Below are 197395 nucleotides of genomic sequence, written 5' to 3'. Positions count from 1 at the left end.
GCTCGAAGATCCACCTGATCACGGAACGATCAGGTCTGCCCATATCCATCGGCATCTCCGGGGCCAACCTGCACGACAGCCAGGCCCTGATCCCGCTCGTGAAGGGCATCCCGCCGATCCGCTCGCGCCGCGGCCGGCGACGGCGCAAGCCCGGCAAACTCCACGCCGACAAGGGCTACGACTACGCCCACCTGCGGCGATGGTTACGCGAGCGCGGCATCACCCACCGCATCGCCCGCAAGGGAGTCGAGTCCTCGCAACGGCTGGGCCGCCACCGCTGGACCGTGGAACGCACCATGTCCTGGCTCGCCGGATGCCGCCGCCTCCACCGCCCCTACGAACGCAAGGCCGACCACTTCCTCGCCTTCACCAGCATCGCCTGCACACTCATCTGCTATCGCCGACTCGCCAAATGAGATGGCTTATAAATGAGGCGGCGGAGGCGTATGAGGCTGCAGGCCAGTTCGAGCAGGCCCTGGTGGAGGCCGGCACGTCGGTCGTAGCGGGTGCGGAGGCGTTTGAACTGGTGCAGCCAGGCGAAGGCGCGTTCGACGACCCGGCGCACCTCGCCCGGTCCGGAGCCGTGGGCGGCGCCAGGCCGTGACCCCGGCGCAGCCCACGGTCTCAATGGAACGCGTCGGCCTCGAACAGGCTCAGGAAGCGCGCCTCCCGCTCTTCCAGCGCACCCGCTGGTTCTGCTCCAGCTCCTCTGGTTCGTCCTGGGCCTGATCCAGACCTCCGGCTACATCGAAAGGCGGCCGCCCCATACCGGGGCGGCCGCCTTCGCCGGTCTCAGGAGTGCTACTTCTCCCGGGAGAAACGCACCTCCAAGCCGCAGGGTACGTCGGGGTCGTTGGTGGCACAGAGGGTCTCCCCGTCGTCCAGGACGGCGAGGTCCATCATGCAGTCTTCTTGGCGCACGTCCTGGAATGAGAGGCCGATCCGGGAGCCCGACTTCGCCGTCTTCGACATATGGCTACCGTTCTCGTCATCGACGAAGAAGCCCCAGCTGCCGGCCGCTGTGCTACCGGGGCACCGGATGGCGGCGAGATTCTTCGAGTCGAGGCCGGAGGACGTGAACTTCCGGTCGATGGAGAAGGACAGCTGCTCGCCGTCCGGCCCCTTCCAGTCGCCGATGATGCGGTCTGCCGGGACCTTCACCGCGTCTTCGGTACTGCACGCGGCGAGCAGGAGAAGGGACAACAGGGCCACACCGGTCCTATGGACGGGATTCCGCAGTGCCTTGAACACTAATTCATCCTAGAGGTGAAAGTGGCGCCTGTGGGGTCGGGCTGACAGGCGGGCCCGACCCCACAGGCGCTCAGCTGATCAGTGGGCCGTGCGCGTAGGAACTATTCGAGCCATTCCGAATAGTTCACGCACTGACTAATCGGCCACTTCTCCTCCCAGGAGAAGTCCTGTGTCACGGCCGCACCGAAGGTGTCCTCGAACGCTGGATTCCATGACCTGGGGATGACATGGGTCGCGGATCGCCAGTCGGAGATATTCGTTGCCGTGAACTTCAGGGTGACTGTCTGCTCCTTCTTGTTGATCGACTTGATCTTCCCGGTAGCACTGTAACTGCCGAGGAACGCGTCCGCCTGGTTGTCCGTGCCGATACCACCGTTGGTCAACACGCCTGCGAGGTCGTTCGCCGCGCCACGCAGGGAGTTGAACTTGTACCAGGGGCTTCCTGGCTCAGGGCCCTTGTCCTGATAGGAGAACCTGACGGCTTCCTTCGCGTACGGCGCCTTCAGCCCCTTGTCCCGTGCCTGGCCCACCAAGGTGGACCGCCACTTGGACATGGTGTCGTCGCTCGCCAGGATCGCTGTGAACGCGTCGCCGCCCCGGAAGTCCTGGTGATCACGCAGCGGATAGCCGCCACCCCACAGCCAACCGAAGAACATCGAACGCGAAGTCTCCCACCGGTTGGCCGCCTTCGGGTCACTGACGATGCCCCAGCCGGGCGCCATGGCCAGCCACTCCTCCGTACTCCGGGCCGGCAGGTTGAACGGTGTGTCCCAGGATTTGGTGATGAGGTTGTAAGTGGCCCCAGGAGTCCATCCGTTGAACGGGTTGTACGTGGTTCCGTTGTTGCCGGTCGGAGCGGTGCCGCCACCACCGCCGCCACCGCCGCCACCACCGCCACCGCCACCGCCACCGCCACCGCCACCGCCGAACGAGCCGACGGCGGCGACCGCCGCGCCCACCGCACCGACCACGGCACCCACGACACCACCGATCGCAGCACCGATGAGTCCGAGGAGACCGCCGATCCCGTCCGACATGCCGGTCGGGTCGGAGTTGGTCACGGGGCTGTTTCCTGAGTAGGCATAGCCGTTCAGCGATTGCGGCTTGTCCGGTTCGAGGAGCGGGTCCACGCTGAGGAACCGACCCGTGACCGGGTCGTACTCCCGTGCGCCAAGGTGGGTGAGGCCGGTCTTGCGGTCCGCGGGCTTGCCGAGGAAGCCCTTGTCGTCCGGCCACGCGGTCGTCTCGGAACCGCGCGGTGCGCCGAACGGCTTCGTGTACCGCTTGGCGAAGACCAGCGTGTCGGCGGCGATCGCCAGGCTCGAAGTGCCGTGGTGGTCGCCCGCGAGGAAGGCCAGCTTCGTGCCGGGCTCACCGGCGGCGGATGTCCGGACGGCGATCGTCTGGCCGCCGGCCCGGTACGAACGCGCACCGGACAGGGCCTTGGTGGCCCCGTTGCCGCTCACCTTGAGCCGGACCTCGGTCACGCCCAGGTAGAGCACGCTCTCGCCGTCCGTGGTGGTGGCCCGGCGGATCAGCAGCTCCCCACTGGCGTCGTAGACGTAGCCGGTCTTGGCGGCCGGCTTGCTGCCCGCTGCGGGCTCTTCGACGCTGGCCAGCCTGCCTTCGACGTTCCAGCCCAGGGTCTGGGTGCCCTGGGTGCCGGGCCGGGACGTGGTGTTCCCGATCTCGTCGTAGGAGTAGGTCTCGGTCTTTGCTCCGCTCTGCGTCTTCGCGAGGGCGTGCGGCTGCCCGTTCGGCGTGCCGTAGGTGTATGTGGTGGAGGTGTCACCCGAGGTGCTGTGCTCGGTCTGCCCGGTGCGCAGCCCGGAGTCGTTGTAACGGTAGCTCGTCCAGTACGGCGCGGCGCCCCCGAGGTTGCCGGTGGTGCGGCCGGAAGCGGAGCAGTCGGCGGTCTTGGGAGTCCAGGCCTCGGCCAGGCGACGGTAGCCGTCATGGTCGAAGCACTGGTAGTCCGCCTTGCCGGCCCCGCCCAGGGTGGTGCCGTCGAAGACGGAGGTGACGTTGCCCGCGGCGTCCTGGGAGAACTTCAGCTCCTGGAGCATGAAGCCATGCACGTCGTCGGTGACGTAGGACCTGGTGAGACGGCGCGTGCCGGCCTCGTAGTCGTGGTTGACGTACAGCTTCTTGGCGTTCGTCGGGTCGGTGGCGAGCGTCATCTGACGCACGTCGCCGAGCGGCGAGTAGGTGACCCCCTGCAGATAGCCCGTGGTGCCCTTGGAGCTCTTGACCTGCCCGAGGCTGTCGTGGGTGTACGACACCGTCTCCGCGGGGAGTCCGGCCACCGCGGGCGCGGCCGCCTGCTTCACCGTGCCGTCCAGGTTGTACCCGGTGGAGAACGACAGGGTCCTGGGCACGCCAGCGGCCACCAGCGGATCGTCGGAGGGCATGATCAGCTGGTTGTTGGTGACCTTGTACAGGTTGTCGTAGCGGGTGACCTTCTGCGTGTAGGCCCTGCCGCCGACACCGCCCTCGTACCGCACGGCGGTGTCCTGCTGCCCCTTGGCGAGAGTATCGAACGTCCAGGCGGCGAGCTTGTTGGCGTCGGTCTTGGAGGTCTGCCACATCCCGGTCTTGCGGCCGAGTATGTCGTACGCGAAGAGCAGCTCTTCGCCACGACTGTCGGTGGACTTCACTGCCTGGTCGAGATCGTTGTGGACGGTCGTGGTTGTGCCCTTGTCCGGGTCGCTCACGGTCCGCTGCCGGCCGAACAGGTCGTAGGTGTAGGACCACTTGGACTTGTCCGGGGCCGTCACCGACTGCTGCCGGTCCGCGGCGTCGAAGGTGTAGGAGGTGGTCGTGAACTCGGTGCCGGTCGGCTTGGGCCCCGCGTAGTCGCGCCGCTCGACTGTCTGGCCGAGTGCGTTGGTGACCAGCGCGTTGGCCGAGCCGCCGGCCGGGGCGCCGGTGAGGACTGTGTCGCCCTGGTAGGTCACGTCGACCGACCATTTGGTCACGCCGAAACTCTTCGTGACCGTCTTGACCGTCCGGCCCATGCCGTCGTGGACCGTGTCCGTCTGCTTGGGCGCCTGACCACCGTCGATCTGCACGATCGACCCGGAAGGTGCCGCCGTGTTGTCCCAGATGTCGGCCTGGGCGGTCACGGCGAGGCCGCGGCCGTCGTACAGAGTCTGCGCGATGATCCGCCCACCCGCGGCCGACGGCGCCTGTATCTGGCGGGTACGCAGGAGTGAGTCGAAGATCTCGTAGGTGGTGTTGTAGCCGGAGCCGTCGCCCTTGAGCGTGGCGCTCGAAACCCAGGGCAGAGCCGAGGACTTGACGCTGTACTTGTAGACGTAGTTGGCGGACTTTCCGAGTACCCGGTAGCGGTTCGGCAGCCAGACGCTGGTGACGCGGCCAAGGCTGTCGTACTGGGACTCGGTGACCTTGCCGTTCGGATCCGTGACCTTCAGATCCACTCCCAGCGCGAAGTCCTTGATGGTGGTGCTCTTGTGGCCCTTGGCGTTGGCCACCGTCGTCGAGGTCAGCGGGCCCGCCGCCGCCGGGGTGTAGGTGGTGGTGGAGATGGTGGTCGAGTTGGTGTCCTTCATCACCGTCGGACGGCCGAGCACGTCGTACTCGGTGATGTTCGTCTGCTGCCAGTCGGGCTGGTTGTCTGCACCGTAGGACTTCACGCGTCCGGCCCAACGGGCTTCGCCCTTGGTGGGCTTCTGGTCGGCGGACCACGTCGTCGTGTCGAAGGCGGTGGCCTGATCGGACACCACATCGCCCGGACGCGAGGAGTCGCCAGGCAGATCCAGATCCGAGTCGGCGACGGAGCAGGCCTTCCCGACGACCCGGGTCCGGGACGTGAGCGCGGTCAAACCGATCGCGTCATTACGGGCGTACCAGGTACGCGTGCACTTCTCGTCGCCGGTGACGGAGTTGTCACCCCGGTCCTCGACCGAGGTGGGCATGCCGTAGTCGTCGTACGTGGTCTTCGTCGTACGGATGCGGTCGTACGCGGTGCCCTTGCTGGTCACGTTGGTACGGGCATGGGACTGGCCGACACGGACGTAGTACGCCTCGGTGTCCGCGTACGACTTGTGCTGTGTGGCCGTCCGCTTCGACCAGGGGTCGTTGACGGTGCCGGACACCTCGGTCGTGCCGTTGTAGGAGACCGTCTCGCGGTTGAAGCCGGCGTACTGGTCGGAGTCGGTGATCTCCGCGGCCTTGATGCCCGAGACCTTGACGCTCTTGCGCCGGTCCGGATCGGGGGTCTTGCCGTCGGAGCCCAGGACCCGGTCGCCGTTCATGCCGCGCAGGTACACCGTGACCGTCTTGGTCTGAGTCCCCTCGGGCGGTCCCGTGAGGTGGGTGACCTTGCCGAAACCGCGCCAGACGGACCAGGTGCGCCGCTTGGCGGGTGTCATCGGGTCGTCGTTGTAGTGCCAGGCGCCGCCACCGGAGTAGGTGTACGTGTGTTGCACCGCCTCGGAACCACCGTGCGGATCGGTGGTGCGCACCGAGCTGACCGGGTACTTCTGGAACCAGTCGAGGATCGGCTCCTTCTCGCCGTAGGGCGACCAGTACACCGGGTAGCAGCGCTTGGTGTTCGTGTCGACCTTGGGCATGGTCTGCCCGGCCACGCAGTCCGCCGCCATGTAGTCGACGATCGTCTGCGCGCCCGTCTCGGAGACGATCGTCTTCAGACGGGGGCGCTCGAACGACAGGATGTCGTCATTCGGGCTGTCGACCCGGTTGGGCAGGAAGACATGGTCGAACTTGACCGGGTCCAGAGAGAGATCGGTGCCCCGCTTGCCGGTGTGCTCGATCTCGTCCAGCCACAGCGACTGGTCGGTGGAGTCGCCGGTGTCACCCGGGTCGAGGTAGAGGTGCTTGAAGTTCCACGTGTCGACGGGCGAGAAGGCCGGGGACGACGCCGCGGCGTTCCAGGCGTAGGTGGAGACCGAGGTCAGACGCTTGCGGGTGAAGAACGACGGGCTGGTGTTGTACGTGCACTTGGCGCCGTCCTTGCACACGGCGTCGAAGGGTACGTCGGGCCAGTTGTCCCGGGTGTCCTCGGTGAGCGAGTCACAGCCCGTGCCGGTGGCCAGGCATCGCTCGGCGTAGGAGAGGACGACCTTGTTCGAAGCGGCCGGGGTGGCGCTGAAGAGGGCTCCGGCGCGCTGGCCGTAGCGGATCTCCTTCAGGTAGCCGCCGCGGGTGTACCCGGTGCCGGTGTTGTCGTCGCCGAGCTTGTCGTAGTTGTTGGTCTCGTCCTCGTACCAGTAGGTCATGGCGTTGTCGTGGGTGTCCTCGACATAGTCGAGGTTCCAGCGCCAGGCCTGCTTCTTGTCACGGCCCGAGAAGGAGCTGCCCGAGGAGTAGCCGGGCTCGCCCGCGTCGTCACCGAAGACGGGCACGGTCCACACCGACTTGGTGCGGACGCCGGCGGCCGCGCCATCGAGCTTGTTCAGGCCGAAGACGAACTTGGTGCCGTCGCCGGTGACGACGGTCCAGTACTCGCCGTTGTCGTCGCCGTTGTCCGCTCCGGTGGAGTGGGTGACCTTGGAGGCGTCGTCGTTCTTCAGCCGCCACTCACCGGTGGTGTCGTCCTTGACCAGCTCGGTGGCCTTGCCGTTGAGGACGAGTGAGGCGTTGTCGTACTTCCAGCACAGGTCGTACTTGTCGCTGTGGCCGTCGTCGGTGCACGAGCCGTATTTGCGCTCAACGTAGGACGACGTCAGGTCGAAGCCCTCACCGACCATGGTGCCCTGATTGTTGGTGGTGGCCGTACGGCCGTCCACGCTTCCCGAGTCGTACGAGATCGCCAGCTCGGGACCCACACCCGCGGCCGGAGCCGGCGGTTTGAGCGGGTACGACCAGGTGAAGGAGCCGGAGCTGCCGCCCGCCTCCCAGGTGGAGGAGGCGGCTAGCGGCGTCGCCTTGTAGTCGCCGCCACTGGACGCGGTTCCCGCTGCGACCGCCAGGGTCATGGTCTGCCCGGTAGTGGCCGACCTCGTGGCGGGTGCGGATTCGAAGGCCAGGTCCGTCGTGAGGGTTTGCGTGGACCGCTCGTTGGTGAACTCCATCGGGGTGGGCTTGCGGCACTTCGCCGACTTGGCGGACTTCGCGTCCCGCAGGGCACAGTCGGGCAGCCGCATCACTTGCAGTCGGCCCGCCCAGTCGCCGCCGTAGGCCGAGGCGAACTTCGAGTAGTCCAGGCCGAGTCGGGCCGAGCCGCCGTTCTTCGGGCCGCTCACCTTGAGGACGATGCCCTTGACGCCAAGTGCTCTGGCGTCCTTCTGGCCGAGGACGTCGACCGTCACGGACTCGGCGGCCCGGGTCTCCTTGGCGGGCTTCCCCTTCTCCGGGGGCGGAGCGGCCAGTGTGACGGGCAGTGAGCCAGGCGTCTTCTCGGCGGCCCCGCTCTTGGGCAGGGTCAAGCGGGCCGAACCCTCGGTCGGCCAGGTGGTCTTCTTCGCCTGGTCCTCGCGGGCGCGCTGGGCCGCCTTGCGGTCAGCGGCCGCGGCCTCCTTCATGGTGTTCGCGGTTTCGCTGTCCGCCTTGGCCTTGAAAGGAGAGACCTGCTGCGCGCGCGCCGCCGACAGCTTCGGCTTACCCAGGGGGTCGTCAGCGGCGGTCGCGCTCATGGGCGCCAGCAGGCCGGGGAGCATGGCGAGGCCGACGGCCAGCGAAACGCGACGCATCCAGGGAGAGAAGGAAGGTGGCGATGACGGTGAGCGGCCCGGCACATGCCGGGCCGAACGTATGTGTCTCACGAATGCCCTTGTCTGAGCTGTATGAGCTGTATCGGAGTGTGGCCGGTCAGGGCCGGGCGGTCATGCCCGGCCCTGACCGGTGGCCGCCGTGTGTCAGCGGCGGATGTGACGGATCGTCAGAGCGTGCCGTTGCCCAGGATCTGCGACCGGATCTGGTCGGCGCTCATCGCACCGGTCCACACCCGCAGTTCCTCCAGGGCGCCCGGCAGATGGTGCCCGGTAGCGCCGCTCGCGCTCCCTCGGCCCGCGGAGACCACGCCAGTACCCTGCTGGGCGGCCGAGAACCCGGACGCATCCTCGGCAGGCTGGTCGAACTCGCCTACGAACAGGTGAAGTTTGCCGTACCGCGTCTCGGTCTTGGCTGAGTCCGCGGGGTCGGTCCACTCCCAGGACTCACCGGCGTCGAAGACACCCGTGACCTGCACCCAGGTGTCGGTCTCGGCGATGTCGCCGCCCGGTGCCTCGGCGCTCTGCGTGACCTTGCCGTCGGCGCCGACCGCGGTCCGGGTGAATTTCCACTGGTAGACGCCCTCGGCGGCCTTCACTACCCACAGTGCCCACGAGGACTCCCCGGCGGAGGCCTGCTGCCCGGCCACCTGGCCCTGGTAGCCCACGGGTTTGGCCGCGAGCTTGGCGGAGTCCAGCTGGACCCGGGCGGAGACGGTGAATGAGCCGCTCTCGTCGGTCACCGGACCGGCCGCCGAGGCGTACCCTGCCGTGCCGTCGAGGACCAGCGCGCTGTTCTCCTCGTCCAGTACCGCGCCCTCGGCCGAGAGCTTCAGGCCCGGCACGGGGTACGAGGAGAGTTCCCTGACCGCGGTGCCGGTCGAGGCCGTGGCGTCCCAGTGCGCGACCAGTTCGTTGGCCGCGACTCCGTTCTCCAGGAGCTGCGCCTGCTGGATGATCTCGTCACCGGTCAACGCGCGCTGCCAGACCGCCACCTCATCGAGGCGACCGCGGAAGTGTTCCCCGTACGTCCCCTTGACCAGCGATCGGCCGAACTGCAGGCCGCCGGAGGAGACCCATGGCGTGTACGCGGTCGACAGCGAGTTCAGCACCACTGGCTGGCCCTGCGGGCGGCCGTTGACGAACAGCTGGATGGTGTCGTTGGTCTTGTCGGTGTCGCCCTTGGTGTCGAACACGCCGGCCAGATGCGTCCACACCTTCAGCGGCGGGGCACCGGTGTCGGACAGCGATCTCAGATAGACCGGGTTGTCCTTGGTGTCCGTGGCCGTGCGGTTGAAGACCCACTTCTTGTAGTAGGCCGAGTAGTAGAGCGTGAAAGCCGAGCCGTGCGTGCCCGGCGCCGCGAGGACCACCCGGGTCTGCGACGTATCCGTCAGATAGGCCCAGGCCGAGAAGGTGAACGAGTCCTTGGTGTTCACCGCCGCGGACGCGGTCGCCGCATGGCCGTCGCGGGCGCTCTCGGCACTGCCGTCGTTGAGCCACAGCGAGTAGTCGGCGTCGCCGCGGCGCGCCAGCGTGGACCAGCCGGCATGGGTGGTCCGCAGAGTGGCGTCGTGGCGAGTGCCCTCAGTGGCGGTGTCCTTGGCCACGGTCACACCGGAGTTGGGTGCGCCGTCGTCGAAGTGCCAACGGCCTACCGCACCGGCGGCCGGGGACACCTTGAAGGTGAACTCGGACGGCGATCCCCAGCGGTTGCGTACGTCCTTGGCCTCCACCGACAGCACCTGCGTGCCGGCGAGTGAGGGCGTGATGTCGGGAACGGTGACCGTGGAGCCCGTCACCGTCCTGGTGTCCTTCGCGGACGTGGTCAGCAGCCGCCAGCGGTAGCCGGTGATGTCGGTGTCCGCGGCATTGGGCTTGAAGGTGAAGCGGCCCGGCATGCCGGGGCCGCCCCGGCCTTCGCACAGGTTGGTGGTGCACTCGGTGTACGGGGAGCCGGCGCTGATCTGCGGCGCCTTGGGTGCCGTCGAGTCGATCTTGAGGTAGCACCATGGCGAGTACGACGACCACAGGTCACCGGACTTCCCGCCGTAGGACCAGTGCGACTGGGTACGCGCCCTAAGCCGGTACAGGCCGCCGTCGGCGCGGTTGGTGGTGCGCATCTTCTCCAGGGTGCCGTCCGGGTCCCAGCCGCTGCTGGGCCGGTAGCCGGACCAGACCTGGTGCCAGTCGGCGTCGTCGCCGCGCTGGATGACGAACTCGGCCTGCAGCGAGCCCTCCGCGTCGCCCATGTTGTGCTCGACCTTCGTCTGCACCCGCGCCTGGACCATCGGGTCCTTGCGCGTGACGATCAGCGGGTCGGACGACGACTTCTTGCAGTACGCGGTGGTCCCGTCGCCCGGGATCACACCGACATCAGTGGGCACGCCCGGTTTGAAGGCGTAGTCGACCTTGAGCTCGGCGTTGTCGTCGAACCGCTTCCAGGCCGCCGGGTCGGACTCGTCCTTGGCACGGAGCATCAGCGTCAGCCGGGAGATCTTGCCGTCGGCGAACTTGCGCACCGTGGGGGTGAGGTTCTCGTCGGGCTCGTCCGGGTTGTCGTTGAACTCGATCCACTTGTCCGGCTGACCCGGGCTGCACTGGCTGCCACGGCCCGCCGACACATGGCGGTCACCCATCTGGTCCAGCTGGGTCGGCCCGGGCCACCGGGTGCCCTCGGAGATGTTGTTGGTGCGCTCCAGGTCGACCCACTTGGCGCTGCAGCTGAACGACCAGGTCTCGTACGCGCGGAAGGTGGCGTCGAGCACGTGCTTGCCCGACAGCTTCGACGGCGAGAACTCGAAGTACATGCGGTTGGTGTAGTTGTTACCGCAGTAGTAGGGGCCGGAGACACTGCAGCGCCCGACTCCGTAGTCACCGTTGAACTGCCAGAACTTGTCACCATCGGAGGACAGCACGGTTCGTTCGGACGCGCCCAGACCGACCGACGGGTCGATGTACACGGGGTACACGGTGTCCTTGCCGCGCAGCAGGTCCAGGTCGGGCCGGACCGCGATGGCGTCGTCCTCGATCTGGACCGGCATGACGGCGCTCGTGTCGCCGGGGCCGGGCTGGGTGCTCTCCTCCACCGGGTCGGACGGCGCGTCCGGGGCCGGTTCGGTGGCGTCCGAGACCAGCTGCGTCCGCGGCCCCGCATCGCCTGCGGAGTCCCACATCTGCCCGGCGGGGCCCTTGAACACGGTGTTGCCGTCGTCGTCGACGGCCCGCAGCCCTCCACCGGCGCCAGGCACGATCCGCAGCTCCGAGCCGGAGGCGGCCAGCTTCACCTGGTCGAGTGCCGGATCGGCGGCCGCCTCGGCGGACTTGACCACGAGCACTTCGCGGTAGCCCTCGGCCGTGGCGGTGAGCTCCAGGTCCACGCCCTTGAGGACGTCCGGGTAGATCGCCTTCGGTCCGTCGAGCCGGGGCTCGGGCAACGTGCCCGGCCAGTCGAGCCGCAGTGAGCCCTGCTCACTGCCCAGGCGAATGAGTCCGTCGCCGTCGCCGCCTCCGGAGAAGGACAGGTCGACCACAGCCGCCTTCGGCCCGACGGACCCGTCGGAGCGGCGCTCCAGCGTGGCATCGACGTCGCGCCAGGAGCCGTCAACGCCCTTCGCCCGCTGCGGGACCGCGGACTGGACCAGCGTGTACGTTCCGTCGGGGTTCGCGGTGGTCGTCGAGTACTCGGTCCGCTCCGCAGTCACCTCGACCGGATCACCGGAGGCGGCCGCGCGCTGCGCGGCGGTCAGATGACCGACCTCCGTGGCGTCCTCGGCGACAGCTGCTTGCGCGGGGGTCGGTGCGCTGACCTCAAAGGCGGGCAGCCCGGCCATCAGCGCTGCCGCGGTGATTCCGGAGAATGCCCTGACACGCCCCCGCGGTCTTCGTCCTCTGCCCCCATCAGACCTGCCCCACCAGCGCTTTTGCATGCTCCCCCACCCCAGCTCCACTCGATGTTCAGATTTGCGCTGCAAGTGAATACAGCCGCGGTTCCGGTGTCAACCATGATCGTGATCACACTGTGGACGACCGCAACCGGCGAGAGCTGCTCGCGTCAGCAGAGTTGCACCGGCCCCAACGGCATGCGGAGTGGCCGACCGACAGCGGAATCGGCACATCGCGGCGCCGAGCCCCTCGGCGATGCCGTGAAGAACTCCCCCGCCCGCGCCCGATCACTGACGTGAGGCACCCACGACACGACGTTGACAATCATTTTCATTTACAGGATGCTGGCGAAGCCCCGCACCCGCCGCCCCGTCCTGCGGCCGGAACCCGGGGCCCACGCCACGTGATTCCTGGGAGCAGCATGTCGACATTCCGTAACCGCCGAGAATTCCTCGCCCTGGCCGGCGCGGCCGGTACAGCCGGGGCCCTGGCCCTCACCGGCTGCGGGGCCGGCTCCGGCTCCGGTGGCGGCTCGGTGGACGGCAAGGCGGAGCCCAGGCGCGGCGGGCAGCTGCGGGCACTGTTCACCGGAGGCGGCGAACAGGAGACGATCGACCCGCACGCCGAGGCCCTGGCCATCGACATGGCGCGCACGAAGGCGCTGTTCGACCGGCTCGTGGAGCTGGACGGGAACATGGCGCCGGTGCCGAGGCTGGCCGAGAAGTGGGAGGCCGACGCCGACGCGACGGTGTGGCGCTTCACCCTGCGGGACGCCACGTTCCACGACGGGAAGAAGCTCACTCCCGAGGACGTCCTGTTCAGCTTCGACCGCATCCTCGACCCCAAGGCGACCAACCACTTCGCGCAGGGCCTGCTGTCGGTCATCGACCTGAAGAAGAGCCGGGGCATCGGCAGGAACACCGTCGAACTCCAGCTGGTCCGGCCGAACGCCGAACTGCCCTCCATGCTCGCCACGTTGGGCACGTCGATCGTCAGCACCCGTTACTCCGACCCCGCCGAGCCGGTCGGCACCGGCGCCTTCCGCCTGAAGTCCTTCGAGGCCGGCCGCTCCTTCGTCGCCGAGCGCTTCGACGACCACTGGGACGGCGGGGCCTACGTGGACGAGCTGCGGATCCTGTCCGCCGAGGCCGACGCGCGCGGCAACGCCCTGCGCGCCGGCGAGGCGGAGTACGGCTACGAGATGACGCCGACCTTCGCCCGTACCGCACAGGCCGACAAGTCTGTCCGGATCGTCGCCGCCAAGGGCAGTACCGCCCATGCCATCGTCATGAAGTGCGACCAGGAGCCGTTCACCGACCCGGACGTGACGCTGGCCTTCAAGCTGCTCGCCGACCGGGAGAAGCTGGTCGAAGTCGTCCTGGCGGGCCAGGGTGTGGTCGGCAACGACATGTTCGGCAAGGGCTACCAGTACTACCCGCAGGACGTTCCGCAGCGGAAGCGCGATGTCGAGGAAGCCCGTGCACTGCTGAAGAAGGCCGGCGTGCTCAACAAGCCGCTGTCCATCTACACCTCCTCCGTCGCCAGCGGTTTCGTGGAGGCGGCGACCCTCTTCGCCGAGCAGGCCGCCGACGCCGGACTGCGGGTGAAGGTCACGCGCGGTTCGTCGGAGACGTACTTCAGGGACCAGCTCACCAAGGGCGTGATGGGCAGCCACCGCTCGGGCGCCATGACCGTCCCCACCTACATCAACGACCGCCTGCTGACGAAGTCCGCCTTCAACGCCTCCGGCTGGCGCCGCAAGGACTTCGACGCGACCTTCGCCAAGGCCCGGTCCACGACGGACGAGGCCGAGCGAACAGAGCTGTACGGAAAGCTCCAGCGGACCGTCCACGACGAGGGCGGTCTGCTGGTCTGGGGTCACCCGGACTGGCTGAACGCCGTCTCCTCCCGGGTGCGGGGCGTCGAGGACGCCCCTCCCAACACCCTGGACTCCGCCCGCTTCGACAAGGTGTGGCTGGCCTGAGGATGCGCGGGTACGCCCTGCAACGACTCGCCGTCGGAGCCGTCCAGCTGGCCCTGCTCGCGGTGCTGGTGTTCGCGTTGACGTCGCTGCTGCCCGGTGACGCGGCCGATGTCCGCAACAACGAGGACGCCACGCCCGAGCGGGTGGCGGCGCTGCGCGAGCAGCTCGGGCTGGACCGGCCGGCCCTGGAACGCTTCACCGACTGGGCCCAGGGCCTGCTCACCGGCGACCTGGGCACCTCGCTGGTGAGCGGCGGCCCGGTGCTGGACATCCTGACCGACTCGGCCGGCCCCACGCTGGTGCTGGCCGCGGTGACCCTCGTTGTCGTCGTGCCGCTCGCGGTGCTGCTCGGCATCGCCTCCGGGCTGCGCGAGGGCGGGCGCCTCGACCGGGCGGTCACGTCCGTGACGCTCGCGCTCAACGCCGTACCGGACTTCCTGCTGGCGCTGCTGCTCGTGGCCGGCCTGTCGCTGAGGCTGGGCTGGCTGCCCGCCACCTGGGTCGGCGTGGGCGCGGCGGACCTCCTGGTCGAGCCCGCGCTGCTGGTCATGCCGGTCACGGTGGTGGCGGCCCGCATGGTCTGCCTGCTGTCGCGGCAGGTGCGGGCGGGCATGGTGACGGTCCTCAAGGCGGACTACGTCGTCCAGGCGCGGCGCCTCGGCGTGCCGCGCCGGACGCTGCTGCTGCGCCATGTCCTGCCCAACGCCGCTGTGCCCGGGGTCCAGGAACTGGCCCGGGTGGGCGACAACCTGGTGGGCGGGGTGCTGGTCGTCGAGGCGGTATTCGCGATCCCCGGTGTGGCGACCGCCCTCGTCCGTGCCGTGGAAGCCCGCGATGTGCCCACCGTGCAGGGCTTGGCCCTGGTGGTGGCGGTGGCGGCCCTGCTGTTCAGCCTGGTGGCGGATCTGGTCTGCCATCGACTCGTCCCGCGAACGGAGGTCCTTCGGTGAAGGCCACGGCCAAGCCCATGGTGTCGGTCGGCGGGCTGCTGCTGGCGCTGCCGCTGGGTGCCGCCCTCTTCGGACCGCTCGTCGCCGATCCCGCCGTGCCGGGCGCGTATGCCCCGTACGCCCCGGGCGGGGGCGAAAGCCCGCTGGGGACGGACGGGTTGGGGCGTGACGTGCTGGCCCTGCTCCTGCACGGCGGGCGCAGCGCGCTCGGCATGGCGCTCGGCGCGGTCGCCGTCGCCTGCCTGGCAGGCGGACTCATCGGTCTGCTGGCCGCGACGGCCCGCCGCCGCTGGGCCGACGAGCTGCTGATCCGTCCCCTCGATGTGCTGCTGCCGCTGCCCACGCTGCTCGTGATCAGTGTGATCGCGGTGGGCTGGCGCGGCTCGCCCGCCGCCATCACTCTCGCGATCGCGGCTGTCAACGTCCCGCCGGTGGCACGGCTGGTGCGGGCCGCGGCCCTGGACGCGGCGAGCAGTCCCGTGGCCGAGGCACTGCGGGTGCAGGGCGAGTCCCGGCTCCGTATCCAACTGGACTACGTGGCACGCTCGGTGCTCGCTCCGGTCGCCGCCGACATCGGCACCCGCATCACCCTCGCCGTGTTTCTCGTGGGCTCGGCCAACTTCCTCGGCCTGGGGCTTGACCCGACGGCTCCCGACTGGGCGGTGAGCATCTCTCGCAGCCGCGAGGGCCTGCTCCTCCAGCCGTGGGCCGTACTGGCGCCCGCCCTGATGCTCGTCATGTTCACCGTGGGGCTCAACCTGCTCGCCGATGGCCGGCTTGCCCGCTCCCGCCGTTCGCAGGAGGCCGACCGATGACCCCGATCGTCTCCGTGCGGTCACTGACCGCGCGCGCCGGGGACAGCGTGCTCCTCGACGCGGTCGACCTCGACCTGTACGAGGGCCGGGTCACCGCGCTCGTCGGCCCGTCCGGCAGCGGCAAGACCACGGCCGCCCTCGCCCTGCTCGGTGAGGCGGGCCCGGGGGTACGCCTGACCGGCGGGGTGACGGCCGACGGCGTGACCGTCGTGGCTGAGGACGGCATCACGAAGGCCGCCGCCGGGCTGCGCGGGCGGGTGGTCGCTTACATGCCCCAGCACCCGGGCGGCGCCCTGAACCCGGCCCGCCGCACCGGAGCCGTCCTCGCCGAGCTCGCCCGTCTGCACCACTCCGCCTCCACCGCTACGGCGGCCGTCGCCGAAGCGCTGGACGCGGCCCAGTTGCCGCCGGGACGGGACACCGAGCGGCGCTTCCCGCACCAGTTCTCGGGCGGGCAGCGCCAGCGTGTGGCACTCGCCCAGACGCTGGTGTGCCGCCCCCGGGTGCTCGTCCTCGACGAGCCGAGCACCGGCCTGGACACGGTGACCCGGCTGAGGCTGGCCGGGGAGCTGGCGGAGCTCGCGCGCACCGGCCTGGCGATCCTGCTCCTCAGCCACGACCACGACCTCGTCCGGGCCCTGGCCGACCACGTGGTCGTCCTGCACCGGGGGCGGGTGACCGCGTCGGGGGGCCCCGCCGACGCCCTGCCCGCCCGGCGCGGGGTGGCCACCACGCGACACGCCCCCCGCGACGGCGACGGCCCCCCGGTCCTCGACGTGAGGAACCTCTCCGCCCACCTCCACAGCCGCCGCCGGGGCCCCGTGCTGCACGGGGTCGGCCTCCAACTGCCCGCCGGGGCCTGCGTCGGCGTGGCCGGGCTGTCCGGCAGCGGCAAGACCACGCTGGCCCGCTGCGCCGCCGGACTCCACGAACGCCACCGCGGCGACGTGCTGCTGGACGGCGACCGGCTGCCGGTGCTGCGCCGCCGCACCGCCGAGCAGAAGCGGCGGGTGCAGTACGTCTGGCAGGAAGTGCGCTCCTCCTTCGACGAGCGGCGCCCGGTCGCCGAACAGGTCGCCCGGACCGCCGTACGGCTGCGGGGACTCACACCCGACGAGGCGAGGCACACGGCCCTTCGGATGCTGGACCGTCTCGGGCTCGCCGCCGACACCGTCGCACGCCGACCGGGTGGCCTGTCGGGGGGCGAGCTGCAACGTGCCGCGCTCGCCCGCGCCGTACTCGCCGAACCCGACGTGCTCGTCTGCGACGAGATCACCACCGCCCTGGACGCCGACGCGACCGACGCCGTCCTCGCCGAGCTCGCCGCCCTGCGTGAACGGCACGGCACCGCGCTGCTCTGGGTCAGCCACGACCTGGAACTCCTCGCCGCCGTCGCCCACCGCATCGTCGTCATCGACAGCGGGCACGTCGTCGAGACCGGCACGCCGCAGCAGGTACTGCGGGCCCCCCGGGCCGCCCTCACCCGGCAGCTCGTCCACGCCATGGATCTCGGCAGGGCACTCAAGGCCACCGATCAGGCCGCCCCGTCCGTCTCCGGCGCCTGAAGGACTCACGACCCACCACACCCCCGACCACGGAGGACACATGACCGACCTGACCGCAGCGGGCGACCCGGCTGCGCGGGGCGACGCCCGGGCACTGCTCGACGCGCTGCCCGACACGCTGCCGCAGGACGAGATCCTCGCCATCAACAGCTCCAAGTCCGACATCCACACGCACCGCACGTACGCGTACAACGGCTGGACGTTCGACCTGCCGCCCGGCGTCTTCAAGCCAGGCGACACCAGCCGTATCGTCCACGACCGGCTGCTGGACGGCACCATCCCGCTCAAGGGCCGCGCCTACGCGGCCATCGGTGCCGGCCTCGGCGTCGAGGCCGTGATCGCCGGCACGGCCGGCGCCCGCGAGATCTACGCCGCCGACGTCCACCCGGACAGCGTCGCCACCGCCGCCGCCCACTACGAGCGCGTCGTCGGGGACCGCCCCGGCACCGCCTTCCGTCCGCTGGTCTCCAACCTCTTCGAGGAGTTCCCCTCCTCCGCCCGCCTAGACGTCATCACCTTCAACCCGCCCGCGGTGAGCGTGCGGACCAGCGACGACCCGACGGTGGTCCGCAACGTCTGTGTGGGCGCCGAGATCGTCGTCCGCTTCTTCGACCAGATCGTCGACCGGGACCTGCTCGCGCCCGACGGCGAGATCTACCTGGTCGTGTCCAACACCTCGGAGCTCAAGCGCATCGTCGCGTACGCCGTCGACGCCGGGTTCCAGCCGGAGGTCCTGCACCGCCAGACCTGGGAGGGCGACAACTGCCAGGCGTACTTCTTCAAGCTGAACCGTCGGCCTGCCGCCTGACCAGGAGGAGAGAGACATGCATGAGCACATAGCGGAGGCCGTCAAGGAGCCCGACGTGGTGGCCGTCCCTCCTGGAGCGGTCTGTCTGCGCTTCGAGACCATGAAGCTCTACTCGGCGCTCGGCGCCGTACGCCACCTGCTGGAGACCGGGCAGGTCGAGCCCGGTGACACGCTCGTCGACAGCTCCAGCGGCATCTACGCCCACGCACTGGCCCTCGCCTGCCACCGCTACGGCCTGAACTGCCACGTCGTCGGGTCGACGACGGTGGACCGTACACTCCGCGTCCAGCTGGAGATCCTGGGCGCCACGCTCGAACAGGTCCGGCCGTCCAAGAACCTGCGCCTGGACCAGAACCTGCGCGTGGAGCGCATCGGTGAACTGCTGCGCGAGAACCCCGGCTACCACTGGATGCGGCAGTACCACGACTCGATCCACTACCTCGGCTACCGCGACGTCGCCGACCTGATCGGCAAGGAGGTCCCGGACGGACCTCTGTCCATCGTCGGAGGGGTCGGCACCGGAGCGTCCACCGGCGCCATCGCCACGTATCTGCGCGAGGCGGGCCGGGAGGTCACCCTCGTCGGCGTGCAGCCCTTCGGCAGCGTCACCTTCGGTGCCGAGCACGTCTTGGACCCTGACATGATCATCGCGGGGATCGGCAGCTCCATCCCCTTCCGGAACGTCCGGCACGACCTGTACGACCGTATCCACTGGGTCAACTTCGACTACGCCATGTCCGGTGCCGTCGAACTCCTGCGCGCCAGCGGTATCTTCGCCGGACTGTCCGCCGGCGCCGCCTACCTGGCCACGCTCTGGGAGCGCGAGCGCGACGACTCCCGGACGTACGTCTTCCTCGCCGCCGACACCGGGCACCGCTACGTCGACAGCGCCTACGCCAACCACCCCAAGGCCATCGGTCTGGGCTCCATGCGGCCCCACGAGGTCATGACGCGGGACGGGCTGCGGCACCCCTGGTCCGCGATGGACTGGCCGCCGAACGACAGCGCGCTGGTGCGCGGCGAACCGCTGCTGGTACCCGGCGCGGTCTAGCGCCCTCCTCCCCTTGGTCACAGCCCTCCCTGCGAATCCATCACCCCCCGGACGAAAGGACCCGACATGTCTCCCTCACAGCCGCACTCCGTGGCAGACCTCCGGCAAGCGGTTCTCGAAGGCGCCTACGGGCCGCTGCCCCAGGAGCTCGCCGTCACCAGCGCTTTCTGGCTCCACCACACCACCCGGCTCGCCGGCAGCCAGGTCACCTACCGCAACCACTACCTGCTGCTGAGGTCCGGGGACGCCTTCGGGGCCTCTTCCTTCGAGGCCGGATCCCTCGCCCCCGAGTTCTGCGCGGACGCCTCGGGCCACACCCTCGACACCCTCATCCGGCACGATTCGGCGCCCGTGCGCGTCGCCGCCCTCGACGCCTACCTCGGTCGCGTTCAGCCGCATCGCAGCGCGCCCGCCGCCGAACCCGTCGTCCTGCCGACCGGCACACCCGAGACGCGGGCCGAGGCCAGGGACGCGGCCGTCGCGGGACTGCTGGACATCGCCACCGGTGCCAAGGTCGCGCTCATCGGCGTCGTCAACCCGCTCGTCGCCGCGATACGCGAACAGGGCGGCACCCCGCTGCCCTGCGACTTCAACCTGCGCACCACCAACTGGGGCGACCCCGTCACCGACGACATGAACCAGGTCCTCGCCGAGGCGGACGCCGTGGTCGCCACCGGCATGACCCTCAGCAACGGCAGCTTCGACGTCATCCTGGAGCACTGCCGCAAGCAGGAGATTCCGCTGGTGGTGTACGCGCAGACCGGCAGCGCCGTCGCACGTGCCTTCCTCGGCGCGGGCGTCACCGCGCTCTCCGCCGAGCCCTTCCCGTTCTCACAGTTCAGCGCCGACGAGACCGCGCTGTACCGGTACCGGGCGGCGGGCACATGAGCAGCGAGACCAAGGACCCGGGCCCGGTGGACACGGACAAGGCGGCCGACGGGGCCGCGGCGGAGCCGGCCGCGAGCGTGGCGGCCGTACCGGGCGACTGGAAGATGACCCGCCTGCTGTGGCCGCTCATGCTCGCCTCAGCCATCGGGCTGGTGCCCTTCACGATCTACAGCACGTTCCTCGTCCCCATCGCCGACACGGCGGACAGCGGTGTCGCCGCGCTCGGCCAGCTGCGCGGTCTGGGCGGCCTGGCCGCGCTCGCGGTGGGAACCGCCCTCGCTCCCCTGATCGACCGCGTACGCAAGGAATGGGCGGCCGCGGGCGGGCTGGCCGTGCTCGCCCTCTCGGCGGCCCTCGGCGCGACCGGCGATTTCCTGTTGCTGGCGGCGTTCTGCCTGCTCGTCGGCGCAGGTACGGCCGTACTGAACCCGGCGCTCACCGCGGCGGCGGCCGACCGATTCGACAGCGACGCGGCCTCCGGCCGGGCGGCGACCCTCATCACCGCCACCCAGTCCCTCACAGCGCTGCTCGCCGCGCCCCTGGTCGCCCTGCCCGCCGTGCTCTGGGGCTGGCAGGGCGACCTGTGGGTGATCGCCGCCGTCGCGGCCGTACTCGCCGCGTACTTCTTCCTCCGGGGCCGTCGCCCTCACCCGGCGGGGCAGGACAGCGCGGCCAGGGCGAACAAGGCGGACCGGCCGGGCTACCTGGCGTCGTTCAGACTGCTGGGCGCGCTTCCGGGCGTGGTGCCGCTCCTGTTCGTCGCCATGCTGCGGACGGCGGCGTTCATGGGGTACCTCGCCTACCTGGCGGCCTTCTACGACGAGCGCTTCGCGCTGTCCCCCGGGCCGTTCGCCATCGTCTGGACGTTGAGCGGCACCGCGTTCTTCCTCGGGAACCTCGTCGCCGGGCGTCTGCTGAGCGCCGACCGGCCGAAGGTCCCCACCGAGCGGCTGATGACCCTGGCCCTGCTGGTGGCACTGGCAGCACTCGTGGGCGTGTTCTTCACCCACTCCCTGTTCCTCGCCCTCCCGCTGACCGCCCTCGTCGGCGCCGGTCACGCCACGGTCGCCGCCTGCGTCACCACGCTCCTCGTACGCCGCTGCGGCTCGCTGCGCGGCACCGCGCTGAGCATCAACTCCGCCGGCATGAGCCTCGGTGTGTTCGTCGGAGCCGGTCTCGGCGGCGTGGGACTGGCACTCGGCGGCTATCCGGGCACGGCCGCCGCACTCGGTGCCCTGACGCTGGCGGCGCTCGTCTTCGCCCGTGTCGCCGCCCGGCATGGGGACATGAGCGAGGGCCGGGCCGCGTAGCCGGAGTGGAGGCGTGCCCACGGGCTGCGGGCGTACGGCCCGTAGGCACGCGGAGGCACATGGCCCGCCTTGCGGAAACGCGGCGTTGACCAGCAGGGGTCCGTTCCGGCACCGAAGCCGTCGAGCGCCCGGAGGCCGTGCGTCAGGCCCCCGTGACCGCCGCCGGGGACACCGGCTCGGCCGCCGGGGGCTTCGCGGGGCGCGCAGCTACACCAGCTCGGTCGACTACACGGTCGGGAACGTGAAGCCGAGCCTCACCGAGGTCGCGGACTACATCACCAAGGCCAGGAACCACGAACTGACCCCGCTCACCGGATTCGTCCTCAACGACGAGGAGATCATCCGGAAGCGGCTGGTCCTGGACTCCTTCGACCTGGACCTCAACGAGCTGAACCGCTTCGGCTACCAGGAGATGGCGCACCTCTTCGAGCCGGTGCTCACGGCGGCCGAGGACATCGGCCTGCTGCACCGCCTGCCCACCAACCGCATCCAGCTGACGCGGCTGGGCTTCAAGCACCGCGACACCCTGTCCTGGATGCTCTTCTCCAAGAACGTCATCGGCCTGGACCGCGAGTACTACGCCGACCTGCACAGCGAGAACAAGCGCGCCCAGAAGCACATGGGCAGCGAACCGCTCGGCATTTCGGGTCTGAAGACCCCCCGGTCCTGATCGCGGTCCCTCGGCACGACTTGCCTGCACCACATGCCTGCACGGCTCGCCCCGGTGCGTGCGCCGAAGCAGTTCCGGTGGCCGTACCGGGGTGCGACCCGGGGGAGCTCCATGACCCGGCTTCTTGTCGCCGCGGGCGGGCGGCGGCGACGTGATCGGCACGACCCTCGTGCACCACGCACGCTGTTCCTCGTCGACGACAGCCGGGACGGCGGCCGATAGACGCCGACGTCGGTGGCCCGGCGCTGCCGTGAACGGGCAGGCGAAAGGGGGTGGGGTCGGACAGGAGTGCGAGAGAGGGCGGTGCTAACGTGCGGGCACCCCGGCCCCACACGGACTTCTGCCCTGCTCACCGACACGAAAGGGCACAGGACCATGACCGTGCCGCCGACTCCGCCCCCGCATTCCCCGGTGCCCCCCGCGCCTCCGGCGGCGGGCCCCCACGGCCCCTGGCAGCCGGTGCCCCGGCAGCCGCTCAGCGGGCTCGCGGTCGCCTCGCTCGTGCTGTCGCTGCTGGTCTGCCTCGCGCCGGTGGGGCTGGTCCTCGGGATCGTCGCGCTGGTGCGGCTCCCGCGCACCGGCAAGCGCGGCAAGGGTCTCGCCGTCGCCGGGACCGCCGTGGGCGGCGCGGTGGTGGCCCTGTCCGCGCTGCTGCTGGTGGTCGGCGGGGTCCGGTTCACCGCCTGGACGGGTGAGGGGCCGAACCCCTTCACTCCCGGGGACCGGACGGCGACGTCGCTCTACGACCTGGCCGAGGAGGACTGCTTCACCCCGGCCTCCGGGCTGCCCACCCCCGGCGGGGACCGGCTGAAGACCATGTCGGCGGAGATCGTCCCGTGCGACGAGCCCCACCAGGGGCAGGTCTACGGGTCGTTCGAGCTGACGGGCAAGGCGTTCCCCGGGGCCGCCGCCGTCGCCCATGCGGCGAACAAGGGATGTGCTCCCCTGTTGCACGACTTCGCGCTGGACACCACGGCCCTGCCCCGGTCCCAGATGTTCTACTACCACCCGGACTCCGCCGGCTGGGCGAGCGGCAACCGCACGGTGCTGTGCTGGCTGGGCTCCACCGCCGGTCCGCTGGAGGAGTCGCTGCGGCAGGATCTGGAGGACTGGGACGAGGCCCAGTTCGCCTATCTGATGGCGCTGCGTCCCGCCAGCGAGGCCCGGGTCAGCAGGCCCGCCACGGCGGCGGACGACGACCTCGCCGGGGCGACCGCCTGGGCGGGGCGGATGGCGGCCGGGACGGATGAGTCGGCACGGATACTGCGGGTCACGGGCGGCCTCCCGGCCGAGGCCGAGGACCCGGTGACCGCGTTCGCGGACCGCCTCGAACAGCTGTCGGGCGTCATGAGCGCCGCGGCGAAGGCGCGTACGCCGCAGGAGTTCGAGAAGCTCACGAACAGCATCGGCGAGGACGACGGGGCCCGCGAGGAGCGCGCCGTACGCGACGCGCTTGAGCTGCGGCTGCCGGGCGGGGGCGATCTCGCCGGGTGACCAGCCCGCCCTTCTCTCCCGGCTCTCCCTGTTCCCGCCTCTCCCTGTTCCCGCCTCTTTCTTGACCCTCCCCCTGCTCAGGGCCCCTCGCGCCGGAGCGCGCCACGCATGACACTTGACCCTGACCGCAGGCACTTGACGCTTCGGAAGCCGACGCTTCGGAACACAGCTCTCGGAGGGGGACCCTTATGCGGGACAGCCATCGCGCGGAAGCCGAAAGGCTGTTGGTGCGCGCCGTGGAGGAGGAGGCGCGGCGCACCGGTGGCCGGACGGACGCCGGTGCGCTGATGGCGCGGGCCCGGGCGGCGCTCGACACCATCGCCGCGGGCGCGGCCGAGGAGTACGCCGCGTACACCCGGGCGCTGGACTCGGCGGCGGCGGGAGCGCGGCCGCTGTCGGAGCGCTTCAGCCGGGCTTCGCTGGGAACTCCCCTGCTGGTCACCGGAGTCGCCGCCGCCGCCGCGTTCACCGCCGATGTCGCGCTCGGCACGGAGACCGCGCTGGCGCTCGGTGCGGGCGCGGCCGTCGCGGTGGCCGGTGCGGCGACGACCGTGGCGAAGGTGACCGCCTCGCACTGGCCCGCCGCGCACCGCCGGGCCGGGGCGGCCGGACAGCCGGGCGGGGCCGAGCAGTTGCGGCTCCAGTGGCTGAGCGCCCTGGATGTGCGCGGCATCCGCCCGTATCTGGACCAGCAGCGGATGCTGGCCCCGGCCGCCCGCTCCCCGAAGAAGCCGGCCTCCCCCGCCGTACGGCAGTTGCGCGGCGTGGACCGCAGTGCGGCGGCCCGCACCCGGGTGGTGCTGGAGCAGACCTTCGGCCATCTCCCGCAGGCCGAGGGGCCGTTCGCGGGGCGGCGGGCGGAGCTGGCGCAGATCGCCCGGTGGGTGCACGCGGCCCGCGCCTCCACACGGACCCGCCCGACCGTCGTGGTGCTGCACGGGGAGCCGGGGTCGGGGCGCACCACGCTCGCGGTGCGGGCGGCGCACACGCTCAGGGACCAGTTCCGGGGCGCGTGCGTGGTCGATCTGCGCGGCCAGGTGGCCGGGGAGAGCCCGCTGCCGACCCGGGACGCCCTGCTGCATCTGCTGAACCGGCTGGGCGCGCCGCGCGAGCAGCTGCTGTTCCGGGAGGGCGCGTCGGCCGAGCAGCAGGTGCGGCGGCTCGCCGAGCTGTACCACCAGCACCTCACGGGGACCCCGGTCACGATCGTGCTGGACGACGCGACGGACGCCGGGCAGGTGCGCACCCTGGTGCCGGAGCACTCGGACAGCCTGGTGATCGTCACCGCCAGGGAGCCGCTGGAGCTGCCCGGGGACCTGCCTGCCCGGGTGCACCAGCTGCCGGTCGGCCCGCTGGACGCGGCAGGGGCGGAGGAGCTGCTGCGCGAGGTCGCCGGGGAGGAGGAGACGGGGCCGTACGACTACCCGTCGACGGACGCCGTCGTGGAGCTGTGCGGCGGGCTGCCGCTGGCCCTGCGGGTGGCCGGTTCCGCGCTCGGGGCCCGTAGCCGCCACACCCTGGCAAAGGACCTGGCGGCAGGGTCGCCCCCAGGGGCGTCCGGGCCGGTGGCCCCCGTGGAGCGGGCCTTGTGGCTGCGCTACACGGACCAGGGGGAGCAGGCCCGGCGGCTGCTGCGGCGGCTCGCGCTGGCGGGCCGGGCGAGCCTGGGGGCGGCAGCGGCAGCGGCCCTGCTCGCGGCGGACGAGCAGGAGGCGGAACGGCTGCTGACGGTGCTGGCGCGGGCCGGGCTGCTCACCCGCGTACGGGGCTCGCGCTACCGGCTGCACGATCTCGTACGGGCCTTCGCGCTGGCCCGGCTGCTGGACGAGGAGCCGCCCGCCGAGCGGACGGCCGCGCAGGAACGGCTGCTGACGAACTACGCGGAGCTGGCCGACGCGGTGATCCGGATGGTCGACGGGAAGATGTCGACCCGTGCGGGCCGGTTCGGCTCGCACGGCTTCGGTTCGCTGGACTCGGCGCTGCGCTGGCTGGACGACGAGTCGAGCTTCATCACGGCGGCGCTGCGGCACGCGGAGGGCGTCGACCAGGGCACGGTGCTGCATCTGCTGGGCGCCCTGTGCGACTACTGCCTGCTGCGCGGCGACCTCTACCGCCTGGGCGAGATCAGCGAGCTGACCCAGTCCGTGGACCAGGGCCTGCTGGAGCGCTCGGTGCAGTGGCGTACCGGCATCGCGGCCCGGCAGCTCGGCGAGCTGGACAAGGCCCGCACCACTTTGTCCTCCGTCGTCGGCCTCTACCACGAGGCGCGGAACGACGCGGGCGAGGCGCTGGCCCTCTGCTCGCTCGGCATCACCCTGCACCACCAGGGCAACCTGACCGAGGCGGCGGCCCGGCTCGGCGAGGCGCTGGCCCTCCAGTCCTCGCAGGCGCAGGCCGAGGACCGGGCCTGGACCCTGCACGCGCTGGCCGCCGTGGAGCGCGACCGGGGCGATCTGGCGAAGGCGCTCACGCTGCTGGACGACGCGCTGCGGCTGCACCGGGAGGGCGATTCGCTGCACGGTGAGGCCTGGACGCAGTTCCAGCTGGGGCAGGTGCGGCTGCGCACGGGCGAGGTGGCGGCGGCCGAGGAGGCGCTGAGTACGGCGCTGGAGCTGTACGGGCGCACCCGCGACGGGCGCGGTGAGGCCTGGGCGATCACCCAGCTGGCCCGGGCCCGGCTGCTGGACGACGACCCGGCCGCCGCCCTGGAGCAGCTGCGCGACGCCCTGGCCCGGCACCGGGACAACGAGGACGCGCGCGGTGAGGCGTGGACCCTGTACTACCTGGGTCAGGCGTTGGAGGAGGACGGGGACACCGATCAGGCGGTGCGGGAGCTGGAGCGGGCCCGGACGATGTTCTCCCGGATGCGGGACGTGTACGGGCTGGCGTGCGCCCGGCACCATTCGGGCCGGGTGACGCGGGACCAGCGGGCCGCGCAGACGGGCAACCTGCGCAATTCGGGGTTCGCCCGGCAGCTGCTGATGGACGCGCGGGCCGATTTCCGGCGGATCAAGGTGCCGTACGGTCAGGCGTGGGCGTGCGTGGAGCTGGCGTTGATCGACGCGGGCAACGGGCGGGCGCCGCAGGCGCTGGAGCTGTGCGGTGAGGCGGCGGAGCTGTTCGCCTCGTACGGGGACGCGCGGGGCGGCGACTGGGCCCGGTTCCTGCGCTGCACGCTGCTGCCGTACGCCTCGCCCGGGGGCAGCGAGGTGGGCACGGTGGTCGCGCAGCAGGAGCTGGCCGAGCTGATCGAGGCCCGGCACCCGGCGCGGGACAGCAGGCTGGAGCAGTCCGCGGCGGCGTTCGCGCTGGCGCTGGAGCGGGGCGTGGACCTGGAGGACGGCTGGCAGGCCTGGCGGCTGGGCCTGACCCCGACCCGGCGCGCGGGCCAGATCATGGGCGTCCCGAGGGTGCCGTCCACGCACTGACCGTACGGGCCGCGGTGCCGTCGCGGCCGTGACCGTACGGGCAGCGGCGCGGGCCGGCCATGAGCGTACGAGGTGAGGGCGTCCGGCCGCGGGGCCGGACGCCCTTCCCGTACGCGCGGGGCCTGTGCCGCGCGCTACTTCCCGGGCGAGGCCGCCCCGTTCCCTGCGGGTGCGGCCGTGGCCGCCTCCGGGTCGGGGGCCTCCTCGAAGTTCACCCTGCCCATGTGGCGGTTCATCGACTTCATCAGCGCCCACACGCCGACGGCGAGCGCCGCGAAGACGAGGAAGCCGAGGACGCCGGGGGTGACCTTGTTCTTGTCGAGCTCGGCGGCGAGCGGGACGAGGTGCGTCAGTGCCTGGGTCGCGTACATATCAGGCATTGTCGCGGATGCCCGCGAAGAGGTCGCTCTCGGGGAGGGAGGTGTCGACCAGAGACTTCGCCAGCTCGTACTCCTCGGTCGGCCAGACCTCGCGCTGGATGTCCATCGGGACCCGGAACCAGCCGCCCTCGGGGTCGATCTGCGTGGCGTGCGCGATCAGCGCCTTGTCGCGGATCTCGAAGAAATCGTCGCAGGGAACGTGCGTGGTCAGGGTGCGTTCGACGCGCTCGAACTCCTTCCAGCGCTCCAGCCACTCGCCGTAGGGGGACTCCAGGCCGCGGGCGAGGAGCGCCTCGTGCAGGGCGACGGTGCGCGGCCGGTTGAAGCCCTGGTTGTAGTAGAGCTTCCGCGGCTCATAAACCGGGCCGAACTCGTCCTCGGGGAACTTCTCCTTGTCGGCCGCACCGTCGAACGCGATCATCGTGATCTTGTGCGTCATGATGTGGTCGGGGTGCGGGTAGCCGCCGTTCTCGTCGTACGTGGTGATGACCTGCGGCCGGAACGCGCGGATCTTCGCCACCAGGCGTCCCGCCGCCGACTCGGGGTCCTCCAGGGCGAAGCAGCCCTCGGGCAGCGGCGGCAGCGGGTCGCCCTCGGGCAGCCCCGAGTCGACGAAGCCGAGCCACTCCTGCTGGACGCCCAGGATCTCGCGGGCCTCGTCCATCTCCTTCTTGCGGACCTCGTGGATGTTCTTCTCGATGTACGCGTCACCCTGGAGCTTCGGGTTGAGGATGGAGCCGCGCTCGCCTCCCGTGCAGGTCACGACCAGCACGTCCACCCCCTCGGACACGTACTTGGCCATGGTGGCCGCGCCCTTGCTCGACTCGTCGTCGGGGTGGGCGTGAACGGCCATCAGTCGCAGCTGCTCAGTCAAAGCTCGATCCTCAGTCATTCGGTCGCTCTGGTCGATCCGGTCTCTGCCAAAGAGGTGCCGGCCCGCGTGACGTCGGTGTGGGGCGCGGTCGTGTGACGCGCGGGCGACTTCTATAGTGACTGACCGAGGGGCCGGAAAATTCCTCGATGCCCGACCCGGAGGGAACGATCATGACGGCGGTTCGCGGGACCACGCCCGAGGGGCGGTACGGCCGCACCGAGGACCAGCGCGCGGACCGCAAGCTGAAGATCGTCGGATCGGTCCTGGGCGTGGCCCTGCTCGGCCTGGTCGGCTGGATGGGCGTCCACTATGTGGGCGGTCAGGGCATCAGCGGCGAGATGATCAAGTTCGAGGTCGTCTCCGACACCCGGGCCGACGTCCACCTGGAGGTCCGCAAGGACCGCGACGGCCACGGCTACTGCGTGGTGCGGGCGCTGAGCGAGGACGGTTCCGAGGTGGGCCGCAAGGAGGTCCGCTTCGACGGGGCCGAGAAGCGGATCGACGAGCTGGTGACCGTCGTGACGCGTTCCCGGGCGACCGCGGTCGAGCCGATGGGCTGCACCGCCGACGACGGCCCGACCGGCTGATCCGGCCACACCCCCGCTGACCTGCGACGACGCACACGAAACTGCGGCCGGGTCGGGCGTGTGACGTTTACCTTCTCCCCCTTTTCCTACGGAATTGTTAGGCTCGTGGTTTCGCCCACCCGTGGAGGCACATGCTTCTGGGTAGGGCGATGCTTTGTATTCCCAGCACCGACGAGGAGCACCTGTGACTCAGACCAGCGAAAACGTCACCTGGCTCACGCAGGAGGCGTACAACCAGCTCAAGGCCGAGCTGGAGTACCTGTCTGGTCCCGCGCGCACGGAGATCGCCGTCAAGATCGCGGCGGCCCGTGAGGAGGGTGACCTCCGGGAGAACGGCGGGTACCACGCGGCCAAGGAGGAGCAGGGCAAGATGGAGCTGCGGGTGCGCCAGCTCACCCAGCTCCTGGAGCACGCGAAGGTCGGCGAGGCGCCGGCCGACGACGGCGTGGTCGAGCCCGGCATGGTCGTCACGATCGCCTTCGACGGCGACGAGGACGACACGATGACCTTCCTGCTCGCCTCCCGTGAGTACGCCAGCACGGAGATCGAGACGTACTCCCCGCAGTCCCCGCTCGGTATCGGCGTGAACGGCAAGCGCACGGGTGAGGACGCGGAGTACGAGCTGCCGAACGGCAAGACCGCCACGGTGAAGATCCTGGCGGCGAAGCCGTACACGGGCTGAGAGACGCCCCCACCACGACACGACACGGCGACGCGGGTGTGCAGTCCCTTCCGAGGGATCGGCACACCCGCGTCGCCGTGTGCGCGCCTCGCGTCAGCGGCTGGACCGCCGGTACTTGCGGACCGCGAGAGTGCGGAAGACCACGACGATCAGCACTGACCAGAGCAGCGACGCCCAGACGGGGTGCTGCATGGGCCAGGCGCTGGAGTCCACCACTCCCGGGTTGCCGAACAGCTCGCGGCAGGCCTGGACGGTGGCGCTGAAGGGGTTCCAGTCGGCGACATGCCGCAGCCAGGGCGTCATCTGGCTGGAGTCGACGAACGCGTTCGAGATGAACGTCACCGGGAACAGCCAGATGATCCCGCCCGAGGTCGCGGCCTCCGGGGTGCGGACCGACAGCCCGATCAGGGCGCCGATCCAGGTGAAGGCGTACCCCAGGAGGAGCAGCAGGCCGAAGGCTGCCAGGACCCGTCCGGCGTTGGTCGGCTCGGCCGAGCCGGTGCGCCAGCCGACGATCAGCGCGACGACCGCCAGGACGAGGAGGGTGATGCACGTCTGGGCGAGGTCGGCGACCGTGCGGCCGGTGAGGACCGCGCCGCGCGCCATCGGCAGGGACCGGAAGCGGTCGATGAGGCCCTTCTGCATGTCGTCGGCGATGCCCGCCGCCGAACCCGCCGTGGCGAAGGTGACGGTCTGCGCGAAGATGCCCGCCATCAGGAAGTTCTTGTAGACGTTCGGATCGGTCGTGCCGCCGATGCTCATCGAGCCGCCGAAGACGTACGTGAACAGCACGACGAACATCACCGGCTGGATGACTCCGAAAAGAAGCATCTCCGGAATGCGGGACATGCGGATCAGGTTCCGCTTGGCGACGACGAGGGAGTCCCTGACGGACTGGACGACCCCGCCGGAGAGGCGGGGCGCCAGGACGGGGGCGTCCTTGGTGGTGACGCTCACCGGGCGTCCTCCTTGTCCTCGGGGTCCTCGTTCTCCTGCTCCTGCTCCTGCTCCTGCACCTCGGCCGCGTGGCCGGTGAGGGAGAGGAACACGTCGTCCAGGGTCGGGCGGCGCAGGGCGATGTCGTCGATCTCCACCCCGTGGCCGTCCAGGTCGCGGATGATCTCGGCCAGCAGCTTCGCCCCGCCGGTCACCGGGACGGTCAGCTTGCGGGAGAGCCGGACGACGGTGACCTCGCCCTTGCCGAGCGCGGTCAGGACGGACCGGGCGGGCTCGATCTCGTCGGGGCGGTGCACGACGACCTCGACGCGCTCGCCGCCGGTGCGGGCCTTGAGCTGGTCGGAGGTGCCGCGGGCGATGACCTTGCCGTGGTCGATGACGCAGATGTCGTGGGCGAGGCGGTCGGCCTCCTCCAGATACTGCGTGGTCAGCAGCAGGGTCGTACCGCCCGCCACCAGGTCCTCGATGACGTCCCACAGCTGCTGCCGGTTGCGCGGGTCGAGGCCGGTCGTCGGCTCGTCCATGAACATCACGGGCGGCGAGACGACGAGCGCGGCCGCGAGGTCGAGACGGCGGCGCATACCGCCGGAGTACGTCTTGGCGGTGCGGTCGGCGGCGTCGGCGAGGTTGAACCGCTCCAGCAGCTCGCCCGCGCGGGCCTTCGCGGCCCGGCCGCTCATCTGGTAGAGCTGCCCGACCATCTGGAGGTTCTCCCGGCCGGTCAGATACTCGTCGACCGCGGCGAACTGCCCGGAGAGCCCGATCGAGCGGCGTACCTCGTTGGGCTTCCTCAGCACGTCGATCCCGGCCACGAAGGCGCTGCCGCTGTCGGGGCGCAGGAGGGTGGTCAGGACCCGGACGGCGGTCGTCTTGCCCGCGCCGTTGGGGCCGAGGAGGCCGAGGACGGTGCCCTCGGGAACGTCGAAGTCGACGCCGTCCAGGGCTCGTACGTCGCCGAAGGTCTTCACCAGACCTTCGGCATGGATGGCACCTGGCATAAAAGGACTCCCCCGTCACTCGCGGCTGACCGCACCCGTACGTGGTTTCCCCGCCGATCCTAGGATCGGCGGGGCTTCACCGCGCGGTGAACAACGAGATCGGGCCAACCGGCCGGAACCGGACGGTCAGCCGATGACCCGGTACCCCTCCGCGCGCAGCGCCGCCTCGACCTCCTCGCAGTGGCGGGGCCCCTTGGTCTCCAGGTGGAGGTCGACCTCCACCTCGGTCAGGCCGAGACGCGGGTCGGTGCGCACGTGACCGATGTCGAGCACGTTCGCGTCGGCCACCGTCAGCGCGGCCAGCAGGGCGGCCAGCGCCCCCGGGCGGTCGGTGAGCCGCAGCCGCAGGCTCAGGTAGCGGCCCGCCGCGGACATCCCGTGCCGCAGGATGCGCTGCATCAGCAGCGGGTCCACGTTGCCGCCCGACAGCAGGGCCACCACCGGACCCCGGAAGGCCTTCGGGTCGCTGAGCAGCGCCGCCACCGGACTGGCCCCGGCCGGCTCGACGACCAGCTTGGCCCGCTCCAGGCAGAGCAGCAGGGCGCTGGACAGCTCGTCCTCGGTGACGGTGCGGACCTCGTCGACCAGCTCCCGGATCAGCGCGAACGTTACGTCGCCGGGGCGGCCCACCTTGATGCCGTCGGCCATGGTGACCGGGTCGTCGAGGGAGACGGGGTGCCCGGCGGCCAGCGAGGGCGGATAGGCGGCGGCCCCCTCGGCCTGGACACCGACGATCCGGACGTCGGGGCGCAGCGCCTTCACGGCGACGGCGATGCCCGCGGCGAGACCGCCGCCGCCGAGCCCGACGACGATGGTGCGGACCTCCGGGCACTGCTCCAGGATCTCCAGGCCGACGGTGCCCTGGCCCGCGATGATGTCCGGGTGGTCGAAGGGGTGGATGAAGACCGCGCCGGTCCGCTCCGCGTACTCCTGGGCGGCGGCCAGCGTCTCGTCGACGACCTGGCCGTGCAGCCGCACCTCGGCCCCGTACTCCTGGGTCGCCGCGACCTTCGGCAGGGGCGCCCCGACAGGCATGAAGACGGTGGAACGCACGCCGAGCAGGGAGGAGGCGAGCGCGACGCCCTGGGCGTGGTTCCCGGCGCTGGCGGCGACCACCCCGGCCGCCCGCTCCACCGGGGTGAGCCCCGAGATCCGGACGTAGGCGCCGCGCAGTTTGAAGGAGCCGGTGCGCTGGAGGTTCTCGCACTTGAGGTGGACGGGGGCGCCGACCAGCTCGCTCAGATGCCGGCTGCCCTCCAGAGCGGTCACCCGGGCCACCCCGGACAGCATTTTCTGCGCGCCACGGACATCGTCGAGGATCAGGGGCGGGTGGGGGGCGGTCGCGCGGAAGCTCATGCCCGCAAGTCTTGCAGCTCCGACCGTGCGCGGCAGACTTGTCTCATGGCGGCCTGCGGTGTTGTCCGCAGGTTTGTGCGGCACTGGTACGCGTTGCCCCGGGGCCGCGTACTCTGTCCCCCACTCCATCCGACACCGCATGAAGAGAGCCCCCGGCCATGCCCCCTCAGGACATGACGACTGCTGCGTCTCCTTCCGGGGGCGCCGTCCCCGAACACCCGGGCCCCGACCGCCTGCTGGACTCGCTCCAGCACCAGGTGGCGGTCTTCGCCCGCCGCGCCGAACAGACCCGCCTCGGCGGTGTCGGCCAGGTCCGCAACTCGATGGACCGGGCGGCCTACCTGCTGCTGAACCGGCTGGACCGGGAAGGCCCGATGGGCGTCAAAGCCCTGGCGGCCGGGATGGGCATCGACTCCTCGACGGTGACGCGGCAGGTCGCGCCGCTCGTCGACACCGGACTGGTCAAGCGCACCTCGCACCCGGAGGACGGCCGGGCCGTCGTGCTCCAGCTCTCGCCGCGCGGTCAGGCCCGCCTCAACGAGGTACGCGCCTCCCGGCGTGAGCTGATGTCGCAGGTCACGGACGGGTGGTCGGAGGAGGAGCGGGACACGTTCTGCGCCCTGCTCACCCGGTTCAACGCCTCGCTCGCGGCCCGGCAGGCCGCGTACCAGTCGGCACAGTCCGACTGACGCCCGGCGCCGGTCCGGGCGCCCGCGGCATCCTGACTCTTGACCGGGGCGGTGTGCCGGGGCTCGGATGAGGTCATGAGCGAGCGGGCCGAACACCGGGACCGGCTCCGCGCCCAGGAGTTCGAGGCCTTCGTGGCGGGCGCGGGCGGACGTCTGCTGCACACCGCGACGCTGCTCACCGCCGAGCCCCCCGAACCGCCGGGCGCGAACGTACGGGCCCGGCGGCTGCTGTCCGCGGCGCTGGCCCGTACGTACGCCGACTGGGACCGTTCGCACGGCGGCGACCCCTACGACCTGGCCCGCCGGGAGCTGGCCCTCCGCTTCGCCCGGGAGGCCCGGCAGCACCGGCGGCCGCGCGGCGGGGTGCTGGGGCGGCTCACCCCCGTCGAACGGCTCGTGCTCGTGCTGCGGATGTACGAGGAGGTCGACGAGGAGCGGACGGCGGCGCTGCTCGGACTCCCGGCCGACCGGGTCCGCGCGGTCTGCGCCCGTGCGGTGGCGGCGCTGCGCTCACCGGGTTCGCGGGGCGGGAGCGCGCGGCCGGCTCCGGTGCCCCGGGGGACGCCGTGAACGCCGACCGGGAACCGCGGGGGGACTCACGGGCCGAGCAGGTCCGCCGGATGCTGGACGGCCCGCATCCGGTGCTGCCGCCGGACCTGGCGGCGCGGGCGGTACGGCGGGGCGGGCGGCGGCTGCGGCTGCGGCGGGCGGTGCACCGGACGGCGGGGTGGCTGCTGGGCGCGGCGCTCGCGGTGTTCCTGGTGTGGGCCGGGATCGAGCAGCCGTGGGAGCGGGAGCCGGCGCGGGTGACGCCGCCGCTGGAGGGCTGGTGAAGCCGTCGGGGTGCCGAGCCGTTGGGGTACCGACCGCGACCGGCCTACCCTGGAGGAGTCGGTCGTCGTACGAGCCTGGGAGGCCGTGATGACCAGAAAGATCGCCGACTGCCGTAAGTACCCGAGCGAGATGAACTGCTCACTCACCATTTCCGGCGAGGAGGACGAGGTGGTACGGGCCGCGAGCGAACACGCCGTGTCCGTCCACGGACATGAGGACAGCCCTGAACTGCGCGGTCAGATCCGGGAAATGCTGGAGGACGAGAAGGTCAGCGTCTGAGCGTGCGGGCGCCCGCCGGTTCGGGCGGGCGCCCGGGTGCGTCGCAGTGCCGCGTGATCAGCCCAGCGCCTGCGTGAGGTCGGCGAGCAGGTCGTCGCCGTTCTCGATGCCGACGGAGAGCCGGACCAGGTCGGCCGGGACCTCCAGCAGGGAGCCCGCGACGGAGGCGTGCGTCATCCGGCCCGGGTGCTCGACCAGCGACTCCACACCACCGAGGGACTCACCGAGCGTGAACAGCTTGGCCCGGTTGCAGACCTCGACCGCCGCCTCCTCGCCGCCCGCGACGCGGAAGGAGACCATTCCGCCGAACGCCTTCATCTGCTTGGCGGCGACCTCGTGGCCGGGGTGCTCGGGCAGGCCCGGGTAGAGGACCTGGGTGACCTTGGGGTGGCGGGTCAGCAGGTCGGCGACCTTGGTGGCGTTCTCGGTGTGCCGGTCCATGCGGACGGCGAGCGTCTTGATGCCGCGCAGTACGAGCCAGGCGTCGAAGGGACCGGCGACCGCGCCCATGGCGTTCTGGTGGAACGCCAGCTCCTCGGCCAGCTCCGGGTCGCTGACGACGAGCGCGCCGCCGACGACGTCGGAGTGGCCGCCCATGTACTTGGTGGTGGAGTGCACGACGACATCCGCGCCGAGGGACAGCGGCTGCTGGAGGTAGGGGGAGGCGAAGGTGTTGTCGACGACGAGGCGGGCCCCGGCCTCCCGGGCGACCTGGGCGACGGCGGCGATGTCGGTGATGCCGAGTAGCGGGTTGGAGGGGGTCTCGACCCAGACGGCCTTGGTGCGCGGGGTGAGCGCGGCCCGGACGGCCGCCACGTCCGAGGTGTCGGCCACCGAGAACTCCACACCCCACCGCGCGGCGACCTTCGCGAACAGCCGGAACGTGCCGCCGTAGGCGTCGTTGGGGATGACCACGTGGTCGCCGGGGGTCAGCAGCGTACGCAGGAGGCAGTCCTCGGCGGCGAGACCGGAGGCGAAGGCGAGACCGCGGCGGCCGCCTTCCAGGGCCGCCAGGTTCTCCTCCAGGGCGGTGCGGGTCGGGTTGGCGCTGCGGCTGTACTCGTAGCCGCCGCGCAGTCCGCCCACGCCGTCCTGCTTGTACGTGGACACCTGGTAGATGGGCGGAACCACGGCGCCGGTGAGGGGGTCGGCGGTGTTCCCCGCGTGGATGGCGAGGGTCTCGAAGCTGTGCTGGTCGCTCATGGCCCCGAGCGTAGTTCGTCACGAGGGCCCTCACCGCCCACTCGCCGCTCCGGGGACAATGGGAGCCATGGAGATTCTGTTGTTCCTGCTCGCGATGTGCATGCTGGCCGCCGTGATCGGCCCCTGGGTCATGCGCCGCCGGGGCGGTATCCGCCAGGTCGCCCCGGGTTCGCCGGACGCCGCCGACCCCGACACGTACGGCTTCGCCCGCCAGGAGGAGCTGGACGTCCGGATGCCCGGCCCCGATCAGGACCTCCTGGACGTCCTCGACGTCGTCCAGGCCACCCAGGACTGGCGGGCCGCCTCCCAGCTGCTCGCCGGTACGCCGAAGGAGGGCGAGGTCCGCTGGCAGCGCGTCCAGGCCTTCGCGGGTGCGGCCTCGCTGGAGCTGGCGCAGCAGCCGGGGAAGGGCGGGGCGTGGCTGCGCGCCTGGCGTGCGGAGTCCCCGAAGGACGCGGGCGGCGCGGCGGTGCACGCGGAGTTCCTGGTACAGCAGGCGTGGCGCTCCTCGTCGGCCGGGAGCGACGACTTCCGGATCATCCTGGAGGAGGCCCGTACGGTCTGCGGCGAGGCGGCCCTCCTCGCCCCCGGCGACCCCGTCCCCTACATCGTGGAACTGGCGGTGGCCCGGGGCCTGGGCTACGCCCCCGAGCAGTTCGACCAGCTCTGGGCGAAGATCATCGACCGGGCCCCGGCGCACTTCGGCGCGCACCTCGCGGCCCTGCACTTCCACTGCGAGAAGTGGCACGGCTCCCGCGAGGACGCCGACGCCTTCGCCACGGCCGCCGCCGCCCGTGCCCCGCAGGGCTCGCTGCTGGCCGCGCTGCCGTTGTTCGCGGTGTACGAGCACCTGCCGGAGGTCAACCTCGTACAGGGCTTCTACCGCAGCCAGGTGGTGACCAAGGCGGTGGAGGGCGCGATGTTCGCGGTCCACGCGGCCCGCCCGGACGACCCGATGCTCGCCCACGTCCGCCACCTGCTGGTGCTGTTCCTGGTCCACATGGAGCGCTGGTCGGAGGCGATGCACCAGCTGGTCCGCATCGACGGCCATGTGGGCGCCCTGCCGTGGACGGCGGGCCCGGACCCGGCCGCGCAGTACACGGTCTACCGGGCGCTGGCGGTCGCGGGCTACGAGGCGAACGGCGGCAGCCCGGCGACGCTGCCGCACTGAGGGCCGGCGCGGCACCGCGGCCGGGAGACGGCACGGACCCGGGCCTTCGCGCGGACCCTGGCGGCGGAGGCGGCGTCCGTACGCCCCGGAATCCCGGCGGCCGTTCCCGCGTTGTACGGAGCGAACCCGACCCCGGAGGAGCCATCCGCATGTTCCTGAACCGCCGTACCCCCGAGCTCCCCACCCCCGAGCAGGCCCTGCGTGGCCGCCCCGTGCCCGAATTCACCGTCCCCTCCCGTCACACGGTCCTCGGCAACCCCTTGGTGGGGCCGTATCCGGAGGGCCTGGAGGTGGCGGACTTCGCGCTGGGCTGTTTCTGGGGTGCGGAGCGGAAGTTCTGGCAGACGGAGGGCGTCTGGACGACGCTCGTCGGCTATCAGGGCGGCTACACGGAGAACCCCACGTACGAGGAGGCCTGCTCGGGGCTGACCGGGCACACGGAGGCGGTCCGCGTGGTCTTCGACCCGGCGGTCGTCACGTACGAGGAGCTGCTGAAGCTGTTCTGGGAGTCGCACAACCCGACGCAGGGCTTCCGCCAGGGCAACGACGTGGGCACCCAGTACCGCTCGGCGCTCTACACCCACTCCCCCGCGCAGGCGGCGGCCGCCGAGGCTTCCCGTGAGGCGTACCAGAAGGTCCTGACGGCCTCGGGGCACAAGGAGATCACCACGGAGATCCTGCCTGCCGAGGGCCGCCCGTTCTGGCCTGCGGAGGCGTATCACCAGCAGTATCTGGACAAGAACCCGGGCGGCTACTGCGGCATCGGCGGTACGGGGGTGTCCTGCCCGGTCGGCGTCGCCCCGACCGGCACCTGACCGTCCGCGCCTCCCCTCACCCGAGCCCCGCCAGCACCTCCTCCTCCCGCTCCGGGGACAGGCCGTCCGCGAGGGGTGGTGCCGTGTCCTCGGGCAGGGCGCGGCGCCAGGTCCAGGTGTCGTGGACGGTGTCCTGGAGGGGGCGGCAGCGCAGGCCCGTGGCCAGTGCCCTGGTCACGTCTCCCGCGTGTATCGCCGCGTGGAGGTCGCTGCCCGGTGGGGCCCAGATGGGGAGGTCGCGCCAGCCTCCGACACCTGCTGCCTCGATGGCCTCCGGGGTGGCCCAGCGCAGTTCGGCGGTGGATCCCGTGGCCCGTACGCAGGCGTCCAGCAGGTCGCCCATCGTGCCGTGGTCGCGGGGGCCCACCAGGTTGTAGGGGCCGTGCAGTCCGGCGGTCAGGGCGTCGAGCAGCCAGGTCGCGAGGTCGCGGGCGTCGACGTACTGGAGCGGGGTGTCCCTCGGGCCGGGGGCTAGGACCGGGCCGCCCCGGGCCACCCGATCCAGCCACCAGGTCAGGCGTCCGGGGGTCTCGTGCGGGCCGAGGATCAGGCCGGGCCTGACGATCAGGGTTCGCTCCTCGCCGAACTCCCGGAGCACGGCCAGCTCCGCGCCGCGTTTGTCGGCCGGGAAGTCCGTCGCCCCGGCGTCGGGGTCCCCCTCGGCCAGGGGGCCGAACTCGTCCAGGCCCGCCGGGGCGGGCCAGGCGTACACCGAGCGGCTGGAGACGAACGCGTAGCGGGCCGCCCGGTCGGCGAGCAGCCGGGCCGCGTCCCGTACGACCGTGGGGGCGGACGACCAGGTGTCGACGACCGCGTCCCACTCGCCGGTGGTGAGGGCGGTGAGGCCGTCGGGTTGTGTGCGGTCGCCGGTCAGGACCCGTACGCCGGGTGGGGCCGGGTGCTTGCCCCGGTGGAGGACGGTGACGTCCCAGCCCCGGTCGCGTGCGGCCTCGGCGACCGCGCGGCCCCCGAAGCCCGTACCGCCGAGCAGCAGCAGTTTCACTGTGTGCCTGTGCCTTCCCTGTGGTGGTGACAGTGGGGTGGGTGCGCGGTGTCCGTACCGTCAGCCCGTCGTCCTGGCCCGGTACGCCGCGAACCGCTCGCTGATCTCCCGCGCCCGGCCCTCCGCCTCCGACAGCTTCATCTCGGCGCAGTCGTAGCCCAGTTCTTCGGTCATGACGGCCATCGACGCGGGCTCGAAGACGACGGTGCCGTCCGCGCGTATCTCGCGGATGCCGTCCTGCGCCTGGCCCGACAGGTTGATCGCGTGGGCCTCCTCGTCGGTCATGCCGTCCGGCAGCAGTGGCCGGAACTTTCCGGACTCGATCGCCACGGGGAAGCCGCCCAGCGCGCCGTCCGTGCCGGGCGCGTGGACGACCGCGTCCCGCCCGTCGGCCAGCGGCTCCAGGACGCTCAGCGCCGAGGCCGCCGTCATGGTCTGGCCGGCCAGACCGCCGGTTCGGCGGTACTGGGCGGGGAGCCTGCGGAGGAGGGCGGCGGTGTCGAGCTCGGCCGTCACGTCGCGGCCGTCGAGGCGGATGCCGAGGCCCATCGCGGCCGGGCCGCTGTTGCCGTGGCGCGACAGGCGGTGCGAGACGTAGTGGTGGGCGACGAGCCGCACCTCGACGTCGGCGGTGGAGCGGCCGAGCTCGTCGGCGGCGGCCGCGGTGATGCCGGGCACGTTGTTGGCGACGTTGCCGATGCCGATGTGGGGCGAGAGGCCGATCGCGGTGAGCGCCGGGTGCACGGCGTCGGGGTAGGCCGCGTTGACGACGACGGCCTCGGTCCCGGAGAGCTTGACGGCTTCCATGGCCTTCATCACCGGGACCAGGTGCATCGGCAGCCAGGGGCCGTAGTTGGCGGCGTACACGCGCTGGAAGGCGGAGGCCTCCAGGGTGGAGATGACCCACCACGACTGGTAGCTGGCGGCGAGGAAGATGACGTCCGGTGCGAAGGCCGCGATGCGTTCGGCGGTGCGCGCCACGTCGGTCAGGTCCGTCAGGGCGTGGCTGACGGTGGGCGCGTAGCCGCGCTGTACGGCGCAGAAGCGGGTCAGGTTCGTGGCTCGCAGCGCCACTTCCTCATCCCGGCCGACCAGTTGGACGTGCCGCTCGCCGGTGCTGTGGGCGAGTTCGTGGAAGACGCGGCGGCCGAGGTCTCCGGCGCCCAGGACCATGATCTTGCGGGGCTGGTTCATGACGTACCTCCGAGGGGTGCGGTGGCGAGCGAGGTGGGGGGCGCGAGCCGGTGCGCTTCGCGGACCAGGCCGGGCAGTTCGCGCAGGGAGGGGAAGGTGCGGACGCCGTCGCGGTGCGGGCCGACGGCGGGGTCGGCGGTGTACTGGAGGACCCGCATCCCGGCGCCGAGTGCGGCGTCCACACCGACCGGGCTGTCCTCGACGACGATGCAGTCGTCCACGTCGGCGGCGCACTCGGCGGCCGCCCACAGGAACAGCTTCGGGTCGGGCTTCCAGGCGTTGATGTCGTACGCGGAGAAGAGCCGGCCCTCGAAGTGGTGCAGGATGCCCGCCTTGCCGAGGCGGTCCGCCATGATGTCCGGCGGACTGTTGGAGGCGACGCACATGCCGGTGCTGGGGGTCGCGCTCAGCTGCTCCAGGGCGTGGGCGACCCCCTCGATGGGCTCCAGCCAGGAGCCGATCAGCTCGTCGCACTTGGCGCGGGCGAGCGCCATGGCTCCGGCGGGCGGCGGGGTGCCGGTGATCTCCTCCATGAGGTCGAGGCACTCCTGCATCTTCTTTCCGGAGAACAGCTCGTCCCGCTGGTCCTTGCCGAGGGGAAGACCCATCAGCTCGCCGATGTACGCGAGCCCGCCGTTCTCGGCGTCCTGGGTGTCGACCAGGACGCCGTCCAGGTCGAAGATGACGAACTCACTCATAGGTGATCCAGTCCACGTTCTCGATGGCGGCGACGGTCGCGGCCAGTTGCCGGTGGTTCGCGGCGGAGCCGATGACGGCCGCCGTGTTGCCGCGTGCGCCGATGCGCCAGTCGGCGGCGGCGCCCGGTTCGGCCAGCACGGTGACGCGGTCCACGTCGGGCAGTCGGCGCAGGGCGGAGACGTTGCGGATCGAGGCCACCTTGCGGGCCCCGACCGGCGGCACGATCAGGTAGTGGAAGGCGATCGGGCCGTCCTGTTTGACCTCGGGTGTCTCGTACGGCAGGCCGAGCGCGGCGGCGACCGCCACCCGGGCGGGGTCGGAGGTGCCCGAGCGGATCGCGAGGTCGTCGACCCAGGCGCCGAGGCGGCCGTTGACCTCGATGACCCGGGGGCCTTCGGCGGTCAGCTTGATCTCGACGTCGGCGACGCCGTGGATGTTCAGGGCGCGTACCGCGCGGCACGCCAGGTCCCGTACGGCCAGTTCCTCGTCCTGCGGCACGACGGAGAAGCCGCCGTAGCCGCCGCGCTCGCGGAAGGGCTCGGCCAGTGCGAACTTGCTGGTCACGAAGACCGGCCGGACGTCGTCGCCGTCGGCGACGCAGTCCACCGCGATGTAGTCGCCCCAGGGGGCCGGGGTCTCCCGGCCGACGAGCAGCTCCTCCAGCATCACCGCGGTCTCGGCGGGGCCGTCGTCGCCGGAGAACATCTGGGCCAGGGCCGCGTGGCACTCCTCGGCCGTCGCCACGGCCTGGGTGTTGCGGCTGGAGGCGCCGATCACCGGCTTGATGATGGCGGGCAGTCCGACGTACGCGATTGCCTCGTCGGCCTGTTCGGTGCCGGTGATCGTACGGAAGCGGACGCTGTCGACGCCCGCCTCGGCGAAGCGCTGCCGCTGGAGGTCCTTGTGGGTGATCGCGTCGACGTCGGCGGGCCGGTGGTAGCGCAGCCCGAGTGCGTCGGCGAGCCGTACGGTCGGGGCGATCTGGAACTCGCTGAAGGTGATGATGCCCGCCGGGCCGAGCGCGCGCAGTTCCGCCACGAGCTCCGCCTCGGTGCGGCCCGCCGCGTCCACGACGGAACCGACCGTCTCCAGCGTGGGGATCATCTCCCGCGCGTGGTCGGTTCCGGCCGTCACGAAGACCAGCGAGCAGCCGTTGTCCCGGGCGGCTTCGGCCAGCCTGGTCGGTGCGAGGCTCCCCGTGTCGTAGACGACGAGAAGCACCGGCTTGTCACTCATGGGGCAACCTCTGTGTTCCGGGCCCCGTGCGGGGCAGGGGCCTGCGCCGAGGCGCATGGGCGTAGGTGAGTACGGGTGATGTCGGGGAATGTGGTGGTAAGTCGGGTGGGAGAAGGGTGTGGCGGGTCTGCGGGCTGTCGTCGTGACAGTCCGCGGGGCGTGCGCTGCCCTCCGGTCAGGCCGCCGGGAATCCGCCTGCGCGGCGCGCCGTGGTCAGGGCCTTCGCCAGCGTCTCGACCGTCGAGCAGGTGAACAGCACCCGCACCGGGATCTCCAGGCCGAATTCCTCCTGGAGCCGCAGCGCCGTCCGGGTCGCGGTCAGCGAGTCGCCGCCGAGTTCGAAGAAGTCGTCGTGGGCGCCGACCTCGTCCGCCCACAGCGCGTCCGCCCACACGCGGGCGACGGCGCGCTCCGCGGGGGTACGGGGTGCCACGAACTCGGCTTCCAGGCCGGTCCGTTCGCCGTCCGGGGCGGGCAGCGCGGTGCGGTCGGTCTTGCCGCTGGTGGTCAGCGGCAGCCGGTCGAGGAAGACGAACGCGCCAGGCACCATGTAGCCGGGCAGCCCGCGCCCGCACCAGTCGCGCAGGGCGCCCACGCCCGGGGTGCGGCCCTGTGCCGGTACGCAGTACGCGACGAGCGCCTTCTCGCCGGGGACGCCGCCGGGAACGTCCTCGCGGACGGTCACCACGCAGGCGTCCACATCTGCGTGGGCCAGGAGCGCGGACTCGATCTCGCCCAGCTCGATGCGGAAGCCGCGCACCTTCACCTGGTGGTCCAGGCGCCCGAGGAACTCCAGGTTCCCGTCGGGCAGCCACCGCACCAGGTCCCCGGTGCGGTACACCCGGGCGGACGCCCCGTCGGCCGCGTGCCCGGGGAAGGGGTGCGCGGTGAACCGCTCCCCGGTCAGCTCCGGGCGGCCCAGGTAGCCGCGTGCCACGCCCCGGCCGCCGATGAGGAGTTCACCGGGTACGCCGACGGGCACCGGCCGGTCGGCCTCGTCCACGACGTACACCTCGGTGCCCGGGGTGGGGCGGCCGATCGGTACGGGGCCCGCCGCGTCGCGGATCTCGGCGACCGTCGCGTAGACCGTGGTCTCGGTCGGGCCGTATCCGTTGACGACCCGGCGGCCCGCGCGCAGCATCTTCGCGGCCAGGTCGGCGGGGAGCGCCTCCCCGGCGGTGAAGACGGTCAGGTCGCGCGGTCCCGGCCGGTCGCCGAGGGCGTCCAGGAGCGGCCGCCACGCCGACGGGGTGGCTTGGACGAGGGTGACGTCGTGCCGGTCGACGAGGGCGGCGAGAGCGCCGGGGGTGTGGACCTGTTCGCGGTCGGCGCCGATGATCCGGCCCCCGGTGACCAGCGGCAGGAACACCTCGACGTTCGCGATGTCGAAGGTGGCCGAGGTGGTGAACAGGACCCGGTCGCTCGCGGGCGCCGGGAAGACCTCCCGCATCCCCAGGAGCAGGCCGGTCAGTGAACCGAGCGTGATGGCGACGCCCTTGGGGGTGCCGGTCGACCCGGAGGTGTAGAGGACGTAGGCGAGGTCGTCCGGCCCGGTGGTGGAGGCGGGGTCCGCCGCGTCGGCGGTGGCGATCGCCTCGCGGTCGGTGTCGACGGTGACGAGGGCGCGGCCCTCGGCGGCGAGCCGTCCGCGCAGGGTCTCCTGGGTGACGACGACGGGTGCGGCGGTGTCGCGCAGGACGAAGTCGATTCGGTCCAGGGGGTGTTCGGGGTCGAGCGGTACGTATGCCCCGCCCGCTTTCAGGACCGCGAGCAGCGCGACGATCAGCTCGGGGCCGCGCTCCAGGCAGACGCCGACGGGAACGTCCGGCGCGACCCCGAGCGACCTCAGGTGGTGGGCCAGCCGGTTGGCGCGGGCGTTGAGACCGCCGTACGTGACCTCCTCGTCGCCGAAGACCACGGCGACCGCTTGGGGGGTCCGCCCGGCCTGCTCGGCCACCAGCTCGGCGACCTGGCGGTCGGCCGGGCGGGCGGCGGGGCCGGCGCTCCACTCGGTGAGCAGCAGGCGCCGCTCGGCCCCGTCGAGCAGGTCGAGGTCGCCCAGCGCGCTGCCGGGGTGCCGGGCGACGGTGGTGAGCAGGGTGAGGAGGTTCCCGGCGAACCGCTCGGCGGTCGCCGCGTCGAAGAGCGCGGTGCTGTGGTCGAGGTGGAGCCGAAGCCCGGTCCCGTCGTCCTCGTGGGTCAGCTGGAGGTCGGGCGGGCAGGTGCCGGCGAGGGGGGCTCCACCGCCCTCCGGTCCGGTGAACAGAGCCTGTACCAGCGGGTGGTGGCCGCTGTCCGGTTCCGGTACGAGGGCGGTGACGAGCTGCTGGAACGGGACGCTCCGGTCCTGGGCCCCGCGCAGCGCCGCACCGACCCGGTCCACCAGGTCCCCGAAGGTCGCCGCCGCCAGATCGGTGCGTATGACGGCGAGTTCCTCCGCCACGGGCGTGCCGACGGCCACGTCCTGCCGGCGGCTCCAGCGCCCCAGCAGCAGCTGGTACGCCGCGAGCAGCACCACCGGCAGCGGCGCGCCGTATCCGGCCGCGGCCTTGCGCAGGGCGTCCGCCGTGGCGGCCGGGACGGTGTGCGTGCGGCGGGCCGTACCGGGCTCGCGCACCGAGGGGCGCGGGCGGTCGGCGGGCAGCTCCAGGGGGTCGAGGCCCGCCAGTTCGGTGCGCCACCACTCCAGGCGGGCGGCCGGGTCCGTAGCTTCGGCCGTATCAGTCATGACCCCTCCGGGGTGCCGAGGATCCGCGCCAGTGCGTTGCGGTCCGTCTTTCCGTTGTCGTTGAGCGGCAGGCCGTCCAGCCGGGTGATCCGCGCGGGCACCATGTGCAGCGGGACCTGCTCGCGCAGCCAGGCGTCGAACCGCGCCGGGTCCGTCTCCCGGCCCGCGTAGGCGGCGACCAGCTCGGTCTCCCCCTCCGCCGTCGGGAGCGCGATCACGGCGACGTCGACGATCGCCGGGTGGCGGCGGACGACCGCCTCCACCTCGCCGATCTCCACCCGGTGGCCGCGGATCTTGACCTGCTGGTCGAGCCGGCCGCAGTGCACCATGACCCCGCCCTCGCGGCGGACCCGGTCACCGGTGCGGTACCAGTGGCGGTCGGTGAGCGGGCCGGAGCCGTCGTACACGGTGGCCCGGCCGCCCTCCTCGTACCGGAGGAAGCGGCCGGTGTTCTCGCGCGGGTCGAGATAGCCGTCGAAGCGCTGCGGGCCGCGTACGCACAGCTCGCCCTCGTCCGCCTCCCGCCCGTCCTCGTCCAGCAGGACGCCTTCCATGCCCGGGTACATCGTGCCGATCGGCACCGTGCCGCCGCTGAACTCGGCCCAGCTCGAACTGGGGCCGGTCAGGAGGTGGTTGGAGCAGCAGATGGTCACCTCGGTCGGGCCGTACATGTTGTGGATCGCCGAGTTCGGGGCCACCTCCCGCCACAGCGCGACGTGCTGGACGGTGACCGGCTCGGCGCCGAACAGGCTGTGCTTGAGGGTGACGCAGCGCCCCAGCGGGAGGTTGCCGAGCCGCTGGGCCTCGCGCACCACCGACGGCACCGAGAACCAGTGGGTCAGCTCCCGCTCCACGATGAAGTCGACCGGCGAGTAGAGGTCGGCCGCCGTCGGGACGACCAGGGTGCCGCCGCCGCCCCAGGTCGCGAAGAGGTCGAAGGCGTGCGCGTCGAAGGTCAGGCCGAAGACCTGGGTGAGGCGGCTGCCCGGGCCGATCTCGTAGCGCGGGATGTTGTGTTCGAGGTACGGGGAGAACTGGCGGTGCAGGATCGGCACGCCCTTGGGCTGGCCGGTGGACCCCGAGGTGAACAGGAGGTAGGCCTCGCGTCCGAGGTCGGCGGGGACCGGCGGCAGCGTCTCCTGGAGCGCCCCTTCCAGCAGGTCCGGGTCGGCGCGCTCGTCCTCGGCCAGCTCCAGCACGGTCGGCCGGTGCCGCTCGGGAAGCAGCCCGAAGAGGCCCGCGGCCCGGTCGTCGACGAGAGCGACGGTGACCCCGGCGCGCTGGGCGATGTCGAGGTTGCGCTGCTGCGGGTAGTCCGGGTTCAGCGGCACCACGGCCGCGCCGAGCCGCTGGATCGCCAGATATCCGGCGTACGCGCCCACCGAGCGGGTGGCGGCGAGCGCGACCCGGTCGGGCAGCCCGCCGTGCTTGTGCACGATGCGGGCGGCCAGGGTGAGGGCGAGGCGGCGCAGTTCGGCGTAGGTGAGGACCTCGTCGCCGATCTCCAGCGCGGGGTGGCCGGGCAGCCGCAGGGCGGATTCCTCGAACCACTGGTACATCGTGCGGTGGGGCAGGGTGCCGGGGAGGCTGTCGGTGGTGGTCATCGGTTCCTCGATATCCATGTGCGTTCCAGGTTTTCCACCAGGTCGCTGCTGGTCAGACGTCTGCACTGCTCCACGGCGTATGTCGCCATGTAGTGCCGGAACTCGTCCTCGGGCTCCTCGTGGGCGTGCAGGACACGGCGGTTGTTGACGACGGCCGGGTTGGCCAGCTCGGCCGCCGCGGCCTCCACCGCCGCGTCCAGCCGGTCCGCGGGGACCGCCTCGTCGCACAGCAGCCGCCCCTCGGGCGATGCGGCGTCGATCCGCCGGTCGGCGAAGATCGCCTGCCGGGCCAGCCGGTTGCCCGCGACCCGGGGCAGCCGCAGGTTGGCGGCGCCCGGGATGATCCCCTCGCGCAGGGCCGGGAGGGTGAAGTAGGCGTCGTCGGCGGCGATCACCCGGTCGAAGACGAGCAGGATCTGTGCCCCGCCGCCGATCGCGAAGGTGTCCACGGCGGCGATCCAGGGCTTCTCGACGGATTCCGGAAGCCAGCCGGTGCCGTCGTCCGGGACGCTGAGCCCCCGGAAGATCTTGTTGATGTAGCCGAGTTCGCGCCCCAGGAAGAAGTCGATGAGCGAGATCTCGCCCTCGTAGAGGCGGGTGAGGTTGATGCCCGCGCTGAACACCCGGCGCCCGGCGTAGCGCGGGTGGGTCATCGGCGCGCCGCGCATCACGCCCACCCGGATCGAGTCGTCCAGCAGCACCAGGTCGACGGCCGCCTCCAGTGCGGCGACCAGCAGGTCGTCCTCGGCGTTGAGGAACCGTGTGTTGTGCACGGTGACCTCGCCCGTGCCGCCCCGGCGCGTCACGGAGACGAGGCCGAGGTCGGCGTGGCCGGTGGCCCGGAAGCCGGGCAGTGCGGCCAGCGCCTTCGGGGTCGGCCTGCGCATCGCCTCCAGGAGGTGCGGCCCGGCCACGGCGTCCCGCAGGAGGCCCCAGAAGAAGATCCCGTGGTCGGTCTCCCGGCCCTCCTTGTCGCGCTGCGGCCTGCGCCGCTCCTCCTCGGCCTGGCTCTTCGTCGGTACGAGTCCGGGCACCAGGGCGTCCGCCCGGGCGGCGAGGTCGTCCAGCCTGAGGAACTCACGCCGCTCATCGGTCAGTTCGGCGTAGAGGGCGGCCGCGTGGCGTTCCATGAACCGCCGCCGGGCGCGGCGGGCGGCCGAGTGCAGCGGGGCGGCCGCCACCCGGTCCGGGCCTGCGGCGCGCAGCGCTTCCTCGCTCCGGGCGAGGAAGCCGACGGTGGCGGCACGGTCGTCGGCGTACCCCTGGCCCAGGCCGGGCGCGGGCCCGGGCGATGTGCTCGTCGTCATGTGCGCGCTGTCCCCCGTCGTGGTCCGTGCCGGTTCCGCGGTCCGTGCCGGCTCCGCCGTTCGTCCTGCCGCTGTCGTCATCGCGGCCGTCCCGGCGTGCGCTCCCGGTTCCGGGCGCGCATGGCCCGCAGCCGGGCCTGGCCGCGCTCCTGTGCCCCGGCTTCGGGCGGGTTCGCGCGGCCGGGGTCCTGGCGGCCCAGGTAGGCGGCCATGGCCCGCACCGTGGAGTGCCGGAAGAGGTCGACCACGTCGACCTGGCACTCCAGCGCGGTCCGCAGCCGGTCGCGCAGCCGGATCAGCAGCAGCGAGTTGCCGCCCGCGTCGAAGAAGCTCTCGTCGTGGCCGACCGTGCGGCCGAGGACCTCCCGCCATGCGGTGGCGACGCGCTGTTCGGACTCGCTCACCGGCGGCCGGGCCCCCTGTACTGCCGCCTTCGCCTCCTCGGCGAGCGCCTGCTCCAGCGCCCGGGCGACGGCGGGGCCGTCCGGGCGGCCGCCGGGCAGCAGCGGCAGCCGGTCCAGGACGCCGATGCGGGCGGGCAGCATGTAGCCGGGCAGCAGTTCGCGCAGGTGGCCGTGGAGTTCGACGGCGGCCGGGCCCGTCCCGGGCCGGACGGTGACCGCCGCGTCGATGCCCTCGGCCGCCCGCGTGGTGACGTGGGCGCGTACGACGCCGGGGTGGGCCAGCAGCGCCGCCTCGATGTCGGCGGCGGCCACCCGCACCCCGCGCGCCCGGGTCTGCTCCCCGGCCCGCCCGGCGAACACCAGCCGCCCGTCGGGTGTGTGCCGTACGAGGTCGCCGGTGGCGAACAGGCGCCCGCCCGGCTTCCCGTACGGGTCGGGCAGGAAGCGCTCCGCCGTACGGCGTGCGTCGTTCAGGTAGCCCCGGGTGACGGCGGCGCCGCCGATGTGGAGTTCCCCGACGACGCCCGGCGCGACCAGCTCCCCGCGCGGGCCGAGGACGTACGCCGTGCAGTCCGCCGGGAGCCCGAGCGGGACGGGTGTGCCGTCCCCGGGGGCCGGGGCGGCGGGCCCGCCGATGGCGGGGCCCGCGGTCTCGGCCGCGGTGTAGAGGTGGTGGACCCGGCCGGCCCCGGCGGCGTACGCCGCGCGCAGGGTGGCGGGGGCGAGGAGCTCGCCCCCGGCGAGGACCGTGGCCGGTGCGGTGCCCCGGCCCTCGCCGAGGAGACCGGCGAGGGCGGAGGGTGCGGCGTACACCGTGTCCGCAGGCCCGCTGTCCGTGTGGCGCGTGCCGTCCGGAACGACCGCCCGGCCGCCCCGGGTGAGCGGGGCGAAGAGCTCGAAGACCGCGCCCGGCGAGTCCGGCGGGCTGAGCTGAGCCACCGCCTCCAGAGCCCCGGCGGGCAGTTCCCGGTGGGCCCAGCGCAGCCGGGAGACGAGGTTGCGGTGTTCGGCGAGTACGGCCTTCGGCTCGCCCGTGACGCCGGAGGTGCGCAGCACCCAGGCCGCGTCGGCGGGCGCGACGGCGGGCAGGGGCGCGGTCGGGTCGGTGGCACCCGGCTCCCCCGCGCTCTCGTCCAGTTCGGTCAGCCGGACCTGCGTGTGGTCGAAGAGCGAGGAGGAGTACGCGTCCGCGAGAACGGTCGACAGACCCGCGTCCGCCACGGCCAGCCGCAGCAGGAAGGCGGGCAGCTCGGGGTCCAGCGGTACGCACACCCCGCCCGCCCTGAGCACGCCCAGCTGGGCGGCGGCCAGGGCGAAGGACTTGGGGGCGCAGACGCCCACCGGGTCCTCCGGCGCGAGGCCACCGGCCAGCAGCCGGGCCGCCACCCGGCCCGCCGCGTCGTCGAGTTCGCGGTAGGTCCAGGTGCGCGCGCCGTCCGCCACGGCGACCGCGTCCGGGGTACGGGCGATCTGATCCGCCACCAGGGTGTGCAGGACATCTCCGGCGCTCCCGGCGGCGCCTTCACCGGCACCGGCACCTTCGGCGGCACCGGAGCCGTCCGCCCCGCCCGCCGGGTTCCACTCCTCGGTCAGCAGCCGCCGCTCGGCGGCCGTGGGCCGCAGCAGCGCTGACACCCTTGCGGACGGGTCGGCGCCCGCGCGTTCCAGCACCGTGCGCAGCCGGACCAGCAGCGCTTCGGCCGTCGCGTCCTCGAAGAGGGCGGTGCGGTAGTCGACCAGGGCGAGCAGGCCCTCGTCCGTCTCGACGGTGTCGATGGCCAGGTCGGTCTTCATGGTCGGCAGCCGCAGCTCCCCCACCGTGAACACCGCGTCCGCCGCCCGCCGTACGGGCGCCGCGGGCTGGTGCGTGTACATGACCTGGTAGAGCGGGTGGTAGCTCGGGTCACGGGTGATGCCGAGCCGGTCCATGACCTCGTCGACCGGCAGGTCGGTGTGGTCCAGCGCGTCCAGCAGGTCACCGCGCACCCCGTGCAGCAGCTCGCGGAACTCCGGGTCGCCGGACAGGTCGCCGCGCAGCACCACGGGCCGGGTGAGGTAGCCGACGAGCCCGGCGCTCTCGGTGGTGTCCCGGCCCGAGAGGGCCATGCCGGTGAGCACGTCGGTGCCGCCGTACTGGCTGAGGACCACGTCGCACGCGGCTTTGAGGACCATGAACAGGCTGCACCGCTCGGCCCGGGCGAGCCGTCGCAGCGGCTCCACCACCTCCTGCGGGACCACGGCCGTACGCCGCTCCCCCGCGTGTCCCGCGCGTGCCGGGCGGGGCCGGGCGAGGGGCAGTTCCAGCACCTCGGGGGCGTCGGCCAGCCGCCGCGTCCAGTACGCCAGGTTCGCGGCGGCGGCCCGTTCGTCCTGCTCCGCACGCCGGGCCAGGAACGCGCCGTGGTCCACGGCGGGCTCCGGCAACGGCGACGGCCTGCCCTGGGCGAACGCGTCGTACAGGGCGGTCAGTTCGCCGGTGAAGACGTCCAGCGACGCCCCGTCGAAGACGATGTGGTGGACGCCGACGAGCAGCCGGTGGGTGGTGTCGTCCAGCCGCAGCAGCCGGGCCCGCAGCAGGGGGCCGCCGTCCACCGTGAACGGCTCGCGGGCGAACGCCTCGGACAGGGCGGCCGAGGTGTCCCCCGCGTCCACGACGGGCAGCTCCACCGGCGCGGGCGTCCCGACGCGGGCGACGGGCTCGCCGTCGGCGCCAAGCACGATCCGGGTCCGCAGGGCGGGGTGACGGCGCACCAGCTCGTCGAGAGCGCGTCCGAGGGCCTTCGTGTCGAGCGGCCCGTCGATGCCGACGGCGAACGGGATGCTGAAGAAGGGGTCGTCCGGCCGTACCTGGGCCAGCGCCCACAGCCGCCGCTGGGCGGGGCTGAGCGGAAGGTGCTGCTCGGCGGCCGTCATGAGACCGCCTCCGTCTCGGCGGCGTCGCCGCTGGTCCGGCTGTCCTTGTCGCCCCCGCCGGGCCTGCCGCGCGCCGACGCGACGGCGAGCAGGGCCGCGGCGGGCAGCAGCAGTCCGCCGGCCACGATGATCGACAGGGCGATGCCCATCAGGTCCGCGGCCAGGCCGCCCAGGACCACGCCGAGGATGGTGAAGTTGATCATCAGGGCGTTGAGCAGTCCGACGCCCCGTCCGCGCATCTCCTCGGGCAGGTCGCTGATCAGGGTGTTGGCCACCGGAACCTGGAAGAGGCCGGAGCCGATCCCCGCCACCACGCACCAGGCCAGGACGACGCCCAGGCCCAGCGAGTCCCGCAGCCAGCCGGTCGGCGCGAGGAGCAGCAGGGAGACGCCGAACAGCACGATGGAGCCGATGAGCAGCCCCCGGTCGGAGTACCGGCGCACCAGCGGCGGGCCGGTCAGCGCCCCGATCACACAGCCCGCCCCGAACGCCGCCTGCGCCAGGCCGAAGTTGAAGGCGGACAGGTCGAAGACGTTGAGGAGCTGGGAGTTGAGGTTGGTGGTGAAGAGCCCGAGGACGAGCATCACCGGCACCAGGATGATCGCGAGGAAGCGCAGCGACGGCACGGCGAGCACCCCGGAGACACCGGTGGCCAGCGACTTCCAGTAGGACTCGCGGCCGCTGTCCTTGCCGGGCACCGGGACCTCGCGCAGCACGGCCATGCTGGCCAGCAGGATCGCGGAGATCACGAACGTCACCGCGTCGATGACGAAGACGACCGAGACGCTGGAGAACGCGAGCAGCAGCCCGCCGAGGGCGGGGCCGACCAGGTTCAGGGTGTGGTTGGTGGACTGGAACAGCGCGACCGCCGTCGGGATGTTGTGCCCCCGGACGATCAGCGGGATCGCGGTGATGCGGGCCGTCTCGAAGAACGCCTTGGCGATGCCGGTGAGCAGGATCAGGACGAGCAGCAGCGTCGGTGAGTCGCGGGCCGGGATCATCGCCAGGACCAGCCCCACCCGGACGATGTCGGAGCCGACCATGAGGAGGCGCGCCGGGAAGCGGTCGGCCAGCGGGCCGACGAACGCCCCCAGAACCCCGGAGGGCAGCAGCTGGGCGATGACCACGAGGGACACGTACAGCACCGGGTCCGAGGTCTCGGTGGCCGCCACGTAGATCAGGGTGATCTTGGTGATGGCGTCACCGAGGAAGGACGCGACGACGGCCAGCCAGTAGCGGATGTACGTCCGGTCCTTGAGCAGCTCAAGCACTCTCGACCACCTCGTTCAGAATCGTGGCGACGCCCTCGATGTACGGGTGGCGCATCATGGTGTAGTGGTTGCCCTCGACCACCCGGACATCGAGGTCGCCGCCGGTGGTCAGCTCGCGCCACGCCTCGGTCGAGTCGTACGTCTCCTCGGCCGCGCGGATCAGCGTCACCCGGCCCCTGACGTGCAGGGGACGGAAGTTCCAGACGAGCCGCAGGTTGGCGACCCAGAGGTCGAGGATGTCGCGGACCTGCTCGCGTCCGGCGTCCGGCGGCAGGTAGTCGGAGGCGCGGGCGATGGCGAGGAGGTAGTCGAGGTGCTCGTCGGGGGTCATCTCCCGCAGCTCCTCCACGGACTTCAGCGCGTCGCCGTAGTCCCACTGGAGGTTGGCCGCGACGGCCTCGACGATGTCGGCGGGGTCGGGCTCGGAGCCCTCGGCGACCTCGGCGGGCGGGTGCGAGTCCATCATCACGACGGACACCTCCGCCCCCGTCCGCTCCAGCTCCCCGGCGACGGCGAAGGCGTTGGTGCCGCCGTAGCACCAGCCGGCCACCGTGTACGGGCCCTCGGGCTGCACTTCGCGGATGAGGTCCGCGTAGGCCGCCGCCCGCGCCCCGAAGTCGGCGTACGGCAGCACGCCGTCGGCGGGCGGCGGGGAGGCCAGCGCGTACAGCGGGCGGTCGCCGCCCGCCATGAGACCGGCGAAGGGCATGTAGCAGACCACCTCGCTGCCCGCCGGGTGGGCGAAGAAGACGGGGGTGCCGGTGGTGCCGGAGCCGATCTCCACGAGGTGGACGTCCGCCTCGTCCTGGTAGCCCTCGCGCAGCATCCGGGCGAACCGTTCGACGGTGGCGCCCCGGAAGATCGCGGCCATCGGCAGCTGCTGCCCGAACCTCTTCTCGATCTCGGCCATCAGCCGCAGTACGAGCAGGGAGTGGCCGCCCAGGTCGAAGAACCGGTCGTGCAGTCCGATCGGCCGGACCCCGAGCACGTCCTCCCAGATGTGCGCGACCTCCAGCTCGATCGCGTCGCGCGGCGGTACGTAGCTCGCCGCGTCCCGCTCGATCACCGGCTCGGGCAGGGCCCTGCGGTCGATCTTCCCGCTGGTGTTCAGCGGGAAGGCGTCCAGGGTGACGATCGCGGACGGGACCATGTAGTCGGGCAGGAAGCGGCGCAGGTGCTCGCGCAGCTCCTCGGCCCCCGGGGCCCCGCCGTCGCCGTCCGCCGCCACGACGTATCCGGTCAGCCGCTTGTCGCCGGGCCGGTCCTCGCGGACGAGGGCGACCGCGCGGCGCACCGCCGGATGCTCCGCCAACCGGGCCTCTATCTCGCCCAGTTCGATGCGGAAGCCGCGCAGTTTGACCTGGCCGTCGTCCCGGCCGAGGAAGACGAGCGTGCCGTCCTCGCGGAGCCGGGCCTTGTCGCCGGTGGCGTACAGCCGGGCGCCGGGCGTGGTGCCGAAGGGGTCGGGTATGAACCGCTCGGCGGTGAGCGCGGGGCGACCGCGGTAGCCGCGCGCGACTCCGGTGCCGCCCAGGTACAGATCGCCGGGGATGCCCACCGGGACGGGCTCCAGGCGCTCGTCGAGGACGTACACGCGGGTGTTGTCGAGGGGGCGGCCGATGGAGACCTGCTCGGTGCCGCTGTCCAGGCGGTGCGCGGTGGACCAGATGGTCGTCTCGGTCGGGCCGTAGACGTTCCAGGTACGGCCGGGCCCGGCGACGAGCCGCTCGGCCAGGGCCGGGGGGAGCGCCTCGCCGCCGACCAGGACCCGCAGGGAGCCGTCGCTCCGCCATCCGGCCTCCACGAGGAGCTGCCAGGTCGCGGGGGTGGCCTGCATGACGGTGGCGCCGGTCTCGTCGAGGAGGGCGGCGAGGCGGCGGCCGTCGACGGCCTCCTCCTTGCGTACGACGTGGACGCGGGCGCCGCTGATGAGCGGGGCGTACAGCTCCAGGCCCGCGATGTCGAAGGTGACCGGGGTGACGGCGGTGAGCGTGTCGCCGGGGCCGAGGCCGGTCTCGGCGGCCATCGCCAGCAGCAGGTTGGCCAGGTTGCGGTGGGTGACCTCGACACCCTTGGGGCGGCCGGTGGACCCGGAGGTGTAGATGACGTAGGCGAGCCTGTCCTCGCCCGCCGCGGGCTCCGCCGGGACGGCCGGGGCGGCGGCGACGGTCTCCGCGTCCGTGTCCAGGCAGATCCGCTCTCCGGGGCAGCCGGCCAGGCTCTCCAGCAGCTCGGAGCGGGTCAGCAGGAACGCCGCCCCGGCGTCGCCGGTCATGGTGGCCAGGCGCTGCGCCGGGTAGCCCGCGTCCAGCGGCAGGTAGGCGCCGCCGGACATGACCACGCCGAGCAGGGCGACGACCAGGTCGACGGAGCGCTCCAGGCACACCCCGACGACGGTCTCGGGCCGCACGCCACGCTCCTGGAGGTGGGATGCCAACCGGCCTGCTCGCTCCAGCAGTTCGGCGTAGGTGAGCCGTTCGTCGCCGCAGGAGACGGCGACCGCCCCGGGGGTGGCCAGGGCCTGACGGCGTACCAGGGTGTCCAGCGCGACGCCTTCCTCGCGGGGCGTCCCGGTCCGGTTCCACTCCACCAGCAGCGTCTGTGCCTCGTCGGGGCCGAGCAGCGACAGGTCACGCACGCTGCGTCCGGCGTCCTTCGACATCTGCTCCAGGACGCGCACGATCTGCCGGGCCGTCCTGGCCATCGTGCTCTCGTCGAACAGGTCGGTGTTGTATTCCAGCATCCCGTGGAAGTGGTCGTCCGCCAGTGCCGGGTCGTCGAAGAAGCCGAGCAGCACGTCGTCCTTGGCGGTGGCGTTGTCGAGCATGAGCTCCTCGACCCGCAGCCCGGCCATCGGGGTCTCCTCCTCGTGGAGGAAGTCCACGAGGATGAACGACGTCTGGTAGATCGGCGTGCGGCTGGGGTCGCGGTCGAGGTCGAGCTCGTCCAGCAGCGTCCCGAAGGGGATGTCGTGGTGGTCGAAGGCGCCCATCATCGTGGTGCGGGTCGCCTGGAGCAGTTCCCGTACGGTCATCTCCGGCCGGACCGTGGTGCGCAGCGGCAGCATGGTCAGGAAGTAGCCGATCATCGGCTCGGTCTCGGGCCTGCTGCGGGTCGAGGAGGTGGTGCCGACCACGATGTCCTGCTGTCCGGTGAGCCGGTGCAGGATCAGCTGCCAGGCGGCGAGCAGCGCGATGTTGACCGTGACGTCCTCGCGCTTGGCGAGGTCGCGGACGGCCTGGGTCAGCTCGGGGGTCAGCGGGAACTGGTAGCGGGCGCCGTTCGCCGTCTGGAGCGGGGGGCGGGGGCGGTCCGTCGGCAGCTCCAGGACCAGGTCGGCGCCTTCGAGCTGCTTCTTCCAGTACGGCAGGTGCTTGCGCCGGACCTCCTCGCGCAGCCACTGCGGCTGCCACTCGGAGTAGTCCGGGTAGTGCACCTCGACCGGTGCGAGCCGGGGTTCGCGGCCGGTGGCGAACGCCGAGTAGAACTCGGCGATCTCGGCGTTGAAGATGCCCATCGAGCCGCGGTCCCACACCAGGTGGTCGACCGTGCCGACGAGGACGTGCTCCCGGTCGCCGAGGCGCAGCAGGGCGATCCGCAGCAGCGGCCCCTTCACCAGGTCGAACGGGGTGCGCAGCTCCTCGGTCGCCAGCAGCGTCATCTCCGCCTCGCGCCGCTCCTCGGGCACGGACCGCAGGTCCTGGTGGCGCAGCGGCACCGCCATGGACGGGTGGATCACCTGGACGGGGGCGTGGCCGTCCTGCTCGAAGGTGGTGCGCATCGCCTCGTGCCGCTGTACGAAGGCGTCCACGGCGCGCTGGAGGGCGTCCGTGTCCAGCTCGCCGTGGAGCCGTGAGGCGAAGTACACGTTGTAGACGGGGTCTTCGGGGTCGAACTGGTGGATGAGCCAGATGCGTTCCTGGTCCACGGTGAGCGGCACGCGGTTCTCCCGCTTGCGGCGGGGTACGGGCGCGTTGGTGACGGTGCCGGCGGTACGCTCGCGCATCCGCCGGTCGAGCAGGGCGCGCTGGGCGGGGGTGAGACCGGCCAGCCGGTCCGCGAGTCCGGTCACGACTTCTCTCCTTCGGTCTCGCCCCGGTGGCGGTAGCGGTCCTTGAGTTCGGTGAGGTGGTCCAGGCCCTTGAGCACCTGGCCGGGGTCGAGTCCGAAGTCGACCAGGCAGGCGACCTCGTCGACGCCGATGTCGACCAGGTCCTCGATCAGGGACTCGCACTTGTCGGGCGTTCCGAGCAGGGCCAGCTGGTCGAAGTAGCGCTCGAAGGTGGCGTTGAGCATGACGTCGCGCTCGGCGTCGTTGAGCTTGGAGAACTCGCTGCCGAAGCTGTCCTGCTGTTCCAGGAAGGTCTTGAGGTACGCCGTCAGCGGCCCCCGTACGGTCTCCCTGGCCTCGTCGTCGTCGGAGCCCACGTAGGTGTGGACCATCGCGGTGACCCGGCCCTCCGCCGGGTCGTACCCGGCCCCCGCGAGCGCCTCGCGGTAGGCCGCCGTCTTGTCCTTCAGGTCGGCGGGGCGCTGGGCGACCAGCCCGGTCAGTACGTACGCGCCGATCTCCCCGGCCCGGACGAACGTCTCGATGCTGCCCTGCGCCGACACCCACACCGGGAGCCTGGGCTGGAGGGGGCGCGGCAGGGTGCGTACGGTCTGCGACGATCCGTCGGCGCGCGGGAGTTCGACGCTCTCGCCCGCCCACAGCCGCTGGACGGTGTCGATCGACTCGAACATCTCGTCCTTGCGGCGCGGGTAGCGCTGCTGCCCGTCCCCCGGGGCCAGGAGGAAGTCGTCCGGGTGCCAGCCGGAGGCCGCCGAGATCGCGGCCCGGCCGCCGGACAGGTTGTCGACGACCGCCCACTCCTCGGCCACCCGCACCGGGTGGTGCAGGGGCAGGACGCAACTGCCCGCGCGGATCTGGATGTTCTCGGTGAGTACGGCGATGGCGGAGGCCAGCAGCGACGGGTTCGGGTAGAGGCCGCCGAAGTCCACGAAGTGGCGCTCGGGGACCCAGATGCCGTCGAAGCCGTTGGCGTCGGCGTGCCGGGCGCTGTCCAGCAGCAGCTGGTATTTGCCCGGGCCCTTGGCCGTGCCGTCTCCCGAGAAGAAGAACAGGCTGAAGTCCATGGTGCTGCCGGGCCGCCGCCCGCGGCGCGGCGCGGCGGATCTGGCGGCCGCCTTCGTACCGGGGCCGGGGTCCACGGCCGAGGGCGCCTTGACGTTGCGCTCGCGCAGGGACCGCTCCAGGACGGCGCGCTGCTCGGGCGAGAGCGAGGACATCCGCTCCTTGAGCCTGCGTGCGGCCTCGGACTCGTCAGACATGGTCGTCACCCTTCAGCTTTGCCTCGGCCTCGCCCGCGGAGAGGCTCTCGACCTCGCGCAGCAGTGCCTCGAACTCGTCCAGGCCGATCGATTCGGCCTGGTGGGAGCGGATCGCGGCGGCGAGCCCCGGTACGGTCGGCGCCTCGAAGACGGCGCTCATCGGGAAGTCGCCGTGGGCCTGCCGCAGCCGCCCGACGATCTGGATGGCGAACAGCGAGTTGCCGCCCAGGTCGTAGAAGTCGTCGTCCGGCCCGATCGGGGAGACGCCGAGCATCTCGTGCCACACCCGGGCCACGGCCTGGGCGAGTTCGTCGTCCGGCCAGACCGTGGCCGGGTCCCAGTCGTCGTCTCCGCGGCCCCGGCCACCGCCCAGCGAGTCGGTGAACGAGGTCGCGGTCAGCCCGGACTGGTCGGCCAGGACGTCCTGGAAGTCGGCCCTGGAGACGACGACCTGGGGCAGGGCGCCGAAGAGCGCGGCGCGGGCGAGCGCCAGGCCGTCGGCGGCCGGGATGCCCTGGGCGAGGCGCAGCCGCTCGTACAGCTCCCGCACCTCGGGCAGGCCCGCCATCTGCTGCTCGAACCAGTCGTCCCAGTCCCACTGCGACCAGTCGAGGGCGAGGGTGGGCCGGCCGGCGGCGGTGGCGGCCTGGGCGAAGGCGTCGAGGAAGGCGGCGGCGGCGCAGTTCTCGGCCTGTCCGAAGCCGCCGACGATGCCGGTGGTGGCCGACGCGGTGAGGAAGAAGTCGAGCGGGTCGTCCGCCAGCAGTTCGTCGAGCAGCAGGGTCGACCTCACCCGGGCCGCGAGGACGGCTTCGAAGTCCGGCCGCGTCTTGAGCGCGGTCAGGCCGGAGCCCCGGGCGTCGGCGAGGTGCAGGACGCCGTCGACCGCGCCCAGCACGGTCCGCGCCGCCTCGACGGCGGTACGGGCCTGGCCGGGGTCGGCCAGGTCGGCGGTGCGGTAGACGACGGCCTCGGGGTGGGCGGCGCGCAGTGCGGCGAGCCGGGCGACCCGGGCGCGTACCCGGTCGTCGTCGCCCGCCGTGCCGCCGCGCCAGGCGTCCCACTCGCTCTCGGCCGGGAAGTCCGGGTCGCCGATGAGCAGGGCGCGCGCCCCGCTCGCGGCGATCTGCTCGGCGAAGACCAGTCCGGTTTCGCCGGACGCCCCGGTGACGAGGTACCCGGCGCCCGCACGCCAGGCCCGCCCGGTGGGTACGGGCTCCAGCCCGACCGGTGCGAAGGCGCGCAGGAGGCGCTGGGCGCCCCGGTAGGCGACGAGGCTCTCCCGCCCCTCCCCCGCGAGTTCGGCGTCCAGCTGCGCGGCGACGCGTGCGCGGTCGGCGTCGGTGGCGGGGAGGGTGACGTCGACGCTGCGGCAGGTCAGCCACGCGTACTCCTGCGGCAGCACGGTCACCGCGCCGTACAGGGTGGCCCGCTCGGGCCGGATCACGGCCGTCCCGTACGCGTCCTGGAGGCTGTCGGTGAGGACGTCGATCCGCACCGGGCGGTCCTCCCCGCTGCCGCCGAGCGCCTGGGCGAGGGCGACGAGGCTGTGGAACCCGGTGTCCAGGCCGGTGGCGTAACGGCCCGCCGCGTCACCGGCGTTGTCCCCGGGGCCGGTGACGGCCCAGGCGTGCAGCACGCGGTCGGGGGCCGCTCCCGTGCGCCGCAGCTCCTCGACGACCCGGCCGAGGTGGTCCGCGTCGGCGGGGTCCGCGTCGAAGCCGTGCTCGGAGGTGCGGGCGTAGGCGGTCGCCTTCCGCACGGTGGTGACGGTGTGGCCCCTGGTGCGCAGGGCGGCGGTCGGAGCGTCGGTGAGACCGGTGTCGTCCTGGAGCACCAGCCAGCTGAGCGGGGCGTCCTCCGGGGCCGCCCCGGGGAGCGGTGCGGGGTGCCAGACCGGTGCGTACGTCCACCGCTCGGGGTCGGTGCGTACGTTCCCGGCGGCCGCCGTCTCCGGCTTCGGAAGCAGGTGGCCGCGGCCCTGGAAGGGGTAGGCGGGCAGCGGGACCCGGCCGCGGGCCCGGTCGTCGTGCAGGGCGGCCCAGTCGGCGGCCACCCCGTGCCGCCACAGCTCGGCAAGGCCTTCGCGGACGGTGCGGGCCTCGGCGGTGCGCTCCTCGCCGCGCGGCTTGCGCAGCAGGGTGACGACGGGCGAGGGCTCCGGGTGGGTCCGGACCAGTCCGCTGAGCTGGCTGCCCGGGCCGGCCTCGACCAGGACCACGGCGTCGCCGCGCTCGGCGAGGGCGGCGATCCCGTCGGAGAAGCGGACCGGGGCACGGGTGTGGGAGACCCAGTAGTCGGGGTCGGTGGCCTGCTCGTCGGTGATCCAGGTGCCCGTCACATTGGACAGGAAGGGAATCTTCGGGGTGTTGAGCCGCACCGAGCGCAGCACCTCCGCGAGGCCGGGCAGCGCCGGTTCGACCAGGGCGGTGTGGAAGGCGTGCGAGGTCTCCAGCTCCCGTACGGACACGCCCCGCTCCTCCAGCACCCGGCGGGCCTCGGCGACCTCTTCGGGGGTGCCCGCGACGACGCAGGAGGCGGGTGCGTTGACGGCGGCGATCGTCGCGCGGCCGTCCAGCGCCTCGGTCAGGGCCGCCTCGTCCAGCAGGACGGACAGCATCCGGCCGGGCGGCAGGTCCTGCATGAGCGCGGCGCGCCGGGCGACCACGCGCAGCGCGTCCTCCAGGCTGAACACCCCGGCCAGGCAGGCCGATACGAGCTCGCCGAGGCTGTGCCCGGTCATCGCGTCGGGGCGCACGCCCCACGACATCAGCAGCTGGGCGACGGCGTAGTCGAGGCTGAAGACGGTCGGCTGGGTGTACAGGGTCCGGCGCAGCCGCTCCTGGGCCTCGTCCCCGCCGGTGGCGAAGGCCACCTCCCGTACGTCCCAGCCCAGGTGGGGCAGCAGGATCTCGGCGCACCGGTCGAGCGCCTCGCGGAACACCGGCTCGGTGCGGTACAGCTCCGCGCCCATACCGGCGTACTGGGCGCCCTGGCCCGGGAAGACGAACACCACACCGGGCGCCTCGTCCGGCACGGCGGACGCGGCGGGCGCGGGCCGCTCCAGGGCGGCGGCCGCGGCGGCGCGGCTGTCCGCGACGACCGTGCGGCGGTACGGGAGGGCGGCGCGCCCGATCTGGAGGGTGTAGGCGGCGTCGGCGAACCCGGCGGGGTCCTGCCGCGTCCCGTCGTCGGCCGTGAGCGCCGTCGCGAGGCGCGCGGCGGCGGTGTCGAGGGCTTCGGGCGTACGGGCGGACAGCGGCAGCACCTGCCAGTCGCCGTCGGGGGCCTCCGTGCTGCGGGCGGGCGCTGCTTCGAGGACGACGTGCGCGTTGGTGCCGCCGATTCCGAAGGCGCTCACCCCGGCGCGCGGCGGCAGCTCCGTCGCGGGCCACGGCACGCCTTCGGCGTCGACCCGGAAGGGGCCCTTGTCGAGGCCGAGTGCGGGGTTGGGGGCGCGGAAGTGGGCCGTCGGCGGGATGAAGCGGTGCTCCAGCGCCAGGGCCGCCTTGATGAGGCCGGTGACCCCGGCCGCCGCGTCGAGGTGGCCGACGTTGGACTTGACCGAGCCCAGGTGGACCGATCCGGCGGGGGCGTCGGGCTGGAACGCCTCGGTGAGCGCCTGGACCTCGATCGGGTCGCCGAGCGGGGTGGCGGTGCCGTGCGCCTCGACGTACTGCACCGTACGGGGCTCGACCCCGGCGACCGCCAGCGCCTCGGCGATCACCTCGGCCTGACCGTGCGGGGAAGGCGCGGTGAAGCCGATCTTCGCGGAGCCGTCGTTGTTGACCGCGCTGCCGCGGATCACCGCGTGGATGTGGTCGCCGTCGGCGACGGCGTCCTCCAGCCGCTTGAGGACGACCAGGGCCACCCCGTCACCGGAGACGGTGCCGGAGGCGTCGGCGTCGAACGGGCGGCAGTGACCGTCCGTGGAGAGGATCGCGCCCTCCTCGTACCGGTATCCGCGCGGCTCGAACTCCCGCACCGCGACCCCGCCCGCCAGCGCGAGGTCGGCCTCGCGGCTGAGCAGGGACTGGACGGCGAGGTGGACGCTCACCAGCGACGACGAACAGGCGCTCTGCACGGTGAAGCTGGGGCCGGTCAGACCGAGCTTGTACGAGAGGCGCAGCGCGAGCATCCCGGGGTCGTTGCCGATCGCCACCTGGATCTCGTCGGAGACCAGGCCGTCAAAGGCGCCGCGCGGGGCGATGCGCTCCTGGAGGTAGCCGCTGCCCGACGTACCGGCGAACACCCCGGTCCGCCCCTCGAACGTCCTCGCCGGGTAACCGGCCCGCTCCAGCGCCTGCCAGGCCGTCTCAAGCAGCAACCGGTGCTGGGGGTCCATGAGTTCGGCCTCGGACCGGGTGACACCGAAGAAGTCGGCGTCGAAGCGGTCGAACCCGTCCAGGGGGAAACCGGACTTCACGTACGCCGGGTCGTCCCGCAGCTGCTCGGGGACTCCGGCCGCGGCCAGCTCCTCGTCGGTGTAGGTACTGCGCCCCTCCTCGCCCGCCGCCACCAGCCGCCACAGTTCGTCGACGTCCGCGGCGCCCGGGAAGCGGCCGCTCATTCCGATGATGGCCACCGCCTGCTCGGGCAGTGGCAGATCCGTCTCGTACGTCATGCGTTCTCCCCGTGCGGGTGGTGCGGGTGGGATGCGGGCCGGTGCCCGGCACCGGTGTCGTGCTGTGCGGCGAGCAGCTCGTCCAGGGCGCTCGCGAGTTCCCGTACCGTCGGCCGGTCGAAGAACAGCCGCAGCGTCGCGGCGACGCCGAGCTGGTCCCTGGTGAGGGCGACGGCCTGGGTGGCGAGCATGGAGTGGCCGCCCAGTTCGAAGAAGTCGTCGTCACGTCCCACCCGGTCGACCGAGAGCACCTCGGCCCAGATGTCGGCGATCACCTTCTCGACGGGGGTGGCGGGCGCGGCGAACTCCGCGTCGAGCTCGGGGCGTACGGCCTCCGGGGCGGGCAGCGCGCGCCGGTCGACTTTGCCGTTGTGGGTCAGCGGCAGCCGGTCCAGGGCCACGTACACGTTCGGCAGCATGTACTCGGGCAGCGTCAGGCCGAGGTGTTCACGCAGTTCGGAGGGCCCGGCCGGGGTCCCGGCGGAGCCCACCCAGTACGCGACCAGGCGCGGGTCCCCCGCCGCGTCCCGGTCGACGGCGACCACCGTGTCCCGGACGGCCGGGTGGCGGGTGAGCGCGTTCTCGATCTCGCCCAGCTCGATGCGGTAGCCGCGGATCTTGACCTGGTGGTCCAGTCGGCCCAGGTACTCGTGGTCCCCGTCGGCCGCCCGCCGGGCGCTGTCGCCCGAGCGGTACCGGCGGGCTCCGGGCACGGCGGCGTCCGGGTCGGGCAGGAAGCGCCCGGCGGTGAGGGCGGGGCGGCCCAGGTAGCCGCGTGCCACGCCCGCGCCGCCGACGTACAGCTCTCCGGCCGCCCCTTCGGCCACCGGTTCGCCGTCGGCGCCGAGGACGTCCATCGTCCAGCCGTCGAGGGGGCCGCCGATCATGCTGCCCGCTCCGCCGTCGAGGTCGGCCGAGGTCATACGGCGGTAGGTGGAGTGCACGGTGGTCTCGGTGATGCCGTACATGTTCACCAGGGCGGGCGCCGCGTCGCCGTGGCGGGCGATCCACGGCCGCAGCATCTCGGGCGGCAGCGCCTCCCCGGCGAAGACGACCAGCCGCAGGGCGAGTTCCGCCGGGGCGCCGGGGCCGGGGTGCTCCTCCTCGTACCGGACGAGCTGGCGGAAGGCGGCGGGCGTCTGGTTGAGGACGGTGACGCCCTCACGGTGCAGCAGCGCGTGCAGCTCCTGCGGGGCTCGCCGCACCTCGTCCGGTACGACGACGAGTCGGCCGCCGTGCAACAGGGCGCCCCACATCTCCCACACGGAGACGTCGAACGCGGCGGAGGCGCACAACGACCACACGTCGTCGGGCCCGAACCCGAAGCGGTCGCGGACGCCGGTGAGCAGGCCCGTCACATTGCGGTGCTCGATCATGACGCCCTTGGGGACACCGGTCGAACCGCTGGTGTAGATGACGTACGCGAGACTCGACGGCCCGGTGCCGGGGTCCGGGGGCGCGGTCTCCGGGTAGCCGGTGAGGTCCTCGCCGTCGCGCCCGGTCAGCACGGTGTGCGGGGCGCGCAGGCCACGCCCCGCGCGGTCGGTGAGCAGGACGGCGGCGTTGGCGTCGGCGAGCGTGAAGCGCAGCCGCTCGATGGGGGCGGAGGGGTCGAGCGGTACGTACGCCCCGCCCGCCTTCAGGACCGCGAGCAGCGCCGTCACCAGGGACGTGGTGCGCTCCACGCAGACGGCGACGGGTATCTCGGGGCCGACGCCCAGGACGCGCAGGCGGTGCGCCAGGCGGTTGGCGTCGCGCTCCAGCTCGGCGTAGGTCAGCCGGCCGTCGGCGCCGGTCACGGCGACGGCGTCGCCGCGGGCGGCCGACTGCCGGGCGAACCACGCGTCGATGGTCCCCGGGGCCTGGGCGGGTGTGGCCATCTGGTCAACGGTCACGGTGGGTGTTCCTCTCGGTGCCGGACTCGGTGCGGGGCTGCGGGCTCTGCGGTCCGGACGCGGTACCGGCGGCGAACCGCGCCGCCGCCAGCTCCGTCACCGGTGTCCCGGGCCGGGAAATGGCTTCGGCCAGCGTCCGTTCGTAGGCGGCCAGCAGCGCGGCCGGGGTGTCGGGGCCGAACAGATCGGTGTCGTATTCGAGGGTCAGCGCCAGGCCGTCGCCGCGCTCCTGCGCGTACAGGCTGAGGTCGTACTTCGCGGTGTCCTGCGGGCCCGTGAGGTCCAGCGAGCACCCGTCGAGCCCGGCGAACACCGGCTCGGGCTGCTCCTTGAGGAAGCTGAACATCACCCGGAAGACCGGCATGAAGTCGCGGCTGCGCCGGGAGACCAGCGCCTCGACCAGCTTGTCGAAGGGCAGCTCCTGGTGGGCGGAGGCGTCCAGCACCGCCGTACGGACCCGGGCCAGCAGCTCGCGGAAGCCGGGGCCGCCGTCCAGCCGCACCCGGACCGGAACCATGTTGATCAGGCAGCCGACCAGATCCTGGAGCTCGGGCCGGTCCCGTCCCGCGACGGGGGTGCCGACCGTGATGTCCTCCGCGCCCGACCACCCGGCGAGCAGGGTGTGCAGGGTGGCGAGCAGGGTCATGTACGGAGTGACGCGCTCGCCACGACTGAACTCACGGACGGCGGACACGAGTTCCGGCCGGAGCTGGCGTGTCGTGACGGCCCCCCGGAAGCCGCGTGCGGTGCCCCGCGGCTTGTCGGTCGGCACGGCGAGCGCCTTCGGGTCGTCGCCCAGTGCCTCGCGCCAGTGGTCCACGAGGGCGTCCAGGGTCTCGCCCCGGAGCCGGTCGCGCTGCCAGGAGGCGTAGTCGGCGTAGTGCAGCGGCACCTCGGCGGGCGGTTCGCCGTCGCCGTACAGCTGCCCCAGTTCGCGGAAGAGGATCTCCACCGACCAGCCGTCGACGGCCACATGGTGGAACGTCACGATCAGCCGGTGCTCGTCCGCGCCGACCCGCACCAACCGGACCCGCAGCGGCGGCCCGGCGGCCAGGTCGAAGACGGCCGCGCCCTCCTCGGCCGCGACGCGCTCCGCCTCGGCCTCCGGGTCGGCGGCGCCCGTCAGGTCGGTGTACGGCAGCTCAAGCGGCACCGGGTCCGCGATGACCTGGTACGGGAGCCCGGACGGCGCCGCGTACGTCGTGCGCAGCACCTCGTGGCGCGCGACCAGGGCGTCGAGGGCCCGGCCGAGCGCGGCCCGGTCCAGGGCTCCGCGCAGACGCAGCACGGTCGGCACGTTGTAGAGGGTGGTGTCGGGGTCGATCTGCTGCATGAACCACAGCCGCTGCTGCGCGAACGACAGCTGGGGCCGTTCCTGCCGGGCCCCGGGACGGGGGCCGGTGGGCCCGGCGGCCCCGGGACCTCCCTGGGACGGGCCCGCCGCGCCCCGGCCCATGGCGGCACGCACCAGGCGGGCCATCTCCGCCAGCGTGCCCGCGCCGAGCAGTTCGGCGGCGGGGACGTCCACGCCGAGGTCCTCGTCGATACGGGCGGCGAGGAGCCGTGCCTGCTCCGGCCCGCCGCCGAGACCGGCGAACTCCGAGTCCAGGTCCACCGGGGCGCCGGTGACCTCCAGCAGCTCGGCCCACACCTGGGCGAGCTCCTCTTCCACGAATCCCATGGTGGCTGTCATCCGAGTGAGTTCTCCGGGCGAGAGGTGCGCACAGTTTCCTGGAGCAGATCGACAAAGCCTTCGGGCCGCTTGCTCAGATAGAAGTGATCCCCTTCGAAGACGTGCACCCCGGGTTCGCCGGCGGTGGTGTGCCTTCCCCACAACCGGGCGTCCGCGGGCCGCACTTCGTGGTCGCCGTCCGCGACGAACACGGTGACCGGGCAGCCCACCGTCGCGCCGTCGGCCGCCCGGTAGGAACCGAGGGCGGCCAGGTCGGCCCGGATCGCCGGGAGCACCAGCTCGATCAGCTCGGCGTGCTCGGCGACGCCCCGGGCGGTGCCGCCCAGTCCCATGATCCGGGCGAGCACCTCGCTGTCGGGCTGCTCGTCCGCCCGCAGCGCCCGCTCCGGGCGGTGCCCCGAGGGGGCCGAACACGCCGACGCGACAAGCGCTTCGGGAATCACGGCACCCGCCCGCTCCAGCCGCCTCGCGGCCTCGAAGGCGACGATCGCCCCCATGCTGTGGCCGAACAGGACCGGTCGCCGGGCGCCTCCGAGACGGGTGGGCAGTACCTCGGCCACGGAGTCGGCCAGTGCGTGGAGGGAGCTGACGGGCTCCTCGAACAACCGGTTCTCCCGGCCCGGGTACTGGATCACCAGCATCTCGATGTCCGGGTCCAGGACCTCCGAGAGGCCGTGGTAGTAGCTGGCCGAACCACCCGCGTGCGGAAAGCAGACCAGGGTGTGCGCGGCCTGTGGCTTCGGGTGGAAGCACCGGATCCAGCTCGCCTCGGTGTCCATGGTCACCCCGCCTGGAGCGCTGTGAGTGATGTGGGTACGGCGGCCCGCGCGGTGGGTGCCGCGGCCCGCAGCGCCCGGTGCGCCTCGCCGAACTCGACGACCTGGGCGGCGACCTCGTTCAACTGCCGCTGGATGTGCGGGTCGTCGCACTCGCCGCTCGCGGTGAACCCCGCCGTCGCGCTGTTCAGCGCCACACCCAGCGGTGTCGGCCAGCCCCGGAGCGCGTGCACCACGTCCCGCAGGGTGGCCAGGGTGGTCACCGCGCCCTGCCAGCCCTGCCCCACGGCCAGGCAGCCGACGGCGCGCCCCGTCAGATACGGCCGTTCGTCGTCCCGCAGCTGTTCGATGTGGTCCAGGGCGTTCTTCAGCAGCCCCGACACCGTCCCGTGGTACGCCGGGCTGGCGAGGACGACCCCGTCGGCCCCGGCGATCGCGGCCAGCATGCGCCGTGCCCGGGGCTCCGGGGACGCGGCGCGCGGATCGTAGAGGGGCATCACCAGGTCGGCGCCGGCGATCAGGGTGACGTCCGCACCCAGCCGGGCCGCTTCGGCCAGCACGACACGGAGTCCCCGCTCCGCCGTGGAACCCGGCCGGGAGGACCCTCCGATTCCGACGACCTTGACGGCCTGCTGCATCAACCCACCCATTCGATCGGTGAACTCCCGGTCGCCCGGGACCGTTCCGCCCTCCACCCTTCGCCACACGAAACGGCGAGGTCAACGTCGGCCCGACGGGCAGATCCGATCGTCGGCTTCGGTGATTCCGATCAGCTGCGCCCCCGATCGGCGGCACCAATGGAAGCCATCGGCGATCCGCATGTGCCACCGATTGCCGACCGGACCCGCGCGGGGGGATGATCAGCCCCTCGCTCTCCCCGGATTCCCCCACTCGGCGCCGCCCGACCGTCCGGAAGGCCGCTGCCCCGGACCCCGTCCACCGCCCTACTCGATCGGCGATGCCCATGCCTCTGGTCGACGACCCCCTTGCCCCGCGCATCGCCGTCGTCGGCGCGACCGGCGCGGTGGGCGGCACCCTGCTCGACGTCATCGAGGACCGGGGGCTGCGCTACCGGGCACTGCACCTCCTGGCCTCCGCACGCTCGGCCGGGCGGGAGATCCGGGTCGGGGACCGGGAGTACCGGGTGGGCGAGCTGACCGGCTTCCACTTCGGCGACGCGGACGTGGTGTTCTTCTCCGCCGGGCACGCCGTCAGCAGGGCCTGGGTACCGGTCGCGGTCGCCCACGGCACCCTGGTGATCGACAACACCTTCGCCTTCCGGATGAGCGCTGACGTCCCGCTGGTCGTCCCGCAGGTCAACTCCGCGGAGCTGGACCGCCGCCCGGCGGCCGGGGTGATCGCCAACCCGAACTCCGTCACGATCCCGCTGGTCCGGGTCGTCCAGGACGTGGAGCGCCGCTGGGGGGTGCGCCAGATCTCCGTGAGTACGTACCAGGCGGCGTCCGGCAGCGGTCACTCCGGCATCGAGGAGCTTCAGGAGGCGTCCCGGCTCGCCCTCCAGGACCCCCAGGCGACGATGCCCGCCGAGGAGTTCTCGCCCGGGCTGGCCTTCAACGTGGTGCCGCAGATCGGCCGGGTGCTGGACGACGGCTTCACCCTCCAGGAGCGCAAGCTGCTCCAGGAGTCCCGCAAGATCCTGGGCCTGCCCGGCCTCGACATCACGGCGACCTGTGTCCGGGTCCCGGTGGTCAACGGCCATTCCGCGGCGATGTGGGTCGAGTGCCTGAAGCCGGTGGACCGTGCGGAACTGTGCCTGTTGCTGGGCGGGCTGCCCGATGTGACCGTCCACGGCGACGGGATGCACGGCGACATCCTCACCCCCGCCACCCTCGGCGATCCGAACCATCTGCATCTGGGCCGGATCAGGATCTCCCCCACCAACCCGAACAGCTTCCTGCTCTGGCTGGTCACCGACAACCTCCGGGTGGGTGCCGCGCTCAACGCCCTCCAGATCATGGAGACACTGGTCGCCAAGGGGCACCTGTGAACGCGAAAGGCCACCGGCACGCCGAAGACGTACCGGTGGCCGGTCCTGAGAATCACGGCAGCCGCTGCAAGGCGCCTGCTCAGCCCACCAGTTGCAACTGGGGCCGGTCCTGTGCCATGAACTGGACCGTACGGTCGAGGAACACCCGCATCTCCCGGGTGAGCCGACGGCCCCGGCGCCACGCGATCTGCGTGTACACCTCGAACGGCGGCTCCCAGTCGAGGACCGTCAGGGTTCCGGCGGCGACCGCGTCGGACACCGTCATCTCGGGCAGCACGCTGACCCCGAGACCGGCCGCGAGTCCGCGCTTGACCGACTCGATGTTCCCGAACTCCAGCAGCTGTACGGGCCGTGCGGCGCCGGAGTTGAGCTCGGCCTCCAGCATTCCCCGGTACGCGCACCCCGCCTCGGGCGCCAGGACCCGCGCCCCGCGCAGCTCCCCCGTGCTCACCCGGCGCACCGACGCGAGGGGGTGGCCGGGCGCGGCGACCGCGACCAGCGGTTCCCGCCCCAGCACCTGGGTCTGCACACCCGGGTGCTCCGTGTCCGCCTCCATGAGGAACCCCATGTCGAAGGCGCCCTGCCGCAGCGCCTCACAGGTCTGGGCACACTGGCTGGGCCGCAACGCGAGCTGGAGCAGTGGGTAGCGGTGGTGGAAGAACTCCAGCACCGGCGGCATGCGGTACGAGGTGAGGCTCTCGGTCGTCCCGACGGTGAGCACCCCGGAGGGCTCCGCCCAGCCGGTGGTGCTGTCCCGGGCCTCGTCGACGAGAGACAGGATCCGCTCCGCGTACGGAACGAGCCGCTCCCCGGCGGGGGTGAGCCGGATGCCGCCCCGCAGCCTTTCGAAGAGCTCGACGCCCAGGGCCACTTCCAGCCCCTTGACCTGGGCGGTGACGCTGGACTGTGCGTATTTCAGCTCGGCTGCGGCCCGGGTGAAGCTCAGCAGCGTCGCGACACGGTGAAAGGTGGTGAGCTGTCTCAGATCCACCGGTATCACTGCCAGCCCATGTCCGCCCGGGGCACATCGGCGGACGCGGTCCCCTCCGCCGTGACGGCGGACGCGGAGACGGCCGCGTCGGCGGTGTCGGTGGCGGTGATCACGCCGGCGGGTGCGAGCAGCGCCGTGGCGGCGAGCACGGTGAGAGCAGCAGCCTTGGCGATACGGGCATGGAGCATGATCGGCGTCCTTTCGGCAGGTGAATCCACGGAGAACGGTTGCGACTGAGAGGTGTTTCCTGGCGGACCCGTCCGCCTCGAAGTAGCATCGCCGCTGGTGAACCTTGGGGGGAAGGGAATCGGCGGGCCGCTTTGGGTCATGACCCAAAGGGGCCACCGAGTCACTGAACGGCCTGTCGGCGGGCCGCCCCCCGTGCCGTAGCAGAAGGACGACGGAGCGATACCGCTGGAACGGGGAACTGAGCGATGCTGGAACTGCTGGGGCTGGATACGCACACGGAAGCGGTGTACCGGGCCATGCTGGAGCACCCTCAGGACGGCGTCACCGCGCTCGCGCGTCATCTTGATCTCTCCGAGGACGCCGTCCGCGCGGCCTGGGACAGGCTGGCCGAACTGTCACTGCTCCAGCCTTCCACCGGCTCCGCGCAGCCGCCGCGGGCCGTCAGCCCCGAGCTCGGGCTCGATTACCTGCTGGCCCGCAGGCAGGCCGAGTTCGCCGTCCAGCGGCAGCGCATCACCGCCGCCAGGACCGCGGCCTCCCAGCTGATATCCGAGTACGCCGGCCGCCGTCCGGCCGGCGGCCCGGTGGTCGCCACCCCGCCCGCGTTGGCCGCCTTGCCGGGCGCGAAGGCGACGCCCGCCTCCTGGAAGACCCGGACCGCCTCAGGGGTGGTGGGCATGTTGGCGCCCTCCGCGACCGCCTTGACCCCGTTGCGCACGAGGTCGAGCGCGTCGGCCTCGTGCAGTTCGTTCTGCGTGGCGCAGGGCAGGGCCACGTCCACGGGAACCGACCACACTCCCGTACCGGGCACGAACCGGGCGTGTGTGCCGCGCCGTTCGGCGTACTCCGAGACCCGGCCGCGACCGGCCTCCTTGACCTCCTTGAGGAGGGCGAGGTCGATGCCCTTCTCGTCGACCACGTAACCGCCGGAGTCCGAGCAGGTGATGACGGTCGCGCCGAGCTGCTGGGCCTTCTCGATGGCGTAGACGGCCACGTTGCCGGAGCCGGAGACCGCGACGGTCTGACCCTCCAGCGACTCGCCCCGGCTGCGCAGCATCTCGGCGGTGAACAGGACCGTGCCGTAGCCGGTGGCCTCCGTACGGGCCTGTGCTCCGCCCCAGCCGAGGCCCTTGCCGGTGAGGACGCCGGACTCGTAACGGTTGGTGATCCGCTTGTACTGGCCGAACAGGTAGCCGATCTCGCGGCCGCCCACGCCGATGTCACCGGCGCGGACGTCGGTGTACTCACCCAGGTGGCGGTGGAGTTCGGTCATGAAGGACTGGCAGAACCGCATGATCTCGGCGTCGGAGCGGCCCTTGGGGTCGAAGTCCGCCCCTCCCTTGCCGCCGCCGATCGGCATGCCGGTGAGGGCGTTCTTGAAGATCTGCTCGAAGCCGAGGAACTTCACGATGCCGAGGTTGACCGAGGGATGGAAGCGCAGCCCGCCCTTGTACGGACCGAGCGAACTGGAGAACTCGACCCGGAAACCGCGGTTGACGTGGATGTCGCCGGAGTCGTCCGACCACGGCACCCGGAAGATCAGCTGGCGCTCGGGTTCGCATATCCGCTCGATGATGCGGGCGTCCACGAACTCGGGACGCCGCGTCAGTACGGGGCCGAGCGTCTCCAGGACCTCGCGGACCGCCTGGTGGAACTCCTGCTCGCCCTGGTTCCGCCGCAGGATCTCGGCGTAGAGCGGCTCGATGACCCGATGGGACGCTTCGGGCATACGGGCGGGGTCGGGAATGACCGGCATCTGATCAAGACCTTCCGTGGGCGGCTCGTGGGCCCCGATTGTCCCGCATCAACCGATGATCTTCGAGGGCTGTCCACACAGCGCCCCGGGCGGCGCGGGCACCATGTCTCCCGAAAGCAAGCAGAACGTAAGGGTGCTGTAAACAACGTGGGGGCACGGGAGTTACCCGTCAGGAACAGGGACACTTCGCCTGACGATCAGTCATGATGCCCCCATGACGAAGCCGTGGCGCCCGGAACATCCCGGGTATCCGCACCCCCCGGCACGCCCCGCTCCCGGGCTCCACGGGCAGCCCCGCATACCCAGGGGCACGGGTGACATGCGGCGCTATCTCGCGGTCGGGCTCGACTGCTATCTGTGTCTGCTGGCCGTCGGGCTGCTGGTGCGGTCCTGTCTGGACTCCGGCGGGACGGGGCGGGCGGTCGCCCTGCTGGTCGCCCAGCTGATCGTGCTGTCGTTCGCCAACCAGGTGCTGCTGACCATGGTCGTCCGGGCGAGCGCCGGAAAGCTGATCATGGGGGTCCGGGTGATCCGGCTGCCCGACGCGGGCCGCCCAGGCTTCCGCCGCCTGGTGCTGCGCTGGCTGTACGGGCTCCTCTGGCTGCCCCTCCAGCCCTGGTACCGGCTCCGGTGCCCCGCACCGACGGCCCGCACACCGGAGCGGCCCCCGGGCTGCCACGCCGAGCCGCACGAGGACCTGGCGGGGGTGCGCCAGGTCCGCCGCAGCGATCTGCGGCTCTACCGGGCAGCGGTGGCGGGCCGGACCGACTGAGCTCCTCCTTCGGTAGGTTGACGGCCATGACCGCCCTCGGACCCGTCGCCTGGCCGCCCGCCCCGATACCGACAGGACGCCTCGTGCTCCGCACCGCCGAGTCCCGGGACCGTACGACGTTCGTCGAGTTGTTCTCCTCGCCGGAGGTGTACACCTACCTCGGCGGCGCCCGCCCCCGCGCCGAGCTCGACCGCGTGATGCCCGAGGCGCCCGGACAGCGCCCAGGCCTCTTCGTGATCGATCTCGACGGGGCGATGATCAGCACGGTCACCCTCGACCGGCGCGACGCGAACCGCCCGGGCCGACTGCGTCCCGATGGCGAGGAGGCCGAGATCGGCTACCTTCTCCTGCCCCGCGCCTGGGGCCACGGGTACGCCGCCGAGGCGTGCGCGGCGGCGCTCGGCTGGTTCGCCGACGCGCTGCCCGGCGAACCGGTGGTGCTCTGCACCCAGACCGCCAACGCCCGCTCGGTACGCCTCGCGGAGAAGCTGGGCTTCACCGAGTTGGAGCGGTTCGAGGAGTTCGGCGCCGAGCAGTGGTTCGGCGCGTGGTCCCCCGGCCACACCGTCCGACGGAGGGGCTGAGAAGTCCCGTCGAGGGGTGGAGAAGCCCCGTGGAGGGGCCGAGAACGCCGGTGCGCCGAAGGCGGCGGCAGGGGTCCGACAGCTTGACGGCCCGCGGTTCGTCGCCGACGCGAGCCGGCTCTCGCAGTCGATCACGCTGGGCTCCACCGGCGTTCGCAGGGTCCACCAGGTGCGCCAACACCGGTAAACAGGCCAGACGTTGGCTTGTTTGATCATTACGCTCACCACCCGTCGAGCGTTCCATTGCCCCCGTAATGCACCCAGGTCACACAGGTCACACAGGTACCGAACAGCACCAGACGGGGCGAACGTGAAATCACTCATGCGCCGGCTCCGCATGCCCATAACTCTGGGCATCGCCGCCGCACTCTCCCTTACCGCCTGCGGAACGGGAGCACAGAACGTAGGGGCCGTACAGATCTCGGACTCGTCCCCGGCATCACGAAAGACGGATGCGGCGGGGAAGACCGGCAGGGACGAACCGGACGCGATCTCCTTCAAGCCTGACGGGCCGGTCGCCCTCACGGGTCGGGTCATCGGCGAGGAGACGCTCAAGGGCGCCGATTTCCAGCTCTCCGCCGACCCCGACCCCGAAACGGTCGGGGAACTCAAGCCAGGAGACACGGTAAGCCAGCTACCCTTCCCCGATGCCGAGTTCGAAACCCGCAAGAACGAGTTCGCGGTAAAACTCGACATCGACGACATAACCGACCCGGACTACATCAATGACAGAAATATCGTGACACTGTCATTGACCATCAGGATACCGGGAAAGAACGGTTCCGATAAATTCGCCTACACCGGGGCATCCGTGGAGTACACGGGCTCCAATCCCGGCGTGATCCCGTGGTCGGATACACGGACGACACCAGGGCATGGCGGAGAAAAAATACAACCGGACGACGAGGTCCGCCCCGAGTTCATCGAGGTCACCCTACAGGCCCCCTCACCAAAGAACCTGATACCCCGTACGTCATCGCCCAGAGTTGCGAGTGCCGCTGCTGAAACACCTCCGCACTGCTCGATGAAGACCTTCATAAGGAGCGCCGATGTGTGGTCGAACATCGGTGAAACCTACCCGGTGGGTGACGGCAAGGGCGGCATGACGTTCACCTCGGAGGCAAGCGCCAAGTACGAGGGTGCGGTCAGCTTCGGAGGCTGGTCGGCGTCCAAGGCGGTTGAGATCAAGAGCGGCATCGAAGGGGTATGGGAACCCGTCGGCTGGCCACGGAAGTACCTGGTGGAGATCCGGTACAAGAAGTACCAGTGCGTGTACCAGAGCAAGGACCAGGCCGCTGTCTGGACGGTATGGGAACCCAGCGGGCATACCGGCGGCTCCGACCACGTAGGCGGCGACGAATACGACGACTACAAGGACCGGGTTCAGCGGCCGGACTGGGTAGGAATGAATGAGGAAGACCACTGCACGAAGTCGACCGTCGATGCGTGGAACCGGGACAACTCGGCCGGTGGCTCCGAAAGCCTCGGCTGGGAAGGCAAGCTCACCGCTGGTGCGAAGAATCAGTTGGAGATCGGCATAGAACTCGGCGTGTCACGGGAATGGTCCACCTCGTCCAAGATCACCTACAACATGACCAAAGACGTCGACAGGCTCTGCGGCATGGACGAGAAGCCGGGATTCGCCAGCAAGATCGCGCAGTACGCCAAGGTCGCCCCCTCCGGAACGTGCCTCAACGTGGAGATACCGGAGGCCAAGCAGGTCGAGCCGAAGGCCCCACCGGAGCAGCAGTTCAACGAATACGCGAAGAAGACCCCGGACGGGTGGACCGGTGGCGACTCCACCTACTCGGTACGCCTTCCGGACGGGCGCCTGCTGTACATATTCTCCGACACGTTCCTGGGGCCGCTCAACAAGGACGGCACCAGACCGGTGAGCGCCCCGTTCGTGAACAACTCCTTTGTCATTCAGGACGGAACCGACCTGAAGACCGTCACCGGCGGGACGAAGGAGAATCCGCGCTCCCTCATGACGGACCTGGACAACGATCCCACCAGGTGGTACTGGCTCGGTGACGGGATGATCTCGGATGTACAGCTTGAGGGGGAGCTGCGCCCGACGAAGCGCCTGCAGATCATCTTCCACCAGTGGCACCGGTATGACCCTGACGACCTCTGGGGGTTCAGGCTGGAGAAGACGATCGTAGCCACCTTCGATCTCAACGACCTCACGAGGCCGGCCCACGTGAAGGACATCCCGTCCTCCCCTGTCGTACCGAGACTGAGCCCCACGCAGTGGGGGGCGGCCATTGTTCCCGCAAGTGAGAGCGGAGACGGGTACACCTACGTCTACGGGATTGAGGACGCCCCGACCAACAAGCGCATGAGGGTAGCGCGCATCAAGGGGACCGACCTCAACAAGGATTACAAGTGGGAGTTCCTGAACGACGGCAGGAAGGCGTGGCTGGGCAAGGAGTCGCTGGGCACCACCAACCTGACGGGTGTGGCCAATGAATTCAGTGTCACCAAGTGGGGGAACTCGTTCGTGCTCGTCAGCCAGGACAGCACAGAGGCCTTCAGCCAGAGAGTTCGCCTGTGGGCATCCTGCAACCCCTATACCGGGTTCAGGAACAACCCCGGCCGGGACGTTGTCTACATGATGCCCGAGGTCGGTTTGTGGGGAAGCTATGGCGACGGGAACATATTCGCCTACAACGCCCATGTGCACAGAGACTTGTCATCCGGTAGCCGGTGGACCCTCTCCTACAACGTCAACAGCTTTGATGCCACCGTGGGGGAGGACGGGGCCCACTACAGGGACCCCAGTATCTACAAGCCCCGGTTCGTATCTTTCGCCCTCGTACCCTCTACACAGGGCGTGAGCGCCGAGGTACAGGATCTGATACCCAAGGACTCGTCACCCGGCGTCGACAGCCCCTGCACGACCGCATGCAGGGGCGTGCCGCAGCTCAGCGGGCGGTAGCCAGGCGGTAGCGGGCGGGTCCGGTCGGCAGAGCCGGGCCCGCCCTTGCCGTGCATGTGGTCTCCCGGTCACGCCGACAGCCGGTCCGGCTACAACGGGCATCCTGAACCAGACGTATCGCACCTCACCCGTCAGCGGTGAAGTGGCTGAGCTCCAGGGGGGAGTTGAGGACCCCGGTACCGTGATCCCTCATGACCACCAAGCCAGAACACGAGAAGACCAACGAGGAGTTCATCTCCCCTCGTCGCAGTGAACAGTCCGGCCCCGTGGCCTACACCCGCTACCGGTGCACGTGGACCCGGGCCCGTGACGAGGTCATTGGCCAGCTGTGGCTCGGACTCGCCACGTTCACGGGCTCGATCATCGCGCTGATCGTCGCGGCGAACAGCGAACCGGGCCCGGACAACGAGACCGCGACCGCCCTTGTCTGGGCGTGGGCACTGGGAATCGCCGCGGTCATATCGTTCGTACTGACTCTCTGGCGCTGGCCTGTCGAGTACCGCGCCCACCCGCCTGCCCCGGGTGACCAGACCCCTTAGCCGATGGGTGGGTGTCGGAGAGGCACCGGACACGCCGAAGGCGGCGGCCCCGGAGCCTTCCGGGGCCGCCGCCTTCGGGCGGGGACGGGGGTGAAGCAGAAGCGATCGGACCGGTGGATCAGACCTGGGAGCCGGCCTTCCACTGGGCCCAGTCCATGTTCCAGCCGTTGAGGCCGTTGTCCGGCTTGATGGTCTTGTCCGGGGAGTTCTTGACGATGACCACGTCGCCGACGAGCGAGTTGTCGTAGAACCAGGCGCCGGGCGCGTTGGGGTCGTTCGCGCCCTTCACGTCGGCGAGACCCACGCAGCCGTGGCTGGTGTTGGCGGAGCCGAAGATGCCCTTGCCCCAGTAGTTGCCGTGGATGAAGGTGCCCGAGGTGGACAGACGCATCGCGTGCGGCACGTCCTTGATGTCGTACTCGCCCTTGCCGTCGTCATCGGTGAAGCCGACGGTGGCGCCGTTCATCCGGGTCTCCTTGTACTTCTCGGAGATCACCATCTGTCCGTTGTACGTGGGGGTCTCGGGCGAGCCGGCGGAGATCGGGATGGTCTTGATGGTCTTGCCGTCGCGCGTGACCGTCATCATCTTGGTCTTCGCGTCGACGGTGGACACCTGGTTGCGGCCGACCTTGAAGGTCACGGTCTTCTGCTGCACGCCGTAGACGCCGTCGGCGCCCTCGACGCCGTCGAGCTCCAGCTTCAGCGTGACGGTGGAACCGCCCTGCCAGTAGTCCTCCGGGCGCAGATCCAGGCGCTGGGAGTTGAACCAGTGGCCGACGACCTCCTGGCCACTGCTGGAGGTCACGGTGATACCGCTCTGGACGGCCTTCTTGTCCGTGATCGGCTTGTTGAAGTTGATCGAGACGGGCATCCCGACGCCGACCGTGGAGCCGTCCTCGGGGGTGAAGTTCCCGATGAAGCTGTTGTCGGGCGAGACGGTGGTGAAGGAGCTGTTCTCGTGGGCCTCGCGGCCCTTCGAGTCGGCCGCCGTGGCGGAGATCTTGTACGTGGTGGACCGCGCCAGCTGGCCCGAGGGCTTCCAGCTGGACCCGTCGGCCTCCAGGGTGCCCTCGACCGGGGTGCCGTCCGCCGTGGTCATGACGACCTTGGTCAGCTTGCCCTTCTTGACGGAGACCTGCGCGGCGTTGTTGATGCTGGCGTTGGTCGCGCCGTTCTTCGGCGCAATCGATATCTGTGCTTCGGAGGCCTTCTCGGCCGCCGCCCTGTCGACTTCCTGCGCCTGTGAGGACTCCGAACTCCCGGCGCCCGTCTTTCCGCCCTTGTCGCCGTCGTCGGTACAGGCCGAAAGCACCAGCACGCCGCCGAGCAGTGCGGACATGGCCACGAGACCCCTGCGCCGCTTGCTGTCCGTCATCACACGCTTCTCCATCGTTGCCGATTCCCCAAAAATCCCCGGACGGGACCGCCAGGCCACTTTCCCCGTCAATGTTCCAAGAACACCCGGAACGGGTGCTCCGTTCCGCATCCATGGAAGATGTGGGGAACACCACTCATCGACGCGCCCGCGGCAGCGGTGGTTCCCGTGGCCGGGAACCGGTTCCGCGCCGCCGCACAGTGCGGCCCCGGTCCGCGGTCGAGCGGGTCCGGGGCCGGTGTTCTCACACGTCAGACCCGTTGTGCGGGGTCACCGTCCTCGCGGTCGTTCTTCCCATTGTGCGTGACCGTGGAACCGGGCCCCTCCTCGTCGCCCTCGTCCAGCGGCAGGAACAGAGCGTCCTCCTCGTCGTCCGCGTCCTCGTCCCAGCCCTCCGCGTCGGGGTCGAAGTCGATGCTCTCGCTGCTCCAGGACGCCTGGGCCAGCTCCACCCCGGGCACCTCGCCGACCAGGTCGAAGGGGTCGACCAGTGAGGCGAGGGCCTCAGCGCCGTCCGCCCGGACAGCGGCCTCGGCATGCATGCGCTCCTCCTCGCCCCGCTCATCGGCATCGCTCACGGCGACCTCCGCAAGCGGCTCCCCGTACTCGGCGGCGATGGATTCGAGAGCGGTACCGGTCAGGGCGTCGAGGTCGGTGACCTCCAGCACCATCTCCACGCGAAGTCGAACAAACCTGGATGTCTCTTCAGTGGTCATAGGCCGGAGCGTAAGGCTCGTCGAGGCCACGACTTTCCTCCGACCCGCTGCTTTGCTTAGCATCGACCCACGGGGCTAACTCACGGTTGTCGCAAGGGGATCGAATCTGTGTCCGTCGCTCGTCGAACACTGCTGACCGCCACCGCCGCGGGCACACTGCTGGCCGCTCTCTGGTTCGTCCCGTCGGCCAACGCGACCGTCGAGAACCCCCCGAGCGGCGCTTCGCCCGCCACGCCGGGCCGGGCCGCCGAGCAGCCCGCCGGTGACCCCGACGACGCCTCCGGGGCGCGCCTCGCCGACACCGGTCCGGGCCTGGACACCACCCCGTATCTCATCGGCGGCACAGCCCTGTTGGGCATCGGCGCGGGCTTCGTGACCTACTCCGTACGCCGTTCCGGGACGCGCCCGGCGCTCTGATCCGTACGTACGAGAAGGGCTGCCGCTCCCCCCGGTGCGGCAGCCCTTCCGCGTAAGCCCCTTCGGGGCCCGTTACGGGGCGCGGCTCAGGCCAGCGTCCCGGTGACCGGCTCCACGGCCGCGACGAGGCGTCCTTCCCGGACGAACGCGTCGGCGGCGGCCAGGTCCGGGGCGAGGTAGCGGTCCGGGCCCGGTCCCTGCGCCCCAGCGGCCCGCAGCGCGGCCACGGCGGCCTGCGAGGCGGGGGCGGGGGTGAGGCCCTCGGCGGCGCGCAGCTCGACCGCGCGGGTCGCGGCGTACAGCTCGACGGCGACGATCCGGGTCAGGTTGTCCACGGCCGTACGCAGCTTGCGCGCGGCCGACCAGCCCATGGAGACGTGGTCCTCCTGCATGGCGGAGGACGGGATGGAGTCGGCCGAGGCGGGGACGGCGAGCCGCTTCATCTCGCTGACCAGGGCGGCCTGGGTGTACTGGGCGATCATCAGCCCGGAGTCGACCCCGGCGTCGTCCGCGAGGAACGGCGGCAGGCCGTGCGAGCGGTTCTTGTCGAGCAGCCGGTCGGTACGGCGCTCGCAGATCGAGCCGAGGTCGGCGGCGACGATCGCGAGGAAGTCCAGGACGTACGCGACGGGCGCCCCGTGGAAGTTGCCGTTGGACTCGACCCGCCCGTCGGAAAGGACCACCGGGTTGTCGACGGAGGAGGCCAGTTCGCGGCCCGCGACCACGGCCGCGTAGTCGAGGGTGTCGCGGCCGGCGCCGTTGACCTGGGGGGCGCAGCGCACCGAGTAGGCGTCCTGGACCCGGGGCGCGTCGTCCTGGTGATGGCCCGTCAGCCCTGAACCGGCCAGCACCCGCAGCATGTTGTCCGCGCTGACCCCCTGGCCGGGGTGCGGGCGGATGGCGTGCAACTCGGGGGCGAGGACCTTGTCCGTGCCGAGCAGCGCCTCCAGGGAGAGGGCGGCGGTGATGTCGGCCGAGGTGTAGAGGCTCCGCAGGTCGGCGAGGGCCATGACCAGCATGCCGAGCATCCCGTCGGTGCCGTTGAGGAGGGCCAGGCCCTCCTTCTCGCGCAGCTCGACGGGGGCGATGCCGTGCGCGGCCAGCAGCTCGCCCGCCGGCCGGACCGTGCCGTCGGGGCCTTCCGCGTCGCCCTCGCCCATCAGGGTGAGCGCGCAGTGCGAGAGGGGTGCGAGGTCGCCGGAGCAGCCGAGCGAGCCGTACTCGTGGACGACGGGCGTGATGCCGGCGTTGAGCAGGTCGGCCATGGTCTGCGCGACCTCGGGGCGTACGCCGGTGTGCCCGGAGGCGACCGTCTTCAGCCGGAGGAACATCAGCGCGCGGACGACCTCGCGCTCGACGCGGGGACCCATGCCCGCCGCGTGCGAGCGGACGATGTTGCGCTGGAGCTGGGCGCGCAGCTCGTGGCTGATGTGGCGGCTGGCGAGCGCACCGAAGCCGGTGGAGACGCCGTAGACCGGCTCGGGCTTGGCGGCGAGCGCGTCCACGATGAGGCGGGCGGCGGCCAGGGCTTCCACGGCGGCGGCGGAGAGCTCGACCCGGGCGCCGTGGCGGGCCACGGCGACAACGTCATCGGCGGTGGTTCCGGACGTCCCCACCACAACAGTGTGCATATCCATATTCAGCAGCGTACGGACTGAACACCGCTATGTCACTAGTGGTTCGGCACTGGGCTCCTTACCTCCGGGCAACCGCTCACGGCCGGTTGCCGCGCAGCCTGCGGCGGTCGTGCGCGGACTTGGGCGGGGAGTCCGCGAGCCGGATGACCTCGCCGTCCCGCCCGGCCACCACCGGCCTGAGCGAGCGCGCGGCCTTGGCCCGGTACTGGGCCGCGTCCGCGAGCCGGAAGAGCCGACGGGCCGAGCGCACCGGGCCGATCGGGTCGCCCGTCGACGCGACCCCGCAGGCCACCCCGTCGCCCAGCTCGATCACCGCCGACCGGTCGCACAGCTCGGTGGCCACCTCCACCACGTCCTCGGCCGGGGGACCCGCCGCGAGCAGGCAGAACTCGTCACCGCCGAGCCGGGCCGCCAGCGCCTCGGGCAGCATCGCCCCGCACAGCGACAGCACCGAGCCGAAACGTTCCAGCAGGCGGTCGCCGACGGCGTGGCCGTGGGTGTCGTTCACCGCTTTGAGGCCGTTCAGATCGCAGACGACCAGGCTGACCACCGTGTCGTCGGCGCGGTGCCGCTCGATGGCCTCGTCGAGCCGGATGTCGACGGCCCGGCGGTTGGCGAGCCCCGTCAGCGGGTCGGTGAAGGCCAGCTTGCGGACCTCCTCAAGCCGCTCGGTCTGGGCGATCCCGGAGGCCACGACGGCGGCGAGGACGGTCGCGAAGTCCGCGTCGGCCCGGCCGAAGACGGGCTGCCCGGCGGGCCGCGCCACGTACAGCTCGCCCCAGGCCCGGCCGTGCAGCACGATCGGCGCGACCACGCAGCAGCCCCGGCCGCGCCGCCGGAGCGCCGCGACCCGCTGGTGGCAGTACGGGCGGGCGCCGCGTGCCGGGCCGCCCGCGCCGGGCTGGCCGTCGGCGGTCTCCACCCAGGCGTCGGGCTCGCCGCCACCGGCCCAGCGCTCGTGCAGGAACTCGGTGATCTCCGGGAACTCGTGGACCGGGTAGGCCTCCTCCTCGGGGAACTCCTCCTCCCCCTCGGCCCGCTGCCCCGCGTTGACCAGCACCCGCAGCCTGCCCCGGTCGCGCTCCCACACGGAGAGCGCGGCGAAACTGCCGTTCAGCGCCTCGCAGGCACCCAGCGCCGCCGCCCGCCACGAGTCGCGCGGCGTGTACGCCGCGGCCATGGTCTGCGCCAGCGAAACCACGGCCCGCAGCCGCTCATCGTCACCACCCATTCGTACAGCTTATGTAGATTTGTTCACTTTTGATCAGTTTGATGCCTAACTAATTTCGCCCTTTTGTGAACAGATCACTCGCTCTCCGCAACACGTCACCCGCTCATTCCCCGGGCCAGTCGGGGCGACGCTTCTCGTTGAACGCGGCCACCCCCTCCGCCCGGTCCCCGGAGAAGGCCACCGACCGCCAGGCCGCGTCCTCGACCTCCAGGCCCGCCCGCAGATCGAGCCCGTGCCCCAGCCGCAGCGCCTTCTTGGCCGCGCGCAGCCCCACGGGGGAGTTGGCCGCGATCCGGCCGCCCAGCGCGAGGGACTCCTCGCGGTCCCGGCCCGCCTCGACCAGCTCGTCGACGAGCCCCAGCTCGCGGGCTTCGGCGGCCTCGACCCGGCGGGCGCTGAAGACCAGCTCGGCGGCGCGCGCCGCCCCGACCCGGCGCGGCAGCAGCTGCGTACCGCCGCCGCCCGGGATGACGCCCACCGACACCTCGGGCAGCCCGACCACGGTGGTGGTGTCGGCGACGATCACATCGCAGGCGAGGGCGAGTTCGAAGCCGCCGCCGAGAGCGAAGCCGTGCACGGCGGCGATCACCGGCATCGGCAGCTCCAGGACGCCGGTGTAGGCGGCGCGGGCGGTCGGCCGCTGGCGCACGAGGTCGGCGTCGGTGAAGGAGTTGCGCTCCTTGAGGTCCGCGCCGACGCAGAAGGCCCGCTCATGGCTGGAGGTGAGGACGGTGGCGCGGACGTCCCGGTCGGCGCCGAGCGCCTCGCAGGCGGCGGCGATGGAGCGGGCCATGTCGGTGGAGACGGCGTTCATGGCCTTCGGCCGGTCGAGGACCAGCTCGGCGACGTGCCGCTGCCCCTCGTGCCGCCGTACGACGACGAACTCCCCGAACCGCTGCTCGGACGTGACGGTCATGGCTGCACCCCTGTCGGTTGACGACTGCCGGTTGACGACGTCCACTCGACGACGCCTGTTAACGAGCGTTATCGACAGGGATCCTAGACAGGGCGGCGGTCCCACCGACAGAGCGGGCCGGGGTGGAGGTGCGAGGGCTCAGGAACCGCTCTTCCCGCGCCGGGCCAGCAGCCACGGCTCCACCACGCCGAGCCCGCGCACCGGCCGCTGCCACATCGGCTGGAGCCCGAAGCGGTACGTGGGCAGCGGCGGCTCGTCGTCCGGCTCGCGGCCCTCCTTCTCGGCGAGCCGGGCCCGCTCGGCGGCGGCCGCGGCATCCTCGGCGGCCTGCGCCTCGGACTCCGGGGCCTGACCGTGGCGGATCAGCTCCTTGGCGAACGCCCCGTCGACCAGGACGGCGTCCTTCGGGGCTATCGAGGTGAGCCGGCTGGCGAGGTTCACCGTGGTGCCGAAGACATCGCCCATCCGGGTGGTGACCGTGCCGAAGGCGATGCCCACACGCAGCGCGGGCATCGTCTCGTCCTGGGACATCGCCTCGATCAGCCGGAGCGCTATCTCGGCGGCGGTGCCGGAGTCGTCGGCGGCGAAGAGCACCTCGTCGCCGAGGGTCTTGATGAGCCGCCCGCCGTGCGCGGCGACCAGGTCGGCGGCGGTCGTCTCGAAGGACTCGACCAGCTCGCCGAGCTCCTCCTCCTCAAGACGCCGGGTCAGCCGGGTGAAGCCGACCAGGTCCGCGAAGCCGACGGCGAGCCGCCGGTCGACCATCTCCTCGTCGTCCGCGGCCTGCACGACCCGCCCGGTGGCGGCGGCCAGCTGGCGCCGCCACACGTAGACGAGGAACTCCTGAAGCTCCGGCAGCAACAGCTCGACCAGCGGATACGTGACCTCGGTACGGGTCATGCCGGGCTCGGGCGGCTCGGTCAGGCCCTCCAGGAACGAGTCGATCTGCCACTCGGCCAGCCGGGCGGTGGTCTGCCCGGTGGAACGGGCCACCTGGATCGCCATCGGCTCACTGAGCAGCCCCGCCTCGACGAGACCGGCGAGCCGGCGCAGGGCGAGGACGTCGGCCTCGGTGAGCGCCCGGGCCTGGCCGATGTCGGCGAAGCCCATCGCCCGCCAGAACCGGGAGGCCAGATCCATGGAGACCCCGGCGGTACGGGCCGCCTGGAAGGGCGTGTAGCGGCGGTCGGCCCCGAGGATCAGCTGTTCGAGCCGGATCGCGAGGGGGTCGTCGGTCGGTTCGGCCGTGTGGTCGACCTCGTGGTGGGGTGTGGCGTGGACCGAGGAGTCCGGCCCGGGCTCCTCACCCGCACCGGACGTCGTGTCGCCGACGGTCACCAGCCGCCTCCTGCCCGTTCCCTGCGCACTGCTCTGCCGATCTGTCGCTCGATCGCCTCAACGATACGGCAGGTGTGCCCTAGCTCACGTCCTTGGTTGACCGATACGGGTGCGTCGCGCGTGACATCGGGCGCGCGGGCGCACTCCGCCCCCGCTTCCGTACGCCTTCTCAGGTCAGCCCGCCGGCCGCCCCGCGCAGATGCACGATGTCGCCCGCCGACACCGGCTGCCGGAGCCCGTCCTCGGTGGAGAGCACCAGCCGCCCGTCCCCGTCGATGGCGACGGCCTCGCCGACCAGGGACGTCCCGCCCGGCAGCTCCGCCCGTACGGTCCGGTCGAGGGTCGCGCAGCCCGCGGCGTACGCGGCCTGGAGCCCGCACGCGGCCGCGTCCCCGCCGGCCGCCTTCCACTCCCCGTACCAGTGCTCCAGCGAGCGCAGGACGGCCCGCAGCAGGGTCTCCCGGTCGGTGGAGACCGCTCCGGCGAGCACCAGCGATCCGGCGGTGGGGGCGGGCAGCTCGTCGGCGCGCAGCGAGACGTTGATGCCCAGGCCGACGACGATGCCGTCCCCGGCGAACTCCCCGAGGATGCCCCCGGCCTTGCGTTCCTCACCCGGGGAGGCCTCCCCCGGACGGCGCCCGTCGGAGCCCTTGGGGATCGTGACCAGCAGGTCGTTGGGCCACTTCAGCGCCATGTCGACGCCCGCCGACTTCGCGAGCCCGGTCGCGGCGGCGACCCCGGCCAGCAGCGGCACCCACCCCCACCGCTCCACCGGGATGTCGCCCGGCTCCAGGTACACGGAGAAGAACAGCCCGGAGCGGGGCGGGGCGGCCCAGGTCCGCTCAAGGCGCCCGCGCCCGGCGGTCTGCTCCTCGGCGACCAGCACCGTGCCCTCGTCCGCCTCCCCCGCGCGGGCCCGCCCCGCGAGGTCGGTGTTGGTGGACCCGGTGGACTCCACCACCTCCAGCGAGCGCCACAGCGCGTCCGGTCGCAGCAGTCCGCGGCGCAGCGCGGTCACGTTCAGGGGCGGCCGGTCGAGGTCCGACCAGCGGTTGTGTGGCGCATCCGGTGGTGTCATGCAAGCCACCCTAGGTGTGGGAAAGGACGCACTGCCGAACCGTAGGCGCGCCGATACGCTACGAGTCAGTAGCCAGAGCCGAACGGACGACCGGCCCGTCCCCCCGTGACCGTTGCCGGACCCCGTCCCCGTGACCAGGCAGGGAGCCGCCCCCCGATGTCCGAGCCGCAGACCGACATCCACACCACCGCGGGCAAGCTCGCGGACCTGACGCGCCGCATCGACGAGGCGACGCACGCCGGGTCGGCACGCGCGGTCGAGAAGCAGCACGCCAAGGGCAAGCTGACGGCCCGTGAAAGGGTCGAGCTGCTGCTGGACGAGGGCTCCTTCGTGGAGCTCGACGAGTTCGCCCGGCACCGCTCCACCAACTTCGGCATCGAGAAGAACCGCCCGTACGGCGACGGTGTCGTCACCGGGTACGGCACGGTCGACGGCCGCCCGGTCTGCGTGCACTCGCAGGACTTCACGATCTTCGGCGGCTCGCTCGGCGAGGTCTACGGCGAGAAGATCGTCAAGGTCATGGACTTCGCGCTGAAGACCGGCTGCCCGGTCATCGGCATCAACGACGGCGGCGGCGCGCGCATCCAGGAAGGCGTGGTGGCGCTCGGCCTGTTCGCCGAGATCTTCCGCCGCAACGTGCACGCCTCCGGGGTGATCCCGCAGATCTCGCTGATCGTCGGCCCGTGCGCGGGCGGTGCGGTCTACTCCCCCGCGATCACGGACTTCACGGTGATGGTCGACCAGACCTCGCACATGTTCATCACCGGACCCGACGTCATCAAGACGGTCACCGGCGAGGACGTCGGCTTCGAGGAGCTGGGCGGCGCCCGTACGCACAACACCACCTCCGGGGTGGCGCACCACATGGCGGGCGACGAGAAGGACGCCATCGAGTACGTCAAGTCCCTGCTCTCCTACCTCCCTTCGAACAACCTCTCCGAGGCCCCGGCATTCCCGGAGGAGGCGGACCTCGCCACCACCGACGAGGACCGCGAGCTGGACACGCTCATCCCGGACTCGGCGAACCAGCCGTACGACATGCACACGGCGATCGAGCATGTGCTGGACGACGGTGAGTTCCTGGAGACCCAGGCCCTGTTCGCGCCGAACATCGTCACCGGCTTCGGCCGGGTCGAGGGCCACCCGGTGGGGATCGTCGCCAACCAGCCGATGCAGTTCGCAGGCTGCCTGGACATCAACGCGAGCGAGAAGGCGGCCCGCTTCGTCCGCACCTGCGACGCGTTCAACGTCCCCGTCATCACCTTCGTGGACGTGCCGGGCTTCCTGCCGGGCGTGGACCAGGAGTACGGCGGCATCATCCGGCGCGGCGCGAAGCTGATCTACGCCTACGCGGAGGCCACGGTCCCGCTGATCACCGTCATCACCCGCAAGGCCTTCGGCGGCGCGTACGACGTCATGGGCTCCAAGCACCTGGGCGCCGACCTCAACCTCGCCTGGCCGACCGCGCAGGTCGCCGTCATGGGCGCGCAGGGCGCGGTGAACATCCTGCACCGGCGCACCATCGCGGCCGCCGAGGACCCGGACGCCACCCGGGCCGAGCTGATGGCTGACTACGAGGACACGCTGCTCAACCCGTACGTGGCGGCCGAGCGCGGGTACGTCGACGCGGTGATCATGCCGTCCGACACCCGGGCGCACATCGTCAAGGGGCTGCGTCAGCTGCGGACGAAGCGGGAATCCCTGCCTCCGAAGAAGCACGGCAACATCCCGCTCTAGCCGCTCGCCCGCTCGCCCTTTCACAGAGAGGTCTGCCCATGATCAAGGTCGTACGGGGCAACCCCACCCCGGAGGAGCTGGCCGCCGCACTGGCGGTGGTCCGGGCGCGTGCCGCGGCGGCGTCCGCCGTGTCGTCCGGCGCGCCGCTGCCGCCCGAACAGTGGTCCGACCCGGGGCGCATCGCGCGTACCGGCCGCCCGCAGCCGGGCCCGCGGGCCTGGGCGCGGACGTACTGGCCGGCCTGAGCCCTCAGGAGCCGCCCCCGCCACCGGGGGCGGCTTGAGTACGGGTACTCAGGCGCCGCGGCGGGCTGCGCAGCAGGATCGGAGCCATGCTGTGGTCCGACCCCGAGAACAAGCCGCCGAAGGAACTGCGCGACGTCCAGGCCATGATGCGCAGAGCGGGCGTCCTGCTGGCGCTGGCGATGCTGGTGGCGATGTTCGTGCTCGGCATCCACTGACGACTGCCGGATCTCCGGGCCTCCGGCTCTCCGGGCCCTTCTACGATGGCCCGTATGACTGATCAGCCCCAGCCCCAGCGCCGTCTCGTGCTCGCCTCCGCCTCCCCCGCCCGCCTCGGTCTGCTGCGCCAGGCCGGTTTCGCCCCCGAGGTGATCGTCAGCGGGGTGGACGAGGACGAGCTGAGCGCGCCGACCCCCGGTGAGCTGGCTCTCGTCCTGGCGCGGGCGAAGGCGGCGGTGGTCGCGGAGCGCCCCGAGGCGGCGGGCGCGCTGGTCATCGGCTGCGACTCGGTGCTGGAGCTGGACGGCGAGGCGCTGGGCAAGCCCGCCGACGCCGAGGAGGCCACCGCCCGATGGAAGTCCATGCGCGGCCGGTCCGGCATCCTGCGGACCGGGCACAGCGTGATCGACACCGCCGCCGGCCGCACGGCGTCGGCGACCGCGTCCACCGTCGTACGGTTCGGCGAGCCGAGCGACGACGAGGTCGCCGCGTACGTCGCCTCGGGCGAACCGCTGCACGTGGCGGGGGCGTTCACCCTGGACGGCCGCTCGGCGCCGTTCATCGACTCCATCGAGGGCGACCACGGCAACGTGATCGGCCTGTCGCTGCCGCTGCTGCGCCGCCTGCTCGGCGAACTGGACCTCTCCGTAACGGATTTGTGGGCCTGAGGCGATCGTGGCCCCGCTGCCGCTCAGGCGGTCGCCGGGGCCGCTGTGTCGCTCACGGGCTCCTCGGCGCCGGGCTCGGGCCCGTACGACAGCAGGGTGAGCACCAGCAGGGCCAGCACGGCCATCATGAACGCGAAGGCGCCCCAGCCCACCAGGCCGACGGTGACCGCGCCGAGGACCCCGTGCACGACCGCGCAGCCGATCAGGGCGATCCGCCCGGCGCGCCCCGGCGACCGGTCACGGACCCCGGCCAGCAGGGCGACCAGCCCGCACAGGACGAGCAGCAGCCCGCAGACCCCGCCCATCACCCAGGTCCCGGCGGACATGACCTTGGGGTCCATGCCGGCGAGCGACATGTTCTGGTTCTCGGTGACCGTGGCCAGGACGGCGTTGATGAGCACGATGCCCACCGCCTCCCCGAACAGCACGAGCGCCGTCACGATCGCCACCGGCCTGCGCATCAGCGTCCCACCCCTGTTACCTCTGGTACGTGCGTAGCGCGGACCCTACTCACCGGTATCCCTTCGGACAAGGGATCGGACGTCCCCGTGCGCCGCGCAAAGAATCCACCGGGCGTTCGTAGGGAGTCCACAAAGAAACGCCGTGAGGCGTTGACCTTCAGGACAGAGACCTGCACCACACCGGATGGTTACTGTGCCGTTGAGGATCCCGGCGTACCGTGGTGCCACAAGGGATTTCACTACTGGGGCAAGCCTCGGATCACACTCCGTGTGGGCAAGCTCACCATTGGGGACGGGTCGTACGGCCGTGTCGGTAGTCCCTAAACTCAGCTTGTTTCGAGGAGGGAGTCATCGTGCGCAAGGTGCTCATCGCCAACCGTGGCGAAATCGCTGTCCGCGTTGCTCGGGCGTGCCGGGACGCGGGGATCGCGAGTGTCGCGGTCTACGCCGAGCCGGACCGGGACGCGCTGCATGTCCGGGCCGCTGACGAGGCGTTCGCCCTGGGCGGTGACACCCCGGCCGCCAGCTATCTGGACATGGCCAAGGTGCTCCAGGCCGCCGCCGACTCGGGGGCGGACGCGATCCACCCGGGTTACGGATTCCTGTCGGAGAACGCGGAGTTCGCCCAGGCCGTCCTGGACGCCGGGCTCACCTGGATCGGCCCGCCGCCGCAGGCCATCCGCGATCTCGGCGACAAGGTCGCGGCCCGGCACATCGCCCAGCGCGCGGGCGCCCCGCTCGTCGCGGGCACCCCGGACCCGGTCTCCGGCTCCGGGGAGGTCGTCGCGTTCGCCGAGCAGCACGGGCTGCCGATCGCGATCAAGGCGGCCTTCGGCGGTGGCGGCCGCGGGCTGAAGGTGGCCCGCACCCTGGAGGAGATCCCGGAGCTGTACGACTCCGCGGTCCGCGAGGCGGTCGCCGCGTTCGGCCGGGGCGAGTGCTTCGTCGAGCGCTACCTCGACAAGCCGCGCCACGTGGAGACCCAGTGCCTGGCCGACTCCCACGGCAACGTGGTCGTCGTCTCCACCCGGGACTGCTCGCTCCAGCGCCGCCACCAGAAGCTCGTCGAGGAGGCCCCGGCCCCCTTCCTGTCGCAGGCGCAGAACGAGGAGCTGTACGCGGCCTCCAAGGCGATCCTGAAGGAAGCCGGCTACGTCGGCGCGGGCACGGTCGAGTTCCTGGTCGGCCTGGACGGCACGATCTCGTTCCTGGAGGTCAACACCCGCCTCCAGGTCGAGCACCCGGTCACCGAAGAGGTCACCGGCATCGACCTCGTACGCGAGATGTTCCGCATCGCGGACGGCGAGGAACTGGGGTACGGCGACCCGGCGGTGCGCGGTCACTCCTTCGAGTTCCGGATCAACGGCGAGGACCCGGGCCGCGGCTTCCTGCCCGCCCCCGGCACCGTCACCACGTTCGCCCCGCCGACCGGCCCCGGTGTCCGCCTGGACGCGGGCGTCGAGTCCGGCTCGGTCATCGGCCCGGCGTGGGACTCCCTCCTCGCCAAGCTCATCGTGACCGGCGCGACCCGCGAGCAGGCCCTCCAGCGTGCCGCCCGCGCGCTCGCGGAGTTCCAGGTCGAGGGCATGGCCACGGCGATCCCGTTCCACCGGGCCGTCGTCGCCGACCCCGCCTTCACCGCGGACCCGTTCACGGTGCACACCCGGTGGATCGAGACCGAGTTCGTCAACGACATCAAGCCCTTCGCCGCGCCCGCCGAGGCGGACGCGGAGGACGAGGCAGGGCGGGAGACCGTCGTCGTCGAGGTCGGCGGCAAGCGCCTGGAGGTCTCGCTGCCGTCCTCGCTGGGCATGAGCCTGGCCCGTACGGGCCTCGCGGCCGGAGCCAAGCCGAAGCGCCGCGCCGCGAAGAAGGCCGGTTCCGCCGCCTCGGGCGACAGCCTCGCCTCGCCCATGCAGGGCACGATCGTGAAGATCGCGGTCGAGGAGGGCCAGGAGGTCAAGGAGGGCGACCTCGTCGTCGTCCTGGAGGCCATGAAGATGGAGCAGCCGCTCAACGCGCACCGCTCCGGCACGGTCAAGGGCCTCACCGCCGAGGTCGGCGCCTCCGTCTCCTCCGGCGCCCTCATCTGCGAGATCAAGGACTGACCGCACAGTGCACCGGCCTGGGGCCCGGTCCGCGTCGCAGGACGCGGACCGGGCCCCTCGCCGTCAGTGGCATCCTGGAACCGACGAGGGGCCGAGGACCAGGACCGAGGGAGGGGCAGGAGGCCATGGCAGGGGCGATCCCGGCGGACAGGCACACGGCTGCGGACACGAGCACGGACCGGCCGCCCGTCCGGCCGATGCGCGCGGACGCACGGCGCAACCACGACCGGCTGGTGGGCGAGGCCCGCAGGTCCTTCGCCGAGCACGGCACCGATGCCTCGCTGGAGGACATCGCCCGGCGCGCGGGCGTCGGCATCGGCACCCTCTACCGGCACTTCCCCAACCGGGACGCCCTGATGAACGCGGTCTTCCAGGACGCTCTCCGCTCCCTCCTTGACCGCTCCCGGGAGCTGGCGGCGGCGGAAGCACCGTGCCGGGCGCTGGTGGAGTGGCTGGGCGCGATCGTCACTCATGCGGGTGAGTACCGCGGCCTGGCCCACGCCCTGATGTCCGCGTCCCGCGACGGGACCTCGGCCCTCGTCCAGTGCCATCTGCCGCTCCGGGAGGCGGGCGCGGGGCTGCTGCGCCGGGCCCAGGAGAGCGGGTCCGTACGGGCGGACGTCTCCATCGACGACCTGCTCCAGCTGACGAACGCGATCGCGCTGGCGGCGGAGGAGTCGCCGGACGATCCGGAGCTGGCGGACCGGCTGCTGCGGCTGACGCTGCGGGGGCTGAAGTAGCTGCCGCTCAGTCGTCCGGGGGTGTCGTGAGCTCGTTGGTGAGGTCCTGGCCGAGGGCGTCGGCTGCCTTCAGCCGAAAGTAATGGGCCACGAGGCGGGTGTTCATGGTCTGCGAATGCTCGGGGCCCAGTACGCGTTCCTGTACAGCGAGGACGTCCGCCAGCAAGGCGGCCGCATCGCCCATCCGGCCCAACTGCCCCAGGGATTGGGCGTAGGCGAAGCGGGCTTCCAAGGTGAAGGGATGTTCCGGGCCGAAGGTGACTCCCCGGCTAGCGAGAATCTCCTCCTGAAGGGACAGGGCTTCATCCGTGCGCCCCGCTCTCATGTACCAGTAGGCCAACCGTGCCACCGCCTTCACAGAGGCGGGGTGTTCTGGGCCGTCGGTCCGTTGGTGGAACGCGACGACCTGCTGCTGCATGGCGACGGCGTCGTCTGGGCGGTCGGCGCTGCCGTAGTAGCGGGCGAGTATCGCCCTCATCAGAACGGTTTCGCCGTCGTCCTCGCCCAAGGTCCGCTCAGATTCCGCCAGCAGCTCTTCCCCCATGGCGACGCTCTCCTCCGGACGGCCGGCGAGATTAAGGCAGTTGGCCATCACAACACGAGCCAGACGGATACTGGGGTGCGACGTTCCGCTCAGGCCCTCGATCCCAGCAAGAACCCGCTCCTCCAGCGGATCGGCTTCCTCGTGCAGCCTGCTCATGCGGTAAGAGAAGGCCAGAAAGCCCGCTGCCGCGAGAGTCTCGGGATGGCGCCACCCCAGCTCGCGCTCAGCGTAGGAAAGATTGCGCTCCATGAGCGGAATCGCGTCCTGATGACGGCTCATCTCCCGGTAGGAGAAAGCAAGACGGTCGCGGGCCAACCGGGTGCTGTCGTGGTTCGCGTCGAGATGGCGTTCGTTCTGCTCGATCAGCCACTCGTTGTAGGCGATCGATTCCGTCGCATGGTGGTAGCCCGCGAGGCTTCGCCCGGCCCGATTGAGGACGGGGAGGCTGAGCGGATGCCACAGGTCAGCACCCGCGTGCCGGGCCAGAGCCCCAGTATTGGCGCGTAGGACCACTCCGAGATCCGGAGACACGTCGTCGGAGTCGGGCCAGGCGGCGAGAAGCCCCCGGGCCGCCGAGATGCTCACCGAGATGCCGTACTCCTCGACCACCGTCTCACGGACAGCACGCCCGGTGAGCGCATGGCAGCGCACCGCGCGCAGTTCGTCGCGGGGGTCGCTGGTGATGAGCCCGTACCGGTGCAGGGTCCGCAGGACAGCGTGCGCCTCCTCGGCCGTGACCGGCACCGGAGGGGTCGCCCGCCGCCACCACCGCCTCTTCACGTACGCGCCTTCTCGGAAGTGAGTCAGATACGAGAGCACCGCCTCGGTGTCCCACAGTGCGTGCGGGTGGCCCGCCGGATCGAGAAGAGCGACGAGGGCGAGGGCGGGCTCAGCCAGGTCCTGGGGCTCCGAGCGCTGTGCGGCGTCGAGGGAGAGCAGCAGGCCCGTGGCCACCCTGCGGCCGTACCCCTCGGTGTCGCCCTCCGGCGGCAGGAGCTGGTCGAGCCGTCGGCCGCTGTCCCGGAAGCGGTCCAGGTAGACCGCGCAGGGTGTGCCCTGGTTGATCAGGTACGCGGCGGCATGGCCGAGGGCCAGCGGGAGGCAGCCCAGCTCCTGGGCCAGGCCGTCGGCAGCCTCGTCCAGGAGGTGGTCGCAGCCGTCGCCGTGCAGGCGGCCGCTCAGGTAGTCGCGCGCCTCCTCCGGGGTGTAGACGTCGACGTCGACCCGCCTCCGCCCGGCGCCGGTGAGACGGGCGTCGTTCAGCCGGGTGGTGGCCAGGGCCCACCCGACGCCGCCGGTCCGGCTCTCGGGCCACCACTCCTCCATGCCCGCCGGGTCGGTGACGTCGTCGAGGACGATGAACCAGGTGCGGGAGGTCGTCGCCAGCCAGGAGAGGAACGCTTCCGCGTCCTCCTCCGGGCGGACGCCCCGCAGGCCCGGCGCGCCGACGAGGGCGGCGGCGTGGGCGTACGCGGCGATGACCTGGTGCACGTCGCTCGCCGGGGCCCACAGCACCAGGTCCGTACCCCCGCGCACGGCCTCGGCCGCGTAGAAGGCGGCGAGTTGGGACTTGCCCACACCACCGCCGCCGGACAGCACCAGGGCCGCCGCGGACTCGGAGGAGACCGTGGCGTCGATCCGCTCCCGCAGCGCGGCCCGTGGCTGGAACGCGGAGGCCAGTGCGGGAATGCGGCCGATCCGCAACGGCCACCGCACCGGCGGGCTCTCGCCGGACGGGTGCAGGTGGTACTGCCGCTGGTCGAAGACCTGGCTGCCCGGGCCGAACGCGTTGTTGCTGACGTCGCGCCCCGCGCCGACCCCGCCGTCACCGGCCCGCACGCGCACCGAAGCGGCGGACAGGAAGTGCTCCTCACCGCCGGGTACGCCGGTGCCATCGGCCGTACCGCGTCGCCTCCGGGGCCACCGAGGCGTCACCGCCGCTCGCTCTCGTCCCCGATCGCGTTGCCGCGGACGTCGCCCGCCGCGCCGATGCCGTCGCGCCCGACCCGCAGGTCCGTGCTGCCCGGCTGCGCAGATGCCGGTCCACGTCGGGGGCGGGAGGACGTCACCCGAGAACCCCGGCCGATGGCGTTGTCGCTGACGTCCCCGCCCGCGACGATGCCGCCGCGTCCGGCCCTCAGGCGGCGCCTGTGCTCTCCGGGACCGCCGGGCCCGCCGGGACGTACCAGCGTCACCACCGCCACCACCAGGGCGATCAGCCCCGCGACGGCGCCCGCCAGACTGGCGGCCCGGTCCGCGGTGTCCATGTCCACCAGGACGGCGACCGCGATCAGCCCTGCCGTCGCCGCGCCCGCCAGGACCGCGACGGCCCACACCGCCGCGCGACCGGCACCCGACACCCCTGCCATGGCAGCCCCCTACAGGCCGAGCAACATGTCCAAGCCCATTGTGTATCAGGGACGTTGAACTGTCGGCACTCAAGCGGAAGGCGTCCGGCCAGGAGCGCGTACAACTCCAAGCTCGTACGGAGCAGGGGGCGTCCGCCCCCGACCGGCCTACCGCCTCCGCAGGTCCGCCACCCGGGCCCGCTGCTCGCCCGGCACGTCCGCCAGCGCGGAGGCGCTGCGCAGCTGCGGCCCGAGGCCGCCGCTCTGCGTACGGCGCTGGCCGGGGAGCGGCATGTCACGGCGGGGCTGACGGCCCGGCGGCGCGCCGTCCCCGCCGGACGCGTCCGCCTCCGGACCGGCCACCGTGATCTCCACGCCCTGGTCCGCCAGGGCCTGTAGCTCGGCGGCGGCGCGCTCGTCGTGGAGCGGCGGCTCGTCGGTCACCAGACGCGTGATGAGTTCCGTCGGCACGGTCTGGAACATGGTGTCCGAGCCGAGCTTCGTATGGTCGGCCAGGACGACCACCTCCGCGGCGGCCTGCACCAGGGCCCGGTCGACGCTGGCCGAGAGCATGTTGGAGGTGGACAGGCCACGCTCCGCCGTGAGGCCGCTCCCGGACAGGAAGGCCCGGGAGACCCGCAGCCCCTGGAGGGACTGCTCGGCCCCGCTGCCCACCAGCGCGTAGTTGCTGCCGCGCAGGGTGCCGCCGGTCATGACGACTTCGACCCGGTTGGCATGGGCCAACGCCTGGGCGACCAGCAGGGAGTTGGTGACGACGGTCAGGCCGGGGACCCGTGCGAGCCGGCGGGCCAGCTCCTGGGTGGTCGTACCGGCGCCGACCACGATGGCCTCGCCCTCGCCGACGAGCCCTGCGGCCAGGTCGGCGATGGCCGTCTTCTCCGCGGTGGAGAGATGGGATTTCTGCGGAAAGCCGGACTCCCGCGTAAAACCGCCCGGCAAGACCGCACCGCCGTGCCGGCGGTCGAGGAGTCCTTCTGCCTCCAGTGCCCGCACGTCCCGCCGTACGGTCACTTCGGAGGTCTGGACGACGCGGGCGAGCTCACGGAGCGATACCGCCCCGTTGGCACGCACCATTTCGAGGATCAACTGACGACGTTCTGCAGCGAACACGGAACTGACAGTAACCTGGCCGCCGGTGAGTTTTCAGCAGTTTGCGCCGAATAACAGAAGTTGTACTTCAAAGGGGCCTCCAAGTGGTATAGGAGGCCCCTTTGTTGTTCAGGGATGATCGTCAAGCGATCACAGCCCCGCCCGGACTGCCGGGGGTTGCCGGGGATTGTCTGGTTTCCCGGAGGCTCAGCTCTCGCCCGTGAGCTTGCGGGTGTGCAACTGCCGGGCCACTTCGGCGATCGATCCGGACAGGGACGGGTACACGGTGAAAGCGTTTGCGATCTGTTCCACCGTCAGATTGTTGTCGACCGCGATCGAGATCGGGTGGATCAGCTCGCTGGCGCGCGGCGCGACCACGCAGCCGCCGACCACGATGCCCGTACCGGGGCGGCAGAAGATCTTGACGAAGCCGTCGCGGATGCCCTGCATCTTGGCGCGCGGGTTGCGCAGCAGCGGCAGCTTCACGACCCGGGCCTCGATCTTGCCCGCGTCGACGTCGGCCTGGCTGTAGCCGACGGTGGCGATCTCCGGGTCGGTGAACACGTTGGCCGAGACGGCCTTGAGGTTCAGCGGGGCGACCGCGTCACCGAGGAAGTGGTACATCGCGATCCGGCCCTGCATCGCGGCGACCGAGGCCAGCGCGAAGATCCCGGTGACGTCACCGGCGGCGTAGACACCGGGTGCGCTGGTGCGCGAGACCCGGTCGGTGAGGATGTGCCCGGAGTCCTTGAGCCGGACACCGGCCTCTTCCAGGCCCATTCCCGCGGTGTTGGGGATCGCGCCGACCGCCATCAGACAGTGCGAGCCGGTGATGACCCGGCCGTCGGCGAGGGTCACCTCGACCCGGTCGCCCACCCGCTTGGCGGACTGGGCCCGGGAGCGGGCCATGACGTTCATCCCGCGGCGGCGGAAGACGTCCTCCAGTACGGCCGCCGCGTCCGGGTCCTCGCCCGGCAGGACGCGGTCGCGGGAGGAGACGAGGGTGACGCGCGAGCCGAGCGCCTGGTAGGCCCCGGCGAACTCGGCGCCGGTGACACCCGATCCGACCACGATGAGCTCCTCGGGCAGCTCGTCGAGGTCGTAGACCTGGGTCCAGTTCAGGATGCGCTCGCCGTCGGGCTGCGCGTCCGGGATCTCCCGGGGGTGACCGCCGGTCGCTATCAGCACGGCGTCGGCGGTCAGCCGCTCCTCGGTGCCGTCGGCGGCGGTGACGACGACCTGGCGGGACCCGTCGGCCGCCTGGAGCCCGTCGAGCCGGCCCCGGCCGCGCATCACGCGGGCGCCGGCCCGCGTGACGGAGGCGGTGATGTCGTGGGACTGGGCGAGCGCGAGGCGCTTGACCCGTCGATTGACCTTGCCGAGGTCCACACCGACGACCCGGGCGGCCTGCTCCACGTGCGGGGTGTCGTCGGCGACGATGATGCCCAGCTCCTCGTAGGAGGAGTCGAAGGTGGTCATCACCTCGGCCGTCGCGATCAGGGTCTTCGATGGCACGCAGTCGGTGAGGACCGAAGCCCCGCCGAGACCGTCGCAGTCGACGACGGTCACCTCCGCGCCGAGCTGGGCGCCCACCAGGGCCGCCTCGTAGCCGCCGGGGCCGCCGCCGATGATCACGATCCGGGTCACGAAAAGTCCGCCTCGCGTGGGTGTCATCCCCACGGCCGTCTGCCGCCCCGGCCGGGGGTCCGGGGGATCGCCCCGGGGGAATGCAGTACGTACTCCATTGTCCCGCACCCGCCAAGGAGCTTCGCCCCGGGGCCCTCCATACGGGGACGGGGGCGTTCCCGGCCCCCCGCCGGGCCGGTACGCGTGCCCCCCGGCCCCTCCCCCCGGCTCCTCCTCCCGTCCTCCCCCGACCGGGGGCTTCGTCACAGGAACCGGCACTCCCGCGACCACCTCCCGTACCCTCGGACCCATGTCGCTCTACGCCGCGTACGCCGGCAACCTCGACGCGCGGCTGATGACCCGCCGCGCCCCGCATTCCCCGATGCGCAGCACCGGCTGGCTCAACGGCTGGCGGCTGACCTTCGGCGGGGAGCAGATGGGCTGGGAGGGGGCGCTGGCCACCGTGGTGGAGGCGCCGCGCTCCCAGGTCTTCGTCGCGCTGTACGACCTGGCGCCGATGGACGAGGACTCCATGGACCGCTGGGAGGGCGTCGGGCTCGACATCTACCGGCGCATGCGCGTACGTGTGCACACCCTGGACGGCGAGGAGCCGGCCTGGATGTACGTGCTGAACGGGTACGAGGGCGGGCTGCCCTCGGCGCGCTATCTGGGTGAGATCGCGGACGCCGCGGAATCCGCCGGCGCACCCCACGACTATGTGATGGAACTGCGCAAGCGCCCCTGCTGACCAGTGCGGACCCGGCCCCCGCCGGACTCTGCCCGCCCTCTCCTCACCCTCTCTTCGTACGAAAGCACGAACACTTCCCCGGGGCCTTTGAGCCTGGTCATCTACGCGCGTAGGGATTCAGCGGTTACGCTCGTCCGCGTGAACGCATCTGTTATTCCGGACAACATCCAGGGCGACCCGCAGGCAGCTGCTGCCGGGGCCGCCGCCCGCCTGCGCGAGCTGACCGGCGCCGAGACCCATGACGTCGCCCTGGTCATGGGCTCCGGCTGGGCTCCCGCGGGCGAAGCACTCGGCGCCCCGGAGGCCGAGTTCCCCGTCACCGACCTGCCCGGCTTCCCGGCCCCCGCCGTCGAGGGCCACGGCGGCAAGGTCCGCTCGTACCGGATCGGCGAGAAGCGCGCGCTGGTCTTCCTCGGCCGCACGCACTTCTACGAGGGCCGGGGCGTCGCCGCCGTCGCCCACGGTGTCCGTACGGCGGTTGCGGCGGGCTGCAAGACCGTCGTCCTGACGAACGGCTGCGGCGGTCTGCGCGAGGGCATGCGCCCGGGCCAGCCGGTGCTGATCAGCGACCACATCAACCTGACGGCCGCCTCCCCGATCATCGGCGCCAACTTCGTCGACCTGACCGACCTGTACTCCCCGCGGCTGCGCGCACTGTGCAAGGAGATCGACGACACCCTCGAAGAGGGCGTGTACGTCCAGTTCCCCGGCCCGCACTACGAGACCCCGGCCGAGATCAACATGGTCCGGGTGCTCGGCGGTGACCTGGTGGGCATGTCCACGGTCCTGGAGGCCATCGCGGCCCGCGAGGCGGGCGCCGAGGTGCTGGGCCTCTCCCTGGTCACCAACCTGGCGGCGGGCCTCTCCGGAGAACCCCTCAACCACGAGGAGGTCCTCCAGGCGGGCCGCGACTCGGCGACCCGGATGGGCGCGCTGCTGGCGAGGGTGCTGGAACGGATCTGACCCGACCCGGGGCCGCCTCCGCCCGCCCTGCCCCCCCCAGCCCGTCGGCTCCTTCTCCAGCCCGTCGGGCGTTCGGGGACCGGGGTCCGGGGCGGAGCCCCGGTTTCGGGAAGGGGCGGGCAGGGGAACGGCCCGCGCAGCGCCCCCGCCCCGCCCCGGCCCCCACAGCACCACCCGCCCCACGCCCACCCCCGCGCACCACGCACCCGCACCCGCACCCCGCGTCCCAGAACCTCCGCACCCCCGAAAGGCGGCCCCCGTGCACGACCTCATCGCGCAGGCCAGAACCTGGCTGGCCGAGGACCCCGACCCCGAGACCCGCGACGAGCTGGCCGCGCTCATCGAGGCGGGTGACACCCAGGAGCTCGCCGCCCGTTTCGCGGGCACGCTCCAGTTCGGCACCGCCGGGCTGCGCGGGGAGCTCGGAGCCGGGCCGATGCGGATGAACCGGTCCGTGGTGATCCGGGCGGCGGCGGGCCTGGCCGCCTACCTCAAGGCGCAGGGCCACGAGGGCGGCCTCGTCGTCATCGGGTACGACGCCCGCTACAAGTCCGCCGACTTCGCGCGCGACACCGCGGCCGTGATGACCGGCGCCGGACTGCGCGCCGCCGTGCTGCCCCGCCCGCTCCCCACCCCCGTACTGGCGTATGCCATAAGGCACCTGGGCGCCGTGGCCGGCGTCGAGGTCACCGCCAGCCACAACCCGCCGCGCGACAACGGCTACAAGGTCTACCTCGGCGACGGCTCGCAGATCGTGCCCCCGGCCGACGGCGAGATCGCGGCCGCCATCGCCGCGGTCGGCCCGCTGGAAGGCGTGGCCCGCCCGGAGGACGGCTGGCAGACCCTGGGCGACGAGGTCCTGGACGCCTACCTCACCCGTACGGACGCGGTCCTGGCCGCCGGCAGCCCCCGTACGGCGCGCACGGTCTACACCGCGATGCACGGCGTCGGCACCTCGGTGCTGACCGCCGCGTTCGCCCGGGCCGGGTTCCCCGCGCCGGTGCTCGTGGCCGAGCAGGCCGAGCCGGACCCCGCGTTCCCCACCGTGGCCTTCCCCAACCCGGAGGAGCCCGGCGCGATGGATCTCGCCTTCGCCACCGCCCGCCGGGCCGCGCCGGACCTGATCATCGCCAACGACCCGGACGCGGACCGCTGCGCGGTCGCCGTGCCCGACACCGCAACGGACGGCGGCTGGCGGATGCTGCGCGGCGACGAGGTGGGCGCGCTGCTCGCCGCGCACCTGGTGGAGCGGGGCGTCACCGGCGTGTTCGCGGAGTCGATCGTGTCGTCGTCACTGCTCGGCCGGATCGCGGAGAAGGCGGGCCTCGGGTACGAGGAGACGCTGACCGGCTTCAAGTGGATCGCCCGGGTGGACGGTCTGCGGTACGGGTACGAGGAGGCGCTCGGCTACTGCGTCGACCCCGAGGGCGTCCGCGACAAGGACGGCATCACCGCCGCCCTGCTCGTCGCCGAGCTCGCCTCCGTACTCAAGGAGCAGGGCCGTACGCCGCTGGACCTGCTGGACGATCTGGCGCTCGCGCACGGGCTGCACGCCACCGACCAGCTGTCGGTGCGGGTGGAGGACCTGACGGTCATCGCCGACGCCATGGCCCGGCTCCGGGAGCAGCCGCCGACCGCACTGGCGGGCCTCGCGGTCACCTCGGCCGAGGACCTGTCGCGGGGGACGGACAAGCTGCCGCCCACCGACGGGCTGCGCTACCAGCTGGAGGGTGCCCGGGTGATCGTCCGCCCGAGCGGCACCGAGCCGAAGCTGAAGTGCTACCTGGAGGTCGTCGTTCCGGTCGCGGACGCCGCGTCGCTGCCCGCAGCGCGGGAGCGCGGTGCCGAGCTGCTGGCCGGGATCAAGCGGGACCTGGCGGCGGCTGCCGGAATCTGACCGCCCGCCCGACGCCGGAAGGGCCGGTACCCCACCCCAGGGGTACCGGCCCTTCCGCGCTCCAGGAGCGCCGCGCCTCAGCCCACCGCCCACAGCACCGCGAGCAGCACCGCCCCGACGGCGGCCGGTGCGATCACCTCGTACGCCCAGCGCACCGAGACCCCGGCCGCCCCCTCCGGCGTCGTCCCGCCCGCGCCCTCGGCCAGGTCCCGCAGATCGCGGACGGTCTGGTCGGCGGAGGCGGTGCGCTGGGCGGCGTCGCGGACGTCGGCGCTGACCGACGTGCGGCCGTAGGGGTCGTCGTGGGCCGCGCGGGCCGCCGTGCGGGCGGCGCGCTTGCGGGCGCGCAGGGAGACGGGGATGGCCCACAGCTGGTACTTCGTGCCGTCCTGGGCGAGCAGCTCGGAGGAGTACGAGGCCCTGACGTCGGCGACCTCGGTCCAGGGAAGCTGGATCGTCCGGAACGGGTTGCGGATCCGGATGCGCTCGTCGTTCGCGAACACGGCGGGCCGCAGGGTGAACGCCACGACCAGCGGGACCACGAGGAGCAGCGCGGCCGACGCCAGCCACGGGACCCGGCCCTCGCCCCGGATCATGGCGTCCCCGGCCATCCAGGCGATCAGCAGGATCAGCAGCGCCCCGCAGACCAGCGCGGCCACGGAACGGTAGGTCCGGTCGGCGTGGGGCGGCTCTGCGGGAGGTGTGGGGCTCGTCATGGGGCCGATTGTGCCTGACCGGCGCGGAGGACGGCGGAGCGGCCGCCGTGCCGCCGCGCCCCGGGGCCCGGGACCGGAGGGGCGGGGTGCGGGACGCACGGATCGTCCGGCCCCCTGTACAGGTCGCTACGCGCGTAGATATGCTCCTCTGGTGACCATGCCCACCACTGCTCCCGCATTCTCCGACGCGACCGCGTCCGACAGTGCGCTGCGCCGCTTCCTGTTCGGGCTGCCGGGCGTCGACGCCGTCGGCCTCGAAGCGCGCGCCGCCTCTCTCGGTACCCGCTCGATCAAGACGACGGCCAAGGCGTACGCCATCGATCTCGCCATCTCGATGATCGACCTGACGACGCTGGAAGGCGCGGACACCCCGGGCAAGGTCCGGGCTCTCGCCGCCAAGGCCGTCAACCCCGACCCGACCGACCGCACGACCCCGCGCACCGCGGCGGTCTGCGTCTACCCCGACATGGCGGCCACCGCGGCCGCCGCGCTCGCCGGTTCCGGCGTGAAGGTGGCGTCCGTGGCGACCGCCTTCCCCTCGGGCCGCGCGCCGCTGGACATCAAGCTCGCGGACGTCCGCGAGGCCGTGGCGGCCGGGGCCGACGAGATCGACATGGTGATCGACCGGGGGGCCTTCCTCTCCGGCCGCTTCCTGAAGGTGTACGAGGAGATCCTCGCCGTGAAGGCGGAGTGCGGCACCGCCCGTCTCAAGGTGATCTTCGAGACCGGTGAGCTGTCCACGTACGACAACATCCGCCGGGCCTCCTGGATCGGGATGCTGGCGGGCGCGGACTTCATCAAGACCTCGACCGGCAAGGTGGCCACCAACGCCACCCCCGCCAACACGCTCCTCATGCTGGAGGCCGTCCGCGACTTCCGGGCGCAGACCGGCGTACAGATCGGCGTGAAGCCGGCCGGCGGCATCCGCACCACCAAGGACGCGGTCAAGTTCCTGGTCCTGGTGAACGAGACGGCGGGCGAGGACTGGCTGGACCCGCACTGGTTCCGGTTCGGCGCGTCCAGCCTGCTCAACGACCTGCTGATGCAGCGCCAGAAGCTCAGCACCGGCCGTTACTCCGGCCCCGATTACGTGACGGTGGACTGATAGCCATGGCATCCGCATTCGAGTACGCACCGGCGCCGGAGTCCCGCTCCGTCGTCGACATCGCCCCCTCCTACGGGCTGTTCATCGACGGCGAGTTCGCCGAGGCAGCCGACGGCAAGGTCTTCAAGACCGTCTCGCCGAGCAGCGAGGAGGTCCTCTCCGAGGTCGCGCAGGCAGGCGCGGCGGACGTGGACCGGGCCGTGAAGGCGGCACGGAAGGCGTTCGAGAAGTGGTCGGCGCTGCCCGGCTCCGAACGCGCCAAGTACCTGTTCCGGATCGCGCGGATCATCCAGGAGCGCAGCCGCGAGCTGGCCGTCCTGGAGACGCTCGACAACGGCAAGCCGATCAAGGAGACGCGCGACGCGGACCTCCCGCTGGTCGCCGCGCACTTCTTCTACTACGCGGGCTGGGCCGACAAGCTGGACCACGCGGGGTACGGGGCGAACCCGCGCCCGCTGGGTGTGGCCGGTCAGGTCATCCCGTGGAACTTCCCGCTGCTGATGCTCGCGTGGAAGATCGCCCCGGCGCTGGCCACGGGCAACACGGTGGTCCTCAAGCCCGCCGAGACGACCCCGCTGAGCGCCCTGTTCTTCGCGGACATCTGCCGTCAGGCGGGTCTGCCGAAGGGCGTCGTCAACATCCTCACGGGGTACGGGGACGCGGGCGAGGCGCTCGTCTCCCACCCCGACGTCAACAAGGTCGCCTTCACCGGCTCGACCGCCGTCGGCAAGGCCATCGCGCGCTCCGTCGCGGGCACGGACAAGAAGGTCACCCTGGAGCTGGGCGGCAAGGGCGCCAACATCGTGTTCGACGACGCCCCGATCGACCAGGCCGTCGAGGGCATCGTCACGGGCATCTTCTTCAACCAGGGCCAGGTCTGCTGCGCGGGCTCCCGGCTGCTGGTCCAGGAGTCCGTTCAGGACGAGGTGCTGGACGCGCTCAAGCGGAGGCTGGCCACGCTGCGCCTGGGCGACCCGCTGGACAAGAACACCGACATCGGCGCGATCAACTCCGCCGAGCAGCTGGCCCGGATCACCGCGCTCGTCGAGACCGGCGAGGCGGAGGGCGCGGAGCGCTGGAGCGCCCCCTGCGAACTGCCGTCGTCGGGTTACTGGTTCGCGCCGACCCTCTTCACCAACGTCACCCAGGCCCACACGGTCGCCCGTGACGAGATCTTCGGCCCGGTCCTCTCCGTGCTCTCGTTCCGCACGCCGGACGAGGCGGTCGCCAAGGCCAACAACAGTCAGTACGGCCTCTCGGCGGGCATCTGGACGGAGAAGGGCTCCCGCATCCTCGCGGTGGCGAACAAGCTCCGCGCGGGCGTCGTCTGGGCCAACACGTTCAACAAGTTCGACCCGACGTCGCCGTTCGGCGGATACAAGGAGTCGGGCTTCGGCCGCGAGGGCGGCCGCCACGGCCTGGAGGCGTACCTCGATGTCTGACCAGAACCGACTTGGCGTCTTCAAGACCTACAAGCTGTACGTCGGGGGCAAGTTCCCCCGCTCCGAGAGCGGCCGGGTGTACGAGGTGACCGACTCCAAGGGCCAGTGGCTCGCCAACGCGCCGAAGTCCTCCCGCAAGGACGCGCGCGACGCGGTCGTGGCCGCGCGCAAGGCGTTCGGCGGCTGGTCGGGGGCGACCGCGTACAACCGCGGCCAGGTCCTCTACCGCGTCGCGGAGATGCTGGAGGGCCGCAAGGAGCAGTTCGTCCGCGAGGTCGCCGCATCCGAGGGGCTGTCGAAGTCCAAGGCGGCTGCCGTCGTCGACGCGGCGATCGACCGCTGGGTCTGGTACGCGGGCTGGACCGACAAGATCGGCCAGGTCGCGGGCGGGGCCAACCCGGTCGCGGGCCCTTTCTTCAACCTCTCCACCCCCGAGCCGACGGGCGTCGTCGCGGTCCTCGCACCGCAGGAGTCGTCGTTCCTCGGCCTGGTCTCGGTGATCGCCCCGGTCATCGCCACCGGCAACACCGCAGTCGTCATCGCCTCGGCCGACGCGCCGCTGCCCGCGCTCTCGCTGGGCGAGGTGCTGGCCACCTCGGACGTGCCCGGCGGCGTGGTCAACATCCTGTCCGGCGCCACGGCGGAGCTCGCCGCGCCGCTCGCCGCCCACCAGGACGTCAACGCGATCGACCTGACCGGCGCGGACGCCGCGCTCGCGAAGGAGCTGGAGATCGCGGCGGCGGACAACCTCAAGCGCGTACTGCGTCCACAGCCTGTGGACGCGGACGACGCGTCGGCCGCCGCGGACTGGCTGGCCTCCCCCGGCACGCACCGCCTGACGGCGTTCCTGGAGACCAAGACGGTGTGGCACCCGACGGGCGCGCTGGGCGCGGCGGGCTCCTCGTACTGACGTAGGTCACGCGCCGACGTACGTCGCCCACTGACGTACGTCACCTGGTCCCCGAGCGGGGCCGCTCCCTCGGGCGATCCGGAGGGAGCGGCCCCGTTTTGCTCGTCGCCCGGTGTGTCAGCCCGTGACCAGGCGGGTCACCGACCCCACCACCGGCAGGTCGCTCAGCGCCCCGCCGCTGGTGATCGGGTCGGTCACGACGGCCGTGGTCACCGGCTTGAAGTCGGCGATCTGCGTCCCCACGGCGTTGTCCAGCGGGTCGACCCCGGTCCCCGCGAGCGGGTCCAGCTGGAGGTCGGTGACCGGGGCGATGCCGCTGGCCAGCGAGGTCCCGAGCGCGCTCGTCACGGCCGGCGCGGCCGTCTCGGAGACCGCCTGGAGGGCGGAGACGCCCTGCTCCGGGGCCTCGGCGGCCGCGGGCAGCTGGACGGCCTGCGCGGAGCCCGCACCGGCCCCCAGGGCCGCCCCCAGCGCGGAGACGGTGAGACCGGCGCGCAGCAGGACGCGACGTTGGGGCTTACGTGCATGAAGTGCCATGTTTTCCACCTGATCGAGCCTGGTCGGGTAGTCGTCCGTACGCGCAGAGTAGTTGAGGTGTGATGCTCGATACCAACGAAGGACCCGAGGGATCCCCTGCGCGGGTCAATGCCTCACACTTCTGTTCTGTGAGTTCCCAACCGATCCCGACCCGCGTCGTGCTGCTCGCGGGCCCCTCCGGCTCCGGCAAGTCCTCCCTCGCCGCCCGCACCGGTCTGCCGGTGCTGCGCCTGGACGACTTCTACAAGGAGCACGACGACCCGACACTGCCCCGGGTCCCCGGCTCCATGGACATCGACTGGGACTCGGCGGGGTCCTGGGACGCGGACGCGGCGGTGGCGGCCATCGCGGAGCTGTGCCGGACCGGACGTACGGACGTTCCCGTCTACGACATCGCCTCCAGCTCCCGTACGGATCACGAGACCTTCCACATCGAGCACTCGCCGCTCTTCGTGGCCGAGGGCATCTTCGCGGCGGACATCGTCGAACGCTGCCGGGACCTGGGCCTGCTGGCGGACGCGCTGTGCCTGCGCGGCCGCCCGTCCACGACGTTCCGGCGCCGACTGGCGCGCGATCTGCGCGAGGGCCGCAAGTCGGTGCCGTTCCTGCTGCGGCGCGGCTGGCGGCTGATGCGGGCCGAGCGGCACATCGTGGCCCGCCAGACGGCCCTGGGGGCGCACCCCTGCGGCAAGGACGAGGCACTGGGACGCCTGGCCGCCGCGAGGGTGGGGCAGCGCCGCCGTACGCCGGTGGAGGCGCCCGCCCCGGAGTAGCGGGCGCCCCGGATCGGGGCGGCAGGGGCGTTCCGGGCTTCTCGGGGAGGCCGCCGCTGTCCCGCCCCGCGTCCAGCACCTACCGCACATCCCTCCCGGGGCGGGAGTTCGCCCGGTCGGCCTCTGCGCATCGCCCCGTGTCTTCGCCCTACTCCCCCGGGACTGGACCGGCCAGTCCGTTCTCCCAGGTCCAGGCGGCGATGCCCACGCGGTTACGGGCCTTCAGCTTGGCCTGGACGTTGGCGATGTGGGTCTTGGCGGTGCCCGCCGAGATGAAGAGCTTCTCGCCGATCTCGGCGTTGGTGAGGCCCTCGGCGACCAGCCGGGCGATCTCGGCCTCCCGGGCGGTGAGAGGCGATGGGGCCGTGGGCGCTGCCGGGGCGTTGGTGGGGGCAGGCGCGGGAGCGGGGGCGAGGGTCCGGAGCAGCCGGACCGTGATCTGAGGACTGATGAGGACGTCCCCGGCCATCGCCGCCCTGACCCCCTCGATCAGCAGCCCGGGACCCGAGCGCTTGAGCAGGAACCCGCAGGCGCCGTCGGCCAGTGCCGTGCGTACGTAGTCGTCGTGGTCGAAGGTGGTGACGACGAGGACGCGCATCGGGTCGGGTACGCCGGGGCCTGCGAGGTGCCGGGTGAGTTCGAGGCCGTCCAGCCCGGGCATCCGGATGTCGGCGAGGATCAGGTCGGGCCGCAGGGTGCGGGCGAGGTCGACGGCGGTGAGGCCGTCCGCCGCCTCACCGACCACGGTCATGTCGGGCTGCGAGCCCAGAATCAGGCGGAAGCCGCTGCGTACGTCCTCCTGGTCGTCGGCGATCAGGATGCGGGTCGGGCCGTTGGGCGTCATCGTGGGGCCCCTTTCGGGAGGGTGGCGGGAAGGGCGGCGGTGAGCTGCCAGCCGCCGTCGCCGTGCGGCCCCGCCGAGAGGGTTCCGCCGAGGGCCTGTGCGTGCTCGGTGAGAGCGGGGAGGCCCAGGCCTCCCCGGGAGGCGCGGCGGCGAGTCGGCGCGGGGCGGGCATCGCGGCCGTTGGTGACCCGGATCTCCACAGTGGTGGCCGTGGGCATGAACACGACCGTGGCGCGAGATGCGCCGGGGGCGTGCCGGCGAATGTTGGTCAGCGCTTCGACGACGATGCGATACGCGGCGGATCCCGCCTCGCGGGAAAGCATCTCCGCAACCCCCGCAGGCAGGTCCAGATGCGCCTCGGTGGCCCCTGCCGAGGTGAAGTCCTCTATCAGCGAAGGCAGTTGGGATAGGTCGGGGAGCGGCTCGGTGGTGGGAGTCTCCGGACCGTGCAGCATCTGCACCGTCCGGTCCATCGCGGCCAGGGCGCTCAGGCCCGCCTTCTCGATGCGCTCCAGGGCGAGCATCGCCTGGGCGACGTCGGTGGCGGCGACGAAGCGGGCCGCCTGGGCCTGGACGACGATCCCGCTGATGTCATGGGCTACGAAGTCGTGCAGGTCACGGGAGAGCTGAAGACGCTGGGCACTGCGGGCCTCGGCCACCGCGCTCCGACGACGCACTTCCTGGCGGCGGGGGTAGGCGCCGACCGCCACCGCGGCGGCCACGGGAAGCAGCCAGAAGGTGGCGATTCCGACGGATTCCAGGAAGGACTCACCGGCGACCAGCGTCAACGGCCAGAGGGTCACCGCGAGGGCGGTCAGCGGGAGGACCGCTTTGAGTTCGCGCAGGGGCGACCAGCGGGTGACCACGGCCAGGAGGACCAGCAGGAAGGCGGCCTCCGCCAGCTTCCAGCCGGAGCCCGGACCACCCTTCGGCAGGGCGAAGCTGGTGATCAGGGAGAGGGTGGCGCAGACCGCGACCGGACGGGCGAGGCGGCCGAGGCGCTGACGAACCGTGGCACGGGGGCGAGCGACGGCCCACACCAGCGTGCCCGCGGCCGCGAGCGACGGCAGAGCGTCAAGCGCCTTGACGGCGGAGCCGGTTGATTCCCACATGGTGATCAGCGTACGGGCGTGCGAGGTGGTGACGCCCTCTGCCGAACGGCAGAGGAGGACCGGGACACGGCACGACCTTTGTGCCGATCGGCGGATGGGATCAAGGGGTGCCGGGGGGTGAAGCTTGAGCCGTTCAACCGACCACGAACCACAAACCCCCTCCAGAAAACGGGAGTTCCTCATGCGCAAGACCGCAATCGGTGCCGCAGCAGCCATCACCGTCCTCGCCGGGCTGGTCGCGGCCGGGCCCGCTCCCGCAGCCCCGGCCGCGTCCGCCGAATGGAAACCGGCGAAGACGGCGAGCGTCCATGGGACGGCTCGCATCTCCTACATCGAATCTCCCGACGACGACATCCGCTTCACCATCCATGCCCGGCAGGCGCCCTTCACCCGGCCGATACCTCCCGACGCCCCCCGGGGACTGGCCACAGACGCCCGGGGCACGCTGAAGTTCTCCCACACCACCCCGAGCGGGGCCAGGGGATGGGCGGTGGCCCAGGTGGACTGCCTGGTCACCAGCGGCCGAACGGCGACCCTGACCGCGGTCGTGACGAAGTCGAACGTCGAGAAGGCCGGTGCCCGGCTGGGCATCAGCGTCCAGCAGGGCGGCAGGGGCGAGCCGGACCGGACCGGCTTCTCCTGGGGGGTGGTGAACGTCGACCCCGGGAACGTGGACGAGAACGGCGGGCTTGTACGGCCGCGGACCGGCACGTGCATGGCCCCCGCACCGTTCACGACCGTCATCAAGGGCGGGTTCAGGGTGGTCCACGCCGAGATCACCAAGTCACCCGCGCGGCCCGAGGCGGCGACCCGCCGTGGCTGACACCCTGGTCGCCGGGACGCCCCTCACGGCCGCACCCCGAGTCCCCCGTGCCATCCGCCTGGCGGCGCACGCCGCCGCGCTGACCCTCGTACCTTCCGGGCTGTGGCGCATCGCCATCGCCCTGGGCTGGGACTCCGGATTCAGGGACGAGTTCCTCCACCCGGAGAACTTCCCCGGCGCCGCGTCCTTCTACCTCATCGGCCTCAGCCTGCTGGCCGAGGCGCTCGGACTGCTCACCCTGGGGCTGATCCACAGATGGGGCGAGGAACTGCCGCACTGGGTACCAGCCCTGGGCGGCCGGAGAATCCCCGTCATGGCGGCGGTGATCCCCGCTTCGCTCGGCGCGGCGCTCGTCACCCTCATCACGGTGTCCGGTGCGTTCAACTGGAACGGTCCGGAGAACATGGGCGCCCCTGGTTCCCCGGAGGGCGGCCTCTACTGGCTGATGACCGCCTGCTATCTCCCCCTGCTGGCCTGGGGCCCGCTGCTCGCTGTAGTCACGGCGGCCTACTACCGCCGTCGCCGTCGGGGGCGCTGAGCCCACCGTCCGCCGGTTCGGACACTCACGGCGACCAGCCCTGCGTTCCGGTGGCCGCCCGACCGAGATGCCACACCGCCACACAGCCCGCGCCAGGTGCGGCGTCGGCCACACGGACAGCGAGGTCGTACAGGCCCCCCGGCCCGTACGACCCCGCTGTGTTCTCCGTTTCCCCGTGGCCCTCGTCTCCCCCGAAGCGACGGCCGTTTCCCGTGTCCCCCGTGTTCCCCTTGGGTCCCCTCGGTCCCCGCTTTTCCACTCCCCCGTGCTTCCCCCGGCCCCCGCCTCCCCCGAAGCGGAGGGCCTCTGCCTCAGGCCACCAGCTCGCCGAAGGACTCCTGCTCGTCACGTCCGAAGCTGAGGACTTCGTCCTCGCGCAGCCGGCGCAGGGAGCGCCAGATGCTCGACTTCACCGTGCCGACACTGATGTCGAGGATGGACGCGATCTCCGGGTCGGTGCGGCCCTCGTAGTACCGCAGGACCAGCATCGTGCGCTGAAGTTCGGGCAGCCGGGCGAGAGCCTGCCACAGCACCGCCCGCAGCTCCGTGCCACGCATCGCGTCCGTGTCGCCCACCGTCTCCGGCAGCTCCTCGGTCGGGTATTCGTTCAGCTTGCGCCTGCGCCAGGCGCTGATGTGCAGATTGGTCATGGTGCGGCGCAGATAGCCGCCGACCGCCGCCTTGTCGCTGATCCGGTCCCACGCCCGGTACGTCGAGAAGAGGGCGCTCTGGAGCAGGTCCTCGGCCTCGAACCGGTCGCCGGTCAGGTGGTAGGCGGTTGCGTACAGGGAGGCCCGCCGCTCCTGGACGTAGGCCGTGAACACCGCTTCGGCGTCCGCGTCCTCCGTCCGGGCTCCGCGGTCCCCCGTGACCTCCCCGTACGCGCTTCCCCCGTTACCCCCCGTGTTCTCCCCCGTGGGTGCGTCAACCACCGTCATGTACGACTTGCGCATCTGCTCCGCAGTCGACGGATGCTGACGCCCGACGCCCCGAACACACCCCCGCACGTTCGTGGCACCGGACTTCTCGGTGCTCCGGCCGAAGTCGTGGAGACGCGTGACAACTGCGCTTGAGCTGGTGCTGTGCAGTGCGTTCATCTCGCGCCCCCTATCGGTGGAGTCCGTTCGTTCCCTGTGCCAAAGAGCTTGCCTGGGCAGTTTCATGGCACTGTCCTCCGACTGTCACAGGCCTGTCACAGGGGCAGTTGTGACCGTGCCCCAGGAAGGGGACCGGGCCACAGGTCGAACTGAAGCGCCACCATGGGCCAGAATGACGTCCGTGCCTTTCCTGTTGCTGATCGAGGACGACGACGCCATCCGCACGGCCCTCGAACTCTCACTGTCACGCCAGGGCCACCGTGTGGCCACCGCGGCGACGGGAGAGGACGGCCTTGAGCTGCTGCGTGAGCAGCGGCCCGACCTGGTCGTGCTGGATGTCATGCTGCCCGGGATCGACGGTTTCGAGGTGTGCCGGCGTATCCGGCGCACCGACCAGCTGCCGATCATTCTGCTGACCGCGCGCAGCGACGACATCGACGTCGTCGTGGGACTGGAGTCCGGCGCGGACGACTATGTGGTCAAACCCGTCCAGGGCCGGGTGCTGGACGCCCGGATCCGGGCCGTGCTGCGCCGCGGGGAGCGCGAGTCGACCGACTCCGCGACCTTCGGGAACGTGGTCATCGACCGCTCCGCCATGACCGTGACCAAGGACGGGGAGGACCTCCAGCTCACGCCGACCGAGCTGCGGCTCCTGCTTGAGCTGAGCCGCCGGCCGGGCCAGGCCCTGTCCCGGCAGCAGCTGCTGCGCCTGGTCTGGGAGCACGACTACCTGGGCGACTCCCGGCTGGTGGACGCCTGTGTGCAGCGGCTGCGCGCGAAGGTGGAGGACGTGCCGTCCTCGCCGACCCTGATCCGTACGGTGCGGGGCGTGGGCTATCGGCTGGACTCGCCTCAGTGACCGAAACCGCCAAGCGGTCCCTGCGTGCGGGGCTGCGCTGGACCAGTCTGCGGCTGCGTCTGGTCGTGGTGTTCGCGCTGGTGGCGCTGACCGCCGCGGTCTCCGCGTCGGGCATCGCGTACTGGCTCAACCGTGAGGCCGTGCTGACCCGTACGCAGGGCGCCGCACTCGACGACTTCCGGCGGCAGATGCAGGACACCGCGGCGTCGCTGCCGGAGCGGCCCACCAAGGACGACCTCCAGCGGGCGGCGGCGCAGATGGCCAGCGACAGTCCCGGCTACAGCGTGCTGCTGGAGGACGAGCGCGAGCGCGGCAAGCCGATCGTCGGCTACTCCGACCTCGACACGTTCACCCTGGCCGACGTGCCGGACTCACTGCGCGGGCAGGTGGCCCGCAAGCAGCCGCTGACGGCGAGCAACGAGCACGAGTACCACCTGTTCTGGCAGCGTACGAGCATCGCCGGCACGCCGTATCTGGTCGCGGGTACGCGGATCATCGGCGGCGGCCCGACCGGGTACATGCTCAAGTCCCTCGACCAGGAGCGGCAGGACCTCAACTCGCTGGCCTGGTCGCTGGGGATCGCGACGGCCCTCGCGCTGGTCGGCTCCGCGCTGCTGGCGCAGGCCGCCGCGACGACGGTGCTGCGGCCCGTGCAGCGGCTGGGCGACGCGGCCCGCAAGCTCGGTGAGGGCAAGCTCGACACCCGGCTCGTGGTCTCCGGCACGGACGAACTGGCAGATCTCTCCCGTACGTTCAACAAGACCGCGAGCTCGCTGGAGAAGAAGGTCGCGGACATGAGCGCCCGGGAGGAGTCGAGCCGCCGGTTCGTCGCCGACATGTCGCACGAGCTGCGCACCCCGCTGACCGCGATCACCGCGGTGGCCGAGGTGCTGGAGGACGAGGCGGACAGCCTCGACCCGATGATCGCGCCCGCCGTGCATCTGGTGGTCAGCGAGACCCGGCGGCTGAACGACCTGGTGGAGAACCTGATGGAGGTGACCCGCTTCGACGCGGGCACGGCCCATCTGGTGCTGGACGACGTCGACGTCGCCGACCAGGTCACGGCGTGCATCGACGCCCGGGCCTGGCTGGACGCGGTGGACCTGGACGCGGAGCGGGGCACGATGGCCAGGCTCGACCCGCGCCGGCTCGATGTGATCCTGGCCAATCTGATCGGCAACGCCCTCAAGCACGGGGGTTCGCCGGTGGGGGTCCGGGTGCGCACCGCCGGCGATGAGCTGGTCATCGAGGTACGGGATCACGGTCCGGGCATCCCGGAGGAGGTCCTGCCGCACGTGTTCGACCGGTTCTACAAGGCCAGTGCCTCCCGGCCGCGGTCGGAGGGCAGCGGTCTCGGGCTCTCCATCGCCATGGAGAACGCGCACATCCACGGCGGTGACATCACGGCGGCGAACTCCCCGGACGGCGGGGCCGTCTTCGAGCTGCGGCTGCCGCGCGACGCGGGGAAGCTGACGCGGCCGGACGGCGGCGACGCGGAGGGCCGGGACGATGACGTGGACGGGGGCGGGGCGACGTGAAGCTCGGCGATGGCACCTGCCCGCACGGTCCGCTTCGGTGCGGCCCGCGTGGTCCGCGGCGTACGGCGGCCGCGCTGGCCGCTCTGCTGGCCGCCGCGGCGCTGGTCTCCGGCTGCGGAATCCGTACGACGACGGTGCCGGTGGACGCGGGGGCCGCGCCCTCGCGGGTGCCGTGCCGGCTGACCGCGTCGGACGTCACGGCCCGGTCTCCGGACAGTGTGACGGCCGAGGTGTATCTGGTGTGTGCCTCGCAGCTGGTGACCGTGGACCGTGAGGTGGCACAGGGCACGGTCGGCTCCGACCGCCTCAAGGCCGCCCGGGCGCTGCTGAAGGAGGTCCAGCAGGCGCCGCCCGAGAGCGAGCGGCGGGCCGGGTTCTCCACGGCGGTCCCGGCGGGCCTGCGGGTCGATCCGGCGCGGGCGGACGACCCGGCGGGCACCCTGCGGCTGAGCAGTCAGCCGGAGGATCTGTCGGCGGAGGCGCTGGCCCAGCTGGTGTGCACGTACGCGGAGAGCGAGACGCTTCAGACGGATGGCTCGGTGGTCCTGGGCGGCCCCGGGGCCTACCCGCCGCGCGCCTACCTCTGCACCTCGCAGACGAAGGCCCGGCCGCAGGACCCGACCACTCCGGACGCGCTCCGACTGGACTGAACCGGCACCCCGGGCTGACGGGCGGATGTCCGGTCCGGGTCCGTCCGGGCCGCCGCACCACGCAGCCGCACCGGGCGGCCGGGAAAGTCACGGAACCGATCCTGCCGGTCGGAACGTCTTGGTGGGCGTGCGTCAAGGTTCGGACGGTCAGACCGTCATCCACTTCCGCGCGGCGGGGGTCACGCTCCTCCTCGCGCATCTGCTGCTCGTCGGGTGGCTGACGATGCGCCCGCTGGACGTGCCCTGGATCGCGGCCGCGAATTTCGAGCCGTTCGCCGGGATCAGAGCGGACCTCGCGCTCGGCCGGACCGAGGCCGCCCGCCGGATCGGCGGTGCGCTGCTCCTGCTGGCCCCGCTCGGTGTGCTGCTGCCGATGGCCGGCGGGCGGATCTTCGTCTCCCCCTGGGTCTCGCTGCTGCGCACGGTCACCGCGGGGGCCCTGATCTCGCTGGCGATCGAGCTGGGCCAGACCGGGGTGCCCGGTCAGATCGTCGACGTCGACTCGGTGCTGCTGAACACCACCGGGATCGCGCTGGCGCATCTCCTGGTCGTACCGGTCTGCCGGGCGCGGCTGCGCCGCCGGGGGCTGCCGGGGGTACGGGACCTCCCCCGGTACCACCAGGAGACCCGCCTCAGGGACGAGGCCCCTCAGGGGTCGACCCCGACGATTACCGGGGTCGGTATCGCCCCGTAGAGCGATGCTTTGTCCCCCTTCGCAGCGGCACCATGGATACATCGGGAGCACAACAGGCTGCTCCCTCGGCAACGCTTCGCGAAGGAGCCCACCATGGCCGCACTGGTCCGCCCCACTGAAGGCCGCATGATCGGCGGCGTGTGCGCGGGACTCGCCCGGCGCTTCGGCACGTCGGCCGGCACGATGCGCGTCATCTTCGTCGTCTCCTGCCTGCTGCCCGGCCCTCAGTTCCTCATCTACCTGGCGCTCTGGGCGCTGCTGCCCTCGGAGAAGTCCGCCTCGTCCGCTTCGGCCTGGTGACGCGCCGCGCGACGGGGAGCGGAAACGCGCGGTGGGGCGCACACCCTGGGTCAGGGTGTGCGCCCCACCGGCATGCGCGGGTGCGGATCAGCCGCCGAGCGGGATTCCGTTGGCGGAGAGGCCCTGGGTGGGCAGTCCGCCGAGGAGACCGGTGACCGGGGCGGCCGCGTCGGTGGCGTCGCCGCCGAGGACCTTGTCGACGGTGTCCTGGACCGGGGCGTGCTGGACGGACTGCGCGACGGTGTCCAGCGCCATCGTCGAGACGGGGAGGGCGCCGGCCGCGGTGTCGAGCGGCAGGGAGGGAGCCGCGGAGGCGCTGCCGGCGGCGGCAGCGGCGAAAGCGGCACCGAGAGCGGCGACACCGAGAGTCTTGGCAGCAGACTTCTTCATGGAGAATTCATCCTTGGGGAAGGGGATGTGAGCGGCTCTGCAAGCTAGCCATCCCGCCGCCCGCTCCGCAAACATCCCGACACGCGGAAAGCGGCCGGGAATATGCCTCCCGACCGCTTCCCGTATGGGGAGGATCAACCGGCGGACACCGAAGATCCGCTGGTCACAGCGGTCTGGCGGAAAAGCCACTCGGACTTCAGCTCCGCGTAACCGGGCTTGACGACGTCATTGATCATCGCGAGACGTTCGTCGAAAGGAATGAAAGCTGATTTCATCGCATTGACTGTGAACCACTGCATGTCGTCGAGCGTGTATCCGAATGCCTCGGTCAGCCGCTCGAATTCCTGGCTCATGGTCGTGCCGCTCATCAGCCGGTTGTCCGTGTTCACCGTGATGCGGAAGTGCAGCTTGCGCAGCAGCCCGATCGGGTGCTCGGCGTAGGAGGTGGCGGCCCCGGTCTGGAGGTTGGAGGTCGGGCACATCTCCAGCGGGATGCGCTTGTCCCGCACATAGGAGGCGAGGCGGCCGAGGGTGACCGAGCCGTCCTCGGCGACCTCGATGTCGTCGATGATCCGGACCCCGTGACCGAGCCGGTCGGCGCCGCACCACTGGAGGGCCTGCCAGATCGACGGCAGCCCGAAGGCCTCGCCCGCGTGGATGGTGAAGTGGTTGTTCTCCCGCTTGAGGTACTCGAACGCGTCGAGGTGGCGGGTGGGCGGGAAGCCGGCCTCGGCGCCCGCGATGTCGAAGCCGACGACGCCCTGGTCGCGGTAGCTGTTGGCCAGCTCGGCGATCTCCAGCGCGCGGGCCGCGTGCCGCATCGCGGTGAGCAGGGCGCCGACGCGGATGCGGTGGCCGTTGGCACGGGCGATGCGCTCGCCCTCGCGGAAGCCCGCGTTGACCGCCTCGACGACCTGTTCGAGGGTCAGGCCGCCCTCCAGGTGCTGCTCGGGGGCGTAGCGGATCTCGGCGTAGACGACACCGTCCTCGGCGAGGTCCTCGGCGCACTCGGCAGCCACCCGGAACAGCGCGTCACGGGTCTGCATGACGGCACAGGTGTGGGCGAAGGTCTCCAGATACCGCGGCAGCGAACCGGAGTCGGCGGCCTCGCGGAACCAGATGCCGAGCTTGTCGGTCTCGGTCTCGGGGAGGGAGTCGTAACCCTGCGCGCGGGCCAGCTCGATGATCGTGCCCGGCCGAAGGCCGCCGTCGAGATGGTCGTGGAGCAGCACCTTGGGGGCGCGCCGGATCTGGTCGGAATCAGGGACATTCGGGGTCTGGCTCGTCATCTGGGCACTCTAGCGCCTACGCGCGTAGAGCACCCGCCGACGCCTTCTGTCGATGCGTAACAGTGACCGGGAAGTCGGGTGGAGTACACCCGCTCTTCTGAGACTGTTCTGTCATGGGACAGCGCGCACTCCCCCTGACACCCCCCAGGCTGGGGCGGGCCATACAGACGACCGGAGCACCGTACGAGGTCAGCGGCGTGGTTCTGCTGCTCCCGGACGGGGAGGCCGACTCACGGCGCCGCCCCTCCACCCTGTCGTACGCGACACAACTGCCGTTCGCCCGCGCCCTGGCCCGGGCCGGGGAGGGTGACGGGCTCGCGGTACACGTTCTGCGCTACCGCTGCCGGGGCTGGAACGCGGACGACGAGCACCCGGTCCGGGACGCCGTGTGGGCCGCCGACGAGGTCCAGCGGCGCTACGGGGACGTACCGGTGTGCCTGGTCGGGCACGGGATGGGCGGCCGGGCCGCGCTGCGGGCCGCCGGGCACGGGGCGGTCAACTCCGTCCTGGCGATGGCCCCGTGGCTGCCGGAGCACTCCGCGGCCGCCCCGGAGCCGGTGAAACAGCTGACGGGGCGGAGGGTGTTGATCGTGCACGGCACCAACGACGAGCGCACCGACCCGGAGTTGTCGTACCGGCTGGCCGAGCGGGCGAAGAAGTCCAACCGGGACACCTGCCGCTTCGAGGTCCACTCCGACGGGCACGCACTGCGCCAGCACCGGTCCGAAGTGGTGGCGCTGGCCGCCGACTTCGTGCGCGGCTCGCTGTTCGCCCGGTCCTACGCCCGCCCGGTCCAGGACGCACTGGCCGCACCGCCGCCGCTGGGGCTGCGGATGCCGCTGGCGGCGGGGTTCGGGCGGTCACTGCGGCACTGAGGCGGGTGCCGGGCAGTCGTACCCCACGACGCTGCAGGGCACCTCTCCGACCACGGTGGCCCGCAGGACCTGCCGGGCGTGCGGGGCGGTGGATGAAGTATGAGCTGACGGAACATTCCTTCCCTTTCGGATAGAGAGGCGAACCGCGCCCGGGTCTCCCCCTCAGTCCGGCAGCAGGTTCCCCCGGCGCGAGAGCAGGAACCGCTTGAAGGCGGCGACCGGCGGGGTGTCGGGGTGCCCGTCCAGCCAGGCGACCCCGATCTCGCGGGCCGCGCGCGGGGCCGTCACCGTCAGCTCGACGACGCCCGGCCGGGCCACCGCGGGCGGCGGCAGCAGGGCCACACCGAGCCCGGCGGCCACCAGTCCGCGCAGGGTCTCCGCCTCCTCGCCCTCGAAGGCGACCCGCGGGGTGAAGCCCGCCTGGGCACAGAGGTCGTCGGTGATGCGACGCAGCCCGTAACCGGGCTCCAGGGTCACGAACGTCTCGTCGGCGGCCTCCGCGAGGCGGATGCGGCGGCGCGAGGCGAGGCGGTGGTCGTCCGGGACCACCAGGCGCAGCCGCTGTTCGTCGAGGCGGCGGGTGACCAGGTCGGGGGCGTCGGGCACGGGCGAGGTGAGGCAGAGGTCGAGACCGCCCGCGCGCAGCCGTTCGATCATCGCCTCGCCGTAGTTCTGCACGAGCTGGAAGCGGACCCTCGGGTGGTCGACCCGGAAGGCGCGGATCAGGGCGGGCACGGTCTCGGAGCCCATGGTGTGCAGGAAGCCGAAGGAGACCCGGCCCGCCGTCGGGTCGGCGTCCGCGCGGACCGAGTCGGCGGCCTTCTCCACCTCGGCCAGGGCCCGTTCCGCCGAGCCGAGGAAGGTGCGGCCCGCCGGAGTGAGCGAGACGGTACGGCCCTTGCGGGCGAACAGGGCGACGCCCAGGTCCGCTTCGAGCCGGACCATGGCCCGCGAGAGCGTGGACTGCGGGACGCCGAGCTCGTGCGCGGCGCGGGTGACGTGCTCGTGGCGGGCGACCGCCTCGAAGTACGCGAGGCGGGGGGCGAGGACGGCCCGGATGTCTTCTTCGTAACTACTTGGTGACAGCCGAGGTCCTGAGCTGCGTTCATGCGCCATGGGATTGATTATGACGGTTTCGTGCATTGGACGCATGAAACCGGTCCGTCTACTTTCGACGTATGCCTCCCGCTGATACCGGGGCATCCACCGTCGTGGTGGGTGCCTCCGACCCGTCGTCCCCCGTCACCACCACTGCCGCTCCCGCCGCCGACGAGCGCCTGGAGCCCGGCCGCCCCGGATATCGCCGGATGAGCTTCGCGCTCTTCGCCGCGGGTGTCGCGGCCTTCGCCCTCCTCTACTCCACCCAGGCGCTGCTGCCCGCGATCTCCGCCGCGTACGGCGCGAGTGCCGGGCAGGCGAGCTGGACGGTCTCGGCGGCGACCGGGGCGCTGGCGCTGTGCGTGCTGCCGCTGAGCGCGCTCTCGGAGCGGTTCGGGCGGCGGCAGATGATGACGGCGTCACTGGCGGTCGCGGTGCTGGTCGGGCTGCTGGTGCCGTTCGCCCCCTCGGTCGGCTGGCTGATCGCCCTACGGGCCGTCCAGGGCGCGGCGCTCGCCGGGCTTCCGGCCTCCGCGATGGCGTATCTCGCGGAGGAGGTACGGCCCAAGGCGCTGATCGCCGCGATCGGGCTGTTCGTCGCGGGCAACAGCATCGGCGGTATGAGCGGCCGCATCCTCACCGGCTGGGTCGCCCAGGCCTGGGGCTGGCGCGCCGCGCTCGCGGCGGTCGGGCTGCTCGCGCTGGCGTGCGCCGTCGCCTTCCACTTCCTGATCCCCAGGGCCCGCAACTTCCGGCCCGGCTCGCTGAACCCGAAGACGCTGGCGAAGACCGTCGCGACCCACCTGGGCAACCCGCTGCTGGTCCGGCTGTACGCGATCGGCGCGCTGTTCATGACGGTGTTCGGCGCGGTCTACACGGTGATCGGCTACCGGCTGATCGAGGAGCCGTTCAACCTGCCGCAGGGCGTCATCGGTTCGATCTTCCTGGTCTACCTGGTCGGCACGGTCTCCTCCGCCGCGGCCGGACGGCTGGTGGCCCGCCTCGGCCGCCGGGGCGCGCTGTATCTGGCGGTCTCGACCACGGCGGCCGGGCTGCTGCTCTCGCTGGCCGACCGGCTGACCGCCGTACTGCTGGGCCTGGTGCTGATCACGGCCGGGTTCTTCGCCGGGCACGCGGTCGCCTCGTCCTCGGTGAGCCGGACCGCGACGACGGGCCGGGCACAGGCATCGGCGCTCTACCAGTCGGCGTACTACCTGGGCTCCAGCGCGGGCGGCACGCTCGGCGCGATCGCCTTCCACACCGGGGGCTGGGCGGCGACGGTGGCGCTGGGCCTGCTCGCCGTCCTCGGCGTCGTCTCGATCACGCTGTACGGGACCCGGGTGGCGCGGGCGGAACGACGGGCGCTCGTCCCCGCCACCCGGTGAGCGACTCCACCCGCGCACAACCGGGACGCAACTGACACATACCTGCGCGCAACCACCGCTCCCCTTCGCACGTCTACCAGGCGTAATCAACAACGCACTGGGGGCGAAGGGGAGTTGGCGCGCATGGGAGTCACGGCGAGAATATCCGGAAGACGGCTGAAGCGCGGGGTGGCGCTCTCCGTGGCCGGGCTGGTGGCCGCACCCGCCCTGGTCCTGGGCACCGGCGCCTCCGCCCACGCGGCGTCCTGCACCAAGTCGGCGGGGCCGTACCAGAAGCAGGTCGAGAAGTTCCTGAAGCGGCCCGTGGACGGCAAGCAGTCCACCGCCGACTGCAAGGCGATCCAGAAGTTCCAGAAGAAGCACGGGATCACCCCCACCATGGGCTACGCCGGTCCGCTGACCTGGCGCACGATGAACACGATGCTCGCCCAGAAGGCGGCCGGGAAGAACCCCAACAAGGCCAGGAAGTGCCCCACCGACAAGGGGCGCATCGCCTGCGTCGACCTGACGCGGCAGCTGAGCTGGATCCAGGACGGCAAGAAGCTGAAGTACGGGCCGGTGCCGGTGCGGACCGGCCGCAACGGCGTCGAGACCCGGACCGGGTCCAAGAAGATCTACTGGCGCAACATCAAGCACTGGTCGACCATCTACAAGGTCTGGATGCCCCACTCCCAGTTCTTCGACGGCGGCCAGGCGTTCCACTCGGTCACCAAGTCCATGTACAACCCGCCGGGCTCGGGCGGCTGCGTCAACATGCGCCCCGCCGACGCGAAGGCATACTGGAAACTGCTGAAGAACGGCGACGACGTGTACGTGTACGGGCGCAAGCCCGGGACCTGAGCGAGGCGCTGGGAGCACCCGAGGGGTGCCGGACACCGTGGCCGGAGCCACGGCGTCCGGCACCCCTGTCCGCTTTCCCGACCGGATTCCGCCCCGGCTGTCAGTGGCCTGCGGTAGCTTCCGATGTACCGGGTGACGGATGCCACAGCGCGGCTGCGCGACAGGGGTGGAGCGATGAGCGATCTGACCACGACGACTGCCTCGGGAGCGGCGGGCGCCGGGAAGCCCGGCACGGCCGATGACGCCGGGATCGACAGCCGTCTGGAAGGGCACCGGATCGAGCTGACCGGTTACTGCTACCGGATGCTGGGCTCGGCCTTCGAGGCCGAGGACGCGGTGCAGGACACCCTGGTGCGCGCCTGGCGCAACTTCGACAAGTTCGAGGGCCGTTCCTCGCTGCGTTCCTGGCTCTACCGAATCGCCACCAACGTCTGCCTGGACATGCTGAAGGCGGGCAACAAGCGCGCCCGCCCGGTGGATCTGACCGGCCCGACCCCGCTCGCCCAGGCCGCGCTGAGCCCCCGCCCGGAGAACGTCTGGCTGGAGCCGATGCCCGACGGCCGCATCCTGCCGTCGGTCCAGGACCCGGCGGAGGCGGCGGTGGCGCGTGAGTCGGTACGCCTCGCGTTCGTCGCCGCGCTCCAGCACCTGCCGCCCAAGCAGCGGGCCGTGCTGATCCTGCGCGAGGTCCTCGCCTGGAAGGCCGCGGAGGTGGCCGAGCTGCTGGAGACCTCCGTCGCCTCGGTCAACAGCGCCCTCCAGCGGGCCCGCGCCACGCTGACGGAGACGGAGGGGCGGGCCGGGGACGCGGCGGACCCGCTCGACGAGGAGCAGCAGAAGCTCCTGGAGCGCTATGTGAAGGCGTTCGAGGGGTATGACATGGCCGCCCTGACCGCGCTGCTCCACGAGGACGCGGTGATGACGATGCCGCCGTTCGACCTGTGGCTCCGGGGCACCGGGGACATCACGGGCTTCATGACCTCCATCGGCGCGGCCTGCGCGGGCTCCCGGCTGGTGCCCGTCTCGGCCAACGGCTCCCCGGCCTTCGCGCACTACAAGCCCGATGCGGAGGGGGACGGCTTCGTGCCGTGGGCGGTGCAGATCATCGACGTGCGGGACGGGGCGATCACCGGGATGCACTGCTTCCTCGACGTCCCGCGCTGGTTCCCGCTGTTCGGACTGCCGGAGCGGCTGCCGGCCGACGCGTCCTGAGGCAGTGCGCGCGTCTGACACCGTACGCGTGTGCTGAGGCCCCCCGCGCGCGTCTGAGACCGTGAGCACGTCCTGAGGCAGTGCGCATGTCCTGAGCCAGCAAGCACGTCCTGAGGTCCCTGCGCGCGGAGAACGGCCGACTGCCCGTCGGCCGTTCTCCGTACGTCAGTGCGCTTCCGGCACCCGTTCCTCCGGCCCCTCCTCCAGGGCCACCACCTCGGCCAGCCCCACCAGGTCCAGCAGCGCCCGGAATTCGGGTTCCGCCCGGCGCAGCCGCAGGGTGTGTCCGGCCCGGCGGGCGACGAGTGCCAGCCGGGCCACCGCCTCGACGGCGGTCAGATCCGGCCGGACCACGCCGCCCACATCGCAGTCCACCGCCGCACCGGGGGCGAGGGCGGCGCCCCGCGGCCCGGCGAGGGCACGCTCCAGCTCGGCGCAGAGGTCGGGTACGACAGCACGGCTGACCCGGCCGGTCACGGTCAGGGTGATCGGATTTTCGGCGTCCACACCAGGGAGACCGCCCGCGCGGGCGAAATTCATCGGCCCTTCCGCACGGCCCCCTTCGCTCGGCCCCCGCGCAGGGGCACTTTCGCGTCATCTCAGAGCTTCCGTGCAGATTCCGCGAACCAACGCACCCGGCTTTCCCTCTAGTTCGGTGAACCGGCGGCCGCACCCGTCGCTACTCCTGTGGGCCTGCGGACCGACGGCACGAAGAACCATCGAGTTCTCCAGGGGGAGAGTTGCGCAGACACGTGAGAAACGCGTGCATACCCGCGGTCGCCACAGCGGCCGCCGTGGCACTGGCGGCCGGCATGGTCAGCCCTGCCGTCGCCCAGCCGGACCCGAGAGGGACGACAGGCATCCGCGCGCAGGCCCAGGACCGGGAGCTGCACCATCTGACCCTCATCACCGGTGACCGGGTCAGCGTGGACGCCAAGGGCCGGCCGGTCTCCTTCCGGCCGGCGAAGGGCCGGGAGCACATCCCGGTCCAGCGGATGAGCAACAAGGGACACACCCTCGTCGTCCCGGCCGACGCCCACCGGCTGATCGTCTCCGGCAAGCTCGACCGGCGGCTGTTCGACGTCACCGAGCTGAGCCGGCCGGAGAACCTGCGGGCCCAGCGGGACGGCCTGAAGCTGATCGTCGGCTACCGGGGCAAGCAGGCCTCCGCCGCGAAGGCGCAGGTCCGCGACGCGGGCGGCACCGAGGTCGGCCGGAGCCTGAAGTCGCTGAACGCCGAGTCGGTGACCACGCCGACCGCCGACGCACCGGACATCTGGAAGGCGCTCACCGAGCGTCGCGCCGGGGGCGAGCGGGTGACCACCGCCGCAGGCGTCGACCGGGTCTGGCTGGACGGCGTGCGCCGGGCGAGCCTGGACCGGAGTGTGGGGCAGATCGGCGCCCCGAAGGCCTGGCAGGCCGGGTTCACCGGCAAGGGCGTCAAGATCGCGGTCCTGGACACCGGGACGGACACCACCCACCCCGACCTCAAGGGCCAGATCCTCGCGTCGAAGAACTTCAGCGCGTCCGAGGACCTCAAGGACCGGGTCGGCCACGGCACGCACGTCGCCTCGATCGCGGCGGGCACCGGCGCCAAGTCGGGCGGCAGGTTCAAGGGCGTGGCCCCGGACGCCAAGCTGCTCTCGGGCAAGGTGCTGGACGACGAGGGCTACGGCGAGGACTCCGGCATCCTGGCCGGAATGGAGTGGGCGGTCGCCCAGGGCGCCGACATCGTCAACCTGAGCCTCGGCGGCCCCGACACCCCGGAGGTGGACCCGCTGGAGGCGGCGGTCGACAAGCTGTCGGCCGAGAAGGGCGTCCTGTTCGCGATCGCCGCGGGCAACGAGGGCGACGGCGCGGGCACGGTCGGCTCGCCGGGCAGCGCGGACGCCGCGCTGACCGTGGGCGCGGTCGACGACAAGGACCGGCTGGCGGAGTTCTCCAGCCGTGGTCCGCGGATCGGTGACGGTGCGATCAAGCCGGATGTGACGGCCCCCGGCGTGGACACCACGGCGGCCGTTCCGCCCGGTTCGGCGATCGCCCGGGAGGTGGGCGAGAAGCCCGCCGGTTACGCCACCATCTCGGGTACGTCGATGGCCACCCCGCATGTCGCGGGCGCGGCCGCCCTGCTCAAGCAGCAGCACCCGGACTGGTCGTACACGGAGCTGAAGGGCGCGCTGACCGCGTCCACCAAGCCCGGTGCGTACCACCCGTTCCAGCAGGGTTCCGGCCGGATCGCGGTGGACCGTGCGATCACCCAGAGCGTCGTGGCCGAGCCGGTCTCGGTGAGCTTCGGTGTGCAGCAGTGGCCGCACACCGACGACGTCCCGGTCACCGAGAAGGTGACGTACCGCAATCTCGGTACGAGCGACGTCACCCTCGATCTGAAGGTGACGGGCACGGGTCCGACGGGCAAGCCCGCCCCGGCAGGCTTCTTCACCCTCGGCACGGACAAGGTCACCGTGCCCGCGGGCGGCACCGCCGAGGCGACGCTGACCGCCGACACCCGCATCGGCGGCACGGCGGACGGCATCTACTCCGCGTACGTGGTGGCGACCGGCGGCGGGCAGACCGTGCGCACGGCGGCCGCCGTCGAGCGTGAGGTCGAGAGCTACGACCTCACCGTCAAGCACCTCGGGCGCGACGGCCGTCCGGCGCCCTACGCGGAGAGCATGCTCTACGGCTTCGACGACAAGGCCGGCGGCTCGTTCCTGAGTCCGCGGGTCGTCGACGGCACGGCGAAGATCCGGGTGCCCAGGGGCACGTACGTGGTCAACTCCACGGTCTACGGCCACCCGGAGGACTTCACCAAGGGCGTCGACTGGATCGCCCAGCCGAAGATCACGGTCGCCAAGAACACCTCGCTGACGTTCGACGCCCGCAAGGCGAAGCCGGTGTCCTTCAGGTTCCCGGCCAAGAAGGCGAAGGCGTGGACGTTCACGCCCGACTACTCCGTCCAGTCGAAGAACGACCAGGTCTCCTTCGGCTGGCTGATGGACTCCCCGGCGCACTTCCGCACGCTGCACGCGGGCCCGAAGATCACCGACGGTTCGCTCGCCCAGCACTGGACGGGCACCTGGACCACGAACGCGTCCACGCAGTACGACGTCGCGGTCGGCGGCAAGGTCAAGCAGCTGGCGACCGGCTACCAGCGGAAGTTCACCGCGGGCAGCCTGGCCAAGGTGAAGGTCGCCATGGGGGCGAGCGCGCCGAAGAAGAAGGGCGCGATCGGTGCCTGGGGGGCCCTGCCCACGTCGGGCGGCGGCTGGATCAGCCCGGTCGAGCAGAAGCTGCCGGGCACCCGCACGCTGTACGTCACCACTGCCGACAAGGTGCGGTGGACGCTCGACTTCAGCCAGCTGGGCCCCGCCGACGCGGACGGCTTCTCGACCTACGAGGCCGACTACGTGATCGGCGAAATGGCCACGTACAAGGCGGGCAGGACGTACTCCAGGACCGTGAACACCCCGGTGTTCGGGCCGCTGGTGAACAAGCGGTTCGGCATCACCCGTGAGGGCGACCTGCTCGGCGGATCGCTCCCGCTGCTGGCCGACGGCCGGGGCAACCCGGGCTCACAGGCGCTCTCGTCGGTCAAGACCGTCCTGTACCGCAACGGCAAGAAGTTCGGTCAGAACAACGACCCGCTCACCGGCTGGGAGCCCTTCAAGGTGCCGGCCGGCGCAGCGAAGTACAAGCTGTCGACCTCGGTCAGGCACAGCGCGAAGATCAGTCCGCTCTCCACCCGGGTGGACGCGTCCTGGACGTTCCGCTCCAAGAAGACCGGCTTCACCATGCTGCCGGTCTCCACGGTCCGGTTCACCCCGGCCGTGGGCGTCGACGGCCGGGCCAAGGCGGGCAAGACCGTCTCCGTCCCGGTCAAGGTGCACGGCGCGGCCGCGGGCAAGAACCTGAAGTCGCTGAAGACGTACGTCAGTTACAACGGCGGCAAGACCTGGAAGAAGGTCACGGTCAAGAAGGGGAGGATCACCGTCAAGAACCCGGCGAAGGGCAAGGCGATCTCCTTCTCCGCCACGGTCACCGACAAGAAGGGCAACATCTCTTCGGTGAAGATCTACAGCGCGTACCTGGGCAAGTAACAGGCAATCACGGGTAGTTCGGGTAGTTCACCCTCAGGGTGTCCTGCACGACTGCGGCCCGCCGCACGGAACCCCTTCCGCGTGGCGGGCCGTTCGTGCGTCAGCTGACCGGGAGGACGCCGGTGTCCACAACCAGCTCGAACGGCGCGGGGAGGGACAGTTTCCGTCCGTACTCGACCGTTTCCAGAACCCGGTACGTGCCGCCCTCCGGCTCTCCGTAGAGCGTCGCGGTCGGGCGGCCGGAGTGCCAGGGGTCGAGGAGCAGGAACAGCTCGACCCCGGCCTTGGCGTAGCCGTTCACCTTGCTGACGCGGTCGTGGTTGGCGTTGGCGCGGGAGGTGATCTCCACGACGAGGCGGGCCTCCTCGGCGGGGACGGTGTTACCCGGTCCGGTGGCGGTGGCGCGGTCCACGACGACGAGGTCGGGGATGTAGATCCCGCCCCGTCCCGGCAGAGAGAGGCCGAGGGTCTGGTAGATCTCCCAATCCTCCGGAATGACGGTGTACAGCCTGCGCTGGAGCAGCTCAGCGGTGGTGTTGTGGTCTTTGGACGGCGGTGGCGACACGGTGACGATCTCCTCGATGATCTCCACCTTGCAGCCCTCGGGTGCGTCCGTCTCCTCCCAGATCCGGACAAGGTCGTCCCAGTCCTGGCCGTGGCCCGGCACGGGGTCGACGGTGAGTGCGCTCATGACGGTCTCCTCTATCGGTACGTCACCGAGTCCAGCATGCCGAACGGGACCGGTGGCAGTCCACCGGTCCCGTTCACCCGTACGAGGAATCCGCAGGTCAGGCGATACGCTCCCGCACCACCGGGAGCGGCGCGAACGATGTGCCCGCCGGGGCGATGTCGTACGCGTCCGGGAGGGCCTTCAGGGCGTAGTCGAACTTCTCCGGGGTGTCCGTGTGCAGCGTCATCAGGGGCTGGCCCTCGGTGACGGTGTCGCCGGGCTTGGCGTGGAGTTCGACGCCCGCGCCCGCCTGCACCGGGTCCTCCTTGCGGGCCCGGCCCGCGCCCAGGCGCCAGGCGGCGACGCCGACGTCGTAGGCGTCCAGGCGGGTGAGGACGCCGGAGGAGCGCGCGGTCACCACGTGCTGCTCACGGGCGACCGGGAGGGTGGCGTCCGGGTCGCCGCCCTGGGCGGAGATCATCCGGCGCCAGACGTCCATCGCGGAGCCGTCGGCGAGCGCCTTCTCGGGGTCGGCGTCCTTGAGTCCGGCGGCGTCCAGCATCTCGCGGGCGAGCGCGAGGGTGAGGTCGATGACGTCCCTGGGGCCGCCGCCCGCCAGCACCTCGACCGACTCACGTACCTCCAGGGCGTTGCCCGCGGTGAGGCCGAGCGGGGTCGACATGTCGGTGAGCAGGGCCACCGTCCGTACGCCGCTGTCGGTGCCGAGCGCGACCATGGTGGAGGCCAGTTCGCGGGCGTCCTCGATGGTCTTCATGAAGGCGCCGGAACCGACCTTGACGTCCAGGACGAGCGCCCCGGTGCCCTCGGCGATCTTCTTGGACATGATCGAGCTGGCGATCAGCGGGATGGCCTCCACGGTGCCGGTGACATCGCGCAGCGCGTACAGCTTCTTGTCGGCGGGGGCCAGCCCGTCACCGGCGGCGCAGATGACCGCGCCGGTGGTGTCCAGGACGTTCAGCATCTCCTCGTTCGAGAGGTGGGCGCGCCAGCCGGGGATGGACTCCAGCTTGTCCAGGGTGCCGCCGGTGTGGCCGAGGCCCCGGCCGCTGAGCTGCGGCACGGCCGCGCCGCAGGCGGCGACGAGCGGGGCCAGCGGCAGGGTGATCTTGTCGCCGACGCCGCCGGTGGAGTGCTTGTCGGTGGTGGGGCGGGAGAGCGCGTCGAAGTTCATCCGCTCGCCGGAGGCGATCATCGCGGCGGTCCAGCGGGCGATCTCGGTGCGGTTCATGCCGTTGAGCAGGATCGCCATGGCGAGGGCGGACATCTGCTCGTCGGCGACCTCGCCGCGGGTGTACGCGTCGATGACCCAGTCGATCTGCTCGGGGGTCAGCTCGCCTCGGTCCCGCTTGGTGCGGATGACGGAGATGGCGTCCATGGGAATCCTTCCGGCCGGTGCGTACGCAGGGTCCTGCCGACTCTACGCGCATAGAGAGGGGGAGGGGGGAGAGGGGAAAAGCGGTGGCCCTTCCACGAGGGGAAGAGCCACCGCCGGGGGTTGCGGTTCAGCCGAGGTGCTGCGGGCCGAACGACTGCGGCAGCATGGCATCCAGCGTGCGTCGGCCGTCCGGCGTCTCCAGCAGCAGCTCCGGTCCGCCGAACTCGTACAGCAGCTGCCTGCACCGGCCGCACGGCACGAGGATCGCCCCGGTGCCGTCCACGCAGGTGAAGTGGGTCAGCCGGCCGCCGCCGGTGGCCTGGAGCTGGGAGACCAGACCGCACTCGGCGCAGAGCGAGAGACCGTACGACGCGTTCTCCACGTTGCAGCCGGTGACCGTGCGGCCGTCGTCGACCCGGGCGGCCACACCGACCGGGAAGCCCGAGTAGGGGGCGTACGCACGGGACATGGCGTCCCGTGCGGCCTCCCGCAGAGCCTCCCAGTCGGACTCGCCGAACGAGGTCACTTGCCCTCGCCCTTGCGGTACGGCATGCCGTTGGCCTTCGGCATCCGCAGCCGCTGCGCGGATAGCGAGAGGACCAGCAGCGTGGTGACGTACGGAGCGGCGTCGACGAACTGGCTCGGCACCTGGTCGGTCAGGAAGTACCAGGTGAACAGCAGTGCCGAGATGACCGCCGCGATCGCCGCGGAGACGTACTTCTTCTTGTACAGCTGCCAGAGCACCGCGATGACCAGCAGGATCGCCAGCAGGAGCAGCATCGCGTGGACGTTCTCCGCGCCGCCGCGCAGCTTGAGGCTGTCGGTGAAGCCGAAGAGCCCGGCTCCCAGCGCCATGCCGCCCGGCATCCAGTTGCCGAAGATCATCGCGGCGAGGCCGATGTAGCCGCGGCCGCCGGTCTGGCCCTCCTGGTAGATGCCGGTGGCGACGATCGCGAGGAACGCGCCGCCGAGGCCCGCCAGACCGCCGGAGACGGTGACGGCGATGTACTTGTACTTGTACACGTTGACGCCGAGGGTCTCGGCGGCCGTGGGGCTCTCGCCGCAGGAGCGCAGCCGCAGCCCGAACGGGGTGCGCCACAGAATCCACCACGTGGCGGGGATCAGCAGCAGGGCGACGACGGTGAGCAGGGACAGGCCGGTGACGAGCCCGCCGATGATGCCCGCGAGGTCGGAGATCAGGAACCAGTGCTGTTGTTGCAGGTCCTGCATCCAGTCCGACAGCCCCGGAACGGTGATCCTGTCGATCGGGTCGATGCGCGGGGACTGCTTGGAGGAGCCGCCCTGGACGCCGTCGAAGGCGAAGTTGGAGAGGTAGCGGGTGACTCCGACGGCGAGGATGTTGATGGCCACACCGGAGACGATGTGGTTCACGCCGAAGGTGACGGTGATGACCGCGTGCAGCAGGCCGCCGAGGCAGCCGCCGAGGATGCCGAAGAGGACACCCACCCACGGGCCCCACTGGAACCCGGCCCAGGCCCCGAACCAGGTGCCGAGGATCATCATGCCTTCGAGGCCGATGTTGATGACGCCCGCGCGCTCGGCCCACAGGCCGCCGAGTCCGGCGAGGCCGATCGGGACGGCGAGTGCCAGGGCGCCGCGGACCTGGCCGACCGAGGTGATGTCGTTGGCGCCGCTGATGAGGCGGACCAGCGAGACCAGGGCGAGCGCGCCCGCGATGATCAGCAGGACGACGGGCAGGGAGAGCTTGCGGCGGCCGCCCTTCAGAGGGGCGGGGCGTGCGGCGATGGTTTTGCTGGTGCTCACAGGGCCGCCTCCTTCTCGGTCGTGAGGGCGTGTCCGGCGGCGAGCTCCTCGCCGACCTTCTGCTGCTGGCGGCGGATGCCGTAACGGCGGACCAGCTCGTAGGAGACGACGACCGAGATCACGATCAGGCCCTGCATGATCGTCGCGATCTCCTTCTCGTACCCGTGCTGGTCGAGCGAGGCCGAGGACTTGTCCAGGAACGCGATCAGCAGGGCGCTGAGGGCGATACCGAGCGGGTTGTTCCGGCCCAGCAGCGCGATGGTGATGCCGGTGAAGCCGATGCCCGTGGGGAAGTCGAGGCTGTAGGTGTGGGTGTCGCCGAGCAGCGTCGGCATCCCCGCCAGGCCCGCGACCGCGCCGGAGATCAGCATCGAGGTGAGGATCATCTTCTTGGCGTCCACACCGGATGCCTGGGCGGCGCTCTCACTGGCGCCGGTGGCACGCAGGTCGAAGCCGAACCGGGTGTGGTTCAGCACGAACCAGTACAGGACGCCGCAACCGGCGGCGACGAAGGTGAAGCCGTAGATCTCTCCGGCCAGGTCGCCCATCGGCAGCCCCGGGAACCAGCCGGACTCCGCGATCTCACCGGTGGTGAGGTTGTTGGAGCCGGGCGGCTGCTCGCCGAAGTTCTTCGGCAGGATCAACCAGGCGACCAGCGCGGTGGCGATCGAGTTGAGCATGATCGTCGAGACGACCTCGCTCACCCCGCGGGTGGTCTTGAGGAAGCCCGCGATGCCGGCCCAGAACGCGCCCACGAGCATCGCGACGATCACGATCAGCGCGATGTGCAGCGGCCCCGGCAGGGTGACGCTCGCGCCGACCAGTGCGGCCACCATGGCGGCGAGGCGGTACTGCCCGTCGACGCCGATGTTGAACAGGTTCATCCGGAAGCCGACGGCCACCGCGAGTGCGGCGAGATAGTACGTACCGGCCTGGTTGACGATCAGGACCTGTACGTCGGCGTAACTGGCCGACTCGAACATGATCCGGTACGGCTCGAAGGGGTTCTGCCCGGACGCGAGCAGCACCACGGTCGTCAGCACGAGGGCGACGACCAGGGCGAGCACCGGGCCGGCGAAGCCCAGGATCAGCCGGTCCTTGTCGAATTTCTTCATCGGGCCTCGTCCTCCGGGCTTTCGAGGTGACCGGTGGCGGCACCGGTCATGGCCGTGCCCAGTTCCTCCGGGGTGATGGTGGCCGGGTCGGCGTCGGCGACCAGTCGGCCTCGGTACATGACGCGCAGGGTGTCGGAGAGCCCGATCAGCTCGTCCAGGTCGGCCGAGATCAGCAGGACGGCGAGTCCTTCGCGGCGGGCCTCGCGGATCTGGTCCCAGATCTGGGCCTGCGCGCCGACGTCCACACCGCGGGTGGGGTGGGCGGCGATCAGGAACTTGGGGGCGTGGCTCATCTCGCGGCCGACGATCAGCTTCTGCTGGTTGCCGCCGGAGAGCGAGGCCGCGGTGACGTCGATGCCGGGGGTGCGCACGTCGTACTCGCGCACGATGCGCTCGGTGTCGGTGCGGGCGGCCTTGTTGTCCAGCAGCCAGCCGCGGCTGTTGGGCTTCTCGGTGACGTGGCCGAGGATGCGGTTCTCCCACAGCGGGGCGTTCAGCAGGACGCCGTGGCGGTGGCGGTCCTCCGGGATGTAGCCGATACCGGCCTCGCGCCGCTTGCGGGTGGGGGCGTGCGAGATGTCGTCCGTGTCGAGGGTGATCACCCCGGCGTCCGGGTCGCGCATGCCGATCAGGGCCTCGATGAGCTCGGTCTGGCCGTTGCCCTCGACTCCGGCGATCCCGAGGACCTCGCCCTGGTGGATGGTGAAGTCGATGCCCGCGAGCACGTCGCGGACGGTGCCGTCGGGGTCGGTGACGGTGAGTGCGAGGTCCTGCACGCGCAGCATCGGTACGTCGGTGACGGTGGACTCGCGGGTCTCCGGCGAGGGCAGCTCGCTGCCGACCATCAGCTCGGCGAGCTGCTTGGTCGTGGTGGTGGTCGGGTCGGCGGTGCCCACCGTCGTACCGCGGCGGATCACCGTGATCTCGTCGGCGACCGAGAGCACCTCGCCCAGCTTGTGCGAGATGAAGATGACGGTCAGTCCCTCGGCCTTGAGCTCGCGCAGGTTGGCGAAGAGCGCGTCGACCTCCTGCGGCACGAGGACCGCGGTCGGCTCGTCCAGGATCAGGATGCGGGCGCCGCGGTAGAGGACCTTGAGGATCTCCACGCGCTGCCGGTCGGCGACCCCGAGGTCCTCCACGAGCGCGTCGGGCCGGATGCCGAGCCCGTACGCGTCGGAGATCTCCTTGATCTTCTTACGGGCGCCGGCGCCGATGCCGTACAGCTGCTCGCCGCCGAGGACGACGTTCTCCAGGACGGTGAAGTTGTCGGCGAGCATGAAGTGCTGGTGCACCATGCCGATGCCGCGCTCGATGGCGTCGCCCGGGTTGGAGAACGAGACCTGCTCGCCGTCGATCGCGATGGTGCCCTCGTCCGGCTTCTGCATGCCGTAGAGGATCTTCATCAGGGTGGACTTGCCGGCACCGTTCTCACCGACGAGGGCGTGGACGGTGCCCTTGCCGATGGTGATGTCGATGTCGTGGTTGGCGACGACGCCGGGGAAGCGCTTGGTGATGCCGTGCAGTTCTACGGCAGGGGGGCTGCTGGACGCGTTGATGACGCACTCTCCTTGGCCGGACAGGAGCGGGGGCGGAGGGGCTGAGGGGGCTGAGGGGCTGTCGGAGGCCCCCTGGGGGCGGGGGTGAAGTTATCGCGCCGGAGAGCTGTCTACACGCGTAGCGCTGCCGAATCGTGAAACACGGGTGCACATCGCGGCCCGGACGCGGGTTCGGGCCGGGTGGGAGAGCACTGCGAGAGGCGGATCTTCTTCGGGTGTCGGGTTCTACGCGGGTCGCCGGGGAGGTTTCGGTGAAACCCCCGGACGGCGGAAGCGGAGGCGGGGCCGGTCCGCGGCCCTGCCCGTGCGCCGCGGCGGCGGAAGCCGAGCGGCGTACGGGCAGGGCCTGGGAAACCGGCCGGGGTGACGGCGCGGGGGCCGTCGGGACCCGAGGCCCTGGCTGGGCCGTCGGGCTCAGGGGGTGCCGGGCACCCCCTGGCGCCTTACGGAGCGGACTTGACGGTGATCTTGCCGTCGATGATGTCCTGCTTGGCCTTGTCCACGGCGGCGATGACGTCCTTCATCTCGACGAAGGCCGGGTTGGACATCGACAGGGCGACGCCGTTCTTGTCCAGGCCGTAGCGGATCTCACCCGTCTGCGGCTCGCCGTCCTGGACCGACTTGATCAGGTTGAAGACCGCGTCCTCGATGTCCTTCGTGACCGAGGTCAGGATGGACTCCTTGTAGGCCGCGAGGCCCTTCTGCTGGTACTGGTCGGAGTCGACGCCGATGTTCCACTTGCCCGCCTTGGAGACGGCCTCGATGGCACCGGAACCGGCCAGACCGGCGGCCGAGTAGATCACGTCGGCCTTCTTGTCGAGCTGGCCCTGTGCGGCGGCCTTGCCGAGGTCGGGCTTGGAGAAGCCACCGAAGTCCGGCGGCTGCGTCAGGTACTGCGGAAGCACGTTGACCGAGGCGTCGGTGTCCTTGACGCCCTGGACGAAGCCCGCCTCGAACTTCTTGATCAGCGGGGTCTCGACACCGCCGATGAAGCCGACCGTCTTCGACTCGGTGACCTTGGCGGCGGCGACGCCGGCGAGGTAGGAGCCCTGCTCCTCGTTGAAGACGATGTTGGCGATGTTGTCGCCGGTGACCGAGGCGTCGTCGATGATGCCGAAGGTGGTCTTCGGGAACTTCGGCGCGACCTTCTTGATGGCGGGCGCGTAGGCGAAGCCGACGCCGATCACGGGGTTGTTGCCGGAGCGGGCCAGCTCGGTGAGGCGCTGGACCTTGTCCGCGTCTCCCTCGCCGTCGGAGGGCTCGGCCTCGCTGCCCTGGACGTCGAGGTCCTTCTCCGCCTTTTCGAGTCCGGCGTAGGCGGCGTCGTTGAACGACTGGTCGCCACGGCCACCGATGTCGTACGCGATGGCGGCCTTGTCGCCGTCGGCGTCGGAACCGGCGTCCGACGAACTTCCGCCACACGCGGTGACGCTGAGGGCGAGCGCCGCGGACGCAACGCCCGCGGTGGCAATCCTGGTGATCCGGCGCAAGGGAAGGCTCCTTCAAACCTGACCGAAGCGCCTCTTCCGGCGCTGGTTTCGCCGCGATCGTAACGCGCGTAGATGTCAGATAAGAGCACGTACGGAAGCCGTTATCGGATCGTCGCGAACAGAAGGCGCCCACAAGCTGTCCCCGGAGTCCACGAACGGACCACGAAGACTGTGTCAACGCTGCGCCAACGGCTTCTATCGGTTGCTGTCGAGCAGTGCGGCGGCCGTGAACAGCTCGACGCCCACGGTGATGGCCTCTTCGTCCACGTCGAAGTTGCCGCGGTGCAGGTCGAGCCCGCGCGTGTCGCCCGGGGTACGGACGCCGAGGCGGGCCATCGCGCCGGGCACCCGCTCCAGATACCAGGAGAAGTCCTCGCCGCCGAGGCTCTGCTCGGTGTCCTCGATCGCATACGCCCCGCGGCGCTCGGTCATCGCGGCGTCGAGCAGGCCGATGCTCTCGGCGTCGTTCACCACGGGCGGCACCCCGCGCACGTAATTGATCACGGTCTTGGCCCGATGCATTCCGGCCACCTCGTCGATGGCGGCGTGCACCAGGTCGGGGGCCTCGCGCCAGGCGTCCAGATTCAGGCAGCGGACGGTGCCGGACAGCTCGGCGTGCTGCGGGATGACATTGGGCGCGTGCCCGGTCTCCAGCCGCCCCCAGGTCAGCGCGAGCCCGGCGCGGGCGTCGACCCGGCGGGCGAGCAGCGCGGGCACGTCGACGGCGATCCGGGCGGCGGCGGTGACCAGGTCGGTGGTCAGATGCGGCCGGGCGGTGTGCCCGCCGGGCCCGTCGAGCGCGATCTCCAGCCGGTCGCAGGCGGAGGTGATGGCCCCGATCCGCAGCCCGATCCGCCCGACGTCGACCTTAGGGTCGCAGTGCACCCCGATGATCCGCCCGACGCCCTCCAGCACCCCGGACTCGATCGCGTCGACCGCACCGCCGGGCAGGACCTCCTCGGCCGGCTGGAAGATCAGCCGCACGGCGCTGGGCAGCAGCCCCTGCCGGTCCAGCCCGGCGAGCACGAGCCCCGCCCCGAGCACGGCGGTGGTGTGCACGTCGTGCCCGCAGGCGTGCGCCCGGTCCGGCACGGTGGACCGGTAGGGGACGCCCGCCTTGGTGTCCGGGATCGGCAACGCGTCGATGTCGGCCCGCAACGCCAGCATGGGCGTCACCCCGTCCCACTCCCCCACGTCACACATGAGCCCGGTCCCCACGGCGAGCACCCGCGGCCTCAGCCCGGCCTTCTCCAGCCGGTCCTTGATGGCCGCGGTGGTACGGAACTCCTGGTTGCCGAGCTCGGGGTGCATGTGCAGATCCCGGCGGAAGGCGATCAGCTCGGCCCGAAGCTCGTCCGGGAGCCGCCCAGCCAGGCCGCCTCCCCCCGGCTGCTCGGCGTCGGGCAGGTCGTGGAGGCGGGAGGCGCGGGACTTCAACTGGTTCACCTTATGAAGCGTAGGCCCCTTGCCCCTTCAACTGGCCACAGATCAACAAAACTTCAGCCGCACAGGCGAACAAAGTTCGGGGGAGGACGTGTGACGCTGGGTGGTTGCGGGTATAAACGGCGCCCTCCGTACCGGCGGTGGCGCCCCCGCGCCGCCGCCGTGACCCGCACAGGAAGCCCTGCGCCCGGGGCGAGGCCGTTGCGCGGAGCCATTCCGGGGCGATGTCGCAGGCCGCCGCCCGGACGCCCGTGGAAGCTGACGATCGTGCGGCCGATGGGGCCCGGTGAGTGGCACCGGATGGCTTCGCCGGGCGCAACCTCGATGATCAGCACGTGCGGGCGAGCTGACTACCGGCGCGCCCTCAGCGACGGGACAGGTAGTACTTATCCCGCACATCCGGGTCAGACGTCAGGAAGAACAATTCGAGCTTTCCCGACTTGTCCTTGACAACACTGAGGTCCCAGGCAGCCTCCGTCGGTGGCGGAGCCGTACGAGTCGCCGCACTTGCCGGATCCGACGGAACCGACGAAGGGGATTCGTTCGCCTTTGCTGCACCGCCGCCAACGCTATCCACAGAAGGCTTGACCACCACATGCACCACGGAACCAGTGCCCACCGTGTTTCCACCCTTGTATTCTCCTGGTTCGGAAAGTGACCAGGTTCCGGATCCTGACATCCGCCAGCCGTCATCAAACCGGAACTCCTGGCCGTCGAGATCGACCGCCTCGGCAACACCACCCGGACGAAGAGTCAGTGAACTACCGGACCAGCCCTTCCAGGTTCCGTAGAGATCGGCCGACTTCGCAGTTACAGGAGGCGGCAGTGGAGCGGTTCGGTTATCGACACAGGCCGCGCTTCCTGCGAGCACTGTCGCAACAGCCACTACGGGGGCCACGAGTTGCCTGAATCGGACAGACATGAACAACCTCTTTCACAACGTGGGCCGGGCGGCCAAAGGTGTCACCTCGGCCGCCCGGCTGCGTACCGCAACGTACTTACTGCGCTAGTCGACCGGCCGGCGCATATGAATGCTCTCGGTCCACCGGACAGTGAATTGCACGTCCCGCTGACCGCCCGGGAAGATCCCTCTTATCGACTCGGAGACCGAGGACATCGTTGGATCCTTGGCCCCACTTTCGTATCCTTCAGTGGACACCGACCTGGTGAACGAGGCTTCGGTCATCTTTTGGGTGAGCTCGAAGTCGACCTTGCCGGTGCGGAGCTGCGGGTGATAGTCGGTCACTTTCGCCTTCAGATTGAAGGAACCGAGCACAGCACGGGTGGCACCAGCTTCTGCATCCGGATTGGAGGGCCCTTCAGCCATGTAGGTCAGCGCAGCACCTCCGTCCACGAGCATCATGTGTTGAAGTGACGTGCCGAGCATTGCCGCGCCATACTTCGTCTTGTAATCGAGACCCTTGATCTCCTCGCCTATTATCGTGCCCTTACGATTCGCTAGGTATTTGCGGACCACGTCCATCCACATGTGGTTCTGCACTCCCACAGTGAAACGGTCGTTCTGGTCGAAGCTGTACGAAGTCGGAGCAGCTCCCATGAAATAGAACGCGACTACCTGGAGGGCGTTGGGGTTCAGGTGGTTCTTCGTCAGCGTGGCAGTGACTCCAGAGTTCCCGAAGCGGTAAGCCGCCGTGGCACGACGGCCCAACTCCTGTCGACGTTGGTACGTCTGATAATTCTTCTGATAGTAGGCACTGCTCTTCTTGTTCTGCGCGACTATCTTCTTGTAGTTGGCTCCCTTGCCAACCACCTTCGTGCCCCCGCTGCACCTGTACATGCCGCTCACGCACTCTTCCAGGGCCTCACCGGAAGGGTCGGAGAAGGTGACCGGGTTGTTGGCCGCGTATCCGTAGCCATTCATGGTCTGCGGCTTGTCGGCCTCCAGGATCGGGTCCACGGAGACGAACCGACCGATCGAAGGGTCGTACTCCCGGGCACCGATGTGCGTCAGACCGGTGTCGGAGTCCTTGGTCCCACCGATGAACCCCTTGTCACCGACCCACCCGACAGGCTGGATGCCTCGCGCCTCGCCGAAGATCGTCGACTTGCGGCGCGTGACAGTCTGCTGGGCGTCGGCGCTCACCTGTGTTGTCCCGGTGCCGTGGTGGTCACCGAAGACGAACGTGACCTTGCCCTTGGTACGCATGGCCACCGGAACTTCGCCCGCGAGGTAGTAACGGGTCCCGGTGAGGGCGCCCGCCTTGTCAAGCTGCAGCTCGTTGCCGTTCGGCAGGTAGAGGGTGGTGCCGGTGGTGTCCTTGCGGAACAGCCGCTCACCATCCGCGTCGTAGGCGTACGAGCTGACCGTGTTGCCCTGGGTGACGGACTTCAGGTGCCCCTCCTCGTCCCAGGCCAAGGTCTGCGCATCCGCGGTTCCGATCTTGCGTGTCTCTGTGTTGCCCGTGGCGTCGTAGGTGAAGAGCTCCTCGCGCGGGCTGGAGCCGGTCTGCGTCACCTTGGGCAGATCGTGCTTGCCGGCCGTCGGGGCGGCGTAGGTGCGAACGGTGTCGGCCGCAGGTCCCGAGGCGGTCTGGTGCTTTGTCTCGGTCCTGCGATTGCCGACCGCGTCGTAGGTGTAGGTAGTCCAGTACGCATCCTGGCCACCGACCTCGGACGCCGACGGCTTCTCAGCGCATTTGTTCTCGGTGCGGCTGCTCCAGGCCTCGGTGATCCGGCGCAGTGTATCCATGCCGAAGCACTGGGTGTCGGTGGTGCGGGCCGCGTCCTGACCGTGCGACGTGGAGATCGACGTGATGGAGCCTGCCGGATCGTAGGTGTAGTGGGAGTCGTCGATGCGCTGTGGAGCGGCATCACGGTCTAGGTAGGCGTCCGTGAGCTGCCCGGTGTGTTCGTCGAAGGTGTTCGTCCGCCACACGCTCCGTCCGAAAGCACCGAACTGGCGGCGGATTTCACGGCCGTAGTGGTCGTAAGTGCTGTCCGACACCACCGGATCGGTACCGGCGCCCACGGTGCTCAGCAACCCGGACACAGGCGTGTACGTGTTGGTGACTCTCTCGGACGGCAGTCCTCCGATCGCCGGATGCTGCACCCACATCACCTGGCCGGTGTTCAGGTTGTAGCTCGTGATCCACTTGTAGGTTCCGGCCAGCGTCCCCTGACTGTCCGGGATGGTGACCTGTGTGACTACGGGCTGGTAGAGGCTGTTGTACGTGGTGACAGCCGTCTCATAGGACTTGCCTTCGACGTAGCGGGTCGACTTCGACAGCTGCCCCTTGGACACCGTGTCGTACTCCCACGCGGCAAGGGTGGTCGCACCGGATTTGACTGCTGTCTTGCGCCCGAGGTCGTCGTAGTCCGTGTGAAGCGTGATGTTCCGCGCGTCCGTGATGCTGGCGGCCCGGTCGCCCTTGTCGAACTCAGTGACCGTTTTCCCCTTGTCGGGATCGGTCGCCTCCACTCGACGACCGCGCACGTCGTACTTGTAGGTCCACTGGGCTCCGGCCGGATCGGTGATGCGTTCGAGCCTACCGAGCCTGTCGAAACCGTACGTGGTGGACTGGGAGGTGGTCCGAGCGGCGTCCTTGTACTCCTTGAACTCCGTCGTGCGGCCCACGGCGTCGGTAACCGTCGTGGTCGGAGTTCCGCCCGTGGGAGGTATCACCGTGGTGGTGTCACCGGTGTACAGGGTGGTGGTACGCCTGCTCTCGTCCCCGAACCTCTTGGCTGTCACAGCGGTTACCCGGCCGACGCCGTCGAACTCGGTGTCGGTGGACGCCGGGTAGTTGAGCTCCTTGCCTGTCACGAGAACCGGCTCGGCCGCGCCTTCGGCGAAGTAGACGCCGGACGACCGCCAAGCCAGGCCGCGCGTGTCGTAGAAGGTCTCGGTGACCAGACGGCCCTTGCGATCCGGGGAGGTCTCCTGAGTCTGCCTCTCACGCAGCATGCCGTCCTGGAACGAATAGCTGGTCTCGTACTTGCTGTCATGCGTGAGTGACTTCGATGTCACCACGACCGGCCCGTCGTTGCGGACCAGGTACTCGAAGAGATAGTTCGGGGTGTCCGGGTACGTGGCGGCGGAGCGGGTGGGCAGCCAGACCTTGGTGACGCGCCCCATCGGATCGTAGGCCGTCGTCGTGATCTTGCCGTTGGCGTCCGTGACCTGAGTGGCCTGCGCCCGCAGCGGGTCCGCCACGGTGGTGGTCTTGTGTCCCTTGGGGTTGGTGACAACCAGAGTCGTCGGTGCCTCTCCCGTGGCCGGTGTATAGGCCGTCGTGGTCACCTTGCCGTGTGCATCGGCACCCGCGAGCCCGCGGCCGTAGATGTCGTAGCAGAGCTGCGTGCCGCTCGGGCCACACGTACTGGGCACACTGGTCTGGACGTCGTATCCGGTGCCCTTACCGTTGATGCGGTCGGTCTTGGTGACAAGACCCTTGGTGGGTGCGGCGCCCAGCGCGCCACCGTCGTAATAGGTACGGACGTCGTCGATGACGTCGGCCGGACGCGACGGACTCGTGCCGCACGGCACGGCAAGGGTCTCGACACGGCTGATCTTGTCGAGGATCCAGTCCGAGGTGCTTCGCGCGTACGTAGTCACGGTGCACTTCTCGTCGCCGGTTTTGGTCGTGTCCCCGGAATCGGAGATCCGGTCGACCATCCCGTAGCTGTCGAAGTGCCGTGTCTGCTCGACCGTCCGGGTGCCGCCGGTGACAGCGGTGCGCGTGGACTCCTTCTGGACGCCCGTCCTGTACGCCTCAAGATCCGGCAGGCCGGTACGCGCACGCGTGGCGAGAACCTCGGACCGCCAGGGCGTGTACGAGGTCGCGGACACGAGCTTAGCGGTGTCGTCTCCGTTGTACGTTGCGGTCTCCCGTTGCATGCCCGCGAACTGCTCGCGGTCGATGACGGCCGCACCGGTACTGTCCTTGACATCCTGACCGTCGATCCCGCGGAAGTAGCGGGTCTGGGTCAGCAACTTCGGATCAGAGGCCGCTCCGACGCGTGTCTGTACTCGCTCGTAGCCCCGAGCGACCGAGTGGACGCGATCGGCGGCCTTGGTGAACTCGTCGGTGTTCTTCGCCCAGGCGCTGCCGCCCACGTAGGCGTAGGAGGTGACCTTGTCGGGCGACTCGACCAGATTGTCGCCCTCGACGACCTGGGTCACGACGTAGCTGTTGAACCAGTCCTGCCTGGCCGTTTCGCCTTCGTACGCCCACTTCAGCGGGTAGCAGCGTGTGGTGTTGGACGCATCTGCCGGCGGAAGCCTGGTTGCCGTGCAGTCGGGCTGGGAGTACGTGACACCAATCGTGCCACCGGATTCCGTGGTGATCTGGTACAGGCGAAGGCGCACGAACGGCGCCAGGCCATCGCCGAGAGCATCGACTCGGTTGGGCCTCTGCTCCCCTGCGAAGGTCACTGGCGGGAGCGAAGCCGTTCCCCCGGCCTTTCCGGTGCGCTGGATCGACTTCAGCCACATCGGCGTGGAGACTCCGTCACCGGCGGCGGGGAAATCCTGCACCAGCGACCACGTGTCGACGTCCTTGTACGTACCGCCTGTCAGGAGCTTCGTCGTCACCGCCGTAAGCCGCTTGCGAGACCAGAATGTGGGAGAGTACTGGTCCTTGCATTCAGTGGCTTCCTCCTTGCAGTACCGGTCGAAGGGGACGTCGGGCCAGTACTTCGCATTGGCCTCGTTGAAGGTGCCGCAATTGGCCAGGCAGCGCTCGTCCACGGCGAAGTGGACCTGCCCCATCGCCTTGCCGTCGTACGCCGCGCCGTGACGCAGGCCGTAATCGATGCGATCGAGGTACCCGCCCCGGATGTACGGCGTGACGGTTCCCTTGCCGGTGGTCTGGGTGACGTTGCGGCTGTAGTTGTTCGACTCGCTCTTCCAGTAGTACGCCATGGCGCTACCGGTGGGGCTGAGAACGTAGTCGAGCTGCCAGCGCCAGGCCTGCTGGCACCATCCGGAGGCGAATGAGGAGTCGTAGCAGGGCTCACCTGTCTGATTGCCGAACACCGGCGCTGTCCAGGTGGAGTTGGTGACAGGGTCGTCGCCCTTCTCACCGTTGTCCTTCCACCCTGGCAGACGATTCAGACCGAAGAAATACTGGGTACCGTCAGAGGTGGTGACCTTCCAGTGCTCACCTACCCCGTCGACGCCCGGGGTGCCCTTGTCACCGTTGGAGGCACCCGTCAGCTTCTCGACCTTCTCGCCCGAGTCGCTCGCCGGGTGCCACCCCTCTCCCTTCTCGTACACGAGTTCGGTACTTTTACCCCCGAGCGAGAGAGTGGCATTGTCGTTGTACCAGCACAGATCGCCGACCCGCGTGGTGTTCGTCCCCCCGGTCTTGTCGTCGTTGCAGGCCTTGTAGCGACGCTCGATGAAGCCCGGCTCCCACGACCACCCGTCACCGATCCAAGACGGCTGGTTGTTGGATGCGGCGGTACGCCCGTCCACCGACTGGGAGTTGTAGTCGAGCGAGATCTGCGGCTCCATCCCGCCCGGGACCGCCGGAACGCCGAGCGGGTACGACCAGGTGAACGCACCGGTCGAACCACCCGCGCTCCAATTGCCGGAGGGTTGGAGCGATGTCGCCTTGTAGTTGCCGGTCGGGCCGGAGGCCTCGGCAGTCGCAGCGAGGACTGTGGCAGATCCAGCCGACGCCGACCTTGAGGCCTCGCCGCTACCCGTTCCAGGGGCTCCGCCCAGGGGCACCTCGGCCGAAAGCTTGCCGGACCGGGTGTCGTTCTTCGTCTCAACCGGCTCCTGGATACGGCATTTGGTCAGCGTGGGCGTCGTCAGCGCGCAGGCAGGCAGCTCCACCAAGCGGAGACGAGCGGCCCAGTCCCCGCCGTAAGCGCCTCGGAACGAGTTGTAGTCCACCTCCACCTTGGCCGGAGTCGACTTCGCCGCACCGGCGACACTGCCAACCGAGAGCAGGAGGCCGTCGATGCCGGCCTTGCGCGCAGCATCCCGTCCCATAACGGAGACCCTGACTTGATCGCCAGTCCGGTTCGACGCCGAACCTTTGCCCCCTTGCCCGCGCTTGGAAGCAGCAGGAGCCACTGATACAGGGAGCCCTTCCACGCGGCCGCCGGCGGCAAGGGACACTTCGCCGGACCCGGCGCTGGGCCAGCTCACCTTGTGGGTCCGCTTGCTCCAAGCCCCTGCCGCCGCTGCGTCGGGCCGCCCCTTTCTCCCGACACCCACCCCTTCGACCGGAACCGCCTTCGGCTGTTTCAGTTCAGGAAGCTGCCCATTCCCATCCGAACCGGCCGCGAATGCTATTCCTGGCAGCAGCCCGACAAGAACCGCAGCAGCCAAAGAGGCCGATAGCCCACGTCTACCATTTTGCCCCATTTCCCACCCCTTAAATGCACGTGAAACCAACTGACGCAGGCTAACAGGGCACTTCGCGAGGCATCTTCGAATTACCTTCGGCGATAACGGCACAAAAAGCGCGAAATCCGACCTTGCCACGAATTGCCAATCCAGCAAGCAAAACCACCGCAAAGCGAACTAATGCAGAGAGAATTAACCCCCCGACCGACAGGTGGCATCCTGTATAAAGTGTCGGCGAATATCGGACATGTTGAGGGCGGGGTCATGCATAGCTGGACAAAACGCATTTCAGGGAGAAAGCGGCGCTTTAGATGGTACGTATCGGCTGCACTGGTCGGAGGAATGCTCTCCTCCGGCCTCGCGGCCGTGCCAGCTTCGGCCTCACCAGGGGTTGCTGCGTTGGCGGATCCGGTGGCCGACGGCTCGCAGAGCGAAGAAGATTTCGCACTCGATCAGGCCCGGACGACAGGACAGCCCTACGAACTGACCTCCGCACGGACGGAGTCGGCGGACACCTGGGCTCTGCCGGACGGCAGTTGGTCGGTCAAGCGGTACAGCACTCCGGTCCGTCTGCTCCGGGAGGGCGCGTGGATCCCGACTGACGCCCGCTTGATCTTCGCAGCCGACGGGTCGGTCGTACCCAAAGCGTCCACCGTGGACATGGCCTTCTCGGGAGGTGGCGACGGCCCCCTGCTGACAGGAGTCAAGGACGGTCGGTCACTCTCACTGACCTGGCCAGAGGCCCTGCCCAGACCGATCCTCGCCGAGAACGTCGCCACCTATGCCGAGGTCCTGCCCGGCGTGGACCTGCAACTCAAGGCAGAGGTCGAGGGCTTCTCGCAGCTCCTGGTCGTCAAGTCTGCCCAGGCAGCCCAGAACCCCGAACTCGCGTCCCTGAAGTACAGGCTCGCCACAGTCGGCCTGGAGGTATCGGTCGACACGGAGACCGGCAGCGTCGCTGCAGTCAATCCGGCAGGTCAAACGATCTTCACCAGTCCGTCCCCGTTGATGTGGGACTCCACGAGCGCCAGCTCGGGCGCACAGCCTCTGGCCCGTGCCGCCTCCGCAGCGGAAGGCACACCCGCCGAGACGTTCGAGCCCGCTCCCGGGGCTCAGGACGCGCAAATGCCGACAACAGTCACAGGCGATGTGCTGGAGATCAAGCCGGATCAGGCACTGCTGACGGGGCAGAACACCAAGTACCCGGTATTCATCGATCCCTCCTGGGCGTGGGGGAAGCGGCAGAACTGGACTCGCGTCTACGAGCGCTACCCCAATTCCTCTTTCTGGAACGCCAACGAAGTCGCTCGTGTGGGATATGAGAGCCAGAGCGGCGGCCTGGACAGGGTCTCCCGTTCCTTCTTTCAGGTCGACACGGCCAACATCAAAGGGGCGCAGGTCAAGGAGTCGACGTTCCGGATCAAGAATGTGTGGTCCTGGTCCTGCCAGTCAAGGCCGGTCGAACTCTGGCAGACGAAGCCCATCTCGAAGAAGACCACCTGGAACAAACAGCCCGCGAAAATAGGCAGCATCCTGCGGACGGTGAACGACTCCAAAGGGTGGAGCAAGGACTGCGCGGCCGGAAACCTCGAGTTCGATGTCACCTCGAAGGTGAAGGAGGCCGCAGCCAGAAAACTGTCGAGTCTCACTCTCGGCTTGTACGCCAAGGACGAACGCGACACGTTCGGCTGGAAGAAGTTCGACCCCAAGACCGCAGTCTTGGAAACGAAGTACAATAATCCGCCCAAAGTCCCGAGCGGGCTGGGAACGCATCCCAAAACTTCCTGCTCCAGCGGCGGGCTGATCGGTAACACGCGCGTCAGCCTTTACGCGAAATTCGACGACAAGGATGCCGGTAACCTCACAGCAGAATTCCAGCTGTTCAAGTCCGGTTCCACGAGCCCGGCGGCCACTCAGTCATTGCCCGCGAACAAGGGCAAGATCAGCACCTGGGCCGTCCCCGACGCTGACCTCCCAACCGGAAGTTGGACCTGGAGGACTCGAGTCAAGGACCAGGACAACGCTTACTCTGCCTGGTCGGCGACCTGCAAGTTCACCGTCGATCGGACTCGGCCGAGCAAGCCTCCCGTAATCACGTCCGACGGCAACAAGTTCCCGTCCGGTGACAACGGCTGGCCCACAGTAACGGGCAAGGCTCGCGAAACAGGCAAGTTCACCTTCTCTCCCAACGGAGTGACAGACGTCGACCACTACGTCTGGTGGACCGATCACGCACCGGACGTCAATGACACCCGACCCGGGGTTCCGGTTTCCGTGCGGCCCCCCGGATACGGTCCTCATTTCGTCTACGCCTACAGCGTCGACAAGGCCGGCAACCGGTCGGACACGGCCACCTATCTCTACTACGCCGGACGGTCCCAGGAGCGCGACGGGCCTGGCGACCTCAACGGTGATGCCAACAACGACATCTGGAGCGTCGACTCCAATGGCACTCTGCTCACCTACGCCGGCCAGGGCAATGGTGACTTCGCTGCCGCGACCAACGGTGGCAGGACCTTCTCAGGAGCCAGTGTCGACTCCCGAGGCGACTGGGGCCAGGACGGGTACAACGACCTCGTTGGGCTGGAGTACGACTCCACGGAGAAGAGGAAGAGGCTCTGGACCTATCCGAACAACGGTGATGGCGTCATCAGCGATGACTACACGGAGCTGACCGTCGCCTGCCCGGTCGTGAACGAAGAAATGGGCTGCGTCGGCGACGACAAGTGGACCGGCGACGATCACTGGCACAACGCCGAACAGGTCGTCGCAGCCGGCGACATAAACGGCGACAGCCAGCCGGACCTCTTGATAAAGCAGGGCAAGTACCTCTGGGCCTACTACGGCAACCGTGCCTCCTACTCGCTGGACATCGCTGAGCCCGTTCTCGTAGGAGGAAACGACTGGGACAAGTTCACGGTCATGGTGCCGGGTGATGTCAATGGTGACGGTATCGCCGATCTGTGGCTGCGCGACAACGTCACCGGCGACATCTTGCGCGCCCACGGAAAGAAGGGGCCTAACGGCTACGTCGACCCGACCACCTGGGGCAGCAGTAAAGACCGGGTGAAAATCGGCCAGGGTGTTCCCGCCAAAACCTATCCGGCCATCGGATCTGTCGGGGACTTCACCGGCGACGGCGTGGCCGACCTCTGGGCGCGCAAAGCCGACAACACCATGGTGGGCTGGCCCGGCAGAACTACCGGCCCCATCTTCTTCGGCACTTCCTTCGCCATCGACGGGGCCGTCGGCGGAACCCGCATCCCGGCCGGGACGACCCTCGCCGGAGGTCAGTCCTACACCTCCAAGTCGGCGAAGCTGACGATGAAGGAGGACGGCGACCTGGAGATCACCTCCAACGCCGGCAAACGCCTGTGGTCGACGAAGACTGCGGGGAACATCGGGGCAAAGGCGGTCATGCAGGCCCAGGGCAACCTCGTGGTCTACAAGGCCGACGGGACCACCGTGCTCTGGGACTCGAAGACGAGCGGTGCGGAGGGTTACGCCGTACTGCAGGATCGCGGAAACCTGGTCATCCACAACGCCAAGGGGCAGTCGCAGTGGAGCAGCGGCACCGCGATACGCCACGACTACAACGGTGACGGACGCAGCGACCTGGCGGACTGGTACGACCATGCCGACAAGTCGGACTCCATCCACAGCTTCCTGGCGGACTCCGACGGTAAGTTCAAGAACCCCTTCGCGGGATGGAACGTGCCCCCGGACTCCTGGAACGCCGGCCTCATGAAGCACACCACCGGTGATTACAACGGCGACGGCATCGGCGATGTGGCAGCTGTCTACGGATACCAGGACGGACGTGTGTCCCTGTGGACCTGGCTCGGCAACTCGCAGGGCAGGTTCGCCGCGCCCTTCGAATCGTGGAAGGTGCCGCCCGGTAACTGGAGCTTCAAGCGTATGAGGCTCAACAGCGGGGACTTCAACGGTGACGGCCGGGACGACGTGGCTGTCTGGTACGACTACGCCGACGGACGCGATGCTCTGTGGACGTTTACAGCGAATGTCCGGGGTGGCTTCAACTCTCCGTTCACCTCGTGGACAGGCCCCGCGGGTAATTGGACAACAGCGCGCGACAAGCAGGTGACTGGCGACTTCAACGGAGACGGGCGGGACGACCTGGCCGTCTTCCACGGGTACTCCGACGGAAGCAACAAGATCTTCACCTTCCTCACCGCTCCGACCGGCGGGTTCAACTATCCGGTGGGTTCCTGGACAAGTACGTCCTGGGGCAGCTGGGACCGCACGACAGTCCACGCGGGCGACTTCGACGGAGACGGGCGGGACGACATCGCCGGCTGGTACGACTACGCCGACGGCCACGACAGCATCTACGTGTTCCCCAGCAGCCCAGCAGGAACGTTCAGTTCGACCGCGCAAGCCTGGACCACTCCTGCGGGGAACATGTGGCGCGACCACATGTCGATCTCCATCGGTGACTACAACGGCGACGGCTTGGACGACTTCGGCGCGTTGTACGGCTACGACAACGGCAGCATCAAGGCATGGACGTGGTTGGCCCTGCCCAACCGCACCTTCGCCAAGCCGGTGAGCAGCTGGGGGGTGACCACCGGATTCAGCTTCGCCCGCGCTCACGTGCTGGAGCGCTACGGCAGCTGAGTACCTGTACGTGGTCCGCACCGTCGGTGGTGCGGACCACGCCCCCGGTTGTTGGAGTCGAAGGCAGAGACGATCTGGTCTCAGTGATGTGTCCGGTCACACAGCCATCACACCTGTATCCCCTGCCGATCACACTCGTACGATGAACGATCGTCGACAGGCGCCGCACGAATCCCCTGTGCACTCCGCCCGTCGCAAACGTATCGACGCGTGCGGCGTGAGGCCCGGCGTCCGGGCCTCGGAGTGTGTTCTGTGTCGAAAGTGTCCCGCCGTGCTGCCCTCGGGACGCTCGGGGTCGGAGCCCTGGCGGTGGCCGGTTACCAGCTGCGTGGCGAGGCCGAATCCCTGCCCGAACGCCCTGCCGCGAGTACGGGGAAGAACCCCGTCGCCCGGGAGAACCGCTCCGCCGGATCTCAGGAGTGGCGCATCGGGCAGGGCGGCACGCGGGCCGCCAACGACAGGGAGATACAGATACAGGGGTACGCCTCGGCCACATCGGTGAGCCGCGGCGAATCGATCGGCTTTCACATATCGGCCCACCGCGCCCAGGAATGCACCGTGGCGATCTACCGGGTGGGGCACTACGGCGGTGACGGCGCCCGGCACCTGCTGACCAGCGACCCGGTCCGGGTGGAGCCCCGGAAGCGGCCGGTACCCGATCCGGACACCGGGCTCATCGCCTGCGACTGGCCGGTCGCCTGGACCCTGAACGTTCCGGAAGCCTGGGTGTCGGGGATATACCTCGCCATATTCACCTCGACCGACGGCTTCCGCAGCTACACACCGTTCGTCGTACGCGACACCGAGCGCCGGTCCGACCTGCTGATGGTGCTGCCCTTCACCACCTATCAGGCGTACAACATCTGGCCCTTCGACGGGCGCACCGGCAAGAACCTGTACAAGGGCTACACCCCCGGGGGCGAGATCGGCGGGAACGAGGTGCGCGCCTTCCGAGTCTCCTTCGACAGGCCGTACGTGAACGCCGGAACACCGCGGTGGTTCGAGATGGACACCGCCACGGCTCGGTGGGCGGAAGAGGCCGGGTACGACATCACCTACGCGAGCAGCGTGGACCTGCACGAGGGGCGAATCGACCCGGCTGCGTACACCGCGGTCGTCTTCTCCGGACACGACGAGTACTGGTCCAAGGAAATGCGCGACTGCGCCGAGGACGCGGTGGCGGCCGGGACCCATCTCGCTTTCCTCGCATCGAACAACATCTACTTCCACATCCGCGTCGAGCCCTCGGCCGATGGCCGCGAAGGCCGCGTGGTGACGTGCTACAAGGAGGCCCCGGACCCCGAACCGGGTGCGGCAGGCCCCACCATCCGCTGGCGCAAGCTGGCCAAGAAGGGGCGCAAGGCCGAGCAAAGGCTGCTGGGCGTGCAGTACAACGGCATCCTCGCGGAGCCCGTACCGCTCGTGGTCCGGGAGAGCGGCCACTGGTTCTGGAAGGGAACAGGGCTGCGGGACGACGACAGCATTCCCGATCTGGTGGGGGTGGAGGCCGACGGTTTCGACCCCTCAATGCCCCGCCCCTCGGACAGCAAGCAGACACTCCTGGCCGCTTCTCCGTACACCGACAGCTGGGGCCGCGGCCGCCGTGAGCACAACGCCAGCCTGTGCGAGAACAGCGAGGGAACGCTCGTCTTCGTCGCGGGGACCTTCTACTGGCCGCTCGCGCTGAACGAGCCCGCGCACCTCAACCCGCTGGTCCAGCGAGCCACCCGGAACCTGGTGGAGAGGATGCTGGAGCCTCGCCATTAGGTGCGCGGCGCGTTCGCCTGCCCCCAGGGCCCTCGCCGCTGCGGGGGCCCCACCCCCTCACATCACCACCGACGGCAGCCGCTGCACCCCCCGAGCCGTCTCCGTGACCCCGCTCAGGAACCCCTGGGCGCGGGGTGAGGCCGTGGCGCGGAGCCATTCCGGGGCGATGTCGCAGACCGCTACCCGGACGCCGGTGCCGGTCAGGGCCAGGGGGAGGGTGTGGACGACCGTGGAGGGGAAGCTGACGATCGTGCGGCCGATGGGGCCTCGGCGGGCGATGAGTTCCAGGGGGAGGTCCGGGCGGACTATCTCCAGGCCGGTGGCCGCCTCCAGGGCGTGGAGCTTTTCGGCGGACTCGCGGCGGTGGGCGAAGTAGCGGGTCGCGCCGTGGGTGCGAGCCAGGGCCGTGACCGCTTCCTGGTACGGGACGGGGTCGACGACGCCCGTTTCGACCAGGGAGGTGCCGACCAGGTCCGCGCCCTTACCGATGCTGGGCGGGCCGAAGCGGGCGCGGGTCCAGGCGAAGGTGTTGGCGGTGACCGCGATGCCGGGCGGAGCCTCGACCGGCATCGCGGTGAACACCTCGACCGTGTGGTTCACCGACGGGGTGAAGCGGCGGCGGGCGGTGGCGGTGACCGGGGCCAGGAGCAGTTCGCGGGGGCCCGTGCGGCCGCGGCGGTGCCAGCGGGTCAGGCGCTCGCCGCGGGCCAGTTGGGCGACGAACTCCATGGTCGCCGTGCCGTCGTCGACCACCGTGAGGCGGTCGGCCCGCACCAGGGTCAGCAGGAGCTGGACGTAGCGGGAGAACGGGTCGCCGATGACGATGTGGTCCGCGCGTCTGACCAGGCCGGTCAGGGCGCGCAGGGCCTTCAGAGGGGCGCCGGACTCGCCGCGCGCCTCCTGCCAGCGGACCGTGATGCCCTCGTCGCGGGCCAGCTCCGCCATCCGGCGCAGCTGACCGCGCGACATCGGGTCGACCGGGGGGAGGACGACGACCGTGGTGGCGGTCGGGTCGTCTCCCCCCTGGGTGTGAACCCACTCCAGGACGTTCAGGAGCTGGACCGGGCTCTCGACGAAGGCGAGGTTCACCGGTCGGCGCTCAGACCGCGACCGGCTCGGGGGCCGACGCGTTCTCGGCCTCGGCGACGACGCCCGCGACGCGGCGGAGCTTCTTCATCGGGCCGAGCTCGGACTCGTACACCTTCTTGACGCCGTCACCGAGGGAGGCCTCGATGGTGCGGATGTCGCGGACCAGGCGGGTCAGGCCCTGCGGCTCGACGGAGGCGGCCTGGTCGGAGCCCCACATGGCGCGGTCCAGGGTGATGTGGCGCTCGACGAACGTGGCGCCGAGCGCGACGGCGGCCAGCGTGGTCTGGAGGCCCGTCTCGTGGCCGCTGTAGCCGATCGGGACGTTGGGGTACTCCTGCTGGAGGGTGTTGATGACGCGGAGGTTCAGCTCCTCGGCCTTCGCCGGGTACGTCGAAGTGGCGTGGCAGAGCAGGATGTTGTCGCTGCCCAGGACCTCGACCGCGTGGCGGATCTGCTTCGGCGTCGACATGCCGGTGGAGAGGATCACCGTACGGCCGGTGGCGCGCAGGGCGCGCAGCAGCTCGTCGTCGGTGAGGGAGGCGGAGGCCACCTTGTGGGCGGGGACGTCGAACTTCTCCAGGAACGCGACGGCCTCGGTGTCCCACGGGGAGGCGAACCAGTCGATGCCGCGCTTCGCGCAGTGCTCGGAGATGGCGCGGTACTCGTCCTCGCCGAACTCCACGCGGTGGCGGTAGTCGATGTACGTCATCCGGCCCCAGGGGGTGTCGCGCTCGATGTCCCACTGGTCGCGCGGGGTGCAGATCTCCGGGGTGCGCTTCTGGAACTTGACGGCGTCGCAGCCCGCCTCGGCGGCCGCGTCGATCAGCGCGATGGCGTTGTCGAGGTCGCCGTTGTGGTTGATGCCGATCTCGCCCGTGATGTAGACGGGGTTGCCGGGGCCGGCGGTGCGGGTGCCGAACGTGCGCAGGCGGGAGGTGCTCATGGTGGTGCTTCCTTACTTGGTGGGGACGGCAGGGGTGTCGGGGTGTGTAGTCGTGGTGAGGGTGGGACCCAGGAGCCAGGCCGCGATCTCGCGGATGGCGCCGTAGCCGCCGGGGGTGGTCGTGACGGCACGCGCGGCGGCGCGTACCGAGTCGTGGGCGCTCGCGACGGCGACGGGCCAGCCGGCGAGCGAGAAGCAGCCCAGGTCGTTGACGTCGTTGCCGACGTAGAGGACCCGGTCGGGGGCGATGGCGTGCTCGTCGCACCACCGCTTCAGCGCCTCGTCCTTGCGGTCGATGCCGTGCAGGACGGGGACCTGGAGCTTGCGGGCGCGGGCGGCGACGACCGGGTTCTGTTCGGTGGAGAGGATCAGGAGGGGGACCCCCGCCTTGCGCAGGGCGGCGATTCCCAGTCCGTCGCCCCGGTGGACGGCGACGGTCTCGCGGCCCTCGGAGTCGACCATGACCCGGTCGTCGGTCTGGGTGCCGTCGAAGTCCAGGACGACCGCGTCCACGTCCGCCCGGGTGGGCAGCGGCGCGGGGTCCAGGAGCGGGGCGAGCGCGCGGGCGCGGGCCAGGTCGTGCGGGTCGTCGATCTCCAGCACCCGGGCCGGGTCGGTGGGGACCAGGGCGGTGTGGCCGAAGAAGCGGTGGCGGTGGGTGCGGAAGCCCGCCGCGTCCATGGCGTAGGCCGCGCCGGTCTCCAGGTAGTCCTGGGGGCGGTCCTGGCGGCGGGGGCGTACGGACTTGTCGTGGTTGACGCCGTAGGTGCCCTCCTCGACCGCGTGCCCGTCGCGCCAGACGAACCCGTGGAACGTGGCGACGGTGACCGCTGTGTCCGCCCCCTCGTGGACGACGGCCCTGGCCACCCCGTCGATGTCCTCGCCGGAGACGAAGGGGCTGGTGCACTGGACGAGCAGGACCACGTCGACGGTGCGGGCCCGCTCGGCCTCGTACACGTCCAGCGCGTGCAGCACGGCCGCCTCGCTGGTGGCGGTGTCGCCCGCGATCGCCGCGGGGCGCTCGACGCAGTGCAGCCGGTGGGCCGCGCCGAGGTGGGCGGCGGCGCTTCGGGCGGCCTCGGCGATGGCCCCGTCGTCGGTGGTGACGACGACGTCGGTGACCTCGGGCGCGCCGAGCGCGGCGCGTACGGCGCGGGCGACCAGGGGGACGCCGCCGACCTCGGCGAGGTTCTTGGCGGGGACGCCCTTGGATCCGCCTCGGGCGGGGATCACGGCGAGGACGGTCGGGGGCATGGCGGCTCCTGATGAGGTGGACACGGTTCGCCCGGCGGGTCGGTTCACGGGTGCGGAAGCGGGGCCACCGGCCGACGCGGTCACAGGTCCCCCATCCGCCGGATCACCGGCGCGACGCGCTGCACGCCGTGCCGGTACGCCCCCCGCGCCGCGTTGCGTACGGTCTCGCGCACCGCGCCCCGCACCCGGCCGCTCTCCCGCGGTGCGGCCGCGCCGGGCAGGGGCGTGCCGTCGGGAGCCAGGTGGTGGCGGGCGAGGATGCCGGGGAGGTAGCCGGGGGCGGTCGCGGGGGTGTAGTAGGGGGCCAGGGGCGGGAGTTGCCCCTCGCCCAGCAGGGCGGCGACCTTGGCGCGGGCGCTGTCGTAGGCCGTGCCGTACGAGCCGTCGGCCGCGACGCCCTGGCCGGCCAGCCACTGGCCGTCGGGGCGCGGGCGGAACCCGCCGTCGAGCCGGTCCCAGGAGGTGAGGAGCCCGGAGCCGACGAAGTGGTGGTTGCCGAGGGGTTCGCGTACGCCGAGGTCGGTGAGGATCGCGGTCGGGATGCGGCGGTGCAGGGACTCCAGGGCGGCGGTGGAGGACACGGTGACCAGGAGGTCGGTGCGGTCCAGGACCTCGCCCATGTGCCCGTACACCAGGCGGAAGTTGGGCGGCAGACCGCCGGGCAGCCGCTGCGCGAGGCGCTGGTAGGGCAGCTCCTCGATGTGCGTGGTGTGCTCGCCGGGCTTGGAGCGGAGCTTGAGCAGCACCTCGCGGCGGGGGTGCAGCCGGGCGTGCTCGACGAGCCGGCGGAGCAGATACGTACGGTCGGCGCGGGAGGCCGGTACGGAGGGCTGGGCGGCGAACACCACGGTGTCGCGGCCCTCTTCGGGGCGGTACGGGGCTCCGCCGAGGAAGGGGAGCGCCGCCTCCGTGACGGCCGAGGCGTCGGCGCCGACTCCTTCGTACACCGCGCGGAAACGCTCCGCGTCGTGGCGGGAGTTGGCGAGAACGACGTCGGCGCCGTGGCGGAGCAGGAGGCCGTCGGTGAGCTTCTCGTAGACGACGCCCACATATCCGGTGACGATGACGGGGCGGCGCGCGAGGTCCAGCGCCGCCAGTCCGTGCAGCATCGCCTGGACGCCGCCGCCGACGAGGGCGAGGACGACGAGGTCGAACCCCTCGTCGCGCACAGCGTGCAGGAACTCCACCGCGGTGACCTCACGGACCCGCTCCGCGTCGATCCCGACCTCGCCGACCTCCGCGAGCTGACGGGGCGTCGGGGTGGCCCGGCCGCGCAGCAGGAGCCCGCTGACCTCGACGGGTCGCGCGCCGCTCCCGTCCGTCCCGGCGGTCAGGCGGCGCGCGGTGAGCGCGCCCCATTTCCACCGGGTGTCGGAGTCGGCGAGAACGGCGATCCGCAGCGCCGGTCGGGGAGCGGCGGGGGCTTCGGCCGGGTCGGCCTCATGGCTGGTACGTGGGGGCACGTCCTAGAAGTTAGGAAGGCATTCCGATGCGCGGCCCAACGTGATGGCAACAGATGGTTAACAGCGGGCCGACTATTGGGGATTCGGCGGTGCCGAAGCGTCAAAGAACGCCGTACGACGTTTGGTTCACCTGTTCTCCATTCACCGTTAATCCTGAATGCGCGACGAGGTGGAAGTGGCGGTCCCATTTCGTACGACGCCCCGTGCGAACGCCAGTCATCGCTCCCCTGCCCGCGCGTCAAGAGTGCGCCCTGAGACAGGATTACGGCTGGTGGGAGCGCTGTTCGACCTCCCCGCACCCATGGCCCCCCACCTACCCCACCCCAGCGCCGCTTGACGGCCCTCCCTCTCCCTCCTGCGGGGGTCGCGTTCACCGGGAATGCGCCGCGGATTCACCCGCCTTTTCCATTCACCGATGCCCGGATCACCATCAACCGCCGATCAACTGATCATCCGAGTTGGGCCGTACCGCGATGCCCCTCGGCGCACTGGGGATCGGGGACAGAATTGGCCCCCTCCATGAGGAGCGGAGAGAGAACACCCTGTTCCACAGGGGCGGAGCGACATCCGAAGCGGCGGCGGCAGCCCTGGTCAGCGCGTCGTCCCCGGCCTTCTCCCCCACGGCATGGGCCGCACCCGCCGTCGCGCCGGTTCACCGCTTCGACGGTCTTCGTTCACCTGACATCCGCACCAGGGACAAGGCCCGTGCCGCGGCCCGCCCTAACGTCATGCGTGTGGTTAAGCTCTCCGTCATCGTGCCGTTCTACAACGTGCAGACATACGCGCCAGACACCCTCAGAAGTCTTCGGGCCAATGCCCGCGACGACTTCGAGTTCATCCTTGTCGACGACTGCTCGACCGACGGGACGGCGGATGTTCTGCGCCGCGCCCAGGACGACATCCCTGGGGCGGTCGTGCACAGACACGAGCGGAACGGGGGGCTGGCCACGGCCCGCAATACGGGGCTCGACCTGGCACGGGGCGAGTACCTCGCCTTCCTCGACGGGGACGACTGGGTCGCCCCCGGCTACTTCACCGAGCTGCTCTCCCGTACCGAGGCACTGGGCTGCGAATTCGTCCGCACCGATCATGTCCAGGTCGAGCGCACCAACCGCACCGTGCACCGGGTCCCGCACGGCCGGCGCGACGCGGTGACGGACCCGCGCACGGCCATCCTGCCCGCCGACCGCACCACTTCGGTCGACTACCCCTACGCCTGGGCCGGGCTCTACCACCGCCGCCTGCTGGACCGCGGGCTGCTGCACTTCACCGACGGGCTGCGCACAGCGGAGGACCGGCCGTGGATCTGGCGGCTGCACCGCCGTGCGGAGTCCTTCGCCGTGCTCGGCACACTGGGCATCTTCTACCGGCGCGGCGTGGCCTCCTCGCTGACGCAGATCGGTGATGCCCGCCAGCTCGACTTCATCCGCTCGTTCGACCAGGTCGTCCGGGAGACGGCCGAGGACCCTGACGCCGATGAACTGCTGCCCAAAGCGGTACGCACGTACTGCGCCATCATTTCCCATCACATGAGCTCGATCGAGAAGTTCGAACCGACAGTGGCCCGCATGCTGAAGTCGCAGAGTTCCCAGGCGCTCGGCCGTATGCCGCAGGCCGTGCTGGACGACGCGCTCGATTCGATGGACGTGCAGCGCGCCACGCTCCTGCGCCGGCTGCGGCGGCGGCCCGCCGCCGCGAAGGAGGTCACGACGGCATGAGCGCCATCGCCTCCCGCCGCACCACGCAGCTCTTCGCCGCATCCACCCTCTACGGTGCGGCCACCCTGGCCGCCGCGCTGGACACCGGCTGCTTCGGCCCGGCCGACCGCCGGGTCCTCGTGGTCTGCAACAACGCCGCCATCCCGGAGACCTCCCCGGGACTGGACGCGATGCCCGGGTTCGAGCGGCTGCGCGGCCGGTTCGACGACGTGGTCTCCTGGAACGAGACCATCGCCCCCTTCCACCCGAGCAGTTGGTCTCCGCGGCCGGACGACGTCCCTCTGTGGGAGCGGCATCTCAGGTTGGCCTGGGAGCTGGGCGACGACGATGTCGAACTGACCGTCGAGTCGATCCAGGTCAACCCGGCCATGGCGATCACCCAGATCTTCACCGGCGCCCCGATCGATGTGTACGCCGACGGGCTGATGAGCTACGGCCCCACCCGCAACAAGATCGATCCGCTGGTCGGAACGCGGGTACGACGGCTGCTGCACCTGGATCTGGTGCCCGGTCTGAAGCCCCTGCTGCTGACCGAGTTCGGTGTGGAGCCGCTGGTCGTGGAGACCGAGAGCTTCCTGAAGGTGCTCGGCGAACTGGCCGAGGTCCCCGCCGAGCTGCCCTCCGTCGAGGCCCCGGCCCTGCTGCTCGGGCAGTACCTGTCGGCGCTGGGTCTGATCTCCGCGAAGGAGGAGGAAGAGCTCCACCTGCGGATGATGCGGGGTGCGGTCTCCCTCGGCCACACCCGTCTGGTGTTCAAGCCGCACCCGACGGCTCCGGCCCAGTGGTCGCGGTCGATGGAGGAGGAGGCGGAGCGGCTCGGCGCGGAACTCACCGTGCTGGACTCCGGGATACTGCGGGCACCGGTGCTCGCCGAGGTGCTCTACGAACGGATGCGGCCCGCCCTGGTGGTGGGCTGCTTCTCGACGGCGCTGCTCACCGCGTCGGCGTTCTACGCGCTGCCGGTCGCCCGGGTCGGCACGGAGCTGCTGCTGGACCGGCTCTCCCCGTACGAGAACAGCAACCGGGTGCCGGTCACCCTGGTGGACGCTCTGCTGCCGGAGCTGGGCGACCAGGCGGCGGTCGAGGAGCGGCGGCCCGCGGACGACGCCGAGCGGGAGGTCGCCGCTCTGGTGGCGGCGGTGGGGTTCGCGATGCAGCCGCGGATCCACCCGGGGCTGCGGCCGGAGGCGGAGCGGTATCTCTCCGAGCGGCTGACACCGGTGACCTGGCGGTACTTCAAGCGGCGCCGGCTGACCTCGCTGGGGCTGCCGGGCGGGGTACCGGACCAGCTCTCGTTCCTGCCGCGCAGTGCGGCGGTGCGCAGGGCGGTCCGGCGGGCGCGGTCGCTGCGGCGGATGGTCCAGCGGTAGTCCTGCCCGTGCGACAAGGCGGTGGGGCGGGTCCGATCGCGGACCCGCCCCATCTGTTCGTCGTACGAACGCCTCCTACCGGCCCACGATCACCCGGAGGTCCGCGGCGTTGGCCTCCGTGACCTTCCACAGCTCCTGCTGGCGGCCGTGCACGTCCGCGACGGTCGCCGCGTGGTCGGCCAGCAGCTCGGTCACCCGTTCGGTGAGACGGGCTCCGAGGTGACGGTCGTGGACGGAGATGCCCCACTCGGGCCGCTCGATGTCAGCCAGGAAGTACGCCATCTTGGGGTGCGAGATCAGGCTGACGACCGGCGTACCGCAGCCGAACGGGATCATGCCCGCGTGCCCGCGCATGCCGATGACCAGCTTCGTCCGGGCGTAGGTGTCCCGGATCGCGTCATTGTCGAAGTCGTACATCGGGATGACCGGCAGCGAGATGCCGTGCTCACGCCGCAGGTCGAACGCGATCCGCTCGTCGTCCAGCGAGTGCGCCACGCACTTGACCTCTGCCTGCTCGCCGAGCGCGGTGATCGCGGTGGCCATCTCGCCGAGGAAGTGCCCGTAGTCGTGGCCGAAGCGCAGGCCCGCACGGTCGTAGGCGGCGTTGACGAGGATGGTGTTCTCGCGGTCGGCCGGGTCGCGCCAGCCCTGGACCAGCTGCCGGGTGACCGTGGTCGGACAGGGCTGGAAGCGGACCTTGTCCTGGAGCTCCGGCGGGAGCAGATCGCGCACCTTCTCGATCGAGCCGTGGTTGCGCAGGCCGAAGAAGGCGGAGCGCTCGACCAGTTTGCGCAGGCTGGACAGGAACCGCTTGCGTCCGTGCCCGTAGGCCTGCCCGTCGAAGGCGTTGAAGCCGACCGCGTACACGAGGACGGGAACGTCGATCCGTTCCAGCACGTCGTCGGGCACGTTCCACTGCCAGCCGCTGTTGCCGTTCGGCGCGGTGTCGGGGATGAAGAGTCCGCCGCCGCCGATGACGAGGCCCCGGCGGGCGTTGACCCGTTCCAGGGCCGCTTCGTCGAAGAGCCGGTGCGCGTGGACCGAGTGCCAGCGGCCGGGCCCGGTGTCCGGGCCGAAGGCCAGCCGTACGCTCTCCGGCAGCAGCTTGTCGCCCGCGTTGCCCTGACGTTCCATGTAGAAGGCGACATGGGCGAGCTGACCGGACGCGGGGCCCTCGGCCGGCGGGGTGAGGCCCGTGGTACGCAGGTGCATCAGCCGGTTCGCCCGGTGCGTGGGGTCGACGCCGAGCCCCTGGAGGGCGTGGCGCGCGGCGCCCTCGTCGTCACCGTGGATCCAGGCGATCTGGGCGAGCCGCCCGTACGCTGTCGCGGCCCGGTTGGGCGCGGCGGCGGCCAGCAGCAACTGGGCCCGGGCCTCCTCGTACCGGGACACGCTCATCAGGGCGTGGCCGAGCACCTCGTGCGGCCAGGCCTCGTCGACCGGGATGCGGAGCGGGCTCAGCAGGTCGACGGCCTCCTGGTACTCCCCGGCCGCGATGTGGGCGGCGGCCACTTTGCGGGCGCTCTCCACATCGGAGGTGCGCAGGACGTGCGGGGTGCCGTAGTGGACCAGCAGGTCGTGGTGCTTGGCACCGCCCGCCGCGAGGTAGGCGGCGTGGAACTCGGCGTCGGACAGGTCGTGCTCGTGCCAGCGGGCCTCGGCCTCGGCGTACCCGGCCTCGCCGCCCTGCCAGGGCTTGTGCCGCCCCGTGAAGTGCAGGATCGCCGTGCCCTCGGGGACCGGGAGGTCTCCCGAGAGGCGCCGCTTGACGAAGTTGTAGCGGGCGTCCAGGTGGACGAAGTCACCGTCCAGCACGGCGTTCAGGATGCCCTGGTCGTGCTTGTCCAGTTCGTACGTGCCGGCCCGGCCGACCTCGTCCAGCTCGGCGCAGAACGCGTCGCTCAGGTACTCGCGCTGGATGACCAGCAGCCCGCTGTTGAGCTTGTGCTGCCCGTAGAAGAACTGCGGGACGGCGGCCAGGCCCTCGCGCAGCCGCAGCAGCTCCCCCAGATCGTCCAGGACCACCATGTCGGTGTCCAGAGTGATCACGGTGTCGTAGTCGCGGACCCGGAACACGTCGAGGATGAAGTAGGCCTTGCGCACCAGGTAGTTGTCCTGGTCGCCCTTGGCGTACGTGTCGTAGTGCTCGGCGTTCACCCGGCGGAAGTCGGTGCGCGGGTGCAGGGATCGGATCTTCGCGACGGAGTCGGGACGCAGCCCGTCGTGCAGGACGAGGAAGTCCTCGCAGAGGTTCGGGTTGGAGAGAGCGAGGCTGCGCAGCAGGGTGAGGAAGCCCGGCAGATAGTTCTCGTCCACGAAGCTGGCGAAGGCGATGCGGCGCTTGCCGGTGAGCGCGTTCGCGGTCGGCACGGGGGGCACGGTAGTGCCGGTGGGAGCGGTCGGCGTCGTCATCGCAGTCGGATCCTTGTGTCGGTGACGCTCTGGGCCCGTTCCATGACCCACGCCTTCTCACTGGTGTACTCGTGCACGGACGTGATGGGCATCCGCATCGCCGCGGGCAGCCGGTAGGCCCCGCTCTCGTAGAAGTCGAAGCCGATCAGGTCGAGTCGCGGACTCACGTCCAGGAAGTCCAGCAGCCAGAGCATGTTGAAACCACTGGTGGGGATCGCCGGCCAGGCGTCCCTGCCGATGCGGCCGATGTCGCGCAACGGCCAGCGCAGCGACTCGTCGCCCAGGTACGTCTGTGCGCCCGGCACGAGCCGGTTGCGCAGCGAGTACTTCCAGTCGCCGGAAATGCCGCCGAAGATCAGCCGGGTGTCCACGTACTGGTCCCAGTTGAAACCGTGCTTGTGGATGCTGACGTGGATGTCGGTGCGGCGTCCGGTGGCCGCCGGGTCGATCCGGTACGAGTTGAAGCGGACGACCAGGTCATAGGCATCGATCTCGGGGCCGAGCGAACTCGCGCCCACACGCTGGGAGTTGGCGATCAGGCAGATGGACTTCCCGGCGATCCGGTTACGGAATTCACCCAGGGTGAGCCAGCACACGCCACCAAAGGTGGGGTCGTCGACCGGTCCGCGCATCCGGACCCTGCGCTGCTCGGCGTAGAGCTCGGTGAGGGCGGTGAGCTCGGGGAGGCCGGAGAGACCGGGCGGGTCCTCGGGACTCGCGGCGGCGGGGCGGGCTGCGCTCGTGCGGCGGGCCGTGGGCGCGCTCCCGCCGCCGCCCGCGATGCCCGTGTCCTCGCGGAGGAGGCCGAGGTAGTGGGAGACCGTCTGCCGGATCTCGCCGACCGGGGCGTCGGTCGCGATCTGGGCGAGCAGTGCTCCGATCAGCCGCGGCCGGGCCTCGTCCCACTCGCCCCGGGCGTGCAGCTCCAGACCCTGCGCCCAGGAGTCGGTGACGGACCGGTCGGTGAAGTCCCGGGCTCGGGGGCAGCTGTCGGCGAGCCGCCGCACCAGCTCCGCCTGGAGCCGGGCTCCCTCGCGCAGCCCGGCCACCTTGGCGCCGACGCCGAAGCCGTCGTCCTCGGTGAGTTCGAGGTAGCGCTCGTAGGCGGTGACGGCGGCGGTCTCGGCGCCCATCGCCTCCAGCACCCGGGCCCGCAACCGCCAGCCGGCCCGGGAGCGCTTGCGCTGCGTGAGGATCGTGTCCGCGATCATCAGGGCGAGCTTCATCTCGCCCTCGTAACCGCACTCCAGAGCCTTGTTGCCGACCGCGAGCAGCGGGTCCATGAGGGCGTCGCCGAGAACGAGCGCGGCGCCGAACGGCGTCTTGGCCGGGCGTCGCAGCAGGGACGGCGGGCTGCCGGCGGAGGCCGCCGGGACCGTCGCCGCGTGGGTGGCGAGGAGATGACGGAGCGCCTCGGCGAGTGCGGTACGCCGCCGGTCCAGGCTCGCGACGAGCTTGGCACTGTGCGCGGCACAGGCGCTCAGGCAGGCCTCCAGGTCGGTGGCGTCGACCCCGGCGGTGGGGGCCGTCCCCCGAGGAGGTGTCGGGCCCTCCGCCTCGCGTTGCCGTGGCCAGCGGGTGCGGGCTTTCGTCATGGCGCTCCAAGCGTCTGATACCCGTGGGGGAAGGGCGTCGGACTCGTGCGGGGTGGTGTGGGCTCCGCCCGGGGTGAACGGGGGCGGAAAGTTTCCGCAGAGTGATGGTCGGTTCGACGTCACCGTAGGAAACCTGGACGGCCGCCGGATGAACTCCCTTCGACGGACCGGGAAACTGCGGGCCTCCCGGGCGTTCTGCACCCTTCGGCAGCCCTACGCTGGCGCGGCATCACGGCTGAAACGGAGCAGCTCTTGACCACCACATCGCAGGCCACAGGGACGTCGGCCGTAACCACCGCGCCCGCTCGCGGACGGGGCGGCACGGATGTCCCGGCGCAGCCGCGTACCACCGCGGCCCGGCCGAGAACACGGCTGCGCGCCCTCGACGGACTGCGGCTGCTCGCCGCACTGATGGTGGCGGGGTATCACTACGGGGGCCGCGGCGGCGAGATCACCGAGGCCTGGGGCAGCTCGCCCGCCGCGCAATTCCCCACGGCCCACACCTGGTTGGCATACGGCTGCCTCGGCGTCCAGGTCTTCTTCGTGATCAGCGGGTTCGTGATCTGCCTCAGTGGCTGGGGGCGTACACCGCTCGCGTTCTTCGCCTCGCGCGCCTCGCGCCTGATGCCCGCTTACTGGGCGGCGGTGGTTCTGGTGACCCTGATCTTCGCGCTGCCGATGGTCGCGTACGAGGCGGTCTCCCCCAGCGACGCGCTGCTCAACCTGACGCTCCTGCAACAACCGTTGGGCGCCGACCGGGTCCTGGGCGTGTGCTGGACGCTGTGGGCGGAGGTCCGCTTCTACGCGCTGTTCGCGCTGTGCGTGGTGCTGCCGGGGGCGAACAGGCGCCGGGTGGTGCTGTTCTGCGCGGTCTGGACGCTGGCCGCGGCGCTCGCGCAGGCTTCGGGCGAGCCGTTGCTCGACGTACTGCTGATGCCTCAGTACGCCCCGTACTTCATCGGCGGCATCGGCATCTACCTCGTGCACCGGAACCGTCGCGACGCCGTGGCCTGGGGAATCGTCGGGGTGAGCTGGCTGCTGGGCCAGCACTACGCGGTGGCGGAGCTGTGGCGTCCGGACAGCCCGGACGCGTTCTCCCACCGTTCGTCAGCCGTGATCATCCTGATCGTCACGGCCGGTTTCGCCGCGGTCGCGGCCGTGGCGCTGGGGGCCCTGAACCGGGTCGACTGGCCGTGGCTCACGGTCGCGGGGGCGCTCACCTACCCGTTCTACCTCGTCCACGAGCACCTGGGCTGGGTGGTGGTGGGCGCGCTCCACCGCGGTCTCGGCGTGCCGTCGTGGGCGACGTTCGCCCTGACCCTGGCGGCGATGCTGGGGCTGGCGTGGCTGCTCCACCGGTTCGTGGAGCGGCGGTTCACCCCGCCGCTGAGGGACGCGCTGACGGCGGGCGGCACCGGAAGAACCCGCCGCCCGACCCCCACCCCTTGACCTCAAGTCGACTTGAGGTCCTACGTTCGGAGCCATGGACTACTCACACGACGACGCAGGACTCGCCCGCCAGCCGATCGGTTACTGGAGCTGGGCCGCGCATATGGCGACAGTGACGCACATCCGGGCCGCGCTGGCGGAACACGGTCTCACCCAGCCCCCTTGGTGGGTGCTCAATCAGCTGAACGACGCGGGCGAGGAGGGGCGGGAGCGGGGCGAACTGGTCACCATGCTCAGCGGCTATCTCGAAACCGGGGCCGACGGCATGGAGGAGGCCGTCGAGGGCCTCCTCCGACAGGGGCTGGTGACCGAGGACTCCGGGACGCGGCTGCGGATGACCGCCGAGGGGCGGGCGCTGCGGGACAAGGCGTTCGCCCGGGTCTCGCGGGCCAGTACGGAGATCCACGAGGGCATCCCCGAGGGGGAGTTCGTCGCCGCCCTCAAGGTGCTCCAGCGGATGATCCACAACGTGGGCGGGAAGGCCTGGCACCACTGAGCCCCCCCCGGCCCCCGGACGCTCAGACGCTGCTGAGCGAGAGCTTCGCCGCGAACCCGAGGAAGAGCACTCCGGCCGCCGATGTGGCTCCCGCCGACAGACGCTTGCGGCGGCGGAAGACGGCGGCGAGGCGGGTGCCGCCGAAGATCAGCACCGAGAGGTACAGGAAGCTGGCCAGCTGGAGCAGCGTCCCCAGCACCAGGAACGACAGGGCAGGGTAGGCGTAGCCGGGGTCGACGAACTGCACGAAGAACGAGATCAGGAACAGGATCGCCTTCGGGTTGATCAGGCTGACCAACAGCGCCCGGCGGTAGGGGTTCTCCACCGAGGCCTCCGGCGCGGACGCCTCGGCCGTCTCCATCAGCTCGGCGGTGCGCCGGTGCCGCTCGCGCCACAGGGACACCGCCGCCCTCAGCATCCCGATCGCCATCCAGGTCAGATAGCCCGCGCCCGCGTACTTGACGATCGCGAAGAGCAGGGGCGTGGTCTGGAGCAGGGACGCGGCTCCCAGCGCGGAGAGCGTCATCAGGACGGTGTCCCCGGTCCAGACGCCCGCGGCGGCTCGGTAGCCGGTGCGTATGCCGCGCCGGGCGGCGACGGAGAGCACGTAGAGCGAGTTCGGCCCCGGCAGGAGGACGATCAGCGCCAGGCCGGCGAGATAGGTCGGAAGATCGGTGACACCCAGCATGGACGGAGTCTCGCACGTTCCCCCGCGACTCCGTCCAGCAGTTTCACCGGGCGATATCCGCCGCCCGGTGGCGGGCGGGCGCTTGTTCGTCGGTCCTCGTCGCCGTCAGCCCTCGTCGCCGTCAGCCCTCGTCGCCGTCCAGGGCGTCGGACATCCAGCGAGAGATCACGTCGGCGGGTGACTCCCCCGAGGGGCTGGACGCGACGCCCCCGTCATGCGCAGGATTCGACCACGGGGTCGGGCGGGCATCCGTCCAGTGAGGCTCCGGACGATCGCGTGAGCCAGGGGTCGGAGGGCCGGGGTGGCGGGGATGGCAGGGGGACGGGGATGACCGGGATGACGGGCAGATACATGGGCGCGAGCGGTGACGTGCGCCGAGGTGCGATACCCCGGGCGCGCCTCGCCGCCGCCTCCGCCCTCGTGCTGGCCACCGTCGCGACCGGCTGCGGACCCGGCGCCGCGGCCGGGGCGTCGGATGCTCCGCCGCCGGTACGGGCCACGCAGGCCGCCGCGCCTCCCTCGCCCACGAGCTCGCCCGCGAACTCGCCCACGGCCTCCCCCACCGCCTCCGACGACGCCAAGCCGCGCACCGCACCGCACCGAAGCCCGTCGGCGTCCTCCACAGCACCGGCCCCGGCGACCGCCCGGCCCGCCCCGGAGCCGAGCACCGCCCCGCCGCCGCGCGTCCTGATGCGCATCGGGTCCGAGGGCGGACAGGTACGGGAACTCCAGGCGCGGCTGCGCGAGATCGGCCACTTCGGGCGGAACCCCACCGGCTACTACGGCACCGTCACCGCCGACGCCGTACGGTCCTTCCAGGACAAGCGGAGGCTGCCGACCACCGGCAGCGCCGACGTGGTCACCTGGCAGCGGCTGCTGGCCATGAGCCGGGTGCCGACGGCCGCCGAGCTGAACCCGCCGACCGAGCGTCCGGTGGCCGCGCCGGACGAACGGTGTCTGAAGGGGCGGGTCCTGTGCATCAGCAAGACGAGCCGGACCCTGGCGTGGATGATCGACGGCAAGGTCGTCTCCGCGATGGACGTCCGCTTCGGCTCGCAGTACACGCCCACCCGTGAGGGCACGTTCTCGGTGTTCTGGAAGTCCCGGGACCATGTGTCGACCCTCTACGACACGCCCATGCCGTACGCCCTGTTCTTCAGCGGCGGTCAGGCCGTGCACTACTCCGCCGACTTCGCGGCCAACGGCTACGGCGGCGCCTCGCACGGCTGTGTGAACGTCCGGGACAAACAGAAGGTCGCGGCCCTCTTCGACCAGGTGAAGAACGGCGACAAGGTCGTCGTCTACTGGTGACGGCAAGAGGAGGAGAAGGAGAGGGCGCGGGCGGGACCGGGGGAACGAGTCCCGCCCGCGCCGATGCGCTGAGCCGAAGGTACGGGGGGAACCCCGGCTCGTCGCGCTGCCGATGACCAGTCGGCTCACTCTGTACTGCGCCCGGCAGCCGAAAAACGTCACACCTGGTCGCGACGAACCCCTACGCGGAGGGAAAAGGCCAGATCAGCGGGTTGGTGCGGCCGTCGCGGCGGAGCTCGGCGGAGTCAGGGGCACCAGCGGAACCAATTCGTTCGCGCCGATCCGGTCCCCGGGCCCGGGGGCGGTGACGGAGCGCGGCACGGGGTGGAAGGAGACGGGCGGCAGCGAATCGCCGTCCCCGTCGCCCTTCCCGGGGCCCGGCCCGTCCTTGCCGCCGTCCCCGTCGTCACCGCCGGAGCCGCCCGACCCGCCGCCTCCACCGTTTCCGCCGAGCAGGCGGTCGCAGAAGCGCTCCAGGTTCCGCTCGCCCTTCGCCAGCTCGATCAGCTGACGGCGGCTCCGGTCGTCCAGGGCGCCTTCGTGGAAGGCCTTGCATGCCGCGACGGACTTCCGGTACCAGTTCCCCGACGCGTCGTCCGGGCGGTCCGGGCGGTCGTCGCCGCCGGGGGTACCCCCGGAGCCCTCCTCGCGGCCGAGGTTGTCCGGCCGTTCCCGGCCGCCCGTACGGTCGCCGTCGCGCTCCGGTCCGGTGCCGCCGCCGCTGGGGCCGCCTGGCTCCTTCTCGGACCCGGCGGACTGCCGGGTCGCGGGCGAGGAGGACGTCTCCGGGGCGTCGGGCGGGGACGGGTCGGCCGGGGACGACGGGGCCTCCGCGGGCCGGTCGGACGTCAGCGGCTCGGGGGTCGCGGCAGCCGATACGGAGGTGGCGGGCGCGGGCGAACCCTGCCCGCCGAAGGAACCGGCGAGCACGCCCGTACCGGCGGCGACCGCCACCCCGCCGAGCGTGAATCCCGCGAGCGAGACGGCCAGGCCGAAGCGGACCGGCCGGCTCCAGCGCGGGCGGCGGGCCGGGGGTGCGGGGGCCGGGCCGATGTGGACGGAGTGCAGCATTCCGGACCGTCCGGGGACGGCGGAACCGGCGCTGCGACCGGCCAGGCGGTCGGCGCCGCCGCCGTGCTCGGCCTGCCGGAACGCGGCGAGCACCGCGTCCTCGCCGGGGAGCGCACCGCCGGAGGCGCGTCGGCTGTCACGGGCCGCGCCGAGTGCTTCGGCGAGCCGAAGGGCGTCGTCACGGGCCCGGTCGCCGACGGGGACGACAGGTTCGCCGCGGAGCAGTTTCTCCGCCGCGTCCTTGTCAAGCCACTCGTAGTACTCGTCGGCCATCACATGTCCTTCTGCGTCCACGGCCGCGAATGCGTCACACCGGGAGTGATCCCGGCGGCCGCCGCCGGACCGCCCCGGCCGGGGCGCTGCGCGGGTACGGCACCGAGCCCCGCGCCGTCGCCAGCCTCCGGACCCGCGTCGCTTCCGGCGCCTTGCACGGGGGCTGAACCGGGGCCCGAGGCCAGGGCGGCGGGGATACCCTCCGCGATGCCTTCCAGGGCCAGGGCCGGGGCGGCGTCCGAGGCCGGGCCCGGGTTCGGGCCCGGGTCCGCGACCGCTGCCGGAGCGGGCGCCGGGGTACCGCCGGAGGCACCGCCCGCAGAGAGCGCACCGCCCGCGGGAAACGTGCCGCCCGGCGACAGCGCACCGCCCGCGGGGAGAGTGCCACCCGGCAAGGGCGAACCGCCGGCCGCGGCCGCCTGGGAGTCCTCCGCGCCGAGGAGTTCGGCCAGTCGCTTGAGGCCGCGGTGCGCGGCGGTGCGTACGGCGCCGGGGCGCTTGCCCAGGGTCTGCGCCGCGCTCTTCGCGTCGAGCCCGACGACCACGCGCAGGACGACGGCCTCGGCCTGGTCCTGCGGGAGCTGGGCGATGAGGGCCATGGTGCGGTCGGTGTCCAGCGCCTCGATGGCGTCGCCCGCGGTATCGCACTCGGCGGCCCGGCCGGTCAGCTCGGTCTCATCGCCGCCGATCGCGGGGCGGCGGCTGCGCATCCGCAGGTGGTCCAGGGAGCGGTTGCGCGCGATCCGGGCCGCCCAGCCCCGGAAGCGGTCGGCGTCGCCGCTGAAGCGGTCGAGGTCACGGGCTATCTGCAGCCACGCCTCGGACGCCACGTCCTCGGCGTCCGGCTCCCCGACCAGCGTCCGTATGTAGCCCAACAGCCGTGGCTGTACCGCGCGGTACACAGCACGGAAGGCGTCCTCGTCCCCGTCCTGTGCCGCGAGCACCGCGGCGGTCAGCTCCGCGTCGTCCCCCAGCACTCCCCAACCCGTCCTGCTGTCTGCTCATCGCAGCTGGTCACCGCTGCTGCGCCACTGCGCGACTCAGCACGCTACGTGCTCGGCAGGGGCCACGTCCATGACTTGTACAACTCGCAACAATTCGCTTTCCGGCCGTGCGGTGTGACAGAAAACGCAGTCCTGGCGCAGAGATGAGTACGGGGTCGTGCTGCGGCCCCGTGGAAGACGGCCGGGGCCTCTCCTGTGGGGGGTGGCGGCCCCGGTCGTCGCTCCTCTCCGGCGTGCCCTGACCAGTGACGCCCTGAGCGCAGAACCTCTGCGTGGCCAACGGCGTGACCAACACCTCACGCGTCCAGCCGATTCGCCTTCCGGCGGTCACACCTACCCCGCTCTCACGGCGATCCGCACCTTGCAGGCAACGTCTGGCGGGTTCCGGTCGCACTCTCGACGTCTTGTGGATCGGTACGGCCGAGGGCCTGGAAGCCCGGGTGACCAGTGCGGAGGGCATCGCGTTCACCACCTTCGCCGCGGGAAAGATCCGGCGTTACGCGAATCCGCTGAAGGTGGTGTCGCCGACCGACGTCCGGGACATGGCGCGGGTGCCGTTCGGGGTCGCTCAGGCGCGTGGCGCGGTCTCCGCCTCGCCGTGTCCTCGGAGTCGACCGTGCCGTTCCTGCCGGAGGACGTGCGGTCAGCGGCGGTGGTCACCGGCAACCCCGTACGGCCGGAGGTCCTGACCGGACACCCGGACGAAGCGGTGACCGCCCTCGGCCTCCACAGCTTCGACCGGCGGCTTCCATCCAACGGTGTACGTCACGGCGGGGCGCAGGGCCCACAGCAGATCAACGACGCAGTCGGCGGCGAGCTGCCGTGGCTGCTGGAGCGCGCCAACGTGGTCCACCAGTGCGGCCCCGCCCACCAGGGGGGCGCTGCCCGCCCGCGCCGCGGAACTGCCTGCGGCCCTCGTCGCCCGGTATTGCCTCACCCCGTTCGTCGGGCCGGAGCTGCCGACGAGCCCCTGGGCCCTGTCCGCTCGGCGCCTTTGGCAGCCGTTTAGGTTGCGCGGGAACAACACCCCACGGGCTGAGGCCAATTGCTTAACCGGAAAGCAGCCCGGCCCGGCATCGGCGAAAAGGGACGCGGCCGCCACCCGGCCGCGCCCCCTTCCTGCATTCTGCCGCGTGTCCGCCTTCTACCGCGTGGGACCACGTCCGCCCGTGGGCCCGTCAGCTTTCGCCGACCAGGGCCCTCAAGTGCGCGAGGTACTCCTCGAAGCGTTCGCGCCCCTCGTCGGACAGGCGCACGAAGGTACGGACGCGGCGCCCTTCGCCCCGCAGCTTGGCCAGCTCCACCACACCCGCTTCCTCCAGGACCCGCAGCTGTCGTGAGAGCTCCGGCGAATCCAGGTCGAGGGCCTCGCACAGATCGGCGAAGGACGCGTTGTGCACGCGCCGCAGGGTGCCCAGCACGGCCAGGCGGACCGGAGAGTGCATCAGGGTGGTCAGGGCCTGCCGGTGCTGCCCGTCCTCACTCATCAAGCCCTCCACCGCGACACCAGGTAGCCCAGCAGGACCAGTGCGGAAGCCGCGGCCGGGACCACGATGCCGATGGTGGAGTCCGGGGTGTCCCACAGAACATTGCCCGCCGGAAGGCCCAGCAGGAATCCGGCGCCGACCCCGGCGCCGCTCTCCAGCCGGGTGTGTGGACGGCGCAGCGCGCGTTCGCGGTGGTAGTAGTTCCAGCCGACCACCACGGCCAGCGCCCCCAGGCACACCGGGATGCCGAGCACGAGCGGCACCCTCTGTTCGGCGGCACCCCACAGGGCGCCGAACACGGCGATCGCTGACACCACTCCCCCCACACGTTCACCTGCCGCGGCGGGCCGGTTGAGCACGGGGGCCCCCTCGGCGGTGGCGAGCTGGTCGGCTGCGGTCTGTGGGTCCATCACGGAAGTCCCCCCAGGTCGTGCGGATCTTTCAGTTGCCACACTCACACTCACTTGGCAAACCTGCAAGTAATGGGTGGGGGGAGCGTACCCGAGCACCTACACCGTCCCGGGCGCCCGGGACGCAGGACCTCGCCCCATTCGGTGACTCGCCTCTGCCCACCGGCCAGGGGCTCAGCCCCGCCCCCGCGCCCTCCGCGACATCACCGCGCGCAGCACCCGCCGGCCCTCCGTTGACAGGTCCAGCGCCTTGCGCAGGCCTGCGCCGCTGCCCGCCGTGCCGCCGGTCTCCGCGAGGATCTCCAGGATGCGGACCTGCCGCTCCAGGTCTCCGGCGACCAGCGGCCCGACCGTGGCCGGTTCGCCGCCGCGGGCCAGCTTCAGCAGCCGCTCCTCGTCGCGCGGCGTGTCCCCGGGCGGGGCGTCGAAGCGGCCGTGAATCCGGAGCGCCACCAGCGAGCAGGCGTCGGCCCACTCCCGCAGCGGTTCGGCGGCGAAGTCGGAGGGAGCGGCACCGAGCATGGCCCGGACGAGCGCGGCCGGGCCGTCGGGGACGGACGCGCGCTCCATCGCCGTTCGGACGGTGGTGAGCCGGGTGGCCCATTCCTGTCCGTTCTCACAGCTCGCCCAGAGCGGCCGCAGGGGCTCCGGCCCGTCCGGGCCCGCGAGCAGCGGCAGGCACCGGTCCAGGCAGGCCAGCGCACTGGCGGCCAGAGCACGCTCATCGGCTCGCTCGATCAGTTCCAGCAGACTCATCGACGTCTCCCTCGGTCTACCGGATACTGCGCCGAATGGCTGAAAATCGTCACTACGGAGCGGCGGGCTCCGGGGCGGGCGGCACCTCCCGGAGAGCGGCGCGTTCAACCTGCATCCGGGTCACCGTGCGGACGAAGACGATGGCGAGGACCGCGGCGAGGACGTCCAGCGCGTCGGAGGCCGCGACCAGGCCCGCGGCCCGCACGATCTCCTCCGGCGCCTCGGCCCGGTCCCACATCCGGCCGGATGCGCGGGAGAGCAGCAGGGTCCCCACCCACGCCGCCCACCAGAGGTTCAGCGGCGTCCGGGAAACCGGGCGCCAGCCTCCGGCGGGACGGGGCCGCGCACTGGCCTCCCAGACGCCCGCCGCGACCCGGTACGGGAACCAGAAGTTGGCGATCGGGACGAACCAGCCGCCCACCGCCCAGCCCGGTCCCATCCGCTGCGCACCCGGGTCGAAGATCTCGGCGTTCCGCCGGGTCCGGTGGAACCAGATGATGAACACGACCGCGGTGGCCAGGTACGTCGCGGTCTGGGCCGCGGCCGCCGCCGCGGACAGGCGCTCGGCCAGCTCGCCGTCCTCGCCGTGGACGGCCGGCGCCCCGCCCGTGGCCAGCCGGTCCCAGAGGTCACGCACACGCAGTCCGGTGACGATGGCGAACAGGTCGGCCGCGATGACGGCCCCCAGCAGGGCGACCACCGCCCGGGACAGGACGACGGGCGAGCGCGGCCAGGTCCCGGTCCCCCACCCGCCGGGGCCGGGGACCGGGGGCATCAGGCCGTCGGGCAGCGCGGGCCGGGTGCCGGAGCAGAAGGTGCACAGGCCGTCGTCGGTGACGGCCGTTCTGATACGGCAACGGGTGCAGAGCATGAGAGTCCCCCCAGGACGCGGTGTCGGTGCACGGCCGCGCGTCCCTCCCCAGGAACGCGCGGCCGACGATACGTGCGCAGGCCGGCGACCGCCGGGCTGTCCGCCCTCATTCTCCCAGGTGAGGAAGGGGGACCTGCCCCGTGAGGGGGGACCCACCCCGTGCGGGAGGGACGGACCCACCCCGTGCGGGAGGGACGGATCTGCCCCGTGAGGGAGGGGGATCTGCCCAGTGAGGGAGGGGGAAGCCGTCAGCCCGCGCTGCCCGTCCGCTCCGCCAGTTCCTGGAACTGAGCCCAGCTCAACGCGGGCTTCCTCGGGTCCCACAGCTTCTGCGAGGTCGCCACCAGCGGCATCCGGATGCCCTCCGCCACCTGCTGCGTGGTCTGCGCGTTCGGCAGGTCGCCCCAGACGGCGAACCGGCCGCCGAGGATCTGGGGGGAGTAGCGCTCCGCCACGGGTTCGGTGCCGCGCAGGACCAGCGGGGTCCACTGCTCGTAGATCCGCTCGCCGGTCGGGTAGACGAACTCGTTCGGCTCGCCGAGCACGTAGTACAGGAACTCGTCGTTGAGGTTGAGCATCCGGTAGCCCGCGGCGAGGTACTCCTGCGGCGGGCGGGCGCCGATCTCCTTGCCGGTCCAGTACTCGATCTCGATGTTCTCGTCGGCCTTGACCTTCGTGTCCCTGAAGAGCCCGTCGTTCCAGGCCTTGGCGGTCCGGCCCTTCGGGACGACGACGGCGGCGCGGTCGTTCAGCCAGCCGGTCGCCAGGTCCTCGATCGTGGCGCCGGAGCCGTGCCGCTGCTCGGCGGCCCGCTGGAGCTGGGGGAAGGAGGCGGCGGGGTCCCGTACGGTCAGGGCCTGGTACTCGTCCGCGCCGAGGTGCCAGAACCTCCCCGGGAACAGCTCGGTGTACTCGTCGAGGAGTTCGTCGATGAGCTGGGCCGCCCCCGGGTTCGAGATGTCGATGGAGCCGCGCGACGCCACGCCCTGGGTGTTGCGGAGCTGGAGGTCGGGGTGGGCGGCCAGCACCGCGCCGAGGTGTCCGGGCGAGTCGATCTCGGGGACGACCTCGATGTGCAGGCTGTTGGCGAGGCCGACGATACGGCGGACCTCGTCCTGGGTGAGCGCCTCGTCCGAGACCACCTCGGGGTGGGTCTTCGACTCGATCCGGAAGGCCTGGTCGTCGGAGAAGTGCAGGCCGAGCTGGTTGAGCTTGAGGTCGCCCATCTCGCGTATGCGGTCCTGTATCCACTCCGCGGTGTAGTGCTTGCGCGCGATGTCGAGGTTCAGGCCCCGCTGCGGGCGGTCGGGCCGGTCGTTGACGACGCCCTCGGGGACCGTCCCGTCGGCCTTGAGGGACTGCTTGAGGGTGCGGGTGCCGTAGAACACGCCCGACTCGTCGGGTCCGGTGATCTTGACCTTGCGGTCGCGCACGGTGAGCGTGTACGACTCGGCGGGGCCCGCCTCCTTGGCGCCGAGAGCCAGCTCGACGTCTCCGGTACGGGCCGCTTCGGCGCCCCGGTAACTGATCTTCAGCTCCTTGGCGAGGAGCTTCGCCTCGTCGGCGAGCACCTGGCTGCCCTCGGCGATGACGACCGTGCTGTCGCCGCCCGGCTGCCAGCCCGGCCCCCGGGCGGCGGTGTGCTCGCGCACCGCCGGGATCGTGCTCGGAGCGGAGGACATCGGGTAGCTGGTGGAGGGCGAGGGGGCGGCGGCCTCGGCGGAGGTGCCGGAGGGGGATGCCGCGTCGCGGGAGGGACGGCTGCCGGAACCCTCCGGCCAGACGACGACGGTGAGGGCGACGGCGGCCGCGGCGGTGACCGCCGCGCCGGTGACGAGGGCACCACGCGTGGGCGACATCAGTCAGATTCCTCCGTCCAGGGGCCAAGTACGAGTGAAACGAGTGAATAGAGTGAAAGGCTGACATTTTTGGCGGTTCTCCGCCATAGAGGGCGACGGCGGAGAGGGCGGCACCCCAGCCCGCGCAGGTCAGACGTCCACCACGCGTTCCGAAACTCTCCCGTTCGGGTGATTTTTCCGCGGTCCGCCGGACGGCCGCCGACGAGTCTCGCTAGCGTTGGGGCACATTCGTCCCTCCCTTCACCCCTTTCCGTGCAACCTCGTTGCGCTCCGGCCCCTCTTCAGGGTCACAGTCGTCATTCATGCGAGGAGTCCACGCTGTCCAGGTCCAGCGAGTCCCCCGCCGGCCTGCCGAAGCGATCCGCGCCCCCGGCCGGGCGGTCGGCCATACCCGTACAGCTGCGTCGGCCGACCCCCGCCCCGGCCGCTGGTCCGGAAGGCCCGCTCACCGGCGTACCGACCGGTATCCACGCGGCCGGGCTGGCCCATCTCAACAGCCTCCCCTTCGCCGCCGCCGAGGCCGCCTTCCTGGAGTGCTGCGGCAGTCTCCGCTGGGCCCACCGGATGGCCGTCCACCGCCCCTACCCGGATCTGGGCGCCCTACTGGCCGCCTCCGACGAGGCGGGCTACGACCTGGCGCCCCGGGACATCGCGGAGGCCCTGGCCGCGGAGCCCGCCCCCTGCCTGCACCACGACGCGCCCCGCGCCGCCCATCTGGCGCTGCGGGCCGCCCATGCCGCGTACGAGAGCAGGTTCGGCCACGCGTTCGTGATCTGCCTGGACGCCTTCCAGCCCGCCCAGCAGGTGGACCAGGTGCTGGCGGGCATCCGGGCCCGGCTGGCGCACGACCCGGACGAGGAGCGGGCGGTGACGGCGGAGGAGCTGCGGCGGGTCGCCCGGAGCCGGATTCTGGAGCTGCTCTCGGGCGACTGAGCCCCCGAGGGCCGCGGCGGGTCGAGAAGCGCCGCTCTAGCCCGTACGTGCCTGTTTGATTGCCACTTTGATCACACCAGAGGCCCCGGCGCGAACGAACCGACAATGCGTCGCTACGATGGCCGGGGCCGGTGGACCGTACCCGGCCGGGTCAGACCGACAGTCAAGCCGGCCGACCCCAATCCCCGCTCCCGGAGGGTTCTTCCGTGCCGGCTGGAACGCTGTACCGCGGCCGGGAAGGCATGTGGTCCTGGGTGGCTCATCGAGTCACCGGTGTCCTCATTTTCTTCTTCCTGTTCGTACATGTCCTGGACACCGCTCTCGTCCGCGTTTCCCCCGAGGCCTACGACGACGTCGTGGCCACGTACAAGACGTGGCCCGTGGCGTTCCTCGAATACGGCCTCGTGGCCGCGATTCTCTTCCACGCGCTGAATGGTCTGCGCATCATCGCCGTGGACTTCTGGGCCAAGGGCCCTCGCCTCCAGAAGCAGATGCTCTGGACCGTGGTGGGCATCTGGATCGTGCTGATGGTCGGGGCCCTGTACCCGATCCTCGGGCACGCCGTACGCGAGATCTTCGGGAGCTGAGGCCCATGTCCAGCGAGACTTCTTCCGCAGCCGCGATCGGCGATGTCGAGGGCGTTGCCCTGTACGACGTCGACCACCCGGCCCCGGTGATCGAGCCCCCGCGCAAGCGCACGGGCAAGACACCCAAGGCCTCGCGCACCAACTTCGAGATGTACGCCTGGCTCTTCATGCGCCTGTCGGGCATCGTCCTGGTCGTCCTCGTCATCGGCCACCTGCTGATCCAGCTGGTGCTCGACGGCGGTGTCTCCAAGATCGGCTTCGCCTTCGTGGCGGGCCGCTGGGCCTCGCCGTTCTGGCAGGTCTGGGACCTGACGATGCTGTGGCTCGCCATGCTCCACGGCGCCAACGGCCTCCGTACGGTCATCAACGACTACGCCGAACGGGACAACACCCGCTTCTGGCTGAAGATGCTCCTGTACACCGCCACGGTGTTCACCGTCCTGCTGGGCACGCTGGTGATCTTCACCTTCGACCCGAACATCCGCTAGGCGCCGGGACAGAGGGACCAGAGGAAAACCATGCAGATCCACAAGTACGACACCGTCATCGTCGGCGCCGGCGGCGCCGGCATGCGCGCGGCCATCGAGTCGACCAAGCGCAGCCGTACCGCCGTGCTGACGAAGCTCTACCCCACCCGCTCCCACACGGGCGCCGCGCAGGGCGGTATGGCCGCCGCGCTCGCCAACGTGGAGGAGGACAACTGGGAGTGGCACACCTTCGACACGATCAAGGGCGGCGACTACCTGGTCGACCAGGACGCCGCCGAGATCCTCGCGAAGGAGGCCATCGACGCCGTCCTCGACCTGGAGAAGATGGGCCTGCCGTTCGGCCGCACGCCCGAGGGCAAGATCGACCAGCGCCGCTTCGGTGGTCACACCCGCAGCCATGGTGAGGCCCCGGTCCGTCGTGCCTGCTACTCGGGCGACCGCACCGGCCACATGATCCTCCAGACGCTGTACCAGAACTGCGTCAAGGAGGGCGTGGAGTTCTTCAACGAGTTCTACGTCCTGGACCAGCTGATCACCGAGGTCGACGGGGTCAAGAAGTCCGCCGGCGTCGTCGCGTTCGAGCTGGCGACCGGTGAGATCCACGTCTTCCAGGCGAAGTCGGTCATCTACGCCTCCGGCGGCACCGGCAAGTTCTTCAAGGTGACGTCCAACGCGCACACCCTGACCGGTGACGGCCAGGCCGCCTGCTACCGGCGCGGCCTGCCGCTGGAGGACATGGAGTTCTTCCAGTTCCACCCGACGGGCATCTGGCGCATGGGCATCCTGCTGACGGAGGGCGCCCGCGGTGAGGGCGGCATCCTCCGCAACAAGGACGGCGAGCGCTTCATGGAGAAGTACGCGCCGGTCATGAAGGACCTCGCGTCCCGTGACGTCGTCTCGCGCTCCATCTACACGGAGATCCGCGAGGGCCGCGGCTGCGGTCCGGCCGGTGACCACGTCTACCTGGACCTCACCCACCTGCCGCCGGAGCAGCTGGACGCCAAGCTCCCGGACATCACCGAGTTCGCCCGTACGTACCTCGGCATCGAGCCCTACACGGACCCGATCCCGATCCAGCCGACCGCGCACTACGCCATGGGCGGCATCCCGACCAACGTCGAGGGCGAGGTGCTGGCCGACAACACCACCGTCGTCCCGGGCCTGTACGCCGCCGGCGAGGTCGCCTGTGTCTCCGTGCACGGCGCCAACCGTCTGGGCACCAACTCGCTGCTGGACATCAACGTCTTCGGTAAGCGCTCGGGCATCGCGGCCGCCGAGTACGCGGCGAAGAGCGACTTCGTCGAGCTGCCCGAGAACCCGGCCCAGCTCGTCGCCGACCAGGTGGAGCGGCTGCGCAACTCGACGGGCACCGAGCGGGTCGCCGAACTGCGCACGGAGCTGCAGGAGTGCATGGACGCCAACGTGATGGTGTTCCGTACCGAGCAGACCATCAAGACGGCGGTCGCCAAGATCGCCGAGCTGCGCGAGCGGTACCTCAACGTGTCCATCCAGGACAAGGGCAAGCGGTTCAACACCGACCTGCTGGAGGCCATCGAGCTGGGCAACCTGCTCGACCTGGCCGAGGTCATGGCGGTCTCCGCGCTCGCCCGCAAGGAGTCCCGCGGCGGTCACTACCGCGAGGACTACCCGAACCGCGACGACGTCAACTTCATGCGCCACACCATGGCGTACCGCGAGGTGGCCGCCGACGGCGCCGAGTCGATCCGGCTCGACTACAAGCCGGTCGTGACGACCCGCTACCAGCCGATGGAGCGTAAGTACTGATGGCTACCCCGACCCTGGACAAGACCGGCAACGCCGAGGCCGGCTTCGCCGACTCCCCGTTCATCACGGCCACGTTCCGCATCCGCCGCTTCAACCCCGAGGTGTCGGACGAGGTCCAGTGGCAGGACTTCCAGATCGAGATCGACCCGAAGGAGCGTGTCCTCGACGCCCTTCACAAGATCAAGTGGGAGCTCGACGGGACCCTGACGTTCCGCCGTTCCTGCGCGCACGGCATCTGCGGTTCCGACGCGATGCGGATCAACGGCAAGAACAGGCTCGCCTGCAAGACGCTGATCAAGGACATCAACCCGGAAAAGCCGATCATGGTGGAGGCCATCAAGGGCCTCACGGTCCTCAAGGACCTCGTGGTCGACATGGACCCGTTCTTCCAGGCGTACCACGATGTCATGCCCTTCCTCATCACCAAGGGGAACGAGCCGACCCGCGAGCGCCTGCAGTCCCCCGAGGACCGCGAGCGCTTCGACGACACCACCAAGTGCATCCTGTGCGCCGCGTGCACGTCCTCGTGCCCGGTGTTCTGGAACGACGGCCAGTACTTCGGCCCGGCGGCGATCGTCAACGCGCACCGCTTCATCTTCGACTCGCGCGACGAGGCCGGGGAGCAGCGGCTTGAGATCCTCAACGACCGTGACGGGGTGTGGCGTTGCCGCACCACGTTCAACTGCACGGACGCCTGCCCCCGTGGCATCGAGGTCACCAAGGCGATCCAGGAGGTGAAGCGCGCGCTCATCACGCGTCGCTTCTGACCCTCCCGTAACGCCCGTTACGTCGACAGGCCCCGTCCCCCGCAGCACAACCGCTGCCGGGGACGGGGCCTGTTGCTGCGCGGGGCCGGTGCGGACGGTACGGTCAGCGGAGCTCAAGACCGAAGCAAGAGAACGGGGATCCTCGTGAGCGAGCCGAATCCGTCCGCGGGCGACGCGTACAAGTGGGGCCCGCCCCAGCAGCCGGCCCACCCGCCGACCGTCGCGGAGGGCCAGGGCTACGGCTACCCGGCCCCGGGCGGTGCTCCCGCGTACGGCTATCCGCAGCCGCTGCCCGAGTCCGCGGTGCAGCCCGGCCCCGGTTACGGCTACCCGAACCCCGCCCAGCCGACCCTGCCCGGGCAGTACCTCCCCGCACCGCAGGGCGCGCCCGTCCCCGGCCAGGGCGGTGCCCCGGTCCCGGTGCTGTCGATCGGCGACATCACCGTCATGAGCGACTCGATCGTCACCCCGTCCGGGCCGATGCCCCTCAGGGGTGCGATCTGGACGGCGACGGACATGTCGCGTACGGAGGAGAAGATCCCGCCGCACGCGATCGTGCTGGCGATCATCTTCGCGTTGTTCTGCCTGATCGGTCTGCTGTTCCTGCTGATGAAGGAGAAGCGAACGACCGGCTTCGTCCAGGTCACGGTGACCAGCGGCGGCCGTCACCACTCCACGATGATCCCGGCCATGGGACCGCACACCTTCCCGGCGGTCATGGGCCAGCTCAACACGGCCCGGTCCATGAGCGTCTGAGCCCCGGGCCCGGCCATGGCGCGTTTCTCGCACACGGTCACCGTCGCCGCCCTGGGCCGGGGCTGGCTCGAGGAGGCCGCCGGTGGAGCGGGGGGCCGGGAGGCGGTGGAGAGTGCGGCGCGGGAGTGGAACACCACGATCGCCGAGCTGACACCGCTGCACGGTGAGGCGTTGCGCGCGGAGATCGCCGACGCGCTGACCGAGCCGGGCGAGCTGACCGAGCCGGCGGAGCCCAAGACTCTCTGATCCTTCACAGACCCCTTCTTGAACATGTTCAAGAAGGGGTCTACAGTCATGCCCGCAAACACTTTTGAACGCGTTCAAAGGAGGGTGGGGCATGGACCTCACTGTTGTCGCGTACGTCATCTACCTGGCCATCAGCGTGGCGCTCACCGTCTGGGTCGCCCGCACCCTCAGTCGCAACGGCCGGATCTTCCTCGCCGACGTGCTGCACGGGAACGAGAAGCTCGCCGACGCCGTCAACCACCTGCTGGTGGTCGGCTTCTACCTGGTCAACCTGGGATTCGTCGCGCTCTACCTGAAGAACGCCGACGGCGTCCGGGACGCCCGCGAGCTGTTCGAGGCGCTCTCGGTGAAGGTCGGCGTGGTCCTGCTGGTGCTCGGCGTGATGCACCTGGGCAATGTGTACGCGCTCAGCCGCATCCGCCGCCGCAGCGCCCTGGAGCGCGAGCAGACCCCGCCCGTACCGCCGCAGGGCTGGACGCCCCCGGGCCCCCAGGGCCCCTGGACCACGCCCGCACCCGCACCCGCACCCGCACCCGGGCAGTGAGTCCGGTGACCGCCACCGCGCCCTGCGCCCCGGTCCGCCGACTCACCGTGCTCTACGACGCTCAGTGCCCGCTCTGCGTCCACCTGCGCCACTGGCTCCAGCGGCAGCGGCAGCTCGTCCCGCTGGATCTCGTACCGGCCGGATCGGCCGAGGCCCGGCGGCGGTTCCCGGAGCTGGACCACACGGCGACGCTCGCCGAGATCACCGTGGTCGGCGATCTGGGCCAGGTCTACCGGGAGACCTCCGCCTGGATCGTCTGCCTCTGGGCACTCGCCAAGTACCGCTCCAGGGCCCACTGGCTGACCACCCCGGCGGGGCGGCCGTTCGCCCGGGGCACCGTGCTGGCCGCCGCCCGCTACCGCTCGATGGCGGCCCCGCGCTGCGCGCCCCAGGGTGCGGGGTGCCCCGTGCCGACCGGGCGGCACGGGGCCCACCGTTAACCTGGTGCCCGTGGTGAAGGAAGAGAAGAACGTGCAGGAGAACAGGCCGGCCAAGGCCGCGAAGAGCGAGCAGACCCGCACGCTGATCCTTGAGACGGCGCTCCGGCTCTTCGCCGAGCGCGGCTACGACCGGACCACCATGCGGGCCATCGCCCAGGAGGCGGGCGTCTCGGTCGGGAACGCGTATTACTACTTCTCCTCCAAGGAGCACCTGGTCCAGGGCTTCTACGACCGGATCGCCGCCGAACACGCCGCGGCGATCGGGCCCGTGCTGGAGGGCGACAAGGATCTGACCGTACGCATCCGGGGGGTGCTGCTCGGCTGGCTGGACGTGGCGGAGCCGTACCACCGGTTCGCCGCCCAGTTCTTCAAGAACGCGGCCGACCCGGACAGCCCGCTCTCCCCGTTCTCCGAGGACTCGGCGGCCGCCCGCGACGCGGCGATCTCCATCCACGAGCGCTGCATCGCCGGGGCGGACGTCAAGAGCGACCCGGAACTCGCCCCGCTGCTGCCGCAGTTGATGTGGCTGATGCAGATGGGGCTGGTGCTGTTCTGGGTGTACGACCGCTCGGAGGGCACCGAGCGCAGCCGCCGGCTCGTCGAGCGCACCGCGCCGATCGCCGCACGGGCGATCGCACTCTCCCGGTTCCGGGTGCTGCGCCCGCTCGTGCGGCAGGTCCACGGGCTGCTGGTGGAGTTCCTGCCGGATGCGGCGACGGCCGGGGCGAAGCCCCGGCCGTCGGAGGACTGACCCGATCGGACGGATCAGGCCAGATCCCAGATCAGGTCGGATCAGATCCGGCCCAGCTCCCACAGCCGCCAGACGCCGGTGCCGTCGGAGAGGTACTGCGAGCCCGCGACGTCGGACTTCGCGACGACGTAGTCCTTCTTCTGCCACAGCGGCAGCAGCGGGACCTCCTCGCCGACCAGGGACTGCATGTCCTTGAAGTCGTTCGCGGTCCGGCTGCGGTCGCTGAACTGCTGCGTGGCGGCGATCAGTTTGTCCATGCGCTTGCTGGAGTAGCCGCTGTGCAGGACGTTGCCGGTGCCGACGAGCGGCTGGCTGAAGGTGTCGGGGTCCGGGAAGTCGGGGAGCCAGCCGACGGTGTACATGTCGTACTCACCGGCCGCGTACCCCTTCTGGTACTTCGTCCACTCGACGGCCTTGACCGAGACCTTGAACAGCCCGTCCTTCTCCAGCTGCCGCCGCAGTTCGGCGGTCTCCTTCGTGTACGCGTCGTCCGCCCGGTAGGCGAAGTTGATCGACACCGGCGTCTCGACACCGGCCTGCTGGAGCAGCTCCTTCGCACGCTGGGGGTCGGACGACGGGTAGGCGTCGAAGAAGGGGGTGCTGTGCCCGATGAAGCCCTGCGGGATCAGCGAGTACAGCGGCTCGACGGTGCTCTGGTAGACCTCCCGGACCAGCGGCCCGCGGTCGATGATCGCGGCGACGGCCTGGCGGACCCGCTTGTCCGAGAACGGCGAGTCGTCGCGGACGTTGAAGATGATGTTGCGGATCTCGGCGCTGTCCGCCTCGGTCACCCGCAGGTCCGGGTCGTTGGGGTTCAGCGCGGAGAGGCGGGCCGGCGGAAGCTGGCGGTGGGTGACGTCGATCTCGCCGCTGTTCCACGCGGACAGGAGCTCTTCGGAGCTCTTGTAGTAGCGGATGGTGACGGCCTCGCCGGTCTTCTTGAGCGCGCCCTTGTACTTCAGGTTGGGCACCAGCTCGGCGCGCGAGCCCGACTCGTACGACTTCAGGGCGTACGGGCCCGAGCCGTCGACCTCGTTGCCCGTACGGAGCTTGTCCTCGGGGTACTTCGTCGAATCGACGATCGCCCCGGCGCCGGTCGCGAGCTTCTGCGGGAAGGTCGCGTCCCTCCCGGACAGGTTGAAGGTGATCGTGCGCCCCTCGGCGACCACGGTGTCGAGGGTCGGGAACAGCCCTGCCGGGCCGACGTCGGAGTTGATCCGCAGCAGCCGCTCGAAGGAGAACGTGACGTCCTCGGCGGTGACCTTCCTGCCGTTGGAGAACGTCAGGTCGTCGCGGAGCTTGCACTGGTACGTCTGAAGCTTCTGCCCGATGAAGCCGCAGCTCTCGGCGGCGTCCGGCTCCGGCGTGACCGCCCCGGCCTTGAAGGTCATCAGCGACTGGTAGAGGTTGCTGTAGATCGCCCAGGAACCCGCGTCGTAGGCGCCGGCCGGGTCAAGTGATGTCACCTCGTCCGATGTACCGATCGTCACCGCGTCGGACTTCGCCCCCCCGGAGGGGAGGAGTTGCCAGGCGCCGACGCCTGCGATGACCAAAACCGCGAAAATCGCGAGAATCCGTACCCGGACCGACCGCATTGCCGTGCTCTCCCTTACCAGCCCCACCTCGGCAGTTGCGCCAAGACACGCACACCGCCGCACACTCGCGCTTACCCAATCACACGATTTTCACATCTGGAAGAGTAAATAGGGCTCTCACAGCCTTTTGTTGGACACCTGCGACGCACCCTGTCCGAAAAGGCCGTTTCCCGCCTCCCACCTGCGGTTCTTCGTCGCTGACGGTGACGCTGCGGTGCGGATTTCATGACGTCGGACATCCGGACGTCGAACGGGAGATCGCACCCGCAACGTGTCTGAGCGCGTCCGGTCTACGCCTGGCGGGAAGCGAGCTCCACGACGGTGATGTCGGCCGGGGCGCCGACCCGGACCGGCGGCCCCCAGGCGCCCGCGCCGCGCGAGACGAAGAGCTGGGTGTCCCCGTAGCGTTCGAGCCCGGCGACGGTGGGGTTGGCCAGCTCGGCGAGGTAGTTGCCGGGCCAGAGCTGGCCGCCGTGGGTATGGCCGGAGAGCTGGAGGTCGACGCCGTGCTCGACGGCGTCGTGGATGACGACCGGCTGGTGGGCGAGGAGGACGGCGGCCCGGGCGCGGTCCCGGTCGCCCAGCGCACGGACGAAGTCGGGGCCCTGGCCCTCGGTCTCGCCCGCCACGTCGTTGACCCCGGCGAGATCGAAGCCGTCGATCTCGACGCGGGCGTTCTCCAGCGGGATCAGCCCCAGTTCGCGGACGTGGTCGACCCACTGCTCGGCGCCGGAGAAGTACTCGTGGTTGCCGGTGACGAAGTAGCTTCCGTGCCGGGCCCGCAGGGCGGACAGCGGTTCGGCGGCGGAGCCCAGGTCCGCCACGGACCCGTCGACGAGGTCCCCGACGACGGCGACCAGATCGGGCGAGGTCGCGTTGATCGTGTCGACGATGCGACGGGTGTGGGCGCGGCCGAGGATCGGGCCGATGTGGATGTCGCTGACCACGGCGATGCGGAAGCCGTGGGCGGCGCGGGGCAGTCTGGCCAGCGGCACGGAGATCCGCTTGACGCTCGGCCCGCGCAGCACGTTGTGGGTCCCGTACCCGACGGTGGCGAGCCCGGCGGCGGCCGCCGCGCCGCCGACGACCCGGGAGACGAAGAGACGGCGGGACGGGCCGGGGGCCGCCGGGCGCTCCGGTTCCGATTCCGGTACCCGTTCCGGTTTGGCTTCCGGTTCCGGTGCGGTCTCCGGGGTCGTACGTACGGAGGCTTCCGATGAGGTGGGGGCGCCGACGGAGGCGACCGGAACGAGCTCTTCCGTACGGGGGCGGGTCTCACCCGGGACCTCGGCAGTGGTCCCGGAAGGTCTTCCGATTTCGGGCGCCGGACGCTCGGTGACCGGCTGCGCCGCCGCCTTGTCGCGCCGCGCGAGGACTCTCAGGAGCACCGGACGCACGAGCTCGCCCACGAACAGCGCCAGCGTCAGGTACAGCAGGCAGGCCAGCCACAGGAAGCCCGGCCAGGCCAGCACCTGCTGGAGCCAGAAGGGCGCGCCGATCCGGCCGGAGGTCATGGCTCCGACACTCAGCAGCGGCAGCACGAACGCGGCGGCCGTGCCAGCCTTGCGCATCGTGCTGCCGGGGGCGGTCGTGTCGCCGACGAAGCGGCGCCACACATAGCGGTGCACGGCGGCGAGCAGCGCCAGCACCACGAGCGCCACGAGCGCGAACACCACTGCTGCCATCCGTGCCTACCTACGCCTTCTCGTCCTCGTCAGTGCGCTCGTCGCGCAATGCCCGGACACCACGCAACCCGATCGCGCCGACCGCCGTCCCCAGAAGAAAGGACGTGATGGCGAGCAGCAGGTGCACCCAGAAGTACCCGGTCGGTTCGCCCGCGTCGTCGAAGGCGAGCCCGCTGCCGTCCTGCCACAGGTTCTTGACGAAAGTGATCCAGATGAACCAGCTCCACACCCCGAACACGAGCAGGAACCAGGAGGCGGGGCGGCTGAGCTTCATGGGTCCAGTATCGCCGCTGCCCTCCGGCACCCTCGCCCGGGGTGGTGTCCGGACACGGCCGTCCCGGCGGTCCCTGCGGCGGGTCAGCCGCTCCGGGTCCGCATCCACATCTTCGCCCTGTACGTTTCCGACCGTGCCTGCTCTGAAAAAGATCGCCCTGACGGTCACCTCCGCCGTTCTGCTGTCCGGTTTGGTCCTCAGTCCCGCCTCGGCGGCCGACAAGGACAAGAGTGACGACAAGCAGCCCAAGCCGCCGGGCACGATGTCGAGCCTCGGCGGCGAGCGGCTCGGCAAGCCCGGTACCCAGGTCGCCCTGGGCCCGGGTGCGCCGGTGCTGCCCAAGGGGCTGACCGGCCGGTCGTGGATCGTGGCGGACGCGGAGAAGGGGGACGTGCTGGCGGCGCACAACGCCCACTGGCGGCTGCCGCCCGCCTCCACGATGAAGATGCTGTTCGCCGACACGCTCCTTCCGGCGCTCCAGCCCACCACCCTGACCCACAAGGTGACGGACAGTGACCTGGCGGCGGTGGGTGAGGGCAGCAGCCTCGTCGGGATCAAGGAGGACCACACCTATACGGTCCACGACCTGTGGCTGGGTGTCTTCCTGCGCTCGGGCAACGACGCTGTGCACGTGCTGGCGCAGATGTACGGCGGCATGCCCCAGACGGTGTCCGCCATGCAGAAGCACGCCGAGGAGCTCCAGGCGCTGGACACCAAGGTGGTCTCACCGGACGGGTACGACGCGCCCGGCCAGGTCTCCAGCGCCTACGACCTGACCCTGATCGCGCGCAGCGGGATGCAGAAGAAGGACTTCCGCGAGTACGCGGCGACGGCGTCGGCCGACTTCCCCGGCGAGAAGAAGAAGGGGAAGAAGCGCGAGACCTTCGAGATCCAGAACACCAACCGGCTGATCACCGGGGGCATCGGCGTGGACCCGTACAAGGGCATCGCGGGCGTCAAGAACGGCTACACCACCCACGCGGGCAACACCTTCACCGGCATCGCCGAGCGCAATGGCAGGGTGCTCCTGGTGACGGTCATGAACCCGTCGCAGGAGGAGAGCCACGCCGTCTACAAGGAGGCCGCGAAGCTGCTCGACTGGGGCTTCGCCGCGAGCGGCAAGGTGACCCCGGTCGGCGAGCTCGTGCCCCCGAAGTCCATCGACACCGGGAGCGGGACCACGACCGGCGGCAAGGGCGCGCAGCCCGCCGCCGGGGCGGACCAGGGCTCCGGGGGCCAGGCGGAGGCCGCGCACGCGTCGGCGGCCGGCGGCTCCAGCGGCGTCGGGATCGCCCTGGCGGTCGTCGGCGGAGTGCTGGTGGTCCTGGCGGGCGGGGTGTTCCTGGTCAACCGGCGCTGGCCGCTGCGGCTGCCCCGCCGCTGACGCCCGGGCCGGGCCGCCCCGTGTGGGACGGCCCGGCCGGGCTGTCGCTCAGGCCGCTCGGGTCGAGCCTCCGGGCTCCGGCTCCTCGCGACGGCCATCGTCCTCTCTCTCGCCCTCCCCCTCGCTCCCGCCCTTGCTGCCGGTCGCCGTCCAGGCGGCGCAGAAAAGCAGCAGCTTGGCGGTGAAGTTGATCCACAGGAGCAGCGCGATCGGGACGCCGAACGCGCCGTACATGCTCTTGCCCGCGACGCCCTTCATATAGCTGCCGAGCAACAGCTTGAGCAGTTCGAAGCCGGCCGCGCCGAGCAGCGCCGCGACCACCAGCCGCCGCCGGGGCGGCTGGACCCCGGGCAGCAGCGTCAGCAGGTAGAGCATCAGCAGGAAGTCGGCGACGACCGCGACCGCCAGGGCCGCCACCCGGAGCAGCACGCCGCCCGCCCCTCCCCCGGAGATGCCGAGCTGGTCGGCGGTCCAGCCGACGGCCGTCGAGCCGACCGTGGAGACCGCCAGGGTGGCGAGCGCCGCGCCGCCGAGGCCGACCAGCAGCACCGTGTCCTTCAGCTTGGCGACGACCGGGTTGGCCTCCTGGACGTCGTCCAGCTCCCAGACCGCGCGCAGGCACTCCCGCATCGAGCCGACCCAGCCGACACCGGTGAACAGCAGCAGCGCACCGGCCACCAGACCGACCGTGCCCGCGTTGGCGACCAGACCGTCGATGCCCAGCTGGTCGGAGATGCCGGGCACCTGCTCGGCGAGCTTGTCCTTGATGGTGGCGAGCTGCTTGTCGCTCAGCAGCGCGGCGGCGATCGCCGCGCCGACCGCGATCAGCGGGAAGAGGGCCAGAAAGCTGATGAAGGTGATCGCCGCCGCCAGCCTGGCCCAGTGGACCCGGTCCAGCGTCTCGTAGGAACGCCACGCGTGCGTCTCCATCAGCCGGGTGACCAGGGGCCCGATGACCGGGAGTTTCTTGAGCCAGTCCATGACCTACCGCGTACCCTCCTGGGCCCGGAACACCAGCGGCCCGCCCTGGACTCTTCCCGACGGGTGGGGGAGTTCCCCGGCACGCGGGGGTGACACTCCCTCCATCACCCGTTCCGGTGAGCATCACCCGTTCCGGTGAGCGAATTCACCAATGCCTCGAATGGGGTTTACCGGACGATACGGTCACCCCCATGTCCGTCGACACGGTGTCCTTGACCGGCTGGGGCCGCACCGCCCCGACGACCGCCGTGCGGTTCCGCCCGCGTACGTACGAGGAGGCGGCGACCGTCGTCCGCGGCCGGGGCCCCCGGGGCGCCATCGCGCGCGGGCTCGGCCGGGCGCCCGGCGACGCGGCGCAGAACGCGGGCGGTTCGGTGCTCGACATGACGGGCCTGGCCCGGATCGGCGCGGTCGACCCGGTCGCCGGGACCGTGCGCTGCGAGGCGGGGGTGCGCCTGGACCGGCTGCTGCGGGTGCTGCTGCCGCTCGGCTGGTTCCCGCCGGTGCTGCCGGAGACCGGCAGGGTCACGGTGGGCGGGGCGTTCGGCTCCGACGTGCACGGCCGCAACCACCGGGAGGCCGGTTCCTTCGCCCGGCACGTCAGTGCCCTGGAGCTGCTCACCGCCGACGGCGAGGTGCGTACGGTGCTGCCGGGCACCGCCTTCTTCGACGCGACCGCCGGGGGCCTCGGGCTGACCGGGGTGATCCTCTCGGCCACGCTCCGCCTCCGGCGTGTCGCCTCTTCGCTGATGTCCGTCTCCACCGAGCGCGCCGACGACCTGGATGACCTGCTGGCCCGCTTCACGGCGGGCGGCGACCGGCTGCCGTACGCCTCCGCCTGGGTCGATCTGCTGGCCCGGGGCCGGGCGACGGGGCGCGGAATCATCACCCGAGGGGAGCACGCACCCCCGCTTGTGCGCCCGGCGCACGACCGGCGCATTCTGCGTGCCCCGCGCACGGGCACGGCGGGGGGCCGAGGGCTCCCGGCCGCCGGTCTGCTGTCGCTGCCCGACGGACCGCTCGGCCGCGCCTCCGCCGCCCTCTACAACGAGGTCCGCTACCGAAGTGCGCCCCGCGCGCGGACCGGGGAGCCGCGGCCGGTCCCGGCCTTCTTCCACGCCCTGGACGCACTCCCGGGCGTCAACCGGCTGCACGCCCGGGGCGGCCTGGTGCGCTACCGGTTCGTGGTCGGGTATGGGCAGGAGGAGACCCTGCACCGGGTGGTGCGCCGGATCGCGGCGCACCGGGCCCCCGCGCTGCGGGCGGTGCTCCAGCGGTTCGGGGCGGCGGACCCGGGTCTGTTGTCGTTCCCCGCGCCCGGCTGGACGCTCGCCCTCGATCTGCCCGCCGCCCTGCCCTCGCTCGCCCGCCTCCTGGACGGGCTCGACGAGGAGGTGGCGGCCGCCGGGGGCCGGGTCTGCCTGGCGGCCGATTCCCGGATGCGGCCGGAGACCGCGGCCGCGATGTACCCGCGGCTGGCGGAGTTCCGGGAGCTGCGGGAGGCGCTGGACCCGACGGGGGCGTTCCGCTCCGACCTGTCGCGCCGACTCGGGCTGTGACCCGACCGCTCGACGTCCGCCCCTGGTCCTCCGCGCCCAGCCCGCTCTCGGGACGACCACCCCTCGCTCTCCGCACCCCGCCCCCCGCCCCTCTTGAACAGGAGTGTTCCGTGAAGGATGCCTTCGGTGCCCCGCAGTCCCTGCTCGTCCTCGGCGGCACCTCCGAGATCGCCCTGGCCACCGCGCGCCGCCTGATCGCCCTGCGGACCCGGCGGGTGTGGCTGGCCGGGCGCCCCTCCCCCGCACTGGACGCGGCCGCCGCCGAACTGCGCGGACGCGGGGCGGACGTCCGTACCGTCGGCTTCGACGCACTGGACCCCGCCTCGCACGAGGTGGTCCTCGGCAAGGTGTTCGCGGAGGGGGACATCGACGTGGTGCTGATGGCTTTCGGGGTCCTCGGCGACCAGGCGCGCGACGAGGAGCGGCCGATGGCGGCGGTCCGGGTCGCCCAGACCAACTACACGGGAGCGGTCTCCGCCGGACTGGTGTGCGCCGGCGCACTCCAGGCGCAGGGCCACGGTTCGCTGGTGGTGCTGTCGTCGGTGGCCGGAGAGCGTGCCCGGCGCGCGGACTTCATCTACGGGTCGAGCAAGGCGGGCCTGGACGCGTTCGCGCAGGGGCTGGGCGACGCGCTCCAGGGCACCGGGGTGCAGGTGATGGTGGTACGCCCCGGCTTCGTCCGGACGCGGGCCACGGCGGGGCGGCCCGAGCAGCCGCTCGCCACCGGCCCGGAGGAGGTGGCGCGGGCGATCGTCACGGGGCTGCGGAGGCGTTCGGAGACGGTCTGGGTGCCCGGGTCGCTCCGGGTGGTGATGACAGCGCTGCGGCACGTCCCGCGGCCGCTGTTCCGGCGGCTGCCGGTCTGACCCGGGGCCGTACGGCTGAGTCGGTCAGGGGCGCAGGGACGCGGCGGACGGCGTGTCGACCACATAGCCGCCCTGGGCGGGGACGGCGGGCGTGCCGCCCCCGGCGCCGAACGGGAAGTCCCTGATCTTGCGCCACACGGCGTCCGGGCCCTGCTCGTACAGCGCGAAGGAGTCGCAGGTCCAGGCCGCCTCGTAGGCGGCGAGCTCCTCGTAGGCCCGGTCCATCGCCTCCTCGGCGATGCCGTGGGCGACGGTGACATGCGGGTGGTACGGGAACTGGAGCTCGCGCACCAGTGGCCCGGAGGCGTCCCGGACCCGCTTCTGGAGCCAGGAGCAGGCCGAGGCGCCCTCGACGACCTGGACGAAGACGACCGGCGAGAGCGGGCGGAAGGTGCCGGTGCCGGAGAGCCGCATCGGGAACGGGCGGCCGGCCGTGGCGATCCGGTCGAGGTGGGCCTCGATCGCCGGGAGGTCGGCGGCCTGTGCCTCGGTCGGCGGGAGCAGGGTGACGTGGGTGGGAATGCCGAAGGCGGCAGGGTCCCCGAAGCTCGCGCGGCGCTCCTGGAGCAGGCTGCCGTAGGGCTCCGGGACCGCGATCGAAACGCCGAGCGTTACGGTCCCCACGTCGTTCTCCTCCACCGTCGATGGTCGATTCTCGGTCATGCCGCGCGGGCCGGGTGTCCGCCCCGCGCGTCCTGTCGCCGCAAGTGTGACCCCTGCGGCCATGATCTCGCCAGGGCCCTTGGGCTCAGTGCTTCGCGGGCAGGAAGCCCATCCGGTCGTACGTCTGCGCCAGGGTCTCGGCGGCGACGGCCCTGGCCTTCTCCGCTCCCTTGGCCAGGATGGAGTCCAGCGTCTCCGGGTCGTCCAGATATTCCTGGGTGCGGGCCCGGAAGGGGGTGACGAATTCCACCATGGCCTCGGCCAGGTCGGTCTTCAGCGCACCGTAGCCCTTGCCCTCGTACGCCCGTTCCAGGTCCTCGACGGGGCTGCCGGAGAGGGTGGAGAGGATCGTGAGGAGGTTGCTGACACCCGGTTTCTTCTCGGCGTCGAAGCGGATCACCGTGTCGGTGTCGGTGACGGCGCTCTTGACCTTCTTCGCCGTGGCCTTCGGGTCGTCGAGGAGGTTGATGAGGCCCTTCGGCGTGGAGGCCGACTTGCTCATCTTGACCGCCGGGTCCTGGAGGTCGAAGATCTTCGCCGTCTCCTTGAGGATGTACGGCGCCGGGATGGTGAACGTCTGCCCGAACCGGCCGTTGAACCGCTCCGCGAGGTCGCGGGTCAGCTCGATGTGCTGGCGCTGGTCCTCGCCCACCGGGACCTGGTTCGCCTGGTAGAGCAGGATGTCCGCGACCTGGAGCACCGGGTAGGTGAACAGGCCGACGGTCGCGCGGTCGGCGCCCTGCTTGGCGGACTTGTCCTTGAACTGCGTCATCCGGGAGGCCTCGCCGAAGCCGGTGAGGCAGTTCATCACCCAGCCGAGCTGGGCGTGCTCGGGTACGTGGCTCTGCACGAAGAGCGTGCAGCGCTCCGGGTCCAGTCCTGCGGCGAGCAGCTGCGCCACGGCGAGGCGGGTGTTGGCCCGCAGCTCGGCGGGGTCCTGCGGCACCGTGATCGCGTGCAGGTCCACGACCATGTAGAACGCGTCGTGGGACTCCTGCAACGCCACCCACTGGCGCACCGCGCCCAGGTAGTTGCCGAGGTGGAACGAGCCTGCGGTGGGCTGGATCCCGGAGAGCACGCGCGGACGGGCGGCCGCACCGGTGCGGCCCGTCTGCGGCTGGTCGGCGGGGAGCGAGGGGCGATCAGAAGCCATGGCCCCATTGTCTCAGGTGCCCGGGCCATCTCGGGCAGCCGGTGCGGGGCATACCGGGCGCGTCCCCGCACGATCCCGGGGCACAGGAGCGCACAGCTGAGACGAACGGCACATTCCGGCCGCCGGGCGCGCGACGGCGGGCACGCCGGGCGGCGAAGGTTTCCCGGCGCGGGATCCTACCGACGATACAAAGTGGGCACCACCCTGCGCCCACGCCGCACGACGAACGGAGATCCCGTGTCGACCACGGAAACCGCCATCGCCTCCGCCGAGGCGCACAGCGCGCACAACTACCACCCGTTGCCGGTCGTCGTCGCCTCGGCGGACGGTGCGTGGATGACCGATGTCGAGGGCCGCCGGTATCTGGACCTGCTGGCCGGGTATTCGGCGCTCAATTTCGGCCATGGCAACCGCCGGCTCATCGACGCGGCCAAAGCCCAGCTGGACCGGGTGACGCTGACCTCCCGGGCGTTCCACCACGACCGGTTCGCCGAGTTCTGCACGCGGCTGGCCGAGCTGTGCGGGATGGAGATGGTGCTGCCGATGAACACCGGGGCGGAGGCCGTGGAGACGGCGGTCAAGACCGCCCGCAAGTGGGGCTACCGGGTCAAGGGCGTGCCGGACGGGATGGCGAAGGTCATCGTGGCCTCGGACAACTTCCACGGCCGCACGACGACGATCGTCAGCTTCTCCACGGACCCGGCGGCGCGGGCCGACTTCGGCCCGTACACACCGGGGTTCGAGATCGTGCCGTACGGGGATCTCACCGCGATGCGGGAGGCGATGACGGAGAACACCGTGGCGGTGCTGATCGAGCCGATCCAGGGCGAGGCGGGGGTGCTGGTGCCGCCGGCCGGCTATCTGCCCGGGGTGCGGGAGCTGACCCGCGAGCGGAACGTGCTGTTCGTCGCGGACGAGATCCAGTCGGGCCTGGGCCGGACCGGGAAGACGTTCGCGCTGGAGCACGAGGGCGTGGTGCCGGACATGTACGTGCTGGGAAAGGCGCTGGGAGGCGGAGTGGTGCCGGTCTCCGCGGTCGTCTCCTCGGCGGATGTGCTCGGGGTCTTCAGGCCCGGCGAGCACGGCTCCACGTTCGGCGGGAACCCGCTGGCGTGCGCGGTGGCGCTGGAGGTGATCGCGATGCTGCGGACCGGTGAGTACCAGCAGCGGGCCGCCGAGCTGGGCGACCACCTCCACCGCGAGCTGGGGCTGCTCGTCGGCGGCGGCGCGGTGGAGGCGGTGCGCGGCCGGGGCCTGTGGGCGGGCGTCGACATCGCGCCCGCGCTGGGCACCGGCCGGGAGATCTCGGAGAGGCTGATGGAGCAGGGGGTGCTGGTGAAGGACACCCACGGCTCCACGGTCCGGATCGCCCCGCCGCTGGTGATCAGCAAGGAGGATCTGGACTGGGGCCTGGACAAGCTGCGTGCGGTGCTGAGCGCCTGAGCCGGTCCCTCATGAGTCGCGGAGCCTCAGGACCTCAGAGGATGACGTGGGGCAGGAAGCGGGCGTACTCGTCCGTGACCGGCCCCGACGACTCCCGGATGCCGAGCCCCGCCGCCTCGTCCTCGACGATCCACGCGCCGAGCACCACCCGATTGCCGTCGATGTCGGGCAGCGGGGCCAGCTCCTGGTAGCAGCACGGCTCGTCGCGCGGGACGGGCGGCGAGCCGGGGCCGTGCAGGTCGACGCCTGCGCCCTCCCGGCCGAGCAGCGGCTTGGAGACGTATCCGGCCCCGCCGGGCCCGGCCAGCTCGCGGGGTCCGTCGAGATAGGCGGGCAGCAGGTTGGGATGGCCGGGGTAGAGCTCCCACAGGATCGCCAGCAGCGCCTTGTTGGAGAGCAGCATCTTCCAGGCGGGCTCGATCCAGCAGGTGGTACCGCTGCCGCCGCCGTTGTCGAGGGTGTCCAGCACCTGCGGCCCGAAGCGGTCCGTGGCCAGCCACTCCCACGGGTAGAGCTTGAAGCAGCTGCGGATGAAGCGCAGCCGGTCGTCGACGAACCGGCCCGACAGCCGGTCCCAGCCGATCTCCTCGACGGACAGCGCCTCGGTGTCGATCCCGGCCTGCTGGGCGGTCTCGCGCAGATACGCGACCGTCATCAGGTCCTCGCCCGCCTCGTCGCCGTCCGAGTGCGCGAAGTGCAGCGGACCCGGCGGCAGCAGGGGCGCCTGCCGCTTCCAGGCGTCGACCAGCCGCTCGTGCAGGGAGTTCCACTGGTCGGCACCGGGGAAGCGGTCCTCCATCCAGAACCACTGCGCGCTCGCCGCCTCCACCAGCGAGGTCGGGGTGTCGGCGTTGTACTCCAGCATCTTCGCCGGGCCGCTCCCGTCGTAGCGCAGGTCGAACCGCCCGTAGACCGAGGGCAGTTCGGCGCGGCGGCGCCAGGACTCGGCGACCAGGGGGGCGAGGCGCGGGTCGGTGATGCCGAGGTCGGCGAAGCGGTCCCGCTCCACGATGTGCGCGGCGGCGGCCAGGCACATCGCGTGCAGTTCCTCGACGGTCTCCTCCAGGGCCTCGACCTCGGGCAGCGAGAAGACGTAGTAGGCGCTCTCGTCCCAGTAGGGGCGCAGCGAGTCGTCCGGGTAGCGGGTCAGCGGATAGACGACGCCCTGGGACTCGACGGTCTCCTGCCAGCCGGGGCGCGGCTGCGTGGTGCGGCGTTCCATGGCGGTCAGCCCCCGCCGGACCGGGCGCAGCCGAAGCCGCCGCGGTCGACCGCGGACTTGTCGAAACTGCCGCCCTGTACTTTGCCGTCCGAGCTGTCGCCGCCGTAGTAGTACGAGCCGCGGCCGGTGCCGCCACCGGAGCCGCCGCTGCCTCCCGAACCGCCGCCGCTGCCACGGCACTCGTAGCTGGGCAGGGTTTCACGGGTCATCCGGTCGGCGCACCGCCGGTCCGGCTCCGATCCGCAGGACGAGATCGTCAGGGCGAGCAGCCCCATTCCGCCGAGCACGACCGTGCTCGACCTCAACCTCCGCTTGGACATGTTCTGTTCTCCCCCGTGGTACGTGATCGAATCCGGCCCTTCCTCTTCCCTCTGCTTCTCTCTGCTTCCTTCTGGGCGCCGGATCTCTTGTCAGACTAGTTCGACAGGTGGCCGGTTCGAAACAGGGAGGTGCCGTGCCTGTCGTCGTGCACCCGCCAGGGGTGACGGGACGACAGCCCTCAGGGCAGCACCCGGCACAGCGCGTCCAGTGTGCCCGCCCAGGCGCTCTCCGACGGAGAGCCGTAGCCGATCACCAGGGCGTCGCGGGTGGCCGGGGCGTCCGGGTGGCGGTAGCGCGCGAGGCCCTCCAGCGCCAGGCCCTGGAAGGCTGCCGCCTGGATCACCGAACGCTCGGCGCCCGCCGGGAGTTCGAGGACCGCGTGCAGTCCGGCCGCGATCCCGCTGACCTCGATGCCCGGCGCGCGCTCCGCGAGCGCCGCGACGAGCTGGTCGCGACGGCGGCGGTAGCGCAGCCGCATGGAACGCACATGCCGGTCGTACGCCCCCGAGGCGATGAACTCCGCGAGCGTCAGCTGGTCGGGCGAGCCGGACATCCACTCGGACACACCCTTCGCCGCCACCACCTCCCCCACCAGGCTCCGGGGCAGCACCATCCAGCCCAGGCGCAGCCCCGGGGCCAGCGACTTGCTGGCGGTGCCGAGATGGACGACCCGCTCCGAATCGAGGCCCTGGAGGGCGCCCACCGGCTGCCGGTCGTACCTGAACTCCCCGTCGTAGTCGTCCTCCAGGATCAGCCCGCCGGTGGCCCGGGCCCAGTCGACGGCTGCGGCCCGCCGGTCCGGATGCAGGGGTACGCCGGTGGGGAACTGGTGCGCCGGGGTCAGGAGCACCGCCCCCGTGGCCCGCATCGCGGCCAGCTCCTCGGTCCGGGAGCCGCGTTCGTCCAGCGGCAGGCACGGGGTGCGCAGCCCGGCATCGGTGAGCAGGTTCGTATGGAAGCCGAGGCCGTAGGACTCGACGGCGACCTCCCGGACCCGGCGCTGCCGCAGCACCCGGCCCAGGAGCGCCAGCCCGTGCACGAAACCGGAACAGATCACGATGCGCTCCGGGTCGGCGTGCACCCCGCGCGCCCGCGCCAGGTACTCCGCCAGGGCCGTGCGCAGTTCGACTCGCCCGCGTGGATCGCCGTAGCCGAAGGCCTCGTCGGGCGCGGCGGTGAGCGCCTTGCGGGCGGCCCGGAGCCAGGCGGTGCGCGGGAAGGCGGACACGTCGGGAAAGCCGGGCTTCAGGGTGTACGCGGGCCCGGACCGCACCGGCCGGGCGGGGGCCGCCGGGGGCCGCGTCCGGCGCGGCGCGGACCGCTGGGCGACCCGGGTGCCGGAGCCCTGGCGGGCGGTGAGCCAGCCCTCGGCGACCAGTTCGCCGTAGGCGTCGGCGACCGTGTTACGGGCGATGCCCAGGTCGGCGGCGAGCGCCCGGGAGGACGGCAGCCGGGTTCCGGGGGCCAGCCGCCCGCTGCGCACCGCTTCCCGCAGCGCCTCCATCAGCCCGCTGCGCAAACCCGTGCCGACCGGCTCCAGATGCAGGTCTGCACCGAAACTGGCCCAGGAATCGGTCATGGAAATGGACCATACCGCCGAGCCATCGGGCCCGTAGCGTCGTCCCCATGACCACCACACCGCACGCACACCACCCCGCCCCCGCCGCCCCCGCCGACCGGGCGGCCGAGCACCCGGCGCGCCTCTCCGTCTCCGAGCTGCTCCCCGATGTCTACAAGGCGATGGTCCGGCTCGACATCGCGGCCCGGAAGGGGCTGGACCCCGTCCTGGTCGAGCTGGTGAAGATCCGGGCCTCGCAGCTCAACCGGTGCGCGTTCTGCCTGGACATGCACACGAAGGACGCGCTCGCCGCGGGCGAGTCGGTCGAGCGGATCGTCCAGCTCAGCGCCTGGGAGGAGTCGCGGCACTTCTACACCGGGAAGGAGCTGGCGGCGCTCGCCCTGACCGAGGCGGTCACCGTCCTCACCGACGGCTTCGTCCCGGACGAGGTGTACGCGGAGGCCGCCGAGCACTTCGAGGAGACGGAACTGGCCCAGCTGGTCGCGGCCATCACGGTGATCAACGCCTGGAACCGCTTCGGCGTCACCGGACGGCTCGCACCGGGCCACTACACGCCGGGCGACTTCAAGCACTGACGGCCCCGCACCCATAGCCAGGCCCACAGCCAGGAGGAGAACCCCATGGCCGACCCGGCCGCCGTGTTCCGCGCGCTGCACCACGGCCGCGCCCCCGACGATCCGCTGGTCCTGCCGGGACCGTGGGACGCGGCGAGCGCGCGGGCCCTGGAGGAGGCCGGGTTCCCGGCGCTGGCGATCCCGAGCGCGGGCGTCGCCGCCTCGCTGGGCCACGAGGACGGGCGGACCCCGGTGGACGAGATGTTCGCCGCCGTGACCCGGATCGTCCGCGCGGTCTCCGTCCCCGTCTCGGCGGACGTCGAGGCCGGTTACGGGCTGGAGCCGGAGGAGCTGGTGGACCGGCTGCTGGCGGCGGGGGCCGTCGGCTGCAACCTGGAGGACTCCGTCGACGGCGTCCTGCTGGACCCGGACCGCCAGGCCGACCGGCTGGCCCGCTTCCGCGCGGCGGCGGGCGACCGGCTCTTCCTGAACGCCCGCGTGGACGTCCACCTCCACGCGGCGCCTTCCGGTACGGACCGGGCGTCGGCCGCGACCGGCCGGGCGCTGCGGTACGCGGCGGCGGGCGCCGACTGCGTCTACCCGATCGCCGCCCCGCCCGATGACCTGCCCCGGCTGGCCGCCGCCGTCCCCGTACCGCTGAACGCCATCGGCACGCCGGACTCGCCAACCGCTGTGCGCCGGCTGGGCGAACTCGGCGCGTCCCGGGTCACGTTCGGCCCCGCCCTCCAGCGGCTCGCGGCGGCAGCGGTACGCGAGGCGGCACAGCGACTGCGGTGAGGACGCCGACGGCCCCCGGCAGCGGGTGCGCTGCCGGGGGCCGTCGGCGTGGTGCGGGCAGGGACCTCAGATCAGGCCGAGCTCGCGGACCGCGTCGCGCTCCTCGGTGAGCTCCTTGACCGACGCGTCGATGCGCGCACGGGAGAACTCGTTGATGTCCAGGCCCTGGACGATCTCGTACTTCCCGTCCTTCGTGGTGACCGGGAAGGAGGAGATGATGCCCTCGGGGACGCCGTAGGAACCGTCCGACGGGATGCCCATCGAGGTCCAGTCGCCCTCGGCGGTGCCGTTGACCCAGGTGTGCACGTGGTCGATGGCGGCGTTGGCGGCGGAGGCGGCGGAGGACGCGCCACGGGCCTCGATGATCGCGGCGCCGCGCTTGGCGACGGTCGGGATGAAGGTGTCGGCCAGCCACGCCTCGTCGTTGACGACCTCGGCGGCGTTCTTGCCCGCGATCTCCGCGTGGAAGATGTCCGGGTACTGGGTGGCCGAGTGGTTGCCCCAGATCGTCAGCTTCTTGATGTCGGAGACGGCGGCACCGGTCCTGGCGGCCAGCTGCGAGATCGCGCGGTTGTGGTCCAGACGGGTCATCGCGGTGAAGCGCTCCGCCGGTACGTCCGGGGCGGCGGCCTGCGCGATGAGCGCGTTGGTGTTGGCCGGGTTGCCGACGACGAGGACCTTGATGTCGTCCGCGGCGTTGTCGTTGATGGCCTTGCCCTGCGGCTTGAAGATGCCGCCGTTGGCGGCGAGCAGGTCACCGCGCTCCATGCCCTTGGTGCGCGGGCGGGCGCCGACGAGCAGGGCGACGTTCGCACCGGCGAAGCCGACGTTCGGGTCGTCGGTGATCTCGATGCCGCGCAGCAGCGGGAAGGCGCAGTCGTCGAGCTCCATCGCGGTGCCCTCGGCGGCCTTGAGGCCCTGCGGGATCTCCAGGAGGCGCAGGTTGACCGGCACGTCCGGGCCGAGCAGGTGGCCGGAGGCGATGCGGAAGAGCAGCGCGTAGCCGATCTGGCCGGCTGCGCCGGTCACGGTGACATTCACGGGAGTGCGGGTCATGGCGGTCTCCGTTAGACAGCTGGCGGTGGGGGTCCCGGCCCCTGGTGCCGGACCCTGGTGCTGGACGTCTCCGCGCGCCGACCAATCTTGACGTGAAGAGATATCCAGCGGTCAGGCTATCGGACCCGGGCAGGGGGGACCGCCCGGCCCCCTGTTGCACCGCACACAACCGGTCACCTGCCGTGCCCCCGGCCCCGGCGTCACTCGTCCGGGTCGGTGCAGCCCTTCGTGCCGGAGGTGAGCGTCGCGCAGGCGTTCGCGTCGCTCGCCTTCTTCACCGCGACCATCGGGGTGTACGCCTTGGTGTCCCCCATGACCTCGCCGTCCTGCGCGCCCTTGCCCGCGGTGATCCGTACGGTGTCGCCGATCGCCGCCTCGGAGAGCCGGGCCCAGGCGGCGGAGCAGACCTCGCTGTAGCGGACCTCGACCTTGCTGCCGCCGACCACGGCGCTCGACACCGTACGGGCGAAATCGCCGCCGCAGCCCATCTCCTCCGGGTCCTGCCCGGCGCAGTCGGTGCCGCTGCACTCGACGCCTACGGGCAGTTCGGGCGCGGCCGTGGTGGGGGCGGCCGACGGGGGCGGGGTGGCCTTGGCCGGGTCGTCGCCGCCCGGCGCGAGCAGCACCGCGCCGACCGCGACGATCAGGGCGCCGACGGCCCCGACGGCGAGCATGGCCCCCTTGCGGCGGCCGCCGGGCGCCTTCCCTCCGGCGCGCGTTCCGGCGCCATCTCCGGCGTACCGCTCCGGTCGCTGCCCGCCCTGGTGCTGTTGGTGGACGTGCGGTGCGGCGCCGCGCTGGGCGGGCACGGAGGGCGGGCGCGTGCTGTCGCGGCCGGTCCCGTAGGCGTCGCGGCCGTGGGGATCGCCGCTGTGGGCTTCGCTGCCGTAGGCGTCGCGCGGCGGGGCGTCCGCGCCCGCCGCGGCCGGGACCCGGGCACCGCCG

157 protein-coding genes and 3 pseudogenes are annotated in these 197395 nt (G+C 71.2%); 75 read left to right on the top strand and 85 right to left on the bottom strand.

Annotation, left to right across the window (positions count from 1 at the left end; all coding sequences use genetic code 11):
- On the top strand, positions 1 to 416 hold a 416-nt coding region (locus CIB93_RS02905; protein ID WP_107470934.1), incomplete at its 5' end, for an IS5 family transposase.
- Here the strand turns inward: CIB93_RS02905 and CIB93_RS02900 are convergent.
- The 4 genes and pseudogenes from CIB93_RS02900 to CIB93_RS02885 form a co-directional block, all read right to left on the bottom strand.
- Positions 395 to 601 (bottom strand): annotated as a pseudogene (locus CIB93_RS02900) (transposase); the annotation flags it as partial. The gene CIB93_RS02905 and the pseudogene CIB93_RS02900 sit on opposite strands and share 22 nt — an antisense overlap.
- A gap of 200 nt (positions 602 to 801) precedes the next feature.
- A complete protein-coding gene (locus CIB93_RS37630; RefSeq protein ID WP_179499932.1) occupies positions 802 to 1251 on the bottom strand; it encodes a hypothetical protein in 450 nt (149 codons plus the stop codon).
- Between the two features lie 101 nt (positions 1252 to 1352).
- Positions 1353 to 7925: an RHS repeat-associated core domain-containing protein gene (locus tag CIB93_RS02890; RefSeq protein WP_096623688.1), complete on the bottom strand. Its 6573-nt coding sequence runs from the start codon at positions 7923 to 7925 to the stop codon at positions 1353 to 1355.
- 188 nt (positions 7926 to 8113) lie between these two features.
- Positions 8114 to 11776, bottom strand: coding sequence for a LamG domain-containing protein (locus tag CIB93_RS02885; protein WP_096623686.1), 3663 nt, complete (start codon positions 11774 to 11776; stop codon positions 8114 to 8116).
- 473 nt (positions 11777 to 12249) lie between these two features.
- Here CIB93_RS02885 and CIB93_RS02880 point away from each other — a divergent pair, with 473 nt between their 5' ends.
- From CIB93_RS02880 to CIB93_RS02830, 11 genes are all read left to right on the top strand, one after another.
- Positions 12250 to 13812 carry an ABC transporter substrate-binding protein gene (locus tag CIB93_RS02880; protein WP_096623684.1) on the top strand — a complete coding sequence of 521 codons (1563 nt, stop codon included), beginning with the start codon at positions 12250 to 12252 and terminating at the stop codon, positions 13810 to 13812.
- Positions 13813 to 13814: 2 nt separating this feature from the next.
- Entirely contained in the window at positions 13815 to 14762 is a 948-nt protein-coding gene (locus CIB93_RS02875) for an ABC transporter permease (protein WP_096623682.1), read from the top strand.
- Positions 14759 to 15577: an ABC transporter permease gene (locus CIB93_RS02870; protein ID WP_257001982.1), complete on the top strand. Its 819-nt coding sequence runs from the start codon at positions 14759 to 14761 to the stop codon at positions 15575 to 15577. Before CIB93_RS02875 ends, CIB93_RS02870 begins: the two co-directional genes overlap by 4 nt.
- The gene (locus CIB93_RS02865) at positions 15574 to 17142 is read left to right on the top strand and encodes an ABC transporter ATP-binding protein (RefSeq protein WP_096623680.1); all 1569 of its coding nucleotides are present in this window, start codon (positions 15574 to 15576) and stop codon (positions 17140 to 17142) included. Before CIB93_RS02870 ends, CIB93_RS02865 begins: the two co-directional genes overlap by 4 nt.
- Before the next feature lie 40 nt (positions 17143 to 17182).
- The gene (locus CIB93_RS02860; protein WP_096623678.1) at positions 17183 to 17950 is read left to right on the top strand and encodes a methyltransferase; all 768 of its coding nucleotides are present in this window, start codon (positions 17183 to 17185) and stop codon (positions 17948 to 17950) included.
- A gap of 16 nt (positions 17951 to 17966) precedes the next feature.
- Positions 17967 to 19001, top strand: a complete 1035-nt coding sequence (locus CIB93_RS02855; RefSeq protein WP_096623676.1) for a pyridoxal-phosphate dependent enzyme — start codon at positions 17967 to 17969, stop codon at positions 18999 to 19001.
- Positions 19002 to 19067: 66 nt separating this feature from the next.
- Positions 19068 to 19889 carry a Rossmann-like domain-containing protein gene (locus tag CIB93_RS02850; RefSeq protein ID WP_096623674.1) on the top strand — a complete coding sequence of 274 codons (822 nt, stop codon included), beginning with the start codon at positions 19068 to 19070 and terminating at the stop codon, positions 19887 to 19889.
- Complete coding sequence (locus tag CIB93_RS02845) at positions 19886 to 21199, top strand: MFS transporter (protein ID WP_218839748.1); 1314 nt, start codon at positions 19886 to 19888, stop codon at positions 21197 to 21199. Before CIB93_RS02850 ends, CIB93_RS02845 begins: the two co-directional genes overlap by 4 nt.
- A gap of 241 nt (positions 21200 to 21440) precedes the next feature.
- The gene (locus CIB93_RS02840) at positions 21441 to 21869 is read left to right on the top strand and encodes a hypothetical protein (protein ID WP_257001981.1); all 429 of its coding nucleotides are present in this window, start codon (positions 21441 to 21443) and stop codon (positions 21867 to 21869) included.
- 375 nt (positions 21870 to 22244) lie between these two features.
- Positions 22245 to 23363 (top strand): DUF4190 domain-containing protein, encoded by a 1119-nt coding sequence (locus CIB93_RS02835; protein ID WP_096623672.1) that lies wholly within the window; start codon positions 22245 to 22247, stop codon positions 23361 to 23363.
- A gap of 188 nt (positions 23364 to 23551) precedes the next feature.
- Positions 23552 to 26791, top strand: coding sequence for a tetratricopeptide repeat protein (locus CIB93_RS02830; protein WP_096623670.1), 3240 nt, complete (start codon positions 23552 to 23554; stop codon positions 26789 to 26791).
- Between the two features lie 134 nt (positions 26792 to 26925).
- Here the strand turns inward: CIB93_RS02830 and CIB93_RS02825 are convergent, their stop codons facing one another.
- Both CIB93_RS02825 and mca read right to left on the bottom strand, forming a co-directional pair.
- Positions 26926 to 27162, bottom strand: a complete 237-nt coding sequence (locus tag CIB93_RS02825) for a hypothetical protein (RefSeq protein WP_096623668.1) — start codon at positions 27160 to 27162, stop codon at positions 26926 to 26928.
- Between the two features lies 1 nt (position 27163).
- Positions 27164 to 28045 carry a mycothiol conjugate amidase Mca gene (mca, locus tag CIB93_RS02820; RefSeq protein ID WP_096623666.1) on the bottom strand — a complete coding sequence of 294 codons (882 nt, stop codon included), beginning with the start codon at positions 28043 to 28045 and terminating at the stop codon, positions 27164 to 27166.
- 170 nt (positions 28046 to 28215) lie between these two features.
- Between mca and CIB93_RS02815 the strand changes: the two genes are divergently transcribed.
- Complete coding sequence (locus tag CIB93_RS02815; RefSeq protein ID WP_096623722.1) at positions 28216 to 28632, top strand: DUF4307 domain-containing protein; 417 nt, start codon at positions 28216 to 28218, stop codon at positions 28630 to 28632.
- 184 nt (positions 28633 to 28816) lie between these two features.
- Complete coding sequence (greA, locus tag CIB93_RS02810) at positions 28817 to 29314, top strand: transcription elongation factor GreA (RefSeq protein WP_096623664.1); 498 nt, start codon at positions 28817 to 28819, stop codon at positions 29312 to 29314.
- A gap of 93 nt (positions 29315 to 29407) precedes the next feature.
- On the opposite strand, the gene CIB93_RS02805 is transcribed toward greA, so the two are convergent.
- From CIB93_RS02805 to ilvA, 3 genes are all read right to left on the bottom strand, one after another.
- The gene (locus CIB93_RS02805) at positions 29408 to 30271 is read right to left on the bottom strand and encodes an ABC transporter permease (RefSeq protein WP_179499931.1); all 864 of its coding nucleotides are present in this window, start codon (positions 30269 to 30271) and stop codon (positions 29408 to 29410) included.
- On the bottom strand, positions 30268 to 31269 hold the full coding sequence (locus tag CIB93_RS02800) for an ATP-binding cassette domain-containing protein (protein ID WP_096623662.1): 1002 nt from the start codon (positions 31267 to 31269) through the stop codon (positions 30268 to 30270). Before CIB93_RS02800 ends, CIB93_RS02805 begins: the two co-directional genes overlap by 4 nt.
- 126 nt (positions 31270 to 31395) lie before the next feature.
- Positions 31396 to 32625, bottom strand: coding sequence for a threonine ammonia-lyase (gene ilvA, locus CIB93_RS02795; RefSeq protein WP_096623660.1), 1230 nt, complete (start codon positions 32623 to 32625; stop codon positions 31396 to 31398).
- A gap of 158 nt (positions 32626 to 32783) precedes the next feature.
- Between ilvA and CIB93_RS02790 the strand changes: the two genes are divergently transcribed.
- From CIB93_RS02790 to CIB93_RS02775, 4 genes are all read left to right on the top strand, one after another.
- On the top strand, positions 32784 to 33314 hold the full coding sequence (locus CIB93_RS02790; RefSeq protein ID WP_096623658.1) for a MarR family winged helix-turn-helix transcriptional regulator: 531 nt from the start codon (positions 32784 to 32786) through the stop codon (positions 33312 to 33314).
- Between the two features lie 75 nt (positions 33315 to 33389).
- Complete coding sequence (locus tag CIB93_RS02785) at positions 33390 to 33884, top strand: sigma factor-like helix-turn-helix DNA-binding protein (protein ID WP_096623656.1); 495 nt, start codon at positions 33390 to 33392, stop codon at positions 33882 to 33884.
- A 50-nt stretch (positions 33885 to 33934) separates the two neighbouring features.
- Positions 33935 to 34147, top strand: a complete 213-nt coding sequence (locus CIB93_RS02780) for a hypothetical protein (protein ID WP_096623718.1) — start codon at positions 33935 to 33937, stop codon at positions 34145 to 34147.
- A gap of 88 nt (positions 34148 to 34235) precedes the next feature.
- Positions 34236 to 34427 (top strand): DUF1059 domain-containing protein, encoded by a 192-nt coding sequence (locus CIB93_RS02775; RefSeq protein WP_096623716.1) that lies wholly within the window; start codon positions 34236 to 34238, stop codon positions 34425 to 34427.
- Between the two features lie 57 nt (positions 34428 to 34484).
- Here CIB93_RS02775 and CIB93_RS02770 read toward each other — a convergent pair whose 3' ends face one another.
- Positions 34485 to 35630 (bottom strand): cystathionine gamma-synthase, encoded by a 1146-nt coding sequence (locus tag CIB93_RS02770; RefSeq protein WP_096623654.1) that lies wholly within the window; start codon positions 35628 to 35630, stop codon positions 34485 to 34487.
- Positions 35631 to 35697: 67 nt separating this feature from the next.
- Here CIB93_RS02770 and CIB93_RS02765 point away from each other — a divergent pair, with 67 nt between their 5' ends.
- Together CIB93_RS02765 and msrA are read left to right on the top strand one after the other, a co-directional pair.
- Positions 35698 to 36801, top strand: coding sequence for a hypothetical protein (locus tag CIB93_RS02765; protein WP_096623652.1), 1104 nt, complete (start codon positions 35698 to 35700; stop codon positions 36799 to 36801).
- 149 nt (positions 36802 to 36950) lie between these two features.
- On the top strand, positions 36951 to 37616 hold the full coding sequence (msrA, locus tag CIB93_RS02760) for a peptide-methionine (S)-S-oxide reductase MsrA (protein WP_096623650.1): 666 nt from the start codon (positions 36951 to 36953) through the stop codon (positions 37614 to 37616).
- Positions 37617 to 37632: 16 nt separating this feature from the next.
- Here msrA and CIB93_RS02755 read toward each other — a convergent pair whose 3' ends face one another.
- The 16 genes from CIB93_RS02755 to CIB93_RS02680 form a co-directional block, all read right to left on the bottom strand.
- Positions 37633 to 38619 (bottom strand): NAD-dependent epimerase/dehydratase family protein, encoded by a 987-nt coding sequence (locus CIB93_RS02755; protein WP_096623648.1) that lies wholly within the window; start codon positions 38617 to 38619, stop codon positions 37633 to 37635.
- Between the two features lie 60 nt (positions 38620 to 38679).
- On the bottom strand, positions 38680 to 39813 hold the full coding sequence (locus CIB93_RS02750) for a hypothetical protein (RefSeq protein WP_096623646.1): 1134 nt from the start codon (positions 39811 to 39813) through the stop codon (positions 38680 to 38682).
- Positions 39810 to 40511 carry an HAD family phosphatase gene (locus CIB93_RS02745; RefSeq protein ID WP_096623644.1) on the bottom strand — a complete coding sequence of 234 codons (702 nt, stop codon included), beginning with the start codon at positions 40509 to 40511 and terminating at the stop codon, positions 39810 to 39812. The genes CIB93_RS02750 and CIB93_RS02745 overlap by 4 nt, the downstream gene beginning before the upstream one ends.
- Complete coding sequence (locus CIB93_RS02740; protein ID WP_179499930.1) at positions 40504 to 41748, bottom strand: acetyl-CoA carboxylase biotin carboxylase subunit family protein; 1245 nt, start codon at positions 41746 to 41748, stop codon at positions 40504 to 40506. The genes CIB93_RS02745 and CIB93_RS02740 overlap by 8 nt, the downstream gene beginning before the upstream one ends.
- Before the next feature lie 175 nt (positions 41749 to 41923).
- Positions 41924 to 44476 carry a non-ribosomal peptide synthetase gene (locus CIB93_RS02735; RefSeq protein ID WP_096623640.1) on the bottom strand — a complete coding sequence of 851 codons (2553 nt, stop codon included), beginning with the start codon at positions 44474 to 44476 and terminating at the stop codon, positions 41924 to 41926.
- A complete protein-coding gene (locus tag CIB93_RS02730; protein ID WP_257001980.1) occupies positions 44473 to 46098 on the bottom strand; it encodes an AMP-binding protein in 1626 nt (541 codons plus the stop codon). Before CIB93_RS02730 ends, CIB93_RS02735 begins: the two co-directional genes overlap by 4 nt.
- Entirely contained in the window at positions 46077 to 47387 is a 1311-nt protein-coding gene (locus CIB93_RS02725; RefSeq protein WP_096623636.1) for an enoyl-CoA hydratase/isomerase family protein, read from the bottom strand. Before CIB93_RS02725 ends, CIB93_RS02730 begins: the two co-directional genes overlap by 22 nt.
- Before the next feature lie 77 nt (positions 47388 to 47464).
- Positions 47465 to 50704 (bottom strand): condensation domain-containing protein, encoded by a 3240-nt coding sequence (locus tag CIB93_RS02720; RefSeq protein WP_096623634.1) that lies wholly within the window; start codon positions 50702 to 50704, stop codon positions 47465 to 47467.
- Complete coding sequence (locus CIB93_RS02715) at positions 50701 to 51975, bottom strand: MFS transporter (RefSeq protein WP_096623632.1); 1275 nt, start codon at positions 51973 to 51975, stop codon at positions 50701 to 50703. Before CIB93_RS02715 ends, CIB93_RS02720 begins: the two co-directional genes overlap by 4 nt.
- Positions 51968 to 56047, bottom strand: coding sequence for a non-ribosomal peptide synthetase (locus tag CIB93_RS02710; protein WP_096623631.1), 4080 nt, complete (start codon positions 56045 to 56047; stop codon positions 51968 to 51970). Before CIB93_RS02710 ends, CIB93_RS02715 begins: the two co-directional genes overlap by 8 nt.
- Positions 56044 to 57306, bottom strand: a complete 1263-nt coding sequence (locus CIB93_RS02705) for a MupA/Atu3671 family FMN-dependent luciferase-like monooxygenase (RefSeq protein WP_218839747.1) — start codon at positions 57304 to 57306, stop codon at positions 56044 to 56046. The genes CIB93_RS02710 and CIB93_RS02705 overlap by 4 nt, the downstream gene beginning before the upstream one ends.
- Positions 57299 to 61930: a beta-ketoacyl synthase N-terminal-like domain-containing protein gene (locus tag CIB93_RS02700; protein WP_096623629.1), complete on the bottom strand. Its 4632-nt coding sequence runs from the start codon at positions 61928 to 61930 to the stop codon at positions 57299 to 57301. Before CIB93_RS02700 ends, CIB93_RS02705 begins: the two co-directional genes overlap by 8 nt.
- Positions 61927 to 63825: an amino acid adenylation domain-containing protein gene (locus CIB93_RS02695; protein ID WP_096623627.1), complete on the bottom strand. Its 1899-nt coding sequence runs from the start codon at positions 63823 to 63825 to the stop codon at positions 61927 to 61929. The genes CIB93_RS02700 and CIB93_RS02695 overlap by 4 nt, the downstream gene beginning before the upstream one ends.
- Positions 63815 to 65518 carry a condensation domain-containing protein gene (locus CIB93_RS02690; protein ID WP_096623626.1) on the bottom strand — a complete coding sequence of 568 codons (1704 nt, stop codon included), beginning with the start codon at positions 65516 to 65518 and terminating at the stop codon, positions 63815 to 63817. The genes CIB93_RS02695 and CIB93_RS02690 overlap by 11 nt, the downstream gene beginning before the upstream one ends.
- A complete protein-coding gene (locus tag CIB93_RS02685; RefSeq protein WP_096623624.1) occupies positions 65515 to 66297 on the bottom strand; it encodes a thioesterase II family protein in 783 nt (260 codons plus the stop codon). The genes CIB93_RS02690 and CIB93_RS02685 overlap by 4 nt, the downstream gene beginning before the upstream one ends.
- A 2-nt stretch (positions 66298 to 66299) precedes the next feature.
- Positions 66300 to 66932, bottom strand: coding sequence for an NADPH-dependent FMN reductase (locus CIB93_RS02680; protein ID WP_096623622.1), 633 nt, complete (start codon positions 66930 to 66932; stop codon positions 66300 to 66302).
- 320 nt (positions 66933 to 67252) lie between these two features.
- Here CIB93_RS02680 and CIB93_RS02675 point away from each other — a divergent pair, with 320 nt between their 5' ends.
- The gene (locus CIB93_RS02675) at positions 67253 to 68302 is read left to right on the top strand and encodes an aspartate-semialdehyde dehydrogenase (RefSeq protein WP_257001979.1); all 1050 of its coding nucleotides are present in this window, start codon (positions 67253 to 67255) and stop codon (positions 68300 to 68302) included.
- 79 nt (positions 68303 to 68381) lie between these two features.
- Here CIB93_RS02675 and CIB93_RS02670 read toward each other — a convergent pair whose 3' ends face one another.
- The 3 genes and pseudogenes from CIB93_RS02670 to gdhA all read right to left on the bottom strand — a co-directional run.
- Positions 68382 to 69293, bottom strand: coding sequence for a LysR family transcriptional regulator (locus tag CIB93_RS02670; RefSeq protein WP_096623712.1), 912 nt, complete (start codon positions 69291 to 69293; stop codon positions 68382 to 68384).
- Positions 69294 to 69298: 5 nt separating this feature from the next.
- Complete coding sequence (locus CIB93_RS02665) at positions 69299 to 69481, bottom strand: hypothetical protein (RefSeq protein ID WP_096623618.1); 183 nt, start codon at positions 69479 to 69481, stop codon at positions 69299 to 69301.
- Between the two features lie 584 nt (positions 69482 to 70065).
- Positions 70066 to 71238 (bottom strand): annotated as a pseudogene (gene gdhA, locus CIB93_RS02660) (NADP-specific glutamate dehydrogenase); the annotation flags it as partial.
- 319 nt (positions 71239 to 71557) lie between these two features.
- Here gdhA and CIB93_RS02655 point away from each other — a divergent pair.
- The 4 genes from CIB93_RS02655 (at position 71558) to CIB93_RS02640 (ending at position 76074) form a co-directional block, all read left to right on the top strand.
- The gene (locus CIB93_RS02655) at positions 71558 to 72010 is read left to right on the top strand and encodes an RDD family protein (RefSeq protein WP_096623616.1); all 453 of its coding nucleotides are present in this window, start codon (positions 71558 to 71560) and stop codon (positions 72008 to 72010) included.
- 26 nt (positions 72011 to 72036) lie between these two features.
- Positions 72037 to 72594, top strand: coding sequence for a GNAT family N-acetyltransferase (locus CIB93_RS02650; protein ID WP_096623614.1), 558 nt, complete (start codon positions 72037 to 72039; stop codon positions 72592 to 72594).
- 337 nt (positions 72595 to 72931) lie between these two features.
- Positions 72932 to 75535 (top strand): hypothetical protein, encoded by a 2604-nt coding sequence (locus CIB93_RS02645; RefSeq protein WP_143659977.1) that lies wholly within the window; start codon positions 72932 to 72934, stop codon positions 75533 to 75535.
- A gap of 191 nt (positions 75536 to 75726) precedes the next feature.
- Positions 75727 to 76074: a hypothetical protein gene (locus CIB93_RS02640; protein ID WP_096623610.1), complete on the top strand. Its 348-nt coding sequence runs from the start codon at positions 75727 to 75729 to the stop codon at positions 76072 to 76074.
- A 118-nt stretch (positions 76075 to 76192) separates the two neighbouring features.
- On the opposite strand, the gene CIB93_RS02635 is transcribed toward CIB93_RS02640, so the two are convergent.
- Complete coding sequence (locus tag CIB93_RS02635; RefSeq protein WP_096623608.1) at positions 76193 to 77464, bottom strand: Ig-like domain-containing protein; 1272 nt, start codon at positions 77462 to 77464, stop codon at positions 76193 to 76195.
- Between the two features lie 236 nt (positions 77465 to 77700).
- Complete coding sequence (locus tag CIB93_RS02630) at positions 77701 to 78165, bottom strand: hypothetical protein (protein WP_257001978.1); 465 nt, start codon at positions 78163 to 78165, stop codon at positions 77701 to 77703.
- A gap of 108 nt (positions 78166 to 78273) precedes the next feature.
- Here CIB93_RS02630 and CIB93_RS02625 point away from each other — a divergent pair, with 108 nt between their 5' ends.
- Positions 78274 to 78582 (top strand): hypothetical protein, encoded by a 309-nt coding sequence (locus CIB93_RS02625; protein WP_096623606.1) that lies wholly within the window; start codon positions 78274 to 78276, stop codon positions 78580 to 78582.
- 86 nt (positions 78583 to 78668) lie between these two features.
- On the opposite strand, the gene hutH is transcribed toward CIB93_RS02625, so the two are convergent.
- The 5 genes from hutH to CIB93_RS02600 form a co-directional block, all read right to left on the bottom strand.
- Positions 78669 to 80219 carry a histidine ammonia-lyase gene (gene hutH / locus CIB93_RS02620; RefSeq protein WP_096623604.1) on the bottom strand — a complete coding sequence of 517 codons (1551 nt, stop codon included), beginning with the start codon at positions 80217 to 80219 and terminating at the stop codon, positions 78669 to 78671.
- Between the two features lie 76 nt (positions 80220 to 80295).
- Complete coding sequence (locus CIB93_RS02615) at positions 80296 to 81450, bottom strand: diguanylate cyclase domain-containing protein (protein ID WP_096623602.1); 1155 nt, start codon at positions 81448 to 81450, stop codon at positions 80296 to 80298.
- 103 nt (positions 81451 to 81553) lie between these two features.
- Complete coding sequence (locus tag CIB93_RS02610; RefSeq protein WP_096623600.1) at positions 81554 to 82366, bottom strand: enoyl-CoA hydratase/isomerase family protein; 813 nt, start codon at positions 82364 to 82366, stop codon at positions 81554 to 81556.
- Between the two features lie 138 nt (positions 82367 to 82504).
- Positions 82505 to 83704: an adenylate/guanylate cyclase domain-containing protein gene (locus CIB93_RS02605; protein WP_096623598.1), complete on the bottom strand. Its 1200-nt coding sequence runs from the start codon at positions 83702 to 83704 to the stop codon at positions 82505 to 82507.
- 169 nt (positions 83705 to 83873) lie between these two features.
- On the bottom strand, positions 83874 to 84782 hold the full coding sequence (locus CIB93_RS02600) for a biotin--[acetyl-CoA-carboxylase] ligase (RefSeq protein WP_096623596.1): 909 nt from the start codon (positions 84780 to 84782) through the stop codon (positions 83874 to 83876).
- Positions 84783 to 84938: 156 nt separating this feature from the next.
- Here CIB93_RS02600 and CIB93_RS02595 point away from each other — a divergent pair, with 156 nt between their 5' ends.
- The 4 genes from CIB93_RS02595 to CIB93_RS02580 all read left to right on the top strand — a co-directional run bounded on the left by CIB93_RS02595 (position 84939) and on the right by CIB93_RS02580 (position 87648).
- Positions 84939 to 86519, top strand: a complete 1581-nt coding sequence (locus CIB93_RS02595; protein WP_096623594.1) for an acyl-CoA carboxylase subunit beta — start codon at positions 84939 to 84941, stop codon at positions 86517 to 86519.
- Between the two features lie 38 nt (positions 86520 to 86557).
- Positions 86558 to 86764, top strand: coding sequence for an acyl-CoA carboxylase epsilon subunit (locus CIB93_RS02590; RefSeq protein WP_047178449.1), 207 nt, complete (start codon positions 86558 to 86560; stop codon positions 86762 to 86764).
- A gap of 86 nt (positions 86765 to 86850) precedes the next feature.
- Positions 86851 to 86979 (top strand): morphogenic membrane protein MmpB, encoded by a 129-nt coding sequence (gene mmpB, locus CIB93_RS38590; RefSeq protein ID WP_096623592.1) that lies wholly within the window; start codon positions 86851 to 86853, stop codon positions 86977 to 86979.
- A gap of 45 nt (positions 86980 to 87024) precedes the next feature.
- Positions 87025 to 87648 (top strand): nucleoside triphosphate pyrophosphatase, encoded by a 624-nt coding sequence (locus CIB93_RS02580; protein ID WP_096623590.1) that lies wholly within the window; start codon positions 87025 to 87027, stop codon positions 87646 to 87648.
- A 23-nt stretch (positions 87649 to 87671) separates the two neighbouring features.
- On the opposite strand, the gene CIB93_RS02575 is transcribed toward CIB93_RS02580, so the two are convergent.
- On the bottom strand, positions 87672 to 88109 hold the full coding sequence (locus CIB93_RS02575) for a hypothetical protein (RefSeq protein ID WP_096623588.1): 438 nt from the start codon (positions 88107 to 88109) through the stop codon (positions 87672 to 87674).
- A gap of 353 nt (positions 88110 to 88462) precedes the next feature.
- On the opposite strand from CIB93_RS02575, the gene CIB93_RS02570 reads away from it, so the two are divergent.
- The gene (locus CIB93_RS02570; RefSeq protein WP_096623586.1) at positions 88463 to 90217 is read left to right on the top strand and encodes a biotin carboxylase N-terminal domain-containing protein; all 1755 of its coding nucleotides are present in this window, start codon (positions 88463 to 88465) and stop codon (positions 90215 to 90217) included.
- Positions 90218 to 90414: 197 nt separating this feature from the next.
- On the top strand, positions 90415 to 90957 hold the full coding sequence (locus CIB93_RS02565; RefSeq protein WP_096623708.1) for a TetR/AcrR family transcriptional regulator: 543 nt from the start codon (positions 90415 to 90417) through the stop codon (positions 90955 to 90957).
- A 7-nt stretch (positions 90958 to 90964) separates the two neighbouring features.
- Here CIB93_RS02565 and CIB93_RS02560 read toward each other — a convergent pair whose 3' ends face one another.
- The 4 genes from CIB93_RS02560 to CIB93_RS02545 all read right to left on the bottom strand — a co-directional run bounded on the left by CIB93_RS02560 (position 90965) and on the right by CIB93_RS02545 (position 96606).
- Positions 90965 to 93436 (bottom strand): tetratricopeptide repeat protein, encoded by a 2472-nt coding sequence (locus tag CIB93_RS02560; protein ID WP_143659976.1) that lies wholly within the window; start codon positions 93434 to 93436, stop codon positions 90965 to 90967.
- Positions 93433 to 93870 (bottom strand): hypothetical protein, encoded by a 438-nt coding sequence (locus tag CIB93_RS02555; RefSeq protein WP_143659975.1) that lies wholly within the window; start codon positions 93868 to 93870, stop codon positions 93433 to 93435. The genes CIB93_RS02560 and CIB93_RS02555 overlap by 4 nt, the downstream gene beginning before the upstream one ends.
- A gap of 147 nt (positions 93871 to 94017) precedes the next feature.
- Positions 94018 to 94980 carry a DeoR/GlpR family DNA-binding transcription regulator gene (locus CIB93_RS02550; RefSeq protein WP_096623580.1) on the bottom strand — a complete coding sequence of 321 codons (963 nt, stop codon included), beginning with the start codon at positions 94978 to 94980 and terminating at the stop codon, positions 94018 to 94020.
- A 186-nt stretch (positions 94981 to 95166) separates the two neighbouring features.
- Positions 95167 to 96606 (bottom strand): NAD(P)H-quinone dehydrogenase, encoded by a 1440-nt coding sequence (locus CIB93_RS02545; RefSeq protein WP_096623578.1) that lies wholly within the window; start codon positions 96604 to 96606, stop codon positions 95167 to 95169.
- Positions 96607 to 96895: 289 nt separating this feature from the next.
- Here CIB93_RS02545 and CIB93_RS02540 point away from each other — a divergent pair, with 289 nt between their 5' ends.
- The 3 genes from CIB93_RS02540 (at position 96896) to CIB93_RS02530 (ending at position 100193) form a co-directional block, all read left to right on the top strand.
- On the top strand, positions 96896 to 97333 hold the full coding sequence (locus tag CIB93_RS02540; RefSeq protein ID WP_007458837.1) for a gamma-glutamylcyclotransferase: 438 nt from the start codon (positions 96896 to 96898) through the stop codon (positions 97331 to 97333).
- A gap of 138 nt (positions 97334 to 97471) precedes the next feature.
- Positions 97472 to 98296 (top strand): purine-nucleoside phosphorylase, encoded by an 825-nt coding sequence (locus CIB93_RS02535; RefSeq protein WP_096623576.1) that lies wholly within the window; start codon positions 97472 to 97474, stop codon positions 98294 to 98296.
- A gap of 259 nt (positions 98297 to 98555) precedes the next feature.
- On the top strand, positions 98556 to 100193 hold the full coding sequence (locus tag CIB93_RS02530) for a phospho-sugar mutase (protein ID WP_096623574.1): 1638 nt from the start codon (positions 98556 to 98558) through the stop codon (positions 100191 to 100193).
- Between the two features lie 77 nt (positions 100194 to 100270).
- On the opposite strand, the gene CIB93_RS02525 is transcribed toward CIB93_RS02530, so the two are convergent.
- Positions 100271 to 100909 (bottom strand): PH domain-containing protein, encoded by a 639-nt coding sequence (locus CIB93_RS02525; protein WP_096623572.1) that lies wholly within the window; start codon positions 100907 to 100909, stop codon positions 100271 to 100273.
- A gap of 157 nt (positions 100910 to 101066) precedes the next feature.
- Between CIB93_RS02525 and deoC the strand changes: the two genes are divergently transcribed.
- From deoC to CIB93_RS02510, 3 genes are read left to right on the top strand one after another with little or no spacing between them, the layout of a single operon-like run.
- The gene (deoC, locus tag CIB93_RS02520; protein WP_179499934.1) at positions 101067 to 102014 is read left to right on the top strand and encodes a deoxyribose-phosphate aldolase; all 948 of its coding nucleotides are present in this window, start codon (positions 101067 to 101069) and stop codon (positions 102012 to 102014) included.
- 5 nt (positions 102015 to 102019) lie between these two features.
- A complete protein-coding gene (locus CIB93_RS02515; RefSeq protein WP_096623568.1) occupies positions 102020 to 103456 on the top strand; it encodes an aldehyde dehydrogenase family protein in 1437 nt (478 codons plus the stop codon).
- Positions 103449 to 104366 carry an aldehyde dehydrogenase family protein gene (locus tag CIB93_RS02510; RefSeq protein ID WP_096623566.1) on the top strand — a complete coding sequence of 306 codons (918 nt, stop codon included), beginning with the start codon at positions 103449 to 103451 and terminating at the stop codon, positions 104364 to 104366. Before CIB93_RS02515 ends, CIB93_RS02510 begins: the two co-directional genes overlap by 8 nt.
- Before the next feature lie 117 nt (positions 104367 to 104483).
- Here the strand turns inward: CIB93_RS02510 and CIB93_RS02505 are convergent, their stop codons facing one another.
- A complete protein-coding gene (locus CIB93_RS02505) occupies positions 104484 to 104903 on the bottom strand; it encodes a hypothetical protein (protein ID WP_096623564.1) in 420 nt (139 codons plus the stop codon).
- Between the two features lie 62 nt (positions 104904 to 104965).
- Here CIB93_RS02505 and CIB93_RS02500 point away from each other — a divergent pair, with 62 nt between their 5' ends.
- Entirely contained in the window at positions 104966 to 105676 is a 711-nt protein-coding gene (locus CIB93_RS02500; protein WP_096623562.1) for a uridine kinase, read from the top strand.
- A gap of 148 nt (positions 105677 to 105824) precedes the next feature.
- Here CIB93_RS02500 and CIB93_RS02495 read toward each other — a convergent pair whose 3' ends face one another.
- Positions 105825 to 106520, bottom strand: coding sequence for a response regulator transcription factor (locus CIB93_RS02495; RefSeq protein WP_096623560.1), 696 nt, complete (start codon positions 106518 to 106520; stop codon positions 105825 to 105827).
- Positions 106517 to 107632, bottom strand: coding sequence for a sensor histidine kinase (locus tag CIB93_RS02490; RefSeq protein WP_096623558.1), 1116 nt, complete (start codon positions 107630 to 107632; stop codon positions 106517 to 106519). The genes CIB93_RS02495 and CIB93_RS02490 overlap by 4 nt, the downstream gene beginning before the upstream one ends.
- 181 nt (positions 107633 to 107813) lie before the next feature.
- Between CIB93_RS02490 and CIB93_RS02485 the strand changes: the two genes are divergently transcribed.
- Both CIB93_RS02485 and CIB93_RS02480 read left to right on the top strand, forming a co-directional pair.
- On the top strand, positions 107814 to 108455 hold the full coding sequence (locus CIB93_RS02485) for a hypothetical protein (protein WP_096623556.1): 642 nt from the start codon (positions 107814 to 107816) through the stop codon (positions 108453 to 108455).
- Positions 108448 to 108993, top strand: coding sequence for a hypothetical protein (locus tag CIB93_RS02480; RefSeq protein ID WP_096623554.1), 546 nt, complete (start codon positions 108448 to 108450; stop codon positions 108991 to 108993). Before CIB93_RS02485 ends, CIB93_RS02480 begins: the two co-directional genes overlap by 8 nt.
- Before the next feature lie 311 nt (positions 108994 to 109304).
- Here the strand turns inward: CIB93_RS02480 and CIB93_RS02475 are convergent, their stop codons facing one another.
- Positions 109305 to 110090, bottom strand: coding sequence for a SigE family RNA polymerase sigma factor (locus tag CIB93_RS02475; protein ID WP_096623552.1), 786 nt, complete (start codon positions 110088 to 110090; stop codon positions 109305 to 109307).
- A 181-nt stretch (positions 110091 to 110271) separates the two neighbouring features.
- Here CIB93_RS02475 and afsQ1 point away from each other — a divergent pair, with 181 nt between their 5' ends.
- The 5 genes from afsQ1 (at position 110272) to CIB93_RS02450 (ending at position 114131) form a co-directional block, all read left to right on the top strand.
- Complete coding sequence (afsQ1, locus tag CIB93_RS02470; RefSeq protein ID WP_006127084.1) at positions 110272 to 110949, top strand: two-component system response regulator AfsQ1; 678 nt, start codon at positions 110272 to 110274, stop codon at positions 110947 to 110949.
- The gene (locus CIB93_RS02465) at positions 110946 to 112487 is read left to right on the top strand and encodes a HAMP domain-containing sensor histidine kinase (RefSeq protein WP_096623550.1); all 1542 of its coding nucleotides are present in this window, start codon (positions 110946 to 110948) and stop codon (positions 112485 to 112487) included. Before afsQ1 ends, CIB93_RS02465 begins: the two co-directional genes overlap by 4 nt.
- Positions 112484 to 113137 carry a hypothetical protein gene (locus CIB93_RS02460; RefSeq protein ID WP_096623548.1) on the top strand — a complete coding sequence of 218 codons (654 nt, stop codon included), beginning with the start codon at positions 112484 to 112486 and terminating at the stop codon, positions 113135 to 113137. Before CIB93_RS02465 ends, CIB93_RS02460 begins: the two co-directional genes overlap by 4 nt.
- 121 nt (positions 113138 to 113258) lie before the next feature.
- Positions 113259 to 113831, top strand: coding sequence for a VanZ family protein (locus tag CIB93_RS02455; protein WP_096623546.1), 573 nt, complete (start codon positions 113259 to 113261; stop codon positions 113829 to 113831).
- A 93-nt stretch (positions 113832 to 113924) separates the two neighbouring features.
- Positions 113925 to 114131 carry a PspC domain-containing protein gene (locus CIB93_RS02450; RefSeq protein ID WP_018490974.1) on the top strand — a complete coding sequence of 69 codons (207 nt, stop codon included), beginning with the start codon at positions 113925 to 113927 and terminating at the stop codon, positions 114129 to 114131.
- A gap of 87 nt (positions 114132 to 114218) precedes the next feature.
- Here CIB93_RS02450 and CIB93_RS02445 read toward each other — a convergent pair whose 3' ends face one another.
- A complete protein-coding gene (locus tag CIB93_RS02445) occupies positions 114219 to 114521 on the bottom strand; it encodes a hypothetical protein (RefSeq protein ID WP_096623544.1) in 303 nt (100 codons plus the stop codon).
- A gap of 134 nt (positions 114522 to 114655) precedes the next feature.
- A complete protein-coding gene (locus tag CIB93_RS02440; protein ID WP_096623542.1) occupies positions 114656 to 115810 on the bottom strand; it encodes an adenosine deaminase in 1155 nt (384 codons plus the stop codon).
- 113 nt (positions 115811 to 115923) lie between these two features.
- Here CIB93_RS02440 and CIB93_RS02435 point away from each other — a divergent pair, with 113 nt between their 5' ends.
- The gene (locus CIB93_RS02435; protein ID WP_257001977.1) at positions 115924 to 116685 is read left to right on the top strand and encodes an alpha/beta hydrolase; all 762 of its coding nucleotides are present in this window, start codon (positions 115924 to 115926) and stop codon (positions 116683 to 116685) included.
- Between the two features lie 162 nt (positions 116686 to 116847).
- On the opposite strand, the gene CIB93_RS02430 is transcribed toward CIB93_RS02435, so the two are convergent.
- Entirely contained in the window at positions 116848 to 117801 is a 954-nt protein-coding gene (locus CIB93_RS02430) for a LysR family transcriptional regulator (RefSeq protein ID WP_065487641.1), read from the bottom strand.
- Positions 117802 to 117863: 62 nt separating this feature from the next.
- Between CIB93_RS02430 and CIB93_RS02425 the strand changes: the two genes are divergently transcribed.
- The 3 genes from CIB93_RS02425 to CIB93_RS02415 all read left to right on the top strand — a co-directional run bounded on the left by CIB93_RS02425 (position 117864) and on the right by CIB93_RS02415 (position 121220).
- Positions 117864 to 119168 carry an MFS transporter gene (locus tag CIB93_RS02425; protein ID WP_096623540.1) on the top strand — a complete coding sequence of 435 codons (1305 nt, stop codon included), beginning with the start codon at positions 117864 to 117866 and terminating at the stop codon, positions 119166 to 119168.
- A gap of 123 nt (positions 119169 to 119291) precedes the next feature.
- Positions 119292 to 120008: a L,D-transpeptidase gene (locus CIB93_RS02420; RefSeq protein WP_096623538.1), complete on the top strand. Its 717-nt coding sequence runs from the start codon at positions 119292 to 119294 to the stop codon at positions 120006 to 120008.
- A 174-nt stretch (positions 120009 to 120182) separates the two neighbouring features.
- Positions 120183 to 121220, top strand: a complete 1038-nt coding sequence (locus tag CIB93_RS02415) for a sigma-70 family RNA polymerase sigma factor (protein ID WP_096623536.1) — start codon at positions 120183 to 120185, stop codon at positions 121218 to 121220.
- A 165-nt stretch (positions 121221 to 121385) separates the two neighbouring features.
- On the opposite strand, the gene CIB93_RS02410 is transcribed toward CIB93_RS02415, so the two are convergent.
- Positions 121386 to 121760, bottom strand: coding sequence for an STAS domain-containing protein (locus tag CIB93_RS02410; RefSeq protein WP_096623534.1), 375 nt, complete (start codon positions 121758 to 121760; stop codon positions 121386 to 121388).
- A gap of 272 nt (positions 121761 to 122032) precedes the next feature.
- Between CIB93_RS02410 and CIB93_RS02405 the strand changes: the two genes are divergently transcribed.
- A complete protein-coding gene (locus CIB93_RS02405) occupies positions 122033 to 125317 on the top strand; it encodes a S8 family serine peptidase (protein WP_096623704.1) in 3285 nt (1094 codons plus the stop codon).
- Between the two features lie 100 nt (positions 125318 to 125417).
- Here CIB93_RS02405 and CIB93_RS02400 read toward each other — a convergent pair whose 3' ends face one another.
- The 10 genes from CIB93_RS02400 to CIB93_RS02355 all read right to left on the bottom strand — a co-directional run bounded on the left by CIB93_RS02400 (position 125418) and on the right by CIB93_RS02355 (position 141736).
- Positions 125418 to 126008 (bottom strand): Uma2 family endonuclease, encoded by a 591-nt coding sequence (locus CIB93_RS02400; RefSeq protein WP_096623532.1) that lies wholly within the window; start codon positions 126006 to 126008, stop codon positions 125418 to 125420.
- A gap of 97 nt (positions 126009 to 126105) precedes the next feature.
- The gene (locus tag CIB93_RS02395; RefSeq protein ID WP_096623530.1) at positions 126106 to 127383 is read right to left on the bottom strand and encodes a thymidine phosphorylase; all 1278 of its coding nucleotides are present in this window, start codon (positions 127381 to 127383) and stop codon (positions 126106 to 126108) included.
- A 127-nt stretch (positions 127384 to 127510) separates the two neighbouring features.
- The gene (locus tag CIB93_RS02390; RefSeq protein WP_096623528.1) at positions 127511 to 127909 is read right to left on the bottom strand and encodes a cytidine deaminase; all 399 of its coding nucleotides are present in this window, start codon (positions 127907 to 127909) and stop codon (positions 127511 to 127513) included.
- On the bottom strand, positions 127906 to 129168 hold the full coding sequence (locus CIB93_RS02385; RefSeq protein WP_096623526.1) for an ABC transporter permease: 1263 nt from the start codon (positions 129166 to 129168) through the stop codon (positions 127906 to 127908). Before CIB93_RS02385 ends, CIB93_RS02390 begins: the two co-directional genes overlap by 4 nt.
- Positions 129165 to 130283 carry an ABC transporter permease gene (locus tag CIB93_RS02380; RefSeq protein ID WP_096623524.1) on the bottom strand — a complete coding sequence of 373 codons (1119 nt, stop codon included), beginning with the start codon at positions 130281 to 130283 and terminating at the stop codon, positions 129165 to 129167. Before CIB93_RS02380 ends, CIB93_RS02385 begins: the two co-directional genes overlap by 4 nt.
- On the bottom strand, positions 130280 to 131863 hold the full coding sequence (locus tag CIB93_RS02375; RefSeq protein ID WP_096623522.1) for an ABC transporter ATP-binding protein: 1584 nt from the start codon (positions 131861 to 131863) through the stop codon (positions 130280 to 130282). Before CIB93_RS02375 ends, CIB93_RS02380 begins: the two co-directional genes overlap by 4 nt.
- Before the next feature lie 419 nt (positions 131864 to 132282).
- Positions 132283 to 133329: a BMP family protein gene (locus CIB93_RS02370; protein WP_096623520.1), complete on the bottom strand. Its 1047-nt coding sequence runs from the start codon at positions 133327 to 133329 to the stop codon at positions 132283 to 132285.
- Positions 133330 to 133524: 195 nt separating this feature from the next.
- Positions 133525 to 134766 (bottom strand): amidohydrolase, encoded by a 1242-nt coding sequence (locus CIB93_RS02365; protein WP_096623518.1) that lies wholly within the window; start codon positions 134764 to 134766, stop codon positions 133525 to 133527.
- Positions 134767 to 135136: 370 nt separating this feature from the next.
- A complete protein-coding gene (locus CIB93_RS37375) occupies positions 135137 to 135694 on the bottom strand; it encodes a hypothetical protein (protein ID WP_143659974.1) in 558 nt (185 codons plus the stop codon).
- Between the two features lie 84 nt (positions 135695 to 135778).
- The gene (locus tag CIB93_RS02355) at positions 135779 to 141736 is read right to left on the bottom strand and encodes an RHS repeat domain-containing protein (RefSeq protein WP_257001976.1); all 5958 of its coding nucleotides are present in this window, start codon (positions 141734 to 141736) and stop codon (positions 135779 to 135781) included.
- A 588-nt stretch (positions 141737 to 142324) separates the two neighbouring features.
- Between CIB93_RS02355 and CIB93_RS02350 the strand changes: the two genes are divergently transcribed.
- Together CIB93_RS02350 and CIB93_RS02345 are read left to right on the top strand one after the other, a co-directional pair.
- Positions 142325 to 146734, top strand: a complete 4410-nt coding sequence (locus CIB93_RS02350) for an FG-GAP-like repeat-containing protein (RefSeq protein ID WP_179499929.1) — start codon at positions 142325 to 142327, stop codon at positions 146732 to 146734.
- Positions 146735 to 146995: 261 nt separating this feature from the next.
- The gene (locus tag CIB93_RS02345) at positions 146996 to 148501 is read left to right on the top strand and encodes a N,N-dimethylformamidase beta subunit family domain-containing protein (RefSeq protein ID WP_257001975.1); all 1506 of its coding nucleotides are present in this window, start codon (positions 146996 to 146998) and stop codon (positions 148499 to 148501) included.
- Positions 148502 to 148558: 57 nt separating this feature from the next.
- Here CIB93_RS02345 and CIB93_RS02340 read toward each other — a convergent pair whose 3' ends face one another.
- From CIB93_RS02340 to CIB93_RS02325, 4 genes are all read right to left on the bottom strand, one after another.
- The gene (locus tag CIB93_RS02340) at positions 148559 to 149590 is read right to left on the bottom strand and encodes a hypothetical protein (RefSeq protein ID WP_096623510.1); all 1032 of its coding nucleotides are present in this window, start codon (positions 149588 to 149590) and stop codon (positions 148559 to 148561) included.
- A 10-nt stretch (positions 149591 to 149600) separates the two neighbouring features.
- Complete coding sequence (locus CIB93_RS02335) at positions 149601 to 150533, bottom strand: N-acetylneuraminate synthase family protein (protein ID WP_096623508.1); 933 nt, start codon at positions 150531 to 150533, stop codon at positions 149601 to 149603.
- 12 nt (positions 150534 to 150545) lie between these two features.
- Positions 150546 to 151787: an acylneuraminate cytidylyltransferase gene (locus CIB93_RS02330; RefSeq protein WP_096623506.1), complete on the bottom strand. Its 1242-nt coding sequence runs from the start codon at positions 151785 to 151787 to the stop codon at positions 150546 to 150548.
- Between the two features lie 80 nt (positions 151788 to 151867).
- Entirely contained in the window at positions 151868 to 153250 is a 1383-nt protein-coding gene (locus CIB93_RS02325; RefSeq protein WP_096623504.1) for a DUF6716 putative glycosyltransferase, read from the bottom strand.
- Between the two features lie 734 nt (positions 153251 to 153984).
- Between CIB93_RS02325 and CIB93_RS02320 the strand changes: the two genes are divergently transcribed.
- Both CIB93_RS02320 and CIB93_RS02315 read left to right on the top strand, forming a co-directional pair.
- Positions 153985 to 154968: a glycosyltransferase family 2 protein gene (locus CIB93_RS02320; protein WP_096623700.1), complete on the top strand. Its 984-nt coding sequence runs from the start codon at positions 153985 to 153987 to the stop codon at positions 154966 to 154968.
- Complete coding sequence (locus CIB93_RS02315; protein WP_096623502.1) at positions 154965 to 156338, top strand: polysialyltransferase family glycosyltransferase; 1374 nt, start codon at positions 154965 to 154967, stop codon at positions 156336 to 156338. Before CIB93_RS02320 ends, CIB93_RS02315 begins: the two co-directional genes overlap by 4 nt.
- A gap of 75 nt (positions 156339 to 156413) precedes the next feature.
- Here the strand turns inward: CIB93_RS02315 and CIB93_RS02310 are convergent, their stop codons facing one another.
- Complete coding sequence (locus tag CIB93_RS02310; protein WP_096623500.1) at positions 156414 to 158750, bottom strand: glycosyltransferase; 2337 nt, start codon at positions 158748 to 158750, stop codon at positions 156414 to 156416.
- Complete coding sequence (locus CIB93_RS02305) at positions 158747 to 160345, bottom strand: hypothetical protein (RefSeq protein WP_096623498.1); 1599 nt, start codon at positions 160343 to 160345, stop codon at positions 158747 to 158749. The genes CIB93_RS02310 and CIB93_RS02305 overlap by 4 nt, the downstream gene beginning before the upstream one ends.
- 252 nt (positions 160346 to 160597) lie before the next feature.
- Between CIB93_RS02305 and CIB93_RS02300 the strand changes: the two genes are divergently transcribed.
- Together CIB93_RS02300 and CIB93_RS02295 are read left to right on the top strand one after the other, a co-directional pair.
- The gene (locus CIB93_RS02300) at positions 160598 to 161794 is read left to right on the top strand and encodes an acyltransferase (RefSeq protein ID WP_257001974.1); all 1197 of its coding nucleotides are present in this window, start codon (positions 160598 to 160600) and stop codon (positions 161792 to 161794) included.
- A 34-nt stretch (positions 161795 to 161828) separates the two neighbouring features.
- Complete coding sequence (locus CIB93_RS02295; RefSeq protein ID WP_096623496.1) at positions 161829 to 162290, top strand: MarR family winged helix-turn-helix transcriptional regulator; 462 nt, start codon at positions 161829 to 161831, stop codon at positions 162288 to 162290.
- Positions 162291 to 162312: 22 nt separating this feature from the next.
- Here CIB93_RS02295 and leuE read toward each other — a convergent pair whose 3' ends face one another.
- Positions 162313 to 162978, bottom strand: a complete 666-nt coding sequence (gene leuE / locus CIB93_RS02290) for a leucine efflux protein LeuE (protein ID WP_096623494.1) — start codon at positions 162976 to 162978, stop codon at positions 162313 to 162315.
- A 336-nt stretch (positions 162979 to 163314) separates the two neighbouring features.
- On the opposite strand from leuE, the gene CIB93_RS02285 reads away from it, so the two are divergent.
- On the top strand, positions 163315 to 164289 hold the full coding sequence (locus CIB93_RS02285) for a L,D-transpeptidase family protein (RefSeq protein ID WP_373558706.1): 975 nt from the start codon (positions 163315 to 163317) through the stop codon (positions 164287 to 164289).
- 204 nt (positions 164290 to 164493) lie between these two features.
- Here the strand turns inward: CIB93_RS02285 and CIB93_RS02280 are convergent, their stop codons facing one another.
- Positions 164494 to 165633, bottom strand: coding sequence for a hypothetical protein (locus tag CIB93_RS02280; protein WP_096623490.1), 1140 nt, complete (start codon positions 165631 to 165633; stop codon positions 164494 to 164496).
- Positions 165633 to 166610, bottom strand: coding sequence for an RNA polymerase sigma factor (locus tag CIB93_RS02275; protein ID WP_096623488.1), 978 nt, complete (start codon positions 166608 to 166610; stop codon positions 165633 to 165635). Before CIB93_RS02275 ends, CIB93_RS02280 begins: the two co-directional genes overlap by 1 nt.
- A 295-nt stretch (positions 166611 to 166905) precedes the next feature.
- Between CIB93_RS02275 and CIB93_RS39515 the strand changes: the two are divergent.
- Positions 166906 to 167599 (top strand): annotated as a pseudogene (locus CIB93_RS39515) (UDP-N-acetylglucosamine--N-acetylmuramyl-(pentapeptide) pyrophosphoryl-undecaprenol N-acetylglucosamine transferase); the annotation flags it as partial.
- A gap of 216 nt (positions 167600 to 167815) precedes the next feature.
- Here the strand turns inward: CIB93_RS39515 and CIB93_RS02265 are convergent.
- The 5 genes from CIB93_RS02265 to CIB93_RS02245 all read right to left on the bottom strand — a co-directional run bounded on the left by CIB93_RS02265 (position 167816) and on the right by CIB93_RS02245 (position 172020).
- Complete coding sequence (locus CIB93_RS02265) at positions 167816 to 168124, bottom strand: transcriptional regulator (RefSeq protein WP_257001973.1); 309 nt, start codon at positions 168122 to 168124, stop codon at positions 167816 to 167818.
- Positions 168124 to 168534: a hypothetical protein gene (locus tag CIB93_RS02260; protein WP_096623486.1), complete on the bottom strand. Its 411-nt coding sequence runs from the start codon at positions 168532 to 168534 to the stop codon at positions 168124 to 168126. Before CIB93_RS02260 ends, CIB93_RS02265 begins: the two co-directional genes overlap by 1 nt.
- A 174-nt stretch (positions 168535 to 168708) precedes the next feature.
- On the bottom strand, positions 168709 to 169290 hold the full coding sequence (locus CIB93_RS02255; RefSeq protein ID WP_096623484.1) for a hypothetical protein: 582 nt from the start codon (positions 169288 to 169290) through the stop codon (positions 168709 to 168711).
- Positions 169291 to 169342: 52 nt separating this feature from the next.
- The gene (locus CIB93_RS02250) at positions 169343 to 170161 is read right to left on the bottom strand and encodes a DUF4328 domain-containing protein (protein WP_096623482.1); all 819 of its coding nucleotides are present in this window, start codon (positions 170159 to 170161) and stop codon (positions 169343 to 169345) included.
- 248 nt (positions 170162 to 170409) lie between these two features.
- The gene (locus CIB93_RS02245) at positions 170410 to 172020 is read right to left on the bottom strand and encodes a family 20 glycosylhydrolase (RefSeq protein WP_096623480.1); all 1611 of its coding nucleotides are present in this window, start codon (positions 172018 to 172020) and stop codon (positions 170410 to 170412) included.
- Positions 172021 to 172407: 387 nt separating this feature from the next.
- Between CIB93_RS02245 and CIB93_RS02240 the strand changes: the two genes are divergently transcribed.
- The 10 genes from CIB93_RS02240 to CIB93_RS02195 all read left to right on the top strand — a co-directional run bounded on the left by CIB93_RS02240 (position 172408) and on the right by CIB93_RS02195 (position 179317).
- Positions 172408 to 172953: a 2-oxo-4-hydroxy-4-carboxy-5-ureidoimidazoline decarboxylase gene (locus CIB93_RS02240; protein ID WP_373558707.1), complete on the top strand. Its 546-nt coding sequence runs from the start codon at positions 172408 to 172410 to the stop codon at positions 172951 to 172953.
- A 206-nt stretch (positions 172954 to 173159) separates the two neighbouring features.
- Complete coding sequence (sdhC, locus tag CIB93_RS02235; RefSeq protein ID WP_096623478.1) at positions 173160 to 173540, top strand: succinate dehydrogenase, cytochrome b556 subunit; 381 nt, start codon at positions 173160 to 173162, stop codon at positions 173538 to 173540.
- A gap of 5 nt (positions 173541 to 173545) precedes the next feature.
- The gene (locus CIB93_RS02230) at positions 173546 to 174028 is read left to right on the top strand and encodes a succinate dehydrogenase hydrophobic membrane anchor subunit (protein ID WP_096623476.1); all 483 of its coding nucleotides are present in this window, start codon (positions 173546 to 173548) and stop codon (positions 174026 to 174028) included.
- A 30-nt stretch (positions 174029 to 174058) separates the two neighbouring features.
- Positions 174059 to 175813: a succinate dehydrogenase flavoprotein subunit gene (sdhA, locus tag CIB93_RS02225; protein WP_096623474.1), complete on the top strand. Its 1755-nt coding sequence runs from the start codon at positions 174059 to 174061 to the stop codon at positions 175811 to 175813.
- The gene (locus tag CIB93_RS02220; RefSeq protein WP_070205313.1) at positions 175813 to 176580 is read left to right on the top strand and encodes a succinate dehydrogenase iron-sulfur subunit; all 768 of its coding nucleotides are present in this window, start codon (positions 175813 to 175815) and stop codon (positions 176578 to 176580) included. The genes sdhA and CIB93_RS02220 overlap by 1 nt, the downstream gene beginning before the upstream one ends.
- A 144-nt stretch (positions 176581 to 176724) precedes the next feature.
- Complete coding sequence (locus CIB93_RS02215) at positions 176725 to 177336, top strand: hypothetical protein (protein ID WP_096623472.1); 612 nt, start codon at positions 176725 to 176727, stop codon at positions 177334 to 177336.
- 15 nt (positions 177337 to 177351) lie between these two features.
- Complete coding sequence (locus CIB93_RS02210; protein WP_096623470.1) at positions 177352 to 177582, top strand: hypothetical protein; 231 nt, start codon at positions 177352 to 177354, stop codon at positions 177580 to 177582.
- A 91-nt stretch (positions 177583 to 177673) separates the two neighbouring features.
- On the top strand, positions 177674 to 178126 hold the full coding sequence (locus CIB93_RS02205; RefSeq protein WP_096623468.1) for a hypothetical protein: 453 nt from the start codon (positions 177674 to 177676) through the stop codon (positions 178124 to 178126).
- Positions 178123 to 178566: a thiol-disulfide oxidoreductase DCC family protein gene (locus CIB93_RS02200; RefSeq protein WP_096623466.1), complete on the top strand. Its 444-nt coding sequence runs from the start codon at positions 178123 to 178125 to the stop codon at positions 178564 to 178566. The genes CIB93_RS02205 and CIB93_RS02200 overlap by 4 nt, the downstream gene beginning before the upstream one ends.
- Before the next feature lie 10 nt (positions 178567 to 178576).
- Positions 178577 to 179317 carry a TetR/AcrR family transcriptional regulator gene (locus tag CIB93_RS02195; RefSeq protein WP_096623464.1) on the top strand — a complete coding sequence of 247 codons (741 nt, stop codon included), beginning with the start codon at positions 178577 to 178579 and terminating at the stop codon, positions 179315 to 179317.
- A gap of 41 nt (positions 179318 to 179358) precedes the next feature.
- On the opposite strand, the gene CIB93_RS02190 is transcribed toward CIB93_RS02195, so the two are convergent.
- The 3 genes from CIB93_RS02190 to CIB93_RS38580 form a co-directional block, all read right to left on the bottom strand.
- On the bottom strand, positions 179359 to 180912 hold the full coding sequence (locus tag CIB93_RS02190) for an ABC transporter substrate-binding protein (protein ID WP_096623462.1): 1554 nt from the start codon (positions 180910 to 180912) through the stop codon (positions 179359 to 179361).
- Positions 180913 to 181202: 290 nt separating this feature from the next.
- Positions 181203 to 182588, bottom strand: coding sequence for a metallophosphoesterase (locus tag CIB93_RS02185; RefSeq protein ID WP_096623460.1), 1386 nt, complete (start codon positions 182586 to 182588; stop codon positions 181203 to 181205).
- Positions 182589 to 182607: 19 nt separating this feature from the next.
- Complete coding sequence (locus CIB93_RS38580) at positions 182608 to 182871, bottom strand: SCO4848 family membrane protein (RefSeq protein WP_096623458.1); 264 nt, start codon at positions 182869 to 182871, stop codon at positions 182608 to 182610.
- Between the two features lie 133 nt (positions 182872 to 183004).
- On the opposite strand from CIB93_RS38580, the gene CIB93_RS02175 reads away from it, so the two are divergent.
- Positions 183005 to 184255 carry a D-alanyl-D-alanine carboxypeptidase family protein gene (locus tag CIB93_RS02175; protein WP_096623456.1) on the top strand — a complete coding sequence of 417 codons (1251 nt, stop codon included), beginning with the start codon at positions 183005 to 183007 and terminating at the stop codon, positions 184253 to 184255.
- A 48-nt stretch (positions 184256 to 184303) separates the two neighbouring features.
- Here CIB93_RS02175 and CIB93_RS02170 read toward each other — a convergent pair whose 3' ends face one another.
- Positions 184304 to 185236 carry a YihY/virulence factor BrkB family protein gene (locus CIB93_RS02170; protein ID WP_096623454.1) on the bottom strand — a complete coding sequence of 311 codons (933 nt, stop codon included), beginning with the start codon at positions 185234 to 185236 and terminating at the stop codon, positions 184304 to 184306.
- Between the two features lie 191 nt (positions 185237 to 185427).
- Here CIB93_RS02170 and CIB93_RS02165 point away from each other — a divergent pair, with 191 nt between their 5' ends.
- On the top strand, positions 185428 to 186795 hold the full coding sequence (locus tag CIB93_RS02165) for an FAD-binding oxidoreductase (RefSeq protein WP_096623452.1): 1368 nt from the start codon (positions 185428 to 185430) through the stop codon (positions 186793 to 186795).
- Positions 186796 to 186905: 110 nt separating this feature from the next.
- Positions 186906 to 187661 carry a decaprenylphospho-beta-D-erythro-pentofuranosid-2-ulose 2-reductase gene (locus CIB93_RS02160; protein WP_096623450.1) on the top strand — a complete coding sequence of 252 codons (756 nt, stop codon included), beginning with the start codon at positions 186906 to 186908 and terminating at the stop codon, positions 187659 to 187661.
- A 24-nt stretch (positions 187662 to 187685) separates the two neighbouring features.
- Here CIB93_RS02160 and CIB93_RS02155 read toward each other — a convergent pair whose 3' ends face one another.
- Together CIB93_RS02155 and trpS are read right to left on the bottom strand one after the other, a co-directional pair.
- Positions 187686 to 188285, bottom strand: a complete 600-nt coding sequence (locus CIB93_RS02155; protein WP_096623448.1) for a 2'-5' RNA ligase family protein — start codon at positions 188283 to 188285, stop codon at positions 187686 to 187688.
- A gap of 124 nt (positions 188286 to 188409) precedes the next feature.
- Positions 188410 to 189402 (bottom strand): tryptophan--tRNA ligase, encoded by a 993-nt coding sequence (gene trpS / locus CIB93_RS02150; protein ID WP_096623694.1) that lies wholly within the window; start codon positions 189400 to 189402, stop codon positions 188410 to 188412.
- Between the two features lie 312 nt (positions 189403 to 189714).
- On the opposite strand from trpS, the gene rocD reads away from it, so the two are divergent.
- A complete protein-coding gene (rocD, locus tag CIB93_RS02145) occupies positions 189715 to 190920 on the top strand; it encodes an ornithine--oxo-acid transaminase (protein ID WP_096623446.1) in 1206 nt (401 codons plus the stop codon).
- Positions 190921 to 190954: 34 nt separating this feature from the next.
- Here rocD and CIB93_RS02140 read toward each other — a convergent pair whose 3' ends face one another.
- From CIB93_RS02140 to CIB93_RS02130, 3 genes are all read right to left on the bottom strand, one after another.
- Positions 190955 to 192142 carry a glutathionylspermidine synthase family protein gene (locus tag CIB93_RS02140; RefSeq protein ID WP_096623444.1) on the bottom strand — a complete coding sequence of 396 codons (1188 nt, stop codon included), beginning with the start codon at positions 192140 to 192142 and terminating at the stop codon, positions 190955 to 190957.
- A gap of 5 nt (positions 192143 to 192147) precedes the next feature.
- Positions 192148 to 192462 (bottom strand): hypothetical protein, encoded by a 315-nt coding sequence (locus CIB93_RS02135; protein ID WP_096623442.1) that lies wholly within the window; start codon positions 192460 to 192462, stop codon positions 192148 to 192150.
- A gap of 179 nt (positions 192463 to 192641) precedes the next feature.
- Positions 192642 to 194042 carry a PLP-dependent aminotransferase family protein gene (locus tag CIB93_RS02130; RefSeq protein WP_096623440.1) on the bottom strand — a complete coding sequence of 467 codons (1401 nt, stop codon included), beginning with the start codon at positions 194040 to 194042 and terminating at the stop codon, positions 192642 to 192644.
- Between the two features lie 47 nt (positions 194043 to 194089).
- Between CIB93_RS02130 and CIB93_RS02125 the strand changes: the two genes are divergently transcribed.
- Positions 194090 to 194617: a carboxymuconolactone decarboxylase family protein gene (locus CIB93_RS02125; RefSeq protein WP_096623438.1), complete on the top strand. Its 528-nt coding sequence runs from the start codon at positions 194090 to 194092 to the stop codon at positions 194615 to 194617.
- A gap of 45 nt (positions 194618 to 194662) precedes the next feature.
- Positions 194663 to 195394 (top strand): isocitrate lyase/phosphoenolpyruvate mutase family protein, encoded by a 732-nt coding sequence (locus tag CIB93_RS02120; RefSeq protein WP_096623436.1) that lies wholly within the window; start codon positions 194663 to 194665, stop codon positions 195392 to 195394.
- A 66-nt stretch (positions 195395 to 195460) separates the two neighbouring features.
- On the opposite strand, the gene CIB93_RS02115 is transcribed toward CIB93_RS02120, so the two are convergent.
- The gene (locus tag CIB93_RS02115; RefSeq protein WP_096623434.1) at positions 195461 to 196450 is read right to left on the bottom strand and encodes a malate dehydrogenase; all 990 of its coding nucleotides are present in this window, start codon (positions 196448 to 196450) and stop codon (positions 195461 to 195463) included.
- A 200-nt stretch (positions 196451 to 196650) separates the two neighbouring features.
- A partial coding sequence (locus CIB93_RS02110) for a DUF2690 domain-containing protein (protein ID WP_143659972.1) occupies positions 196651 to 197395 on the bottom strand: 745 nt, incomplete at its 5' end.

This window comes from Streptomyces sp. WZ.A104 (assembly GCF_002382885.1).
Taxonomy (GTDB): Bacteria; Actinomycetota; Actinomycetes; order Streptomycetales; family Streptomycetaceae; genus Streptomyces.
This window is presented reverse-complemented; position numbering and strand designations above follow the sequence as displayed.

Bases quoted from the DNA above. Each gene is read 5' to 3' on its own strand.
- CIB93_RS02665 (WP_096623618.1), bottom strand. From the start codon at position 69,481: ATGCTCCATGCCCGTATCGCCAAGGCTGCTGCTCTCACCGTGCTCGCC.
- CIB93_RS02610 (WP_096623600.1), bottom strand. From the start codon at position 82,366: ATGACCGTCACGTCCGAGCAGCGGTTCGGGGAGTTCGTCGTCGTACGG.
- CIB93_RS02675 (WP_257001979.1), top strand. From the start codon at position 67,253: ATGCCCATGCCTCTGGTCGACGACCCCCTTGCCCCGCGCATCGCCGTC.
- sdhA (WP_096623474.1), top strand. From the start codon at position 174,059: ATGCAGATCCACAAGTACGACACCGTCATCGTCGGCGCCGGCGGCGCC.
- CIB93_RS02515 (WP_096623568.1), top strand. From the start codon at position 102,020: ATGGCATCCGCATTCGAGTACGCACCGGCGCCGGAGTCCCGCTCCGTC.
- CIB93_RS02735 (WP_096623640.1), bottom strand. From the start codon at position 44,476: ATGACTGATACGGCCGAAGCTACGGACCCGGCCGCCCGCCTGGAGTGG.
- CIB93_RS02580 (WP_096623590.1), top strand. From the start codon at position 87,025: ATGGCCCGTATGACTGATCAGCCCCAGCCCCAGCGCCGTCTCGTGCTC.
- CIB93_RS02135 (WP_096623442.1), bottom strand. From the start codon at position 192,462: ATGTCCAAGCGGAGGTTGAGGTCGAGCACGGTCGTGCTCGGCGGAATG.
- CIB93_RS02650 (WP_096623614.1), top strand. From the start codon at position 72,037: ATGACCGCCCTCGGACCCGTCGCCTGGCCGCCCGCCCCGATACCGACA.
- CIB93_RS02140 (WP_096623444.1), bottom strand. From the start codon at position 192,142: ATGGAACGCCGCACCACGCAGCCGCGCCCCGGCTGGCAGGAGACCGTC.
- CIB93_RS02125 (WP_096623438.1), top strand. From the start codon at position 194,090: ATGACCACCACACCGCACGCACACCACCCCGCCCCCGCCGCCCCCGCC.
- CIB93_RS02745 (WP_096623644.1), bottom strand. From the start codon at position 40,511: ATGAGTGAGTTCGTCATCTTCGACCTGGACGGCGTCCTGGTCGACACC.
- CIB93_RS02415 (WP_096623536.1), top strand. From the start codon at position 120,183: ATGAGCGATCTGACCACGACGACTGCCTCGGGAGCGGCGGGCGCCGGG.
- CIB93_RS02640 (WP_096623610.1), top strand. From the start codon at position 75,727: ATGACCACCAAGCCAGAACACGAGAAGACCAACGAGGAGTTCATCTCC.
- CIB93_RS02165 (WP_096623452.1), top strand. From the start codon at position 185,428: ATGTCCGTCGACACGGTGTCCTTGACCGGCTGGGGCCGCACCGCCCCG.
- CIB93_RS02305 (WP_096623498.1), bottom strand. From the start codon at position 160,345: ATGACGAAAGCCCGCACCCGCTGGCCACGGCAACGCGAGGCGGAGGGC.
- CIB93_RS02260 (WP_096623486.1), bottom strand. From the start codon at position 168,534: ATGGACCCACAGACCGCAGCCGACCAGCTCGCCACCGCCGAGGGGGCC.
- CIB93_RS02730 (WP_257001980.1), bottom strand. From the start codon at position 46,098: ATGGATATCGAGGAACCGATGACCACCACCGACAGCCTCCCCGGCACC.
- CIB93_RS02850 (WP_096623674.1), top strand. From the start codon at position 19,068: ATGTCTCCCTCACAGCCGCACTCCGTGGCAGACCTCCGGCAAGCGGTT.
- CIB93_RS02720 (WP_096623634.1), bottom strand. From the start codon at position 50,704: ATGACGGCCGCCGAGCAGCACCTTCCGCTCAGCCCCGCCCAGCGGCGG.
- CIB93_RS02205 (WP_096623468.1), top strand. From the start codon at position 177,674: ATGGACCTCACTGTTGTCGCGTACGTCATCTACCTGGCCATCAGCGTG.
- CIB93_RS02485 (WP_096623556.1), top strand. From the start codon at position 107,814: ATGCGCAAGACCGCAATCGGTGCCGCAGCAGCCATCACCGTCCTCGCC.
- CIB93_RS02525 (WP_096623572.1), bottom strand. From the start codon at position 100,909: ATGACGAGCCCCACACCTCCCGCAGAGCCGCCCCACGCCGACCGGACC.
- CIB93_RS02500 (WP_096623562.1), top strand. From the start codon at position 104,966: ATGCTCGATACCAACGAAGGACCCGAGGGATCCCCTGCGCGGGTCAAT.
- CIB93_RS02700 (WP_096623629.1), bottom strand. From the start codon at position 61,930: ATGACGTACGAGACGGATCTGCCACTGCCCGAGCAGGCGGTGGCCATC.
- CIB93_RS02120 (WP_096623436.1), top strand. From the start codon at position 194,663: ATGGCCGACCCGGCCGCCGTGTTCCGCGCGCTGCACCACGGCCGCGCC.
- CIB93_RS02190 (WP_096623462.1), bottom strand. From the start codon at position 180,912: ATGCGGTCGGTCCGGGTACGGATTCTCGCGATTTTCGCGGTTTTGGTC.
- CIB93_RS02655 (WP_096623616.1), top strand. From the start codon at position 71,558: ATGCGGCGCTATCTCGCGGTCGGGCTCGACTGCTATCTGTGTCTGCTG.
- CIB93_RS02220 (WP_070205313.1), top strand. From the start codon at position 175,813: ATGGCTACCCCGACCCTGGACAAGACCGGCAACGCCGAGGCCGGCTTC.
- CIB93_RS02885 (WP_096623686.1), bottom strand. From the start codon at position 11,776: ATGGCCGGGCTGCCCGCCTTTGAGGTCAGCGCACCGACCCCCGCGCAA.
- CIB93_RS02490 (WP_096623558.1), bottom strand. From the start codon at position 107,632: ATGTGGGAATCAACCGGCTCCGCCGTCAAGGCGCTTGACGCTCTGCCG.
- CIB93_RS02400 (WP_096623532.1), bottom strand. From the start codon at position 126,008: ATGAGCGCACTCACCGTCGACCCCGTGCCGGGCCACGGCCAGGACTGG.
- CIB93_RS02880 (WP_096623684.1), top strand. From the start codon at position 12,250: ATGTCGACATTCCGTAACCGCCGAGAATTCCTCGCCCTGGCCGGCGCG.
- CIB93_RS02740 (WP_179499930.1), bottom strand. From the start codon at position 41,748: ATGAGTGACAAGCCGGTGCTTCTCGTCGTCTACGACACGGGGAGCCTC.
- CIB93_RS02475 (WP_096623552.1), bottom strand. From the start codon at position 110,090: ATGAACGCACTGCACAGCACCAGCTCAAGCGCAGTTGTCACGCGTCTC.
- CIB93_RS02555 (WP_143659975.1), bottom strand. From the start codon at position 93,870: ATGGCAGGGGTGTCGGGTGCCGGTCGCGCGGCGGTGTGGGCCGTCGCG.
- CIB93_RS02770 (WP_096623654.1), bottom strand. From the start codon at position 35,630: ATGAGCGACCAGCACAGCTTCGAGACCCTCGCCATCCACGCGGGGAAC.
- CIB93_RS02315 (WP_096623502.1), top strand. From the start codon at position 154,965: ATGAGCGCCATCGCCTCCCGCCGCACCACGCAGCTCTTCGCCGCATCC.
- CIB93_RS02445 (WP_096623544.1), bottom strand. From the start codon at position 114,521: ATGAAGAAGTCTGCTGCCAAGACTCTCGGTGTCGCCGCTCTCGGTGCC.
- CIB93_RS02435 (WP_257001977.1), top strand. From the start codon at position 115,924: ATGGGACAGCGCGCACTCCCCCTGACACCCCCCAGGCTGGGGCGGGCC.
- ilvA (WP_096623660.1), bottom strand. From the start codon at position 32,625: ATGAGCTTCCGCGCGACCGCCCCCCACCCGCCCCTGATCCTCGACGAT.
- CIB93_RS02685 (WP_096623624.1), bottom strand. From the start codon at position 66,297: ATGGACACCGAGGCGAGCTGGATCCGGTGCTTCCACCCGAAGCCACAG.
- CIB93_RS02635 (WP_096623608.1), bottom strand. From the start codon at position 77,464: ATGGAGAAGCGTGTGATGACGGACAGCAAGCGGCGCAGGGGTCTCGTG.
- CIB93_RS02335 (WP_096623508.1), bottom strand. From the start codon at position 150,533: ATGAGCACCTCCCGCCTGCGCACGTTCGGCACCCGCACCGCCGGCCCC.
- CIB93_RS02680 (WP_096623622.1), bottom strand. From the start codon at position 66,932: ATGCAGCAGGCCGTCAAGGTCGTCGGAATCGGAGGGTCCTCCCGGCCG.
- CIB93_RS38580 (WP_096623458.1), bottom strand. From the start codon at position 182,871: ATGAAGCTCAGCCGCCCCGCCTCCTGGTTCCTGCTCGTGTTCGGGGTG.
- CIB93_RS02430 (WP_065487641.1), bottom strand. From the start codon at position 117,801: ATGGCGCATGAACGCAGCTCAGGACCTCGGCTGTCACCAAGTAGTTAC.
- CIB93_RS02790 (WP_096623658.1), top strand. From the start codon at position 32,784: ATGCCCCCTCAGGACATGACGACTGCTGCGTCTCCTTCCGGGGGCGCC.
- CIB93_RS02875 (WP_096623682.1), top strand. From the start codon at position 13,815: ATGCGCGGGTACGCCCTGCAACGACTCGCCGTCGGAGCCGTCCAGCTG.
- CIB93_RS02130 (WP_096623440.1), bottom strand. From the start codon at position 194,042: ATGACCGATTCCTGGGCCAGTTTCGGTGCAGACCTGCATCTGGAGCCG.
- CIB93_RS02250 (WP_096623482.1), bottom strand. From the start codon at position 170,161: ATGCTCTGCACCCGTTGCCGTATCAGAACGGCCGTCACCGACGACGGC.
- CIB93_RS02450 (WP_018490974.1), top strand. From the start codon at position 113,925: ATGGCCGCACTGGTCCGCCCCACTGAAGGCCGCATGATCGGCGGCGTG.
- CIB93_RS37375 (WP_143659974.1), bottom strand. From the start codon at position 135,694: ATGTCTGTCCGATTCAGGCAACTCGTGGCCCCCGTAGTGGCTGTTGCG.
- CIB93_RS02830 (WP_096623670.1), top strand. From the start codon at position 23,552: ATGCGGGACAGCCATCGCGCGGAAGCCGAAAGGCTGTTGGTGCGCGCC.
- leuE (WP_096623494.1), bottom strand. From the start codon at position 162,978: ATGCTGGGTGTCACCGATCTTCCGACCTATCTCGCCGGCCTGGCGCTG.
- CIB93_RS02845 (WP_218839748.1), top strand. From the start codon at position 19,886: ATGAGCAGCGAGACCAAGGACCCGGGCCCGGTGGACACGGACAAGGCG.
- CIB93_RS02785 (WP_096623656.1), top strand. From the start codon at position 33,390: ATGAGCGAGCGGGCCGAACACCGGGACCGGCTCCGCGCCCAGGAGTTC.
- CIB93_RS02590 (WP_047178449.1), top strand. From the start codon at position 86,558: ATGATCAAGGTCGTACGGGGCAACCCCACCCCGGAGGAGCTGGCCGCC.
- CIB93_RS02825 (WP_096623668.1), bottom strand. From the start codon at position 27,162: ATGTACGCGACCCAGGCACTGACGCACCTCGTCCCGCTCGCCGCCGAG.
- CIB93_RS02410 (WP_096623534.1), bottom strand. From the start codon at position 121,760: ATGAATTTCGCCCGCGCGGGCGGTCTCCCTGGTGTGGACGCCGAAAAT.
- CIB93_RS02330 (WP_096623506.1), bottom strand. From the start codon at position 151,787: ATGCCCCCGACCGTCCTCGCCGTGATCCCCGCCCGAGGCGGATCCAAG.
- CIB93_RS02295 (WP_096623496.1), top strand. From the start codon at position 161,829: ATGGACTACTCACACGACGACGCAGGACTCGCCCGCCAGCCGATCGGT.
- CIB93_RS02750 (WP_096623646.1), bottom strand. From the start codon at position 39,813: ATGAACCAGCCCCGCAAGATCATGGTCCTGGGCGCCGGAGACCTCGGC.
- CIB93_RS02630 (WP_257001978.1), bottom strand. From the start codon at position 78,165: ATGACCACTGAAGAGACATCCAGGTTTGTTCGACTTCGCGTGGAGATG.
- CIB93_RS02170 (WP_096623454.1), bottom strand. From the start codon at position 185,236: ATGGACTGGCTCAAGAAACTCCCGGTCATCGGGCCCCTGGTCACCCGG.
- CIB93_RS02855 (WP_096623676.1), top strand. From the start codon at position 17,967: ATGCATGAGCACATAGCGGAGGCCGTCAAGGAGCCCGACGTGGTGGCC.
- CIB93_RS02230 (WP_096623476.1), top strand. From the start codon at position 173,546: ATGTCCAGCGAGACTTCTTCCGCAGCCGCGATCGGCGATGTCGAGGGC.
- CIB93_RS02425 (WP_096623540.1), top strand. From the start codon at position 117,864: ATGCCTCCCGCTGATACCGGGGCATCCACCGTCGTGGTGGGTGCCTCC.
- CIB93_RS02440 (WP_096623542.1), bottom strand. From the start codon at position 115,810: ATGACGAGCCAGACCCCGAATGTCCCTGATTCCGACCAGATCCGGCGC.
- CIB93_RS02280 (WP_096623490.1), bottom strand. From the start codon at position 165,633: ATGGCCGACGAGTACTACGAGTGGCTTGACAAGGACGCGGCGGAGAAA.
- CIB93_RS02890 (WP_096623688.1), bottom strand. From the start codon at position 7,925: ATGCGTCGCGTTTCGCTGGCCGTCGGCCTCGCCATGCTCCCCGGCCTG.
- CIB93_RS02115 (WP_096623434.1), bottom strand. From the start codon at position 196,450: ATGACCCGCACTCCCGTGAATGTCACCGTGACCGGCGCAGCCGGCCAG.
- CIB93_RS02865 (WP_096623680.1), top strand. From the start codon at position 15,574: ATGACCCCGATCGTCTCCGTGCGGTCACTGACCGCGCGCGCCGGGGAC.
- CIB93_RS02245 (WP_096623480.1), bottom strand. From the start codon at position 172,020: ATGTCGCCCACGCGTGGTGCCCTCGTCACCGGCGCGGCGGTCACCGCC.
- CIB93_RS02395 (WP_096623530.1), bottom strand. From the start codon at position 127,383: ATGGACGCCATCTCCGTCATCCGCACCAAGCGGGACCGAGGCGAGCTG.
- CIB93_RS02355 (WP_257001976.1), bottom strand. From the start codon at position 141,736: ATGGGACGGGATGCTGCGCGCAAGGCCGGCATCGACGGCCTCCTGCTC.
- CIB93_RS02725 (WP_096623636.1), bottom strand. From the start codon at position 47,387: ATGACGACGAGCACATCGCCCGGGCCCGCGCCCGGCCTGGGCCAGGGG.
- CIB93_RS02565 (WP_096623708.1), top strand. From the start codon at position 90,415: ATGCGCGCGGACGCACGGCGCAACCACGACCGGCTGGTGGGCGAGGCC.
- CIB93_RS02210 (WP_096623470.1), top strand. From the start codon at position 177,352: ATGGCGCGTTTCTCGCACACGGTCACCGTCGCCGCCCTGGGCCGGGGC.
- CIB93_RS02595 (WP_096623594.1), top strand. From the start codon at position 84,939: ATGTCCGAGCCGCAGACCGACATCCACACCACCGCGGGCAAGCTCGCG.
- CIB93_RS02495 (WP_096623560.1), bottom strand. From the start codon at position 106,520: ATGACGCCCAACGGCCCGACCCGCATCCTGATCGCCGACGACCAGGAG.
- CIB93_RS02780 (WP_096623718.1), top strand. From the start codon at position 33,935: ATGCTGGACGGCCCGCATCCGGTGCTGCCGCCGGACCTGGCGGCGCGG.
- msrA (WP_096623650.1), top strand. From the start codon at position 36,951: ATGTTCCTGAACCGCCGTACCCCCGAGCTCCCCACCCCCGAGCAGGCC.
- CIB93_RS02510 (WP_096623566.1), top strand. From the start codon at position 103,449: ATGTCTGACCAGAACCGACTTGGCGTCTTCAAGACCTACAAGCTGTAC.
- CIB93_RS02765 (WP_096623652.1), top strand. From the start codon at position 35,698: ATGGAGATTCTGTTGTTCCTGCTCGCGATGTGCATGCTGGCCGCCGTG.
- CIB93_RS02420 (WP_096623538.1), top strand. From the start codon at position 119,292: ATGGGAGTCACGGCGAGAATATCCGGAAGACGGCTGAAGCGCGGGGTG.
- CIB93_RS02800 (WP_096623662.1), bottom strand. From the start codon at position 31,269: ATGCCAGGTGCCATCCATGCCGAAGGTCTGGTGAAGACCTTCGGCGAC.
- CIB93_RS02645 (WP_143659977.1), top strand. From the start codon at position 72,932: ATGCCCATAACTCTGGGCATCGCCGCCGCACTCTCCCTTACCGCCTGC.
- CIB93_RS02815 (WP_096623722.1), top strand. From the start codon at position 28,216: ATGACGGCGGTTCGCGGGACCACGCCCGAGGGGCGGTACGGCCGCACC.
- CIB93_RS02575 (WP_096623588.1), bottom strand. From the start codon at position 88,109: ATGCGCAGGCCGGTGGCGATCGTGACGGCGCTCGTGCTGTTCGGGGAG.
- CIB93_RS02285 (WP_373558706.1), top strand. From the start codon at position 163,315: ATGACGGGCAGATACATGGGCGCGAGCGGTGACGTGCGCCGAGGTGCG.
- CIB93_RS02405 (WP_096623704.1), top strand. From the start codon at position 122,033: ATGGTCAGCCCTGCCGTCGCCCAGCCGGACCCGAGAGGGACGACAGGC.
- CIB93_RS02310 (WP_096623500.1), bottom strand. From the start codon at position 158,750: ATGACGACGCCGACCGCTCCCACCGGCACTACCGTGCCCCCCGTGCCG.
- CIB93_RS02265 (WP_257001973.1), bottom strand. From the start codon at position 168,124: ATGAGTGAGGACGGGCAGCACCGGCAGGCCCTGACCACCCTGATGCAC.
- CIB93_RS02690 (WP_096623626.1), bottom strand. From the start codon at position 65,518: ATGACAGCCACCATGGGATTCGTGGAAGAGGAGCTCGCCCAGGTGTGG.
- mmpB (WP_096623592.1), top strand. From the start codon at position 86,851: ATGCTGTGGTCCGACCCCGAGAACAAGCCGCCGAAGGAACTGCGCGAC.
- CIB93_RS02380 (WP_096623524.1), bottom strand. From the start codon at position 130,283: ATGAAGAAATTCGACAAGGACCGGCTGATCCTGGGCTTCGCCGGCCCG.
- CIB93_RS02255 (WP_096623484.1), bottom strand. From the start codon at position 169,290: ATGAGTCTGCTGGAACTGATCGAGCGAGCCGATGAGCGTGCTCTGGCC.
- CIB93_RS02705 (WP_218839747.1), bottom strand. From the start codon at position 57,306: ATGTCTGACGAGTCCGAGGCCGCACGCAGGCTCAAGGAGCGGATGTCC.
- CIB93_RS02540 (WP_007458837.1), top strand. From the start codon at position 96,896: ATGTCGCTCTACGCCGCGTACGCCGGCAACCTCGACGCGCGGCTGATG.
- deoC (WP_179499934.1), top strand. From the start codon at position 101,067: ATGCCCACCACTGCTCCCGCATTCTCCGACGCGACCGCGTCCGACAGT.
- CIB93_RS02860 (WP_096623678.1), top strand. From the start codon at position 17,183: ATGACCGACCTGACCGCAGCGGGCGACCCGGCTGCGCGGGGCGACGCC.
- CIB93_RS02505 (WP_096623564.1), bottom strand. From the start codon at position 104,903: ATGGCACTTCATGCACGTAAGCCCCAACGTCGCGTCCTGCTGCGCGCC.
- CIB93_RS02615 (WP_096623602.1), bottom strand. From the start codon at position 81,450: ATGGGTGGTGACGATGAGCGGCTGCGGGCCGTGGTTTCGCTGGCGCAG.
- hutH (WP_096623604.1), bottom strand. From the start codon at position 80,219: ATGGATATGCACACTGTTGTGGTGGGGACGTCCGGAACCACCGCCGAT.
- CIB93_RS02775 (WP_096623716.1), top strand. From the start codon at position 34,236: ATGACCAGAAAGATCGCCGACTGCCGTAAGTACCCGAGCGAGATGAAC.
- CIB93_RS02835 (WP_096623672.1), top strand. From the start codon at position 22,245: ATGACCGTGCCGCCGACTCCGCCCCCGCATTCCCCGGTGCCCCCCGCG.
- CIB93_RS02600 (WP_096623596.1), bottom strand. From the start codon at position 84,782: ATGACACCACCGGATGCGCCACACAACCGCTGGTCGGACCTCGACCGG.